This is a genomic window from Streptomyces sp. A0958, assembly GCF_004795035.1.
In the GTDB taxonomy this organism is placed as follows: Bacteria; Actinomycetota; Actinomycetes; order Streptomycetales; family Streptomycetaceae; genus Streptomyces.
On record NZ_SSBK01000012.1, the window covers coordinates 1 to 171,792 of the forward strand.

The window sequence follows — 171,792 nt, forward strand, 5'->3', positions numbered from 1 at the left end:
AGCGATCTCCAAATACAACGCACGCGGACCCGCCATCGACCGCACCACCTACAAAGCCACTATCAGCATCAACATGCTCATGAACGGGCCTTGACACCCCGGACCCCGACCTAACTGAACGGCGTTGCCTCTAGCAGAGTGTTGGGCTCCCTTGGCCCCATGTCCCCCTCCGGTGGGTCGGCACGCCAGGACGTGTCGCCCCAGTGGAGCACGATTCACACGGGGTGTGAACGGAATGCCCGAACCGTCCCGCCGCGCACTCTGCCGCACGGGCCGACGGCTCGCTTGAATGAATTCCTCGCAGGACGCGGACGGGTCGTCTGCTCCCCCTCGTACAGCACGGCGACCCGCATCCGCGCGGTCCCCCGCCGGCCTGCCCGACACTCCGCGGCGGGGTGGACGTGCGAGCACACAGGAGGGGCGTATCCGGTGGCCGGATACGCCCCTCCTCAGCGTGCGGGGCGGCTACGCGCCGCGCAGCACCGCACCCGTACGCTCGGCGGCCAGCGCCACCGCCGCGTCACGGGCGGCGCTCGCCTCGTCGACCGTCAGGGTGCGGTCGGCGGCACGGAACCGCAGCGCGTACGCCAGGGACTTGCGGCCCTCGCCGATCTGCTCGCCCGTGAAGACGTCGAACAGCCGCAGCGACTCCAGGAGTTCACCCGCTCCCGCGCGCAGCGCCCGCTCCACGTCGGCGGCGGGCACGTCCTGGCCGACGACCAGTGCGACGTCCTGGGTGGCCACCGGGAAGGTGGAGATCCGGGGGGCCCGCAGGACGCCGTCGACGGCCTGCTCCAGGACGTCGAGGTCGACCTCCATGGCGCAGGTGCGCTCGGGCAGGTGGAGCTCCTTGATGACGCGCGGGTGCAGCTCACCGGCGTGCCCGAACAGGGTCTCCTCGCCGGCGACCGTCACATACAGCGCGGCGCAGCGGCCCGGGTGCCAGGGGGTGTGCCGGTCCGCGCGGACGGTGACGTCGACACCGGCTTCGCGGGCGATCGTGCGCGCCGCCTCGACGGAGTCCGCCCAGTCGGCGGGGCGGCCCTTGCCCCACCAGCCGGCCTGCTCGCGGGCGCCCGCGAGGACGACGGCGGCGCGGCGCGGCTGGCGCGGCAGCGCGGCGTCGAGCGAGGCGATCTCCTCGTCCGAGGGGCGCCGGTCGACGGGCAGCCGGACGGGCTCGGTCTCCTGGCCGGTGGGCAGGAAGACGAGACCCGTCTCGAAGAGCGCGAGGTCGTGGCTGCCGCGGCCGTCGTTGCGCCGCAGTGCGCCGAGGAGGCCCGGCAGCAGCGTGGTGCGCAGCGAGGGCTCCTCGTCGGAGAGCGGGTTGACGAGCTTGACGGTGCGGCGGCGGTCGTCGTCCGCCTCCAGGCCGAGCTGGTCCAGGACCGCCTCGCCGATGAACGGGTAGTTCAGCGCCTCGACGTAGCCCGCGCCCGCGAGTGCCCGGCCGACGCGGCGGTGCAGCCGCTGGCGGTCGGTGAGGCCGCGGCCGGAGGGCGGCGTCGGGAGCGTGGAGGGAAGGTTCTCGTAGCCCTCCAGCCGGATGACCTCTTCGGCGAGGTCGTTCGGCTCGTTCAGGTCGGGGCGCCAGGACGGGGTCGTGACGAGGAGTTCGTCCTGCCCGTAGACGTCGCAGCCGACCTGCTGGAGGCGGCGCACGACGGTCTCGCGGCCGTAGGTGACACCGGCGACCTTGTCGGGGTGGTCGGCCGGCATCGTGATGGTGCGGGGCGCGGAGGGGGCGCTCACCTCGGTGACGCCCGCCTCGGCGGTGCCGCCGGCCAGGAGCACCAGCAGGTCGACGGTGCGCTGCGCGGCAGCGGCGGCGGCCTGCGGGTCGACGCCGCGCTCGAAGCGCTTGGACGCCTCGGAGGGCAGCTTGTGGCGGCGCGCGGTGCGGGCGATCGAGATCGCGTCGAAGTGCGCGGCCTCGATGACGACCTCGGCGGTGTGCGCGCCCTCGGCGGCGTCCGCGATCTCCGTGTCGGCGCCGCCCATGACGCCCGCGAGACCGATGGGGCCGCGGTTGTCCGTGATGACGAGGTCGCCTGCGTCCAGGACGCGGACCGCGCCGTCGAGCGTGGTCAGCTTCTCGCCCTGCTCGGCGCGGCGCACCCCGATCGGCCCGTCGATCCGGGTCCGGTCGTAGGCGTGCAGCGGCTGGCCGAGTTCGAGCATCACGTAGTTGGTGACGTCGACGGCGAGCGAGATCGGCCGCATGCCCGCCTTCTGCAGCCGGCGCTGCATCCAGATCGGGGTCCGGGCCTCGGGCTGGAGTCCGCCGACGGTGCGCGCGGTGAAGCGGGAGCAGCCGATCGGGTCGGAGACCTTGACCGGGTAGCCGTACGCGTTGGGCGCGGGCACGTCCAGGAGGGCCGGGTCGCGCAACGGCAGGCCGTAGGCGATGGCGGTCTCACGGGCGACGCCGCGCATCGACAGGCAGTAGCCGCGGTCGGGCGTGACGGCGATGTCCAGGACCTCGTCGACGAGTTCGAGCAGCTCGATGGCGTCGGTGCCGACCTCGTGCTCCGGGGGCAGGACGATGATGCCGTGGGTGCCGTCGTCGCCCATGCCGAGCTCGTCGGTGGAGCAGATCATGCCGTGCGAGGTCTTGCCGTACGTCTTGCGGGCGGCGATCGCGAAGTCGCCGGGCAGCACGGCGCCGGGCAGGACCACGACGACCTTGTCGCCGACGGCGAAGTTGCGGGCTCCGCAGACGATCTCCTGCGGCTCGCCGGTGCCGTTGGCGGTGCCGACGTCCACCGTGCAGAAGCGGATCGGCTTCTTGAAGCCCTCCAGCTCCTCGATGGTCAGCACCTGTCCGACGACCAGCGGGCCCGTCAGGCCGGCGCCGATCCGCTCGACCGTCTCGACCTCCAGGCCGACGGCGACGAGCTTGGCCTGTACGTCACGGCCGGTCTCGGTGGCCGGCAGGTCGACGTACTCCCGCAGCCAGGAAAGCGGGACGCGCATCAGATCTCCATCCCGAAGGGCCGGGTGAACCGGACGTCACCCTCGACCATGTCTCGCATGTCTTCGACGTTGTGGCGGAACATCAGCATCCGCTCGATGCCGAACCCGAAGGCGAATCCGCTGTACTTCTGGGGGTCGACGCCGCAGGCGGTGAGCACCTTGGGGTTGACCATGCCGCAGCCGCCGAGCTCGATCCAGCCCTCGCTGCCGCAGGTGCGGCAGGGCCGGTCGGGGTTGCCGACGGACGCGCCGCGGCAGACGTAGCAGACCATGTCCATCTCGGCGGACGGCTCGGTGAACGGGAAGAAGTTCGGCCGCAGCCGGGTCTTCATGTCCGGGCCGAAGAGCGCCTGGACCATGTGGTCGAGGGTGCCCTTCAGGTCGGCCATGGTGAGGCCCTCGTCGACGGCCAGCAGCTCGATCTGGTGGAAGACCGGGGTGTGCGTGGCGTCGAGCTCGTCGGTGCGGTAGACGCGGCCGGGGCAGACCACGTAGACGGGGGGCTCGCGGTCGAGCAGCGTGCGGGCCTGGACCGGCGAGGTGTGCGTACGCAGCACGACACCGGACTCGTCGTTCTTCGCGCCGTCGGCGCCCTCGACGAAGAAGGTGTCCTGCATCTGCCGGGCCGGGTGGTCGGGCACGAAGTTCAGGGCGTCGAAGTTGAACCACTCGGCCTCGGCCTCGGGGCCCTCGGCGATCTCGTAGCCCATGGCCACGAAGACGTCGGCGACGCGCTCCATGAAGGTCGTCAGCGGGTGGCGGGCGCCGGCCGGGGTGCGGTCGTAGGGCAGTGTGACGTCCACCGCCTCCTCGACCAGGACCCGGGCGTCACGCTCGGCCTCCAGCTCCGCCTGGCGGGCAGCGAGGGCCTTGCCCACGGCGCCGCGGGCCTGGCCGACGCGCTTGCCGGCCTCGGCCTTGGCCTGCGGGGGCAGCGCGCCGATCTCGCGGTTGGCGAGCGAGAGGGGCGAGGTGCCACCGGTGTGCGCGGTCTTCGCCTGGGCGAGCGCGTCGAGGTCGCCGGCGGCGGCGAAGGCGGCGAACGCCTCGTCCCGCATGCGCTCGATCTCTTCCGGTTTCAGTGCCTCGACCTCGACTGGGTCGTACGACTTGTTCGGTGCCGACATCTCTTCCCGTACTTCCGATTGGCTGGTACTGCGCTTACCGGGGAATACCCCCGGACCCCGTGGCCCCGCTCGACGCCAGAAGGGCACAAAGGTGCCAAGGGTCGAGTCTAAGGGTCAGGAGATGTGTGGGGCGCCCGTGGGCCGCTCGGGCCCGCTACTGCATGTAGGCCGGCGTGCTCACGGGCAGGATAAATCGGAACTCGGCGCCGCCTCCGGGGCCGCGGCCGACCGTGATGGTGCCGCCGTGGGCCTCGACGATGCCCTTGACGATGTAGAGGCCCAGGCCCGTACCACCGCGCTTGCTCCCCCGCCAGAACCGGGTGAAGACACGGCTCATCGACTCCTCGGGGATGCCGGGACCTTCGTCGCTCACGGTGACGGCCGCTCCCCTCTCGTCGCTTTTCGCCGGTGCGGGTTCCACGTCGATGGTGACAGTTCCCTCCCCGTGGCGCACCGCGTTTTCCAGCAGGTTGCCGAGCACCTGGTCCACCTTGTCGGGGTCGGCCCACACGGCGGGCAGCGGCTGGCAGGTGCGGACGAGGAAGCGGCCGGGGTCCTGGCCGGCCGCGGTGTGCGCCTGGACGTGGCGCTCGACGGCGGCGGACAGGTCCACGGGCTGGCGCCGCACCTCCAGGCGCCCCGAGTCGATCCGGGAGATGTCCAGGAGTTCGGTGATGAGCCGGGTGACCCGGTTGGCGTCCGCGTAGACGGTCTCCAGCATCAGCCGCTTCTGGGCGTCCGTGAAACGCTCCCATTTGGCCAGCAGGGTCGCGGTGAACCCCTTGACCGAGGTCAGCGGCGAGCGCAGTTCGTGGGCGACGGTCGCGATCAGCTCGGCGTTGCTGCGCTCGGTGCGGCGGCGGGCCTCGGTGCCGCGCAGGCTGATCACCAGCCGGCTCACCGGTCCGGTGGGGCTCTCGCGTACGTAGCGGGCGGAGACGAGGACTTCGCGGCCGCCGGGCAGCAGGAGATTGCGCTCGGGCTGGCCGACACGGGTGGCGAGGCCGCCGTAGGGGTCGGTCAGCTCCCACCAGCGGCGGCCCTTGAGGTCCTCCAGCGGCAGCGCGTGCTCCACCGGACGGCCGAGGGCGGCGGCCCTGGGGACGGCGGTGATGCGGACGGCGGCGGCGTTGAAGCAGACGACCCGGCCGGTCTCGTCCGCGACGACCAGCCCGTCGGGGAGGTCGTCGGGGTCCAGCGCCTGTCCGCCGGGTCCGACGTCCGCGACGGTCACCCCGTCCGGCTCACCGGCGGCGCGCACGACGGCCGCGTGTGTCGCCCGCGGCCCGCTCATGCCGACAGCCATATCCCGTACCCCACCTCTCGAACCGGTGCAGTGGGCCCCCGAGTTCGTCACCCTACTAGGCGTCGGTGACGGAGCGACACCCTGTGGGGACTCTCCGCTGGGGACAGGGGTACGTGGCGGGGTCAGCCGGCCGTGCGGCGCGGGCGCTGGGCGCGTGCGGAGGCGTACAGGCAGACCGCGGCGGCGGTGGCGAGGTTGAGGCTCTCGGCCTTGCCGTGGATCGGCACCCGCACGACGGCGTCGGCCAGGGCGCGGGTCTCCTCGGGCAGGCCCCAGGCCTCGTTGCCGAAGACCCAGGCGGTGGGCCCGCCCATCGTGCCGGCGTCGAGTTCGTCGTCGAGGTCGTCCGCGCCGGCGCCGTCGGCGGCCAGGATGCGCACGCCCGCCTCGCGCAGCCCGCGTACGGCCTGCTCGACGGGTACGCCGACGGCGACCGGCAGGTGGAAGAGCGAACCGACCGAGGCGCGGACCGACTTGGGGTTGTACAGGTCGACGGAGGCGTCGGTCAGGACGACCGCGTCGGCGCCCGCCGCGTCGGCGCAGCGCAGCACCGTGCCGGCGTTGCCGGGGTCGCGGACGTGGGCCAGGACGGCGACGAGCTTGGGCCGGGCGGCGAGGATCGACTCGAAGGGCGAGTCGAGGAAGCGGCAGACGCCGATCAGCCCCTGCGGGGTGACGGTCTGGGACACGTCGGCCAGGACGTCCCCGTCGGCGAGGTGGACGCGGGCGCCCGCGTCGTGGGCGGCGTCGATGATGGGTGAGTAGCGCTCGGCGGCCTCGACGGTGGCGAAGAGTTCGACGAGGGTCGGCTCACCGTCGCCGCCCCGGTGCCCGGCGGCCTCGCGCACGGCCTGCGGCCCCTCGGCGATGAACCTGCGCTCCTTGCCGCGGAAGTTGCGCCTGGCCAGCCGCCGGGCGGCGGCGACCCGTGGCGATCGCGGGGAGATCAGTTCGGGGGTGCCCATGTCGGCGGCGAGCCTCTCTGCGTGACGAAGGTCCGGGTCGTGCGCCGCGCCGTGCGGAGACACGGCGTCCAACGCACCGGACCCGCAGACGGCGAGCGCCTGCGGGTCCGGCTCAAAAGCCAAGAAGTACGGCCTGGATCAGGCGGCCTTCGGGGCGTTGACGTCGCTCGGGAGGGCCTTCTGGGCGACCTCGACGAGGGCGGCGAACGCGTTGGCGTCGTTGACCGCGAGCTCGGCCAGGATCTTGCGGTCCACCTCGATGTTGGCGGCCTTCAGACCCTGGATGAGGCGGTTGTACGTCATGCCGTTCTGGCGGGCAGCGGCGTTGATGCGCTGGATCCACAGCTGACGGAAGTCGCCCTTGCGCTTCTTGCGGTCGTTGTAGTTGTAGACCAGGGAGTGGGTGACCTGCTCCTTGGCCTTGCGGTACAGGCGCGAACGCTGACCGCGGTAACCGCTGGCCTGCTCGAGGATCGCCCGGCGCTTCTTGTGGGCGTTGACTGCCCGCTTGACGCGTGCCACTTGTTAACTCCTTGTAGCGGGGCCGTGGTCGTACTCACACGGCCCGGAAACGAATTGGTCCCGGTCGGATCGAGGGCGCGTCCCCGGAATCGGCGGGGACGGCGGCCTCACTTGCCGAGAAGCTTCTTGATCTTCTTGGCGTCGGCCGGAGCCACGACGACCGTGCCGGTCAGCGAGCGGGTCTTCTTGGACGACTTGTGCTCGAGCAGGTGGCGCTTGCCGGCCCTCTCGCGGAGCACCTTGCCGGAGCCGGTGATCTTGAAGCGCTTGCTGGCACCGCTGTGCGTCTTGTTCTTCGGCATCGCGCCGTTCTCTCCTCGTCAGTGGCGCCCCTCTCGGTGCGGGCACCGGACTGCAGGGGCGTCAGATCTTCATGGGATTCCGGGGGGACCCGGGGGCGCCTGGATGGCGACCCCCGAAGGTCACGCCTCGGAAGGTGTCTCGGCCTCGGGCGCCTCGGCCGGAGCCTCGGGCGCCTGACCCTCGGACTCGGCGTCGGGGGTGTTACTCCCCTGGCGCTCCGCCTTGCGGGCGGCCTGGGCCTCGCGGGCCTCGGCCATGGCTTCGGTCTTCTTCTTGTGCGGGCCCAGAACCATGATCATGTTCCGGCCGTCCTGCTTCGGGTTGGACTCGATGAAGCCGAGTTCCTCCACGTCCGAAGCGAGACGCTGGAGCAGCCGGAAGCCCAGCTCGGGGCGGGACTGCTCGCGACCACGGAACATGATCGTGATCTTGACCTTGTCGCCCTGCTTGAGGAACCGAACGACGTGACCCTTCTTGGTGTCATAGTCGTGCGGGTCGATCTTCGGCCGGAGCTTCATCTCCTTGATGACCGTGTGCGCCTGGTTCTTGCGCGCCTCACGGGCCTTCATGGCCGACTCGTACTTGAACTTCCCGTAGTCCATGAGCTTGCACACGGGCGGACGGGCGGTAGCCGCCACCTCGACCAGGTCGAGGTCGTACTCCTGTGCGAGTTCCAGGGCCTTGGCAAGCGGAACAATCCCGACCTGCTCGCCACTGGGACCGACAAGTCGCACCTCGGGTACGCGAATCCGGTCGTTGATGCGGGGCTCGGCGCTGATGGATCCTCCTCGGTAGCACCACGCGACCGCCTGGCGGACAGCCGCGTAACGTCTGTTTCAACAGACCAACCGCATCGGAGCAAGAAAAATGCCCCGGACAGTACACAGGCGGGGCTCCTGGAAAACCGGAACACCGCCACGGTGAACCGCGGGGCGCATCGGGCGGCTCCATCGTCCGTACGGAACGATGGGCACCACCTGACCGGTGACCCGCCGTCCTGAGGACGGCCAGGTGGGAGATCGGAGCCTCCACTTGTGGGCCGGGCACATAGCTGCCCAGCCGGTCGTTACGCAAGGTTAGCAGCTCGGCCGGGTCGGCACCAACCGGCCTGCGTACCCGCTCCCGCGGGCGGAGGGCCGGCGCCGTGGGCCTATCGTAAGGCGCATGAGTGACGCGACCCCCAGCAGTGATTCCCCCGGCTTCGACGAGATGGCCCGCGACATCGCGGAGGTGCCCGCCGTCGAGGTGATCGTGACGGTCGCGGTCAACCTGATGAGCGCCGCCGCCGTGAAGCTCGGGCTGACCGAGGACGGCGACGACCACAAGGACCTGGACGAGGCCCGCAAGCTGGTCCACGCGCTGGCCGGGCTGCTGGACGCGAGCACCACCGAGATCAGCTCCTTCCACGCGGCTCCGCTGCGTGACGGCCTGAAGTCCCTGCAGCTGGCCTTCCGCGAGGCCTCGCTCGTCCCGGACGAGCCGGGCCAGGGGCCGGGCGAGAAGTACACCGGCCCGGTCTTCGGCTGAGCCCCGACCGCTTCCCCTCCCTTCCGTACGTGTGAGCCCCCGCCGGTCCTTCCGGCAGGGGGCTCACCGCGTACGGGGGAGGTGCAGACCTCCGCGGACGGTGGTCAGCGCGTGAACAGGGCCTCACCGGGCGCGTGCGCGTCGGCCGGGAGCAGCGCGAGGTCCAGGCCCCGGACCAGCCGGGCGCGCAGCACCTCGTCGGCCGCCAAGGTCCGGGCGACCCGGCCCGCCGCCTCGGCGGGGTCGGCGTCCGCCGCGAGGACCAGGGCGAGGGTGCCGTCGGCGCTGCCCGGTCCGAGGTGGGCGCGGAGCACGGCGGGTTCGGCGGCGACCGCGTCCCGCACCGCGGTGGTGACGGCGGGGTCGTCCAGCGGGTCGGCGCTGGTGCGGCCCTCGGCGAGCGCGAGCAGGGCGGGGCCGGTCAGCTCGAAGGCCACCGGACCGGCGAGGTCGAGCACCACGGTGTCGGCCTTCTCGTGCGCGGCGGCCTGGAGCGCCTGGTGCAGGGGTACGGCGACAGGGCGGGCCTGCGGGTCCCAGCGGGCCAGTGAGGCGGTGGAGGTGAAGGCGGGCAGGGCGCGGCGGCCGCCTGCCTGGAGGGTGGGGACGGCCATGTCGCTGGTCTTCTCCCGGCGCAGGCCCTTCTCGTCCACCTCCACCTCACCGAGGACGGCCACCACGGGGACCAGGAGCCGGGCCCCCCGCAGGGCTTCGAGCACCGGTGCGACGGCGGTGCGGTCCTCGGCCCAGGCGGCCAGCGCCCCGGCGAGTGCGGGGTCGGCCGTGCCGTCGTCGTCGGAGTAACCGGGGTCCGGAATGTTCTTCTGCTCCACGGGGCGAGCGTAGTGCCTGGGCATTCTCATCCGGCCGACAGGTCGGGCTCAGCCGGTTCTCAGCCATGGTTCCTAGCGTCCGGACCATGCCCCGACACCGCATACGCCGATCCGCCCTGCCCGTCTCCCTGACGGCCGCCGTCGTGCTGGCCGCCTCGGCGGCGGCGGGCGCGTACCTCGTCGGCCGTTCACCGGATCAGGCGCCTGCGGCCGTCGCCTCCGTATCGTCGGCGTCGGCGAGCGAGGAGCCGGTGGTGGATCTGGACGCGGAGCTGGCCGGGGCCGTCGAGCCGCTGCTGAGTGCCGCTTCGGGGGCGGCGCTGTCGGTCGCGGTGCTGGACGGCGACAGCGGGGTGCGTGCGGTGTACGGGGGTACGGAGACGGCGTACGAGACGGCGAGCATCGTCAAGGTGGACATTCTGGCGGCGCTGCTGCTGCTGGCGCAGGACGAGGGGCGTGAGCTGACCGCCGCCGAGCGCGCACGGGCGGTCGCGATGATCGAGAAGAGCGACAACGACTCCGCGACCGCCCTGCTGGCGGCGGTCGGCGGGGCGGCGGGGCTCGACGCCGCGAACGAGCGGCTGGGGCTGACCGCGACGACCGCCGCACACGCGTGGGGGCTGACCAGCACCACGGCGGCCGATCAGCTGACGCTGCTGGGGGCGGTGTTCGGTACGGAGGCGGACGCGGAGCTCAGCGAGGCGTCCCGGACGTATGTGCGGGAGCTGATGGCCCAGGTGGAGGCCGACCAGCAGTGGGACGTGTCGGCGGCGGGCGAGAGCTGGGCGCTGAAGAACGGCTGGATGCCGCGTACCGCCACCGGGCTGTGGAACGTCAACAGCATCGGCCGGGTGACGGCGGACGGGCACACGTATCTGGTGGCGGTGCTGTCCGAGGGCCAGCGGACCAAGGAGAGGGGCATCGCGCTGGTCGAGTCGGCGGCGAAGGTGGCCGTGGGGGTGCTGAAGGCCGCGCGGTGAGGCGGCGCGGGGCGGTCAGCGGCGCCGGGCGAACGGGGAGCGGGGCGGTCAGCGGCGCGGGGCGAACGAAAAGCGGGGCGGTCAGCGGCGCCGGGCGAACGAAAAGCGGGGCGGTCAGCGGCGCCGGGCGAACGAAAAGCGGGGCGGTCAGCGGCGCCGGGCGAACGGGGAGCGGCCGTCGCGCCCGCGCCACAGCACCACGGCTCCCGCGAGCAGGAGCGCACCGAGGCCGCCGGCCGCCGGGGCGAGCCAGTCGGCCGGTCCGTCGTCCTCGGGCTCGGGCGTGGGCCCGGCGCCGAAGTACCGCTTGCGGTAGCCGGCCGGGGCGGAGTCGGTGCTCAGGTCGGCGGGGCGCAGCTTGCCGCCCGCCTCGATGGCCGCGGCCGGGTCGACGATCCCGTAGCCGCGAGCGTCGTCGCGTCCGGAGGCGGGGGCGTCGCGCGCGGTGTCCGTGAGGAGCTTCTTGATCTGCGCGGGTGAGAGGCCGGGGTGCGCGGACCTGACGAGGGCCACCGCCCCGGAGACGAACGCGGCAGCGGCGGAGGTGCCCCACTCCACGTAGTACTTGTGGTCGGGGGCCGGTACGACGATGTCGTCGCCGGGGGCGCTCACGGTGGCGTACCAGCGGCGGGTGGAGAACGAGGCGTGGGTGCCGTACCGGTCGACGGCGGCGGCCGCGATCACTCCGGGGTAGGCGGCGGGGTAGGAGATGTGGTCGCCCTTCTCGCCCCCGTTGCCGGCCGAGGCGACGACGACGGCGCCCTTCTTCAGCGCGTACTGGACGGCGGCGTCCTCGCCGGGCTCGGGGTGGGCGGACTCGCTGTCGTCGCCCAGGGAGAGGTTGATGACGTCGGCCCCGTGGTCGGCGGCCCAGCGGATGCCGTCGGCGAGTGCCGTGCCCCGGGTCCTGCGGGCCTCGGCACGGGCCGGGTCGGTCGCTTCGAGGATGACGCGCACCGGCAGGATCTTCGCCTCGGGGGCGATGCCGAGGACGCCGTCGGCGCGCCCGCCGCCGTGGCCCCGGCCCGCGATGATCCCGGCCATGGCGGTGCCGTGCCGGGCCCAGGCCCTGTCGCCGCGGCCCGCGCCGAAGCCGATCATGTCCTTGCCGGCCAGCACCTGGCCGGTGAGGTCGGGCAGGCTGCCGTCGACCCCGGTGTCGACGACGGCGACGGTGACGCCCTTGCCGCGGGTGGTCTGCCAGGCCCGGTCGGTGTGCAGGGCGTCCAGGCCCCACTGCTGGGCGCGGATGGTGTCCGCCCCGGCCGGGGTCGCCGGCAGCAGGGCGAGGGCCGTGGCGGTGCAGAGGGCGCCGAGGACGCGGTGGCGGGCGCGGCGGGTCATTCCGGCTTCTCCGTGAGGTCGGCGACGGTGGTGCGCAGGGCGCGCTCGACGCGGTCGGCCACGCCCTTGGCCTCGTGCCCGAGTCCGGCCTGTGCGACGGCGGTCGTGGCGCCCGAGGCCATGGCCTGCCCGGCGGGCTGGGGCGAGGCGGTCACGCGCCCGTCGGCGAACCCGGACACGGAGAAGACGACGACGGGGACCTCGGTCAGCACGTGTACGGACCAGCTGGCGCGCTGCCGGTTGCCGAACGCGACGGCCGGGGTGTCCTTCACCGGGTAGGTGCGGGGCAGCAGGTCGGTGCGGCGGTCGAGGTGGTCGTCGGCGAACCGGGTGCTCAGGGCCCGCATCGCGTCGGTGTCGGCCTCGGTGAAGACGAGCCCGACGGTGGTGACGCTGCTGGCCGTCGCGTCCGTGTAGGTGGCGCGCAGCACGTGGGCGCAGCCGACCGTGCGGAGCGTCTTGGCCAGCAGGGGGTCGAGTGCGGTGGCGCAGCCGCTGTCCGGGGCGACGGCGAGCCTGGTCCAGACCCGGTCGGCGCCGCCGGGCCCGGCGCCGTCGCCCTTCAGGGTGCGGCGGAAGAGGGTGTCCACGGGGATGCTGTGCCAGGCGTCCCGGCCCACGGCGTACGGGCTGCGGGCGGCCGGGTCGGCCGTGGAGTCGCTGATGAGCCAGCTGCCGGTGGCGGCCCCGCCGATCAACCCGAGCCCGAGCACGGCACAGACACCGGCGGCCGCGGTCCGGTACGGACGCCGGCTGTGCACGGGGGGCCTTCCGGGAAGCGGCGGGGCGGTGGGGGGCGGTGGTGGCACGGGCCGCGGCGGGGCGGTCCCGCCCGGATGCGAGGGCGGCTCCGGGGGAGGGAACGGGGCGGGGCGCGGCGGTGTCCCGGGGCGCGGCGGGGTGGTCGGGCGGGGCGGGACGGGAGCGCGCTGCGCCTCGGTACTCATCCGCCCCCCTGATCCGTTCCGTACCGCGCGCGGACCCCGCCTGCTCGGACTGGACCCCGCTCGCCGCGTGGGCGTCACTCTACGGGCTGCGGCTGCCCCGGGGGGAGCTGGCGGGCCCCGCACCGGACGATCTGCGCGGATCGTCCCCCTACCCAGCGGTACAACCGTCTGGCAAGCTGCGGCCATGACTGCCCGTGCCACTGACCGGACCCGCTACGACCGGGCCACCGCCCATCTCGACGCCCCCGTAGCCGTCGTCGACCTGGAGGCGTTCGACGCCAACGCCGACGATCTCGTACGCCGGGCGGCGGGCAAGCCCATCCGCGTGGCGAGCAAGTCGGTGCGCTGCCGGGCCCTGCTGGAGCGGGTGCTGGCCCGGCCCGGGTTCGCCGGGATCATGTCGTTCACGCTCGCGGAGTCGCTGTGGCTGGCGCGCGCCGGGTTCGAGGACGTCCTGCTGGCGTACCCCTCCGCCGACCGGCCGGCGTACGCGGAGCTGGCCGCCGACCCGAAGCTCGCCGCCTCCGTGACGGTGATGGTGGACGACCACGCCCAGCTGGACCTGATCGACGCGGCGCGGGCGGGCGGCACCGAGGAGATCCGGGTCTGCCTGGAGCTGGACACCTCGCTGCGGATGCTGGGCGGCCGGGTCAGGATCGGGGCCCTGCGCTCGCCGCTGCGCTCCCCCGCCCAACTGGCCGAGCTGGCCAGGTCCGTGGTGCGGCGGCCCGGCTTCCGGCTGGTGGGGCTGATGGCGTACGAGGGGCACATCGCGGGGGTCGGCGACTCGGTCGCGGGCCGGCCGCTGCGGTCCCGGGCGATCCGCCTCATGCAGGCGACGGCCCGCAAGGAGCTGGCGGCCCGGCGGGCCGAGGTGGTGCGGGCGGTCCAAGCCGTGGCGCCGGACCTGGAGTTCGTGAACGGCGGCGGCACCGGCAGCGTGCAGCACACCGCGGCGGAGGAGGCGGTGACCGAGATCGCGGCCGGTTCTGGCCTCTATGTGCCGCGCCTGTTCGACAACTACACCTCGTTCACCGCGCGCCCGGCCGCGCTGTTCGCGCAGCCCGTGGTGCGCCGGCCCGGGGTGGGTGTGGTGACGGTGCTCGGCGGCGGCTATCCGGCGTCGGGGGCGGCCGGGGCGGACCGGCTGCCGGTCCCGTATCTGCCGGAGGGGCTGCGCTACGACCCGCAGGAGGGGCCGGGCGAGGTGCAGACCCCGCTGCTGGGCTCTCCGGCCGACGATCTGCTGATCGGCGACAAGGTGTGGTTCCGGCACGCGAAGGCCGGTGAGCTGTGCGAGCGGTTCGACGCCTTGCAGCTGATCGAGGGCGACCGGGTGACGGCGACCGTGCCGACGTACCGGGGCGAGGGCCGCACCTTTCTCTGAGCCGCGGGCGCTACCGGGCGATGGAGCTGCCGACGCCGCCGTCGGTCGCGCTGTCGCCGATGGGCCGGATGGACCGGGTGAGGGTGTCCATGAGGGTCAGCGGCGGCCCGTCGGGGCCCGCGTCGAAGGCGTACCGCACGATGACGGGCGACTCGCTGCCGACGGCCGAGGGGAAGGCGAGCGACTGCACATAGCCGCCGGGGCCCTTGGCGGTGGTGACCCGCCGGCGGATGAAGTAGCCGGTGCGGCCGGCCACGCCGACCTCGCCGGCGGCGATCTGCCGGTGCGAGGTGATGCCGCCGTGGGCCCGCCGGCCGACGAGGTCCTCCTCGTAGGCCCGGTCGGCGGCGTCGGCGATGTCCTCCTCGGCGAGCGCTTGAGGGGTGGTGGCGTCGGTGCCGCTCGGGGTTCGGGTGGTGACCGTGCCGTGGTAGCAGAAGGAGGAGGGCGCCCCGGGGCAGTCGTAGGCGTCCTTGGTGCGGATGGTGAGGAGGTCCCCGGTGTTCCGCTCCGGCCGCTCCCGGCCGTCGGGGATGGGCAGGGTGATGCCGTTGAGCTGGTCGACGAGCACCGTGGGGTCCTCCTCCGCCGGTGAGCCGTCCGGGGAGGGGCTGTCGTCGCCGGGGACCCCGTCGGTGCCGGCGGTGCGCGCGGGCGTCGGCGTGGAGTGGGCCTGCGGGGTCGCGGGGTCGTCCCTCCCGGTGAGCAGTACGGCTCCGGTCACGACGGCGCCGACGACGACCGCGCCGGCCGCCACGAGCGCGACGGCCCGTGCGCTGCCGCTGCCGCCGCCCCTGCCTCCGCCTCCGCCTCCCGCCGGAACGGTCGCGGGGTACTGCGGGGCGGGGGCGGCGGCAGGGGCGAGCGCGCGGGTGTGGGCGGTCCAGGCCGTCCCGTCCCACCAGCGCTCGCTGCCGGGCGCGGAGGCGTCCGCATACCAACCGGGCGGTGTCGCGTTGCTCATCGCCCCACCTTAGAAGAGGCCCCTCCCGGCAGGCCCCTCCCGGCAGGGCCCGTCTACAGGGGCGTGACGTAGGCGCCGGAGATGCCGCCGTCGACCAGGAAGTCGGTGGCGTTGACGAACGAGGAGTCGTCGCTCGCCAGGAAGGCGACGGCGGCGGCGATCTCGGTCGCCTCGGCGAACCGGCCGAGCGGGATGTGCACGAGCCGGCGGGCCGCGCGCTCCGGGTCCTTGGCGAAAAGCTCCTGGAGCAGCGGGGTGTTGACCGGTCCCGGGCACAGCGCGTTGACGCGGATGCCCTCGCGGGCGAACTGGACGCCCAGTTCGCGGGTCATCGCCAGCACCCCGCCCTTGGAGGCGGTGTAGGAGATCTGGGAGGTCGCCGCGCCCATCCGGGCCACGAAGGAGGCGGTGTTGATGATGGAGCCGCGGCCCTGGCGGCGCATGTAGTGCAGGGCTGCCTTGCAGCAGAGGTAGACGGAGGTGAGGTTGACGTCCTGGACGCGTTTCCACGCCTCCAGTTCCGTGGTGAGGATGGAGTCGTCGTCGGGCGGCGAGATGCCGGCGTTGTTGAACGCGATGTCGACCGAGCCGTAGGTGTCGTCGGCCGTCCGGAACAGCTCCGCGACCTGTCCGGGGTCGGTCACGTCGACGCGTACGAAGGTGCCGCCGACCGCTTCGGCCGCCGCCTCGCCCGCCACCGCGTCGATGTCCCCGCAGACGACGTGCGCGCCTTCCGAGGCGAGGCGGTGGGCGGTGGCCAGGCCGATGCCGCTGCCGGCGCCGGTGATGACGGCGGTGCGGCCGACGAGGCGGCGGCAGATGATCCCGTGGTCCGTGGTCATTCCGGTTCAGGCCTCCGTACTGAGGAAGACGTTCTTGGTTTCGGTGAAGGCGGTGAGGGCGTCGGGGCCGAGCTCGCGGCCGATGCCGGACTGCTTGAACCCGCCGAACGGGGTCCAGTAGCGGACCGCCGAGTGGGAGTTGACGGAGAGGTTCCCCGCCCTGACGGCCTGTGAGACGCGCAGCGCGCGCCCCACGTCGCGGGTCCAGAGCGATCCGGCGAGGCCGTACTCGGTGGCGTTGGCCAGCCGGACGGCGTCCGCCTCGTCCTCGAAGGGCAGCACGACGGCGACGGGCCCGAAGACCTCCTCGGTGGCGACGGGCGCGTCCGGCGGGGTGTCGGTGAGGACGGTCGGCGGGAACCAGAAGCCGGGCCCCTCGGGGGCGGTGCCCCGGATCGCGGCGGCGCCCTCGGGGACGTAGTCGCGCACCCGTTCCAGCTGGGTACGGGAGATGAGCGGGCCCATCTGGGTCTCCTCGTCGGCGGGGTCGCCGACGACGACCGCCGTGACGGCCGGGGCGAGGAGTTCCAGGAAGCGGTCGTACGCGGAGCGCTGGACGAGGATGCGGGTGCGGGCGCAGCAGTCCTGGCCGGCGTTGTCCAGGAAGGAGAGGGGGGCGGCTGCCGCCGCGGCCTCGATGTCGGCGTCGGCGAAGACGATGTTGGGGCTCTTGCCGCCGAGTTCGAGGGTGAACCGCTTGAGGCGGTCGGCGCACTTGGCCATGATCCGCTTGCCGGTGCGGGTGGAGCCGGTGAAGACGATCTTGGCGACGTCCGGGTGTTCGACCAGGGCGTTGCCTGCCTCGTCGCCCGAGCCGGGCAGTACCTGGAAGAGGTGTTCGGGCAGGCCCGCCTCCAGGGCGATGTCCGCGAGCCGCAGGGCGGTCAGCGGGGTGGTCTCGGCGGGTTTGAGGACGACGGCGTTGCCCGCGGCGAGGGCGGGGGCGGTGCCCCAGGCGGCGATCGGCAGGGGGAAGTTCCAGGGTGCGATGACGCCGACGACTCCGAGGGGTTCCAGGAGGGTGAGGTCGATGCCGCCGGGGACGGGGATCTGCCGGCCGCTGAGCCGTTCCACTCCCCCGGCGGCGAAGTCGAGCAGGTCGCGGACGTTGCCCGCCTCCCAGCGGGCGTTGCCGATGGTGTGCCCGGCCTCCCTGACCTCCAGGCGGGCCAGCTCCTCGGTGCGGGAGTCGACGGTGGCGGCGAACCGGCGCAGCAGCCGGGCCCGGTCGGCGGGGGCGAGCGCGGCCCACTTCCGCTGGGCGGCCGCGGCGCGGGTGACGGCCGTGTGCACGCCGGCCGCGGTGGTGGCGGGGACGGTGGCGACGAGTTCCCCGGTCGCCGGGTTCAGGACGTGGTGCTCGTGGATCACGCGGGCCTCACAGGCGTTCGAAGGAGCGTCGCAGTTCCCAGTCGGTCACCGCCGCGTCGAAGGCGTCCAGTTCGACGCGGGCCATGGTGCGGTAGTGCGCCACGACGTCCTCGCCGAAGGCCTCGCGGGCGATCTCGCTGTCCCCCCAGAGCGCGGCGGCCTCTCGGAGGGTGGCGGGGACCTGGTCGTAGGCGGCGGTGTAGGCGTTGCCCTCGCACGGTTCGGGGAGTTCGAGCTCGTGCTCAATGCCGTAGAGGCCGGCGGCGACGAGGGCGGCGACGGCCAGGTAGGGGTTGACGTCGCCGCCGGGGAGCCGGTTCTCGAAGCGCAGGGAGGGGCCGTGGCCGACGACGCGCAGGGCGCAGGTCCGGTTGTCGTGTCCCCAGGCGACGGCGGTCGGGGCGAAGGAGCCGGGGCGCAGGCGCTTGTAGGAGTTGATGTTCGGTGCGAAGAGGAGGCAGAGCTCGCGCAGGGCGGCGAGCTGGCCGGCCAGGAAGTGCCGCATCACCGGGGACATCGTGCCGTCCTCGCCGGCCATGACGGACCGGCCGGGGTTGGTTGTGGAGCGGAGCGAGAGGTGGATGTGGCAGGAGTTGCCCTCGCGTTCGTTGAACTTGGCCATGAAGGTGAGGGCGACGCCTTGCTGGGCGGCGATCTCCTTGGCGCCGGTCTTGTAGACGGCGTGCTGGTCGCAGGTGACCAGGGCCTCGTCGTAGCGGAACACGATCTCGTGCTGGCCGGGGTTGCACTCGCCCTTGGCGGACTCGACGGTGAGGCCGGCGCCCGCCATGTCGTTGCGGATGCGGCGCAGCAGGGGCTCGACGCGGCCGGTGCCCAGGACGGAGTAGTCGACGTTGTACTGGTTGACGGGGGTGAGGTCGCGGTAGCCGCGGTCCCAGGCCTGTTCGTAGGTGTCCTTGAAGACGATGAATTCGAGTTCGGTGCCGGCGTGGGCCGTGTAGCCGTGCTCGGCCAGGCGTTCGAGCTGGCGGCGCAGGATCTGCCGGGGCGCGGCGGTGACGGGTGAGCCGTCGGCCCAGGCGAGGTCGGCGAGGACCATCGCGGTGCCCTCGTGCCAGGGCACCCGGCGCAGGGTGGTGAGGTCGGGGCGCATCGCGAAGTCGCCGTAGCCGTTGTCCCAGGAGGACATGGCGTAGCCGTCGACGGTGTTCATGTCGGTGTCGACGGCGAGGAGGTAGGCGCAGCCCTCGGAGCCGTGCCGTACGACCTCGTCGAGGAAGAAGGGGGCGGCGAAGCGTTTGCCCTGGAGCCGTCCCTGCATGTCGGGGAAGGCCAGGACCACGGTGTCGATCTCACCGTCGGCCACGAGGTGGCGCAGTTCCCCGAGGGCGAGCGGGGCTGTTCGGTCGGACACGGACGGGTCCTCTCCTCGCGGGCCGACAGACGGTCCAAATCTATGGGCAGGACGGTCCAAATCTATGGGCAGGGCGGAGGTTGTGGGTACGGTGCCGGGGTGTTCCGCGCGCCGTGCCGGACACGCCCAGGGAGGGCCCGGTGAACCGTCCGCTGATCGGGATCAGCACCTATCTGGAGGCTTCGGCGCGCTGGGGCGTGTGGGACCTGCCCGCCACGCTGCTGCCCGCCGGGTACGCCCGGTCGGTGCGCGAGTCGGGCGGTCTGGCCGCGCTGCTGCCGCCGGACTCGCCGGACCTCGCGGCGGAGGCGGTGGCACGGCTCGACGCGGTGGTGGTGGCGGGCGGGCCGGATGTGGAGCCCGCGCGGTACGGGGCCGGGCGCGACCCGCGGACCGGGCCGCCGGCGCCGGAGCGTGACGCCTGGGAGGCGGCGCTGATCGGGGCGGCGCTGGAGTCCGGCACGCCGTTGCTGGGGATCTGCCGGGGGATGCAGTTGCTGAACGTGCTGTGCGGCGGCACCCTGACGCAGCATCTGGACGGGCACGCGGGCCCGGACGGGGCGACGGGCGTGTTCGGCTCGCACACGGTGACGCCGGTCCCGGGCACCCGGTACGCGTCGCTGGTGCCCGCCGCGTGCGCCGTCCCGGCCTACCACCACCAGGCCGTCGACCGGATCGGCACGGGCCTGGTGGCGTCGGCGCACGCGGCGGACGGCACGGTGGAGGCCGTCGAACTTCCGGGGCCCCGCTGGGTCCTGGGCGTGCAGTGGCATCCGGAGGCGGGCGACGACCTCCGCGTGATGCGGGGGCTGGTGGCCGCCGCCTCGGGGCCGGCGGCCGCCGTGCCGGGGCTACCGGGCCCGCTCGCCGAGCCGGTGGCGTAGCCAGTCCAGGGCGGCGGCGCCCTGGGCCGCCTGGAACGCCCGGAGCGTCGGCAGGCCCGGCGGGGCGGGGCGCAGCGCGTGCTCCGCGAAGTATCCGGCTACGGCGGCGAGTACGGCGGTGACGGCATCGGGGTCCGCGTCCCGGCCGAGCGGGTGGGCGGTGAACAGGGTCTCCGGGTCGGGGCCGCCCGGAGAGGAGGCGTACCCCTGGGCCGCCACGCACGGGAGCATCGCCAGCAGGTCGAACCAGGGGGCGGCGCGCACCGCGTGCGGCCAGTCCACGAAGACGACCCGGTCATCGGTGAGCAGGATGTTGTCGGCGCGCAGGTCGCCGTGGGCGAGGGTGTCACCGGCGGCGGCCTGCGCCCAGCCGGACTCCAGTTCCGCCAGTGTGCCGAGCCGGCCGGCCGCCCAGGGGTCGAGGCGGGTGGAGCCCCCGGCGGCGTGCAAAGTCCGCCATCCGGTGAACATCGTGGACTTGCGCCCGGCGACGGGGGGCGCGTCGGCCGGGGCCGGGGTGAGGAGGCGGGCGAGGCCGCCGAGGGCCGCCAGGACGCGGTCCAGTTCGGCCGGTTCCCAGGGGACGTGGGGCTGGCGGCCCTCGATGTCCTCCAGCACGAGGGCGACGCAGGTGCCGTCGTCGTACGAGCCGAGCAGCCTGGGCGCCGGGGCGTGGGGCGGCAGGGCGGCCGTGTGGCGGATCTCGGCGCGGTGCATGTCCGGGCTGTCCGGGTTCACCTCGGCGCTCACGGCCTTGACGAAGGCCCGGCCGCCGTCGGCCAGCCGGACGCGGGCGGCGACCCCGGGCGAGAAGCCGCCGTTCTGGGTGCGGGCCTCGACGACCGGGGCGCCGAGGACGTCCTCGATGCCGCCGCGGACGGCGGCGGGCAGTTCGGACCAGTGGTGGCGGACGCCCTGGGCGGGCGGTGCGGTGGCGGTCATCGGCCCATCCTTCCCGCCGGTCCGCCCGGCGGGCCACCGGTTTGGGGCCGGACCGGCCCCAAACCGGTCCGGCCCTGTGCACCGGACGGGTTCCGGGTCAGACCAGGAGACCGACGCCGGTCGCCGGCATCACCGCCGACGTCGCGGCGTGGACGCCGTAGGCGGTCGCCTTCGGCCCGCCGCTGCGCAGCACGACCAGCGCGTCCCCGGCGGGTATCCCGGCGAACACCAGCAGGTACCAGCCCAGTACCGACGAGGTCGCGGCAGCCATCAGGACGAAGACGAAAGCCCCGGGCACGATCTCCCGCAGACCCTTCACGCGCAGCCAGGGCCGGAACCCGGGGTCGTCGACCGGTGCGTCGGGGATGCCGAAACCGGCGGCGCCCTGCGGCCTGATGAGGGCGCTCGCGCCCATGAGGACGAGGCCCGCGCCGAGAAGACCGGCGACAACGGTGGCGATGGTGGCGAGCATCAACTGCCCTTCCGTCAAGGGAATCGTTGGTGACCAAGCGGTTGTCGTGCGTGCGTGTCGTGCTGTCAGGGGACGAGGACGATCCGGCCGCGGACGCCGCCCTGCGCCATCGCCCGGTAGGCGTCGGCCGCCTCGTCGAGCGGCACGACGGCGTGGATGCGGGCTGGAAGCTCCCCCGCCGCCACCCGCGCCAGCAGACCGGCGAGCAGCGGCCCGTCGGGATGGGCGATGATGACCTCGCCGGTGATGCCGCGCTCCTCGGGGAGCCTCGCAGCGGGCTGCACGCCGACGAAACGGCCTCCGTCGCGCACCGCCCGGAGGGCGGGCTCCTGCAGGGCTGCGGCGTCGGCCACGGCGTCCCACCCCTGGCCGAGGCCGGTGGCGAAGTCGACGCCCAGGCCCCGGACGAACGGCTCGTCGGCCGCTCGCGCCAGCCCGGTCACCTGCCAGCCACGGTCCTGGGCGAGCACGGCGACGTACGCGCCCAGCGCACCGGCCGCGCCGGTCACCAGCAGGCGCCGGGACCTCGTCGGCGCCTCGCCGAGGAGGTCGACGGCCTGGGCCGCGGTGGTGGCGTTGAGTGGCACCGTGGCCGCCGCCACCAAGTCGACTGCGTCCTGAACGACGGCGACGTACGCGGCGGGGACGAGAAGGTGCTCGGCGTGGGAGCCGTGGTCGCGGTCGAAACCGTCGAGGAACCCGGCGACACGGCTGCCGACCGGCAGCTCGACGCCCGGCCCGGCGGCCTCAACGGTGCCGGCGAAGTCCCAGCCGAGACCGGTCCAGTGGGGCTGATGGACCATGCCGAGCCGGTGGAAGACGCCCGCGGTCACGGCCAGGTCGACCGGGTTGACCGCTGCTGCGGCGATCTTGACGCGGATCTCCGCCGGCCCCGGCTCGGCCACCGGCGCGTCAACGGTCTCGATGGACCCGGGCCCGGACGGAACGCGGACCACGGCTCGTCGAGAGGTTACCTGATTCATCGTCAACTACTCCTTTGTGAAGGTCTCTTGTGAGGTCTTGCCATCCCTGTGCTGCGGCACCAGCATGGAAGAACCTGGTCTCCAGGGGGAAGTAGGCACCTTGAAGTAAGTAAGTCACCGAGCTGAGGAGATGACTGACCGATGGCAACCATCACCGCGTCCGAGCGGCGGGCCGTGGCCAAGCGGGAGTACGACGCGTTCCTCGCGGTCTGTCCCAGCCGCCGGCTCCTGGAGCGGATCTCCGACAAGTGGGTCGCCCTCGTGCTCGCCGCGCTGGGCGGGGACGGCCCGCTCCCCGGGGAGACCACCGTCGAGGGACCGCGGCCCCTGCGCTTCTCCGAGCTGTCACGCCGGATCTCGGGCGTGAGCCAGAAGATGCTGACGCAGACACTGCGCGCACTCGAACGCGACGGGATGGTGACCAGGACCGTGACCCCCACCGTGCCCGTCACCGTCAGTTACGAGCTGACCGACCTCGGCCGCTCGCTCCAGGGAGTCATGCGGGGAATCAAGGAGTGGGCGGAAAGCCACATGGAGGAGGTCCTCACCCATCGCGACGACTACGACCACAGGCAGCGCGGCACCGCCGACTGATACGAGGGCCACCGCGACGACCGCGCGCGGGCAGAGCCGTCATCAGCGAGAGCAGATCCGTGTCCCTCGGCCCGCACCGGACGGTCCGGGGTCCGGGCCGGGCGCACCCAACGGCCCAGGGGTGCGCCCTTGGGCCCGGACGCGCCCTCAGGCCGTGTCCCCGGGCGGGCCCGACCTCGTCAGGGAGAGCAGGTCGCGGGCCGGGCCCGTGGGGCGGTGGCCGGAGGGCCAGACCGCGCGCAGCTGGCGCCGCAGCCGGGCCCCGGCGATGGGGACCTTGACCAGGCGGCGGGCCGACAGCTCCTCGCCGAGCGCCAGCTCGCTCAGGACGCAGGGGCCCGCGCCGCTCTCCGCCGCGCCCTTGACGGCGGTGGTCGAGGAGAGCTCCAGGAGCGGCTGGGCCAGCGGGCCGTGCACGGCGAGCGCGGCGTCCAGGACCTGGCGGGTTCCGGAGCCGTGCTCGCGCAGGATCAGCGGGGTCGCGGCCAGTTCGCGCGGGGTCAGGGGGGTGCGGCGGCGGGCCCAGGCGTGTGAGGGGGCGACCACGACGACCAGGCGGTCGTGGGCGATGACGGTGCCGTCGAGCCCTTCCGGGACGGACAGACCCTCGACGAAGCCGAGGTCCGCGTCCCCGGTCAGCAGCCGCTCGGCGACCACCGCGGAGTTCCCGGCGAGCAGTGAGACGGCGGTGCCGGGCCGTTCGGCGCGCAGGGCGATCAGCCAGCCCGGCAGCAGGTATTCGGCGATGGTCATGGAGGCGGCGACCCGCAGCCGGGAGTCGCGGCGGTCGCGCAGCGCCTGGGCGCCCGCGTCGAACGCCTCGGCGGCCTCCACGACCCGGCGCGCCCAGTCGGTGACCAGGGCGCCCGCGTCGGTGAGCCGGGAGCCGCGGGGCGAACGGTCGAGGAGGGTGAGGCCGAGCTGCCGCTCCATCGAGCGGATGCGGCTGCTGGCCGCGGGCTGGGTGATGCCCACGTCACGGGCGGCCCGGCCGAGGCTGCCGTGCCGGGCGACGGCGAGCAGCAGCTCCAGCGCGCCGAGATCGGGCACCCGGTGGGACAGGAGGGCGGGCAAGTCGCTGGACATAAGTCCACCTTATGGCCTCATAGAGCGGTGCTCCCTGGTGGGGCGCCGCCCCGGCCCCGAGAATCGTGGCATGGCCACCTTTCCGCAGACCCGAACGTATTCCCCGTACTCCGCCACCGTCCGGCGGCCCGCGCTGCGGTATTTCGGCCCCAACTGGTACGCGACCGTCATGGGCACCGCGATCGTGGCGAGCGCGGGCGTCGCGCTGCCCGTGCACGTCCCCGGGCTGCGGGGCGCCTGCACGGCGGTGTGGCTGCTCTCGGCACTGCTGCTCGCCGCCGTGCTGACGGCCCGCGCCGGGCACTGGGCGGCCCACCGCGACCAGGCCCGCGCCCACCTCCTGGACCCGGCCGTCGCCCCGTTCTACGGCTGCCTCTCGATGGCGCTGCTGGCCGTCGGCGGCTCCGGGATGGTCGTGGGCAAGGACGTCATCGGGCACTCGGCGGCGCTCGCGCTGGACGTGGTGCTGTACACGGCGGGCACGCTGACCGGGCTGGCCGCCGCGGTGGCGATCCCGTATCTGATGATCGTGCGCCACCGCCCGGAGCCGGGCACCGCGTCCCCGGTGTGGCTGCTGCCGGTGGTCGCCCCGATGGTGTCGGCCGCGCTCGGCCCGCTGCTGGTGCCGGAGCTGCCCGAGGGACAGGGTCGGGAGGCGCTGCTGCTCGGCTGCTACGCGATGTTCGGGCTGAGCCTGCTGGCGACGCTGGTGATGCTGCCGCTGGTCTTCGGCCGGCTGGTGCACCGGGGTCCGCTGCCGCTCGCGCTGACCCCGACCCTGTTCCTGGTGCTCGGTCCGCTGGGTCAGTCGACGACCGCGGTCAACGCGCTGGCCGACGTGGCGCCGGGCGCGGTCCCGGGGCAGTACGCCTCCGCGCTGGGCGCGTTCGCCGTGCTGTACGGGGTGCCGGTGATGGGGTTCGCCCTGCTGTGGCTGGCCCTGGCCGTCGCCCTGGTGGTGCGGGCGGTGCGGGGCGGGATGACGTTCTCGATGACGTGGTGGGGCTTCACGTTCCCCGTGGGCACCTGTGTGACGGGCGCCGCCGGTCTGGCCCGGCACACCGGTCTGACCGCGTTCACCTGGCTGGCCGTCGCGCTGTACGTGCTGCTGGTGTCGGCCTGGGCGGTGGCCGGGGTGCGCACGGTGCGCGGGCTGGTCAGCGGGGCGCTGCTCGCGGCGCCGCAGGCGCCCGCGCCGGTGGCGGCCGGTACCGCCTGAGAGGGCTGCCGGCCACCGGCCCCCGGGCGGTCAGCGCCGGGGGTCGGACGTGGCGTCGATGTGTTCGGCCACCGCGACGCACAGCAGTCGGGTGCCGGGGAGGGTGGCCCGCCAGCGGTGGCGCACCCCGCCGGACAGGAACAGGGTGTCGCCCTGGACCAGCCGGTAGGCCTGGCCCTCCGCCTCCACCTCGGCGGCGCCCTCCGCGACGTACATCACCTCGTCGTTGCGGTGCTGGAACTCCCGCCCGAGGTCGAGTTCCCCGGTGAACTCCAGGGCACTGAGCTGGTGGCGTCCGCGCACCACCCGGTGCACCCCGTCCTCCGGCACGCCGCGCACGACGTCGACCGCGCGGGCGGAGTCCGCGGCGGCGCGCAGCCGTGCGGGGGTGGTCTCCAGCGCTTCGGCGACCCGGTCCAGGGACCGGGCGCTGGGTCTGGCGCGTTCGTTCTCGATCTGACTGAGGAACGGTACGGACAGACCGCTGCGCGAGGCGACCGCGGCCAGGGTGAGTCCCAGGGATCTGCGCTGTCGGCGGACGGCGGCGCCCACCCGGAGTGTTTCCTTCTCGTCCATGTCCGGCTCCCTCCCGACTGGCCATCCTTCCGGTTACGGGCGCCTTGCGCACACCGTTACGCCAGGACGGCCCGGAAAGTGACGTCATCGGAACACATGAAGGGGTGGGCCCCGCCGCCGGCGGGGCCCACCCCTTCATGTGCTGCGGCCCTGGTGGGGCCGGTCCCGGCTACTGCTGGGGAGCCATCTTGTCCGCGATGCCCGGGTTCTTCTCCATCCAGGCCTTCACGGCTTCCTCCTCGTGTCCCGTGCCGTGCTTCTGGATCTGGTTCTCCAGGCCCGCGAGCTGGTCCTCGCTCAGCTTGAAGTCCTTGAACCACTTCGTCAGCTGCGGGTAGTTCTCCGGGAACTGCTTGGAGGCGATGGTGTGCAGCCGGTCGCCCTCCCCGAAGGCCTTCTTCGGGTCCTGGAGCTTGGTCATCCCGTACTCGCTGTACGCCCAGTGCGGGGTCCACAGCAGGACGGCGATGGGCTCCTTCTTGGCGTACGCGCGCTTCAGCTCGGCGAGCATTCCGGGCGTCGAGGAGTCGAGGACCTTGTACTCCTCGTCCAGGCCGTAGGCCGGGAGCACGTTCTTCTTGAGGTTCTCCATGGTGGCGGTGCCGGGTTCGATGCCGACGATCCGGCCCTTGAACTTCGAGCTCTTGCCCTTGAGGTCGGCCAGGGACTTCACGTCCTTGACGTAGTCGGGCACCGCGACCTCGATCGAGGTCGGGCCGTACCAGGAGCCGATGTCCGTCAGCTTGGAGCCGTACTTGTCCCAGTAGTTCTTCTGGGTGAACGGAAGCCAGCCGTCGAACTGCACGTCGATCTGGCCGCGCGACATCGCGGTGTACATCGGGCCGACCTCGAACTGCTTGAGGTTGATCTTGTAGCCGCGGTCCTCCAGGACGGCCTTCCACAGGTACGTGGCGGCGATGTCCTCCTCCCAGGGGAACCAGGCCATCTCGACCGTGCGGTCGCGCTCGTCCTTGCCGTCGGCGCCCTTGGCGGGGGCGGACTTCTTGACCGGGGTCCACGTGTCGGCGGCGTCCGGGTTGGCCTTCAGCCAGGTGCGGACGGCCTCCTGCTCCTTGCCGGAGCCGCTCTTCTGGATCTGTGCCTCAAGGCTGGTGAGCTGGTCCTCGCTCATCTTGAAGTCCTTGAGCCACGTGCCGACCTCGGGGTTGTCGGCGGTGAAGCCCTTGCGGGTCAGCGTGTGGATGCCGTCGCCCTTGCCCCAGAGGTCCTTGGGGTCCTTGAGCTTGGTCAGCTCGTACTGGTTGTACGCCCAGTGCGGCGACCACAGCGGAACGACGATCGGTTCCTTCTTGGCGTACGCGCGCTTCAGCTCGGCCAGCATGGACGGAGTGGAGCCGTCCACGACCTTGTACTCCTTGTCCAGGCCGTAGCCGGGCAGGATCTTGTCCTTGAGCAGGCCCGTCTCACCGGCGCTCGGCTCGATGCCGACGATCCGGCCCTTGAACTGCGAGCTCTTGCCCTTGAGGTCGGCCAGGGACTTCACGTCCTTGACGTAACTGGGGACGGCCAGCTCCAGCGAGGTGGGGCCGTACCAGGAGCCCATGTCCTCCAGGCGGTCCTTGTACTTCTTCCAGTACGAGGCGTGGGTGACCGGCAGCCAGGAGTCGGTCTCGAAGTCGATCTGGCCGCCCGCCATACCGGTGTACAGCGCGCCGGCCTCGTACTGCTTGACGTCGACGTCGAAGCCGCGACGCTCCAGCAGCTCCTTCCACAGGAAGGTGGAGGCGATGCCCTCGTCCCACGGGATGTAGCCCATGCTGATCTTCTTGCCGGCCCCGATGTTCTCCGGGTCCGACGCGGTCGTGGCGTCCTTGTCCGAGGAGCCGAACAGGCTCATGCTGCCGGCCACGAGTGCGAGGACGACGATGCCGGCCACGGCGACGACGGGCTGCGGGCGGTAGTTCCACACCTTGAGCCCGCCGGACATCGACTGCGCCTTGGCGAGCGCGCGGCGGGCGAGCGGGGAGACCTCGCGACCCAGGGCGCCGGTCATCCGGTCCAGGTACATGGCGAGGATGACGATGGAGACACCGGCCTCGAAGCCGAGGCCGACGTCGACGTTGCCGATGGCGCGGTAGACGGAGCCGCCGAGGCCGCCGCCGCCGACCATGCCGGCGATGACCACCATGGACAGGCCCAGCATGATGACCTGGTTGATGCCCGCCATGATCGTGGGCAGGGCCAGCGGCAGCTGCACCCGCAGCAGGGTGTTGCGGGAGGTGGTGCCGAAGGCCTCGGCCGCCTCGACGAGCTCGCCGTCGACCTGGCGGATGCCGAGCTCGGTCATCCGGACGCCCGGGGGCAGCGCGAAGATGATGGTGGCGATGATGCCGGGGACGACACCGACGCCGAAGAAGATCACGCCGGGGATCAGGTAGACCATGGCGGGCATGGTCTGCATGAAGTCGAGGACCGGCCGGGTCACCGCGCTGACCGTCTTGGAGCGGGACGCCCAGATGCCGAGCGGCACCGCCAGCACCAGCGTCACGATCGTCGCGACGAGCACCAGGGTGAGGGTGTCCATCGCTTCGTCCCACAACTCGACGGAGTCGATGAGGGCGAAGCCGACGAACGCGAGGAGACCGGCGAGCAGGCCGCGCAGCCACCAGGCGATGACGGCGACGATGCCCGCGAAGAGCAGGGGCGCGGGGCCGGACAGGACGGCGGCGATGCCGTCGAACATGCCGCTCACGACGGAGCTGATGGCGTCGAAGAGCCAGGCCAGGTGGGTCTGGAGCCAGTCGACGGCGGAGTCGACCCAGTCGCCGAGGTGGAGCCTAAACACCGGCCACCTTCTTCAGCGAGGTCGCGGCGTCCTGGGGCGCCTCTGCGGGGGGCATCGGCTCGCCGAGCACGGCGAGCAGCCGCTCCCGGGGCACGACGCCGACGAGTTCGCCCCCGTCGTCGGTCACGGCGACCGCGACCCGGCTCCGCGAGCAGGGCGTGAACAGCTCGATGATCGGCGTGGACTCGGTGACGGTGGCCGGGGTGGCCCGCAGCACGTCAGCGGGGGTCCGCAGCTCCTTGCCCTGGTCGCAGAGGGTGCCCATGACGGTGTCCGTCTCGGCCATGATGGCGCCCGCGGTCAGCACCCGGGAGCGGTCCACGTCCTGGGTGAAGGAGGCGACGTAGTCGTTGGCCGGGGTGACGAGGATGTCCTCGGCGGTGCCGAGCTGGACTATCTCGCCGTCGCGCATCACGGCGATGCGGTCGCCGAGGCGCATGGCCTCGTTGAGGTCGTGGGTGATGAAGACGATGGTCTTCTTCAGCCGCTTCTGCAGCTCCAGGAGCTGGTCCTGCATGTCGCGGCGGATCAGCGGGTCGAGCGCGCTGAAGGACTCGTCCATCAGGAGCAGGTCGGCGTCGGTGGCGAGCGCGCGGGCGAGGCCCACGCGCTGCTGCATGCCGCCGGAGAGCTCGTCGGGCCAGGACTTTTCCCAGCCGGCCAGGCCGGTCAGCTCCAGGGCCTCGGTGGCGCGGCGGTGGCGCTCGGCGCGCGGGACGCCCTGCACCTCCAGGCCGTACGCGGCGTTCTCCAGGACGCTCCGGTGGGGGAAGAGCGCGAAGTGCTGGAACACCATGCTGATCTTGGTGGAACGGACGTGGCGGAGCTGGGCGGGGCTCAGGGCGGTCAGGTCCTGGCCGTCGAAGAGCACCTGGCCGGAGGTGGGCTCCAGCAGGCCGTTGAGCATCCGCAGCAACGTGGACTTGCCCGAGCCGGACAGACCCATCACGACGAAGATCTGGCCCGGTTCGACGGTGAACGATGCGTCGATCACCGCTGCGGTCGTTCCGTCGGCGCGCAGCGCGTCGCGGTCGGTACCGCTGAGCAGCTTCTGCACGGCTTGATCGGGTCGTCTGCCGAACACTTTGTACAAGTGCTCGGCTTGCAGCCTGGACACATACACCTCACGCGTTGAACCGAAAACGGCCTGCCACCCCCTCCGGCAGACCGTGGAGCGGCACGGATTCTGTCCGTAGGACACGTGCGGTAGTTGAAAATGCGACGTGGTCCGCTCCGATGCCGCGCCTGCCCGGGCTTACTCGGAGCAAACACAAGAGTGACCCAGATCACACAGACGGCCCTGAAGTGCGGGAACCCCGTCCGCGGCGGCCGTTGTCGGTGCCGTGCGGCATCATCGGCGTGTGACGCGACGCCTGATGCTCCTCGACACCGCCTCCCTCTACTTCCGCGCCTACTTCGGTGTGCCCGATTCCGTGCGCGCGCCGGACGGCACCCCGGTCAACGCCGTGCGCGGGCTCCTGGACTTCATCGGCCGGCTCGTGCAGGACCACCGGCCGGACGACCTCGTCGCCTGCTGGGACGCGGACTGGCGGCCGCAGTGGCGGGTCGACCTGATCCCCTCGTACAAGGCGCACCGCGTGGCGGTGGAGACCGGGGCCGGGGTGCCCGACGAGGAGGAGACGCCCGACACGCTGGCGCCACAGGTGCCGGTCATCGCGGACGTCCTGGACGCCCTCGGCATCGCCCGGGTCGGGGTCGCGGGTTACGAGGCGGACGACGTGATCGGCACGCTGGCGGGCCGGGCGGCCGGGCCGGTCGACATCGTCACCGGCGACCGGGACCTCTACCAGCTGGTGGACGACGCCCGGCGGGTGCGGGTCCTCTACCCGGTCAAGGGGGTCGGCACGCTCCAGATGACGGACGAGGCGTGGCTGCGCGAGAAGTACGGCGTCGACGGTCCGGGCTACGTGGACCTGGCGCTGCTGCGCGGCGATCCGAGCGACGGGCTGCCCGGCGTGCCCGGCATCGGCGAGAAGACGGCGGCGAAGCTGCTGGACGCCTTCGGTGACCTGGCCGGGATCATGGCCGCCGTGGACGACCCGGCCGCCAAGCTGACGCCCTCGCAGCGCAGGCGGCTGGACGAGGCCCGCGCCTATGTGGCCGTCGCACCGAAGGTGGTGCGGGTCGCCGGAGACGTACCGCTGCCGGACTTCGACCCCGCACTGCCCGCCGGGCCGCGCGACCCGGCCGCGCTCGACGCCCTCGCGGCCCGGTGGGGGCTGGGCGGGGCGCTCCAGCGGCTCCTCGCCGTACTGCACCCCTGAGGTGTTAGGTTAGGTAACCCTAAGATCGATGTCCGCATCGGTCGACGGCCCCATTTCCGGCAACAGGGAGTAAACCTCGTGGCAGAACGACCGGAGCGGCGGGCACCCAGGGCTCAGGGGGCGCAGGTCCTGCGCACCGAGCAGATCACCCCGCACATGGTCCGGGTGGTGCTCGGCGGCGACGGTCTCGCCGACTTCACCCTCTCGGGTTTCACCGATCACTACGTCAAGCTGTGCTTCGCCCCCGAGGGCGCGGACTACGCACACCCCTTCGACATGGCCCGCATCCGCGAGGAGTACCCCCGCGAGCTGTGGCCCACCACCCGTACGTACACGGTGCGCTCCTGGGACGCCGCCGCCCGCGAGCTGGCGATCGACTTCGTGGTGCACGGCGACGAGGGCCTCGCCGGCCCCTGGGCGGCGCACGCCCAGGCGGGTGACCAGGTGACGTTCCTGGGCCCCGGCGGCGGTTACGCCCCCGACGCCTCGGCGGACTGGCACCTGCTGGCGGGCGACGAGAGCGCGCTGCCGGCGGTCGCCGCCGCGCTGGAGCAGATGCCGGAGGGTGCGGTGGTCCGCGCGTTCGTGGAGGTGGAGGACGCGGCGGAGGAGCAGAAGATCGCCACGCCGGACGGCGTCGAGGTCACCTGGCTGCACCGCGCCGGCCGCCCGGTCGGCGAAGCGCTCACCGCGGCGGTCAGGGAGCTGGTGTTCCCGGCCGGTGACGTGCAGGCCTTCGTCCACGGCGAGGCGGGCTTCGTCAAGGAGATCCGCCGCCACCTGCGCCTGGAGCGCGAGGTCCCGGCGTCGCAGCTGTCGATCTCCGGTTACTGGCGGCTCGGCCAGAACGACGACGCCTGGCGCTCCGTCAAGCGTGAGTGGAACGAGCAGGTGGAGCGCGAGCAGGAGGGCGCCGCGTAGCGTCCCGCGCACGACAATCCCACCGCTGTGCCCGGTCCCCGGACCGGGGCACAGCCATGCCGCCTCAGGCCCCGGCCCCGTCCGCCCACGCGGTCGGCGTCCGGGACGGCGCGACCCTCGCCTGCGCCGCCCTGATCGCGGCGGTCCCGCCGCCGGCGCGTACGCGGCGCTGCGCCCGCCCCGGGCACGCGGAACCCGGTCCGGGAGCGGACTCCCGGACCGGGTGGAACGGTGCCACCGGGCCGGTGAGCAGCCGTCAGACGGACTTCTGGTACGAGCGGAACGTGCGGGTCGACAGCGCCACGGCGGCCAGGGCGAGCAGCAGCAGCGCCCCGCCCCGGGTGAGGACCAGCGTCCGGTCCGGGTCCGAGGTCAGCGCGGAACGGCCGGCCACCATCGCCCAGTTGACCGGGTTGAAGTCGGCGATGTGCCGCATCCACCCGGGCATCTGACCGGGCGCCATGAAGGAGGTCGACAGGAAGGTCAGCGGCAGCAGCAGGAAGGTGTTGATGCCGATGATCGACTCCCGCCGGCGCACCATCATGCCCAGGGCGTTGGAGAGCGCCCCGAAGACGGTGCCGAGCAGCAGCGCGGCGACGACCAGGACCAGCAGTCCGGCCGCGCCGCCCGGGTACGTGGCACCCGCCGCCCGGCCGAGCAGCAGGATGATCACCGACTGGAAGGCCGTGCCGATGCCGTTCTGGACGACGTTGGCGTTCATCAGGGCGTTGCGGCTGACGGGCGTGGTCAGGAAGCGGTTGAGCGTGCCGCGCTCGATCTCCTCCAGGGTGCCCATGCCGGCCCACACGCTCGATCCGAGCGCGCTCATCACGACGATTCCGGGGATCAGGTAGTCCAGGTAGGAGGTGGTGCCGAAGCCGCCGAGTTCGACCACCTTCTTGAAGAGGTTGCCGAACAGGAACAGCCAGATCACCGGCTGGACCAGCGCGATCACCAGGAAGACGGGCTGCCGGAGGATCGACATCAGCTGGCGCTGGGTCATGTACCAGGTATGGGCGAGTGCCTGACCGCTCATCGGTCGCCTCCCGCGACAACTCGCTCGGGGGTGTCCTGCGGGTCCGCGGCCTCGGCCTCCTGGAAGCGGCGCCCGGCGTAGCGCAGATAGACGTCGTCCAGGGAGGGGCGGGCGACGGTGGCCGCCGCGACGGCGGCCCCGGCCCGCTCCAGCGCGGCCAGCAGCGCCGGGACGGCGGCGGCGCCGTCCTCGGCCCGGACGCTGACGCGGCGCCCGTCGGCCAGCACCTCGTACACCCCGGGCAGTCCGGTGAGCGCGGCGGTGACGGCCTCCCGCCCGGCCTCGGCGCGCAGTTCCACATGGACGGCGTCGCCCCGCAGCTCGCCCTTGAGCTCGTCCGGGGTGCCCTCGACGACGACCCGGCCGCGGTCGACGATCGCGATGCGTTCGGCGAGGCGGTCGGCCTCCTCCAGGTAGTGCGTGGTGAGGACGATGGTCAGGCCCTCCTCGCCGGCCAGCCGGGAGATCTCCTCCCACATCGCCGTGCGGGACTCCGGGTCGAGGCCGGTGGTCGGCTCGTCCAGGAAGAGCACGTCGGGGCGGTGGACCAGCCCGAGGGCCACGTCCAGTCGGCGCTGCATTCCGCCGGAGTAGCCCTTGACCTGGCGTTTCCCGGCGTCGGCGAGGGCGAAGCGCTCCAGCAGCTCGTCGGCGCGGCGCTGGACGGCGGCGCCGCGCATCCCGTACAGCCGGCCCTGGAGCAGCAGGTTCTCGCGGCCGGTGGCGACGGGGTCGGCGCCGGACTTCTGGGCGACCACCCCGATCGCGCGGCGCACCCGGTCGGGGTGGCGAAGGGCGTCGTGCCCGGCGACGGACGCGGTCCCGGAGTCGGGGCGGGCGAGGGTGGTGAGGATCTTGACGGTGGTGGACTTGCCGGCTCCGTTGGGCCCGAGGAGGCCGAAGACGGTGCCGGAGGCGACGGTGAGGTCCATGCCGCGCAGCGCGGTGACGTCACCTGGATAGGTTTTGACGAGTTGTCGCGCCTCGACAGCGGGCGCACGGGTGCTCATGACGGAGCTCTCCTGTGGTCGGCCGGGCGTCCGGGGCTCCGGATGCCGGGTGAGGACCGGTCCGCGTGAGGAGTGCCGGGGCTATCCTGGGTGTGCCGCACCTCGATGGCCCGGGCCGCCTCCACGGCCGTCCGGTCTGGGACCTTTCGTCTGGATCGGGGCGGATCGCGGAGCCCGCGAGCCCGGCCTGATCCAGATGAAAGGCCCCGGGGTTCGAGACCCCGGCGGGCGCTGCTGCAACAGCTCCCGCCGGGGTCTTTGCTTACGCGCGCCCGGGGTCGCGGGCGGCTTCCTGCGCGTCGAGGTCCCGCCAGTCCCGCGGGACCTCGCCGGTCTCGTGGAACGACTGCCACTCCTCGATGCCACTGATGGTGGCGTCGCTGAGTTCCTTGCGGAAACCCTTGATCCACGCGAGCTGCGCCTCCAGCATGTGGAGCTGGTACTCCGTCTCCACGACGAAGACGCGGGGCAGCGCGTCACCGAGCTGGCTGAGCACTCCGCGCAGCGCGGCGGCCCGCACGGTCTGCGCATGCTCACGGTCGCCGAGAAGTGTCTCCACCTCCTGCGGCGGCAGTACGGGCAGCAGGGCGAGGGCCGTGTCGAAGGCCGGATACTCCTCGGCCGGCACGGCGATCAGGTCGGACAGCCAGTCCAGCATCTCGGCGCGCCCGGCCTCGGTGATGCCGTACAGCGTGCGTTCCGGGCGGTTGCCCTCGCGCTGTACGCCCGCGACCTCGACGTAACCGTGCTTCTCCAGGTTCTGGACCACGGTGTAGAGCGAGCCGAAGTTGATCTTGACGCTGTGCTGCTTGCCCCGCCTGCGGAGGGTCTGGGCGATCTCGTACGGATGCATGGACCGCTCAGCGAGCAGCACCATCACCGTGAGCGCCAGCGGATTGCTGAGCTTGCGCCGCTTGGTCATCGCCGCCACCCCGCCCCTCTTCGAATTCCTCGCTGCCGAATACTCGTGGCCGAACATATCTCGATTTCCGAGAACGCGTCAACCACGATGTATCGCGACTACGGGGAGTCGTCCGGCCACGGAGGCGTGAAAAGATCTCGGCCCCCGGCCAATCCGCACGGGCGCCGGCTCCGAATCACCCCCGGAGAGCGATGACCACCGAAGGGAACCTCGCGTGAAGGAAGCCGTGTACATCAGCGGAACGGCCTCGGCGGGGCCCGATCTGCAGGAGCTGATGGGCAGGGTCGCCCTGGGCGACCAGGCCGCCTTCACCCAGGTCTACGACGCGGTGAGCGGCCCGGTGCTCGGGCTCGTCCGCAGCGTCCTGCGCGATCCGGCCCAGTCCGAGGAGGTCGCCCAGGAGGTCCTGGTCGAGGTGTGGCGTACGGCTTCACGCTTCCGGGCCGCGCGGGGCAGCGCCATGAACTGGGTGCTGACCCTGGCCCACCACCGCGCCGTCGACCGCGTCCGCTCGGCGCAGGCGTCGGCCGCCCGCGAGCACAAGGCCGCCCTGCTCGACCGCACACCCGCCTTCGACCACGTCGCCGAACAGGTCGAGAGCCGGCTGGAGCGCGAGCAGGTGCGCCGCTGCATGCGGACCCTCTCCGAACTGCAACGGGAGTCCGTCACCCTGGCGTACTACCGCGGGCTGACCTACCGCGAGGTGGCCGAACTCCTCTCCGTGCCGCTCGGCACGATCAAGACTCGGCTGCGCGACGGACTGATCCGGATGCGCGACTGCCTCGGGGTGAGCGCATGAGCGACGCCGGACTGCACACACTGACGGGTGCCTACGCCCTGCACGCGCTGCCGGACGCGGAACGCCGTGACTTCGAACGGCACCTCGGCGCCTGCGAGGCCTGCTCCGTCGAGGTGCGCGAGCTCTCCGAGACCGCGACCCGGCTCGGGCTCGCCGTCGCCGCCCCGGCCCCCCGGGAGCTGCGCGAGCGGGTGCTGCGGGAGATCACGACCGTACGACAGGAGCCGCCGGCCGTGGGCCGCCGTGACCGCTCGCGCCCGAGGCGGGGCCCAGCGGCCGGATGGCCCAGGTTCGCACTGGCGGCGAGCCTGGCCGCGGCGGCGGGCTTCGGCGGTGTCGCGGTCTGGCAGCACCAAGAGGCGCGGGACGCCCGCCAGGAGGCGGACGCCGCCCGGCAGCAGGGCGCCCAGGTGGCCCAGGTCCTCGCCGCCCCCGACGCCCGGTCCTCGGCCGGCACGCTGAAGAACGGCGCGAAGGGCACGGTGGTGGTCTCCCGGAGCCAGGACCGCGCCGTGTTCATGGCCTCCGGGCTGGCGAAGGCGCCCAGCGGCAAGGTGTACCAGCTGTGGTTCGCCGACGGCGGCACGATGCGCCCGGCGGGCCTGCTGCAAGCCTCGGGCGCGTCGCCGACGACGTACGCGGCCGTGCTCGACGGCCAGGTCGACGGGGCCACCGGCCTGGGCATCACCGTCGAGCCGGCGGGCGGCTCGACGCAGCCGACCTCCGCCCCGCTGGCCCTGATGGACCTGCCGTCGGCATGAACGGATGACCAGAGGGGGGCGGGACCGCGTGGTGCGGTCCCGCCAGGGCCTGGGCGTCCCGGCGTAGTGGGTGCCGAAGCCGTCCGCGCGCCGGCACCCACAGACGGTCAGAAGGCCGAAGCCTCATCCGATCGGGTGGCAGACCAATCCGCCGGGCCCACGGCTCCGAATCCCGGTCGTGAGTGAAGATCAGAACGATCCGGAGACCGGGGCCCCCGCGCCCCGGCGACCCGGCTGGGCACGTGCGGCCGGCGCCGCGCTCAGCGGTGTGATCGCCGGGTTCTGCGCCCTGGCCGTTGCCGAACTGGTGGCTGCGGTCGTACGCCCCGAAGCGGGACCGGTCGCGGCGGTGGGCGGTGCGGTGATCGACCGCACTCCCCCGGCGCTCAAGGACTTCGCCGTACGGAACTTCGGGACGAACGACAAGCTGGTCCTGGAACTCGGCATCCTGGTCCTCCTGGCGCTGTTCGCCGTGGCGGTCGGACTGCTGGCGCTGCGGCACCGGCTGCCGGGCGCCGCGGCCGTGCTGGTCTTCGGGGCGGTCGGGGCGGCGGCGGCGATCGGACGGCCGGAGGGCCGGGTGTCCGACGCCCTGCCGTCGGTGGTCGGTGCCGTGGTCGCCGCAGGGGTGCTGTATCTCCTGGCCGGGCGGCTGTCCCCGGCCGCCGCCCCCTCACCCGGCGGGCCCGCGGCCGGTGCCTTCGACCGGCGCGGGTTCGTCGTCGCGGCGAGCGCCGCGGCGGCCGCCTCGGCCGGGGCCGGCCTGCTGGGGCGACGGCTCACCTCAGCCGTGCAGGCCGGGGCCGCCGCCTCCCGCCGCGACCTGGTGCTTCCCGCACCCGACTCGCCGGCACCGGCCGTACCGGCGGGCGCGGACCTGAAGATCCGGGGCCTGGGACCGTTCGTCACGCCCAACAAGGATTTCTACCGCGTCGACACGGCCCTCGTCGTACCGCGCGTCGACGCCGACGCGTGGCGGCTGAGGATTCACGGCACGGGCGTGGCCGAACCGGTGACGCTGAGCTTCCGGGACCTGCTGCGCCGGGAGATCGTCGAGCGCGACATCACCCTGACCTGTGTATCGAACGAGGTGGGCGGGCCGTACGTCGGCAACGCCCGGTGGATCGGCGTGCGGCTGGCCGATCTGCTGCGGGAGGCCGGGGTGAAGCCGCCGTCCGAGGGCGGGCGTGCGGACCAGATCGTGGCGCGTTCGGTGGACGGGATGACGATCGGCACCCCGGTCGAGGACGTGATGGACGGCCGCGACGCGCTGCTCGCCCTCGGCATGAACGGCGAGCCGCTGCCCTTCGAGCACGGCTTCCCGGTCCGGATGGTCGTCCCCGGCCTGTACGGATACGTCTCGGCCTGCAAGTGGATCAAGGACATCGAGCTGACCACGTTCGACGCCTACGACGCCTACTGGGTCAAGCGGTCGTGGTCCCCGCGGGCCCCCATCAAGACCCAGTCCCGTATCGACACCCCCCGCCCCTTCGCCTCCCCGAAGGCCGGCACGGTCCCGGTCGCCGGGGTCGCCTGGGCCCAGCACCGCGGCATCACGCGGGTCGAGGTCCGGGTGGACGGCGGCCCCTGGCATCCCGCACGGCTGGCGGCGCAGACCAGCCGGGACACCTGGCGCCAGTGGGTGTGGGAGTGGCCGGCCACTCCCGGCAGCCACACCTTGGAGGTCCGCGCGACGGACCAAACCGGCGCCCTCCAGACCGGCCGGCGCATCGGCACCGTACCCAACGGTGCGACGGGCCGGCACACGGTGGTGGTCGACGTGACCTGACCGCCCCACCGCCTCACACCACTCGCGTGCACCACCCTCCCGGGGCCGCGCACACCCCCCATCAACTACCCAACGCAGTCAATCAGTTACGCATCCGAACCAGGAGAACACCATGAAGGTCATCCACGCCCGCCGCGCCGCCGTCGCCCTGTCCGCCGCGGTGATCCTGCCGCTGGCCCTGACGGCCTGCTCCACCGATTCCAAGGACAGCGCGTCCGGCTCCACCGCTTCGCCGGCGAAGGCCCCGGCCCCCGCCTCGCCCTCCGCCGACGACTCCACGGGCATGGACGAGCCCTTCGGCCCGGCCTGCGCGTCGGTCCCGAAGAACGGCGCGGGCTCCTTCTCCGGCATGGCGAAGGACCCGGTCGCCACCGCGGCCTCCCACAACCCGGCGCTCTCCACCCTGGTCACCGCGGTCAAGAAGGCCGGCCTGGTCGACACCCTGAACAACGCGCAGAACATCACCGTGTTCGCCCCGACCAACGACGCCTTCGCCAAGATCCCGAAGGCCGACCTCGACGAGCTGCTCGCCGACAAGGCGGCGCTCACCAAGGTCCTCACCTACCACGTGGTGGGCCGGGAGCTGACGCCGAAGCAGCTGGAGAAGGGCTCCTTCGACACCCTGGAGAAGGAGCAGCTGATGACGGCCGGCTCGGGCATGGCCTACACCGTGAACGACTCCTCGAAGGTCGTTTGCGGCAACGTCCAGACCGCCAACGCGACGGTCTACATCGTCGACACGGTCCTGATGCCGCCCGCCGCCTAGCGGTTCTCCTCGCGGTGGGCGCCACGCCCACCGCGAGGCCGTTGGGGCACAGTGCGGACCCTGCGGAGATCCAGTCGCCGCAAAACTACACATAAGCCACATATAAGAGCAGACTGGTGTGTGCGGGCCATTTCCCGCACACAGCGGTGACCGGGTCCGCACGATCCGAAGGGGAACGAACTCATGTCAAACGTCTCGCACGCCGGCCACGACATGGCCGGACACCCCGATGCACCGGAAATGAGCGACCGCTACGCGCGCGTGATGGGCGGCCGCGACGTGGCGCTCGTGGACGCACCGGTCTTCCTGGTCGGCCTGTACTGCGCCGTCTCCCCGTGGGTGCTGCACTTCACGACCTCGCAGTCCTCCCTGGTGACGAACAACCTGATCATGGGGATCGCGATCGCCGTGCTCGGTCTCGGGTTCACCGCGATGCCGCAGCGGATGTACGGCCTGAGCTGGGCCATCGTCGCCATGGGTGCCTGGACGATCGTCGCGCCCTGGGTGGTGGGCAGCAGTCCGGACAGGGGAGTCGTCCTGAACAACGTCATCATCGGCGGACTGACCGCCCTGCTGGGAATGGTGTGCGCGGGCGCGTCGATGAAGATGAGCCGCGGCGGCCGACGGGGTTAGCGTCCCGCAGCCCACTCCCGGGGAACGGAGCCCCCGCACCACCGCCGACCGGACCGCGTGTCCGGCCGGCGGCCGTGCGCCGAGGCCGACGCGCCGGAACCGACGCCACGCCTCAGCCCTCAGTCCTCAGCCCAGGGAGCTGTACGCGACCACGCCCCGCAGCACCTCGTCCACCGCCTTGCGCGCACTGCGCGCCACCGAGCTGTTCTCCCGGGGCGCGGCGGCCGCGACCTGGCCCAGCACGTCGATGACCTGCTTGCACCACCGTACGAAGTCGCCCGCCGGCATCTCCGCCTCCCGCAGGACCTCGTCCAGCGACCGGCCCGACGCCCACATGTACACCGCCCAGGCGAAGCCGAGATCGGGCTCGCGCTGGCCGACCCCCTCCGCCTGGTTGATCTTGAAGTCCTCCTCCAGGGCGTCGAGCCGCCCCCAGATCCGGACCATCTCGCCCATCGCGGTCTTCGCGGGACCGGACGGCAGCTTCGGCGCCACCGCGTCGTCGGCCTGCCGCGCCTCGTACACCAGGGCGGAGACGCAGGCCGCGAGTTCGGCCGGGTTCAGCCCCTCCCAGACGCCGGCGCGCAGGCACTCGCTCGCCAGCAGGTCCAGCTCGCCGTACAGCCGGGCGAGGCGCCGTCCGTGCTCGGTGACCTCGCTGCCGCGCAGGTAGTCCAGCTCGGTGAGCAGGGCCACGATCCGGTCGAAGGTGCGGGCGATCGTGTTGGTCCGCCCCTCGATCCGGCGCTCCAGCTGCCGGGTGTCCCGCTGGAGCCGGTAGTAGCGCTCGGCCCATCGGGCGTGGTCCTCGCGCTCGTCGCACCCGTGGCAGGGGTGGGCGCGCAGCTCGGTCCGCAGGCGCGCGATCTCGTGGTCGTCGGCGGCGGGGGCGCGCCCCCGGCGGTGCCGGTCCGGGACGATGTGGCCGGCCTTGGTGCGCAGCGCGGACGCCAGGTCGCGGCGCGACTGCGGCGAGCGCGGGTTGAACGACTTCGGGACGCGCATCCGCTCCACGGCCTCGACCGGGACCGGGAAGTCGATCGAGGCGAGCCGCTTGACCTGCCGCTCGGCCGTCAGCACCAGCGGCCGGGGGCCGTCGTGGTACTCCATGCCGCGGTGGCCGTGCCCGTTGGTCCGCCCGGCCGGAAGCCCGGGGTCCAAGACGAGCGCGAGCCCGGCGAACTTGCCGGTCGGCACATGGATGACATCGCCGGGCTTCAGCTTCTCCAGGGAGGCCGCGGCGGCGGCCCGCCGCTGCGTGGCACCCTGCTTGGCGAGCTCCGTCTCCCGGTCCTTGAGGTCGCGGCGCAGCCGCGCGTACTCCTCGAAGTCACCGAGGTGGCAGGTCATGCCCTCGCGGTAGCCCTCCAGGCCCTCCTCGTTCTTCTGGACCTGCCGGGAGATCCCGACGACCGACCGGTCCGCCTGGAACTGCGCGAACGACGTCTCAAGCAGTTCGCGCGAACGGTGCCGCCCGAACTGGTGCACCAGATTGACCGCCATGTTGTACGACGGGCGGAAGCTGGAGCGCAGCGGGTACGTGCGCGTACCGGCGAGTCCGGCCAGGGCGCCCGGGTCCATGCCGCGCTGCCAGAGCACCACGGCGTGGCCCTCGACGTCGATCCCGCGCCGCCCGGCCCGGCCGGTCAGCTGGGTGTACTCACCGGGGGTGATGTCGGCGTGCTGCTCGCCGTTCCACTTGACGAGCTTCTCCAGGACCACCGAGCGGGCGGGCATGTTGATGCCGAGCGCCAGCGTCTCGGTGGCGAAGACCGCCTTGACCAGGCCGCGGACGAACAGCTCCTCCACGACCTCCTTGAACCTCGGGAGCATCCCGGCGTGGTGCGCGGCGATGCCCCGTTCCAGACCTTCGAGCCACTCGTAGTAGCCGAGGACGTGCAGGTCCTCCGGGGGGATGGACGCCGTCCGCTCCTCCACGATCTCCCGCACCAGCCGGCGCTTGTCCTCGTCGTTGAGCCGGAGCCCGGCGTGCAGGCACTGCTGTACGGCGGCCTCGCAGGCGGCCCGGCTGAAGATGAACGTGATGGCGGGCAGCAGGCCCTCGGCGTCCAGCCGGTCGATGACCTCGGGGCGCGAGGGCGTCCAGATCCGGCTGCGCTGGCGGCGCTCGCGCTCACGATCGGCCTCGCGCACCATCTTGCCGCGCCGCCGTTCGCGCGGGTTGTACCCGCGCTGGTTCTCCATGCGGGCGAGCCGCACGAGGTCGGGGTTGACCTCGCGGCGGGTGACGCCCCGGCCGCCGTGGTCGCTCTCCTCCTCGAAGAGGTCGTACATCCGGCGGCCGGCCAGCACGTGCTGCCAGAGCGGCACGGGCCGGTGCTCGGAGACGATCACCTCGGTGTCGCCGCGCACGGTGTCCAGCCAGTCGCCGAACTCCTCGGCGTTGGACACGGTCGCCGACAGGGAGACCAGGGTGACGGATTCGGGGAGGTGGATGATCACTTCCTCCCACACCGCGCCCCGGAAGCGGTCGGAGAGGTAGTGCACCTCGTCCATCACCACGTGTCCGAGGCCGTTGAGCGCCTGGGAGCCCGCGTAGAGCATGTTCCGCAGGACCTCGGTGGTCATCACGACCACCGGCGCGTCGGCGTTGACGCTGTTGTCACCGGTCAGCAGGCCGACCTTCTCGGCGCCGTAGCGCTTGACCAGGTCGGCGAACTTCTGGTTCGACAGGGCCTTGATCGGGGTGGTGTAGAAGCACTTGCGGCCCTGCTCCAGGGCGAGGTGCACGGCGAATTCGCCGACGATCGTCTTGCCCGAGCCGGTCGGGGCCGCGACGAGCACGCCCTTGCCTGCCTCCAGCGCCTTGCACGCCTCGATCTGGTACGGGTCGAGATCGAAGTCGTACATCTCGCGGAACGGCCCGAGCGCGGTCGCCTGCTCGGCGGCCCGGAGCCGGGAAGCCTGGTATCGCTCAGCTGGTGAGAGGTCCTCTGTCATCTTGTCCACGAGCCTACCCGCCACCTCTGACAGTGACGCGATCTTTAATCGCCCATGGCTCAGGCCCCGGGAGCCACCCCGAGCACCCGGACGGCGTTCGGCACGCAGGCGGCGGTCAGCGGCAGGGCACCGAGGGGTTCGCCGTCCGCGTACGCGGTGATCCCGACGGCTTCCAGAGTGATCGAGGAGACCCGGTGCACGGTCACGACGGGGTGGCTCAGGTGCGTCCCCCTGTACACCCGGGGGAAGACCTTGAGCAGCGTCGTACGGCTGCACTCGCCGACCACCGTGACGTCGAAGAGGCCGTCGTCCATGACCGCGTCGGCGCAGATCCGCATGCCGCCGCCGTACGCCGTGCCGTTGCCGACCGCGACGAGCGTCGCCTGAATCTCACGGGCCGGACCGCCGTCGAGGGTCATGCGGTACGTGATCGGCTTGAAGGCGGCGAGCTCGGCGAGGATCGCCAGGTCGTACTTGAACCGGCCGCCCGCCCAGCGCATCCGGTTGCCCCGGTCGTTGACCCGGGAGTCGAAGCCGGAGGCGAGCACCGAGCCGAACCACCGCTCCCCGACCCGGCCGAGGTCGATCTCACGCACCGGCGCCCGGCCCTTGAGCGCGTCGGCGGCGAGCCGGCCGGCTGCGGCGGGGTCGCGTATCGGGAGGCCGAGAGCCCGGGCGAAGTCGTTGCCCGTCCCCACCGCCACCACGCCCAGCGGGGTCAGCGTCCCGGCGACCGCCTGGAGGGCCAGGGACACCAGCCCGTCCCCGCCGACGGCGATCAGCGCGCCGGTCCCCTCCGCCACGGCCTCGCGCACCCTGCGCAGCGCGTCGTCGGCGTCCTCGCCGAGGATGGTGCGTACCGAGAAGCCGGCGTCCCGCAACGCGGAAGCGGCCGGCTGCGCGGCTCGCGCGCCCCGGCCGCGTCCTGCGGTGGGATTGACGAAAAGGGTGATCTCGCTGGTCACCCGGGGGACCTTACAAGGTCAGGTGATGTCGTCGTAACCGTCTCGCAGCGACCGACGTCCGCCGTCCCGTTCCCCGTCGGCCTGGCCGGGCACGGTGGGCGAGGACGACACGTGCTCCATGTCACCGATGTTCTCGGGGGTGAGGTCGAGCTGCGAGGCCTCGTCGTCGTCCAGTTCGGCGTCGGGGTTGTTGCGGCGCCTGCGCCGGTCGTTGGCGATGCAGATGCCGAGCGCCAGGAAGTACAGCAGCACGATGGGAGCGGCCAGCGTGATCATCGTGAGCGGGTCGCCGGTCGGGGTGGCCACCGCGGAGAAGATCGTGATGCCCATGACCATGGCGCGCCACCAGGAGCCCAGCCGCTTGGCGGTGAGGACCCCGGTGAAGTTCAGCAGGATGAGCAGCAGGGGCAGCTCGAAGGCGAGGCCGAACACGATCACCATGCGCGTGACGATGTTGAGGTAGTCGTCGACGGGCAGCAGGTTCGTCGTGTTGTCCGGGGTGAAGTCGAGCAGCACCTCGGCGGTCTTCGGCATCAGCAGGTAGGCGAGGGCGGCGCCCACCAGGAAGAGCGGCACACCGGCGCCGACGAAGCCGAGCGCGTACCGCTTCTCGTGCTTGTGCAGACCGGGGGAGAGGAACGCCCACAGCTGGTAGAGCCAGATCGGGGTGGAGAACACCACCCCTGCCATGAGGGAGACCTTGAGGGCGATGGAGAACGGGGCGACCAGGCCGTTCACCGTCATCTCGGCGCACGGGTGGCCGTTGGCCTGCCGCTTCTCGCCGTTGGCGCAGCCGACCGACTCCAGGATCGGACGGATCAGGAAGTCGATCAGATCCTTGTAGAAGAAGGCCGTGATCGACGTGATCACGATGATCGCCAGGACCGCGATCATCAGTCGGTTACGCAACTCACGCAGGTGATCAGCGAGGGGCATCCGCCCCTCGCCGTCCTTCTCCTGCTTGCGGGCAGACTTGAGCAACCCACTTCCCTCGTCTCGTGCGGCAGCTGACGGAGGAACCCGTCAGCGCGGTCAGCTCTGGGTGGTGGGCTTCGCTTCGCTCACCGGGCGGGAGCTCGTGACGTCACCGGGCGCGGCCTGGATCGTACGCGCGGCGGCCTGCTGGGCGGCCGGGTCGGCGGCGGCGTCCGTGGTGACCGTCGGCTCGTCGTCCTTCTTCATGGCCTTGGCCTCGCTCTTGAGGATGCGGGCCGACTTGCCCAGCGAACGAGCCATGTCGGGAAGCTTCTTGGCGCCGAACAACAGCAGGATGACAGCGATGATCAGAACGATCTCGAGAGGCTTCAGATTGCCCATGATGTGCTTCCTTCTAGCTGAGGCGGCTGGAGGCGGGCTCGCTGCCCTTGAGTGCCGGATACACATCCGACCATTCGTCGGCAGCGATCGTAACCCGCGGGAGTAAACGCGAGGCAATGCCCGTTCGTACTTTCGATAGCGGCCCGCACCTCCCTGCCTGGGCCGTCTGCAGAAGCGTACCTCCCGGGCCCCGGAAACTGGAGGCCGCGTCCAACCGCCCTAGGGCAGCGACTCGCCCGTGGCGGCGAGGCGGGTGGCTGCCCGCTCCAGGTCCTCGGCGGCGCGGTTGATGCGTTCCGTGGTGCGGGTCACCTGGTGGCCGAGGCGCTGGGCCTCGACGAACACCTTGATGGCCAGCACGCCGAGCACGGCGATCCCGAGGAATCCCAGGGCGATGGCGAGCATGGGCCAGAACATGCGCAGAGCCTCTGTATGTCTAGTGTCCGAAGGTCCCGGGACGTCTCGGGGACGTCTCAGGGACCGGTGTGCAGACGCAGCGTCCGTACGCCGCCGTCGGTGAGCAGTTCCACTATCCGCTCCCCCGCCGGCTTGCGGACGCGGGCGGCGCACTCGGGGCAGGTGAAGGAGTAGAAGGTGGTGCGGCTGGTGGCGCCGATCACCAGCCGGAACTCCGCCGCCGCCAGTTCGAACCGCGCGCGGCAGTCCGGGCAGGCGGCCCTGAAGCGGGCCGACTCCGGCACCGCCACGGTGGGCACGGCGGTGAGACCCCGCAGCGCGGACAGGTTGCCCATATCTCCTCAGCCGTCCCTTCAGGCCGCACCGTCGTAGGCGGCGAGCGCCGCGCGCGCCGCACTCCGCGCGCTCTCGGCCAGCTCCGGGGGCGAGACGATGCGCCCCTCCCGGCCGAGCCGGAGCGCGAGCCTGCGCAACGAGGCCGGGTCGGGGGTGCGCAGGGTGATCCGCAGGCCGCCGTCGGACAGCTCATCGGCCCGGTCGTGCGGGTAGTACTCGGCGACCCAGCGCCCGCCGGGGCCCACCTCGATCACGACCTCCGGGTCCTCGGCGGCCGGCTGGACCAGGCCCTCGGACAGGTCCCGCAGCTCCAGCTCGGGCGGCGCGGCGGGCTCGTCCAGCAGCCGGATCTCGGCGACCCGGTCGAGGCGGAAGGTGCGCCGGTCCTCGGAGGAGCGGCACCACGCCTCCATGTAGGTGTGCCCGACTGCGAACAGCCGGATCGGGTCCACCTCGCGCTCGGTGAGCTCGTCGCGGGCGGGCGAGTAGTAGCGCAGCCACAGCCGGCGCCGCTCCGAGATCGCCCGGTCGACTTCGGCGAAGACGCCGCCCTCGGACTCGAAGGTGACCGAGAGCCGGGAGCTGGCCGCGCCCACCTCGCCGGCGGCGGCCTCCAGCTTGGCGGTGGCCCGCAGCAGGGCCTGGCGGTCGCTCTCGCGGAGTCCGGGCAGGGTCGCCACGGCGCGGGCGGCGACCAGCAGGGCCGTCGCCTCGTCGGCCGCGAGCCGCAGCGGTTCGGCGACGTCGTCCGCGTTGTGCCACCAGATCCGGTCGCCGTCGGTGTCGATGTCCAGCAGGTCGCCGCCCCGGAAGCTGGTCCCGCACATGGGCAGCACGTCGAGGTCGGAGATCAGCTCGTCCTCGGTGATCCCGAAGGCCCGGGCGACGTCCTGGACGTGCGCGCCGGGGCGCTCACGCAGATACGTCACCAGGGAGAGCATCCGGCGCGTCTGGTCGATGGCGTTCGTGGCCATGAATACGGGTCCTCTCAGTCCTTGGCCACGGCGCGCAGCCGGTCCACCACGTCGGCCCGCAGGTCCGCGGGTCCTGTGACGACGACGTCCGGGCCGAACTCGACGAGCCAGGCGTCCAGGCCGTGTCCGTACGGGATCTCCAACTCCTCCCACCCGTCACCGAGTTCCCGGACCGATATCGCCCGGGCGCGCAGCGGGTAGCCGGAGTCGGCCCGCAGCCTGATCAGCGCGGTGCGGGTCGCCGTCTCGCCCGCCCAGCTCTCGACGGTCTCGCGGACGGTGACCACGTCGGGCACCTCGGCGGTGAAGGCGCCGGCCCGCGAGCGGACCTTGCCGGTGATCCGGGAGAGCCGGAAGACGCGCTCCGCGCCGCGCTCCCGGTCCCAGCCGGCCAGGTACCAGTGGCCGCGCCAGCACTCCAGCGTCCACGGCTCGACGTGGCGCTGCTCGGGCTGGGCGGCGTTGGCCTTGCGGTAGTCGAAGGTCACCGGGCGGCGGTCGCGGCAGGCCAGCATCAGGGGTTCGAAGGCGGCCTCGTGGACGGGGATACGCGGTTCGAGGGCGCTGTGCACCTCGTAGGCGTCCTCGGTCTCGGGCATGCCGGCGGCCCGCAGCTTCTGCAGGGCTCCGCTGGCCGCGCCGGCGAGGCGGGCCTGCTGCCAGACCTTGGCGGCCAGGCCGAGTGCGGCGGCCTCCTCGGCGTCCAGGGTGATCGGGGGCAGCCGGTTGCTGTCGCGGCGGGCGAGGTAGCCGGTGTCGCCGTCCAGGTTCTCCACGGTCTCGATGACCAGGCCCAGCTCGCGCAGATCGTCCTTGTCGCGCTCGAACATCCGGTTGAAGGCGTCGTCGGAGCCGGCTTCCAGGTATGCCTCGATGGAACCGCGCAGTTCGCGCTTGCTGAGCGGGCGCCGGGTCCCCAGCAGACACAGCGCGAGGTTCATCAGCCGCTCGGCCTTGGCAATCGCCATCGACGCCCTTTCTGTTGTGCTCTACGACGCCCGACCGTACCGCCCCGGGGTGTCCGGACAAAAGCGAGGGCCCGCGCCTTGCGGCACGGGCCCTCGGAGCGCGAGTCGCGGGATCAGACGGCGACCAGGTCGCAGACGAAGATCAGCGTCTCGCCAGGGGCGATCGCGCTGCCGGCGCCGCGGTCGCCGTAGGCGAGGTGCGCGGGGATGGTCAGCTGGCGACGGCCGCCGACCTTCATGCCCTGCACGCCCTTGTCCCAGCCCGCGATGACCTGACCGGCACCGAGCTGGAACTGCAGCGGCTTGCCGCGGTTCCACGAGGCGTCGAACTCCTCGCCGGTGGAGAAGGCCACACCCACGTAGTGGACGGAGACGAGCTGGCCGGCCTTGGCCTCCGCGCCCTCGCCCTCCCAGATGTCCTTGATCTCCAGGTCGGCCGGCGGCTCGCCACCCGGGAAGTCGACCTCGGGCTTCTCGATGCTCACTGACTTGCTCCTCTTACTGATGAACTGGGCAACCGGGACAGTCTTACATCTTCGCCAGGATGTCCACGGCGAACACCAGCGTGGAGTTGGCGGGGATCGACTGCTGCTCCTTGTCGCCGAGGCCCTGGTCCGGCGGCACGACGAGCAGCACGCGGCTGCCGATCTTCTTGCCGATCAGACCGTCCTTGAGCCCCTTGAGGGTGACCTGGGCCAGCGGGAAGGTGGCCGTCTTGCCCGTGCTGTAGGTGTTGTCGAACTCCTTGCCGTCCTTCCACAGCTTGGCCACGTAGTTCACGACGACCGTGTCGGTGTCCTTGACCACGTCGCCCTTGGACTCCAGGACGTAGTCGGAGACCAGCTTCTTCGGCGGGTCGACCTTGCTGGGAATGGTCAGGCTCGGCGCCTTGCCGTCGGTCTCGGTGCCCACCTTCGGCAGGTCGATGTCGTCCTGGGCGACGGCGGTGCCCTTGGCGGACGCCGGGGTCTGCTTCGCCTTCAGGATGTCCACGACGAAGACGAGCGTGGCGTTCGGCTTGATGGGGTCCTGGCCCTGGGCGCCGTAACCGAGGTCCGGCGGGATGACCAGCTGGACCCTGCTGCCGACCTTCTGGCCGACCAGGCCCTTCTCCCAGCCCTGGATGACCATGCCGGCGCCCAGCGTCAGGTCGAACGGCTGCTTGCGGTCGAAGCTGTTGTCGAACGGCTCGGTGGAGTCCCACTCCTGGCCGAGGTAGTTGACCTGGGCCACGTCGCCGTTCTTGAGCTTCGCGCCGTCGCCCTCGCTGATGACCTTGGTCTTCAGCTCCTTGGGCGGCGTTCCCGTGCCCTTGGCCAGGGTGGGCTTCTCGCCGGACTTCGTGCCCGCGGTGATGGCGGGGAAACCGCCCTTGGAGGGGGCGGACGCGGAGGCGGAAGCGGAGTCGGAGCCCTTGTCGTCGCTGCCGCAGGCCGCTGACAACAGCAGCAGGGGGACGACGAGAAGGCCGGCAAGTCGGCGCACTGGTTCCTCAGATCTCAGACGGCATATGTGGGGGACACGCCCCGGGGGGTCCGGGACCCCGCCACTCTAGGCCGTACGAGGGGCCCCGTACGAGGAACGTACGGGGCCCGAGTCGCAGCCGGTACCGGAACGCGTCCCGCGCCGGCTCACATACCCGCGATCAGCTTCTCCACGCGGTCGTCCACGGAACGGAACGGGTCCTTGCACAGCACCGTGCGCTGCGCCTGGTCATTGAGCTTGAGGTGGACCCAGTCGACGGTGAAGTCCCGCCGCTGCTCCTGGGCCCGCCGGATGAAGTCGCCGCGCAGCCGCGCCCTGGTCGTCTGCGGAGGCACCGACTTGCCCTCGAAGATCTTCAGGTCGTTGCACACGCGGGCGGCCTGCCCCTTGCGCTCCAGCAGGTAGTACAGCCCCCGTCGGCGGTGGATGTCGTGGTAGGCGAGGTCTATCTGGGCGACCCGCGGGTTCGACATGGTCATGTTGTGCTTGGCCCGGTACCGCTCGATGAGCTTGTACTTCATGACCCAGTCGATCTCGGTCTCGATCCGGTCGAGGTCCTCCGCCTCGATCGCGTCGAGCGTGCGGCCCCACAGTTCGAGGACGCGCTCGACGTTGCCCGTGCGGATGCCGCGGCGGTCGACGAAGTCCACGGCCTTCTCGTAGTACTCGCGCTGCACCTCTATGGCGGACGCCTCGCGGCCACTGGCGAGGCGGACCTTGCGCTGCCCGGTGGTGTCGTGGCTGACCTCGCGGATCGCCCGGATCGGGTTCTCCAGGGTCAGGTCGCGCATCACCGTGCCCGCCTCGATCATGCGGAGCACCAGGTCGGTCGCGCCGACCTTGAGCAGCATGGTCGTCTCGGACATGTTCGAGTCGCCGACGATGACGTGGAGGCGGCGGTAGCGCTCCGCGTCCGCGTGCGGTTCGTCGCGGGTGTTGATGATCGGCCGGGAGCGCGTCGTCGCGGAGCTGACGCCCTCCCAGATGTGCTCGGCACGCTGGCTGACGCAGTACACCGCGCCCCGCGGGGTCTGCAGCACCTTGCCGGCGCCGCAGATCAGCTGCCTGGTGACGAGGAAGGGAATGAGGATGTCCGCGAGGCGCGAGAATTCTCCGTGCCGGGCCACGAGGTAGTTCTCGTGGCATCCGTAGGAGTTTCCCGCCGAGTCGGTGTTGTTCTTGAAGAGATAGACGTCGCCGGCGATTCCCTCCTCGTGCAGGCGGCGTTCGGCATCGACGAGCAGGCCTTCGAGAATGCGCTCGCCGGCCTTGTCGTGGGTGACCAGTTCGGTCAGGTTGTCGCATTCGGGGGTTGCATATTCCGGATGCGATCCCACGTCGAGGTAGAGGCGGGCGCCGTTCCGCAGAAAGACATTGCTGCTGCGGCCCCATGACACAACACGGCGGAAGAGGTAGCGCGCCACTTCATCAGGAGACAGTCGGCGCTGTCCCCTGAACGTGCACGTGACGCCGTACTCGTTCTCCAGCCCGAAAATGCGGCGGTCCATGACTGAACATTACGCCTGATGGCCCGAGCTGAAACCGGGTTCGACGACCCCGTTTCGATCATTTTCCGATCCTCGCACCGCTACGGCGGTGCGGGCGGGAGCTGCGAGTACCCTTCCGGTGGCCAGGAGGACCAGCAGCGCGGCCACTCCACCGGCCCCCGCGACGGCGAAGCTCCACGCCGTCCCGCCCAGCTCCACGGCCGGGCCGGCCACCGCCGTCCCGCCGGCCGCGCCCACCCCGAAGGTGGTCACGAGCCAGGAGAACGCCTCCGTCACCGTGCCGCGCGGGGCGTGCCGGTCGACGACGATGAAGGAGCACGCGACGGCCGGGGCGAGGAACACGCCGGACACAGCGGCCAGCAGGGTCATCGCCACCACGCCGGGCGTCAGCATCAGCGGCAGGTAGCCCAGCGCGAGCAGCCCCACGATCACCCGCAGCCGGCGCTCGGGCGCCCCGGCCCACTGCCGCGCCCCGTACACCGCCCCGCCGATCAGCGCGCCGAGCCCCAGGGCGGCCATCAGCCAGCCGTAGACGGACTCCCGGCCGTGGTCGTCGGCGTACGCCATGCCGGCCACGGTGATGGAGCCAAGCGCCAGCCCGACGAAGAAGAACGCGCCGAGCAGCGCCAGCAGCCCCGGTGAGCGCAGCGCGCCCAGCCAGTGCGCCTCGCGCGGGGCGGAGCGCCAGGTCCGCGAGGGCTCGGACAGCACGACGGACAGGGCGCCGAGTACGCCGATCGCGTTGATGACGAGCAGGGCGGCGGCCGGCGACCAGAGCGCGACCAGGAGCGTCACGAGGAGCGGCCCGGCGGTGAACATGACCTCCTGGGCGACCGCGTCCATGGCGTAGGCCCGGTGCACCCGGTCCTCGCGGCCCAGCACGCTCGGCCACAGGGCCCGCAGGCCGCCCTCCAGCGGCGGGGTGAACACACCGGCCACGGCCACCGCCGCGTAGGCGAGCGGCAGGGAGCCGAAGCCCGCCACGGCGAGCAGGGCCATGCCGAGGGCGGACACGACTGCGGCGGGCAGCTGGACGCGCGGCTGCCCGTACAGGTCGACCGCGCGGCCCAGCAGCGGCTGTCCGACCGCCGTGGCCAGCCCGTAGACCGCCGCGAGCGCGCCCGCGAGGGTGTAGCTGCCGCCCTCGGCCCGGGTGAACAGCACGATCGCGATGTTCGCGGTGCCGTTCGGCAGCCGGCCCACCAGTGTGCCCGTCAGCAGCCGGGCGGCATGCCGCGTCCGGAGGATGTCCAGATATCCCGCGGCCATTCCCGCCCCTCTCCCCCGGACGCCCGTCCGGGCCACGAGGTGTTACGTATAACCACCGGGTTCATACGTACCATGAGCCCGTCCGCAGGTCCACCGCACGGGCCTGCCCCGACCGGCCCGGAGGCCCGCGTGACCAGCCCAGCACCACCCGGCCCGCCCCGGCCCACCAGCCGTGACGTGGCACGGGCCGCAGGCGTCTCCCAGGCCACGGTCTCCCTCGTCCTCGGCGGCAAATGGCACGGCCGGGTCTCCGAGACCACCGCCGAACGGGTGCGCGACGCCGCCCGCGGCCTCGGCTACCGGCCCAACCTCGCCGCCCGCAACCTGCGCCTGGGCCGCACCAGGACGGCCCTCCTGGTCGTCCCCGCCCTCACCAACGAGTTCTTCGCCCGGGTCTACACCGGCGCCGCCGCGGTCGCCGCGGAGCACGGCTTCGGGGTCGTCCTCTACCCCTCCCCCGACGGCACCGGCCCGGCCCGCGACCCCTTCGCCTCGGCACGTTCCGCGCTGGACGGGGTCATCGCCTCCTCCATGGCCGCCGACGCGCTCGACGCCCTGCACGGCGCGGACGTCCCGCTGGTGATGCTGGACAGCGACCCCTCGGCGCCGGGCCCCGCCGCCCGGGTCAACCTCGACATCGCCGACGGGATGCGCCAGGTGGCCCGCCACCTGCTCGCCCTCGGCCACCGGCGCTTCCTCCACCTCGCCTCGGCCGTCGACACCTGGACGTTCACGGCCCGCGCGGCCGCCCTCCACGAGGCGCTGCGCGAGGCCCCGGGCACCGAGGTGCGCACCGCGTCCGCCGCGCTGGACGTACGGGCGGGGCGCGAGGCGGCGGAACGCGCGCTGGGGCTCCCGGGGCCCGGCCCCACCGCGGTCGTGTGCGACGACGACATCCTGGCCGCGGGCGCCTGCAAGGCCGCCCGCAGGCTCGGGCTGCGGGTGCCGGACGACCTCTCGGTCACCGGCTTCGACGATCTGGCCCTGGCCACGGCCGTGGAGCCGGAGCTGACCACCGTGCAGCTGCCCGCCGAACAGGTCGGCGAGCGCGGCATGGGCGCCCTGCTGGCCGTCCTGGACGGCCGGCCCGCCCAGCCGGGCAGCCTTCCGGTGCGGCTGGTCGTCCGCGGCTCCTCGGCCCCGCCGCCCGGCCGCCCGCGCCCATGACGGAGCCCCGGCCCGCCGGAAGGCGGACCGGGGCCGGAGCGTTGCGGCGAAGGCGGCCCGAGCCGCTACTCCACGTCCCCGCCGGAATCGGTCGTGTCCGTCGTGCTCGTCGTATCCGTCGTGCTCGTCGTGTCCGTCGTGCTCGTCGTGTCCGTCGTTGCCGCGGGGGTGTCGGCGGCGTCGCCGTCCTCCGTGTCGGACGGGGCGTCCGTCGGTGTGGAGGCGGCGGCGTCCGCCTCCAGCAGCCGGGCCAGCTGCCGGCCGACGATCCGCTTGAACTTGCGCTGCTGCGGCCTCGTCCGGTCCAGGACCGCGACCTCCAGCCGGTCCGCGGGGATCTCCCGCTCACTGCCGTTGGGATCGCGGGACAGTGCCTGCACCGCCAGCTTCAGCGCCTCGGCGAGCGACATCCCGTCACGGTGGCGCTGGTCCAGGAAGGTGCTGATCTGCTCCGCGTTGCCGCCGACCGCGACCGAGCCGTGCTCGTCCACGATCGAGCCGTCGTGCGGCAGTCGGTAGATCTGGTCGCCCTCGCGCTCCGCGCCGACCTCGGCGACCACCAGTTCCACCTCGTACGGCTTCTCGGCCGCACTGGAGAAAATGGTGCCGAGCGTCTGCGCGTAGACGTTCGCCAGTCCACGTGCCGTCACATCGTCGCGGTCATAGGTGTATCCGCGCAGATCCGCATAGCGCACTCCGCCGATGCGGAGGTTCTCGTACTCGTTGTACTTACCGGCCGCGGCGAAACCGATCCGGTCATAGATCTCGCTGAACTTGTGCAGCGCACGGGACGGGTTCTCGCCGACGAAGACAATTCCGTCGGCGTACTGCAGCACAACCAGGCTGCGACCACGGGCGATGCCCTTCCGGGCGTATTCCGCCCGGTCGGCCATGGCCTGCTGAGGTGAGACATAGAACGGCGTCGACACCGGCTATCCGTCCCTTTCTGTCAGTGGCAGGAGCATCGAAGAAGCCTGGACACGAACGCTCAGAGCAGCGCGGCGCGCGGGCCGTCGGGCTGTTCCAGGCGGCGTTCCAGGACCGAGCGGGCGATCTCGGAGGATTCCGTCTCGGTCAGCTTCCGGAAGCCCTCGTCGGTGATGACGGTGACGATCGGATAGATACGGCGGGCCACGTCCGGGCCGCCGGTCGCCGAGTCGTCGTCCGCCGCGTCGTACAGCGCCTGCACGACCAGCGTGAGCGCCTGCTCCTCCGTCAGGTCCTCGCGGTAGAGCTTCTTCATCGAGCCACGGGCGAAGATCGAGCCGGAGCCGGTGGAGGCGTACCCGTGCTCCTCGGAACGCCCGCCGGTGACGTCATAGCTGAAGATGCGCCCCCGCTCGCGGTCGACGTCGTAGCCGGCGAAGAGCGGGACGACGGCGAGGCCCTGCATGGCCATCGCCAGATTGCTCCGGATCATCGTGGAGAGCCGGTTCGCCTTGCCCTCCAGGGAGAGCTGGGCGCCTTCCACCTTCTCGAAGTGTTCCAGCTCCAGTTGGAAGAGCTTGACCATCTCCACGGCGAGACCCGCCGTACCGGCGATGCCCACCGCCGAGTACTCGTCGGCCGGGAAGACCTTCTCGATGTCGCGCTGCGCGATCATGTTGCCCATGGTCGCCCGCCGGTCACCGGCCAGGACGACACCGCCGGGGAAGGTCGCCGCCACGATCGTCGTGCCGTGGGGCGCCTCGATGGCCCCCTTCATGGGCGGCGTCTGCCGGTTGCCCGGCAGCATTCCGGGCGCCTGGTCGGACAGGAAGTCCATGAAGGAGGACGACCCCGGCGTCAGGAAGGCAGCTGGTAGACGCCCGGTGCTACGAGTGTTGGCTTCCACGCGTTTCCCTCCAGGTATGCGATGGCCCTGCGCAAGGCGTCAGGATCATCTCCCAACTTGCCGATGGCCGGATTGCAGTTGAAGCACGGTACGCCCCGGACCCTACCCGCCCGGCGGCGGTGATCCACATCGCGGGCGGAGGCAATCGGACCGGTAGCGCGGTACCGGCCCGCGGTGTGCGGCACGGGCGGACGCCCGTGCCGCACACCGGCCGCCGACTCGGGCGCGGGCCGGTTACTCGCCGCCCTTTTGTACGAATGACCGGACGAAGTCCTCGGCATTGGACTCGAGCACGTCGTCGATCTCGTCGAGGACGTCGTCCACGTCGTCGCTCAGCTTCTCCTGGCGCTCCTTGAGGTCCTCGGAGCCCTGCGCGTCCTGCGCCTGCTCCTCGGTCTCCTCGGTGGAGCGCGTCGCCTTCTGCTGTCCGCCGCCGGTGTCCTTGGTCGCCATATAGCTCACCCCGCTCGGTTCGAAGCACTTGATCAGACCCTACCCATGGGGTCCGACATTGGCCCGGTACTTGTCTCAACGTCCGGAGGTCATGGGAATGATTCCCAGCCGGAGGCCCTTTCAGCCGCCCGACAGGACCTGGACCAGCTCCTGAGCCGTACGGCAGCGGTCCAGGAGGCCCTGCACGTGCTCACGGGTGCCCCGCAGCGGCTCCATCGTGGGCACGCGCTGCAACGAGTCCTGCCCCGGCAGGTCGAAGATGACCGAGTCCCAGGAGGCCGCGGCGACGTCGTCCGCGTACTGTTCGAGACAGCGGCCGCGGAAGTACGCCCTGGTGTCCTCGGGCGGCGCCGTACGGGCCCGCTGGACGTCGTTCTCGTCGAGGAGGCGTTTCATCCGGCCCCGGGCCACCAGACGGTTGTACAGCCCCTTGTCGGGCCGTACGTCGGCGTACTGGAGGTCCACCAGGTGCAGCCGCGCCGCGTCCCAGTCCAGGCCGTCGCGGCGCCGGTAGCCCTCCATGAGCTGGCGCTTGGCGACCCAGTCCAGCTCGCCGGCCAGGCTCATCGGGTCGTTCTCCAGCCGGTTGAGGGTGTCCTCCCACCGGCTGAGGACGTCCCTGGTCTGCTCGTCCGCGTCCGCCCCGTACCGCTCCTCGACGTACTTGCGGGCCAGCTCGAAGTACTCCATCTGAAGCTGCACCGCGGTGAGCGTCCGGCCGCTGCGCAGCGTGATCAGTTGCCGGAGCTCCGGGTCGTGCGAGACCTGGTGCAGGGTGCGCACCGGCTGGTCCACGGCCAGGTCGACGTTGATGAAGCCGTCCTCGATCATGGACAGGACGAGCGAGGTGGTGCCCAGCTTGAGGTAGGTGGAGATCTCCGAGAGGTTCGCGTCGCCGATGATCACGTGGAGCCGGCGGTACTTCTCGGCGTCGGAGTGCGGCTCGTCGCGGGTGTTGATGATCGGGCGCTTGAGCGTGGTCTCCAGGCCGACCTCGACCTCGAAGTAGTCCGCGCGCTGGCTGAGCTGGAAGCCGTGCTCATGGCCGTCCTGGCCGATTCCGACCCGTCCGGCACCGGTGACCACCTGGCGCGAGACGAAGAACGGCGTCAGATGCCGCACGATGTCCGAGAAGGGGGTCTCCCGCTTCATCAGATAGTTCTCGTGCGTCCCGTAGGAGGCGCCCTTGTTGTCGGTGTTGTTCTTGTAGAGCAGGATCGGCTGGGCGCCCGGGAGCTGGGCCGCGCGCTCGGCGGCCTCGGCCATGATGCGCTCGCCGGCCTTGTCCCACAGGACCGCGTCCCTGGGGTTGGTGATCTCCGGGGAGCTGTACTCGGGGTGTGCGTGGTCGACGTAGAGCCGGGCCCCGTTGGTGAGGATGACATTGGCCAGGCCGATGTCCTCGTCCGTGAGCTGGCTGGAGTCGGCGGTCTCGCGGGCGAGGTCGAAGCCTCGCGCGTCCCGCAGCGGATTCTCCTCCTCGAAGTCCCAGCGGGCGCGGCGCGCCCGGTGCATCGCCGCCGCGTAGGCGTTGACGATCTGGGACGAGGTGAGCATGGCATTGGCGTTGGGGTGTCCCGGCACGGAGATCCCGTACTCGGTCTCGATGCCCATTACTCGCCGTACGGTCATGCGGCCCTCCTTGCCCGGCGGCGCTCCCTTCCGGGGCGGCGCTCAAGTACCGCTGCTTCTTCGGTGCGTGCGGTCCGCCCGTGCCGAGCTGCGTGGACGGGCGGTACGCCAGAGCCTAGAACGCCTCTGTGCCGGTGGGGAGATCAATTGCGTCGTGATTGCCGCGGTGTCGCCGCGGCTGTCCGGAAAGCAACCGGCTGCGGATGCCCGGCCGGGCATCCGCAGCCGGTACGCCTTCTACAGGTACTGCCCGGTGTTGGCCACCGTGTCGATGGAGCGGCCGGTGTCCGCGCCCTGCTTTCCGGTGACGAGCGTGCGGATGAAGACGATCCGCTCGCCCTTCTTGCCGGAGATACGGGCCCAGTCGTCCGGGTTGGTGGTGTTCGGCAGGTCCTCGTTCTCCTTGAACTCGTCCACGCATGCCTGGAGGAGGTGGGAGACGCGAAGGCCCTTCTGGCCGTGGTCGAGGAAGGCCTTGATGGCCATCTTCTTGGCCCGGTCGACGATGTTCTGGATCATCGCGCCGGAGTTGAAGTCCTTGAAGTACAGGACCTCCTTGTCGCCGTTGGCGTACGTGACCTCGAGGAAGCGGTTCTCCTCGGACTCGGTGTACATCCGCTCGACGACCGACTGGATCATGGCGTGTGCGGCGGCTTCCTTGGAGCCGGTGTGCTCGGCCAGGTCGTCCGAGTGCAGCGGCAGCGAGGGGGTGAGGTACTTCGCGAAGATGTCCTTCGCGGCCTCCGCGTCCGGACGCTCGATCTTGATCTTCACATCGAGCCGGCCGGGGCGCAGGATCGCGGGGTCGATCATGTCCTCGCGGTTGGAGGCGCCGATGACGATGACGTTCTCCAGGCCCTCGACGCCGTCGATCTCGGCGAGCAGCTGGGGGACGATGGTGTTCTCCACGTCCGAGCTGACGCCCGATCCACGGGTGCGGAAGAGGGACTCCATCTCGTCGAAGAAGACGATGACGGGGGTGCCCTCGCTCGCCTTCTCGCGGGCACGCTGGAAGACCAGGCGGATGTGGCGCTCGGTCTCGCCGACGTACTTGTTGAGGAGTTCGGGGCCCTTGATGTTGAGGAAGTAGCTCTTTCCGGCGGGCTGGCCGGTGACCTCGGCGACCTTCTTCGCGAGGGAGTTGGCGACGGCCTTGGCGATGAGCGTCTTGCCGCAGCCGGGCGGGCCGTAGAGCAGGATGCCCTTCGGCGGGCGCAGCTCGTGCTCGCGGAAGAGGTCGGGGTGGAGATAGGGGAGCTCGACCGCGTCGCGGATCAGCTCGATCTGGTCGCCCAGGCCGCCGATCTTGTCGTAGTCGATGTCCGGGACTTCTTCGAGGACGAGTTCCTCGACCTCGCTCTTGGGAACGACTTCGTAGACGTAGCCGGACCTGGGTTCGAGCAGCAGGGCGTCGCCGGGGCGGATGGTGATGTCCAGCAGCGGCTCGGCGAGCCTCACCACCCTTTCCTCGTCGGTGTGCCCGATGACCAGGGCGCGTTCGCCGTCCTCAAGGATCTCCTTGAGGGTGACGATGTCCCCGGCCCGCTCGAATTCCATGGCGTCGACCACGTTGAGCGCTTCGTTGAGCATGACCTCCTGGCCGCGCCGGAGGTCTTCGAGCTCGACGCTGGGACTGACGTTCACCCGGAGCTTGCGGCCCCCGGTGAAGATGTCGCAGGTGCCGTCCTCGTTGGCCTGCAGGAACACGCCGAAGCCGGCCGGTGGCTGTGCGAGCCGGTCGACCTCTTCCTTGAGGGCCACGATCTGGTCGCGGGCCTCGCGCAGTGTGCCGGCGAGCCGTTCGTTCTGGGCGGACACGCCTGCGAGGTTGGTCTGCAACTCGACGATCCGCTCTTCGAGAATTCTCGTATGACGCGGAGAGTCGGCGAGCTTACGTCGCAGGACGGCGATTTCCTGCTCGAGATAGGCAACCTGGCCGGCTGGGTCGTCGGACCCCCGCCCGGGCCGGATGCCGCGGTTGATGTCGTCGTCGTGGGCTGCCACGGTCCTCACCTCCTCCAAGGGGAGCTGGACGCTTCCTGACCCTACCTGGGTGGGTGGTGATTGAAACCCCTAGATCACAAAGACTGTGGGGTGTGTCCGATCTTCACCCTTGCGCTCTCCCTCGCCCCAGATGAATACCCACCGTTCAACATCGGAAAGCAGCCGGTTGTATCGTCGAAGCGTTCAACACCCGTCAGGACTGGCTTTTTCCGGTCCGGATACGCAGGAAACGGCAGGCGACATGACCGCACGGCAGGACGCTCCCACCGATGGCGAGGGGCAGGACCTCGAGGTCTGGATCGACCAGGACCTCTGCACGGGGGACGGGATCTGCGTGCAGTACGCGCCCGAGGTGTTCGAGCTGGACATCGACGGTCTGGCGTACGTGAAGAGCGACGAGGACGAACTGCTTCAGGACAAGGGCGCGACCACGCCGGTGCCGCTGCCGCTGCTTCAGGACGTCGTGGACTCGGCGAAGGAGTGCCCGGGCGACTGCATCCATGTGCGGCGCGTTTCGGACAGGGTCGAGGTCTACGGGCCCGAGGCGGCTTGATCCGCGGCTGCCGGGGCAGGCGGGTCAGATGCCGTCGTCGGAGGGTTCGGCCGTCTCGCTGGTGCGGATGAAGGCGCCGTTCTGCCAGTGCCAGGTCACCTTCTCCTGCTGGTCGGGGCAGCAGGAGGGCACGGAGGACGAGGAGTAGCCGAGGAGCGTGGCGGAGATGACGCGGTCGCGGACCGTGAAGTCGCCGATGCTCAGTTGCTGGGCGGGGTCCACCAGGGTCGCGACGATCCTGGGAGTGGCCCCGCTTCCCTGTGTGAGGACGTAGACGCCGCTGGGCGGGGTGCCCAGTCCGGCCGCGCAGTGGACGACGGCGACGGTCTCGGGCCGGCCGTCGCCGTCGAGGTCTCCGGGTGCCTCTTTGGCCACCGTGTTGCCGAGGTCGCCGCAGTCGAGCGGGAAGGCCGCCTTGGCCGGATCGGGGGCCACGGCCTGGACGGTGCCGTGCTGGGTACTGGTGGCCGGGTGGGGCGTGGAGGCCGAGGCGCTCGCGTGCGGCTGGAGCAGACCGGCGGCCGCTACGACGGCGGCCATGGCGGCCGCGGTGGCGAGCCAGTGCATCGGCCTGGTGTAGGTGTGCGCGAGGTCCGGGAGCGCGGAGGGCTGCACGCGGGATGTCTCCTGTGGTTCCTGTGGTGCGGGATGCCGGATGAGGCGGTGCCGCCGCCTCGGCGTCGGCGGTGCGGGGGTGGCCAGCATCGTGCCACACCTCACACGACAGGGGAACGGTGGGGTGGGGAAGGAACTCGGCCCCCGCGGAGGCCCAGGAACGGAAGCGGGAGAGAAAAGGGCGCCGCCGCCGGGTTCCCGGGTCGGTCCGGGAACCCGGCGGCGGCGCCGGTGCGTTGCGCGAGGTCAGTCGCGGGGGGCGGAGCCGCTCTGGCTGCCGGGGCCGTCGTAGTCCTCGCCGTAGGCACCCTTGGAGGGGCGGCGGCGCCGGGCCGGGGCCTGAACGCCGTCGGCGAGCCTGCGGGCGGTGACGAGGAAGCCGGTGTGGCCGATCATGCGGTGGTCCGGGCGCACGGCGAGTCCCTCGACGTGCCAGTTGCGGATCATCGACTCCCAGGGCTGCGGTTCGGCGAAGCAGCCGTTCTCACGGATGGACTCGACCGTCCGGGAGAGCTGGGTGGTGGTGGCGACGTACGCGCAGAGGATGCCGCCGGGGACCAGAGCCTTGGAGACGACGTCCAGGCATTCCCAGGGCGCCAGCATGTCCAGCACGACACGGTCGACGTCGGTGTCCGTCAGGTTGTCCTGGAGGTCGCCGACCGTGAGCTGCCAGGCCGGATGGGGGCTGCCGAAGTAGCGCTCGACGTTCTGCTGGGCGATCTCGGCGAAGTCCTCGCGGCGCTCGTAGGAGTGCAGCATGCCCTGTTCGCCGATGGCGCGGAGCAGGAAGGTGGAGAGCGCGCCCGAGCCGACGCCCGCTTCCACGACGCGTGCGCCGGGGAAGATGTCGCCGAAGGCGAGGATCTGCCCCGCGTCCTTCGGGTAGACCACGGCGGCGCCGCGGGGCATGGACAGGACGTAGTCGGGGAGCAGGGGGCGCAGCGCGAGGTAGGCGACGTTTCCCGTGGTCAGGACCACACTGCCCTCGGGGGCACCGATCAGCTCGTCGTGCGGGAAAGAACCCTTGTGGGTGTGGAAGTTCTTTCCGGCTTCGAGCGTGAAGGTGTGGTGGCGTCCCTTGGGATCGGTGAGCTGGACCTGGTCCCCGACCTTGAAGGGCCCGCGTCGGCGGGCGGCACCGGTCGGTTCAGACATGTGACCAGCGTACCGGTGTTTCGGAGGACGCCGACCGCTCGCCCGTACAGGTGTACGGGCGTCAGGCGGCGGGGCGTGCCATGGCGGCGACGAAGGCGCGCTCGACGTCGGCGGTGGAGAGCACCCCGTAGATCTCGCCGGTCTCCTCCACGACGAGGTATTCGGTGGCGGGGGTGGCCTTGAGGCGGTCCAGGAGTGCTTCGCCGGCGAGTTCGGCGGAGACCTTCATGCCGTCGGTGAGGTCCTGGGCGAGGCCGCTGACCGGAACCCAGGGGCGGCGGTGTTCGGGGATGCCGACGATGGCGGTCTCCCGGACGAGGGCCTTGGGCGCGCCGTTGCCGTCGACGACGACGAGCGCGCGGGCGCCGGCCTCGTTGGCCCGGCGCAGGGCCTCGGAGAGCGGGGTGGCGGCCTCGACGGGGACGGCGCGCCGGGTGAGGCTGCGGGCGCGCAGGTCGGGGAGGTGTTCGCGGAGCCGGGCCATGCGCAGGCTGTTGCCCGCACCGGTCCAGATGATGGCGGCGAGGATCGCGGCGAGCAGGGCGTCGGTGACGGTGTCCATGCCGCTGATCTCGCCGGGGTCGTTGCCGAGGGTTCCGGTGCGGGTGAGCAGGGGCAGGCCGATGAGGGTGCCGACGGCGAGGGCGCGGCCGACCCAGGCGGCGGCGACGGTGCCGCTCATGGGGCGGCCGGTGACCTTCCAGACGACGGCCCTGAGCATGCGGCCGCCGTCGAGCGGGAGGCCGGGCAGGAGGTTGAAGGCGGCGACGATGAGGTTGGAGATCATCAGCCCGCCGAGCAGGACGGCCGGGACGGTGCCGCGCTCGACGAAGAGCAGCGGTACGTAGAAGACGCCGGCCAGGACCAGGGAGAGCAGCGGGCCGACGAAGGCGAGGACGAATTCGCGGCCGGGGGTTTCGGACTCCTTCTCGATCTCGGAGACGCCGCCGAAGAACTGGAGCTGGATGCGGCGGACGGGGAGCTTGTAGCGCAGGGCGGCGACCGTGTGCGCGAGTTCGTGCACGAGCACGGAGGCGTAGAAGGCGATCGCGAAGAAGAGCGCGACGAGGTAGCGGGCGGCGCCGAGCTCGGGCAGCACCCGGTCGAGCTGGCCGCCGAAGACCCAGGTGATCAGGGCCGCCACCACGAACCAGCTGGGGGCGACGTAGACGGGCACGCCGAAGGGGCGGCCCATGAGGATGCCGCCTCCGGGCTCGTCCCTGCGCCGGGACGAGCCCTTGCCGGGGTCGTCGCCGGGGCCCTTCCCCCCTGGGCCGGGCTGCGGCTGCCGGCTGTCGCCGCTCTCGTCCACGAGGTCCCTTCGGTTCGGTGCCTTTCGGCACGATCATGCAGTGTTCGAGGGTCTGTGGTCGATGGTATGCCGGTTGGTGTCAGTGGCGGGTCGTAGGGTCTTCGTCATGACCTCCGTTCCGCCGCAGCCGCAGCCGCCCTCGTCGCTTTCTCCGTCGCGGGCGAGTGACTTCATGCAGTGCCCCCTGCTGTACCGCTTCCGGGTCATCGACAAGCTGCCCCAGAAGCCCAGTGAGGCCGCTACCCGCGGCACGTTGGTCCATGCAGTGCTGGAACGACTGTTCGACAATCCGGCGGCGGAGCGCACGCCCGGCCTGGCGACGGCGCTGGTCCCGGGCCAGTGGGACCGGCTGCTGGAGTCGAAGCCGGAGCTCTCCGAGCTCTTCGCGCAAGACCCGGAGGGCGAGCGGCTGGCGCAGTGGCTGGCGCAGGCGGAGCGGCTGGTGGAGCGCTGGTTCTCGCTGGAGGACCCGACGCGGCTGGAGCCGGCGGAGCGCGAGCTGTTCGTGGAGACGGAGCTGGAGTCGGGGCTGCGGCTGCGCGGGGTGATCGACCGGATCGATGTGGCGCCGACGGGCGAGGTCCGGATCGTCGACTACAAGACGGGGAAGGCGCCGCGTCCGGAGTACGCGGAGGGCGCCCTGTTCCAGATGAAGTTCTACGCCCTGGTCGTGTGGCGGCTGAAGGGTGTGGTGCCGCGCCGGCTCCAGCTGGTCTATCTCGGCAGCGGTGACGTGATGACGTACGACCCGGTCGTGGCGGACCTGGAGCGGGTGGAGCGCAAGCTGCTGGCGCTGTGGGAGGCGATCTCGCTGGCCACCCGGACGGGTGAGTGGCGGCCGCGGCCGACGAAGCTGTGCGGCTGGTGCGATCACCAGGCGCTCTGTCCCGAATTCGGCGGGACTCCCCCGGTCTATCCGCTGACCGTGCGCCCGGCGGACACGGCGGAGGATGGCCAGGGCAGAATGGACCCGGTCCGGGCTGAGACCGGCCGACCTGTGGCCCTTGACGGGCATTGAGGAGATCTGGTGGCTATCCGCGTCCTTCTGGTCGACGACCAACCGCTGCTGCGCACCGGCTTCCGGATGATCCTGGAGGCCGAGGGCGATCTGGCGGTGGTGGGCGAGGCCGGTGACGGTCTCCAGGCTCTCGACCAGGTGCGCGCGCTCCAGCCCGATGTGGTGCTCATGGACATCCGGATGCCGCGGATGGACGGGGTCGAGGCGACGCGCCAGATCACCGGCCCGGGCCGCGACGGTCCGGCGAAGGTGCTGGTGCTGACCACGTTCGACCTCGACGAGTACGTGGTGGAGGCGCTGCGGGCGGGGGCGAGCGGCTTCCTGCTGAAGGACGCGCCGGCCGATGAGCTGGTGCAGGCCATCCGGGTGGTGGCGGGCGGCGAGGCGATGCTCGCCCCGAGCGTGACGCGCCGGCTCCTGGACAAGTACGCGGACCACCTGCCCTCCGGCGAGGAGCCGGTGCCGGACACGCTGCACACGCTGACGGACCGTGAGGTGGAGGTCCTGAAGCTGGTGGCGCGCGGCCTGTCGAACGCGGAGATCGCCGCCGACCTGTTCGTCAGCGAGACGACGGTGAAGACACATGTGGGCCATGTGCTGACGAAGCTGGGCCTGCGCGACCGCGTGCAGGCCGCGGTGTACGCGTACGAGAGCGGCCTGGTGCGTCCCGGCGCCCAGTGAGGTTCTTCACGCCGGGGTCACCGGTGTCGAAGCCGAGGTAGCCGATGGCGAGGCCGGGCGCCTCGGTGGGCCGGACGCCGTCCTGGGGCGGTGCGGCCGTGCGCCGGCTGCGCACTCAGTTGACCAGGCCCCTGAGGAACGCGAGGTCGACTTCTTCGAGGGAGCCGACGACGACCCGGCCGGCGGCGGGCGCGATCGGGGAGACCGAGGGCACGGCGACGACCCGGCAGCCCGCGGCCTCCGCCGCGGCGACCCCGGTCGCGGTGTCCTCGATGACGGCGCACAGCCGCGGGTCGGCGCCGAAGCCGCGCGCGGCGGTGAGGTAGGGCTCGGGGTGCGGCTTGGTGCGGGTGACCTCGTCGCCCGCGACGGTGAGCGCGAAGTGGTGGCGGCCCACCGATTCCAGGACCCGGTCGATGATCCGGCGGTGCGAGGCGGAGACCAGGGCGGTGGGGATCTCGTGCCGGTGCAGTTCGGCCAGGAGTCCGGCGGCGCCGGGCATCAGCGGGACGCCGCGGCCGATGCGCTTCTCGAACCGGTCGTTGAGCAGCACGGTGAGCTCGTCCAGGGTGACGTCGGCCCCGGTGACCTCGATGAGGTAGCCGGCGCTGCGGGTCATCGGCCCGCCGACGACGACCTCGCGCCATGCCTCGTCCAGCCGGTGTCCGAGGTCGGCGAAGACCTCCGCCTCGACGTCCCACCAGAAGCCCTCGGTGTCGACCAGGGTGCCGTCCATGTCGAGGAAGACGGCCTGGAGGGCAGCGCCCTCGGCCGTACGGGTCAAGGACGCGGGAACCGTACTGGTCATCCGGCACACCTTCCATGAGGGACGAGAAGGCCGGCCACCCGTCCCGGAGGAAGGGCGACCGGCCTGCACTGGACCGACCAGTGTACGACGTGTTCTGCTACCGCGCGTCGAACGGCGTCCTACCGCGCGTTGAAGTACTTCGCCTCCGGGTGGTGGATGACGATCGCGTCGGTGGACTGCTCGGGGTGGAGCTGGAACTCCTCGGAGAGGTGGACGCCGATCCGCTCCGGCTGGAGCAGGTCCGCGATCTTCGCCCGGTCCTCCAGGTCGGGGCAGGCGCCGTAACCCAGCGAGAAGCGCGCCCCCCGGTACTTCAGGGCGAACATGTCCTCGACCTCCGCCGGGTCCTCCCCCGCGTAGCCCAGCTCCGAGCGGACCCGGGCGTGCCAGTACTCGGCAAGGGCCTCGGCCAGCTGGACGGACAGGCCGTGCAGCTCCAGGTAGTCGCGGTAGGAGTTGGCCTCGAAGAGCTTGGCGGTCTCGCCGCCGATCTTCGAGCCGACGGTGACGACCTGGAGGCCGATGACGTCCGTCTCGCCGGAATCCTCGGGGCGGAAGAAGTCCGCCAGGCACAGTCGGCGGCCGCGGCGCTGGCGCGGGAAGGTGAAGCGGGTGCGCTCCGAGCCGTCCTCGTGCAGCAGGATCAGGTCGTCGCCCTTGGAGACGCAGGGGTAGTAGCCGTAGACGACGGCCGCCTCCAGCAGGTTCTCCGTCTGGAGCCTGTCCAGCAGGCCGCGCAGGCGCGGGCGGCCCTCGCTCTCGGCGAGCTGTTCGTACGTCGGTCCGTCGCCGGCCCTGGCCTGCTTGAGGCCCCACTGGCCCTTGAACAGGGCGCCCTCGTCCAGCCAGGACGCGTACTCCTTGAGCTGGATGCCCTTGACGACCCGGCTGCCCCAGAAGGGCGGGGTGGGCACCGGATTTGTGACGGAGACGTCGGAGCGCACGCCCTCCTCCGGCTCCTCGACCTCCAGCACGGCGGTGTCGCGCTTGGGGACGCGGCGCTGCTTCAGCTCGGGCAGGGTGGCGCCGGGGACGCCGCGCTTCACCGCGATGAGTGCGTCCATCAGGCGCAGCCCCTCGAAGGCGTCGCGGGCGTAGCGGACCTCGCCCTCGTAGATCTCGTGGAGGTCCTGCTCGACGTAGGCGCGGGTCAGGGCGGCGCCGCCCAGGATCACCGGGTAGTCGGCGGCCAGCTTGCGCTGGTTCAGCTCCTCCAGGTTCTCCTTCATGATCACGGTGGACTTGACCAGGAGGCCGGACATCCCGATGACGTCCGCCTTGTGCTCCTCGGCGGCCTCCAGGATCGCGGAGACGGGCTGCTTGATGCCGATGTTGACCACGTTGAAGCCGTTGTTCGACAGGATGATGTCGACCAGGTTCTTGCCGATGTCGTGGACGTCGCCGCGGACGGTGGCCAGCACGATCGTGCCCTTGCCCTCGGCGTCGGTCTTCTCCATGTGCGGTTCCAGGTAGGCCACCGCGCTCTTCATGACCTCGGCGGACTGGAGCACGAACGGCAGCTGCATCTGGCCCGAGCCGAACAGCTCACCGACGACCTTCATGCCCTCCAGCAGCGTGTCGTTGACGATGTCCAGGGCCGGACGGGTCGTCAGCGCCTCGGCGAGGTCGTCCTCCAGACCGTTCTTCTCACCGTCGATGATCCGGCGCTGGAGGCGCTCGTCGAGCGGCAGGGCGAGCAGTTCCTCGGCCTTGCCCTCCTTGAGCGACTTCATGTTGACGCCCTCGAAGAGCTCCATGAGCTTCTGCAGGGGGTCGTAGCCCTCGGCGCGGCGGTCGTAGACGAGGTCGAGGGCGACCTTGACCTGCTCCTCCTCCAGCCGGGCGATCGGCAGGATCTTCGAGGCGTGCACGATGGCGGAGTCGAGGCCGGCCTTGACGCACTCGTCGAGGAAGACCGAGTTGAGCACGACACGGGCGGCCGGGTTGAGGCCGAAGGAGATGTTCGACAGGCCGAGCGTGGTCTGCACGGCCGGGTGGCGCTTCTTCAGCTCGCGGATGGCTTCGATGGTGGCGATGCCGTCCTTGCGGGACTCCTCCTGCCCGGTGCAGATGGTGAAGGTGAGGGTGTCGATCAGGATGTCCGACTCCTGGATGCCCCAGTTGCCGGTCAGGTCCGCGATGAGCCGCTCGGCGATGGCGACCTTGTGCTCGGCGGTGCGGGCCTGGCCCTCCTCGTCGATGGTGAGGGCGATCAGCGCGGCGCCGTGTTCGGCGGCCAGCCGGGTGACCTTGACGAATCGGGACTCGGGTCCGTCGCCGTCCTCGTAGTTGACGGAGTTGAGGACCGCGCGGCCGCCGAGCTTCTCCAGGCCGGCCCGCAGCACGGGCAGCTCCGTGGAGTCCAGGACGATCGGCAGGGTCGAGGCGGTCGCGAACCGGCCCGCCAGTTCCTCCATGTCCGCGACGCCGTCACGGCCCACGTAGTCGACACACAGGTCGAGCATGTGCGCGCCCTCGCGGATCTGGTCGCGGGCCATCTCCACGCAGTCGTCCCAGCGGCCTTCGAGCATGGCCTCGCGGAACTTCTTGGACCCGTTGGCGTTCGTACGCTCACCGATCGCCAGGTACGAGGTGTCCTGGCTGAAGGGGACGGTCTGGTAGAGGGAGGCGGCGCCGGGCTCGGGGCGCGGGTCGCGGGCCGCCGGGGCGGTGCCGCGCACGCGCTCGACGACCTCGCGCAGGTGCTCCGGAGTAGTACCGCAGCAGCCGCCGACGAGCGAGAGCCCGTACTCCTGGACGAACGTCTCCTGGGCGTCGGCCAGTCCCTCGGGGCCGAGCGGGAAGTGCGCGCCGTCCTTGGTGAGGACCGGCAGTCCGGCGTTGGGCATGCAGAGCAGCGGGATGCGGGAGTGGCGGGTGAGGTAGCGCAGGTGCTCGCTCATCTCGGCCGGCCCGGTCGAGCAGTTCAGGCCGATCATGTCGATGCCCAGCGGCTCCAGGGCGGTCAGGGCCGCGCCGATCTCGGAGCCCAGCAGCATGGTGCCGGTCGTCTCGAAGGCGAGCGAGCACAGCAGCGGCAGGTCGCTGCCCAGGGCGTCCAGGGCGCGGCGGGCGCCGAGGATCGCGGCCTTGGTCTGCAGGAGGTCCTGGGTCGTCTCGACGATCAGCGCGTCGGCGCCGCCGGCGACAAGACCCTCGGCGTTCGCCTGGAAGCCGTCCCGGATGGTGACGTAGGGGACGTGGCCGAGGGTGGGCAGCTTGGTGCCGGGGCCCATGGAGCCGAGCACCCAGCGCTGCTCCCCGGTGGACGCGGTGAACTCGTCGGCGACCTCGCGGGCGATGCGCGCGCCGGACTCGGACAGCTCGTGGACCCGCTCGGGGATGTCGTACTCGCCGAGGGCCGCCGTGTTGGCGCCGAAGGTGTTGGTCTCGACGCAGTCGACGCCGACGGCGAAGTACGCCTCGTGCACCGAGCGCACGATGTCCGGCCGGGTGAGGTTCAGGATCTCGTTGCAGCCTTCGAGGTTCTCGAAGTCCGCGAGCGTGGGGTCCTGGGCCTGGAGCATGGTGCCCATGGCACCGTCGGCCACCACCACTCGGGTGGCGAGCGCCTCGCGGAGGGCTGCGGCTCGGTTCCGGCTGTCGGCGGAAGGGGTCGGCGACGAGGCCATGGATGTACTCCCTGGGTTGCGACGGCTGTCGGCTTTGCGTCTTCGGCGGAAGCGCACCCGGTCAGGGTAGCCGGGCTGCCTCCCGGGCGGTCACTCTGTCCCACAAGCCGGACTGCATGCTGTGTCCGGGGTGGCGGGGCGCTGCGGACTTCCGCCGCGGTCGAGCACGGGTCGGCATGGGCCGATAGTGTTCAGCATTGTCGAACAAGGTGGAGGAGTACGGCGCGATGGCCAAGAACATCCAGTCGCTGGAGCGGGCGGCCGCGATGCTGCGGCTGCTGGCAGGCGGCGAGCGGCGGCTCGGGCTGTCCGACATCGCCTCCTCACTGGGCCTGGCCAAGGGCACCGCACACGGCATCCTGCGCACCCTTCAGCACGAGGGCTTCGTCGAGCAGGACGCGGCGTCCGGCCGCTACCAGCTCGGCGCGGAACTGCTGCGCCTGGGCAACAGCTATCTCGACGTCCACGAGCTGCGGGCCCGGGCCCTGGTCTGGACGGACGACCTGGCCCGTTCCAGCGGTGAGAGCGTCCACCTGGGCGTGCTGCACCAGCAGGGCGTACTGATCGTCCACCACGTCTTCCGCCCCGACGACAGCCGGCAGGTCCTGGAGGTGGGGGCCATGCAGCCGCTGCACTCCACGGCTCTGGGCAAGGTGCTGTCCGCGTACGACCCGGTGGCCCACACGGAGGCGCTGGAGGCCGAGCGACGGTCGTTCACGCCCCGGACCGTCACCGCGCCGGAGGAGTTCGAGGCGATGCTCGACCTGATCCGGGCCCGCGGCTGGGCGGCCGACGTGGAGGAGACCTGGGAGGGGGTGGCCGCGGTGGCCGCCCCGATCCACGACCGGCGCCGGATGCCGGTGGGGGCCGTCGCCGTCACCGGCGCGGTGGAGCGGGTCTGCCGGGACGGCGAGCTGCGCCCGGAGCTGGTCGCGGCGGTACGCGACTGCGCCCGCGCGGTCTCCCGGGACCTGGGCGCCAGGCGCTTCTGAGCCCGCCCCCGCCCTCACGGCGGGCACCCGCGCACACACCCGCCGCGGTCGCCACCACTGAGTCCGAGGCCACAACCTCTTGACGCTGCCTCGCCTGGGAGAAACACTGCCGTTCACCGGTCGGCATTGTCGAACACTTAACGGAAATACGCGTTAGGGTGTAACCGTGCCAAGGGCCGGCCAAGCCCTCACACGAGGGCGCGGACCACCGGAGGGACCCGGGGTTCGGCTTCCCTGGACGAACGACAAAGGAGTCGCGGGTGTCCAGCTCCGACATCTTCATCGGCGAGACCATCGGTACCGCCGTACTCATCCTGCTCGGCGCCGGTGTCTGTGCCGCCGTCACGCTCAAGCACTCGAAGGCGCAGAACGCCGGCTGGCTCGCCATCACCTTCGGGTGGGGGTTCGCGGTACTGACCGGCGCTTATCTGGCCGGCGGCGTGTCGGGGGCCCATCTCAACCCGGCCGTCACCATCGGCCTGGCGATCGAGGGCGGCACGAAGTGGAGCGACGTACCGCTCTACCTCGCCTCCGAACTCCTCGGCGCGATCATCGGCGCGGTGCTGGTCTGGCTGACCTACTACGGGCAGTTCCGGGCCCATCTCACCGATCCGGAGGTCCTGCGCGCCCATAAGGGTGAGGAGGGCATGGTCGACCAGGCCTCGGCCCCCAAGGCGGGACCGGTTCTCGGTGTCTTCTCGACCGGCCCCGAGATCCGCAACGCCGTGCAGAACGTCCTCACCGAGATCATCGCCACGATCGTGCTGGTGCTGGCGATCCTCACCCAGGGCCTCAACGACGACGGCAACGGCCTCGGCACGCTGGGCGCCCTCATCACCGCCCTGGTCGTCGTCGCCATCGGCCTGTCGCTCGGCGGTCCGACGGGGTACGCGATCAACCCGGTCCGCGACCTCGGCCCGCGTATCGTGCACGCGCTGCTTCCGCTGCCGAACAAGGGCGGCTCCGACTGGGGCTACGCATGGGTTCCCGTCGTCGGCCCCCTGATCGGCGGCGCGCTCGCGGGCGGGCTCTACAACCTGGCCTTCGCCTAGGCCGTGCCCGCGAAGTCCCGCCCCGACCGTTCGCCCCCAACCCCACACCACACAGACTTCCGGGAGCACACAGTGACCGACGCACACACCACCGGCACCCACGGCACCGGGCCGTTCATCGCGGCCATCGACCAGGGCACCACCTCCAGCCGCTGCATCGTCTTCGACAAGGACGGCCGGATCGTCTCCGTCGACCAGAAGGAGCACGAGCAGATCTTCCCCAAGCCCGCCTGGGTGGAGCACGACGCGGCCGAGATCTGGGAGAACGTGCAGGAGGTCGTCGCCGGAGCCATCGTCAAGGCGGGCATCACCGCCGCCGACGTCAAGGCCATCGGCATCACCAACCAGCGCGAGACCACCCTGCTGTGGGACAAGCACACCGGTGAGCCCGTCCACAACGCCCTCGTCTGGCAGGACACCCGTACGGACGCGCTCTGCAGGGAGCTCGGCCGCAACGTCGGGCAGGACCGCTTCCGCCGCGAGACCGGGCTGCCGCTCGCCTCGTACTTCGCCGGGCCCAAGGTCCGCTGGCTGCTCGACAACGTCGAGGGGCTGCGCGAGCGGGCCGAGCGCGGCGACATCCTCTTCGGCACCATGGACTCCTGGGTCATCTGGAACCTGACCGGCGGCACCGACGGCGGCGTCCACGTCACCGACGTCACCAACGCCTCGCGCACGCTCCTGATGAACCTGCACACCATGCAGTGGGACGAGAAGATCTGTTCCTCCATCGGCGTGCCGATGGCCGTGCTGCCCGAGATCCGCTCCTCGGCCGAGGTGTACGGCACCACCAAGGGCGGCGTGCTCGACGGTGTGCCGGTGGCCTCGGCGCTGGGCGACCAGCAGGCGGCGCTGTTCGGCCAGACGTGCTTCGCCGAGGGCGAGGCCAAGTCCACGTACGGCACCGGCACCTTCATGCTGATGAACACCGGTGAGACCCCGGTCAACTCCTACAACGGGCTGCTGACCACGGTCGGCTACCGCATCGGCGACCAGAAGCCGGTGTACGCCCTGGAGGGGTCGATCGCCGTCACCGGTTCGCTGGTGCAGTGGATGCGCGACCAGATGGGCCTGATCCAGTCCGCGGCCGAGATCGAGACCCTTGCCTCCTCGGTCGAGGACAACGGCGGCGCGTACTTCGTGCCGGCCTTCTCCGGCCTGTTCGCCCCCTACTGGCGCCCCGACGCCCGCGGTGTCATCGCCGGCCTCACCCGCTACGTGACCAAGGCGCACATCGCCCGTGCCGTGCTGGAGGCCACGGCCTGGCAGACGCGGGAGATCAGCGACGCCATGACCAAGGACTCCGGCGTCGAGCTGACCTCGCTCAAGGTCGACGGCGGCATGACCTCCAACAACCTGCTGATGCAGACGCTCGCCGACTTCCTGGACGCACCCGTGGTGCGGCCGATGGTCGCCGAGACCACCTGCCTCGGCGCCGCCTACGCCGCCGGCCTGGCCGTCGGCTTCTGGCCCGACACCGACGCGCTGCGCGCCAACTGGCGCAGGGCCGCCGAGTGGACCCCCCGCATGGACGCGGACACCCGCGCCCGCGAGTACAAGAGCTGGCTCAAGGCCGTGGAACGCACCATGGGCTGGCTCGAGGACGAGGAGTAGACAACATGACCACCCTGCAGAGCGTCCCCGCCCTCGGGACGCATCCGGCCTCCGGCTCCCTCCCGAGCCGTGCCGAGACCCGGGAGCAGCTCTCCAAGGCGACGTACGACCTCCTGGTGATCGGCGGCGGCATTCTGGGCATCTCCACCGCCTGGCACGCCGCGCAGTCCGGGCTGCGGGTGGCCCTGGTGGACGCCGGCGACTTCGCCGGCGCCACCTCCTCCGCCTCCTCCAAGCTGCTCCACGGCGGTCTGCGCTACCTCCAGACCGGCGCGGTGAAGCTGGTGGCGGAGAACCACTTCGAGCGCCGTGCGGTCTCCCGCCAGGTGGCCCCGCACCTGGCCAATCCGCTCACCTTCTACCTGCCGGTCTACAAGGGCGGGCCGCACGGCGCGGCGAAGCTCGGCGCCGGCGTGTTCGCGTACTCGGCGCTGTCCGCCTTCGGTGACGGCGTCGGCCATGTGATCAGCCCGGCGCGGGCGCAGCGCGATGTGCCGGAGCTGCGTACGGAGAACCTGAAGGCCGTCGCGGTCTACGGCGACGACCAGATGAACGACGCCCGGATGGCGCTGATGACGGTCCGCGCGGCCGTCGACGCGGGCGCGGTGGTGCTCAACCACGCGAAGGTCACCGGGCTGCGGTTCACCCGGGGCCGGGTGGTGGGCGCGGAGCTGCGGGACGGCATGGACGGTACGGAGTTCGGGGTGAACGCCCGGCTGGTGCTGAACGCGACCGGGCCGTGGGTGGACCACCTGCGCACGATGGAGGACCCGAACGCGGCCCCCTCCATACGCCTGTCCAAGGGCGCCCACCTGGTGCTCAAGCGCACCCGCCCGTGGAAGGCGGCGCTGGCCACGCCGATCGACAAGTACCGCATCACGTTCGCCCTGCCGTGGGAGGACATGCTGCTGCTCGGCACGACGGACGAGGAGTACGAGGGCGATCCGGCCGAGGTCGCGGTGACCGAGAAGGACACCGCGCAGATCCTGGACGAGGCGGCGTTCTCGGTGCGCGACCAGCAGTTGTCGCGGGATCTGATCACGTACTCCTTCGCGGGGCTGCGGGTGCTGCCGGGCGGGCCCGGTGACACCTCCAAGGCCAAGCGCGAGACGGTCGTCACGGAGGGCCGGGGCGGGATGCTGTCGGTGGCCGGCGGCAAGTGGACGACGTTCCGGCACATCGGCCGTACGGTGATGAACAAGCTGGCCGCGCTCCCCGGGCAGCCGCTCGGCGAGGACATGGAGCCGATGGCCCGGCTTCCGAGGAAGCTGCCGCTGCCGGGGATCGCCAACCCGAACGCGGTGGCGCACCGGCTGCTGGTGGACGGCGGTACGCCGGGCCCCCGGATGGCCGCCGACACGGCACGGCACCTGGCCACGCACTACGGTTCGCTGTCCTTCGACATCGCCCGCCTGGCCAACGAGAACCCGGCGCTCGCGGAGCGCGTCCACCCGGACGCCCCGGAGATCTGGGCGCAGGTCGCCTACGCGCGGGACCACGAGTGGGCCGAGACGGCGGACGACGTGCTGCGGCGGCGGACGACGCTGACGATCCGAGGTCTGGCGACGGACGAGATCAGGGCCGGTGTGGAGTCGGTGCTCGGCGAGCGGCGCGGCTGAGACCCGGGCGGGGCGGGCCGGGCGGCCCGTGAGTTGGTCAGAAGGTCGTACCGGGCCTCGTCGGGGACGCATAATAGGGCGATACATCGGATGTCTGGAGGTCGCCCATGGCTGTCACCGACGAGGCCATCGAGAAGATCAAGGGAATGATCGTCTCGGGTGCGCTACGGCCCGGCGATCGTCTCCCCAAGGAGAGCGAGCTCGCCTCGGAGCTGGGCCTGTCCCGCAACTCGCTGCGGGAGGCGGTGCGCGCCCTGTCGCTGATCCGCATTCTCGACGTGCGCCAGGGCGACGGCACGTACGTCACCAGCCTCGATCCTCAGCTGCTCCTTGAGGCGCTGAGCTTCGTGGTGGACTTCCACCGCGACGACACGGTGCTGGAGTTCCTGGCGGTGCGCCGGATTCTGGAGCCGGCCGCGACGGCGATGGCGGCGAGCCGGATCAGTGAGGAGCAGTTGGACGCGCTCGACGCCCAACTGGACGCGCTGGGCGAGCGCCCGTCGGTGGAGGAGCTGGTGGCCTGCGACCTGGACTTCCACCGGGGCATCGTCCAGTCGTCCGGCAACTCGGTGCTCTGCTCGCTGCTGGACGGCCTCTCGGGGCCGACGACGCGGGCGCGGGTGTGGCGCGGGCTGACCCAGCAGGACGCGGTGAGCCGGACGCTGCATGAGCACCGGGCGATCGTGTCGGCGTTGCGGGACCGGGACGCGGAGGCTGCGCGGGCCTGGGCGACGGTGCATGTGGCGAGCGTGGAGCAGTGGTTGCGGTCGACGTTGTAGCGGCGACCGCGGGAAGGGGCGGGTGGGATTTCTCCCACCCGCCCCTTCCCGTGACCGGGGCTCCTCCCCCGGACCCCGGTCCTCGAACGCCGGACGGGCCGGGTGTTCCCCGTCCTCAGTCCTGCTTCTCGCCGCTCGCGAAGCGGGAGATGACCAGGGCGACGATGATGATCGCGCCGTTGAGGAACTGGTTCCACAGGGCCGGGACACCGCCGAGGGTCATCACGTTGACGACCAGCTGGAGCGTCAGTACGCCGGTCAGGGCGCCGAACAGCGTGCCCCGGCCGCCCTTGAGGCTGATGCCGCCGATCACGGCCGCGGCGAACACCTGGAAGATCCAGCCGTCGCCCTGGGTCGCGGCGACCGCCCCGTAGTGGCCGGTGTAGAGGATGCCGGCGAAGGCCGCCAGCAGGCCGCCGATGGCGAGCACGATCCAGGTGACGCGGTCGACGCGGATGCCCGCGGCGCGGGCCGCTTCCGGGTTGCCGCCGATCGCGTACAGCGAGCGTCCGTGGCGCAGCCAGGCGAGCGCCGCGCCGCCGACGGCGAAGAGGACGAGGCAGATCCAGACCGCGGCCGGGGCCCCGAACCACTCGCTCTTGCCGAGGTAGCGGAAGGACTCCGGGACGTCGGTGATGGACTTGCCCTCGGTGATGCCGATGTGGAGTCCGCGCAGCATGGTGAGCATGCCGAGCGTGGCGATGAAGCCGTTGACCCGGAGCTTCAGCATCAGGAAGCCGTTGACCGCGCCGATGGCGAGGCCGACCAGCAGGCAGAGCGGGATCGCCGACCAGGCGGGGAGCAGTCCGAGGCCGGCGAACCGGCCGCCCTCGGGTGGCAGCACCAGCCACATCGCGACGACGGGCGCGATGCCGATCGTCGACTCCAGTGAGAGGTCCATCCGGCCGCAGATGAGGATCAGCGCCTGGCCGAGGACCAGGAGGCTCAGCTCGGAGGACTGCTGGACGACGCTGATCAGGTTGTCCGAGGTGAGGAACACCGGCGAGACGATGAAGCCGATCAGCATCAGCACCAGGATCACCGGCACCAGCGAGAAGTCGCTCCACCGGATCAGCTTGAGCCTGTTCAGCGGGCTGCCGCCGTCGTCGCCCTTCGGGGCCGTGTCGAAGTCGTCGGCCGTGGACGGCCGTACCGTGCCGGTCATTCCCTTTCCCCCACACCTTCCATGGCGGCGACGAGTTCCCCGTCGGTCCACCCGCTGTCGAACGTTGCGACGACCCGCCCGTGGAACAGGGCGAGGACCCGGTCGCAGACCCGCAGGTCGTCCAGCTCGTCCGAGACGACGACCGCGGCGTTGCCCGCGTCGGCGACCCGGCGTACGACTCCGAGGAGCGAGTCCTTGGACTTGACGTCCACGCCCGCGGTGGGCCGGACCGCCACCAGGACGCTGGGTTCACGGGCCAGCGCGCGGGCCACCACGACCTTCTGCTGGTTGCCGCCGGAGAGCCCGGAGACGGGCTGCTCGGGCCCCTGGGTCTTGATGTCGAGCGAGTCGATCATGGACCGGGCGAACTCCCTGGTGCGGGAGGGCAGGACGGTCCCCCACGGGCCGAGCTGGTCGGTGACCGTGAGGGTGGCGTTCTCCGCGACGCTGCGTTCCAGGACGAGGCCCTGGTCGTGCCGGTCCTCGGGGATGTAGCCGATCCCGGCGGCCAGGGCGTGCGGCACGCTGCCCGTCCGCACGGCCCGGCCGCGCACCCGGACCGTGCCGCCGCCCGCCTTGCGCATGCCGGCGAGCACTTCACCGACCGCGGTGTTGCCGCTGGCCGCGGAGCCGGCGAGGCCGAGCACCTCGCCGGGGCGCACCTGGAGGTCCAGGGGCTCGAACCGGCCGGGGAGTGCGAGCTGTTCGGTGCTCAGGACGGGTTGGGCCGACGGGTCGGGCGGGGTGTCACCGGCCGCGTGCCAGGCGGTCGCGCCGGCGGCCTTCTCACCGGTCATCGCCGCGACCAGGTCCTCCTTGGTGACGTCGGCGACGGGGGCGGTCAGGACGTGGCGGGCGTCGCGGTAGACGGTGACCGCGGTGCACAGCTCGTACACCTCCTGGAGGTGGTGGGAGATGAAGAGGAACGCCACGCCCCGGCTCTGGAGTTCGCGGAGCTTGTCGAAGAGGCGGGCGATGCCCCGGGCGTCGAGCTGGGCGGTCGGCTCGTCCAGGATGATCAGCCGTGCGCCGAAGGACAGCGCGCGGGCGATCTCCACGAACTGCCGCTGCTCGACGGCGAGGTCGCGTGCCCGGGTGTTCGGGTCGACCTGGACGCCGTACGCGGCGAGAAGCTGCTCGGCGCGCTTGCGGAGCCTGCCCCAGCTGATCCAGCGGGCGTGGTCGTCGAACCGGTTGAGGAAGAGGTTCTCGGCGACGGTCAGGTCGGGAACGACCATGGACTTCTGGTAGACGCAGGCGACCTTGGACTGCCAGGCCGTGGTGTCCCCGAAGGCAGGCGCGGGCTCCCCGCCGAAGGTGACCGTGCCCGCGTCCGCCTTGTGGAGCCCCGTCAGGACGCTGACCAGCGTGGACTTGCCGGCGCCGTTGCGGCCGACGAGCGCGTGCGACTCGCCGGGCCGCACGGTCAGCTTCACCCCGTCCAGGGCCACGGTCGGTCCGAAGCGTTTGACGACGCCTTCCGCCCGTACGGCGGGTGGTGCTGCCTGGTCCATGGCTAGCTCTTCTTCTCCAGCTGGTTGGCCCACAGCTTCGGGTCGTCGACGTTGTCCTTGGTCACCAGGGGTGCGGGGAGCTGGTCCTCGTAGCCGTTCGGGATCTTGATGATGGTGGAGTCGTGGTCGGTCGGCCCCTCCTCGAAGGTCTTCCCGTCCAGGGCCGCCTTCGCGTAGTACAGCGCGTACTTCGCGTACAGGTCGGCGGGCTGGGAGATCGTCGCGTCGATCTTTCCGGCCTTGATGGCGTCGAACTCCTCGGGGATGCCGTCGTTGGAGATGATGGTGATGTGGCCGGGCGAACCGGCGGGCTTCAGCAGCTTCTTCTGCTCCAGGAGCGCGAGGGTGGGCTGTAGGAAGACGCCGCCGGCCTGCATGTAGATGCCGTTGATGTCGGGGTGGGCGGCCAGCGTCGACTGGAGCTTGGCGGAGGCGACGTCGCCCTTCCAGTCGGTGGCCAGCTCGAACACCTTGATGCCGGGGAAGTCCTTGTCCATGCACGCCTTGAAGGCCTCGGAGCGGTCCCGGCCGTTGATGGAGGACAGGTCGCCCTGGAACTCGACGACCTTGCCCTTGCCCTTCAGCTGCTCGCCGAGGTACTTGCAGGCGTTCGTCCCGTACGCCTTGTTGTCGGCGCGGACCACCATGTAGATGTCGCCCTTGTCCGGGCGGGTGTCGACGCTGATGACGGGGATCTTCTTCTCGTTGAGCGTGTTGAGCGACTCGGCTATCGCGCCGGTGTCCTGCGGGGCCATCACCACGGCCTTGGCGCCCTGGTCGGTGAAGGTCTGCACGTTGGCGACGAGCTTGCCGATGTCGTTCTGCGAGTTGGTCAGCGGGAGCGCGGAGACCTCGCCGTCCTTGACGCCCTTCTTGATGTAGTTCTGGTAGGAGTTCCAGAAGTCGCTGTCGCTGCGCGGCAGGTCGATGCCGACCTTGCCGCCGCCCGCGCCGCTGTCCGACGATTCGCGGTTGCAGCCCGCGAGGGCGGTGACGGCCAGCAGTACGGCACAGGCGGCCGCACTCGTCGTACGCACTCTCATTGGTGTCCCGTTCCTTGGTGAGGTCGCGGCTCGGAGCCCGGATGGCATTGCGGCGGTGCGGGTTCAGCTGTCGGCGGGGCGCAGGCGCAGGCCCTGCATCCCGCCGTCGACGGCCAGTGCGGTGCCCGTCACGGAGGCCGCGGCGGGACTGGCGAGGTAGAGGACCGCGGCGGCCACCTCGTCGGCCGAGACCAGCCGGCCCAGCGGCTGGCGGGCTTCGAGGGCCGCGCGTTCGGCGGCCGGGTCGTCGGCCTGGTCCAGCAGCCGGCCGACCCAGGGGGTGTCGGCGGTGCCCGGATTGACGCAGTTGACGCGGACGCCCTCGCGGACGTGGTCGGCGGCCATGGCGAGGGTGAGCGAGAGGACGGCGCCCTTGCTCGCGCTGTACAGGGCGCGCTGGGGCAGCCCGGCGGTCGCGGCGATCGAGCAGGTGTGGGTGATCGATACGGCGCCGGGGCGCTCGGCGGTGGCCCTGCGCAGGTGGGGCAGGGCGTGCCGGGCGGTGCGGACCATGCCGAGGACGTTGATGTCGAGGACCCGGGCCCACTCGTCGTCGTCGTTGTCCTCGACGGTGCCGATGGAGCCGATGCCCGCGTTGGAGACGAGGGTGTGCAGCGAGCCCATGACGGAGACGGCGCGGTCCACGCCGGCGCGCACGGCGGCGTCGTCGCGGAGGTCGGCCTCGATGGCGAGGGCGCCCCGGGGTGTGCCGGAGGTGTCCCGGTCGAGGACGGCGACCCGGGCGCCGCGCTCGATCAGCTGGGCCGTGACGGCGGCCCCGATGCCGGAGGCGCCGCCCGTCACCAGGGCGTTCATCCCCTCGAAATCGTGTGTGCCGGTCATCGGCCCTCCTCCTTCTCGATGCGGCGGGCCTGCCAGACGGGCCCGTGCGGGTAGCTGTGTGCGGCGATCGACTCGGGGCGCATCCTGGCCGAGAAGCCCGGCGAGGACGGGGCGGTGTAGCGCCCGTTCTCGATGACGGTGGGGTCCACGAAGTGTTCGTGGAGGTGGTCGACGTACTCGATCACCCGGTCCTCCCAGGTGCCGGAGACGGCCACGTAGTCGAACATCGCGAGGTGCTGGACGAGTTCGCACAGGCCGACGCCGCCCGCGTGCGGGCAGACCGGGACGCCGTACTTGGCGGCGAGCAGCAGGATCGCCAGGTTCTCGTTGACGCCCGCGACGCGTGCGGCGTCGATCTGGACGAAGTCGACGGCGCCGGCCTGGAGCAGCTGCTTGAACACGACGCGGTTGGCGACGTGTTCGCCGGTGGCGACCTTGACCGGCTGCCCGGCGCGCACGGCGGCGTGGCCGAGCACGTCGTCGGGGCTGGTCGGTTCCTCGATCCAGTGCGGGTCGTACGGGGCGAGTTCGGTCATCCACGCGACCGCGTCGGCGACGTCCCAGCGCTGGTTGGCGTCGACCGCGATCCGTATGCCGGGGCCGACGGCCTCGCGGGCGAGCGCCATCCGGCGGACGTCGTCGCCGACCTCGCCGCCGACCTTGAGCTTGATCTGGGTGAAGCCGTCGGCGACGGCCTGCTTGGCGAGCCGGACCAGCTTGTCGTCGGAGTAGCCCAGCCAGCCGGGCGAGGTGGTGTACGCGGGGTAGCCCTCGGCCCGCAGCCGGGCGGCGCGCTCGGCCCGTCCCGGTTCGGCGGCCCGCAGGATGGCCAGCGCCTCGTCGGGGGTGAGCGCGTCGGTGAGGTAGCGGAAGTCGACCAGGGAGACCAGCTCCTCGGGCGTCATCCCGGCCAGGAACTGCCAGACGGGTCTGCCCGCCTGTCTCGCCGCCAGGTCCCAGGCCGCGTTGATCACCGCGCCGGCCGCCATGTGCATGACGCCCTTCTCGGGCCCGAGCCACCGCAGTTGGGAGTCGTGCGTGAGGTCCCGGTACAGGGCGCCGAGGTCGGCCGCCGTACGGGGCACCGGGCGTCCGGTGACGTGCGGGCGCAGGGCCTCGATGGCTGCGGCCATCACCTCGTTGCCGCGCCCGATGGTGAAGCAGAAGCCATGACCCTCGACCGTGGCGCCGGTGTCGTCGGCGGCGTCGGTGCGCAGGACGACATAGGCGGCCGAGTAGTCGGGGTCGAGGTTCATGGCGTCCGAGCCGTCCAGTTGTTCCGAGGTCGGAAAACGGATGTCGTGCACCTCGAAATCCGTGACGGTCTGACTCATGCGCGCCCCCAGGGGAAATAACATCGGACCTCTGTTCTGGTCATCCGATGTATAGCCGCCCGAGAGTCGGAAAGTCTAGAGACTGACCCAAATTCGTGGCTCACAGCTCGGATGTATCGCGCACCCGATGGGCCACCGAAGGCCTACGTGCGCCTCCAAGGCCCGGGTTCACCCGGCTGTGCAAGGGGTCTGCTGTGCGGGAGCCCGTAAGCCGTAAGGTTGTTCCGTACGCAAGGGAACTTCGGAAGGAGGCCTGGGTGATCGAGCTCGAGGGGGTTCCCGAGCTGATCGACCCGGTCATGGTGGCCGCGTTCGAGGGGTGGAACGACGCAGGTGACGCCGCCTCCACGGCGGTCGCGCACCTGGACCGGGAGTGGAAGGGCGAGGTGTTCGCGGCGCTGGACGCCGAGGACTACTACGACTTCCAGGTCAACCGCCCGACGGTGTGGCTGGACGGCGGGGTGCGCAAGATCACCTGGCCGACCACCCGGCTCTCCGTGGTCCGCATCGGCGGGGACAAGCCCCGCGATCTGGTCCTGGTCCGGGGCATCGAACCGTCCATGCGCTGGCGCTCGTTCTGCAACGAGATCCTGGGTTTCGCGCATGAGCTGGGCGTCGAGATGGTGGTGGTGCTCGGTGCGCTGCTCGGCGACACCCCGCACACCCGGCCGGTCCCGGTCAGCGGCGTCACGTCCGACCCGGACCTGGCGCGCACCATGGACCTGGAGGAGACCAGGTACGAGGGCCCGACCGGCATCGTCGGCATCCTCCAGGAGGCGTGCACGCACGCGGGGGTGCCCGCGGTGAGCCTGTGGGCGGCGGTGCCGCACTACGTGTCGCAGCCGCCCAACCCGAAGGCGACGCTGGCGCTGCTGAACCGCCTGGAGGACCTGCTCGGGCTGCGCATCCCGCTCGGCGAACTGCCGGAGGACGCGCGCGCCTGGCAGGTCGGGGTCGACCAACTGGCCGCCGAGGACAGCGAGGTGGCCGAGTACGTGCAGACGCTGGAGGAGGCCCGGGACACCGCGGAGCTGCCCGAGGCGAGCGGCGAGGCCATCGCCCGGGAGTTCGAGCGCTATCTGCGGCGCCGCGACCCGGGAGGCGGCCAGCCGCCCGGCGGGCACGCCACGGAGAGCGGGGACGCCGCCTATCTGCGCGACACCTCCAGCGGACGCACCAGACCGCCGAAGCCGATCCGGCCGGAGACCGGCCCGGGGCCGGCGAGCGGGCCCGGCAGCGGCCGGCCGGGCGGTCCGGGGACCGGCCGGCCCTCGTCCGACGACCGCGACGCGGGCGACGGACCGTCGGAGTCGTCCCACGACGGACCGGACGAGGACACGGACAACGGCCCGGACGGCCCGTCGCAGGACTGAGCCGGGCAGGACCGGTCCGGACAGGATCGATCCGGGCAGCGCGGAGCCGGGCGGGTTCGTACCCGCCCGGCTCCCCTGCTTGTTCGCCGTCATTCAGGAACAGGTGAAGCGTTCGCCGTCATTCAGGAACAGGTGAAGCGTGCCGCGCCCCAGTCCCCGTGGTCGCCGGTCTTGGAGCCGTTGGTGTCGGTGACCTTCAGGCGCACGTGCCGCGCGCCGTCGAGCGCCACGTCCACCGCAACGGTCTCCGAGGCACCCGTCACCTTCGGCGAGGTCCACAGCACCTTGCCGTCCGCCTCCACGGAGAACGCCACCTCGCCGTAGCCGTCGATCTCGTCGTCGATGCCGACGTCCGCCGTGAACTTCGAGCACCGGCCGCCGAGATAGACCTCGATGTCCGAGTCGGCGTGGGTGCCGATCCCCTTCTCGTACACCTTCCCGGCCAGCGTGATCGGGTGCCCGTCGGCCGCACCCGACTCGCCGTTGCTGCGGTCGCGCTCGGCGGGGCCGTAGCCGTTGGTCTCGTTCAGCCACTCCATGTCGCTCGCCCAGGTCTCCCCGCTGGGCGGGGCCGGCATGACGGAGACCGCCAGCCGCTGGGATGCGGTACGGGACTCGCCCGCCGAGCGGTAGCGCGCCAGGGCGGTGATCCCGGCCTCGCCCACCGGGGCGTCCTTCGCCGGGGTCACCTTCACCTCGACCCGCCGGGTGGTGCCCGCGGGTATCCGCTTCACGGGCGCGGCGGGGGTGACCTGCCAGCCCTTCGGGACGTCGAGCGTGAGGGCCGCGTCCGTCACGGCCGCCTTGCCCGCGGTCACGTCGACGGCGACGGTGCTCGGGGCGCCGGCGCCGGTCTCCTGGCCCCGGGGGGCCAAGACGGTGGCCGTGGCGGCTGCGTTCCGGCCGCCGACCGCGCTGGTGTTCTCCAGCTTCACGGTGAACTTCTTGCCCGTGGACAGCGAGGCGGTCTTGATCTTCACCACGCCGCCGCGGTCGTCGCGGTCGTACCACCAGCCCTGCTTCGCCTTCGCGTACGCGGCTGCCGAGGTGAGCCGGGGCAGCTTGCCCTTGAGCTTCACCGCGCCCGGCTCGGAGCCGGTGTGCACGGTGAACTCGTAGGGGCGGCTGCTCTGCTTGCCGGTGAACTTCCCCTTGCTCGCGCCGATGTCCACCGTCACGTCGCCGGAGCCCCGGGCGGGGGCGCGGACGTCGGCGGTCTGGGTGGCGTACGCGCCGTCGCGGTGCTCGCGGGTCACGCCGTCGTCCTCGTACAGCGTGAACGACGACCTGCCCTGCGGGTAGATGTCCCAGGCCAGCGGGGAGGAGGCGGTGCGGTCCTGGTACGAGCGGATGCCCGGCCACATCGGCACACTGGCACCGGCCTTGACGAACAGCGGCAGGGTGTCGAGCGGGGCGCTGTAGTCGTCGAGGGTGGCCGGGCCCTGGTAGGTGCGCCCGGTCCAGTAGTCGGTCCAGGTGCCCTTCGGCAGGTAGATGCCGTCGCGCTCGGTGCTGTCCTCGTAGACGGGGGCGACGAGGAAGTCCTCGCCCGACATGAACTCGTACTTCGCCGCTTCGGTCGCGGCCTTCGGATCGTCCGGGTACTCCAGGACCAGCGGGCGGACCATGCCGACCCCGGTCTTCGTCGCCTCGTGCGCGTAGGAGTACTGGTAGGGCAGCAGCGACTCCTTGAGCTTGAGGTAGTCGCGGTTGATGGTGGTGTACGGCTCGCCGTAGCGGAAGGGCTGCTTGTCGTTGGCCGCCCAGCCGTCCATGGTCATCGTGGTCCCCAGGAACATCTTCCACTGGAGGTCACGGGTGTACGTCTTGGCGCTGCCGCCGAAGATGCCGTCGACGTCGCCCGTGGTGTAGGCGAGGCCGGACATCGTGGCGCCCGCGTAGGTCGGGATCTGCCAGCGGATGTAGTCCCAGGTGCCGTACTGGTCGCCGGACCACTGGACACCGCAGCGCTGCGCGCCCGCCCAGCTCTCGGGGGCGTACGTGAAGCCGCGGGCATCGCTGTTGTCCTCGATGCCCTGGTAGGCGTCCTTGCAGCCGTCGAGCGCGAACTTGTAGCCGGGGCCGACCCAGGCCACGTCCAGCTTGGCGACGCGCTGGCCGGCCTTGACCTGGTCGCCGAGCTTGTCGATGCCGTCCTCGGTCCACAGGCCGGCCTGCATGCCGCGGTCCTGGAGGCCCTTCGCGGTCTCGGCGAGGTTCTCGTAGCCGCAGCCGTAGCCGTCGTTGACGAGCATCCAGCCGTTGGGCATGTCGTTGTCGAGGTAACCGTCGGCGACCTTCAGGGCGTCCAGAGTGCGGCGCTCACCGCGGTTGGCGTTGTGCAGGTAGCAGTCGGAGTCCCCGATCTCCATGCCGTAGACCGGCGGCAGGAACGGTTTGCCGGTGAGCTTCGTGTACTGGCCGATGACGTCCTTGGCGCTGTCGCCCGCGAAGTAGTAGGCGTCGAAGCGCTGTTCCTGCTCGCTGGTGGTCACCGGGTCGTTGAAGGCGTAGGTGCCGGGCGCGAAGGTGTTGCGGAAGACGCCGTAGCCGGCCGACGAGAGGTAGAACGGCACCGAGTTGGGGTGGCCGCCGTCGTCCCAGTCGTAGTCGACACCCACCTCGACGGTCTTGCCACGGTGCGAGGTGTTGCCCCGGCCGTTCTGCATGCCTGCGCCGTAGAACTGCTCGTCGGCGCCGCGCGCCAGGGTCTGGGTGGTCTGCTCGGCGTCCCAGCTCAGCCCCTTCGCCTCGGACCAGACCCTGCTTCCGTCGGCCCGGTACAGGGCGAACCGCAGAGGCGACTTGTAGACACGGAGGGTGACGCTGCGGGTGGAGAGCTCGTAGCGGTCGCCGCGCTCCTTCCAGCGGGTGCGGGGCGGGGCGCCCTGCGGCAGCACGATGGCGTCGCCGGCCGGGTCCTGGAAGGTGCCGTCCGGGGCGAGTTCGATGCGGAAGGTCTCCTCGGACACGAAGCTGACGCGGGCCTTCGCCGTGCCTGCCGTCAGCCGGTACACGGCCCCGTCGGCGGCGAAGCCGGTGAGGCCGCCGACGGTCGTGCCGGTGGGTGGGGCCGGGTCCGCCGCCAGGGCGCTGCCCGGTCCCGTGAGTACGGCGAGCAGTCCCAGCAGCGCTGCAACTACCGCCGATCTGGTGCGCGTTGATGATTGCATAGAGCGCTTTTAGCGCAGCATCAAGCATTTGACCATGGACAAAACGGAACCGGCCCCGAACTTCATGAAGAAGTCCGGGGCCGGCGAAGTGGATTGCGGCGACGGAGAGTTACGAGAAAAGTGGTTACAGCGCGACGCCGAGCAGCGCGTCGACGGTACGGGAGACGAGGCCGGGCGCCCCCTCGTCCGTACCGCCCTCGGCGCTCTGCCGTTCGGCCCAGCGGTCGACGGCGGCCAGCGCGGCCGGGGTGTCCAGATCGTCGGCGAGGGACTCGCGGACCTCCTCGACCAGGGCGTCGGCGGACAGGCCGTCGGGGCGCGAGACGGCGGCGCGCCACCGGGCGAGCCGCGCCACGGCGTCGGCGAGCACCTGGTCGGTCCACTCCCAGTCGGAGCGGTAGTGGTGGGCGAGCAGGGCGAGGCGGATCGCCGCCGGGTCGACGCCGTCGCGGCGCAGCGCCGAGACGAAGACCAGGTTGCCCTTCGACTTGGACATCTTCTCGCCGTCCAGGGCGACCATGCCGGCGTGCACATATGCCTGCGCGAACGGGTGCTCGCCGGTCAGCGCCTGGGCGTGCGAGGCGCCCATCTCGTGGTGCGGGAAGACGAGGTCGGAGCCGCCTCCCTGGACGTCGAAACCCATGCCGAGGTGGTCCAGGGCTATGGCCACGCACTCGATGTGCCAGCCGGGCCGGCCGGCTCCGAGCGAGCCGCCGTCCCAGCTCGGCTCGCCCTCGCGGGCGGCCATCCAGAGCATCGGGTCGAGCGGGTTCTTCTTGCCCGGCCGCTCCGGGTCGCCGCCGCGTTCGGCGGAGAGCAGCCGCATCGCCTCGGCGTCGAGGTGCGACACCTCGCCGAAGTGCGGGTCGGCGTCGACGGAGAAGTACACATCGCCGTCGAGGTCGTAGGCGGCGCCCGCGTCGCGGAGCCGTTCGACGAGCGGCACGATGCCGGGTATCGCCTCGACGGCTCCTATGTAGTGCCGCGGCGGGAGCATGCGCAGCGCGGTCATGTCCTCCCGGAACAGGGCCGTCTCGCGCTCGGCGAGCTCGGTCCAGTCCTGTCCGTCGCGCACGGCCCGCTCCAGCAGCGGGTCGTCCACGTCGGTCACGTTCTGGACGTAGTGAACCTGCCGCTTGGTGTCGAGCCACACGCGCTGGACGAGGTCGAACGCGTTGTAGGTCGCCGCATGACCCATATGGGTCGCGTCGTACGGCGTGATGCCGCAGACGTAGATGCGGGCGACGGGACCGGGGTCAAGGGTGATCCGTCCGCCGGTCGCGGTGTCGTGTATCCGAAGGTCGCGGCCCTTGCCGGGCAGGGCGGGGACCTCAGAAGCGGGCCAGGCATGCATGCGACGAGCGTAACCGGATGCGGCTTCCGGATACGAACCGGAGGGGCGATCCTGACCGAAGAGGCACTCTTGCGCCCGGGGCCGGGACATGCATGCCGGCGCACCGCGTACGCGCCCCGGCGGTCACCGGAGCGCGGTCAGACCGGTGGCCAGGGGATGGCGGGCCACTCGCCGCTCGGTTCCCGGTGCAGCCCGGTGGCCCTCAGGGCGCCCACACGGGCCCGCAGGGCCTCGATCTCGGCCGCAGTGATGAGTTCCCCCAGCCGGGTGACCAGCGCGGCCCCCGGCTCCAGTTCCGCGGCCAGCCGGTCCAGCACCTCGACGGCCTCGGCGGGCAGGGGCTCGCCCGCCCAGCCCCACAGCAGGGTGCGCAGCTTGTCGTCCGCGTGGAAGGTCACGCCGTGGTCGATGCCGTAGAGCCGGCCGCCGGGCGCGGGCAGCAGGTGCCCGCCCTTGCGGTCACCGTTGTTGATCACCGCGTCCAGCACGGCGAGCCGCCGCAGCCGCGGGTCGTCGGCGTGCACGAGCAGGGCGGTCCTCCCCTCCCCCACCTCGGCGAACGCCACGGCCTTCCAGCCCTCGCCGGGCTCCTCGTCCTCCACGAGCGCGAGCAGACCGGGCTCGTCCTCGGCCGGCGGCTCCGCCTCGATCCACAGCTGGCACATGCCCTGGCCGTAGGGCCCGTCCCGCAGCACGGTCGGCGGGATCAGGCCCCAGCCGGTCGTCTCGGATATCTCGTAGGCGGCCACCTCACGCTGGGCGAGGGTGCCGTCGGGGAAGTCCCACAGGGGCTGCTCGCCGGCCACCGGCTTGTAGACGCAGTGCGCCTCCTCGCCCTCGTACGCGACCGAGCAGTACAGCACCGCGTTGGAGGCCCCGCGCACCTGTCCGAGGACGGTCAGCCGGCCCTTGCCGAGCAGGGTGACCAGTTCGGCGTCGGTCAGGCGCCCCGGCGGTATCCGTTCTGGCGCGGGCATACGTGTCCTTCCGGGTCGAGCGGCAGGCTGCACAGGGGGCACGGCGGGCGGCCCGCGTTCACGACGTCCAGGGCGCGTTTGGCGAAGGCCCGGGCCTGGGCGCCGGTGAGCCGGACGCGGAGCATCGGCGGGCCGTTCTCCTCGTCCTGGAGCAGCCGCTCCTCGGCCTCGGCCAGGTCCTCGACGGAGTCGGCGTCCAGCTCGACCAGGGCCTGGGCCTCGACGATCATGCGCTGTTCCTCGCCGTCCCAGGCGAGCGCCATGGTGCCGACCCGGAACTCCTCCTCGACCGGGATGTCGAGGGGGGCGGTGTCGGTGACGTCCATCGGGGCGACGGCGGGCACCGGGGAGTTCCCGCCGGTACGCCGCACCACCTCGTCGAGCAGTTCGTCCACGCGCTCGGCGAGCGCGGCGACTTGGGTCTTCTCCAGGGCCACGCTGGTGACACGTCCGCCTGAGGAAGCCTGCAGGAAGAACGTACGACGTCCAGGCAGCCCGACCGTACCGGCCACGAAACGGTCCGGGGGGTCGTAGAGGAACACCTGACGGGACACGTCCTGTCTCCCTTGAGAATTGACGGCAGATGAGGGTGGGCCGGAGGCCTCGGGAAGCGTTCTACGGCGCGTCCACCCTACTGCGCGCGGCGATCACGGCGCCCCAGCGCCGCCCCCTACCGCCGCGTCCCGCGCGGCGTCGGCGTCCGGGCCCGGTTCGCGGGGCGCCAGCGCGGCGAGGTCGCCGGTGTCGCCGAGCCGCAGCAGGTAGGGGCGCAGCCGGGTGTAGCGGATCGCGGTGACCGAGCACGGGTCGGCGTGGACGCGCTGGAAGAGGTCCAGGTGCATGCCGAGCGCGTCGGCGACCACGGACTTGATGATGTCGCCGTGCGAGCACATGACGTAGACGGCGTTCTCGCCGTGCTCCGCCTCGATCCGCGCGTTCCACTCCCGGACCGCCTCGACGGCGCGCGCCTGCATCGTCCGCATCGACTCGCCGCCGGGGAACGCCGCGGCGGAGGGGTGCTGCTGGACCACGGTCATCAGCGGCTCGTCGCTGAGCTCCGCGAGTTTGCGGCCCGACCAGTCGCCGTAGTCGCACTCGCTGATCCGGTCCTCGGTGTGCAGCGGCAGCTCCGGGCGGGCTTCCAGCAGGGGGGCCAGCGTCTCCCGGCAGCGCTGAAGCGGGCTGCTGACGGCGGCGGCGAGTGGCAGGGCGGCCAGCCGTCCGGGGAGCGCGGCGGCCTGCTGGGCGCCGCGCTCGTCGAGCGCGACACCGGGGGTCCGGCCCGCGAGCACCCCGGCCGTGTTGGCGGTGGAGCGTCCGTGGCGTACGAGGATCAGGGTGGGCATGGGCTCCAGCGTACGGGCTGTCGCGCGCTCCCCGGCGGGCGTGCGACGCCCTGCCCGACGTGCGTGGAGAGCCGGGGCAGGGAAGAATGCGCGCCGTGATTGTTGACTGCGCCATCTACCGCGACGGACGCCGGACCGACGGCCCCGCCGACTTCTCCGACGCCCTCGCCCAGGCGCGGGCGGCCGGCGACGCGTTCCTCTGGATCGGCCTGCACGAGCCCACGGAGAAGGAGTTCGACCAGGTCAACAAGGAGTTCGGCCTGCACCCGCTGGCCGTCGAGGACGCCCTGTCCGCACACCAGCGGCCGAAGCTGGAGGTGTACGACGACTCGCTGTTCGCGGTGATCAAACCGGTCCTGTACGACCACGACGACGACACGGTGACCACCCATGAGCTGATGGTGTTCATAGGCGACTCGTTCGTCGTGACGGTGCGGCACGGCGAGGGGGCGCCGCTGGCCGCGGTACGCCGCCGGCTGGAGGCCGAGCCCGAGGTGCTCAAGCACGGGCCGACGGCCGTCCTGTACGCGGTCAGCGACGCGATCGTGGACCACTACATAGACGTGGCGGGCGAGCTACAGGTCGACCTGGAGGAGCTGGAGACGCAGGTCTTCGCGCCGAGCGGCACCGACGACTCCAAGAACACCGCGGCCCGCATCTACACCTTCAAGCGCCAGGTGCTGGAGTTCCGCCGGGCGACGGTCCCGCTGGTCGCGCCGATGGCCCGGCTGGCGAGCGCCGGGGTGCCGTTCGTCCAGGAGCACGCGCGGCCGTTCTTCCGGGACGTCCAGGACCACCTGACGCGCGCCAACGAGCAGGTGGAGGGGCTGGACCGGCTGCTGTCCGACATCCTGTCCGCGCACCTCGCGCAGATGGGGGTGCGGCAGAACGACGACATGCGCAAGATCTCCGCGTGGGCGGCGATGGCCGCGGTGCCGACGATGGTCGCGGGGATCTACGGGATGAACTTCGACCACATGCCGGAGCTGCGCTGGGTCGGGTCCTACCCAGCGGTGCTGCTGCTCATGGCGGGCGCGGTCATCGGCCTGTACCGCCAGTTCAAGCGGCGCGGCTGGCTCTGACGGGCCGCGGGCTCAGGCGTACTCGGGCGCCGCGGCCGCGGTCCCGCCCAGCGCGTCGCGCCGCTGGGGCGGTGCCAGGCTGACCATGCGGCGCCACCCGCCCAGGCGCTCGTACGCGTAGACGGCGCGGACACCCGCGGCGAGCAGCCCGGCCTTGGCCCGGGACCAGCCGAGGACCCGGCCCATGTGGTCCATCACGGCGAGGCTGACGTCGCGGTAGACGCGGATCTCGGCGAGCGCGCACTCGCGCAGGATGTGCTGGATCGTCCGGCCGTGCCCGCCCCGGGCGAAGCGCAGCAGCTCCTCGTGGCAGTACGCCAGGTGGTTGTCCTCGTCGTTCGAGATCATCCGCACCGCGCGGCCCAGCTCGGGGTGGTCGGCGAAGTACTTGCTGAGCAGCCGCATCTGCTCGGACGCGCGCTGTTCGGTGACCCGGCTGTGGGCCAGGTAGGTGATGATGTCGCGTTCGGTCAGGGGCTCGTCCCGGCCCAGCTGCTCGTGCGCGAGACCGATGCCGTGCCGCTCCAGCAGCATGGTGTAGTCGGTGTCCGGGGGGACTTCGGCGGGGGTCAGGCCGCGCTTCTTGAGCAGGGCGTTGAAGATCCTTCCGTGCTTGTCCTCGTCGGCGCCGTGCCGGGCGATCTTGGGGGCGAGGGGGCGCTGGCTCAGGGGCACGAGGGCCGCGATGCGCCCGTTCTCCCAGCCTCCCTGGGACTCCCCGCTGGCGGCGATGGAGCAGAACAGCCGGAACGACTCGTCGTTGTCGAGGATCTCCTGGAACAGGTTCTTTGCCGAGAGCATCACTGCCACCTCCGTGCCGGCGTCGCCGAGCGCCAGTCAAATGCGCCCGGCCCCGGCGGGCAACAGGAGCGCCCCGTGGCTGCGCCGAACGAGCGCCGCCCGGGTGCCGGCGGGACAGCATCGACGAACCGTTTTTGCACGAACCCGTAACCCGGCCGCCGCGCCCGCGTTGTTCCGCGTGACGGCCGTGGCGGGGAGGCCCCCGAGCCCCCACCACGGCCGTAGTGCCGCCTCCCCCTTGGCGCGGCCCCCGACCCCTACGCGACCCCTACGCGAGCCCGGCGCGCTCCAGGGCGTCCGTTCCGGCCCGCAGCGCGGCGATCCGCTCGTCGAGGGTGAAGCCGGCCGGCGCCAGGGTCAGCGTGGTGACGCCCACCTCCGCGTAGGCCTGCATGCGCTCGGCGATGCGCTCCACCGATCCCAGCAGCGTGGTCTGGTCGATCAGCTGGTGCGGGACGGCGGCGGCCGCGCCGCTCTTGTCGCCGGAGAGGTACTTCTCCTGGATCTCGGCGGCCTCCTTCTCGTACCCCATGCGCTGGGCGAGCCGGTTGTAGAAGTTCTGCTTCGGGCTGCCCATGCCGCCGACGTACAGCGCGGTGTAGGGGCGGAACATGTCGGCGAGGCCGTTGATGTCGTCACCGACGGCGAGCGGCACGGTCGGGCAGACGTCGAAGCCCTCCATGGTCTCGCCCGCCTTCTCCCGGCCGGCCCGCAGGTGGCTGACCGCGGTCTCCTCCAGGTGCTCGGCGGACGGGAAGATCAACAGGGCGCCGTCGGCGATCTCGCCGGTCTGCTCCAGGTTCTTCGGGCCGATCGCGGCGATGTAGAGCGGGATGTGCTCGCGCTGCGGGTGCACGGTCAGCTTGAGCGGCTTGCCCGGCCCGTCCGGCAGCGGGAGCGTCCAGTGCTGCCCCTCGTACGACAGCCGCTCGCGGGTCATCGCCTTGCGGACGATGTCGACGTACTCCCGGGTGCGGGCCAGCGGCTTGTCGAACCTGACGCCGTACCAGCCCTCGGAGACCTGCGGGCCGGACACGCCGAGGCCGAGGCGGAACCGGCCGCCGGACAGGGAGTCGAGCGTGGCCGCGGTCATCGCCGCCATGGCGGGCTGGCGCGCCGGGATCTGCATGATCGCGGAGCCGACGTCGATGGACTCGGTCTGCGCGGCCACCCAGGCCAGCACGGTCGGCGCGTCGGAGCCGTAGGCCTCGGCCGCCCAGCAGACGTCGTAGCCGAGCCGGTCGGCCTCCTGCGCGACGGCGAGGTTGTCCCCGTCCATCCCCGCGCCCCAGTAACCGAGATTGATGCCGAGCCGCATAGCCGAACCCCTTACTGATCAGTAACGTCCCTGAGCTCCGGACTCTAGCGCGCGGCCGTGCGATCCGGCAGGGGCCACCCCGGGCCCGGTTGTCCACAGGCCTGCGACGCGCGGGAGGCGCGGCCAGTAATCTCGGCGCCCATGGAGCAGAGGCATCTCGGCCGCACCGGCCTACGAGTGTCCCGGATCGGGCTCGGCACCCTCACCTGGGGCCGGGACACCGACGAGCACGACGCTGCCGAGCAGCTGAAGGTGTTCTGGGAGGCGGGCGGCACCCTGGTCGACACCGCCGACGTGTACGGCGGCGGCGAGGCCGAGTACCTGCTCGGGCGGCTCGTCGAGGGGCTGGTGCCCCGGCGCGACCTGGTCATCGCGACCAAGGCGGGCAGCGTGGCCGACGCGTACCGCAGGGTCGACGGCTCGCGCGGCCATCTGCTGGCGGCCCTCGACGCCTCGCTGAACCGCCTCGGCACCGACTACGTGGACCTGTGGCAGCTGCACGCCTTCGACCCGGTGACCCCGCTGGAGGAGACGCTCCAGGCCCTGGACCTGGCGGTGTCGTCGGGGCGCGCCCGCTACGCCGGGGTGTCCGGCTTCTGCGGCTGGCAGCTGGCGAAGGCCGCGACCTGGCAGCTCGCCGGGCCCGGGGCGCGGACCCGGCTGGCCAGTACGCAGATGGAGTACTCGCTGCTGCAGCGGGGCATCGAGCGCGAGGTGCTGCCCGCCGCGCTCGACCTCGGTGTGGGGCTGCTGCCCTCGTCGCCGCTGGGCCGGGGCGTGCTGACGGGCAAGTACCGATCCGGGACACCGGCCGACTCGCGCGGCGCCTCCGAACTGCTGGCGCCCTTCGTCGAGCCCTATCTCGACGACGCGGCGCGCCGCGTCGTGGACGCCGTGGCGACGGCGGCCGAGGGACTGGCCACGACGGCGCTCCAGGTGGCCCTCGCCTGGGTCAGGGACCGGCCCGGGGTGGCGGCGCCGATCGTCGGCGCGCGCAACGCGCGGCAGCTGACGGAGGCGTTGTCAGTGGAGGCGCTTAGTCTTCCTGACGAGATCTGCCAGGCGCTCGACGACGTGTCGGCGCCCGTGCACCGCTATCCCGACCAGGACTGGAGCACGCTGTGACTGCGCTTCCCCGGGGGGAAACCCCCGGCCCCTCGGCCACCGACGAGGACGGCGCCGCCGCCGTCCCGGACGAGCCCGCCGCCGAGCCCGCACCCGCCGCCGAGCCCGACGGCGCCCCGAACGGGAACGCAGGCGGCGCGGAGGGCGCGGACACGGGCGCGGAGGTCGCAGGCGGGGAAGGCGCGGACGTACAGAGCCCGGACGCGGAGGGCGCAGGCGCGGATACGCAGGGCACAGGCGCGGACGCCGGCGCCGCCCAGGGCGAGGCGGGCGACGCTCCCGCGCTCTCCGAGGCCGAGGCCGAGCTCGCCGCCCAGCGCGAACTGCGCGAGCGGATCGAGAAGCGCAAGGCCGAGAAGGAGGCCCCCATCGACGCCGGCGCGAAGCTGAGCGGCACGGCGGCCGATCTGCTGGCGGCCGTCCGGGCGGTGGAGAGCGGCGCGAAGCCCGCCACCGCCTTCTTCGACTCCCCCGCCCCGGCCCCCGCCCGCCGCGCCGCGCCCACCCCGCCCCCGGTACGCGAACGGCCCCCCGAGCCCGCCCCGGCGCCCCGGGCCGCCCCGCCCGAGGCCGTCGCCTCCGTGGCAGCCGTCCTGTCCGGGGGCGGCGCCCCCGGGGCCCTGGCGGAGCCCGCGGCGGCCCTGCTCGGGGACCGGGCCGCCGAGGTCCTGCGCGAGGACCCCTGGCAGCTGCTCGCGCTGCCCGGCGTAGGGCCCGAGCAGGCCGACGGCTTCGCCCGGGCACTGCTCGGCGCCGACTGCGGCCCCGACGACGAGCGGCGCACCGCGGCCCTGACCGGCTGGCTGCTGGAGCGCGCCGCGCTCCGGGGCCACACCGCGCTGGACGCGGACCAGGTGCGCACGGCCCTCGCCGGCCGTGGCGTGAGCGACCCCGAAGCGGCCGTCCAGCACGCGATCGCGAAGGGCGTCGTGCTGGTCTTCCAGGACGGTCCGGAGGGTGAGGAGGCCGGCGAGGAGACCGGTGGGACGGCCGACGACCACACCGCCACCGGTGAGGCGGCGGAGCCGGTGCGGGTGCTCCTGGGTCTCGACCGGTACGCACTGGCCGAGGAGAGCCTCGCCGACGGGCTGGCCCGCCTGGTCAACGCCTGCGAGAAGGACGCGGACTGGTCGCGGGCGGCCTCCGCCGCACCCTCTCCGTCGGCCGCCGAGCTGATCCGCGTGGCCGGCGCCCACGGGCTCGTCGCGCACACGGGCGGCGAGGCGGCGCGGGCCGAACCCGCCGCGCTGATCGCCGCCGCGCGCGGCCTCGGCCTGCGGGCCCTGGGCGCCGCGCACAGCGTGCACGGCAGGCAGCGGCTGGCGGCGGAGACGGGCGACGCGGAGTCCGCGGTCACGCTCGCGGGGCTGCTGTCGGGCGCCGAGGGCCCGGGGCGGGACGAGGAGGGGGCGCTCGCCGTCGACCTGCTCGTCGTGCTGGACGCGCCCCAACTGGACGTCGAGACCGGCGCGATGCTGGTGGAGTCCCTGGCCGACGGCGTCCGGCTGGTGCTCAGCGGCGACCCGGGCGTGCTGGGCTCGGCGGGCGCGGGGCAGGTGTTCGCCGATGTGCTGGCCGCCCGCGCCTGTCCCCGCGTCGTCTCCCGCACCCCGGACGCCGGCCCGATCGGCGAGCTGGTCTCGGGCATCGGCATCGGCGAGCTGAACCAGGTGGAGGCCCCGGGCAAGGAGGTCGTCATCGTCCCCGTGCGGGACGCGGGCGAGGCGGTGCACCGTACGGTGCAGCTGGTCGCCGACTCGGTGCCGCGTGCCATCGGGGTGCCCTCCGGCGACACCCAGGTCATCACGGTCGGCCACGGCGGTTCGGCGGGCACCCGGGCGTTGAACGAAGCGCTCAAGCAGCGGCTCAACCCGGGCCCCGGGCGCTTCGGCGGCTTCGACCCGGGCGACCGGGTCGCCCATGTCCCGGCCCCGGGGCGGACGGTGCCCGGCGTGGTCGTGTCGGCGGACGCCGAGGGCCTGCACCTGGACTGTGCGGGGACCCCGGTCGTCGTACCGCAGGAGCGGGTGGCGGCCTGCGTGCGCCACGCGTGGGCGCTCAGTGCCCATCAGGCGGCCGGGACGCGGTGGCCCGCCGCGGTCGTCGTGCTGCCGGGGGACGCGGCGGGCGGGCTGAGCCGGCCATGGGTCTACACCGCGTTCGGCCGGGGCGAGCGGCACCTGTCCGTGGTGCACGGCGTCGATCAGGCCCTGCCGCGCGCGGTGGCCGAGGTCACGGCCCAGGAGCGCACCACCCGCCTGCGCACGCTGCTGGAGGCCTCGCAGCCGCAGCAGGAGCAGTGACACGCAAGGGAGGCCCCGCGGACGCACCGGGCGTCCGCAGGGCCTCCGGGTCGCTTCCCGCCGGCGGTCAGCCGATGTTGTGCGCCGGTCCGTCCTCCCCCTCGTCGGGTTCGTCCTCGTCGAACACGGCGCTGACGTCGAAGCGGCAGACCACCAGCTGCGGGTCCGCGTCGTCGAACGGGGCGTCCAGCCACTCCCCCGGTTCCGGCAGCTCCTCCGCCGCCGCGACCCAGAGGGTGGAGTCGCCCTCCTCCAGGCCGAACTCCGTGTGCCGGGAGGCGATCTCGTCCGCCTCGTACTCCCCGAAGAGCACCCCCAGCGCCGCGTGGACGCTGCCGCCGACCACCGCCGCGCCCCCGCCGGCCCGGGCGTCCGGGTCGACGTCGGCGAGGCGCTGTGCCTGTGCGAGCAGCCGCTGGGGCTCCACCACCGCGTAGTCGCGGCGGATCAGCACGCTCAGCGCGTGCGGCTCCTCGGGGCCGTTGTAGGGCGGCAGGGAGTCCTGCGCGCCCGGGATCTCGAAGGGGGTGACCTCGTCGTGGCGGTCGTAGAGGAGTTCGTCGTAGACCTCGGCCGCGGCGGCCAGTGCGTTGAACGCGTCGTAGACAGCTGGGTCCTCGTCCCCCGACCGGCGTTCGACCGCCTCGAGGTGGTGGTCGATCGCGGCTTTGACCGCATCGGCGGCGGCGCGTACCTCGGCAGCGGTGGGCTGCGCAGCATCAGACATGGGGCAGACGCTATCCGTACCGGGGCTCTGCCCGCACAATAGATTCGATGCCGGAATACGAATTTGTCGACGTGTACGTGCCGCGCGGGGTGTCCCGGAAGGACACGGCCCGCCTGTTGACCGACCATGCCGAGTACGGGCACTGGGAGCTGGACCGCCTGACGCTGCGCCGGGACGGCAGCCGCCGCGTGCGGCTGCGCCGCCGGATCATCCGTCAGCTGCGGGCCACCTGGTGAGACCCGTGGACCGGCCGTAGGCCGTCCGAAACACGTGGAACGGGCCCCGCTGCTCGCGGGGCCCGTCCACTCACTTCGTCGTGCTCCGCCGGTGAGGGCGCTGCCGTCAGGCGGCGGCCTTCGCGCGGCGGTAGAGCACCGTGCCCGCGCCCGCGAGGAGCAGGCCCGCGCTCGCCGGGATGAGCAGGTCGAGCCCGCCCGCACCGGTGTGGGCGAGCTGCGGGACGTCCGTGTCGTCGGGCACGGTCTGCGGCTCGGGCGCGTTGGGGACGGTGGGCGGCGCCGGCGGGGTCACCTGGCGGACCGGGGGCTCCGGAACGTCGACCGGCGGCGTGCTCTCGTTCTCGCACGTGTTGCCCATCGCGGGGTTCAGCAGGCCGACGACGTCGATGCTGTTGCCGCAGGCGTTCACGGGAATGTCGATGGGCGCCTGGATCAGGTTGCCCGAGAGCAGACCGGGTGATCCCTGCGTGTGTCCCTGGGCGGTGGCCCCGCCCCCGCTGTCGCCGCGGGCGCCCCGGTGCTTCCCGCTGCCCGTCTGGCCGCTCTCGTGCGAGCTCTGACTGCCTCCGGCGTGGCTGCCTCCGGCGTGGCTGCCGCCGGTGTGGGTGCCGGACGTGCCCGCGCTGGAGCCGTGCTGGCCGGCGGACGCGCCGCCCGAACCGTTGGCGCAGGCGTTGCCCGCGGCCGGGTTGAGCAGTCCGACGACGTCGACCGTGTTGCCACACACGTTGACCGGCACGTTGACCGGAATCTGTACCGAATTCCCTGAAAGCACCCCCGGGGAATTCGATGCGCCGCCGACCGCTCCCGCGTCGGCGTGCGCGTAGCCACCGCTGAGCGCGAGAACGCCGCCCGCGGCCGCCATGGTGATCAGGCCTTTACGCGTGACCTGTCGCATAGGTGTTTCCTGCCTTCTACCTTCCGGAGTACCCCCGGACTCGACTGTGCGGAGGCAAAGGACCCGACGGCCCCGGGGCGCATGGAGTGCGCTCCGGGGCCGAGCGGGCTCAAACCCTTACGGGTTGACGCACGACGTCAGCCGTTGACGCAGACGTTCCCGAAGGCGGGGTTCAGCAGACCGATGACGTCGATCGTGTTGCCGCACACGTTCACGGGGACGTGCACGGGAACCTGGACGACGTTGCCCGAGAGCACGCCGGGGCTGCCGATGGCGGCACCCTGGGCGCCCGAGTCGGCGACGGCCATGCCGGCACCCGCGAGCACCAGACCACCGGTGACAGCCGCAGCGGCGACGATCTTCTTGATCATTATTCCTCCTAGTTGGCAAATGCGGTCCCAGCCGCGGACCGCATCACCTGTAACGAGGAGGAAGTAACGGGGCTACGAGTAGAACGCTCCATTCACTCGTTCCGGTTATATACGCACACCCTGGCGATTTCCGTCGTGGCGCGTCAGCTGTGGTCGATGAAACGGTCCAGGACCCGCGCACCGAATTTCAGGCCCTCGACCGGAACCCGCTCGTCCACGCCGTGGAACATGCCCGCGAAATCGAGCTCCGGCGGAAGCTTCAGCGGGGCGAATCCGAAGCAGCGGATGCCCAGGTCGTCGAACGACTTGGCGTCCGTACCGCCGGAGAGCATGTACGGGACCGCGCGGGCGATCGGGTCCTCCGCCTTGAGCGCCGTCTGCATGGCGTCCACGAGCGAGCCGTCGAAGTCCGTCTCCAGCGCCTTGTCGCCGTGCACGTCCTCGCGCCGGACGCGCGGGCCGAGGATGCGGTCGAGGTCGGCCAGGAACTCCTCCTCGTACCCCGGCAGGAAGCGGCCGTCGACGTGGGCGGTGGCCTGTCCGGGGATGACGTTCACCTTGTAGCCGGCGCCGAGCATGGTGGGAGCGGCGGAGTTGCGCAGGGTGGCGCCGATCATCTTGGCGATGCCGCCGAGCTTGGCGAGCGTGGCGTCCATGTCCTCCGGGTCCAGCGGAGTGCCGAGCGCGTCCGACAGCTCGTCCAGGAAGGAGCGCACCGTCTTGGTCACCCGCACCGGCCACGTGTGCCGGCCGAGCCGCCCGACCGCCTCGCACAGCTCGGTGATCGCGTTGTCGTCGTTGGTCATGGAGCCGTGGCCGGCCGTGCCGTCCACGGTCAGGCGCATCCAGTGCATGCCCTTCTGGGCCGTCTCCACCAGGTAGAGCCGCAGGTTCTCGTTGACCGTGAACGAGAAGCCGCCGACCTCGCCGATGGCCTCGCTGACGCCGTCGAACAGGTCCGGGTGCTTGTCCACGAGGTAGCGGGCCCCGTACGTGCCGCCCGCCTCCTCGTCCGCGAGGAAGGCCAGCACGATGTCGCGCGGGGGCTTGCGGCCGCTGCGCATGCGCTCGCGCACGACCGCCAGGGTCATCGCGTCCATGTCCTTCATGTCGACCGCGCCCCGGCCCCACACGCAGTCGTCCGCGATCTCGCCGGAGAAGGGGTGGTGCGTCCAGTCGCGGGCGTTCGCCGGGACGACGTCGGTGTGGCCGTGGATCAGCAGGGCCGGCCGGGACGGGTCCTCGCCCTCGATCCGCGCCACGGTCGAGGCCCGGCCCTTGTGGGACTCGAAGATCTTCGGTTCGAGCCCGACCTCCGCGAGCTTCTCGGCCACGTACTCGGCGGCCGCCCGCTCCCCGGGCCCCGAGTGGTCCCCGTAGTTGCTGGTGTCGATCCGGATCAGGTCACGACAGAGGTCCACCACCTCGTTCTCGGCGGTCTCACCCGAGCCGGTCCGGGCCGCATTGGTCTCGCTCACGCTGGTTCCTTCCACTGTCGCTGTGGTGCTCCCCCTCATCCTCCCGCGCCCCGCCCGCACACCCAAGGCCCCCCGCGCCCCGTCATGCGCCCTTCACACCGACCCGGGCGTGATCGAGCACCCTCCAATGTTTGCTATGGTTTTCCACGTCGGAACGGGCCGGGCCCGCGAGACAGACACCTTGTCCGGGTGGCGGAATGGCAGACGCGCTAGCTTGAGGTGCTAGTGCCCTTTATCGGGCGTGGGGGTTCAAGTCCCCCCTCGGACACCACTCACATCCCCACGGTTCTTCACGAACCGTGGGGATGTGTCGTTGTACGGCCCCTCCTCCCGCGGCCGGTCTCGCCGGAAGCCCCGTGATGAAGCGTTTCGCCGCTGACCAGCGTGCTCGCGGAGAGGGTGTAGCCGACCGAGGAGTGCCATGAGCCGCAACGACACCGACTCGCTGACCTGGTACGAGAATCCGGCCCCCGGCACCGGCACTCTGGCGCCGCGTTCCTGGTACGCGGCGTCCGACGCCCGGCGGCTGTCCCTCAACGGCCGGTGGGCCTTCCGCCACTCGCCGGGCGCCGACAGCGAGGACGCGTCGTTCGCGCGGCCGGAGTTCGACGCGTCGGCCTGGCCGTCGGTCGCCGTGCCCGGGCACTGGGTGCTCCAGGGCGCCGGCGGGGCGCCCGCGTACACCAACGTCGTCTATCCCTTCCCGGTCGATCCGCCGCGCGTGCCGTCCGAGAACCCGACCGGCGACCATCTGCGGACCTTCGAGCTGCCCGCCGGGTGGCCGGACGAGGGGGAGACCGTCCTGCGGTTCGACGGGGTGGAGTCGTGCGCGCGGGTCTGGCTCAACGGTGTGGAACTGGGCGATTTCAAGGGCTCGCGGCTGCCGCACGAGTTCGCCGTGGGCCCGCGCCTGGTCGTCCGGCAGCTGTCTGGAGGACCGGGACCAGTGGTGGCTGCCCGGCATCTTCCGTGACGTGACGCTGCTGCACCGCCCGCCCGGCGCACCCCGCGACTTCTTCGTGCACGCCGGGTACGGCCACCGCGACGCTCCGGGACGCTGCGCGTCGAGTGCGAGGGCGCCGAGGGGCGGGTCCTGGTGCCCGAGCTGGGTGTCGACATCGCGACGGGCGAGGCGGTGACGCTGCCGGTCGAGCCGTGGACCGCCGAGACGCCCCGGCTGTACGCGGTGGAGGGGCTGCGGCTGGATGTGTGGCGGGCGCCCACCGACAACGACAACGGGGCCTCGTGGCAGCCGGACGAGCGGTACGGGCTGCTCCGGCGGGAGTGGGGCCTGCACCGGATGCGCCACCGCGTCGACGCGGTGGACGCGGGCGCGGGCGCGCTGACCGTACGCACCAGGGTGGCGCCGGCCGGGACGTGGGGCTGCGCACCGTGTACCGGTGGACGACCGCCGGGGACCGGCTCGGGCTGACGGTGTCCGTGATGCCGGAGGGCGACTGGCGGGTGCCGCTGCCCCGGCTCGGCGTCCGGTTCGCGCTGCCCCGGGCGTACGGCGGGGTGCGCTGGTTCGGCGGCGGGCCGGGCGAGGCGTACCCGGACACGCGCGCGGCCGCGATGCTCGGGCAGTGGGTCCGGGGGGTGGACGCGCTCCAGACCAGTCGTGCGGGCCGGGCGTGCTGCCCGTGTACCGGCTGGACGCGGCGCCGGCGGAGTTCTCCTTCGTGTTCTCGCCGCTGGGCTGACGCTCCAGGGGCGGGCCCGGCACCGTACGGAATCGGTAACGGAGAGCACTCTGTGACGAGTTGGGCCCGCGACCCCCTTCCCCCGCGTGATCGGTGACGTCGTAGCATCGGCGTTTTGTGCGATCTTCGCTTCTTCGCAAGGGGGAATACGATGGGCAGCGGCCGCAGGCGACGGACCACGATCGTCGCCGGGGTGGTGGCCGGCGCGGTGCTCGCGACCGGCATCGGCCTGTGGGCGACGGACAGCTGGCCCTTCCGTGACAGCTACTGCTGGGGTGCGTGGAAGCAGAACAGCGGTGCGTCCTTCCTCGGCGAGGGAGCGCTCGGCAAGTCCGGCTCCGAACGCGGGTCCACCGAGACGGCGGCGCCCTCGGCCGCCCACCCGCAGGGTACGTGCACGGTGTACGTGACGTCCGAGATCGAGGACGACGACTCCGACGAGCCGCTGACCTTCAAGGAGTCGGTGACCCTGGAGTACGGCCCGCCCCCCGCGGGGGCCAAGGAGCGCCGGGCCTGGCTGGCCCAGTACTTCCACGGCTCTGCCTCCCCCCTGCCGGACGGGCTCGACGGGCTGGTCGCCGCCGACCGGGGGATGCTGGTGCTGCCGTCGACCTGCGACAAGGGCGGCCTGCCGACCGTGGTGACGATCCACAGCGAGAGCGTGGGCGACGGCCATCTCGGCAAGGTCGCCATGCCCTTCTCGATCGGCACCCGGCCCGCTGTCGGCCGGATGCTGCTCGATGCCGCCAACACCGGTATGGAGAAGGCCGGGTGTGCATCCGCACACCCTCTGCGCACGAGCGCCCCGATGGTGACGGTGGCCGAGAGCGACGAGAGGGCGCGCTCCCCGCTGTGCCGGATTTCGGGCGTCACCTTCGACTTCGGCGAGGGCTCGCGCTATTACCAGCAGGTCGGTGCGGTCACCGACCGGCTCCAGACGTGTTCGGTGGTGTGGAAGACCCTGCGGATGCCCGACGAGCCGTCCGCGCAGTACGTGATGACGAACCGGCACCGGATGGTCGACCTGTTCCAGGGGCTGCCGGAGGGCTCCGCCGAGGGCCTGGTGCGCCGGCGCTGCGACAACCGGCCGACCGTGTTCTACGGGCATGTGGAGACGGGCCTCAAGGGCCGGGGCCTCCCCGACGACCAGCGGGTGTTCGACCGCTTCGTCGAGTCCGTGGGCAAGCGCATCGGGTGCGGGAACGAGAGCGGGAGCGGTGAGGACGCGTGAACGAGGAGACGCACGAGGAGAGGAACGAGCGCAGGCACGAGGAGAAGCCCGTGACGGACACCGGAGACGGGACCGGGGCACCGGCCGCCGCCCCCGGGAGCCCTGCCGCCCCGGAGGGCTCCGCCGCCCCCGGGAGCCCCGCCGCCCCGGAGAGCCCCGCCGCTCCCGACGACGACACCGCGGCCCCCGTGCCCGAGGGCCCGCGGCCCTCGTTCGTCCGCCGTCTGGTGCGCAGCCGTACCGCCCGGGCGGTCACCGCGGCAGCTCTTGCCGGGGCGCTCGTGGGGGCCGGCGCGGTGGCCTGGCGCACGGACACGCTTCCGCTGCTCGGGCCCGCGCCCTGCTGGGACTCGCTCAGTAGCGGCTCCATGGACTCGCTGTTCGGTGACCGCAGGACCGAGGTCGAGGAGCAGTCGCTGCGCACCGACCCGATGAACGAGGGCCTGTCGTACGGCCAGTGCCGCATCACGGGTTACGAGGGCGACCGGGCCCGCCGCCAGGTGACCCTGAACGTGCGCCGGCTCGACGGCCTGCGGGGCTCCGACTCGCAGAGCTGGCCGAGCGAGTTCCTCTCCCCCGGCATGGTCTGGCTCGGTGATGGGCTGCCCGGCATGGCGTCCTCCACGCGCGCCTGGATCGCACTGCCGCAGGCCTGCACGGGACGCCAGGAGTTCACCGGGCCCACCGTGGTGGATATCGGCATGGGCCGGGCGGGCTTCGAGGCCTCCCGCGAGTACACCGTGCGGGACCGCAACGCCCTGACCGGCGCCCTCGTGGACGCGGCCAACGGCGTCATCAAGTCCTTCGGCTGCACCGGCACGTACGAGGAGCCGCGCGCCCTGCCCGCGCCGGTGACCTGGAAGGACACGGAGGCGACCGCCTTCTGCGGCATCAAGGGCTTCGCCGTCCCCCAGGCGTACCGCAAGGACCTGAAGCAGAGCCGCGTCGGCGGCGAGGGCGGACCGGCCCGGGTCTGTGAGGCGGGGACCAGTTTCGACGAGGTCTCCGTGCGGCTGACGACGGTGGTGGACCCGGCACTCACGGAGATCTACTCGTGGGACGCGCTGCGGTCCGGCGCACCCGTCAAGGGCACCGTCGGCTACGGCCGGATCGGCGGGAACCGGGCCGTGTACAACGCGGTCTGCCAGACCGGCCCGGTGGTGTTCGTCGTGGAGCAGCTGCGCCCGACGAGAGAGACCGGCTTCACGCTCACCCGTGACCTGCTGCCGGACTACGCGGCGGCGGAGGCCGAGCGGATCGGCTGCGGTCCGCTGAAGCTGACGTTCCCCCAGGCCTGACGCCCGCGCGGCGGCGCGTCCGGGGTCGTGAAAGGATGCCCGGCACCATGAGAACCAGCTTGCCGGTGCCGGGCGGGGGCCCCAGGTGAGGGGCAGGGCGAAGCCGCCGCCGTCGCCGCTCCCCCAGCGCGACGGCGTCGACCCGGTCCGGGTGCGGCTCCCCGAGGACCCGGACGGGCGGTGGGCGACGGTCCGCGGTCATCTGCTGGCCCGGTTCGCCGGGGCGATCGGCGCCGACCGGGTCGAGGCGCTGCTCGCCGGGGGCCGGATCGTGTCGACGGCGGGCCCGGTCTCCGGCGACGAGCCGTACGCGGCGGGCCGGTACCTGTGGTTCCACCGGGATTTCGCCCCGGAGGAGCCGGTGCCGTTCCCGGTCGGGGTGGTGTACCGGGACGAGCACCTGGTCGTCGCGGACAAGCCGCACTTCCTGGCGACGACACCGCGCGGCCGGCACATCACCGAGACGGCCGTGGCCCGGCTCCGCCGCGATCTGGACCTGCCGCTGCTCCAGCCCGCGCACCGGCTGGACCGGCTGACCGCCGGCCTGGTGCTGTTCGTGGTGCGGCCCCGGGAGCGGGGCGCGTACCAGACGCTGTTCCGGGACCGGCTGGTGCGCAAGGAGTACGAGGCGGTGGCGCCGTACGCTCCCGGTCTTGCCCTGCCGCGTACCGTGCGCAGCCGCATCGTGAAGGAGCGCGGGGTGCTCGCCGCCCGCGAGGAGCCCGGCGAGCCGAACAGCGAGAGCCGGATCGAGCTGCTGGGGCACCGGGAGGGTCTTGGGCGCTACCGGCTGCTGCCCGCGACCGGGCGCACGCACCAGCTGCGGGTCCATATGAAAGGCCTGGGCCTGCCGCTCGTCCACGACCCGCTCTACCCCGTGGTCCTGCCGGACGGCGCACCCGAGGACTTCTCGCGTCCGCTGCAACTCCTGGCCCGGGTGCTGGAGTTCACCGATCCGGTCACGGGAGAGCCGCACCGCTTCGAGAGCGGGCTGCGGCTCTCCGCATGGCCTCGGGGCTGAGCGGCCGGACGGTCAGTGGCCGCGGGCGATCCACTCGTCCAGGTGCGGGGCCTCCGCGCCGATGGTGGTGGAGTCGCCGTGTCCGGTGCGGACGGCGGTCTCCGGGGCCAGGGTGAGCAGCCGGTCCCTGATCGAGTCGACGATCGTCGGGAAGTGCGAGAAGGACCGGCCGGTGGCGCCGGGCCCGCCCTGGAAGAGCGTGTCACCGGTGAAGACGGTGGCCAGCTCGGGGGCGTACAGGCAGACCGCGCCGGGGGCGTGTCCCGGGGTGTGCAGGACGGTGAGCGTGGTGCCCGCGACGGTGATCTCCTGGCCGTCGGCCAGTTCGCCGTCGGGCGCCCGGTCGGGGTGGGTCCGGTTCCACAGCGGCAGGTCGTCCGGGTGGAGCAGGATCGGCGCGCCGGTGGCGTCGGCGAGCGCGGGGGCGGCGTCGATGTGGTCGTTGTGCGCGTGGGTGCAGACGATGGCGCGCAGCCTGCGGCCGTCGAGCGCGGCCTCGATGGCGGCGGCGTCGTGGGCGGCGTCGATGACGACGGCCTCGGTGTCGTCGCCGACGATCCAGACGTTGTTGTCGACGTCCCACTCGCCGCCGTCGAGGGCGAAGGTGCCGGAGGTGACGAGGTGGTCGATGCGGGCGGCCATCAGAGGACCACCACCGAGCGCAGGACGTCGCCGTCGTGCATCCGGCCGAAGGCCTGCTCGATGTCGCCGAGACCGATGGTCTCCGTGACGAACGCGCCGAGGTCGAGGCGGCCCTGCTGGTGGAGGTCGATGAGCATCGGGAAGTCGCGGGAGGGCAGGCAGTCGCCGTACCAGGAGGACTTGAGCGAGCCGCCGCGGCCGAAGACGTCGAGCAGCGGGAGTTCGAGCTGCATCTCGGGCGTGGGGACGCCGACCAGGACGACGGTGCCGGCGAGGTCGCGGGCGTAGAAGGCCTGCTTGTACGTCTCCGGCCGGCCGACGGCCTCGATGACGACGTCCGCGCCGTTGCCGCCGGTGAGTTCGCGGATGGCCTCGACGGGATCGGTGGAGCGGGAGTTGACGGTGTGGGTGGCGCCCATCGACTTCGCCGTCTCCAGCTTGCGGTCGTCGATGTCGACGGCGATGATCCGGGCCGCGCCGGCCAGCCGGGCGCCCGCGATCGCGGCGTCCCCGACGCCGCCGCAGCCGATGACGGCGACCGAGTCGCCGCGGCCGACCCGGCCGGTGTTGATGGCGGCGCCGATGCCCGCCATGACGCCGCAGCCGAGGAGTCCGGCGACGGCCGGGGAGACCTCGGGGTCGACCTTGGTGCACTGGCCGGCGGCGACGAGGGTCTTCTCGGCGAACGCGCCGATGCCCAGGGCCGGAGAGAGTTCGGTGCCGTCCAGCAGGGTCATCTTCTGCTTGGCGTTGTGCGTGTCGAAGCAGTACCAGGGGCGGCCGCGCAGACAGGCCCGGCACTGGCCGCACACGGCACGCCAGTTGAGGATCACGAAGTCGCCCGGCGCCACGTCGGTGACGCCGTCGCCGACGGACTCCACGACGCCCGCGGCCTCGTGGCCGAGGAGGAAGGGGAACTCGTCGTTGATGCCGCCCTGCTTGTAGTGCAGGTCTGTGTGGCAGACACCGCACGCCTGGACCTTGACCACGGCCTCACCGGGGCCGGGGTCCGGAATGACGATCGTCTCGACGCGTACCGGTTCGTTCTTTCCCGGTGCGATGACCCCTTGTACGTGCTGCGGCATTCCCGTGGACTCCCTTTCCCGACTCTTCACTGAGACCGGTCCTCCCGGTTTTCCCGGGATCGATCACGGGCCACGGTACGCCGTGCGGGGGCCCGGCCCGCTTCAGGGCGCGAGAACGTCCAGCTCGTGCAGGGCGCCGACCGCGATCTCCTTCGTCAGCCGCTCCGCCTCTGCCGCGTCGCCCTCGCGCACGGCTTCGGCGAGCCGGACGTGCAGGGTGACGGCCGCCGGGTCGGGGTCCTCGAACATCACCTGGTGGTGGGTGCGACCCGCCAGGACCTCGGCGACCACGTCTCCCAGGCGCGCGAACATCTCGTTGCCGGAGGCATTGAGGACGATGCGATGGAAGGCGATGTCGTGGGCGAGGTAGCCCTCCAACTGCTGGCCGCGCGAGGTGGCGACCATGCCGAGGGCGCGTTCGGTGAGTTCGGCGCACTGCTGGGGGGTGGCGTTGCGGGCGGCGAGCGAGGCGGCGACCGGTTCGACCGCCGAGCGCAGGACGGTCAGGGAGCGCAGTTGGCGGGGGCGGTCGGCGCCGGCCAGCCGCCAGCGGATGACCTGGGGGTCGTACACGTTCCACGCCTCGGCCGGCCGTACGGTCACGCCGACCCGGCGGCGGGACTCGACCAGGTGCATGGACTCCAGGACCCGGACCACCTCCCGGACGACGGTGCGCGAGACGTCGAAGCGCTGCGCGAGTTCGTCCGTGCGCAGGACCTGGCCGGGCCGGTGCTCGCCCGCGGCGATCTCCATACCCAGGGCGTCCAGGACATGGGTGTGGAGCCCCTGGGCAGGTGTGGTCATGGCCCCAGGGTACGGGGCACCCTCCGACCCCAAAAAGTACGACGTTTATGTCACAGCGTCTTGAATAAGTCGTACGTATGCGTTTCAGTAGCGCGACGGACCGATGTCGAGGAAGACATCGAAGAGACAGCGAGGCACCGCATGAGAACCCCCCACGTCGTCGTGGTGATGGGCGTCGCAGGGACCGGCAAGACCACGATCGGCCCCCTGCTCGCCGCCGCACTGGGCGTTCCGTACGCCGAGGGCGACGACTTCCATCCCCCCGCGAACATCGCCAAGATGTCGGCCGGCACCCCGCTGGACGACGCGGACCGGTGGCCCTGGCTGGACGCGATCGGGCAGTGGGCGCACGGCCGGGCCGGGCTCGGCGGGGTCGTCAGCAGCTCGGCCCTCAAGCGCGCCTACCGCGACCGGCTGCGCGGCGAGGCCCCCGACGCCGTCTTCCTCCATCTGACCGGCGACCGGTCCCTGATCGAGGAGCGGATGGCGGGCCGCAAGGGCCACTTCATGCCGACCGCGCTCCTCGACTCGCAGTTCGCCACCCTCCAGCCCCTGGAGGACGACGAGGCCGGCGTCGCCGTGGACGTCTCCGGCTCTCCCGAAGAAATCACCCAGCGAGCCGTCGCCGCGTTGCGCCGGCTCGACGACTAAGGATCATCACCGTGACCAGTCTCAGCGTCGAGATGCTGGCAGCGGACGCCGCCGTACCGATCACCTCGGCCGGCAACGCGCAGTTGGGCATCGCCGTCCTGGCGGGCATCGCCGTCATCGTCCTGCTCATCACCCAGTTCAAGTTGCACGCGTTCCTCGCGCTCACCATCGGCTCACTGGCGCTCGGTTCGTTCGCCGGCGCCGCGCCGGCGAAGACGATAGCGAGCTTCACCGCGGGCCTCGGCTCGACCGTCGCGGGCGTCGGCGTCCTCATCGCGCTCGGCGCGATCCTGGGCAAGCTGCTCGCGGACTCCGGCGGCGCCGACCAGATCGTGGACACGATCCTGGCGAGGACGGGCAAGCGGGCCATGCCGTGGGCGATGGTCCTCATCGCCTCGATCGTCGGCCTGCCGCTGTTCTTCGAGGTCGGGATCGTCCTGATGATCCCGGTGGTACTGCTCGTCGCCAAGCGCGGCAACTACTCCCTGATGCGCATCGGCATCCCGGCCCTGGCCGGCCTGTCCGTGATGCACGGGCTCATCCCGCCGCACCCCGGCCCGCTGGTCGCGATCGACGCCCTCGACGCCAACCTCGGCGTCACCCTGGCCCTCGGCGTGGTCGTCGCGATCCCGACGGTGATCCTCGCCGGCCCGGTCTTCTCCCGCTACGCCGCCCGCTGGGTGGACATCCAGGCGCCGGAGAAGATGATCCCGCAGCGCCCTTCCGAGGACCTGGACCGCCGGCCGAGCTTCGGCGCCACCCTCGCGACGATCCTGCTGCCCGTCGTGCTGATGCTGGTCAAGGCGCTCGTCGACATCGTGGTGGACGACCCCGAGCAGGGGTTCCAGAAGGTCACCGATGTGATCGGCTCGCCGCTGATCGCACTGCTCGCGGCCGTGCTCGTCGGCATGTTCACGCTGGGCCGGGCCGCCGGGTTCACCAAGGCCCGGCTCTCCACCACGGTGGAGAAGTCCCTCGCCCCGATCGCCGGTGTGCTGCTCATCGTGGGCGCGGGCGGCGGCTTCAAGCAGACGCTGATCGACGCCGGTGTGGGCGAGATGATCCTGGACTTCTCCGAGGACTGGTCGATTCCCGCGCTGCTGCTGGGCTGGCTGATCGCCGTGGCGATCCGGCTCGCGACCGGTTCGGCGACCGTGGCGACCATTTCGGCGGCCGGTCTGGTCGCCCCGCTGGCGGCCGACATGTCGACCTCGCACGCGGCTCTGCTGGTCCTCGCCGTCGGCGCCGGTTCGCTCTTCTTCAGCCATGTCAACGACGCCGGTTTCTGGCTGGTGAAGGAGTACTTCGGCATGGACGTCGGCCAGACGGTGAAGACCTGGTCGGTGATGGAGACCATCATCTCCGTGGCCTCGCTGGTCTTCATCCTGCTGCTGTCGCTCATCCTGTAGCCGGGCTTCCAGCCGGTTCGGCATGGCGCAAGTCCGGCGTCCGCCGCGGCGGTGCCAGACTTGCGCCATGCCGAACCGCGAAGCGCTCAAGCCCTTCCTCCTCGCCTTCCCCGGTCCGCTGCGCGACCAGCTGGTCGCCGCGGTCCTGGACGGGCGGAAGGTGTCGACCTCGGGCCTGCTCCTGGAGTACGAGATCGAGAAGGAGGAGCTGCCCCCGATCGGTGAGCGCTCCGCCCTCATCGACTCGGACGGCCGGGAGACCGCGGTGCTCGAAGTGACCGAGGTGCGGGTGCTGCGGCTCGCCGACGTCGACCTCCAGCACGCGCTGGACGAGGGCGAGGGCTATGCGTCGGTCGCCGAGTGGCGGGCGGGCCACGAACGGTTCTGGCACAGCGACGAGATGCGCGAGGCGCTCGGCGACCCGGAGTTCACGGTGAACGACGAGACCATGATCGTCGCCGAACGGTTCCGGGTCGTCGAACGCCTCGGCCCCGACGCGGAGCCCGTGAACGCGAAGGCCCCGGTCGCGGAGCCCGTACGGGACTGACCGGGCCCCGCCCCGCTCACCGCACCTCCGCCTCCGCCCTCCCGCGCCGGTGCGCGCTCTTGACCAGGCCGAGACGGCGGCGGAACGCGAGCAGCCGGGGATGGCGCTCGTGCAGTTCGGCCGAGCGCCGGTCCAGCTCCTGGCCCAGGCGCTCGGTGCGCTTCTCGATGTCCAGCTCGTCCAGGATGCGGTCCACCTCGGCGAGGAGCGCCCCGTGCAGCTGCCACTTCCTGGGATGCTCCTGGACCGCGGCCAGCAGCATGTCCGCCACCAGGTCGCGGGTCTCCCGGCTGGCGGTCAGCGCGTCGAAGAGCCGGTCCTCGGCCTCCTCCGCGCTGGCGGCCACCGGGGTGGTGATGAGCACCGAGAAGCTTTCGATGGCCCCCGCCATCTGTTCGAACAGTTCCGTGATGTGCCCGGCGACCTCGGCGGGGAAGAGGGGTTCGTCCACCCGGTCCTTGGCGAGGTCGGTAAGCGTCCTGGACAGCACCCGTATGACGACCGCGCAGATCTCCAGCGTGTCCAGACCGGTGCGCAGCACCACGCGGTGCAGCAGCCCCTGCCGCACCCTCGGGTTGAGCATGAGGCTTTCCTCGGCCTGTCGCAGGGAGGCGTCCACCTCCACGATGTCGTGGTCGAGACGGCGGGCCCGGTGCAGCCGGTCGGCCGCCTCCGGGACGGTGACCGGACGGGCGAGGTCGCTGCCCAGGTCGCGGAACATCTGCCCCATCTCGCGGGCCAGCCCGTCGATGGAGGCGCCCGCGGTCTGCACCCACACGGGCGGGGCGAACAGCAGGTTGAACAGCAGGCCCACACCGGCGCCGATCAGTGTCTCGAACACGCGCTCCCACGCCATGCTCGTTCTCGCGGCCACCGAGGTGACGCCGAGGACGAGCATGGCGCTGATCGCCACCTCGGGAACGAATTCGTCGACCCGGACCAGTCTGCCGATGATCAGCGCCGTGAAGATGGTCAGCCCCAGGCTCCACCAGGACAGGCCGACCAGGGAGCTGAAGCCGCTCGCGATGAGGACGCCGACGACCACGGCGGTCACACGCTTGACCGACATGTTGACGGTGGCGTAGAGGGTCACCTGGACGACGAGCAGTGCGGTCAGCGGTGCGGTCAGGGGTGCGGGCTCGGTCAGCGTCGCGGTCGCCACGGCATAGGCGATCACCGCCGCGCCCGTGGAGCGCAGGGTCTGCGCCGCCACGGGTTCGGTGGTGCGCCGGACGAGTTTGATGACGGGTTCGGCTACTCCTGGCATTTCCTTCCCATGCCCGCATCCGGCGCCCAACCACGGTTCCGGGCCCGGAACCCCACCGGACGGACGCGCGCGGGGGCCGTGGGGCGCCTGTCGGCCGCCTTACCCGACCGCCTTCGCGGCGGCGCGGCCCGCCGCCCGGCCGGAGAATATGCAGCCGCCGAGGAAGGTGCCCTCCAGCGAGCGGTAGCCGTGCACCCCGCCGCCGCCGAAGCCGGCCGCCTCCCCCGCCGCGTACACGCCTGCCAGCGGGGTGCCGTCCTCGGTCAGGACGCGCGAGGACAGGTCCGTCTCCAGGCCGCCGAGCGACTTGCGGGTCAGGATGTTCAGCCGTACGGCGATCAGCGGGCCCGCCGCGGGGTCGAGGATGCGGTGGGGAGCCGCCGTACGGATCAACCGGTCGCCGAGGTACGTGCGGGCGCCGCGGATCGCGGTGACCTGCAGGTCCTTGGTGAAGGGGTTGGCGATCTCCCGGTCGCGGGCGGTGATCTCGCGGCGCAGCTCGCCCTCGTCGATGAGCCCGTCCCCGGTGAGCGCGTTCATGCCGCGTACGAGGGCACCGAGGTCCTTCTCCACGACGAAGTCCACGCCGTTGTCCATGAACGCCTTGACGGGCCCCGGCACGTCCGCGCGGGCCCGGCCGATCACGTCACGGATCGACTTGCCGGTCAGGTCTGGGTTCTGCTCGGAGCCGGAGAGCGCGAACTCCTTCCCGATGATCTTCCGGTCCAGGACGAACCAGGTGTAGTCGTGGCCGGTGCGCATGATGTGTTCGAGGGTTCCCAGCGTGTCGAAGCCGGGGAAGAGGGGGACGGGCAGCCGCTTGCCGCGCGCGTCCAGCCAGAGCGAGGAGGGGCCGGGCAGGATGCGGATGGCGTGGTTGGCCCAGATCGGGTTCCAGTTCTCGATGCCCTCGGTGTAGTGCCACATCCGGTCCCGGTTGATGTGGTGGGCGCCCGCCTCCTCGGTGATGCCGAGCATCAGCCCGTCGACGTGTGCGGGGACGCCGGAGAGCATCTTGGCCGGCGGGGTGCCGAGCCGTTCGGGCCACTGCTCGCGTACGAGGTCGTGGTTGCCGCCGATGCCGCCGGAGGTGACGATCACCGCCTGGGCCCTGAGCTCGAAGGTGCCGGCGCTCTCACGGCCGCTGGCGGTCCCGCGCGGGGCGGCGCTCGGTTCCAGCACCTCGCCGGTGACCGTGTCGATGGTGCCCCCGGTGCGGGCGAGGCCGGTGACGCGGTGGCGGAAGCGGAAGGTGACGAGGCCCCTGGCGACGCCCTCGCGCACCCGGCGCTCGAAGGGGGCGACGACGCCGGGGCCGGTGCCCCAGGTGATGTGGAAGCGGGGGACGGAGTTGCCGTGGCCGGTCGCGTCGTAGCCGCCGCGTTCCGCCCAGCCGACGACGGGGAAGAGCCGCAGGCCCTGGGCGCGCAGCCAGGAGCGCTTCTCACCGGCGGCGAAGTCGACGTACGCCTCGGCCCACTGCCGCGGCCAGTGGTCCTCCTCGCGGTCGAAACCGGCCGTGCCCATCCAGTCCTGGAGGGCCAGCTCGTGGCTGTCCTTGATCCGCAGCCGGCGCTGTTCGGGCGAGTCGACGAAGAAGAGGCCGCCGAAGGACCAGTGCGCCTGGCCGCCGAGCGACTGCTCGGGCTCCTGGTCGAGCAGGATGACCGAACGCCCCGCGTCCACGAGTTCCGCGGTGGCCACGAGACCCGCGAGCCCTGCCCCGATCACGATCACATCAGCGTCGTACGCCATGGCTTCCATCCTTGTCGGGGCCGGGGGGGTGTCTGACGAAGTTACTGGTGCGTCAGATACTGGGCACCGCCCGACCCCGCGTCAACCGCCCGGTCGGCCGCGCTGCCGCCGCACCGGCCCCGCGCAGGCGCTATCGTCGAACCACATCACCCTCTTCCGGCCTGACGTGGGGTGGAGAAGCGTGTCGGTGCTGGTCCTCGTGCTCGCCGTGGCTGCCGCCTGCTGCCTGGGCTTCGGCTTCGTGCTCCAGCAGGCCGCCGCCGCTCACGCGCCCAAACGCGACTATCTGACGTTCCGGCTGCTGCTCGACCTGATGAAGGTGCGCAGTTGGCTGGCCGGTATCGCTCTGATGGTCTGCGGCATGGTGCTGGGCGCCCTGGCCCTGGGCAAGGGCGAGGTCTCCCTCGTGGAACCGCTCCTGGCGACCAACCTGCTCTTCGCGATGACCCTGTCCCGGCACCGCACCGGCCAGCGGCTGGGCCGGCAGGGCTGGGCGGGGCTCTGGCTGCTGGCCGGCGGGGTCGCCGCGTTCCTGCTGGCGGGCGAGCCGAAGGGCGGCCAGGCGGTGTCCAGCCCGCTGCGGCACTGGCTGGTGGTGGGCGTGGTGGCGGGCCTGGCCTTGCTGCTCACCGCCTTCGCCAAGCGCGCGCGGACCGTGGCGTCCCCGGCGCTGCTGGCGGTGGCGGCCGGACTGCTCTACGGACTGCAGGACGCCCTCACCCGGGTCAGCGGTCAGCGCCTGTCGGACGCGGGCTGGGCGGGCCTGGCGACGTCCTGGCAGCCGTACGCGGTGATCGTGCTCGGGGTGACGGGCCTGCTGCTGGTGCAGAGCGCGTTCGAGACGGGCCCGCTGCGGACGTCGCTGCCCGCCCTGACTGCGGCCCAGCCGCTGGCCGGGATCGCCTGCGGGATCGGGTTCATGGGTGACCGGGTGCGGACGGACACGGGCGCGCTGGCCTGGCAGGCGGCGGGTCTCGCGGCGATCGTGGCCGGGATCGTGCTGCTGGGGCTGCATCCGGCGATGCCGGAGGGGCCGGTGGGCGGGCGCCGCTCGCAGAGCCTCCAACCGCGCTGAACGGCCGGCGGTGGCCGTGGGGTGGGGCGCGGTGCGGCGGTGTCGGCGGTCTGCTGTTGGATGGCGGGCATGACACCTTCTGACGAGATCCTGGACATCGTCGACGAGAACGACGTGGTCGTGGGGCAGGCCCCGCGCGGCGAGGCGACGGCCCGGGGCCTGCGCCACCGGTGTGTCTTCATCGAGGCCCGGGACGCCGAGGGCCGGGTCTTCGTGCACCGCAGGACCGCCACCAAGCTGGTCTTCCCCTCCCACTACGACATGTTCGTCGGCGGGGTCGTCGGCGCCGGCGAGAGTTACGACGAGGCGGCGCTGCGGGAGGCCGAGGAGGAGCTGGGCGTCTCGGGGCTCCCCCGCCCCGAGCCGCTGTTCAAGTTCCTCTACGAGGGCGGCCGGCACACCTGGTGGTCGTACGTCTACCGGGTCCGGTGCGAGCTTCCGGTGAATCCCCAGGTGGAGGAGGTCGCCTGGCACACCTTCCTCGACGACGAGGAGCTGGAGCGGCGGCTCGACGACTGGCTGTGGGTGCCGGACGGCCTCGACTGCTACCGGCGGCTGCGGGCGTTCCGGGCCCGGGAGGCGTCCTGAACGGCGGGAGTGAGCAAGAAATCGGTGGATAAGGCGCACACATGAACGAGTTCCTGCAGAGTCTGCGGCTGTGGTTCGCGCCGCAGCGCATCCGCGACGAGGGCGACACCCCCGACTACCGCTTCTCGCTCGCCAACGAGCGGACCTTCCTCGCCTGGATACGGACGGCTCTGGCCCTGATCGGCGGGGGTTTCGCCGTCGACCAGTTCCTGCCGGGGCTGTCCTGGGGGGTGCGTGCGGGTCTGGCGCTCGCCCTGCTGGCGGCCGGTGTGCTGTGTGCGCTGCGGGCCGTCAACCACTGGGTGCGGTGCGAGCGGGCGATGCGGCGCGGCGAGGACCTGCCGGTCTCCCGTTTCCCGACGCTGCTGAGTCTCGCCGTCGCCGTGGTGGCGGTGGCGATGGTGGTCGTGGTCCTCTTCGGCTGGGAGGGCCGGTGACGGCCGGGGAGCGCGACCCGGGTCTCCAGCCCGAGCGGACCCGGCTGGCGTGGCGGCGTACGACGCTGTCCTGCACGGTGGCGGCGCTGCTGGCCGGCAAGCAGGCGCTGCACGGCGGTGCGTCGGGCGCCGGGATCGTCGCCCTGTCGCTGAGCGCGCTGGCCTGGCTGGGGTTCCTGTGGGTCGCCAACCGCCGGGTGCAGGCCATGGGCGGCGCACGCCCGCGCCCGCTGGGGTCCGGGGACGCGGTGACGGCCGCCGCGTGCACGATCGCGCTGGCGGTGTTCGCGGCGGCCATGCTGTTCTGACCGGGCGGCCGTGCGGCGGCCGGCCCGGGTCAGCCCTCCGGTGTGTCCCAGTCCACCGTGACGACGATCTTTCCGCGGGTGCGGCCCTCGGCGTTGAGCCGGTGGGCCTCGGCCGCCTCGGCCAGCGGGAAGACCCGGTCGACGTGGACCGAGACGATGCCCTGTTCGGCCAGCTCCGCCAGATGTGCCAGGTCCTGGGCGTCGGGCCGGACGAACGCGTACCGGCCGCCGTACGAGAACACCTCGGTGTCCACGATGGAGGCCAGGCGTCCTTCGGGGGCGAGCGTCTCGGCGGAGACGCGCAGGGTCTCGCCGCCCACGGTGTCGAACGCGGCGTCGATCCCGTCGGGTGCCAGGGCCCGCAGCCGGTCGGCGAGCCCGTCGCCGTACTCCACGGGTTCCGCGCCGAGCCGGCGCAGATGGTCGTGGTTGCGTTCGCTCGCGGTCCCGATGACCCGGCAGCCGGCGTGCCGGGCGAGCTGTACGGCGAGTGAGCCGACGCCTCCCGCCGCCGCGTGGACGAGGACGGTGTCCCCCTCGCGGACGTGCAGGACCCGGTGGAGCACCTGGTAGGCGGTGAGACCGGCCAGGGGCAGGCCCGCCGCCTCCTCGAAGCTCAGGCTGAGCGGCTTGCGGGCGAGGGTGCGCACGGGGGCGGCGACGTACTCGGCGAAGGTCCCCCGGCTCAGGAAGTCCTCCCGCACGTAGCCGATGACCTCGTCGCCGACCGCGAACTCGTCCACGGCGACGCCGGGCTGGACGACGACCCCGGAGACGTCCCAGCCGGGGATCACCGGGAAGACCGTGTCGAGGAGGCCGTCCAGGTTCCCTTCCCGGGCCTGGCGGTCGACCGGGTTCACGGCGGCGGCCCGCACCTTGACCAGGACGGTGTCGGGGCCGACCTTCGGGTCGGGCCGCTCTCCGTACTCCAGGACACCGGCATCGCCGAATCTGCTGTAACTGATGGCCTTCATGTTCCGACCCTCAAGGCGCGCCGGGGCGTCCGCAACTCGGCCGGGGCCTTCACCAGCGCGGGATCGGCGGCGTGGCCCACCCCGGCTCGGCCTTGCGCATCGCGGCGGCGTCGTCGCGTTCGCGCATCGTGCCGTCGTCGTCGCGCCAGCGGCGGTGCAGCGCGGCCAGCCGGTCCCGGTCCAGTTCGACGCCGAGACCGGGGGCGTCGGAGACGGTGAGGTGGCCGTCCTCGAAGACGTGGCGGGTGGTGATGACGTCCTCGCTCTGCCAGGGGTAGTGGCTGTCGCAGGCGTAGTCGAGGTTGGGGACGGTGGCCGCGACGTGCGTCATCGCGGCGAGGCTGATCCCGAGGTGGGTGTTGGAGTGCATGGAGAGCCCGACGCCGTGGGTGCGGCAGATCCCGGCCAGTTCACGGGTGCGGTGCAGTCCGCCCCAGTAGTGGTGGTCGGACAGGACGACCTGGACGGCGTCCCGCGCGAACGCCTCCGGGACCTCGGCGAGGGTCGTCACGCACATATTCGTGGCCAGCGGCACATCGGTGCCCGCCGCGACGTCGGCCATCGGCCCGGTGCCGCTCGTCGGGTCCTCCAGGTATTCGAGTACGTCCTTCAGCTGCTCGGCGACGTACAGCGAGGTCTCCACGGACCAGGCGCCGTTGGGGTCCAGGCGCAGCGGCCGGCCGGGGAACGCGTCGGCGAGTGCCCGGACGGCCGCGATCTCCTGGTCGGGCGGGAAGACGCCGCCCTTGAGCTTGAAGGAGGAGAAGCCGTGGGCGCGGGCGAAGCGCCGGGCCTGGGCGACGACTCCGGCCGGGTCGAGGGCCGCGCCCCAGTCGTCGCGCTCGCCGTCCTCCGGGTGGGTGGCCCAGCGGTAGAAGAGGTACGCGCTGTACTCGACGCGGTCGCGGACCTTGCTGCCGAGCAGCGCGTGCACCGGCAGGCCGAGGGCCTTGCCGAGCGCGTCCAGGCAGGCCACCTCGAAGCCGGAGACCACCGAGAGCCGCAGCTTGTCGGAGGTCTGGACGCCCCGCAGCCCGCCCGCGTCGACCCGCTCGTCGGCCGCCCGTGAATCGCCGCACACCTCGTCGGCCAGGGCGAACAGCCCGTTCACGTCGGTGACCGGACGTCCGGGCAGGGCTGCGGCGAGGGGCGCCGCGAGTTCGAGGTACTTGCCGTCGCCGTAGGTCTCCCCGACGCCGGTCACCCCGCCCCGGGTGACGACCTCCACGACCAGTCTGGGGGTGTACGGCTGGTGGACGCCCTGAGTGTTGAGGAGGGGCGGGTCGGCTATCAGGATCGGGGTGAGCCGGACTTCGTCGATCAGCAGCGCGGTATCCATACGTGAACTCTATTCAGAGATACGACCCGACACCAGGGGTCGAGCCGCACCGGGACCGGAGTCCGCACATTCGGTTACGGGAGTTCACTGGACGACATACCGACTGGTCGGCATCATGAGACCGACCGTTCGCCCAGTCCGGAGGTACGCACGATGAGCCACGCCCACCCGCCAGGACTCGACCTCGACCGGTTGCGCGGACATCTCGACCGCGAGCGCCCGGGGATGGTGAACGGACCGCTCGACGCCCGGGTCGTGGAGGGCGGCCGGTCGAACCTGACGTACGTCGTCACCGACGCGACCAGCCGCTGGGTCGTCCGCCGGCCGCCGCTGGGGCACGTACTGGCCACCGCCCACGACATGAAGCGCGAGCACCGGGTGATCAGCGCCCTGCACCCGACCGCCGTCCCGGTTCCCGAGCCGGTGCTGCTCTGCGAGGACGACACCGTCATCGGCGCACCGTTCTACGTCATGGAGTACGTGGAGGGCACCCCGTACCGCACGGCGGAGCAGCTGGCCCCGCTCGGTCCCGAGCGCACCCGGGCGGCGGTGCTCGCCCTGGTCGACACCCTGGTGGAGCTGCACGCCGTGGACCCCGCGTCCGTGGGGCTCGGCGACTTCGGGCGCCCCGAGGGCTTCCTCGACCGGCAGCTGCGCCGCTGGAGCAAGCAGTTGGACGCCTCCCGCGACCGCGAGCTGCCCGGCATCGACGAACTGCACGCGGCGCTCGGCCGGGACCTGCCCGTCTCCCCCGCCCCCACCGTCGTGCACGGCGACTACCGCCTGGACAACGCCCTGATCGGCGCCGACGACGAGATCAAGGCCGTCCTCGACTGGGAGATGTCGACCCTCGGCGACCCGCTGACCGACCTCGGCCTGCTGGTGATGTACAGCTCCGACCTGGGCCTGCCCGAGTCGCCCGTCTCCACCACCAGCGGCGCGGCCGGCCACCCCTCCCCGGCCGAGCTGATCGAGCGCTACGCCGCCCGCTCCGGCCGCGACACCTCCGCCATCTCCTGGTACACGGCGTTCGCCTGGTTCAAGCTCGCCGTGATCCTGGAGGGCATCCACTACCGCTACACCCTGGGCCAGACGGTCGGCGGCGGCTTCGACCGCATCGGCGACCTCGTCCCCGTCTTCATCGAGCACGGCCTCACCACCCTCCAGGAAGGCTGACCCACCCCATGGACTTCGCATTCGACGCCCGTACCGAGGAGCTGCGCGCCCGGCTGCTCGCCTTCATGGACGAGCACGTCTACCCGGCCGAGCCGGTCGCGGACGAGCAGCGCGCCGAACTGGCCTCCCCCTGGCAGACCCCGCGGGTGGTGGAGGACCTGAAGGCGGAGGCCCGCAGGCAGGGCCTGTGGAACCTCTTCCTGCCGGGCACCGGGCACGGCGCCGGGCTGACCAACCTCCAGTACGCCCCGCTGGCGGAGATCCTGGGCCGCTCCCCGCGCCTGGCGCCGACCGCGACGAACTGCGCCGCGCCGGACACCGGGAACATGGAGGTGCTGGCCGAGTTCGGCACGGACGAGCAGAAGAAGCGGTGGCTGGAACCACTGCTGGCCGGCGAGATCCGCTCCGCGTTCGCGATGACGGAGCCGGAGGTCGCCTCCTCGGACGCGACCAACATCGAGACCCGGATCACCCGCGACGGCGGTGACTACGTGATCAACGGGCGCAAGTGGTACATCTCCGGGGCGATGAACCCGGACTGCGCGATCTTCATCGTGATGGGCAAGACCGACCCGGACGGCGCCGACATCCGCCGCCAGCAGTCGCAGATCCTCGTCCCCCGCGACACCCCGGGCCTCACGGTGAAGCGCGCCATGCAGGTGTACGGCTACGAGGACCACTGGCACGGCGGCCACGCGGAGGTCGTCTTCGACAACGTGCGGGTGCCGGCGGCGAACCTCATCGGTGAGGAGGGCGGCGGCTTCGCCATCGCCCAGGCCCGGCTGGGCCCCGGCCGCATCCACCACTGCATGCGGCTCATCGGCATGGCGGAGCGCGCCATCGAGCTGATGTGCCGGCGCGCGGTCTCCCGTACCGCCTTCGGCAAGCCGCTCGCCCAGCAGGGCGTCGTCCAGAACTGGATCGCGGACGCCCGGGTCACCGTCGAACAGCTGCGGCTCCTCGTGCTGAAGACGGCCTGGCTGATGGACACGGTCGGCAACCGGGGCGCACACACCGAGATCCAGTCCATCAAGATCGCCACCCCGCGCGCGGTCGTCGCCATCCTCGACCAGGCGGTCCAGCTGCACGGCGCGGGCGGGGTGAGCCAGGACTTCCCGCTGGCCGAGCTGTGGGCGTCGGCCCGGACGCTGCGCCTGGCGGACGGCCCGGACGAGGTGCACCAGCGGTCCCTGGCCCGGCGGGAGATCAAGCGGTACCTGTAGGGAACCGGCTCGGCGGGCCCGTGTCCTGCGGCGGGCCCGCCGCGCTGTCAATAACCGCCCGACGGCAGGTGATCGGCCAGCGCCAGGTCACGGGCGAAGGCCCGCACCCGCAGCAGGGAGCGGGCGAGGAGGCGGACCGGGCGGGCGCGGCGGGGGCCGTAGGCCACGGTCCACAGGGCGGGGATGCGGGTGGAGCTCTGGATGTGCGCCATGAATCCAGCTTCACCCCGGCCGTCGGTTCGGTCCAACAGATGGAATCGCTGCCTGCGATCGATAGCGTAGATGCATGGAGATACGCCAGCTCCGCCACTTCGTGGCGGTGATCACGCACGGCAGTTTCACCGCGGCCGCCCGTGCCGAGCTGATCGTGCAGTCCGCGCTGAGCACGTCCGTCCGCAACCTCGAACGGGAGCTGGGCGCCGCCCTGTTCGAGCGCACCGGCCGCCGGGTGGTGCTCACGGAGGCGGGGCGGGCACTGCTGCCGTCGGCCCGGACGGTGCTCGCGGGGACGGACGCCGCGCGCGACGCGGTGGCCGCGGTGTCGGGGCTGGCCGCCGGGCGGGTGCGGATCGGCACGATCCAGACGCTCACCTGTGTGGATCTGGCCGCCGAGCTGGCGGCGTTCCACCGCTTGTGGCCCGGGGTGCAGATCTCGCTGCGCGAGGCGACGACGCCGGAGCTGGTGGCGGGGGTGCGCGCCGGTGAGCTGGACCTCGCCTATCTGGCGCCGGACAACGCCGAACTGCCCGAGGGGATCACCGCGTTCGCCACCTGGCGGGAGGAACTGGTGCTGATCACCGCGCCCGGACACCGGCTGGCGACGGCCGGGCGCACGCTGATCCAGGATCTCGCCGACGAGCCGTTCGTGGACTTCCGCGCGGGCACCGGCCTGGAGACGGCGGTGCGCCGGCTGGCCGCGCACTGCGGTCTGGAGCGCCGCATCACCTGTGACGTCACACAGATCCGGCTGCTCGTGGACCTCGTGCGGGCGGGCATCGGCGTCGCGATCGTGCCGCGCCGGATCGGCGAGGACGCCGGGCTGCCGTGCGTGACCATCCGGCAGCCGGAGCCGGGCCGGACCGTGCTGCTGGTGGGCCGGTCGCCCCGGCCGCGCAACCCGGCGGCGGAGGCGCTGCTCGGGCGGCTGTGCGGCGAGGACCGCGCTACGGCCTGAGTGCCCGCAGCAGCAGGTCGGCCAGGTGGTCGGCGACCTCCTGCGGGGTGAGGGGGCCGTCCGGCCGGTACCAGGTCGACAGGTGGTGGACGGAGCCGAAGTGGTAGTCGACGATCAGGTCCGCCGGGGTCGCCGTGGAGAACACCCCGCTGTGCTGGCCCTCCTCGACCAGGGCGCGGAAGCGCTCGTGGTAGCGGCGCCGCTCGCCCCGTACCTGCTTGTTCTTCTCCGGGCTCAGGTGGTGCATGGAGCGGAAGAAGATCGAGGCGTCGTCGAGGTTCTCGATGGTGGTGACGACGACGTCGGCCGCCGCGTCGCGCAGCCGCTGCTCGATGGGCGCTTCGGCGTTCGCGAAGGCGTCCAGGCGCTCCTGCTGGAGGCGCAGCACCCGGGCGTACACCTCCTGGAGCAGGTCCTCCTTGGAGCCGAAGTAGTGGTAGAGCGCCCCCTTGGTGACGCCGGCCGCCTCCACGATCTCCTGGACCGAGGTGCGGTCGTAGCCCTGCTCGGCGAAGAGCCGGGTGGCGGCGGCCAGCAGCCGCTGGGGGACGGGGGTGCCGCTCCCGTCCGTCTCCTTGGCCATAGCCGCCGCCTTCCTTCCGTTCCGTGGTGGGCCGTGCCCGGTGAACCGTTTCTAGCGGGGTGAACGCAGTTCCCGCCTGAGGATCTTCCCACTGGCCGTCTTGGGCAGTTCGGCCAGGATCTCGACTTCGCGCGGGTACTTGTACGCGGCGAGCCGTTCCTTGCAGTACGCGCCCAGTTCGGCGGGGTCGGCCGAGGCGCCGGGGCGCAGGCTGACGTAGGCGCGGACCGTCTCGCCCCGGTAGGCGTCGGGCACACCGACGACGGCGGCCTCGCGCACGGCCGGGTGCGTGTAGAGGACGTCCTCGACCTCGCGCGGCCAGACCTTGAAGCCGGAGGCGTTGATCATGTCCTTCTTGCGGTCCACGACGTAGAGCCAGCCCTCGCGGTCCATGAAGCCGATGTCGCCGGTGCGCAGTTCGCCGTCGGGGAACGCGGCTGCGGTGGCCTCGGGCAGCCGCCAGTAGCCGGAGACGACCTGCGGGCCGCGCACCGCGATCTCGCCCTGCTCGCCGAAGGGCACGTCCGCGCCGTTCTCGTCGATGATCCGGACGACGGTGTCCGGGCCGGGCACGCCGACCGAGAGGGTGCCGGAGACCGGGTCGACGGGCGCTTCGCGCTCGGGCGGTACGGAGGCGCAGGGGGCGGTGCACTCGGTGAGGCCGTAGCCGTTGCGTATGTACGGGCCGAGGCCCGCCCGGAACTTCTCCACGAGCGCGGGCGGCAGCGGTGCCCCGCCGGAGGAGATGACCTGGAAGGACGCGAAGTGCTCGGGCGTGACGCCGGGGGTGGCGGCGAGCGCCATGAAGGCGGTCGAGGGGCCGACGGTGTACGCGGGGCGGTGCTCGGCGAAGGCGTCCAGGACCACGCCGGGGTGGAAACGGTAGGCCAGGACGAGGGTGCCCGCGTTGGTGAGGCAGGCGGCCAGCTGGCAGACCATGCCGGTGATGTGGAAGAGCGGGGCGAGGGCGAAGTAGGCGGCGCCCTCGGGGACGGGGTGGCCGGTGCGCTGGCGTTCGGCGTTGACCATGATGTTGCCGTGGGAGTTCATGGCGCCCTTGGGGGTGCCGCTGGTCCCGGAGGTGTAGCTGATCAGCGCCACGTCGGCGGCGGTCAGGTCGCGTCCGGCGGGGGCGGGGAGGCCCTGGCGGGCGACGGCGACCAGGTCGTCGGCGTCGGACGCGGCGGGCAGCCGCTCGAAGTCGAGGACCCGCTCGTCGTTCTCCGTCTGGAGGTCCAGCTCGCACGCGGTGAGGGCGATCCGGACGCCGGGCGCACCGGCCGCGGTGTCCCGCAGATACGCCTCCCAGGCACGGTCCGAGCAGATGAGGGCGGTGACCTCGGCGTCCTTGAGGACATGGCCGACCTCGGCGGACTTGTACATCGGGTTGAGCGGTACGACGGTCGCCCCGGCCTTCCAGGCGCCGAGGAGGGCGAGGACGAACTGCGGGGAGTTCTGGAGCATGATCGCGACCCGGTCGCCGCGCTCCAGGCCCCGGGCGGCGAGGTGGCCGGCCACGGAGTCGGACAGTTCGTCCGTCTCGCGGTAGCTGAGGCGTCCGTCGAAGTAGGCGAGCGCCGGGTGGCCGGGGGCCCGGCCCACCGAGTCGCGGAAGGCGTGCACCAGGGTCTCGGCGGGGTGGACGGGGGCCCGCTGGGCCTCGCTGAGCAGCGGGAGCCAGGGCTTCGCCGCGTAGATCGACTCGGTCATGCTCCGGTCTCCTCCCACTTGCGCTGAAGGCGGTTCATACTGCCGAGCCAGTGGTCGGTGTTCTCGGCGCGGGCCCGGTAGTAGCCGGCGACCTCGGGGTGCGGCAGGACGAGGAAGCGGTCCTCGGCCATGGCGTCGAAGAGGGCGTCGGCGACGTCCTCGGGCTCGATGGCGCTGGGGGCGAGGACGAGTTCGCCGGCCGATCCGGAGGCCGTGAGCATGTCCGTACGCACGCCCTGGGGGCAGATCGCGTGGACCTTGACGCCGCGGTGGCGGTAGGTGAGGGACAGCCACTCGGCGAAGGCGACCGCGCCGTGCTTGGTGACGCTGTACGGCGCGGCGCCGATCATCGTCAGCAGTCCGGCGGCGGAGGCGGTGGCGACGAACCGGCCGCTGCCACGCTCCAGCCAGTCCGGGAGCAGCGCGCGGGCCGCCCGGACGTGGGCCATGACGTTGACGTCCCAGGCCGCGGCCCAGACCTCCTCGTCGGCCAGGGCGTCGCCGGGCGAGGCGAGGCCCGCGTTGGCGCAGTAGACGTCGATGGTGCCGTCCAGCGCGTCCCGGGCCGCTTCCACGATCCGCGAGGCGTCCCCGGCGACCGCGACGGCGCCGGTCTCCTCGGCGAGCGCCTTGATCCTGGCCTCGTCCAGGTCGTTGACGACGACCCGCGCGCCCTCGGCGGCGAATCTGCGGGCGAGCGCGGCGCCGATGCCGCCTCCGGCCCCGGTGACCACCACGCCCGCGCCCTGCACCGTACTCATCGCTCACGCCTCTCTCAGCCGACTGCACCAGCAGACTAACCAGTCGGTATGTCGTCAGGGAAGGGGTGCGCCCCGGTCATGGGTCGGTCGTGGGCCACTCCGGGACCACTCCGGGACCGCTCAAGGACTGTTCAGGGACCACTCCGGGCACGGCGGCCCCGACCGACGCGTTCCCCGCGGCCCGTCCGCGCGCTAGCGTGCGTGACCATGACAGACGTCGCGATCATGGAGGTGGCCGAATGAGCCTGTCCAGGCGTGGTTTGCTGGCCGCCGGCGGAGCGATGGGGGCCCTCGCGGCGACAGCCGCATCGGCCGCGCCCGCGGCCGCCGGTACGTCGCACGGCAAGGGCCACGGGCACGGCAACGGCAACGGGCAGCGCCGGGTCCGTACCGGATTCGACCGGCTGGCGGCGGGCGGCTACGCCCTGCTGAAGGGACAGCGGGTCGGCGTCGTCACCAACCCCACCGGCATCACCTCCGACGTCCAGCACATCGTGGACGTGATGCACCCCGACGGCCGGGTGAACCTGACCGCCGTCTTCGGCCCCGAGCACGGCTTCCGCGGCACCGCGCAGGCGGGCGGCTCGGAGGGGCGGTACGACGACCCCGCGACCGGGCTCCCGGTCTACGACACGTACCTCAAGAGCGGCCAGGATCTCGCCGACGTCTTCACCGCGTCCGGCGTGGACACGATCGTCTTCGACATCCAGGACGCCGGCGCCCGCTTCTACACGTACATCTGGACGCTGTACGACTGCATGGAGGCGGCGGCCCTCGCGGGCAAGAGGTTCGTCGTCCTGGACCGGCCGAACCCGGTGTCCGGGCGGGCCGCGCTCGGGCCCGTACTCGACCCGGCGTTCGGGACGTTCGTGGGCCGCAGGGAGATCTCCCAGGCGCACGGCATGACGGTCACCGAGCTGGCGCTGCTGTTCAACGGGGAGTTCCTGGCGGACCGCCCGGCGGACCTGGAGATCGTGAAGATGACGGGGTGGTCGCGCTCCGACTTCTTCGACGCGACGGGCCTGCCGTGGGTGCCGCCGAGCCCCAACATGCCGACGCCCGACACGGCGCTCGTCTACTCGGGCACCTGCCTGTTCGAGGGGACGAACCTCTCCGAGGGGCGCGGCACGACCCGGCCGTTCGAGTTGCTGGGCGCGGAGGGCATCGACCACACCTGGGCGGCCGCCGCGAACGCGCTGGACCTGCCCGGAGTGGCGTTCCGCGAGGCATACTTCGCGCCGACGTTCTCGAAGTTCGAGGGCACGACGGTGGGCGGGGTGCAGCTGCACGTCCAGGACCGCGAGGTCTTCGACCCGGTGCGCACGGGGATCGCGCTGCTGGTCACGGCGAAGCGGACGTGGAGCGGGTTCGCGTGGCGGTCGGACGACTGGATCGACAAGCTGACCGGCAACACCCGGGTCCGCACGATGATCGACGCGGGTGCGGACACGGATGAGGTCGTGGCGGCTTGGGCTAAGGACCTCGCGGCGTTCCGGGCGGTGCGGAAGCGGTACTTGCAGTACCGGTGAGGTGTGCGGGCGGGCCCGCGTGTGCGGTGAGTGCGTGCGGGCCCGCCCCCGCCTGACGGTTCCGTCCTCAATCGCCGGACGGGCTGGCATGGTGCGGGCCCGTCCGGCGAACCGGTTCCGTCCTCAATCGCCGGACGGGCTGGGTTTGCCGGACGGGCTGGGTTTACCGGACGGGCTCGGGAAAAGCCGGTGCGCCGGAGAGAGGAATCAGCGGTGGGCCGGGAATTCCACCACCTGCTGGTACGTCGGGCGGTTCTGCCAGTGGATCGCCTTCTGGGCGATGCCGCCCAGCGCTCGGTGGATGATCGAGTCCGTGCACCACTGGTCGCCGGCCTTGCAGGAGTCGTCGGCCGGGTAGACCTGGGCCGCCGGCACCGCCGCCGCCTCCTTCAGCGAGGTCAGCAGTGCCGTACGGCAGGCGCTCAGGTCGCCGTTGCCGCAGTACGACTTGGCGAGCGGGCCCTTGACCGGCTGTCCGAGGACCTGGCGCAGGTCCTTGTCGGCGAAGCCCCACCAGCCGTACTGGAACGCCGAACCGCTGTGCGCCCCGCTCGGCCCGTGGCTGGCCGCCGGGGACTCGTCGGTGGCGAGGTTCGCGGTCAGCGCCCCGTACAGGTCGTCACCGAGTCCCGGCCGGAACTCCGCCTCGATCAGCCTCGGCCACCACGCGTCCATGATCCGTACCGCGTCGGCGTGGCTGTACGCGTGCGAGCCGGGGCTGCTCTCCTTGCGCTGGGCGCCCGACGCCCGCCAGGAGTCCAGCTGCTGGACCACCCCGTTCAGCTCCGGGTCGGTGACCGGCTGGGAGCGGATCACCTTCAGCAGTTCGGGCAGCAGCTGCTCCCCGCGCAGATCGGTGAGGGCCGCGTCCGCCATCGCCCGGGTGAGGGAGGCGCGGGTCACGCCGCCCTCCTCGACCAGCTTCGAGACCCGGTCGTCGAGCAGGTCGCCCCGGTGCACCGCGCTGAGCCCGAAGCCGGCGGCGGCGTACCCCTCGGCCTGCTTGTTGTTCCAGGAGATGTAGTAGTCCTGGCCGCTGGAGTGCGGGTGCTCGGCGAACGGGGTGTGGGCAGCGGTGTTGGCCGCCGGGTCGTAGCCCTGCCACTCGTACGCCTTCTCGGCCCTGATCGGCAGCGCCGGGTCGACGCCGGCGGCGCGCACCGGGTTCATGCCGCTGTTGTAGTAGGCGGCGGTGCGGGAGTCGGCGTAGAACCAGTTGAAGGCGTAGTCGATGTTGCTCGCCGCCTGCTGGAAGGAGGCGGCGCCGGTGACGTACGAGGGGTCGTTGAGCATCTGGAAGCCGACGATCGAGTCGGCCTCGTGGCGGTAGGTGGTGCGCAGCGTGGTGTACGCGACGGGCTTGCCGTCCACCGTGGCGCGGTGGGTCACGATGCCGTAGTCGGTGCGCCACACCTGCATCCGGTAGGAGCCCTTGGCGGTGGAGTCGGCGACGGTCGGCTTCCAGGAGTTGGCGCGTTCCAGCTTCTCCATGGCGGTGCAGGTGCCGCGGTAGAGGTAGTGCGTGGAGTCCTTGGTGGGCTTCGAGCCGTCGGGCTCGCACAGTTCGACGGCGTAGGTGTCGGTGATGTCCTGGCCGGCGGAGGTGGCGCTCCAGGCGTAGTCCTGGCCGCGTCCCATCTGGATGTACATGCCGACGCCGGCGAAGGAGACGCCGCGGGCGCTGATGCCGGGGCCCTGGAGTTCCTGGAGCATCATCAGCTGCGGGGCGAAGTAGCCGGTCTGGGGCCCGAAGACGGCGATCGGGTTTCCGCTCGCGGTGCTCGCGCCGGAGACCACGAGGGCGTTGGACATGCCGCGCTTCTGGGCGCCGGAACCGGAGCCGGGCAGCGAGCCCTCCGGGATGACGCCGTCGTCGAAGATGCCCTGGGCCTTCTTGAGGGTGGCCGGGGCCTTGACGGGTGCCTTCGCGTCGGTGCCGGCCGAGCCGGTCCGGTCGTAGACGAGCGGTTCGGCGGTGACGGAGCCGGGGTCCGGCAGGGCCGTGCCGACGGCGTTGTCGGGCTTGCCCGCGTACGGGAAGGAGGTGCCGTCGTGGATGGTGAGCACGGCCTCGGGGTCGTTGCGCTGGCGGAAGGACTCCCAGACCTTCGTACCCTCGGCGACGCCGTACTTCTGCTGCGCGGACAGCAGGGACAGCGCGGCCTGCACCTCGCCGCCGCCCCCGCCGCCGAACTGGCCGCCGACGACCGAGGCGATCGAGATCAGGTCGGTCAGCTTGAACGGCTGGATCTCGCCGATGTTGGTGATGGCGTCGATCTTGCCGGTGAGGACGTACTCGCCGGGGAAGTAGCGGCCGTCCTTCGACTTCTTGCGGTAGGCGTTGATGCCGTCCACATAGGCCTGCGCGTCCGCCATGGCCTGTTCGCCGCGGGCGCCCTCGTGGGTCCTGATGTACTCGACCTGCGCCTCCAGGTCGGCCTCGGTGTACGGGGCCTGCGGCCAGAACTCCTGCTCCAGGCCCTGGTTGGCGAGGGCTCCGCCGGCGAACGAGGTCAGCTCGCCGCGCCCGATGTGGCGGAAGAGGTCCATCAGCCAGAGCCGGTCCTGCCCGGCGGCGTACCCGGCGCCGAACTCGGTGCCGTAGCGGGTGGTGCCCTTGATGTGCGGGACACCGGAGGTCTTGTCCCGGGTGATGGTGACGTCGTCGCGGGGCGAGGTGACGGACTCGACCTGGCCCTTCGGGACGCCGAAGGAGGCGTCGTTGAAGAAGTCCGTCAGTTTCTGGTCGGTGAGGCCGGTGTGCCCGGCGACCAGGCCGTTGTAGCGGTCGAGCTGGTCGTCGCTGTGCGCGGGATGGGTGCCGAACGCCTTGTTGCCGAGGATCTCGACGAGGGTGGCGTTGCCGTTCTCGCCGGGCGGCAGGATGTCGTCGCACTGTCCCTGGCAGTAGTCGGGGGCGGGGTCCGCCTCGGCGGCGCCCGCGTGGGGAGCGGCGGCGAGCAGGGACGTGCCGAGGGCGAGAGCGGCGGCGAACGCAGCGGCTCTGGTGGTACCTGTGCGGGCGGTCATACGGGTGCGTGGGGGCATGCGTACTCCTCCGAGAGGCCGATGCGCCGCAGGTTACCGACGGTATGACCCGCCGGTAAGATGAACATCGGTCACCTTTTCCGAATCGCCACATGCGACGGGTCCTGTGCCGCCGTCTCACCCATCGGACGGCCGCACCCTTGGATGGAGCCGATCCGGGCAGTTGTACGTCCATCCCCTGACGCCGAAGTACGGGCGACGGAGTACGAGCGACGGAGGTGGCGGCCCAATGGCCGGTTTCCGGAGTCTGGCGAGACAGGTCCGCGACCCGCGGAGCGATCTGGCACTGCGGCGGTACTCGCTGCGCAAGTGCCTGGAGCGCTTCGCCCCTTACGGGCACCGGGCGACCTGGGACCATCTGTGTGCACGGCACGGCATAGCCCCCGAGGACCGGGCCCCCGACCCGGCCCGGCTGATGCGGGCACTGGACGAGCTGGAGAGGGCCCGCACGGTCTGGCTCGGTTACGAGGCGGGGTTCGCCGAGCGCCGCAGGCGGGAGAAGCACCGGGGGCTGCGCCGGCCCGGGGCGTTCGACGACTGGCACCGGCGCACCTGGGGCGGCAACGGGGTGGCGCGCTGCGACGACCCGGCGGTGCACCCCTCGGCGCCGCTCGCCGAGGTGCTGGTCCGGCTGATCTCGGCCCTGGAGGCGGAGCCGGGCACCGGCTGCCCGGTGTGCACCCAGCCCCGGATCACCTGGCGGCACGACCTGGACAGCGAGCCGTGGTCCGGGCCGGTGTGCACGGGGTGCGGGATCGTGGTGCCGAAGCCCGTGCTCACCCCGGCGGCACTGGCGCGGGCCCGGCGGACCCGGGCCGGCGACCTGGCCTCGGCGGCCTGAGAAATCCGAGCGGCCCGTCACGTACGGGCCGCTCAGCACTCCTTCCCGGTACGGCCCGCCGGTCTGCGCTCGGGCATCAGGCGCGAGCCGCTGATCCGCTCGCCGCTCACGTCGTCCGGGTTGGACAGGACACAGGACTCCAGCGAGAGGCAGCCGCAGCCGATGCAGTCGGTGAGGTGGTCGCGCAGCCGGGCCAACTGCTCGATGCGGTCGTCCAGCTCGGAGCGCCACGCGTGGGAGAGGCGCGCCCAGTCCTCGCGGTTCGGGGTGCGCTCCTCGGGGAGCTCGGCCAGCGCCTCGCGGATGGTGGCCAGCGGGATGCCGACCCGCTGGGCCGCGCGGACGAAGGCAACCCGGCGCAGGGCGTCCCTGCTGTAGCGGCGCTGGTTGCCGCTGGTGCGGCGGCTGCTGATCAGGCCCTTGGCCTCGTAGAAGTGCAGGGCCGACACGGCGGCGCCGCTGCGTGCGGAGAGCTGGCCGACCGTGAGTTCATGGAGTGTCTGCGGGATCTGGGGCACCCGAAGAAGCCTACGTGGCCCGCCCCCCGCCGGTCCTTCGTTGACAGGAACGCACCAGCCCAGCATGCTGAGCAAGCGCTTAGACAGCGCTGACGGATGGACGGCAGAGCGGGAAGGCAGGGACCAGGGACATGGCTGAGCCGAGGATCTTCACGTCCGCGCAGGAGCTGCGCGACGGCGTGGGCGAGCAGCTGGGGCACAGCGACTGGCTGGAGGTCGACCAGAAGCGGATCGACCTGTTCGCCGACGCCACCGGGGACCACCAGTGGATCCACGTGGACCCGGAGCGCGCGGCGACCGGCCCCTTCGGCACGACGATCGCGCACGGCTATCTGACGCTCTCCCTGCTTCCGGCGCTCGTTCCGCAGGTGATGCGGGTCGAGGGCATGAAGATGGGCATCAACTACGGCACCAACAAGGTCCGCTTCCCCTCCCCCGTGCCCGTGGGCTCCCGGCTGCGGGCGACGGCCGTCCTGAAGAGCGTCGAGGAGGCGGGCGGCGGCGTGCAGGTCACCGCCGTCGTGACGGTCGAGCGCGAGGGCGGCGACAAGCCGGCCTGCGTCGCCGAGTCGGTGTCCCGCTACTACTTCTGAGCGCACGCCCCGGTACGCGAACGCCCCCGGCCCTCCTTCGGGACCGGGGGCGCGCTCGCTCCCGGCGCGGCGTGCTCAGCGTTCGGCGGCGACCATCCGCAGCACCAGGCCGGCGTACAGCTCCCCGACCTCGTCGGGTGTCCGGCTGCCCTGGGCGTTGAACCACCGCGCCACGTCGATGCAGAGCGAGAGCACCGCGAGCGTGGTCCCCGGCACGTCCGGGACGTCGAACTCGCCGGAGGCGACGCCCTCACCGATGATCCGGCGCACCACCGCGTCGGTCCTGCGGCGCAGCGCGATGATCTCGGTGCGGTGCTCCTCGCCGAGCGCGTCGAGTTCGTACTGGACCACGCGGGCGGTGGTGTGCCGCTCGGCGTGCCAGCGGACGAAGGAGCGTACGGCGGAGGCGAGCCGTTCGGCGGCCGTGCCCCCGCCGTCGGCGGCGGACTCCAGCAGGGCCAGGGCCCGGTCGTGGCCGATCCGGCTGATCCGGTGGAGCAGCTCTTCCTTCGTCTTGTAGTGGATGTAGAGCGCGGCGGGGCTCATGCCGGCGCGGCCCGCGATGTCCCGGGTGGTGGTCGCGTGGTACCCGCGCTCGGCGAAGGCGTCGACGGCTGCGACGAGGAGCCGCCGGGCGGCCTCGGGCGTCACCTCGGCCCACGGCGGGTCCTCGGCGTCGGTCTCCTGCGCCGTGCTCATCGTCGCTCGCCCCTCTCAGTCAACAGGACGAACACCATACCCCGATCCTGAGCAAGCGCTTAGGGAAACTTTCGCGGGTGGGGTCTCACAGCTTCTGGAACGGGTCGTGCTCGGCGAGGATCTTCTCCAGGCGGGCCTGGTCGACGCGGCTGACCAGCTGGCCCGCCTCCTGCCGATCCCTGATGACCTTGGCCAGGGTGAAGGCGGACGTGACGAGGTAGAGGACGCCGATGGCGAGGAAACCGCGCACCCAGGCATCGGCGTCGAGGCAGTAGATTCCGAGGGTCACCGCACCCATCGCGATCCCGAAGGACGCGACGGCCTGCCCGTAGTAGGCGGCGGTGTTCTGCTGTCTGACCGGTGTCGTCTCACTCATGCCGCTCAGCATCCGGCGGCGTGGCGCACGCCACATCCGTGCGGATACTCAGATGGTACTCAGAACGCGGAGACCCCCGTCAGCGCCCGGCCGATGATCAGCTTCTGGATCTGGCTGGTGCCCTCGTAGAGCGTCATCACCCGGGCGTCCCGCAGCAGCTTGCCGACCGGGTACTCGTCGATGTACCCGTAGCCGCCGAACACCTGGAGGGCGTTGTTGGCGGCGCGGACGGCGGCCTCGGAGGCGAACAGCTTCGCCCGGGACGCGGCGGTGGCGAAGTCCTGGCCCCGGTCGACGAGGTCGGCGACCCGCCAGGTCAGCAGGCGTGCGGCCTCGACGTCCACGGAGATGTCACTGATGAGTTCCTGGACGAGCTGGTAGCCCGCGATGGGCCTGCCGAACTGCTCGCGCTCCCCCGCGTATCCGACGGCCGCGTCCAGGGCGGCCCGGGCGATGCCGACGCAGCCGGCCGCGACCGACATCCGCCCCTTGGCCAGGGCGGACATGGCGATGGAGAAGCCCTTGCCCTCGGGGCCCATGAGGGCGGTGGCGGGTACGCGGACGTCCTCCAGCACCAGTTCGGCCGTGGCCTGGCCGCGCAGGCCGAGCTTGCCGTGGATGGTGCGGCGGGTGAGGCCGGGGGTGTCCGTGGGGACCAGGAAGGCGGAGATGCCCTTGTGGCCGGGGGTGTCGTTGGTGCGGGCGAAGAGCAGCACCACGTCGGCCCAGGTGCCGTTGGTGATGAACATCTTGCTGCCGTTGACGACGTAGTCCGCGCCGTCCCGTACGGCCCGGGTCGTCAGGCTGCCCGCGTCCGAGCCGGTGCCGGGCTCGGTCAGGCCGAAGCAGCCGATGGCGTCGCCCGAGGTCAGCCGGGGCAGCCACTGCCGCTTCTGCTCCTCGTCGCCCCAGGCCGCGACGGTCTTGGCGACCAGGCCGAGGGAGACCGAGACGATGCCGCGCACCGAGGAGTCGCCCCGGCCCAGCTCCTCGGTCACCAGGCAGTACGCGAGGTGGTCGCCGCCCGAGCCGCCGTACTCCTCGGGGACGGTCAGGCCGAGGAAGCCGAGGGCGCCGAGCTTCTTCACGATCGACTTGTCGACGTTCTCGGATCGGTCCCACTCGACGGCGTACGGGGCGACGTCGCGGGCGACGAAGTCCTCGGCGAGCCGGCGGACGGCCTCCTGCTCCTCGCTGAGCTCCAGATTCATCGGCCGCACCCTCCCTCGAAATTAGCACTGCTAGTTTTAGGTTCGCAGGGCCTACTATGTGCCGCATGGCCCGCCCGCGCAAGCCCCTCCTGAGCAGAGAACGCATCGTCGAGAAGGCGAGCGCCCTCGTGGACGCCGAGGGTCTGGACGCCGTGTCGACCCGACGTCTGGCGGCCGAACTGGGGGTCAGCGGGCCGTCCCTGTACAACCACTTCCGCAACAAGGACGAGATCCTGGACGCGATCGCCGACGCCGTGTCCGCGCAGGTCGACCTGTCGATGTTCGAGGAGTCCGATCCCCGCGACTGGCGGGCCGCCCTGCACGACTGGGCCGTCTCCTACCGTGCGGCGCTCGCCGCGCACCCGCACATCGTCCCGGTGCTCGCCCAGGGCCCCGGGCGCCGGCCGGCCGGGCTGCGGGTCGCGGACGCCGTGTTCGGGGCGATGGTGCGGGCGGGGTGGCCGCCGGTCCAGGCCACGTACATCGGGGCCCTGATGCGCTACTTCATCACCGGCTCGGCGCTCGGCTCCTTCGCCCGGGGCTTCGTGGACGACGAGACGGCGTACGACCCCGCCGACTACCCGCACCTGGGCCAGGCGCACCTGCTGGCCGAGCGGCGCCAGCAGGTGGACGAGGGGGCCTTCGAGACGGGGCTGCGGGCCCTGGTGGACGGGCTCGTGCTCCAGTACGAGCAACTGGAGCCCGCCGCCCGTTCCGCCGCGAATCGCTAGAAGACCACCAGCGCCCGGCCGCCCCTGCCCGCGATCATGTTGTCGAAGGCGGCCGGGATGCCGTCCAGCCCGATCCGTTCGGTGACCATCATCGAGAGGTCGAAGCGGCCCGCCCGGATGTGGTCGGCCAGCACCGGCAGGTCGCGGGCCGGGTCGCTGTTGCCGTAGACGCAGCCCGTCAGGGTCCGGCCCCAGTGGAAGATCTCCAGGGCGTTGAACGTCACCTGCTGGTCCTTGCCGCCGATGCCGACGACCGTGGTGCGGCCGCCCCGGCGGGTGGCCTCCCAGGCGCTGCGGATGGTGGCGGCCCGGCCCACGCACTCGACGGCCACGTCCGCGCCCTGGCCGCCGGTGAGCCGCCGGATCTCGCGGGGTGTGGTGTCGGAGGCGATGACGTAGTCGGTGGCGCCCGCCCGGCGGGCCAGCTCCTCCTTCTCCGGGGACACGTCCACCGCGATGGTCTTCGAGGCGCCGGCGATCCGGGCGGCCTGGAGGACGGCGAGGCCGACGCCCCCGATGCCGAACACGACGACGGTCTCGCCCGCCCGGACCCGGGCGCTGTGGTGGACGGCGCCGTACCCGGTGAGCACCGCGCAGCCGAGCAGCGCCGCGTCGGTGAGCGGGATGCCGTCCGGGGCGGGCAGCACGCAGTTCGCGGCGACGACGGTCTCCTCGGCGAAGGCGGCGACGTTCAGTCCGGGGTGCAGTTCGGTGCCGTCCGCGGTGCGGGCGTGGATGTTCGCCGCGCCGGCCAGGGCGCCCGCGCAGAGCCAGACCTCCCCGATCCCGCAGTGGTGGCAGCTCCCGCAGGAGGGCGCCCAGTTGAGGACCACGCCGTCGCCCGGAACGACATGGGTGACGCCCTCGCCGACCGAGACGACGGTGCCGGCGCCCTCGTGGCCGAGGACGGCCGGGACGGGCACCCGCATCGTGCCGTTGGACAGCGAGAGGTCGGAGTGGCAGACCCCGGCGGCGGCGAGGCGGACCCGCACCTGGCCGGGGCCGGGCTCCGGCAGGGCGATGCCGGTGATCTCCAGCGGAGCTCCGACGGCGGACAGTACGGCGGCGCGGACCACGGACTGGCTCCTTGCTGATCGGTGTTGCGGGCGCGGGGACGAACTCGGGACGCTCAGAACTGGAGGGACTTGGTCTGGAGGTACTCGGCCAGGCCGTGCGCGCCGAGTTCGCGGCCGACGCCGGACTGCTTGTAGCCGCCGAAGGGCGCGAGCGGGTTGAAGCGGCCGCCGTTGATGTCGACCTGGCCGGTGTCCATCCGGCGGGCGAAGGCGACGGCCTCGGCGTCGTCGGCGGCCCAGACTGCGCCCGCGAGCCCGTACACCGTGTCGTTGGCGATGCGCAGCGCGTCCGCCTCGTCCTCGTACTTCAGGATCGAGACGACGGGGCCGAAGATCTCCTCCCGGGCGATGGTCATCTCCGTGGTGACGTCGGCGAACACCGTGGGGCTGACGTAGTACCCGGCCGGCAGGGGCGCCTCGGGGCCGCCGGCGACGACGCGGGCGCCCTCCTCGATGCCCTTCTCGATGTAACCGCGCACCCGGGCCTGCTGCTTGGCGTTGACGAGCGGGCCGACCCGCTCCCCGGGCACGTACTTGGCGACGGCCTCCGCGGCCAGCGCCACGGCCTCCTCGTACCGGTCGGCGTCCACCAGCATCCGGGTCCAGGCGCTGCACGTCTGGCCGGAGTTGGACATCACGTTGGCGACGCCGGTGCTGACCGCCTTGGCGAGGTCGGCGCCGGGCAGGATGACGTTGGCGGACTTGCCGCCCAGTTCCAGCGCGACGCGCTTGACCGCGCCGCCGGCGGTGGCGCCGATCTGCCGGCCGACCGCGGTGGAGCCGGTGAAGGAGACCAGGTCGACGTCCGCGTGCTCGGCGAGGGCCTGTCCCGCGATCGGTCCGAGGCCGGTGACCAGGTTGAAGACGCCCGCGGGCAGCCCGGCCTCCTCGACGGCCTCGGCGAAGAGCTGCGCGGTGAGCGGGGTGTCCTCGGCGGGCTTGAGGACGACCGTGCAGCCGGCGGCCAGCGCGGGGGCCACCTTCGCGACGATCTGGTGCAGCGGGTAGTTCCACGGGGTGATCGCGCCGACGACGCCGACGGGCTCCAGGAACACCGTGGAGTTGCCGTGCCGCTCCTCGAAGGCGTACGTGGCGGCGAGCTCGGCGTACGAACCGGCGACCATGACCGGCAGGCCGGCGTGCACCGCCTGCGACAGCTTGAGCGGCGCGCCCAGTTCGGCGGTGACCGTGGCGGCGATCTCGTCCCTGCGGGCGGCCAGCACGTCGCGCAGCGCCCCGATGCGGGCGGCGCGCTCGGCGGGCGGGGTGGCGGCCCAGCCGGGGAAGGCGGCGCGGGCGGCCCGTACCGCGGCGTCGACGTCCTCGGCGGTGCCGGCCGGGACGTGGGCGATGACCTGCTCGTCCGCCGGATTCACGACCGCGATCGTGTCCGTTCCCGCGGCGGGCCGCCATTCGCCGCCGATGTACATACCGTCGTGGGCCTTCATCGCTGTTCCTTCCGGGCACGGTGACGGACGGGATCGTCCGATCCCCAAACTAGCGCTGTTAGTTTTCAGGCGCCAGAGACCTCCGTCACGTGCCGGACCCGCCCGCCGCCGCGTGAGCCGGCGGGCGGGACTCTCAGCGCGCGCTACACCTCCAGGCCCGGTACGTCCCTCGGCAGCGGGCAGATCCGGCGGCCCTGGTGGTCGAAGACGTACAGGTGCGCGAGGTCGACCAGGAGAGGCACCTGTCCCCCGGTGCGCAGCCGCATGTCGGGGCCGGTGCGGACGACGAGGTCGCTGGAGGTGACGGCGGGGCGGTCCGGGCTGTGCGCGCCCGGCGGCAGCGTGTCGGTGTCCGGTGCGTCCAGGACGGCGACGGAGCCTCCGACGCGCTCCTTGATCCGTTCCAGCACACCGGTGCCACCCTGGCCGCCGCGACGCCTGCGCGCGGCCCCCCGGTCCGTGCGGGCCGACTCCAGCTCCGGCACGACGGCGGGCTGCGAGCCGGTGTTGAGGTGGACCAGCGCCTCGTGGCCCTGGTACTCGACGTGCTCGACGATGCCGCTGAGCGCGACCTCGCCGGGGCGGGCCTGACTGGGCGGGGCGATCCGGACCGCCTCCGAGCGCAGCCCGACGATGATCCGCCGGCCCTGCTGGATGCGCAGCAGCTGGTGGTCGGGGCTGAGCGGTTCGGGCAGCGGGAGGCGCTGGCGGCCGAGGTCGATCGACATCCGGCCTTCCAGCGGCGCGTGTACGACGGCCTGGAGCAGGTTGATCCTCGGGGTCCCGATGAACGCGGCGACGAACACGTTCTCCGGCAGGGCGTACACCTCGCGCGGCGGACTGACCTGCTGGAGCACCCCGCCGCGCATCACGGCGACCCGGTGGCCGAGCGACATGGCCTCGGCCTGGTCGTGGGTCACGTAGACGGTGGTGACGCCGAGTTCCCTGGTGAGCTGGGAGATCTCGGCGCGCAGGTGGTTGCGGAGCTTCGCGTCGAGGTTGGAGAGCGGTTCGTCCATCAGGAACGCGGACGGCTGGCGCGAGATCGCCCGACCCATCGCCACCCGCTGGCGCTCACCACCGGAGAGCTGGCCGGGCAGCCGGTCCAGGACGCTCTCGATGCCGAGCATCCTGGCGGTGTTCTCGATGCGCTCGTTGTGGTCCTGGCGCGGGTTCTCCAGCTTCAGCGGGAAGCCGATGTTGGCCCGGTTGGTCATGGTCGGGTAGAGCGCGAAGTTCTGGAAGACCATGGCCATCTCGCGTTCGCGAGGGGTGAGGTGGTTGGCCGGCTCGCCGTCGAGCAGGATCTCGCCCTCGGTGATGTCCTCCAGACCGGCGATCATGCGGAGCACGGTCGACTTGCCGCACCCCGAGGGGCCCAGCAGGACGACGAACTCGCCCGGGTCGATGGAGAGCGAGAGACGGTCGACGGCGCGCGAGGACCGTCCGTAGGTCTTGCTGATGTTGTGCAGAGTGATGGCGCGAGTCATGTGGTTCCGCCCGTGAAGGATGGTGGTGGAGCGGTGGGGAGCGGCAGCAGTGGCCTGAAATTAACCCACTACGCCGCGTGAGGGAATGACTCGCGCAAAGGTTGGACGGTCCCTCCGGGGTTCACAGCTGCGGCGTGCTCAGTTCAGCGTCCGCGCGAGGTAGGCGTGGATCAGCACACGGGTCTCGGCGACGATGGCGCCGTCGCCGGACGGGTCGGTGCGGAAGGCGAGTTTGAGCAGGGCGTCGGCGGCCTCCACGCAGACCAGGATGGCCCGCAACAGGTCCGCGTCGGCCGTCCGGCCGAGCTGTCCGGCCAGGAGTTCGGTGAGCCTCCCCGCGACCCGCTGGTTGGCGTCGTCGGCCGGGTCCTCGTCGGGTGCGGGGGCACCGAAGTCGACGAGGGCGAAGCCGGGGACGGAGCGCTTCATCGCCAGGTACTCGTCCAGCACGGCGTCGATCGCGCCCCGCCAGTCGGTGGCCTCGATGGCGGTCAGGCGGTCGGTGATGCGTTCGGCGTAGCTGTCCAGGTTGCGCCGGGCGAGCGCGTCGGCCAGGGCGCGCTTGTTGGAGAAGAAGCGGTAGACGGAGCCGATGGGTACCCCGGCGCGTGCGGCCACCGCCCGGGTGGAGAGCTGTTCGTAGCCGGTCTCGTCGAGGAGTTCGGCGCAGGCGTCGAGTATCCGGGCGAGGCGTTCTGCGCTGCGCTGCTGCACCGGGGTGCGGCGGAGGTTCGTGTTCGCGTGGGGCACGCCTTCCATGATGCCGTGGGCCTCCTGCGCCGGTGGCGGGGGTGGGTCGCACTCACGCGATGAGCAGGGCGAGACCTCCGACGGTGTACGCGATCATCAGGATCAGCAGCGGGAGTTGGCCGATGACGGCGCGTCCCGACGGCAGGAGCCGTACGGACCTGTCGTGCGCGGCGATGACCCCGAGGACGTGTCCGGTGACGATGGCGAGCACCTGGAGGGTGGCGACGCCGCCGGGGCCCAGGGGCGGTTCGGGCGGGGCGGGGCGGTCGGCGCCGAGCGCCAGCAGGACGGTGCGCGGGCCCTCGGTGGCGAAGAGCGTGAAGTAGTGGGCGACGAGGTAGCCGAGGGCGATCGGCACGAGTGAGTGCGCGAAGGCGGTGAGCGGGTGGGGCAGCCGGCCGCAGACGATCCGGGTGGCGCCGGCGCAGAGCCCGTAGAGGGTGGCGACGAGGACGACGGCGCCGAGGAGTCCGAGGGTGGCGGTGGTGGTGCGGCCGAGTGCGGAGGTCTGGACGGTGGTGATCCAGCGGGGCGCGTCGGAGAACCCGTCGTACGCGGTGGAGCCGAGCATCACGCAGACGGTGGCGACGAGTCCGGGGAGCTGGGGCGTGGCGTCGAGCCCGTTGAACGGGGAGCGCAGCACGAGGCGGCGGTCGGCGGGGCGGCGGCCCACCGGGGAGAGACGGGCGAGGAGGCCCGAGTACACCTCGAAGGCGTCGGCGTGGTCGAACCAGCGGGCCCCGTAGCAGGCGGCGCCCGTGAGGTGGACGGCGGCGTAGAGGCCGAGGAACACCAGCAGGGCGGTGGGCGACGCCGGGTCGGGGGCGACGAGTTCGAGCCAGGTGAAGGCGAGGAGTCCGGCCGCGGCGGGCCACATGCCGAGGCGTACGGGCAGGGGGCGGCCGGCTTCCGGGTCGCGCCCGAGCGCCCGGCAGCCGAGGAGGTGCAGGGTGCGCAGCGGGTTGAGCAGCCGCCAGACCGGCCCGAGAAGCAGCGAGGCGGGGACCAGCCCGACCCACAGGAGTACGTAGACGGCGCCGGGCGCCGGGTTGCGGTCCGGGTCGGCGGGCCCGATGAGCAGGTTCAGTACGACGAGGAGCGCGCCGGCCAGGCCGAGCGCGCGGGCGACGACGCGGGTGGCGCGGGCGTCGGCCGCGCGCTGGACGGCGGCCGGCAGCGGGCGGCCCGCGCTCTCGCCCCGGAACCGGGAGGTCGACCAGAGCAGGCCGAGCGCCAGGAACGAGACGAAGAGCGCGGCGAAGGCCCCCGCGAAGGCGTAGAACGGCGAGAGGGGCAGGTCGTGCTGGGCCCCGATGCCGTGGGCGAGGACGCTCACGGCACCGGAGGCAGGGGCGCCCGTCATCGGACGACGAGCTGGGTCAGGAGCAGGTCCGACTCGTGGGTCTCGACCTCGAAGAGCCCGGTGCGGTCGGCGGTGAAGGTGACCGTGACGGTACGGCCGGCGGGCAGCGTCGCCTTCTTGTCGTAGCCGTGGACGTGCAGGGTGTCGTCACGGTCGCTGCGGACCCGCAGGCGCACGGTGCGCCCCTTCTTGATCTCGGTGCGGCCCGGCGCCGGGCTCACCTTGCCGTCCTCGATGGCGAGTTCGACGGTGGTGGTGTTCTCGTCGGGCGTGGCGCCGGCGCTCGCGGAGGCGTCGCCGAGGGTGGCGGCGGCCCGGACCGGGGTGGAGCCGACGGCCCAGGCGGTGTGGTCGTCGGCGTACAGGCCTGCGGTGAGCCGGGTACCGCCCCCGGCCGCCCGCAGCAGCGACTTGGGGACATGGAACCAGGCGCCGTAGACGCGGGCGAGCGGGTGCCCGTCCAGGAAGAGCTGGGCGTGGCCGCGTCCGACGAGCGCGGCGCCGCCCACGCTGTCCGGGGTGAACCGGAAGTTGCGGACCGTCAGGTGGACGTTCCAGCCGTCCTCCGAGTCGGCCCGTGCGGCGATGCTCACCCCGGGCGCGCCGTCGGCGTCGACCTGGCGCAGCCGGTGGCCGTTCCCGTCGTCGGCGCTCAGGAGCCGGCCGTTGCTGCCGGTGTCCTCGGCGTGGCTGGTGCCGGGCTTGTGGTGGGTGGTGGCCCGGCCCCCGCAGGCGCCCGCGCCGAGGGTGAGGACGGCGGCGGTGACCAGGGCGAGGGCGGCACGGGCGAGGTGGGCGCGGTTCATGAGGCATCCCCTTCCGGGGTGGTGGCCGGGGAGGTGGCGGTCGCCGGTGCGGGAGGGGCGCCGTGCGGCGCGTGTTCCGGTGCCTCGCCGCCGCCCCCGCCCCCGTCCCCGTCCGCGTCGGCCTGGGCGCCCGCGCCCCGCTCCCCGTGCCGGGCGGCGGCCACCACGGCCCACACCACCCAGACCAGGCCGAGCAGCCCGCGTACCCAGGCCGGGCTCAGCGGAATCCACGGGATCATGAACACGCCCTTGTCCAGCGCGTCCAGCAGGGTCAGGGCGCCGAGCGCCACGGTCACCCACGCCAGTACCGGCCTCGTCGGCCGCAGCGCCAGGCCGATGCCGGTCCACCACAGGCCGGTCAGCAGCAGGGCGACGGCCGGGACATAGGTGGAGGCGAGGTCCATGGTCGAGCCGGCCACGTCGAGGCCGAGGCCGATGACGCCGAGGACCGAGGCGGCCGTGGCGAGCCGGCTGGAGCGCAGCCGCCGCCACCACAGCACCCCGCCGACGAGGACCAGGACCACGGCGATGCCCAGGGCGGCCTGCACCTCGATGCGCTCGATGCCGCGTGCCCCGTACCAGTCGCAGCCGGCCGGGAGCCGGCGTGCCCGTACGTCGTAGTCGGCGCAGATCAGCAGTTGGGCGAGTTTGACGGGTTCGCCGGCGATCCGGTCGGTGCTGCCGGAGACGGCGCCCCGCTTGTCGCCGCAGGTGGGCAGGGAGCGCGGGGTGGAGGCCCCGGTGTCCGACTGCCAGCAGTTGCCGTCGCCCTGGCCGTCCCACCAGACGTCGGTGCGGTTGGGGTGGGACGTGCCGTTCTTGTCCGTGCCGAGGTGGTTGTCCGCGTACCGGTTGTGGTGGGAGGTGTCGGTCTGCTTGCCGAGGGCGTTCTCGCCGCGGATGAAGGCGGGGACGGCGCTCAGGAAGAAGGCGGCGCGCTGCTGTCCGTAGATCCAGTTGTCCTCGTAGACGTTCCAGTTGCCGCCCGCGGTGATGATGCCGGTGCCCGGCGGCATGGAGATCTGCGGGCAGACCACCCCGTCCTCGTAGCCGCGCTCGGCGGGCGGTTTGGCGCAGGTGCCGTCGGCGACGTAGCGGTAGTAGTCGGCGTTGTTGTCGTGGATCAGGTTGCGCTCGAAGCGGGCGTGGTTCTGCGGCAGTCCGGGGTGGCCGGGGAAGGCGCTGTCCATCGAGGCGCCGCCCATGTTGTGGTCGAACTCGTTGTCGTGGACGTAGACGGAGTCGCCCGCGGTGCCGGAGTAGCCGACCATGCTGTGGTGGCTGTGGCAGCCGGTGATCTCGATCGAGTAGCGCGGGACGTCGTAGCCGTAGCCGTCGTTGATGTCGGAGGCGCTGCCCGGGTAGATGCCGGAGTCGCCGTTGCCGTAGGACTCGCAGTTCTTGTACAGGCCGTGGTCGCTGGCGAAGGTCAGGAAGCCGTACTCGTCGTTCCAGCGGGTCAGGACGTCGTCGATGACGAAGCCGTCCTGGGCGAGGATGTAGAGCGAGTTGAAGGTGGTGCGCTGGGCGGTGAAGTTCTTGAAGTAGACGCCGTCGGAGCCGTCCGAGCGGATCGCGTTGAGCTTGCGGTACTTGGCGTCGATGACGACGTCCGTACGGGCCGCGCCGGTGCCCTCGATCTGGAGGTCCTTCTTGCCGAGGATCGCCACCAGGTTCTGGTTGTGCGGGCACTTGACCTGCTGGGCGTAGCTCAGGATCTGGTAGCCGAGCTTGGAGTCGGGGGCCTTGAGCCGGGTGCACTCCCCCTTCGGCGCGGGCAGCGAGGGCTCCTCCTCGTAGAGGCCGGGGAGGATCGCGATGGTCTTCCCGGGCCCGGTGACGGCGTCGACGGCCTGTTGCAGATGGCGGTAGCCGGAGGTGCGGCACCGCTCGAAGAGCTTCAGGTTCCTGGCTTTCAGGGCGTCGGGGAAGCCGGATATCCGGCGTTCGAAGTCGGCCCGGTCGGTCTTGCAGACCAGGAGGTCGGGCTCGCCGGTGCGGTACACGGGGACGCTGCCGGTGCCGTCGGGCAGGGTGACCGGCCGTTCCTCGTGCGCCTGGGCGGACGGGGCCGTGAGAAGGGCGGCGGCCAGGGCCGCCAGAACCACCAGAAGTCTTCGTGTCCACGACATGTGCGGGAGAGTAGAGCATTGTTCAGCTTTTTGAACCCCTCATGCACGACGAATGCCGTTGACTCGCCCCGCTTCCATTTCTACGGTTACCCATAGGATTCCTTCGGCACCGGGAGCGCACATGGGCGGCATCGAGCAGGCGAGGAAGACGGCGGAAGGGCTGGAGCATTCCGCCGGTTTCGGGAACCAGCACAGCTCACAGGCGGTGCCCGGAGCGCTGCCGCACGGCCGCAACTCGCCGCAGCGCGCCCCGCTGGGGCTCTACGCCGAGCAGCTGAGCGGCTCCGCGTTCACCGAGCCCCGCGCCCACAACCACCGCACGTGGCTCTACCGCATCCGCCCGTCGGCGGCCCACCCGCCGTTCACCCGGACCGGCAACGGCGCCCTGCGCACCGCCCCGTTCACCGAGACCGTCCCCGACCCGAACCGGCTGCGCTGGGACCCGCTCCCGGAGCCCGCGCCCGGCACGGACTTCCTGGCCGGCCTGTGGACCCTGGGCGGCAACGGCGACGCGGGACAGCGCACCGGCATGGCCGTGCACCTCTACCACGCCAACGCGGCCATGACGGACCGGGTGTTCAGCGACAGCGACGGCGAGCTGCTGATCGTGCCCGAGCACGGCGGCCTGCTGCTCCGCACCGAACTGGGCCTCCTGCGCGCCGAACCGGGCCATGTCGCCCTGATCCCGCGCGGTGTCCGCTTCCGGGTCGAACTGCTCGACGCCACCGCCCGGGGGTACGTCTGCGAGAACTACGGCCGCCCCTTCACCCTCCCGGACCTGGGCCCGATCGGCGCCAACGGCCTGGCCAACGCACGGGACTTCCTCGCCCCGGTCGCCGCGTACGAGGACGTGGAGCGCCCGGTGGAGGTGGTCAACAAGTTCTGCGGCAACCTCTGGACGGCGACGTACGACCACTCGCCGCTCGATGTCGTCGCCTGGCACGGCAACCACACCCCGTACGTCTACGACCTGCACCGCTTCAACGTGATCGGCTCCATCAGCTACGACCACCCGGACCCGTCGATCTTCACGGTGCTGACCTCGCCGTCGGACACGCCGGGTCTGGCCGGGGTCGACTTCGTGGTGTTCGCGCCGCGCTGGCTGGTCGGCGAGGACACCTTCCGCCCGCCGTACTTCCACCGCAACGTGATGAGCGAGTACATGGGCCTGATCGAGGGCGCGTACGACGCGAAGACGGCCGGCAAGGGCGGTTTCGTACCCGGCGGGGGCTCGCTGCACAACATGATGTCGGCGCACGGCCCGGACCGGGAGACCTTCGACCGGGCGAGCGCGGCGGAGCTGAAGCCGCAGAAGATCGACGACGGCCTGGCCTTCATGTTCGAGACCCGCTGGCCGGTCACCGCGACCGGGCAGGCGGCGACGGCGGACCATCTGCAGCACGGCTACGACGACGTGTGGCAGGGTCTGAGCCGCAACTTCCAGCCGTGACGGACCCCGCCCGAGCCGGCGACGACACATGCAGGAGGCCCAGGTGCCGCAGCCCGCTCCGAACACCCCCGCCCCCCGGGGCACCGCCTTCGCGCCCGACTCACTGGTCCTGAACCGCAAGCTGCCGCTGTGGTACCAGGTCTCGCAGTCGCTGCGCGCCTCGATACTGGGCCGCGCACCGGACGCCACGCTGCGGCTGCCCACCGAGGAGCAGCTGGCCGCGCACTACGGGGTCAGCGTCCTGACCATGCGCCAGGCGCTGAAGGAGCTGGAGACGGAGGGCCTGATCAGCCGGCACCGGCGGCGCGGCACGTTCATCGAGCCGCGCGCCCGCCGGGGTTCACCGGTCCGGCTGCTCGGCTCGATCGACGCGATCGTGGCCCAGCAGTCGGGCGAGCGCAGCACCTTGCTCGACCACGGCCCGGTCCCCGTGCCGGGCGAGGTCGCGGAGCACTTCCCGGACTGCGCCGAGGTCGTCGGCTACCGCCGGCTGCGGTGCGACGAGGCGAGCGGCGAGCCGACCAACTGGGCGCAGAACTGGGTGCATCCGCAGGTCGCGGCCGGCCTGGACGTGGCCGACCTCGACCGCTGGCCGATGACCAAGGTGCTGCGCGACCGCGTCGGTGTCCCGATCTCCCGGATCACCGACACGGTCGAGGCCCGGCTCGCCGACCCGGCCACCGCCGAACTGCTCCGGGTTCCGCTGCTGAGCCCGATCCTGTACTACACGGGCATCGCGTACGACGGGAGCGGCCGGGTGGTCGACGTGGCGCAGATCCGCTACCGGGGCGACCGCTTCTCCTTCTCGGTCACGGTGGAGGCGCACTGACGCCCTTCCGGCCGCCCGGGGGCGCGCATGGCCCGCCGGGGCGCCCTGCCGCCGGGCGCGGCGGCGCCGTTACGATGCCGGGGAAGGCGGCGGACGGGGCCCGGCGGGCGACGGGGAGGACGACACGGTGGCAGCACCGGCAGCGGCCGGCTCCGGCGAGGGCCCGCGCTCCCCGCTCCTCGACGACCTCATGCCGTGGTCGGTACGGCCGCTGCGGACCGGGCGCCCCTGGGTGACCGCCCCGGACGCGGCGTCGCTGCGGGCCCGCTGGGACCGCCTGGTGCGGGCCTCGGGCGAGGAACGCGACCGGCTGTTCGCCCCCACCCGTTCCCGTACGCAGCACACTGCGGTGGCCGCCCTGCCCGGCCGCTCCGGCACCACCGGCCGCTTCGCCCGCGAGTCGGGCCCCTGCCCGGAGCCGGTACGCGTCCTGCACGGGCCGTACGACGAGCAGTGGCTGCTCCCCGACCACCGCCTGATCGACGTGGCCCGGCCGGAACTGTGGCGGGTCGCCGACGGCCACCAGCTCTTCGTCGTCGAGCACGGCCGGGTGCCCCGGGACTCCGGCCCCGCCCTCTCGGTGACGACGCTGCTCCCCGACGGCCACTCCCCGGCGGGCCGCCCCGGCCGCGTCCGCCCGCTGTACCGCCGCCCCGGCGGCCTCGAACCCAACCTGGCCCCGGGCCTGCTCCCGCTGCTGCGGGCCCGCCACGGGGACGCGGTCACCGCCGAGTCGGCGCTCGCCTGGATTCTGGCGGCGGCCCGCCCCTCCCCCGCCGGCTGCGTGGTCCCGCTGCCCGCCGGCACCGTGCACTGGGCGTCGGGGGTCGAGCTGGGCCATGAGCTGCTGCGGCTCCAGCTGCGCGGGGCACGCGGCGCGGAACGCCCCCGGCTGCCGGGCGGGCAGCGCCCGTACGTCCGGGCCGCCGTGCCGCCGGACCCGACGCCCCTGTCGTACGACGCCGAGGAGCGGGTGCTGAGCCTCGGTACGGGGCGCGTCTCGCCGGTGCCCGCCGGTGCGTGGGAGTTCCGGGTGGGCGGCGTACGCGTGCTGGAGCTGTGGTTCGAGCGCCGGACGGCGGTGCCCGGGGCTGCGGGGCCGCAGGCGTCGGGCCTGGAGGCGATGGGCCCGCGTAGCTGGCCGCAGGAGTGGACCTCGGAGCTGCTGGAGCTGATCACGCTGCTGGCCCTGCTCGCCGAGCTGCGGCCCCGGCAGGAGGAACTGGCCGACGCGCTGGAGGCCGGCCCGGAGATCGGTGTGGAGGACCTGCGCACGGCGGGCGTGCTGCCGGTGCCGGATGCGGCCCGGCGCCCCGCGTCCGTACTGGACCACCAGGAGGAGGGGCCCGACGGGCAGTTCGCGCTGCTGTGACGCGCGGCGTCACCGAGGGGGCAGGTCCTGGTCCGGCAGGGCGACCGGCCGGTCCAGGGCGCCCAGCAGGCAGACGAAGCTGGACTCCAGGAACGCGCCGAGTTCGGCGAGGGCGTCCGGCTCGTCCAGCGGCCAGCTGGTGACGGCCTCCTCGGCGAAGGCCATCCAGGCGCGGGTGGCGACGGGCAGCCGGGGCGACTGCGGCATCCCGAGCCGCCGTTGCCCCTCCTCCACCCGGCGGGCGAGCGTGCCGCGGGTCGCTTCGACGATGTCCTCGACGGCGGGGTGGCTGCCGGCGGCGCCCCGGACGAGGGCGAGGTAGACCTTGCGGTGCTCGGTGACGTACGCGACGAACCCGGCGATGAACGCCCGCAGCCAGGCGACGGGCTCCAGCGAGGCGTCCGGCTCGGTGGCGGCGGCGAAGTCGTCGCACTTCTGCCGCACGACGGAGCGGTAGAAGTCGCGCTTGGAGTCGAAATAGTGGAAGAGCAGGCCCTTCGATATGCCGGCGCGACGGGCCACGGCGTCGGTGGAAAGCTCGTCCAGGGAGCGATCGGCAAGCATGTCCACGCCAATCGCCACCAATTGCGCCCTCCGCTCGTCGGGGCTCAGGCGCGCGGCTCGCTTCTCGGGCATGTCGACAGTGTAGAAGTATTTCGGCACCGAATTACCTCTCCACCCATTTCGGCCCATCGAATACGGTGCGTGACCGGGCGCGGACATGGCGACGCGCCACTGCCGACTCCGGGGATGACGGAAGAGCGGGCAGCAGCGCGATGCGGGGACCGGAGCCGCTTTCGGGTCAGCGGCGGCTACCGAAGAGCGAGCGCCGCAGTCGGCGCAGTGGCGCGAAGAGCGAGACCCGTGCACTTCTGCTGCGGCGGCTGTGCGCGGCGTCGCGCGAGGTGAGCTCGCGCATCAGCAGCGTCGCTTCCGCGGACTCGCGCTGCGGGACGACGGGGCCGCCCAGCACCGCGAGATGGCGGTCGAGGCGCGAACTCGTCGCGCTGCTCCCGCATGTAATGGCAGGCACGCGCGCCCTGCTGCGCACCGTTATCTGTTCCATGTCACTCCCCACCCGTACGAGGGCACTCGGCCCGGGCAGGTTAACCCTATCGCCCCGCGCCGACACTCGTGTATCCCGGGCGCAGGATTGCGCACACATATACGGAGGTTGACGAGCCGTCGACGAATCCGCCCGATTCCGGGGCGAGTTGGTCAGCCTGCGGAAGGCGCGCCCCTTCCGGGGCGCGCCGGAGGTCAGTCGAGCGCGTTGAGCACGGGCAGGTAGCCGCCGGACTGCCCGGCGGCGAGGGGGTGGTACGACTCGCCGATGTTGAGCAGGTTGAGACTGTGCAGCCAGGCGCTTCCCGAGCAGATCTCGTGCCCGCTGAACTTGGCGGCGACGTCACCGAAGCTGAAGCCGTGGTCGGCGGCGCGCTTGGCGGTGGCGGCGTTGAGGTAGTCGGCGGCGCCGTTGATGGCGGTGCGCACCTTCTCGCTCAGACCGACGATGCAGCTGCCGCCGATCTTGTAGAAGCGCGGGTAGCCGAGGACGACGACGTGGGCGGAGGGGGCCTTGGCGCTGATCGCGTCGTACACCGAGTTGAGCTTGCCCGGCAGGGTGGTGTCGACATAGCTGCGGGCGGCGGCGATCCGGTTGAGGCAGGTGGTCTCCGACTGGAGGACACAGGTCGTCATGACGTCCGCGAAGCCCGCGTCGTTGCCGCCGACGGAGATCGAGACGAGGTCGGTCGAGGAGTTGAGCGGCCCGAGCTGATTGGCGGTCACGTCGCCGGTGACCGCTCCCGAACAGGCGGTGAAGGCGAAGGAGGAGGGCGAGTGGGCGGCGGCCCACAGGGAGGGGTAGGCCAGCGTGCTGCGCTTGCAGCTCCCGCTGGAGCTGATGTAACTGCCGGAGCCGACACCCGAGGAGTACGAGTCCCCGAGAGCGACGTAGTCGACGGACGGTGCGGCGTTCGCGGTGGCTGCCCCGGTCAGGGCGATGACGGCGCCGAACAGGAGCGAGGACGAGAATGCCACGAGTCTGGACAATTTCACGGAATCTCCCTTGGACCGACCGGCAGGATCTCTGCCTACTCAGTGGTAGCAGTGCGGACGCCATCTTTGGAAGTGTTCATGCCAAGTCGAACGGATGAGCTTTTACCGTCGTCCTCATGACGCCGCGTCAGCCACCGCCCCGCTCAACGTCCACGGCCGCGCGAAGGTCACGAAACCCGGGTGCGTCGCATGCCCCCGTGCCGGATCATGGACGTCATGTCCGACACCCCCGAGTCCGCGCTGCCGATCCGGCTCAACGTCGACGACAGCGACTCACCGTCCGACGTCGTCGACGCGCTGTTCCTCGGCCGCTTCGCGACCGGCGAGCAGCCGCACTCGCACAGCACCTCCCTCGACCGGGTCAGGACGAACGCCACGCTGCTCCCCCCGGCCGCGAAGGTGCTGCGCTCCGCCCGCGACGACGACCGCAGCGCGACACTCGCCGAGGGCACGGGCTGGACCCTGCTCGTCTCGCGCTGGAACCGGGGCGCCGACGTCACGGTCACGGCGACCAGCCCCGAACTGGCCGAACAGATCCTCAAGGAGGCCACGGACGGCGCCGTCGACGAACCGGAACCGCAGCCGGACAACGTGACGATGGGCTTCTGGTACGTCTCGCCGCGCCGCGGCCCGTACCGCACGACCCGCCGGATCTCGGCCGGCGCCTGGGAGGAGGTCCGCCCCAACTACACCGCCCCGGTGGCCGAGGCGATGGACCGGCTGATGAAGGTCACCCCGGACGACATCGCCGGCCGCCTGCTCCTGCTGCACGGCCCGCCCGGCACCGGCAAGACCTCCGCCCTGCGCACCCTGGCCCGGTCCTGGCGGGACTGGTGCCAGGTGGACTGCGTCCTCGACCCCGAGCGCCTGTTCAACGACGTCGGATATCTGATGGACATCGCGATCGGCGAGGACGACGGCAACGCGAAGGGCCGCTGGCGGCTGCTGCTCCTGGAGGACTGCGACGAACTCATCCGCGGCGAGGCCCGCCACACGGCCGGCCAGGCCCTGTCCCGTCTGCTCAACCTCACGGACGGCCTGCTCGGCCAGGGCCGCAACGTCCTGGTCGGCGTGACCACCAACGAGGACCTGGAACGCCTCCACCCCGCCGTCGTCCGCCCCGGCCGCTGCCTCGCCCGCATCGAGGTGGGCCCCCTCACCCGCCAGGAGTCCCTGACCTGGCTCGGCACCGACGAGGACCTCCCCCGCGACGGCACGACCCTGGCCGAGCTCTACGCCCTGCGCCGCGGCACACGCCCCGCCTCGGTCCCGAAGCAGGACTCGGGGGCGGACGCGGGGCTGTATCTCTGAGGGACCACTCACCCAACGAGGTCGGAGGGGCGCCTATTTGACGCCCCACCAACCACGTCGGTGTCCCGCGTCACATCGGCGGTCACCGCGTCGCGGGCCCGGCGAGCCAATGGTCTACTCCATTCGAATCGGACCGGCTTCGGACGAGGAGAGCCCCGTGCTCCGGCTGATGCGGCAGCACCTGCTGTCCCACTGGGGCCGTTCGCCGGCCCTGCTCGTCGGGATTCTGGTGGCCGTCTCGTCACTCGTCGCCCTGTCGGCCACCACCGAGACCAAGGGGCAGGTCCACTGATTCCCCGGCGGGTCCGGGGCCACGCCCACGCCGGTCCTGGACCCGCCCTCACCTCAGCCCGTGTACACCGCCCGCACCGCGTCCTGGGCCAGTTCCAGGGCGCGGGCGCGGGAGAGGCCCAGGCGGTGGGCGTGTTGCGCGTAGTCGCGGGCCGCGGTGGCGGCGTTGCGGTCGGCGGTGTCCCCCGCGGCGGCGATGAACGTGCCGTTGCGGCCGCGGGTCTCGATGACGCCGTCCGCCTCCAGCGTGCGGTAGGCCTTGGCGACCGTGTTGGCGGCGAGGCCCAGTTCCTCGGCGAGGCCGCGTACCGTCGGGAGTTTGTAGCCGACCGGGAGCGCGCCGGAGCGGGCCTGTTCGGAAATCTGCGTGCGCAACTGCTCGTACGGGGCGGTGCCGGATTCCGGGTCCACAGCGATCTTCAGAGTCACGGGCCGATTGTCTCCTACCGGCGGAAAATGGGAGGCGGGCGGGCCGGGGGCATGGGTACGGTCCAGGCCATGACTGTCATCGTGCGCGACTTCCGGCCCGACGACGCCGAGGCCTGGGTACGGGTGCGGCGCGCGGTTCTCCCGTACATGATCACCACGCCGGAGCAGGTCGTCTCCGAGCTGGCCGGGTCCCCTCCCGGGCGGCGCTACCGGCTGCTGGTCGCGGAGGAGGACGGCGAGGTCATCGGGACGGCGCAGGCGGGTCTCGCCCACGAGAGCCCCGAGCCGGGGCAGGCGTTCTGCAGTCCGTACACCCATCCGGAGCGCACCGGCCGGGGCGCGGGTGCGCTGCTGCTGCGTACCGCCGAGGAGTATCTGGCCCTGGCCGGTGCGACCTCGGTCTACACCTGGGTGCTGGACACGCCCGGCAACCGGTCGTTCGCCGCGAAGCGCGGCTACACGCCGAGCCGGCCGGCGCACTTCCTCCATCTCGACCTGGCGAACGGCTCGCTGCCGCCCCGTCAGGAGCTGCCGCCCGGTGTCGAGCTGCGTACCGCCGCCGACTTCGCCGACGACCCGCGCCCGCTCTTCGAGGCGGACGCCGAGACCACCGCGGACGAGCCCAGCGACACGCCGGCCCAACCGGCGGACTACGAGGAATGGCTCGCCGAGATCTGGCGCGATCCGGGCCTCGACCACCGGCTCACCTCGGTCGTCGTGGCCGACGGCGAGGTGGCGGCCTTCAGCGCCGCGCGGACCGACGGCGCGAGCCGCTACTGGTCGGGGATGACCGGCACCCGGCGCGCCCACCGCAACCGCGGCCTCGCGAAACTCGCGAAGAACGACTCGCTGCACCGGGCGCGCGCCGCCGGGTACACCGACGCCTACACCGGCAACGACGCCGGGAACGGTCCGATGCTGGCGGTCAACCGCTGGTTCGGCTACGAGATCTGTGCCACGGAGGTACGCCATGTCCGCAGGTTCGGCTGACGCCGGTCTGACCATCGTCCTGGTCAAGGCCGGAAAGACCAAGATCAGGTATCCGGCCGCCCTGGTCGCCGACGACGGTGCCCGGGTGACCGTGCGGGCGCCCTGGGCCGCGCCGGGCACACGCGACTTCGGCTTCGTACGCTTCGAGCCGGGCGACGTCTTCACCGAGCACTACTGGCGCGACGCCTGGTTCGCGGTGAAGGAGGTCCGTACCGGCTCGGGCGAACTCAAGGGCTGGTACTGCGATGTGACCCGCCCGGCCGTGGTCCGGGACGGCGAGCTGGTCGTCGAGGACCTGGACCTCGACCTGTGGGTGTCGGCCGACCGCTCGCAGGTCCTGCGGCTGGACGAGGACGAGTTCGAGGCGAGCGGGCTGGCCGGGCACGACCCGGAGGCGGCGAAGGCCGCGGTGGCGGCGCTGGACGAGCTGGAACGGCTCGCGCGGACGGAGGAGGGGTTCGCCGCCCTGCTGGGCTGAGCCCGGCCCCTCCCCGGACCGCTCCCCCTCAGCGCACCACCAGCTCCACCTCGTACCCCGCCGCGTCCTCCAGATAGGCGGCCACGCATCCCTCGCCGCCCGCGTGCGGATGGCGGTCGGCGAAGAGCAGCCGCCAGCCGTGGTCCGGGGCTCGGGCCACCAGCGTGTCCAGGGTGGCCCGGTCCTCGACGTGGAAGGCCAGGTGGTTGAGGCCGGGACGCTTCCGCTCGTGCGCTCCGGCGGCCAGGGCGGGCGACTGCTCGACCACCACGTAACTGTCGCCGCGCCGCCAGCTGCGCCCGTGCGTCCACCGCTGGTACGGGACGTGGCCCAGCTCGCCCAGGAGCCACTCCCAGCCGGGCGTGGCCGCCGCCAGGTCGGGCACCCACAGCTCGATGTGGTGGAGCAGCCCGGTGCGGGTCCCGCCGGGCGGCAACGCAACGGCGCGGCGCTCCCCCTCCGGTTCGTACGCGATCGGGTCGCCGTCCTCGTGCCAGTGGATCAGGAAGCGCTCGCCCGCCCGGTAGCCGTCGAGCCCCGCGCGGCAGTAGGCGACCATGTCGTCCGGGAGGTCGTCCAGCGGGTACCAGAGCAGCTCGGAGCACTTGTCCGGCTCGCGGTTGTACGGGGGCCTGGTCCGGTCGTACGCCACTTCGAAGAACCACCCGGTCCGGGGGTTGCCGCCCGGGCCCCGGTGCTGCATGACCAGCGCCATGCGCAGCTCCTGCGGGTCGAGGTCGAGACCGATCTCCTCGGCCGTCTCCCGGATCAGCGCCTGCCGCACGTCCTCCCCGTCCTCCACGTGCCCGGACGGGGCGTGCAGCAGGCCGTCCGCGTATCCCGTGCCGGCCCGGCGGGCGAGCAGCACGTCGGAGCCGCGACGGAGGATCAGGTGCACGTCCACGACCTCGGTGTGCCGGTGCGGCCGGTGCGCGCGGGCCACCAGGGCGTAGCGCTCGTCGTCCACCTCCTTGCCCCACAAGTCGCGGTCGTCGGACAGCCGTTCGTGGTGGACGCGCTCGGTGAGCGGGGCGAGCAGCGTGGTGAGGTGCCCGGCGGAGAGACCGTCCCCGTTCCACACGCCTTCCACCAGCACCAGCCTGCCGCCCGGGCGCAGCAGCCCCGCCCAGTGGCGCAGGACGGCCGCCGGGTCGGGCAGCAGCCACACCACGTGCCGGGCGAGGATCACGTCGAATCTCCGGTCGCCGACGGGAGGCCGGGCCGCGTCCCCCACCAGCACCCCGGCCCCCGTACCGGCCAGCTTGGTCCGGGCGCGCTCCACCATGCGCGGGGAGCTGTCGACGGCGGTGAGCCGGTGGCCCTGGCCGGCCGCGAGCAGGGCCAGGCTCCCCGTACCGCAGCCCAGGTCGAGCACGTCACAGGGCTCTGCGGGCAGCCAGCTCTCCAGCCGCCGCGCCCAGGCGCGGCGGACCACCGGGCCGAGCAGTCCGTGGTCGGCCTCCTCGTCGAACGAGGCGGCGGCGGAATCCCAGTCGATCGTCGTCATGGTCCGATCGTGCCAGCCGCCACTGACATTGGTACTCGTAAGCGGCTTCGGGCGGTCGTGGCTCAGCCACTGACCGACAACGCCCGACGCCCACCGGGAGGGCCGGACTTAAGCGCTCGTGAGGCTCTCCTCAAGCCGAGCATAACGATCGCCGCCAGCCCCTTTTCCGGCCCGGTCCGGGCCCGGGCGGCGGCTAGCTTGCTGTTTCCCGGGGCCGTCCCCGTCACCTTGTGGACCACCGAAGGAGCACCGCCGCCATGGCCGTCATCACCCCTGCCCGCCGCAGGTTCGCCGCCCTCGTCCCGCTCGGCGCCCTGCCGCTCGCGCTGACCGCCCTGGCCGCGGCTCCGGCCTCGGCGCACGGCTCGCTGTCGGACCCGGTCAGCCGGGTCTCGGCCTGTTTCGCGGAGGGGCCCGAGCACCCGAAGTCCGCCGCGTGCGTGGCCGCCGTGGCGGCGGGCGGTACCCAGGCGCTGTACGACTGGAACGGGGTGAACATCGCCAACGCGGCCGGGAACCACCGGCAGTTGATCCCGGACGGGAAACTGTGCAGCGCGGGCAACGACAAGTTCAAGGGGCTCGACCTGCCGCGCGCCGACTGGCCGGCGACGAAGCTGGCGGCGGGCCGGCACACCTTCCGCTTCCGGGCGACCGCTCCGCACAAGGGCTCCTTCGCGCTCTACCTCACCACCGCCTCGTACGACCCGGCGAAGCCGCTGAAGTGGTCGGACCTGGAGGCGAAGCCGTTCGCCGGAGCCACCGACCCGCAGCTGGTGGACGGCTCGTACGTCTTCGACGGCACCGTGCCCGAGCGGGCGGGGCGGCAGCTGATCTACACCGTCTGGCAGCGCTCGGGCTCACCGGAGGCGTTCTACGCCTGCTCCGACGTGATCTTCGACGGCGCCGCCGAGGGCGGTACGGGCGGCAGCGGTTCGGTCGCCGCGGTGCCGCAGCCGTCCGCCTCCGCGCCGTCCGAGCGGGAGATCGAGAAGGGCGCGGCCAAGTCGTCCGTCGAGCACGGTGGCCATGGCGACGACGACGCGCGTACGGGCGCGAAGGTCACCGGGGCGGCGGGGAGCCCCGCCGCCCCGGCGGCCGACGCGCCCGAGCCGGACAGCGCCTCCACCGCCCCCAACGCGCCCGAGCCGGACAGCGCCTCCGCCACTCCCGCCGCGGCTGGGGCGAACCTCGCCGAGACGGGGAGCGGCGGCGGCACCGCGTATCTGACGATCGGCGGCGCGGGCGCACTCGCCGTGGGCGCGGCGGCCCTGTTCCTCGCGGTCCGCCGCCGGGCCGTCACCGCCGCCCGGCACGGACGCTGAGCGGCGGACGGGTCTGCCTCGGTCCCCCTAGCCGATGACCGAGGCGCAGGTGGTCGGGGTGGCGTGCGCCGGGTCCAGGGCGTTCGCCACCTCGTGGTAGGCGATCCGGTCGATCGTCCCGATCGCCACGTGCTCGGACAGGTCGACCGGGCACAGGTCCTGGAGCAGGACGTTGCGCACGTCCGGCCCGTCCAGGAACTGCGTACGGTACGGGGTCACGACCTCGTCGTACCGGGTCGCGATGACGGTGTAGTGCACTCCGGACACGGTGTCGGGCACGGAGTTGAGCTTGGTGATGAAGGGCGATCCGGCCACCTGGTCGGCGAGTCCGGGCGTGCCGGCGTTGAGCAGGTCACCGACGCCGGGGAAGTACGGCAGGAGCTTGGTCAGGCCGAGCAGGGTGGTGCCGTGGTTGTCGGGCGCGAGCCCGATCATGGCGTTCACCTTGGCCGCTCCGCCGAGGAACTTCAGGTAGTAGTTCGGCATCATGCCGCCCTGGGAGTGGCCGACGATGTCCGCCTTGGGCGCGCCGGTGGAGGCGAGCACCTTGTCGACGAAGGCGGAGAGCTGGCCGGCCGACTTGTCGATCGGGCCGAGGCCGTTGAAGAGCGGCACACCGGGGAGCTGCCCGTAGTCGAGGGAGTAGACGCAGTAGCCCCGGTTCACCAGGTAGGGGGCGAGGACGAGCCAGTTGTCGACCGAGTTCCCGAAGGTCCCGTGGACCAGGACGACGGGGCGGGGGTGGGCTGCGGAGGGCTTGCAGGAGTAGTCGTTCCAGCCGCGCGAGGTGGCGGCTGTCGCGGCGGTGGGGGTCGCCGCGGCGGCGGTGGCCGTGGGGGTGGCGACCGCGGCGACGGCGAGAAGCAGGGCGGCGAGCGTCCGGCGTGCGCGTGGGGAGCGCGGCGCACGGGTCCAGGGCAGCATCGTGGGGTCTCCTTGCGGCTCAAGGGAGTTGCAATGTCTGTGCACCCTGCGGCCCGGACCACAAGTACTACTAGCGTTCTGCGTGCTCATGCCAAATTACGCACGAGTAGGGTTTCCTGGGAAGTTACGCGTCGGTAAAAAGTGCGCGGGATCGGCCGGAGCCCCGCCCGGACCCCGGGCACGCTTCGTCTCATGGCCGGCCGCGAACCGCCCCCGGCCCCCGCGCACGCGGTCGGGCCGCGAGCCGTCCCGGCATGACCGCGTGCACGGGGGCCGGGGTCAGGCCGCGAGCCGTCCCGGCATCACGGCCCGCGGTCCGAACCTCTCCCGCAGCCGGTCCGCGACCGCCTCGATCCGCCGTGCCCGCTCGTCCACCGGGTCGAAGGTCAGCTGGTGGGCGGCCCGCCCGGCCTCGCCCAGCCCCTCGGCGCGCAGTCCGATCCCCCGCACCCGGGCCCGTTGCAGGGCGAACGAGTCGTGGATGCGGTACGCCAGCGCGGTGAGCTCCGCGGAGTGTGCGGTGGGCTCGCGCAGGGTACGGCTGCGGGTCAGCGTCGAATAGCCGGTGCGGTCGGCGTAGCGCACGGAGACCGCGAGCGAGCGGCACACCTGGCCCTCGCCGCGCATCCTCGCCCCCAGCTCCTCGGTGAGCGACATGAGTGCGCGGCGCTGCCGTTCCCGGTCCAGCTCGTCGCGCGGGAAGGTCCGTTCGGCGGCGACCGAGCGGGCGGCGGCGTTCGGCACGACCGCGGTGCGGTCGATGCCGCGCGCCCGTTCCCACAGGTCGCGCCCGGTCCGCGCCCCGGTGATCCGTTGCAGGGTGGCGAGCGGGGCGGCCGCGATCCGGCCGACGGAGTCGAGCCCGTATCCGCACAGGGTGCGGGCCGTCGCCGTCCCGACGCCGTCCAGCGCGGCGGCCGGCCGGTCCGCGAGGAAGGCGGCGGCCCCACCGGCGGGCACCACGAAGCTCGTCCCGGGCGCGGCCTGCCGCAGCGCCATCCGGGCCAGCATCGGGTTCTGGGCAGCCCCGATCGCGCAGTCCACCCCGTGCAGGGCCAGTGCGCGGACCCGGATCACGGAGGCGAGGCCCTTCGCGTCCCGCCCGAAGTAGCGCAGCGCGCCCCGCACATCGACGAGCGCGCCGTCGGGCGGCGCCGCCTCGACGACCGGGGTGAACGACCCGAGCAGGGCGAGCAGTCCCGCGTACCCGGCGGCGTCCGGGGGCCCGCCGCCGAGTCGCCGGAACCGCAGACAGAGGATGCCGGGCTGCTCACCGGCCAGGAGCACCCCGGATTCCGCACCGGCCCCACGCACCTCGGACAGCTCGTCGGCCGCAAGCGCCTCGGGCATCTCACCGGCCCCGCGTATCCCGGACAGCTCGTCGTCCCCACGCATCTCGGACACATCGTCAGCCGCAAGCGCCTCGGGCGCCTCAGGCGCCTCACCGGCCCCGCGTACCTCGTCACCCCCACGCAGCTCGTTCATCCCGCACTCCCCGGGCTCTGGTGCCACAGCTTCCTTCCGGTGGGCAGCCCTTCGCCGGGCGGCCGGAGGTCGGCCCACGGGTTCATCTCGTAGCCGGTGGGCATCCGGATGCGGCGTCCGTCGTCACCGGCCGGCGCCGGGTCCTCCTCGGGGTCGGGGTCGGGCACCTGCGCCAGCCGGGCCGCGACCGCGTCGAGCCCGCCGGTACGCCGCAGCTCGGCCAGTTCCGCGAGGTTCCAGGCGGCCGCGCCGACCACGCTCAGGCTCCGCGCCCCGCGCCGCTGCACCACCCCGCGCACCAGCAGCAGCCAGGAGTGGAAGACGGTGTGCGCGCAGGCGGCGTGGCTGTCGTCGAAGAAGGCCAGGTCGACCAGGCCCGTACCGTCGTCCAGAGTCGTGAAGACGACCCGGCGGCCGGAGCGGATGGGCGGGGTCTGGGTCGCCGCCTTGGCGCCCGCGACCAGCACGGTCTCCCCGTGCCGCGCCTCGCGCAGTTGCTTGGCCGAGACCGCGCCGAGCTCCTTGAGGAAGGCGTGGTGATCGGTCATCAGGTGGCGCGAGACGTCCATGCTCAGCACGCCCAGCTCGGCGCTGAGCCGTTCCGCCTCGTTGAGGTCGGGCAGGCCGACGGGCGCGGTGCGGTGGCCGCCGCCGAGCGGGAGCTGCGCACCGGCGGAACCCGCGCCCCGCTGGGCGCGGTGCAGTTCGGACAGGTGCAGCAGCAGGTCGCGGCGGTTGGCCCCGAACGCGTCCAGCGCGCCGACCTGGGCCAGCCGTTCGGCGGCCGGCTTTCCCGGACGGGCCCGCTGCCAGAAGTCCAGCAGCGAGCTGTAGGGCTGTCCGGCCTCGATCCGGGCGACCTCGGCCGCGCTGATCCCGTGGACGTCCGAGAGCGCCAGCCGCAGCCCCCAGCGCTCCCCCGCCCCACCCTCGCCGGACACCAGTTCGATTCGATGAGTGACTGCCGACCGGTTGACGTCCAGCGGCAGCACCGGCACCCCGCGCCGCCGCGCGTCGGCGAGCAGCAGCCGCTTGGGGTACATCCCCGGGTCGTGGGTGAGCAGGCCGGCGTAGAAGGCCGCCGGGTGGTGCGTCTTCAGCCAGGCCGACTGGTACGTGGGCACCGCGAAGGCCACCGCGTGCGCCTTGCAGAAGCCGTAGCTGCCGAACGCCTCGATGATCTCCCAGGCGCGGGCGATCACCTCAGCGCCGTACTTCCGTGCCGCCGCGTGCTGGGCGAACCAGAGCCTGATCCGGGCCTGCGACTCGGGGTCGGAGAGCCCGCGCCTGACCCGGTCGGCCTCGTCGCGGCCGCAGCCGGTCATGATGTCGACGATCTCGATGATCTGCTCGTGGAAGACGACCACGCCGTACGTCTCGCGCAGCGGCCCCTCCAGGTCGGGATGCGGGTAGCGGACCGGCGCGCGGCCGTGCCGGGCCTCGATGAACGGGCGGACCATGTCGGCGGAGACGGGGCCCGGCCGGAACAGCGATATGTCGACCACCAGGTCGTGGAAGCTCTCCGGCTGGAGCCTGCCGACCAGGTCGCGCTGGCCGGGCGACTCGATCTGGAAGCAGCCCAGCGTCTCGGCCGTCCTGATCAGCCGGTACGTCTGCGGGTCGGCCGGCTCCACGGCGTCCAGGTCCACCTCGCGGCCCGAGGCCCGCTTCACCTCGGCGACCGCGTGCGCCATCGCCGACTGCATCCGTACGCCCAGCACGTCGAGCTTGAGCAGCCCGAGGTGCTCCACGTCGTCCTTGTCGAACTGCGCCATCGGGAAGCTCTCACCGCTGGTGGGCATGACGGGGGTGCGGCGCAGCAGCGAGGCGTCCGAGAGGAGGACCCCGCACGGGTGCATGGCGACGCCGCGCGGCAGGGCGTCCAGCGCCTCCACCAGTTCCCACAGCCGGCCGTACTTCTCCTTCGTCCTGGCCACCTCGCGCAGTTCGGGCAGTTCCTCCATGGCCGCGCGGGCGTCACGGGCCCGGATGTGCGGGAACGCCTTGGCGAGCCGGTCGGTCTCGGCCGGGTTCATGGAGAGCGCGGCGCCGACGTCGCGGATGGCGTGACGGACCCGGTAGGTCTCGGGCATGGCGACGGTGGCGACCCGCTCGGCGCCGAAGCGGTCGATGATCGCGCGGTAGACGTCGAGGCGGCGGGCCGACTCGACGTCGATGTCGATGTCGGGCAGCACGAAGCGGCGCTTGGACAGGAAGCGCTCCATCAGCAGCCCGTGCTCGACCGGGTCGGCGTGGGCGATGCCCAGGAGGTGGTTGACCAGCGAACCGGCCCCGGAGCCACGGGCGGCCACCCGTACCTTCATCTCCCTTACGTCGTCCACCACTTGGGCGACGGTCAGGAAGTACGAGGCGAAGCCGTGGTGGGCGATGATGTCCAGCTCGTGGTGCATCCGGTCCCAGTAGTCCCGCCTGCGGTCGTAGCCGTGCAGGACCATGCCGGCGGCGGCGCGGGAGGCCAGCACCCGCTGGGCGGTGCGCCGGCCGGCGCCGACGAGGCGCGGTTCGGGGAAGCGGACGGAGCCGAGGCCGATGTCACCCCCCGGGTCGACGACGCAGGCCTCGGCGGTGTGCCGGGTCTCCGCGAGCAGCCGCGCCCCGGCGTCCGGGCCCAGTCCGGCGGCGGCGGTGATCCGCTCGGCGTGCTCCGCCATCGCGCGGGCGTCCTTGAGCCAGCGCTCACCGCTGTCGAGCGGGGCGCGGCGCGGGTCGACGGGGACGAGCCTGCGGGCGGAGTCGAGCACGTCGGCGACCGGGCCCTGCCCCGCGTCGGCGTACCGGACGGCGTTGGTCAGCACGGCCCGTACCCCCTGCTCGGCGGCGAGGCCGACGGTACGGGCGGCGAGCCGCAGCGAGCCGGGACCGGTGCCGGCCCGGCCGTGGTGGACGGCTTCGAGCCGCAGGTCGTCGCCGTACAGCTCCCGCCAGGGGGCGAGGAGGGCGGCGGCCAGGTCGGGGCGGCCCGCCGACAGCGCCCTGCCCACGTCGGAGGCGGGGCCGAGCAGCACGGTGAGCCCTTCGGCGGGCAGCGCGAGCCGTTCGACCAGGGGGCGGCCTCCTTCGGGGACGGCGGCGTGGGCGGCGGTGACCAGACGGCACAGCTCGGCCCAGCCCTGGGCGCCGTCGCGGGCGAGGAAGGTGACCCGGGGTGCGGATTCATCGACAAAGGCACCCCCGCGGGCCGGGGTCCGGGGCCGGTGCGTACGGCTGTCGCCCGTCCCGCGCGCGCCGGGGCCCACCGCGAGGTCCACCCCGAACAGCGGGCGCACCCCTTCCCGCTCGCAGGCCCGGGCGAACCGGACCGCGCCCGCCAGGGTGTCGCGGTCGGTCAGCGCGAGGGCGTCCATCCCCCGCTCGGCGGCGCGCTCCGCCAGCCGCTCCGGGTGCGAGGCCCCGTACCGCAGGGAGAACCCGGAGACGGTATGCAGATGCGTGAACCCTGGCACCTGCACCTCCTGAGCCGATCCGTACGCGCTACCCACCCCCTCGTCCCCACCATAAACCAAATTTCGAACACTCGTACGATACTCGGTGCGCGGGCACTCTCCCTTCCACCGTTCGGCCCCGCCCCGACTGCGCGGGCGGTGGACACCCCGGACCGTAGGGGCATGACTTTCGCTGACGAGGTGAAGAGAGCCGTCACCCCCCGGGCCGCACTGCTGGTCATCGGGGTGCTGGCGCTCCAGCTGCTGTTCATCGCGTCCTACATCGGAGCGCTCCACAGCCCGAAGCCGAAGGACGTCCCCTTCGGCGTCGTCGCACCCCAGCAGATGTCCGCCCGCCTCGTCACCGAACTGAACGGCCTCCCCGGCGGCCCGCTCGACCCCCGCCCGGTCGCCGACGCCGCCACCGCCCGCCGGCAGATCCTCGACCGCGAGATCGACGGCGCCCTGATCGTCGACCCCAGGGGCACCGAGGACACCGTGCTTGTCGCCTCCGGCGGGGGCACCGTCCTGGCCAACTCCCTGACGAAGCTCATCAAGGAGACCGAGCTCAGCCAGAAGCGCACCGCGCGCGCCACGGACGTGGCCCCGGCCTCGCGCCAGGACTTCGACGGGCTGTCCTCGTTCTACCTGGCCGTGGGCTGGTGCGTCGGCGGCTACCTCTGCGCCTCGATCCTCGCGATCAGTGCGGGCAGCCGCCCCGCCAACCGTCAGCGCGCACTCATCCGGACCGGGGTCATGGCCCTGTACTCGATCGCGGGCGGCATCGGCGGCGCGATCATCATCGGCCCGATCCTCGACGCCCTGCCCGGAAGTTTCTGGGGGATGTCGGGCCTGGGCGCGCTGACCGTCTTCGCGGTCGGCATGATCACGCTCGCCCTGGAAGCGCTCACCGGCATCGTCGGCATCGGCCTGGCCGTACTGATCGTCGTCATCGCGGGCAACCCGAGCGCGGGCGGCGCCTTCCCGCTCCCCATGCTCCCGGACTTCTGGCGCGCGATCGGCCCCGCCCTGCCCCCGGGCGCCTCGACCTGGACGGCGCGCTCGATCGCGTACTTCCGGGGCAACGCCGTGACCGGCCCCCTGCTGGTGCTGTCCGCGTGGGCGGTGGTGGGCACGATCGGCACCATGCTCCTGGCCCTGCGCAAGAAGCCGGACGCGGCGGACACCCGGGCCCCGGGGGCGGGGACGGGGACGCCCTCGGGGACGCCGGCGGGCGGCGCCGGGTCGAGCCTGGCGTAGCAGTAGCGGGCACGGCCCTCGCGGTACCGATCACGGCCACGTCCCGCCGGCCGGAGCAGCGGCACCCCTCGCCCTGCTGCCCACCGCCTCCGCCTCGCCTCACCCGCTCCCCGCCCTCTCCCCCCGCACGTACATGGCCCCCGGCCGGAGCCGGGGGCCATGCGTCACCGTACGGAACGAACGGTCAGCCGATCTGCGCGCCGAACGCCGCCAGCGCCTCCGGCACCGGCTGGAAGAACGTCTCGCCGCCCGACGAGCAGTCGCCGCTGCCGCCCGAGGTGAGGCCGATCGCCGTGTCGCCGGCGAAGAGCGAGCCGCCGCTGTCGCCGGGCTCGGCGCAGACCGTCGTCTGGATGAGCCCGTTGACGATGTCGCCGTTGCCGTAGTTGACGGTGGCGTCCAGGCCCGTCACCTTGCCGTCGTGCACCTGGGTGGTGGAGCCGCTGCGGGTCACCGTCATCCCGACGGTGGCCTCGCCCGCCTTGGTGATGGGCTGGGTGGAGCCGTTGTAGAGGTCGACCTCGCTGGGGTGGGCCGTGCCCGAGGTGTACTTCACCAGGCCGAAGTCGTTGCCCGGGAACTCCGAACCGGCGTTCGTGCCGATCTCGGCGCCGCTCTGGGAGTCCGACCAGCTGGAGATCGCCTCGGTGCAGTGCCCGGCGGTCAGGAAGTACGGCTCGCCGCCCTTGACCACGTTGAAGCCGAGCGAGCAGCGCCCGCCGTTGCCCCAGATCGCGTCGCCGCCGGCGATGAACGGCTTGAACTCCCCGGCCGACTTCTTGAGTTCGGCCTTTCCGCCCAGCGAATCGACCACCGCGCCGAGCTTCTTCAGGTCGGCGCCCTTGACCGTGCGGTCGGCGGTGACGACGACCTTGTTGCCGACCGGGTCCACGGCCCACGAGGTGCCGGGGATCGACGCCTCGCCGGCCAGGGCCTGCCGGGCGGACGTCAGGTCGGCGAGCGAGTTCTTCACGATTCTGGCCGTGCCGCCCGCCTGCCGCACCCGTTCGGCGGCGGCCTCGTCGACCACGTTCATCACGAGGTGCTTGCTGCCGGCGTCGTAGTACGCGCCGGCCGCGCCGGTGCCCAGTTCCTTGCCCAGACCCGTGGCGAGCTTCCCGGCCGCGTCCGCGCTCAGTGTCCGCGCGGTGAACTGCGGGACCTGGTCACTGGCGTTCGCGCTCTGGAACGTCACGCCCGCCGCGACCAGGCCGACGACCGCCGAACCGGCCAGCACTGCGCGCTTCCTGGATATGCGTCGATGCTTCAACTTCGACCTCCTGTGGGGGCCGCGCACGGATGATGTGGGGTCGTCCGTACGCGGAGGATGAAGCGCCCACTATGGTCACCGCCCGGATGGGCACACAAGGACGAGTCCTGGACGCACACACGACAACACCGGTTCGGTCGCGCGGTGTTCACTTACCGGTACCGGGCTTCCCGCTCACCGGCCGGCCCGGACACGACGAAGCCGGCCCCCGGGCGTGATGCCCGGGGGCCGGCCAGTGCCGAACCACCGTCCGTACCTGCCGTCCGTACCCGCCGGCCCGCCCGTACGCGACGGGCCGACGGGTCCGGTCAGGCCGTCAGTACAGGCTGATGCCGTACGCGCTGAGCGCGCTCAGCGCGTTGGTGACCGGCTGGAAGAACGTCGTGCCGCCCGAGCTGCAGTTGCCGCTGCCGCCCGAGGTCAGACCGATCGCCTTGGAGCCGGAGTAGAGCGGACCGCCCGAGTCGCCGGGCTCGGCGCACACGTTGGTCTTGATCATGCCGTAGACGACGTCGCCGCCGCCGTAGTTGACCGTGGCGTTGAGCGCGGAGACGGTGCCGCTGTGGATGCCGGTCGTGGAGCCCCGGCGGGTGACGGACATCCCGACCGTGGCGTTGGCCGCGCCGGTGATGTCGACGCTGCCCACGGTGCCCTCGTGGGAGACGGCGGAGTTGTCGTAGCGCACCAGTCCGTAGTCGTTGCCCGGGAAGCTGGAGACGACCGTCGGGCCGATGTAAGTGGTGTTCGAGGAGTTGGTGTACCAGGGGGGCTTGCCGTCGGTGCAGTGACCGGCGGTCAGGAAGTAGTACGTGCTGCCGCTGCGGACGTTGAACCCGAGGGAGCAGCGCCAGCCGGGTGCGTAGATGGCGTCACCGCCCGAGAGCAGCTTGCTGAACTTGCCGGGGGTGTGCTCGATGCGCAGGGCTCCCGCGTTGCCGCCCGCGGAGTCCTTGATCTGCTGGATCTCCGCCGCGGAGACCGTGCTGTCGACGGTGACCACGAGCTTGCCGGTCGCCGGGTCGACGTTCCAGGCGGTGCCGGCGACGTCGGCGCCGAGGACGGCGTCACTGGCGGCGGCGAGCTGGTTGGCGCTGTACGTTCCGTTGGAACTGGCCTGGGCGGTGGGGACGGCCAGGGCGGCGACGGCCACAAGGCCCGCCGCGATGGCGATGGCCCTGCTGCGTCTCGCGATACCGCTGAGGGGGGTGGTGCGCTTGATCCTCACTGTCATTCCTCCCGAGGGGAATCGGGGGTCCGCCTGTGGGGTGGCCGGACCCGTGAGGCGCAGTCATGCGCACGGCCATCCGTCCGCATTCCGGATATGCCGTGCCCCTGACAAGCGCTGCTCGGGAGTATTCAAGGCGTCAACTTCGCGCGCAAGGGCGCCTTTTGGCCTGCGTCCGGCCCTGGGGCCTGTTTCGAGAGTCCCGCCTGCCGGGCGACGACACCCGGCACGGGACGGCCCCCGCGGACGGAACCCCGCGGGGGCCGGGCGAAGGCGCTGCCTCAGCCGTCGATCCGGTGGCGCTCCCCCGCATCGACGGCGACCGGGAGGGTGTTGCCGGGCGGCGGGAAGGGGCAGATGAAGTGGTCCGCGAAGGCGCACGGCGGCAGCAGCGCGCGGTTGAAGTCGACGGTCACCGAGCCGTCGTCGGCCGGCGCGGCGGGCCGCAGGAACCGGAAGCGGTAGCTGCTGTTCCCACTGGTGGCGTCGGCGAAGACCGCCCAGAGCGAGCCGTCGGGCTCGACGGCGACCTGGAGCGTGTGCCCGGCCCCGTCCACCTCGAAGGCGATCTCCCCGGCGAGCCCGAGCCCGCGCTCGACACCGTCGGCGTTCTCGACCCGGACGGTGCGGGAGTCCGCGTACGGCCGGAAGGTGCCCGGCAACGCCCAGCGGGCGTCGTACGGGGTCGCCCCGATCGCCCGGAACGCGCGCCGCGCCGCGGAGTCCGGGTCGAAGACCCGCACCGCCCACAGGCCCTCGCGGCTCAGCACGACCAGCCTGCGGCCCTCGTGCTCGACCCGGGACGCGTCGATCGGGCCGCGGTCGGCGCCGAGCCGGACCCGGCCGGTGAAGGGCTTCCCGTCCACGGTCAGCGCGTCCTCGGGCGCGGCTTCGAGCACCGGGGCGCCGTCCTCCTCCCGCCACCGGCCCGGGACGGCCGGAATTCGCCCCTCCGGGTGGTCCGCGAGCCAGTGGGTGCCGGTGAGGGAGAGCGGCCCGTACGGCGCCGAGACCGTGGCGGTCCGCTCCTCGTGCCAGCGCTCCCAGTCCCGCGCTGCCTGCTGCTGTGTTTGGGTGCTCATGGATCAACCCTTCCACACCGGTTCGGCGATACCGAGGTGCGACCGCAATGTGGAACCGCTGTACGCCCGGCGGAAGGCCCCCCGTTCCTGGAGGAGCGGGACGACCCGGTCGACACCAGCCCGCCCGGCCGCGGCTGACCCGGTCCAGGGTGGCCACGGCCGACGACACGTGGAACGGCTCGGTGTGGGTGGTGGTGACCGTCGGCACGAGCCCGATGCGGCGGGTGGCGGGGGCCACCCGGGCGAGGAAGGCGAGCGCGCCGGACGGCATCGTTGTCTTCCGGGGGCCATGCATTCGCAGCAGTGGCTGGTCAAGCGCTCCCACATCGACTTCGGTCGCGTGTGGTCCTGTTCCTGTTGAGCCGACGCCCCGCTTCCCGCGCCTTCCCACTCGCGCCCCTACCTGCGCCGAGCCCTTCCCGCGCACTCTCGCGCACACAGCACAGCAGCACCCTTCCCTCGTCCCGCCCCGCTCCGCCACCCCGCGGAACCGCACGTACGGGTGACGCCGTATCAGCAGTCGCACCCGCAGTCGCAGCCGTCGCAGCAGCTACAGCAATCGCAGCAGTTGCTGCACGCATCGCAGCCGTCGCAGCAGTCCCCGCAGTCGCACTGGCTGCACAGCCCCTCGCGCCGCTGACGCGTCCAGGGGTCGTCGAAGGTGCCGCAGCACATCTGGCAGGTGCAGGCGAGCCCGGCCCACACCAGGCAGCCCATGACGAGCCCGCGCCGGTCGCGCGGGGGCTCGGGCGGCGGCTGCGGCGGGCCGAAGGGAGCGCCCGGTCCGGAGGGGGCGTACGGATTGCCCGGCGGCGGCCCGAACGACCCCGTGGGCCGCGTTTCTGACGGCTCGCCGGACGCGGTCAGCAGCCCGCCGGCCTGGTGCGAACAGACGTCCGTGGCGAAGGCGCGGTCCACCGAGCGGCGCAGTTCGTGCGCCAGCAGCACATGCGCCAGCCTGCCGTCGGTGAACTCCGCGTCGCGCAGCGCCAGCCGCACGCCCCGCAGCGCGTCGTCGCACAGCCGGCGGGCCTCGGCGCGCGAGGTGCCGGTCGCGGTGAGCGGGTTCCAGGCACCCGACGCGGCGTCAGCTTCCTGGTCCTCCACGGCGTCCAGCAGATGCGCGAGGCGCCCGAAGAGGCGCCCGGCCTCGGCTAGCGGCTCGGCGTTCTGCGGCTTGCCCGCGAGTACGGCGGTGTGCGCGAAGGCCGCCGCCGTGGCCGTCTCGGTGGGCTCGGTGACCGTCATCAGCGGGGTGCCGGGGCCGGCCAGCAGCTCGATGCCGGTCTGCCGGTCGACGGCGTCGACGAGGACCGCGGTGTCGAAGCCGAGCTGCGCGCCGGTGCGCGCCCCGGCCCGGTCCCAGCCCGCCGCCACCCGGCGCGCCGCCGCGGCCACCGGGCGGCGCGCCAACAGGCCGTCCCGGTCGGCGACGTGGTCGCGCACCTTCGCCGACGCGAGCACCAGCGAGACGGCGGCCGCCAGCCGGGCGCCCTCGCCGCGCGCGACCGGCGCGGTGCGCATGGACCGCAGGGGGCAGGGCCCGGCCGTGCGGCGCAGCGCGGGGGTGCGTTCGGCCTGAGCCTCCGTCAGGACCGAGACGATCAGGCCGTCGTAGTTCGTGACAATCCGGGCGAACTGCCCGTGGTCGGAGCGGAGCGCCAGACAGAGCCCGCAGAGGTGGGCCATCCACTCGGCCTTGAGCCCCTCGGAGAGGCGATGGGTACAGGGCCTGACGATTCCGAACACGGCCATCCCCCGGGAGTCGTTCACGTGTGCGCCGCACTGGGGCGCGGATGCGACGTGCATCGTATCGAGCGACCCGTTCACCCGTACGTCCCCCATGTCACCCGTACGGACCGGAGCATCATATTTTCTTTCTTCAGGGCCCTTTACCGGGAGGAACCCTGACGAATCGCCACATCACATGCACCAGTACCGTCACGAATGCCCTGCGCGCCGCCTATCCCCTTGGCACACGATCCGCATCATGGACGACCATAGGGATACGAAAGAGATGCGGAACACCAAGGAACCGCGGTGAGAGGAGGCGTCCATGGGATCGGTGCGCAAGGCGAGTGCCTGGCTGGGCCTCGTAGAGGACAACGACGAGCGGTACTACGACGACGACGAGTATGCCGAGGGTGCACGGACCGGGACCGGCCATGCCTGGGTGACCGATCCCCGGGTGCGGGTGGCCTCCGAGACGGCCGAGGAGACGGGCCGCCGGATCGCCACCGTGACCCCGGACAGCTTCCGGGACGCCCGCAGCATCGGCGAGCTCTTCCGGGACGGCGTCCCGGTGATCATGAACCTCACGTCCATGGACTCCGCCGACGCCAAGCGCGTGGTGGACTTCGCCGCAGGGCTGATCTTCGGACTGCGCGGGTCGATCGACCGCGTCGCCACCCGGGTCTTCCTGCTGACCCCCGCCGACACACAGGTGCTGAACGGCGAAGCCGTCGGCCGGCCGGCCGACGGCTTCTTCAACCAGAGCTGACCGTCCTGCGGGCGCTCATCGGAACGCGTCCAGACCGGTGAGCGCCTTCCCCAGGACCAGCTGGTGCATCTCCACGGTCCCCTCGTAGGTGAGCACCGACTCCAGGTTCGTCGCGTGCCGCATCACCGGATACTCAAGCGAGATCCCGTTGGCACCGAGGATCGTGCGCGAGGTGCGGCAGATCTCGATGGCCTCCCGCACATTGTTCAGCTTCCCGAAACTGACCTGCTCCGGGCGGAGCCGGCCCGCGTCCATCCGCCGGCCCAGATGGTGGGCGAGCAGGATGCCCTTGTGCAGCTCGACGGCCATGTCGGCGAGCTTGGCCTGGGTGAGCTGGAAGCCGCCGATCGGCTTCCCGAACTGTTCGCGGGTCCGCGCGTAGTCGACGGCCGCCTCGAAGCTCGACCGGGCCGCGCCCATGGCGCCCCAGACGATGCCGTAGCGGGCGTGGCTGAGACAGCTGAGCGGTCCGCGCAGCCCGGTGACGCCGGGCAGTACGGCGTCGGCGGGCAGCCGCACCTCGTCCAGGATCAGTTCGCTGGTGACCGAGGCGCGCAGGGACCACTTGTGCCGGATCTCGGGCGCGGAGAAACCGGGCGCGTCCGTCGGCACCACGAAGCCGCGGATGCCGCTGCCGGCCGGGCCCTCGCCGGTCTGCGCCCAGACGACCGCGACACCGGCGACCGAGCCGTTGGTGATCCACATCTTGCGGCCGCTGAGCACCCAGTCCTCGCCGTCGCGCTTGGCGTACGTGCGCATGGCGGCCGGGTCCGAGCCGTGGTCCGGCTCGGTGAGGCCGAAGCAGCCGATGGTCTCGCCCGCCGCCATACCGGGCAGCCACCGCTGCTTCTGCTCCTCGGAGCCGAAGCGGTGGATCGCGTACATGGCGAGGGAGCCCTGTACGGAGACGAGTGAGCGGATGCCCGAGTCGGCCGCTTCGAGCTCCAGGCAGGCCAGCCCGTACTGGACGGCGGTGGCGCCCGCGCAGCCGTAGCCCTGGAGCGACATGCCGAGCGCGCCGAGCGAGCCGAGTTCGCGGGCCAGCTCGCGGATGCCGGGCAGCTCGCCGTTCTCGTACCACTCGGCGATGTGCGGCAGGACCCGGTCGGCGGCCCAGGTGCGGACGGTGTCGCGGATCGCGAGGTCCTCGGGGCTCAGCAGGTCGTCGACGCCGATCGGGTCGCGGGGGTCGAAGGGCGGGAGTTTCGAGGTGGGGGCGGTGGACATGAGGGTGTGCCTCCGGCGGCTCGCACGGTACCGATGTCGGTGGAAAGCTCGAAAACTAGCAGCGTTAGTTACGACGCGGTGCCGACGTTACGACTCGGTGTGCCGCGCGTCCAGAGCCCGCCGCCCCGGCCGGTCGGCGCCGGGCGGGCAGCCGCAGCGGCACCCCGGGCGCCTCCTCGGCACCGCGGACGGGCGCCGCGCCCTCGGCGGCCGGCGCGTCGAGGCGTTCCACGGACTCCCGGGGTTCGCACAGCTTGGGCGCGCACTCCATGGCCCGGGGCAGCTTCAGCGCGGCGAGCGCCCCGAGCAGCAGCAGACCCGCGCTGACCAGCAGCGTGATGTGCAGCCCGTCGATGAAGGCGTCCCGGGCGGTGGCGCGCAGGACGGCGCCGAGGGGGCCGCCCAGGTGCGCGGCCTCCTGGTAGGCCTCGCCGAGCGAGTGGGAGGCGGCGGCGCCGGCCGACGCGGGGACGCCGGCGGCCGGGAGGCTCGCGAGGCCGGGGGTGTACGCGGCGTTCATCACGCTGCCGAGCAGGGCTATCCCCATGCCGGCGCCCAGCTGGTAGGAGGTCTCCCCTATCGCGGCGGCCCCGCCGGCCCGGTCGGCGGGGGCCTCACTGAGCATCGACTCGTACGCCCCGAAGAGCGTGGACTGGAGGCCGAAGCCGAGGGCGACGAAGGCGGCGGTCAGCAGGGCGGGGCGGTCGTGCCGGCCCATCGCGGTCAGCGTCAGCACCGAGGCCGCCGTCACGACGAAGCCCCAGCCGACCATCCGGCGCGGCCCGATCCGGCGCAGGGTGTGGGAGCCGGTGGCGCCCGCGGCCATCGCGGCGAAGGTGAGCGGCAGCAGCCTGAGGCCGGTCTCCAGGGGACTGAGGCCCAGGACGAGTTGGAGGTACTGGACGGCGACGAGTTCGAGGCCGACCAGGGCCAGCATGGCGAGGACGATGCAGCCCACCGCGGTCGAGAAGGCGGGCCTGGTGAACATGCCGATGTCGATCAGCGGATGGGTGCGCCGTCTCTGGCGGCGGACGAAGGCGACGAGCAGCGCGGCACCCAGCAGCAGCGGCACCAGGGTGGCGGGGCCGGTCAGGCCCTCGCCGGTGCCGGCCCGCTTCACGCCCAGGACCACGCCGAGCACCCCGGCGGCGGCCATCAGCGCGCCGAGCACGTCCCAGGGTCCGTCGTCACTGCCCCGGGACTCGGGGAGCAGCAGCCGGCCGACCGGCAGGATCAGGGCCATCAGCGGGATGTTGATCAGGAAGACCGAGCCCCACCAGAAGTGCTCGACGAGGAAGCCGCCGACGACGGGCCCGGTGGCCGCGCCGACCGCCGCGACCGCGGACCACACACCGATCGCGACGGCCCGTTCGCGCCGGTCGGGGAAGACCTGCCGCAGGATCGAGAGGGTCGCGGGCATGATCATCGCCCCGCCGACGCCCAGCAGGGCGCGGGCCGCGATGAGCACGCCCGCGGTGTCGGCCAGGGCGGCGACGGCGGAGGCGACACCGAAGAGGGCGTAGCCGAGCAACAGGACGCGCCGGCGTCCGACCCGGTCGCCGAGGGTGCCGAAGAGGATCAGCAGGGAGGCGCAGACCAGCGGGTAGGCGTCCACGATCCACAGCAGGCCGGCGGCGCTGGGCCGCAGGTCCTCGGTGACGGCGGGGACGGCGACGTGCAGCACCGTCGCGTCGAGCGCGACGAGCAGCAGGCTGAGACAGAGGACGACCAGGACGACCCATCGGTTGGCACCGTCGGCGGCTGCGCGCAGGCGGATTCGGGCTGTGGGCGTCCCGGACATGCATCTACCTCCCAAATGGTCCCTCGCGCTCGGCGGGCCCACCCGGGTGCGGCGGCCGCTGTCCCTGGGGGCCCGGCGTCGACGGGCGAGTGATCCGTCAGCGTACGCGAGTTCGACAGGGCCATACGTGGTCCATCTCATACCGCATGACCGTGCGAAGTGTGGCGTACGCCACTGCGGATCTCCCTGCCCGGCCTGCCCCCGGGGCACCGCCGCGACCTGCGAAGACCCGTCCGGGCCGCACCGACGACACCGGGAGACCTCCTGCCCGAAGCCGTACGGTAACCGGACTGACACCGTCCGTTCCGTTCCGCCACGCCCCGAGAAACGCACTTCGGCGCCCCGCGAATTCTTCCGCCGTGTCACCGAATTCCGTTGCCGAACGCGCATCGCATAAAGTCCGGAAAAGAATTCGAGAGTTATTCAGACACCCTGAAGAATCCCGCCGACTGAGACATAGTCCACATCACATCGTCATCACAAAGCGCCCGGATCGACCGGCGCGCCCACTCACTCGCTGTAACGTCGATTGGGTGCGTACCGACATCTTCGCCCGGCTGGACCGGGAGCCGGAACCGCCGAAGATAGAGACACCGCGGATGAGCCGTCACCGCATCGCTCTCTTCGGCGGGACGTTGGCGTTCTATCTGGCCATCGTCATTGCCGTGCTCATGTCGTCCTGGCTGGTGACCCTGGACTGGAAGGTCATGCTCTTCCGGCCCTACCAGCAGTGGCCCGAAATCCACGCCGCCCTCGACTACTACGTGGTCCTCGGGCAGCGCGGGCCCACGGCGGTCATGGTCGCCTGCTGGCTCGGCTGGCGCTCCTGGCGGCAGCACACCCTGCGCCCGCTGCTGACGCTGGGCGCCTCGCTGCTGCTGCTCAACCTGACGGTGGGCGCGGTCAAGATCGGCCTCGGCCGGCTCGGCCCGCACTACGCGACCAGGATCGGCTCGGCCGAGCTCTTCGCCGGCGGCGATATATTTCCCTCCGGCCACACCGCCAACGCCGTGGTGACCTGGGGAATCCTGGCCTACCTGGCCGCCACCCCGAGGGCCAGACGCTATCTGTCGGCCATGTCCGCGATCGTCTCGCTCGGGGTGGGCCTGACGACGGTGTACCTCGGTACGCACTGGCTCAGCGACGTGCTCCTCGGCTGGGCCGCGGGGCTGCTCATCCTGCTGGGGCTGCCCTGGGTGGAGCCGCTGATCACCCGCGCCGAGGACTGGATCTTCGCGGCCCGCGCCCGGCTGGGCGCGCCCGGCAGCCGCACCGTCCCGTCGGCGCCCGCCGCCGACACCCCGCTGCCCGTGGCGGCCGGACAGC

General features: G+C 72.2%; 155 protein-coding genes, 1 tRNA gene and 2 pseudogenes. 57 read left to right on the forward strand and 101 right to left on the reverse strand.

The window, feature by feature from the left end; translation table 11 throughout:
* Positions 1-465: 465 nt before the first annotated feature.
* The 7 genes from pheT to infC form a co-directional block, all read right to left on the reverse strand.
* Entirely contained in the window at positions 466-2,976 is a 2,511-nt protein-coding gene (gene pheT, locus E6P78_RS14600; protein ID WP_136204006.1) for a phenylalanine--tRNA ligase subunit beta, read from the reverse strand.
* Positions 2,976-4,103, reverse strand: coding sequence for a phenylalanine--tRNA ligase subunit alpha (gene pheS / locus E6P78_RS14605; protein WP_136204007.1), 1,128 nt, complete (start codon positions 4,101-4,103; stop codon positions 2,976-2,978). The genes pheT and pheS overlap by 1 nt, the downstream gene beginning before the upstream one ends.
* A 154-nt stretch (positions 4,104-4,257) precedes the next feature.
* Positions 4,258-5,409, reverse strand: coding sequence for a PAS domain-containing sensor histidine kinase (locus E6P78_RS14610; RefSeq protein WP_136204008.1), 1,152 nt, complete (start codon positions 5,407-5,409; stop codon positions 4,258-4,260).
* Positions 5,410-5,531: 122 nt separating this feature from the next.
* Positions 5,532-6,374, reverse strand: a complete 843-nt coding sequence (locus E6P78_RS14615; RefSeq protein WP_136204135.1) for an RNA methyltransferase — start codon at positions 6,372-6,374, stop codon at positions 5,532-5,534.
* A 138-nt stretch (positions 6,375-6,512) separates the two neighbouring features.
* Complete coding sequence (rplT, locus tag E6P78_RS14620) at positions 6,513-6,896, reverse strand: 50S ribosomal protein L20 (protein WP_018103794.1); 384 nt, start codon at positions 6,894-6,896, stop codon at positions 6,513-6,515.
* Between the two features lie 107 nt (positions 6,897-7,003).
* On the reverse strand, positions 7,004-7,198 hold the full coding sequence (gene rpmI, locus E6P78_RS14625; protein ID WP_003970213.1) for a 50S ribosomal protein L35: 195 nt from the start codon (positions 7,196-7,198) through the stop codon (positions 7,004-7,006).
* A 120-nt stretch (positions 7,199-7,318) separates the two neighbouring features.
* Entirely contained in the window at positions 7,319-7,978 is a 660-nt protein-coding gene (infC, locus tag E6P78_RS14630) for a translation initiation factor IF-3 (RefSeq protein ID WP_136204009.1), read from the reverse strand.
* Between the two features lie 385 nt (positions 7,979-8,363).
* Here infC and E6P78_RS14635 point away from each other — a divergent pair, with 385 nt between their 5' ends.
* The gene (locus E6P78_RS14635) at positions 8,364-8,726 is read left to right on the forward strand and encodes a DUF1844 domain-containing protein (protein ID WP_136204010.1); all 363 of its coding nucleotides are present in this window, start codon (positions 8,364-8,366) and stop codon (positions 8,724-8,726) included.
* A 104-nt stretch (positions 8,727-8,830) separates the two neighbouring features.
* Here E6P78_RS14635 and E6P78_RS14640 read toward each other — a convergent pair whose 3' ends face one another.
* Positions 8,831-9,559 (reverse strand): SseB family protein, encoded by a 729-nt coding sequence (locus E6P78_RS14640; protein ID WP_136204011.1) that lies wholly within the window; start codon positions 9,557-9,559, stop codon positions 8,831-8,833.
* 86 nt (positions 9,560-9,645) lie between these two features.
* On the opposite strand from E6P78_RS14640, the gene E6P78_RS14645 reads away from it, so the two are divergent.
* Positions 9,646-10,539, forward strand: a complete 894-nt coding sequence (locus E6P78_RS14645) for a serine hydrolase (protein ID WP_136204012.1) — start codon at positions 9,646-9,648, stop codon at positions 10,537-10,539.
* A gap of 147 nt (positions 10,540-10,686) precedes the next feature.
* Here E6P78_RS14645 and mycP read toward each other — a convergent pair whose 3' ends face one another.
* Positions 10,687-11,883, reverse strand: a complete 1,197-nt coding sequence (gene mycP, locus E6P78_RS14650) for a type VII secretion-associated serine protease mycosin (protein WP_136204013.1) — start codon at positions 11,881-11,883, stop codon at positions 10,687-10,689.
* A complete protein-coding gene (locus tag E6P78_RS14655) occupies positions 11,880-12,644 on the reverse strand; it encodes a hypothetical protein (RefSeq protein ID WP_136204014.1) in 765 nt (254 codons plus the stop codon). Before E6P78_RS14655 ends, mycP begins: the two co-directional genes overlap by 4 nt.
* 370 nt (positions 12,645-13,014) lie before the next feature.
* On the opposite strand from E6P78_RS14655, the gene E6P78_RS14660 reads away from it, so the two are divergent.
* Positions 13,015-14,217 carry an amino acid deaminase/aldolase gene (locus E6P78_RS14660; protein ID WP_136204015.1) on the forward strand — a complete coding sequence of 401 codons (1,203 nt, stop codon included), beginning with the start codon at positions 13,015-13,017 and terminating at the stop codon, positions 14,215-14,217.
* 10 nt (positions 14,218-14,227) lie between these two features.
* Here the strand turns inward: E6P78_RS14660 and E6P78_RS14665 are convergent, their stop codons facing one another.
* From E6P78_RS14665 to E6P78_RS14680, 4 genes are read right to left on the reverse strand one after another with little or no spacing between them, the layout of a single operon-like run.
* Positions 14,228-15,181, reverse strand: coding sequence for a DUF2510 domain-containing protein (locus E6P78_RS14665; RefSeq protein WP_136204016.1), 954 nt, complete (start codon positions 15,179-15,181; stop codon positions 14,228-14,230).
* A gap of 53 nt (positions 15,182-15,234) precedes the next feature.
* Complete coding sequence (locus tag E6P78_RS14670) at positions 15,235-16,023, reverse strand: 3-oxoacyl-ACP reductase (protein ID WP_136204017.1); 789 nt, start codon at positions 16,021-16,023, stop codon at positions 15,235-15,237.
* 6 nt (positions 16,024-16,029) lie between these two features.
* Positions 16,030-17,394, reverse strand: coding sequence for an aldehyde dehydrogenase family protein (locus E6P78_RS14675; protein ID WP_136204018.1), 1,365 nt, complete (start codon positions 17,392-17,394; stop codon positions 16,030-16,032).
* 7 nt (positions 17,395-17,401) lie between these two features.
* A complete protein-coding gene (locus E6P78_RS14680) occupies positions 17,402-18,769 on the reverse strand; it encodes a glutamine synthetase family protein (RefSeq protein ID WP_136204019.1) in 1,368 nt (455 codons plus the stop codon).
* 140 nt (positions 18,770-18,909) lie between these two features.
* Here E6P78_RS14680 and E6P78_RS14685 point away from each other — a divergent pair, with 140 nt between their 5' ends.
* A complete protein-coding gene (locus E6P78_RS14685) occupies positions 18,910-19,653 on the forward strand; it encodes a gamma-glutamyl-gamma-aminobutyrate hydrolase family protein (RefSeq protein ID WP_136204020.1) in 744 nt (247 codons plus the stop codon).
* Here the strand turns inward: E6P78_RS14685 and E6P78_RS14690 are convergent.
* The 3 genes from E6P78_RS14690 to E6P78_RS14700 all read right to left on the reverse strand — a co-directional run bounded on the left by E6P78_RS14690 (position 19,621) and on the right by E6P78_RS14700 (position 22,050).
* Entirely contained in the window at positions 19,621-20,595 is a 975-nt protein-coding gene (locus E6P78_RS14690) for a phosphotransferase (protein ID WP_136204021.1), read from the reverse strand. The two genes, E6P78_RS14685 and E6P78_RS14690, sit on opposite strands and share 33 nt — an antisense overlap.
* Before the next feature lie 97 nt (positions 20,596-20,692).
* Complete coding sequence (locus E6P78_RS14695; protein WP_136204022.1) at positions 20,693-21,067, reverse strand: DUF4267 domain-containing protein; 375 nt, start codon at positions 21,065-21,067, stop codon at positions 20,693-20,695.
* A 65-nt stretch (positions 21,068-21,132) separates the two neighbouring features.
* On the reverse strand, positions 21,133-22,050 hold the full coding sequence (locus E6P78_RS14700; RefSeq protein WP_136204023.1) for an NADP-dependent oxidoreductase: 918 nt from the start codon (positions 22,048-22,050) through the stop codon (positions 21,133-21,135).
* 141 nt (positions 22,051-22,191) lie between these two features.
* Here E6P78_RS14700 and E6P78_RS14705 point away from each other — a divergent pair, with 141 nt between their 5' ends.
* Positions 22,192-22,644: a helix-turn-helix domain-containing protein gene (locus E6P78_RS14705; RefSeq protein ID WP_136204024.1), complete on the forward strand. Its 453-nt coding sequence runs from the start codon at positions 22,192-22,194 to the stop codon at positions 22,642-22,644.
* Positions 22,645-22,791: 147 nt separating this feature from the next.
* Here E6P78_RS14705 and E6P78_RS14710 read toward each other — a convergent pair whose 3' ends face one another.
* Positions 22,792-23,730, reverse strand: coding sequence for a LysR family transcriptional regulator (locus E6P78_RS14710; RefSeq protein ID WP_136204025.1), 939 nt, complete (start codon positions 23,728-23,730; stop codon positions 22,792-22,794).
* A 70-nt stretch (positions 23,731-23,800) separates the two neighbouring features.
* On the opposite strand from E6P78_RS14710, the gene E6P78_RS14715 reads away from it, so the two are divergent.
* Positions 23,801-24,949 carry a TDT family transporter gene (locus E6P78_RS14715; RefSeq protein WP_136204026.1) on the forward strand — a complete coding sequence of 383 codons (1,149 nt, stop codon included), beginning with the start codon at positions 23,801-23,803 and terminating at the stop codon, positions 24,947-24,949.
* 30 nt (positions 24,950-24,979) lie between these two features.
* Here E6P78_RS14715 and E6P78_RS14720 read toward each other — a convergent pair whose 3' ends face one another.
* From E6P78_RS14720 to E6P78_RS14730, 3 genes are all read right to left on the reverse strand, one after another.
* Positions 24,980-25,525, reverse strand: a complete 546-nt coding sequence (locus tag E6P78_RS14720) for a helix-turn-helix transcriptional regulator (protein WP_018556176.1) — start codon at positions 25,523-25,525, stop codon at positions 24,980-24,982.
* Positions 25,526-25,694: 169 nt separating this feature from the next.
* Complete coding sequence (locus tag E6P78_RS14725; RefSeq protein WP_136204027.1) at positions 25,695-28,331, reverse strand: ABC transporter permease/substrate binding protein; 2,637 nt, start codon at positions 28,329-28,331, stop codon at positions 25,695-25,697.
* A complete protein-coding gene (locus E6P78_RS14730) occupies positions 28,324-29,388 on the reverse strand; it encodes a betaine/proline/choline family ABC transporter ATP-binding protein (RefSeq protein ID WP_136204028.1) in 1,065 nt (354 codons plus the stop codon). The genes E6P78_RS14725 and E6P78_RS14730 overlap by 8 nt, the downstream gene beginning before the upstream one ends.
* Before the next feature lie 319 nt (positions 29,389-29,707).
* Between E6P78_RS14730 and E6P78_RS14735 the strand changes: the two genes are divergently transcribed.
* The gene (locus E6P78_RS14735) at positions 29,708-30,616 is read left to right on the forward strand and encodes a 5'-3' exonuclease (RefSeq protein ID WP_136204136.1); all 909 of its coding nucleotides are present in this window, start codon (positions 29,708-29,710) and stop codon (positions 30,614-30,616) included.
* Positions 30,617-30,694: 78 nt separating this feature from the next.
* Complete coding sequence (locus E6P78_RS14740) at positions 30,695-31,537, forward strand: siderophore-interacting protein (RefSeq protein ID WP_136204029.1); 843 nt, start codon at positions 30,695-30,697, stop codon at positions 31,535-31,537.
* A 256-nt stretch (positions 31,538-31,793) separates the two neighbouring features.
* Here the strand turns inward: E6P78_RS14740 and E6P78_RS14745 are convergent, their stop codons facing one another.
* The 3 genes from E6P78_RS14745 to E6P78_RS14755 form a co-directional block, all read right to left on the reverse strand.
* Entirely contained in the window at positions 31,794-32,573 is a 780-nt protein-coding gene (locus tag E6P78_RS14745; protein WP_136204030.1) for an ABC transporter permease, read from the reverse strand.
* Entirely contained in the window at positions 32,570-33,583 is a 1,014-nt protein-coding gene (locus E6P78_RS14750; RefSeq protein ID WP_136204031.1) for an ATP-binding cassette domain-containing protein, read from the reverse strand. Before E6P78_RS14750 ends, E6P78_RS14745 begins: the two co-directional genes overlap by 4 nt.
* A gap of 262 nt (positions 33,584-33,845) precedes the next feature.
* A complete protein-coding gene (locus tag E6P78_RS14755) occupies positions 33,846-34,505 on the reverse strand; it encodes a PadR family transcriptional regulator (protein WP_136204032.1) in 660 nt (219 codons plus the stop codon).
* Positions 34,506-34,719: 214 nt separating this feature from the next.
* Between E6P78_RS14755 and E6P78_RS14760 the strand changes: the two genes are divergently transcribed.
* From E6P78_RS14760 to E6P78_RS14780, 5 genes are all read left to right on the forward strand, one after another.
* A complete protein-coding gene (locus E6P78_RS14760; protein ID WP_136204033.1) occupies positions 34,720-35,304 on the forward strand; it encodes a sigma-70 family RNA polymerase sigma factor in 585 nt (194 codons plus the stop codon).
* Positions 35,301-36,065: an anti-sigma factor gene (locus E6P78_RS14765; protein WP_136204034.1), complete on the forward strand. Its 765-nt coding sequence runs from the start codon at positions 35,301-35,303 to the stop codon at positions 36,063-36,065. Before E6P78_RS14760 ends, E6P78_RS14765 begins: the two co-directional genes overlap by 4 nt.
* Positions 36,066-36,333: 268 nt before the next feature.
* Positions 36,334-37,854 carry a sulfite oxidase gene (locus E6P78_RS14770; protein ID WP_136204137.1) on the forward strand — a complete coding sequence of 507 codons (1,521 nt, stop codon included), beginning with the start codon at positions 36,334-36,336 and terminating at the stop codon, positions 37,852-37,854.
* A gap of 112 nt (positions 37,855-37,966) precedes the next feature.
* Positions 37,967-38,620 (forward strand): fasciclin domain-containing protein, encoded by a 654-nt coding sequence (locus E6P78_RS14775; protein WP_136204035.1) that lies wholly within the window; start codon positions 37,967-37,969, stop codon positions 38,618-38,620.
* 183 nt (positions 38,621-38,803) lie between these two features.
* Entirely contained in the window at positions 38,804-39,253 is a 450-nt protein-coding gene (locus tag E6P78_RS14780; protein WP_206307811.1) for an SPW repeat protein, read from the forward strand.
* Between the two features lie 126 nt (positions 39,254-39,379).
* On the opposite strand, the gene E6P78_RS14785 is transcribed toward E6P78_RS14780, so the two are convergent.
* The 12 genes from E6P78_RS14785 to E6P78_RS14840 all read right to left on the reverse strand — a co-directional run bounded on the left by E6P78_RS14785 (position 39,380) and on the right by E6P78_RS14840 (position 51,453).
* Positions 39,380-42,214 carry a DEAD/DEAH box helicase gene (locus tag E6P78_RS14785; RefSeq protein ID WP_136204139.1) on the reverse strand — a complete coding sequence of 945 codons (2,835 nt, stop codon included), beginning with the start codon at positions 42,212-42,214 and terminating at the stop codon, positions 39,380-39,382.
* A 59-nt stretch (positions 42,215-42,273) separates the two neighbouring features.
* Positions 42,274-43,179: a diacylglycerol kinase gene (locus E6P78_RS14790; protein WP_136204036.1), complete on the reverse strand. Its 906-nt coding sequence runs from the start codon at positions 43,177-43,179 to the stop codon at positions 42,274-42,276.
* Between the two features lie 18 nt (positions 43,180-43,197).
* Entirely contained in the window at positions 43,198-44,160 is a 963-nt protein-coding gene (gene tatC / locus E6P78_RS14795; protein WP_136204037.1) for a twin-arginine translocase subunit TatC, read from the reverse strand.
* 51 nt (positions 44,161-44,211) lie between these two features.
* A complete protein-coding gene (tatA, locus tag E6P78_RS14800; RefSeq protein WP_136204140.1) occupies positions 44,212-44,499 on the reverse strand; it encodes a Sec-independent protein translocase subunit TatA in 288 nt (95 codons plus the stop codon).
* 216 nt (positions 44,500-44,715) lie between these two features.
* Positions 44,716-44,913, reverse strand: coding sequence for a hypothetical protein (locus E6P78_RS14805; RefSeq protein WP_136204038.1), 198 nt, complete (start codon positions 44,911-44,913; stop codon positions 44,716-44,718).
* A gap of 56 nt (positions 44,914-44,969) precedes the next feature.
* Positions 44,970-45,248 carry a hypothetical protein gene (locus E6P78_RS14810; protein WP_136204039.1) on the reverse strand — a complete coding sequence of 93 codons (279 nt, stop codon included), beginning with the start codon at positions 45,246-45,248 and terminating at the stop codon, positions 44,970-44,972.
* A gap of 18 nt (positions 45,249-45,266) precedes the next feature.
* Positions 45,267-46,223, reverse strand: a complete 957-nt coding sequence (locus E6P78_RS14815) for a WYL domain-containing protein (protein WP_136204040.1) — start codon at positions 46,221-46,223, stop codon at positions 45,267-45,269.
* Positions 46,224-46,237: 14 nt separating this feature from the next.
* Entirely contained in the window at positions 46,238-47,191 is a 954-nt protein-coding gene (locus tag E6P78_RS14820) for a WYL domain-containing protein (RefSeq protein ID WP_136204041.1), read from the reverse strand.
* A gap of 113 nt (positions 47,192-47,304) precedes the next feature.
* Entirely contained in the window at positions 47,305-47,676 is a 372-nt protein-coding gene (locus E6P78_RS14825) for an FKBP-type peptidyl-prolyl cis-trans isomerase (protein ID WP_136204042.1), read from the reverse strand.
* A 43-nt stretch (positions 47,677-47,719) separates the two neighbouring features.
* Positions 47,720-48,676 carry an FKBP-type peptidyl-prolyl cis-trans isomerase gene (locus tag E6P78_RS14830; protein WP_136204043.1) on the reverse strand — a complete coding sequence of 319 codons (957 nt, stop codon included), beginning with the start codon at positions 48,674-48,676 and terminating at the stop codon, positions 47,720-47,722.
* A 146-nt stretch (positions 48,677-48,822) separates the two neighbouring features.
* Positions 48,823-50,184: a Pup--protein ligase gene (gene pafA, locus E6P78_RS14835; protein WP_136204044.1), complete on the reverse strand. Its 1,362-nt coding sequence runs from the start codon at positions 50,182-50,184 to the stop codon at positions 48,823-48,825.
* Between the two features lie 9 nt (positions 50,185-50,193).
* On the reverse strand, positions 50,194-51,453 hold the full coding sequence (locus E6P78_RS14840; protein ID WP_136204045.1) for an MFS transporter: 1,260 nt from the start codon (positions 51,451-51,453) through the stop codon (positions 50,194-50,196).
* A gap of 129 nt (positions 51,454-51,582) precedes the next feature.
* Between E6P78_RS14840 and E6P78_RS14845 the strand changes: the two genes are divergently transcribed.
* On the forward strand, positions 51,583-52,620 hold the full coding sequence (locus tag E6P78_RS14845) for a LacI family DNA-binding transcriptional regulator (protein WP_168712626.1): 1,038 nt from the start codon (positions 51,583-51,585) through the stop codon (positions 52,618-52,620).
* Positions 52,621-52,685: 65 nt separating this feature from the next.
* Here the strand turns inward: E6P78_RS14845 and prcA are convergent, their stop codons facing one another.
* The 6 genes from prcA to arc form a co-directional block, all read right to left on the reverse strand.
* Positions 52,686-53,549 carry a proteasome subunit alpha gene (prcA, locus tag E6P78_RS14850; protein WP_136204046.1) on the reverse strand — a complete coding sequence of 288 codons (864 nt, stop codon included), beginning with the start codon at positions 53,547-53,549 and terminating at the stop codon, positions 52,686-52,688.
* A gap of 59 nt (positions 53,550-53,608) precedes the next feature.
* Positions 53,609-54,454, reverse strand: coding sequence for a proteasome subunit beta (gene prcB, locus E6P78_RS14855; RefSeq protein ID WP_136204047.1), 846 nt, complete (start codon positions 54,452-54,454; stop codon positions 53,609-53,611).
* Positions 54,406-54,735, reverse strand: coding sequence for an endonuclease domain-containing protein (locus E6P78_RS33875; protein WP_276607222.1), 330 nt, complete (start codon positions 54,733-54,735; stop codon positions 54,406-54,408). The genes prcB and E6P78_RS33875 overlap by 49 nt, the downstream gene beginning before the upstream one ends.
* Entirely contained in the window at positions 54,689-54,907 is a 219-nt protein-coding gene (locus E6P78_RS14865) for a ubiquitin-like protein Pup (RefSeq protein WP_136204048.1), read from the reverse strand. Before E6P78_RS14865 ends, E6P78_RS33875 begins: the two co-directional genes overlap by 47 nt.
* Positions 54,908-55,027: 120 nt before the next feature.
* Positions 55,028-56,539, reverse strand: a complete 1,512-nt coding sequence (gene dop, locus E6P78_RS14870; RefSeq protein ID WP_136204049.1) for a depupylase/deamidase Dop — start codon at positions 56,537-56,539, stop codon at positions 55,028-55,030.
* Positions 56,540-56,776: 237 nt separating this feature from the next.
* A complete protein-coding gene (arc, locus tag E6P78_RS14875; RefSeq protein WP_136204050.1) occupies positions 56,777-58,543 on the reverse strand; it encodes a proteasome ATPase in 1,767 nt (588 codons plus the stop codon).
* A 241-nt stretch (positions 58,544-58,784) separates the two neighbouring features.
* On the opposite strand from arc, the gene E6P78_RS14880 reads away from it, so the two are divergent.
* Positions 58,785-59,096, forward strand: coding sequence for a ferredoxin (locus tag E6P78_RS14880; RefSeq protein ID WP_018556146.1), 312 nt, complete (start codon positions 58,785-58,787; stop codon positions 59,094-59,096).
* A 24-nt stretch (positions 59,097-59,120) separates the two neighbouring features.
* On the opposite strand, the gene E6P78_RS14885 is transcribed toward E6P78_RS14880, so the two are convergent.
* From E6P78_RS14885 to E6P78_RS14895, 3 genes are all read right to left on the reverse strand, one after another.
* Positions 59,121-59,711, reverse strand: coding sequence for a hypothetical protein (locus tag E6P78_RS14885; RefSeq protein WP_136204051.1), 591 nt, complete (start codon positions 59,709-59,711; stop codon positions 59,121-59,123).
* Between the two features lie 246 nt (positions 59,712-59,957).
* Positions 59,958-60,866, reverse strand: coding sequence for a tRNA (adenine-N1)-methyltransferase (locus E6P78_RS14890; RefSeq protein ID WP_136204052.1), 909 nt, complete (start codon positions 60,864-60,866; stop codon positions 59,958-59,960).
* 61 nt (positions 60,867-60,927) lie between these two features.
* Complete coding sequence (locus E6P78_RS14895) at positions 60,928-62,178, reverse strand: site-2 protease family protein (RefSeq protein WP_136204053.1); 1,251 nt, start codon at positions 62,176-62,178, stop codon at positions 60,928-60,930.
* Between the two features lie 172 nt (positions 62,179-62,350).
* On the opposite strand from E6P78_RS14895, the gene E6P78_RS14900 reads away from it, so the two are divergent.
* The gene (locus tag E6P78_RS14900) at positions 62,351-63,196 is read left to right on the forward strand and encodes a PD-(D/E)XK nuclease family protein (protein WP_346765575.1); all 846 of its coding nucleotides are present in this window, start codon (positions 62,351-62,353) and stop codon (positions 63,194-63,196) included.
* A gap of 9 nt (positions 63,197-63,205) precedes the next feature.
* Entirely contained in the window at positions 63,206-63,877 is a 672-nt protein-coding gene (locus tag E6P78_RS14905; RefSeq protein ID WP_018103734.1) for a response regulator transcription factor, read from the forward strand.
* A gap of 115 nt (positions 63,878-63,992) precedes the next feature.
* On the opposite strand, the gene E6P78_RS14910 is transcribed toward E6P78_RS14905, so the two are convergent.
* Together E6P78_RS14910 and metH are read right to left on the reverse strand one after the other, a co-directional pair.
* The gene (locus E6P78_RS14910) at positions 63,993-64,685 is read right to left on the reverse strand and encodes an HAD family phosphatase (protein WP_136204054.1); all 693 of its coding nucleotides are present in this window, start codon (positions 64,683-64,685) and stop codon (positions 63,993-63,995) included.
* A gap of 119 nt (positions 64,686-64,804) precedes the next feature.
* On the reverse strand, positions 64,805-68,317 hold the full coding sequence (gene metH, locus E6P78_RS14915) for a methionine synthase (protein WP_136204055.1): 3,513 nt from the start codon (positions 68,315-68,317) through the stop codon (positions 64,805-64,807).
* A 227-nt stretch (positions 68,318-68,544) separates the two neighbouring features.
* Between metH and E6P78_RS14920 the strand changes: the two genes are divergently transcribed.
* The 5 genes from E6P78_RS14920 to E6P78_RS14940 all read left to right on the forward strand — a co-directional run bounded on the left by E6P78_RS14920 (position 68,545) and on the right by E6P78_RS14940 (position 74,373).
* The gene (locus tag E6P78_RS14920) at positions 68,545-69,309 is read left to right on the forward strand and encodes an IclR family transcriptional regulator (RefSeq protein ID WP_136204143.1); all 765 of its coding nucleotides are present in this window, start codon (positions 68,545-68,547) and stop codon (positions 69,307-69,309) included.
* A gap of 260 nt (positions 69,310-69,569) precedes the next feature.
* The gene (locus E6P78_RS14925; RefSeq protein ID WP_136204056.1) at positions 69,570-70,361 is read left to right on the forward strand and encodes an MIP/aquaporin family protein; all 792 of its coding nucleotides are present in this window, start codon (positions 69,570-69,572) and stop codon (positions 70,359-70,361) included.
* A gap of 72 nt (positions 70,362-70,433) precedes the next feature.
* A complete protein-coding gene (gene glpK / locus E6P78_RS14930) occupies positions 70,434-71,975 on the forward strand; it encodes a glycerol kinase GlpK (protein WP_136204057.1) in 1,542 nt (513 codons plus the stop codon).
* A gap of 5 nt (positions 71,976-71,980) precedes the next feature.
* The gene (locus tag E6P78_RS14935) at positions 71,981-73,594 is read left to right on the forward strand and encodes a glycerol-3-phosphate dehydrogenase/oxidase (protein ID WP_136204058.1); all 1,614 of its coding nucleotides are present in this window, start codon (positions 71,981-71,983) and stop codon (positions 73,592-73,594) included.
* Between the two features lie 107 nt (positions 73,595-73,701).
* Positions 73,702-74,373 carry a FadR/GntR family transcriptional regulator gene (locus E6P78_RS14940; protein WP_136204059.1) on the forward strand — a complete coding sequence of 224 codons (672 nt, stop codon included), beginning with the start codon at positions 73,702-73,704 and terminating at the stop codon, positions 74,371-74,373.
* A 115-nt stretch (positions 74,374-74,488) separates the two neighbouring features.
* Here E6P78_RS14940 and E6P78_RS14945 read toward each other — a convergent pair whose 3' ends face one another.
* The 5 genes from E6P78_RS14945 to E6P78_RS14965 form a co-directional block, all read right to left on the reverse strand.
* Positions 74,489-75,538, reverse strand: coding sequence for an ABC transporter permease (locus E6P78_RS14945; RefSeq protein ID WP_136204060.1), 1,050 nt, complete (start codon positions 75,536-75,538; stop codon positions 74,489-74,491).
* Complete coding sequence (locus E6P78_RS14950; protein WP_136204061.1) at positions 75,535-77,052, reverse strand: sugar ABC transporter ATP-binding protein; 1,518 nt, start codon at positions 77,050-77,052, stop codon at positions 75,535-75,537. Before E6P78_RS14950 ends, E6P78_RS14945 begins: the two co-directional genes overlap by 4 nt.
* A gap of 2 nt (positions 77,053-77,054) precedes the next feature.
* The gene (locus E6P78_RS14955; RefSeq protein WP_136204062.1) at positions 77,055-78,095 is read right to left on the reverse strand and encodes a sugar ABC transporter substrate-binding protein; all 1,041 of its coding nucleotides are present in this window, start codon (positions 78,093-78,095) and stop codon (positions 77,055-77,057) included.
* A gap of 63 nt (positions 78,096-78,158) precedes the next feature.
* Positions 78,159-78,938: an SDR family oxidoreductase gene (locus E6P78_RS14960; RefSeq protein WP_136204063.1), complete on the reverse strand. Its 780-nt coding sequence runs from the start codon at positions 78,936-78,938 to the stop codon at positions 78,159-78,161.
* Positions 78,935-80,272, reverse strand: coding sequence for an enolase C-terminal domain-like protein (locus E6P78_RS14965; RefSeq protein ID WP_136204064.1), 1,338 nt, complete (start codon positions 80,270-80,272; stop codon positions 78,935-78,937). Before E6P78_RS14965 ends, E6P78_RS14960 begins: the two co-directional genes overlap by 4 nt.
* 257 nt (positions 80,273-80,529) lie before the next feature.
* Between E6P78_RS14965 and E6P78_RS14970 the strand changes: the two genes are divergently transcribed.
* Positions 80,530-81,645, forward strand: coding sequence for a PAC2 family protein (locus E6P78_RS14970; RefSeq protein WP_136204065.1), 1,116 nt, complete (start codon positions 80,530-80,532; stop codon positions 81,643-81,645).
* Positions 81,646-81,767: 122 nt separating this feature from the next.
* Here the strand turns inward: E6P78_RS14970 and E6P78_RS14975 are convergent, their stop codons facing one another.
* The 5 genes from E6P78_RS14975 to E6P78_RS14995 all read right to left on the reverse strand — a co-directional run bounded on the left by E6P78_RS14975 (position 81,768) and on the right by E6P78_RS14995 (position 88,495).
* A complete protein-coding gene (locus E6P78_RS14975) occupies positions 81,768-84,818 on the reverse strand; it encodes an NPCBM/NEW2 domain-containing protein (RefSeq protein WP_136204066.1) in 3,051 nt (1,016 codons plus the stop codon).
* Positions 84,819-84,942: 124 nt separating this feature from the next.
* Positions 84,943-86,172 carry a cysteine--1-D-myo-inosityl 2-amino-2-deoxy-alpha-D-glucopyranoside ligase gene (gene mshC / locus E6P78_RS14980; protein ID WP_136204067.1) on the reverse strand — a complete coding sequence of 410 codons (1,230 nt, stop codon included), beginning with the start codon at positions 86,170-86,172 and terminating at the stop codon, positions 84,943-84,945.
* A 137-nt stretch (positions 86,173-86,309) separates the two neighbouring features.
* Positions 86,310-87,149, reverse strand: coding sequence for an SCO1664 family protein (locus E6P78_RS14985; protein ID WP_136204068.1), 840 nt, complete (start codon positions 87,147-87,149; stop codon positions 86,310-86,312).
* Entirely contained in the window at positions 87,113-87,703 is a 591-nt protein-coding gene (locus E6P78_RS14990) for a DUF3090 domain-containing protein (protein ID WP_018556125.1), read from the reverse strand. The genes E6P78_RS14985 and E6P78_RS14990 overlap by 37 nt, the downstream gene beginning before the upstream one ends.
* Before the next feature lie 93 nt (positions 87,704-87,796).
* Positions 87,797-88,495 carry a histidine phosphatase family protein gene (locus E6P78_RS14995; protein WP_136204069.1) on the reverse strand — a complete coding sequence of 233 codons (699 nt, stop codon included), beginning with the start codon at positions 88,493-88,495 and terminating at the stop codon, positions 87,797-87,799.
* A gap of 86 nt (positions 88,496-88,581) precedes the next feature.
* Between E6P78_RS14995 and corA the strand changes: the two genes are divergently transcribed.
* Positions 88,582-89,577: a magnesium/cobalt transporter CorA gene (gene corA / locus E6P78_RS15000; RefSeq protein ID WP_136204070.1), complete on the forward strand. Its 996-nt coding sequence runs from the start codon at positions 88,582-88,584 to the stop codon at positions 89,575-89,577.
* A 12-nt stretch (positions 89,578-89,589) separates the two neighbouring features.
* Here the strand turns inward: corA and E6P78_RS15005 are convergent, their stop codons facing one another.
* A complete protein-coding gene (locus E6P78_RS15005) occupies positions 89,590-90,378 on the reverse strand; it encodes a ferritin-like domain-containing protein (protein WP_136204144.1) in 789 nt (262 codons plus the stop codon).
* 268 nt (positions 90,379-90,646) lie between these two features.
* Positions 90,647-91,696, reverse strand: a complete 1,050-nt coding sequence (locus E6P78_RS15010) for an LLM class F420-dependent oxidoreductase (protein WP_136204071.1) — start codon at positions 91,694-91,696, stop codon at positions 90,647-90,649.
* A 141-nt stretch (positions 91,697-91,837) separates the two neighbouring features.
* Here E6P78_RS15010 and E6P78_RS15015 point away from each other — a divergent pair, with 141 nt between their 5' ends.
* Positions 91,838-92,821, forward strand: a complete 984-nt coding sequence (locus E6P78_RS15015; RefSeq protein WP_136204072.1) for an aldo/keto reductase — start codon at positions 91,838-91,840, stop codon at positions 92,819-92,821.
* Entirely contained in the window at positions 92,818-95,124 is a 2,307-nt protein-coding gene (locus tag E6P78_RS15020; RefSeq protein WP_136204073.1) for an ATP-dependent RecD-like DNA helicase, read from the forward strand. The genes E6P78_RS15015 and E6P78_RS15020 overlap by 4 nt, the downstream gene beginning before the upstream one ends.
* Before the next feature lie 67 nt (positions 95,125-95,191).
* Here E6P78_RS15020 and E6P78_RS15025 read toward each other — a convergent pair whose 3' ends face one another.
* Positions 95,192-95,851 (reverse strand): hypothetical protein, encoded by a 660-nt coding sequence (locus E6P78_RS15025; RefSeq protein ID WP_136204074.1) that lies wholly within the window; start codon positions 95,849-95,851, stop codon positions 95,192-95,194.
* Positions 95,852-95,898: 47 nt separating this feature from the next.
* On the opposite strand from E6P78_RS15025, the gene E6P78_RS15030 reads away from it, so the two are divergent.
* A complete protein-coding gene (locus E6P78_RS15030) occupies positions 95,899-96,087 on the forward strand; it encodes a DUF5703 family protein (RefSeq protein WP_018103708.1) in 189 nt (62 codons plus the stop codon).
* Positions 96,088-96,193: 106 nt separating this feature from the next.
* Here E6P78_RS15030 and E6P78_RS15035 read toward each other — a convergent pair whose 3' ends face one another.
* The 3 genes from E6P78_RS15035 to E6P78_RS15045 all read right to left on the reverse strand — a co-directional run bounded on the left by E6P78_RS15035 (position 96,194) and on the right by E6P78_RS15045 (position 98,837).
* A complete protein-coding gene (locus E6P78_RS15035; protein ID WP_136204075.1) occupies positions 96,194-96,988 on the reverse strand; it encodes a chaplin in 795 nt (264 codons plus the stop codon).
* 137 nt (positions 96,989-97,125) lie between these two features.
* Positions 97,126-97,359, reverse strand: coding sequence for a chaplin ChpH (gene chpH, locus E6P78_RS15040; protein WP_136204076.1), 234 nt, complete (start codon positions 97,357-97,359; stop codon positions 97,126-97,128).
* Positions 97,360-97,502: 143 nt separating this feature from the next.
* Positions 97,503-98,837, reverse strand: coding sequence for a M20/M25/M40 family metallo-hydrolase (locus E6P78_RS15045; RefSeq protein ID WP_136204077.1), 1,335 nt, complete (start codon positions 98,835-98,837; stop codon positions 97,503-97,505).
* A 183-nt stretch (positions 98,838-99,020) separates the two neighbouring features.
* Here E6P78_RS15045 and E6P78_RS15050 point away from each other — a divergent pair.
* The 5 genes and pseudogenes from E6P78_RS15050 (at position 99,021) to E6P78_RS15070 (ending at position 104,090) form a co-directional block, all read left to right on the forward strand.
* A tRNA-Leu gene (locus tag E6P78_RS15050) sits at positions 99,021-99,108 on the forward strand.
* Between the two features lie 150 nt (positions 99,109-99,258).
* Positions 99,259-100,540, forward strand: a pseudogene (locus E6P78_RS15055) (sugar-binding domain-containing protein).
* Positions 100,541-100,691: 151 nt separating this feature from the next.
* A complete protein-coding gene (locus E6P78_RS15060) occupies positions 100,692-101,771 on the forward strand; it encodes a hypothetical protein (protein WP_136204078.1) in 1,080 nt (359 codons plus the stop codon).
* The gene (locus tag E6P78_RS15065; protein ID WP_136204079.1) at positions 101,768-103,069 is read left to right on the forward strand and encodes a hypothetical protein; all 1,302 of its coding nucleotides are present in this window, start codon (positions 101,768-101,770) and stop codon (positions 103,067-103,069) included. Before E6P78_RS15060 ends, E6P78_RS15065 begins: the two co-directional genes overlap by 4 nt.
* Before the next feature lie 85 nt (positions 103,070-103,154).
* Positions 103,155-104,090, forward strand: coding sequence for a pseudouridine synthase (locus tag E6P78_RS15070; protein WP_136204080.1), 936 nt, complete (start codon positions 103,155-103,157; stop codon positions 104,088-104,090).
* A 12-nt stretch (positions 104,091-104,102) separates the two neighbouring features.
* Here E6P78_RS15070 and E6P78_RS15075 read toward each other — a convergent pair whose 3' ends face one another.
* The 3 genes from E6P78_RS15075 to E6P78_RS15085 all read right to left on the reverse strand — a co-directional run bounded on the left by E6P78_RS15075 (position 104,103) and on the right by E6P78_RS15085 (position 106,621).
* On the reverse strand, positions 104,103-104,732 hold the full coding sequence (locus E6P78_RS15075; RefSeq protein ID WP_136204081.1) for an MBL fold metallo-hydrolase: 630 nt from the start codon (positions 104,730-104,732) through the stop codon (positions 104,103-104,105).
* Positions 104,732-105,817 carry an S-(hydroxymethyl)mycothiol dehydrogenase gene (locus E6P78_RS15080; RefSeq protein WP_136204082.1) on the reverse strand — a complete coding sequence of 362 codons (1,086 nt, stop codon included), beginning with the start codon at positions 105,815-105,817 and terminating at the stop codon, positions 104,732-104,734. Before E6P78_RS15080 ends, E6P78_RS15075 begins: the two co-directional genes overlap by 1 nt.
* A 102-nt stretch (positions 105,818-105,919) precedes the next feature.
* Positions 105,920-106,621 carry an FCD domain-containing protein gene (locus tag E6P78_RS15085; protein WP_136204083.1) on the reverse strand — a complete coding sequence of 234 codons (702 nt, stop codon included), beginning with the start codon at positions 106,619-106,621 and terminating at the stop codon, positions 105,920-105,922.
* A 141-nt stretch (positions 106,622-106,762) separates the two neighbouring features.
* On the opposite strand from E6P78_RS15085, the gene E6P78_RS15090 reads away from it, so the two are divergent.
* The 3 genes from E6P78_RS15090 (at position 106,763) to E6P78_RS15100 (ending at position 109,228) form a co-directional block, all read left to right on the forward strand.
* Positions 106,763-107,272, forward strand: coding sequence for a gluconokinase (locus tag E6P78_RS15090; RefSeq protein ID WP_136204084.1), 510 nt, complete (start codon positions 106,763-106,765; stop codon positions 107,270-107,272).
* Positions 107,273-107,283: 11 nt separating this feature from the next.
* Positions 107,284-108,681: a gluconate:H+ symporter gene (locus tag E6P78_RS15095; protein ID WP_136204085.1), complete on the forward strand. Its 1,398-nt coding sequence runs from the start codon at positions 107,284-107,286 to the stop codon at positions 108,679-108,681.
* A 67-nt stretch (positions 108,682-108,748) separates the two neighbouring features.
* Entirely contained in the window at positions 108,749-109,228 is a 480-nt protein-coding gene (locus E6P78_RS15100) for an ASCH domain-containing protein (protein WP_136204086.1), read from the forward strand.
* A 16-nt stretch (positions 109,229-109,244) separates the two neighbouring features.
* Here the strand turns inward: E6P78_RS15100 and E6P78_RS15105 are convergent, their stop codons facing one another.
* Together E6P78_RS15105 and E6P78_RS15110 are read right to left on the reverse strand one after the other, a co-directional pair.
* Positions 109,245-110,495, reverse strand: a complete 1,251-nt coding sequence (locus E6P78_RS15105; RefSeq protein ID WP_136204087.1) for an FUSC family protein — start codon at positions 110,493-110,495, stop codon at positions 109,245-109,247.
* Between the two features lie 99 nt (positions 110,496-110,594).
* Positions 110,595-112,250 (reverse strand): FAD-binding dehydrogenase, encoded by a 1,656-nt coding sequence (locus E6P78_RS15110; protein WP_136204088.1) that lies wholly within the window; start codon positions 112,248-112,250, stop codon positions 110,595-110,597.
* A gap of 181 nt (positions 112,251-112,431) precedes the next feature.
* On the opposite strand from E6P78_RS15110, the gene E6P78_RS15115 reads away from it, so the two are divergent.
* From E6P78_RS15115 to E6P78_RS15130, 4 genes are all read left to right on the forward strand, one after another.
* Positions 112,432-113,325, forward strand: coding sequence for a DMT family transporter (locus E6P78_RS15115; protein ID WP_136204089.1), 894 nt, complete (start codon positions 112,432-112,434; stop codon positions 113,323-113,325).
* Positions 113,326-113,394: 69 nt separating this feature from the next.
* Positions 113,395-113,913 (forward strand): NUDIX domain-containing protein, encoded by a 519-nt coding sequence (locus tag E6P78_RS15120; RefSeq protein WP_136204090.1) that lies wholly within the window; start codon positions 113,395-113,397, stop codon positions 113,911-113,913.
* Positions 113,914-113,954: 41 nt separating this feature from the next.
* Positions 113,955-114,350: a DUF202 domain-containing protein gene (locus E6P78_RS15125; protein ID WP_136204091.1), complete on the forward strand. Its 396-nt coding sequence runs from the start codon at positions 113,955-113,957 to the stop codon at positions 114,348-114,350.
* Positions 114,347-114,658, forward strand: a complete 312-nt coding sequence (locus E6P78_RS15130) for a DUF202 domain-containing protein (RefSeq protein ID WP_136204092.1) — start codon at positions 114,347-114,349, stop codon at positions 114,656-114,658. Before E6P78_RS15125 ends, E6P78_RS15130 begins: the two co-directional genes overlap by 4 nt.
* Before the next feature lie 29 nt (positions 114,659-114,687).
* Here the strand turns inward: E6P78_RS15130 and E6P78_RS15135 are convergent, their stop codons facing one another.
* Together E6P78_RS15135 and E6P78_RS15140 are read right to left on the reverse strand one after the other, a co-directional pair.
* Entirely contained in the window at positions 114,688-115,632 is a 945-nt protein-coding gene (locus tag E6P78_RS15135) for an NADP-dependent oxidoreductase (RefSeq protein WP_136204093.1), read from the reverse strand.
* Positions 115,633-115,681: 49 nt separating this feature from the next.
* Complete coding sequence (locus E6P78_RS15140; protein WP_136204094.1) at positions 115,682-116,971, reverse strand: glucarate dehydratase family protein; 1,290 nt, start codon at positions 116,969-116,971, stop codon at positions 115,682-115,684.
* 153 nt (positions 116,972-117,124) lie between these two features.
* Here E6P78_RS15140 and E6P78_RS15145 point away from each other — a divergent pair, with 153 nt between their 5' ends.
* Both E6P78_RS15145 and E6P78_RS15150 read left to right on the forward strand, forming a co-directional pair.
* Positions 117,125-118,147, forward strand: coding sequence for a phosphotransferase family protein (locus tag E6P78_RS15145; RefSeq protein ID WP_136204095.1), 1,023 nt, complete (start codon positions 117,125-117,127; stop codon positions 118,145-118,147).
* Positions 118,148-118,155: 8 nt separating this feature from the next.
* Complete coding sequence (locus E6P78_RS15150) at positions 118,156-119,370, forward strand: acyl-CoA dehydrogenase family protein (protein WP_136204096.1); 1,215 nt, start codon at positions 118,156-118,158, stop codon at positions 119,368-119,370.
* Positions 119,371-119,417: 47 nt separating this feature from the next.
* Here E6P78_RS15150 and E6P78_RS32775 read toward each other — a convergent pair whose 3' ends face one another.
* The gene (locus E6P78_RS32775) at positions 119,418-119,582 is read right to left on the reverse strand and encodes a hypothetical protein (protein WP_168712627.1); all 165 of its coding nucleotides are present in this window, start codon (positions 119,580-119,582) and stop codon (positions 119,418-119,420) included.
* A gap of 74 nt (positions 119,583-119,656) precedes the next feature.
* Between E6P78_RS32775 and E6P78_RS15155 the strand changes: the two genes are divergently transcribed.
* The gene (locus E6P78_RS15155; RefSeq protein ID WP_136204097.1) at positions 119,657-120,544 is read left to right on the forward strand and encodes a LysR family transcriptional regulator; all 888 of its coding nucleotides are present in this window, start codon (positions 119,657-119,659) and stop codon (positions 120,542-120,544) included.
* Here E6P78_RS15155 and E6P78_RS15160 read toward each other — a convergent pair.
* The 3 genes from E6P78_RS15160 to E6P78_RS15170 are packed head-to-tail and all read right to left on the reverse strand — an operon-like array spanning position 120,534 to position 123,598.
* Entirely contained in the window at positions 120,534-121,127 is a 594-nt protein-coding gene (locus E6P78_RS15160) for a TetR/AcrR family transcriptional regulator (protein ID WP_136204098.1), read from the reverse strand. The genes E6P78_RS15155 and E6P78_RS15160 overlap by 11 nt on opposite strands.
* A 51-nt stretch (positions 121,128-121,178) precedes the next feature.
* Positions 121,179-122,837, reverse strand: coding sequence for an AMP-binding protein (locus E6P78_RS15165; RefSeq protein WP_136204099.1), 1,659 nt, complete (start codon positions 122,835-122,837; stop codon positions 121,179-121,181).
* Entirely contained in the window at positions 122,834-123,598 is a 765-nt protein-coding gene (locus tag E6P78_RS15170; protein ID WP_136204100.1) for an SDR family oxidoreductase, read from the reverse strand. The genes E6P78_RS15165 and E6P78_RS15170 overlap by 4 nt, the downstream gene beginning before the upstream one ends.
* A gap of 239 nt (positions 123,599-123,837) precedes the next feature.
* On the opposite strand from E6P78_RS15170, the gene E6P78_RS15175 reads away from it, so the two are divergent.
* The gene (locus tag E6P78_RS15175; protein WP_136204101.1) at positions 123,838-125,127 is read left to right on the forward strand and encodes a DUF1343 domain-containing protein; all 1,290 of its coding nucleotides are present in this window, start codon (positions 123,838-123,840) and stop codon (positions 125,125-125,127) included.
* 207 nt (positions 125,128-125,334) lie between these two features.
* On the opposite strand, the gene E6P78_RS15180 is transcribed toward E6P78_RS15175, so the two are convergent.
* Positions 125,335-128,175: a penicillin acylase family protein gene (locus E6P78_RS15180; protein ID WP_136204102.1), complete on the reverse strand. Its 2,841-nt coding sequence runs from the start codon at positions 128,173-128,175 to the stop codon at positions 125,335-125,337.
* 229 nt (positions 128,176-128,404) lie between these two features.
* Between E6P78_RS15180 and E6P78_RS15185 the strand changes: the two genes are divergently transcribed.
* On the forward strand, positions 128,405-129,016 hold the full coding sequence (locus tag E6P78_RS15185; RefSeq protein ID WP_136204103.1) for a hypothetical protein: 612 nt from the start codon (positions 128,405-128,407) through the stop codon (positions 129,014-129,016).
* Between the two features lie 32 nt (positions 129,017-129,048).
* Here the strand turns inward: E6P78_RS15185 and soxR are convergent, their stop codons facing one another.
* The gene (soxR, locus tag E6P78_RS15190; protein ID WP_136204104.1) at positions 129,049-129,534 is read right to left on the reverse strand and encodes a redox-sensitive transcriptional activator SoxR; all 486 of its coding nucleotides are present in this window, start codon (positions 129,532-129,534) and stop codon (positions 129,049-129,051) included.
* A gap of 131 nt (positions 129,535-129,665) precedes the next feature.
* Here soxR and E6P78_RS15195 point away from each other — a divergent pair, with 131 nt between their 5' ends.
* A complete protein-coding gene (locus E6P78_RS15195; protein ID WP_136204105.1) occupies positions 129,666-130,127 on the forward strand; it encodes a MaoC family dehydratase in 462 nt (153 codons plus the stop codon).
* Between the two features lie 75 nt (positions 130,128-130,202).
* On the opposite strand, the gene E6P78_RS15200 is transcribed toward E6P78_RS15195, so the two are convergent.
* From E6P78_RS15200 to E6P78_RS15210, 3 genes are all read right to left on the reverse strand, one after another.
* The gene (locus E6P78_RS15200; RefSeq protein ID WP_136204106.1) at positions 130,203-130,826 is read right to left on the reverse strand and encodes a TetR/AcrR family transcriptional regulator; all 624 of its coding nucleotides are present in this window, start codon (positions 130,824-130,826) and stop codon (positions 130,203-130,205) included.
* A gap of 85 nt (positions 130,827-130,911) precedes the next feature.
* Positions 130,912-131,202, reverse strand: coding sequence for a YiaA/YiaB family inner membrane protein (locus tag E6P78_RS15205; protein ID WP_136315891.1), 291 nt, complete (start codon positions 131,200-131,202; stop codon positions 130,912-130,914).
* 59 nt (positions 131,203-131,261) lie between these two features.
* Positions 131,262-132,413 carry an acyl-CoA dehydrogenase family protein gene (locus E6P78_RS15210; protein WP_136204107.1) on the reverse strand — a complete coding sequence of 384 codons (1,152 nt, stop codon included), beginning with the start codon at positions 132,411-132,413 and terminating at the stop codon, positions 131,262-131,264.
* A gap of 65 nt (positions 132,414-132,478) precedes the next feature.
* On the opposite strand from E6P78_RS15210, the gene E6P78_RS15215 reads away from it, so the two are divergent.
* Entirely contained in the window at positions 132,479-133,144 is a 666-nt protein-coding gene (locus E6P78_RS15215; protein ID WP_136204108.1) for a TetR/AcrR family transcriptional regulator C-terminal domain-containing protein, read from the forward strand.
* On the opposite strand, the gene E6P78_RS15220 is transcribed toward E6P78_RS15215, so the two are convergent.
* From E6P78_RS15220 to E6P78_RS15250, 7 genes are all read right to left on the reverse strand, one after another.
* The gene (locus tag E6P78_RS15220) at positions 133,141-134,220 is read right to left on the reverse strand and encodes a Zn-dependent alcohol dehydrogenase (RefSeq protein WP_136204109.1); all 1,080 of its coding nucleotides are present in this window, start codon (positions 134,218-134,220) and stop codon (positions 133,141-133,143) included. The genes E6P78_RS15215 and E6P78_RS15220 overlap by 4 nt on opposite strands.
* A gap of 53 nt (positions 134,221-134,273) precedes the next feature.
* Positions 134,274-135,668, reverse strand: a complete 1,395-nt coding sequence (locus tag E6P78_RS15225; protein ID WP_136204110.1) for an aldehyde dehydrogenase family protein — start codon at positions 135,666-135,668, stop codon at positions 134,274-134,276.
* Positions 135,669-135,811: 143 nt separating this feature from the next.
* Positions 135,812-137,158, reverse strand: coding sequence for an ABC transporter ATP-binding protein (locus E6P78_RS15230; protein WP_136204111.1), 1,347 nt, complete (start codon positions 137,156-137,158; stop codon positions 135,812-135,814).
* A 138-nt stretch (positions 137,159-137,296) separates the two neighbouring features.
* Positions 137,297-137,917, reverse strand: coding sequence for a TetR/AcrR family transcriptional regulator (locus E6P78_RS15235; protein WP_136204112.1), 621 nt, complete (start codon positions 137,915-137,917; stop codon positions 137,297-137,299).
* Between the two features lie 43 nt (positions 137,918-137,960).
* On the reverse strand, positions 137,961-139,271 hold the full coding sequence (locus E6P78_RS15240) for a hypothetical protein (protein ID WP_136204113.1): 1,311 nt from the start codon (positions 139,269-139,271) through the stop codon (positions 137,961-137,963).
* Positions 139,268-140,077 carry a hypothetical protein gene (locus E6P78_RS15245; RefSeq protein WP_136204114.1) on the reverse strand — a complete coding sequence of 270 codons (810 nt, stop codon included), beginning with the start codon at positions 140,075-140,077 and terminating at the stop codon, positions 139,268-139,270. Before E6P78_RS15245 ends, E6P78_RS15240 begins: the two co-directional genes overlap by 4 nt.
* Positions 140,074-142,209: a right-handed parallel beta-helix repeat-containing protein gene (locus E6P78_RS15250; RefSeq protein ID WP_136204115.1), complete on the reverse strand. Its 2,136-nt coding sequence runs from the start codon at positions 142,207-142,209 to the stop codon at positions 140,074-140,076. The genes E6P78_RS15245 and E6P78_RS15250 overlap by 4 nt, the downstream gene beginning before the upstream one ends.
* Positions 142,210-142,330: 121 nt before the next feature.
* On the opposite strand from E6P78_RS15250, the gene hmgA reads away from it, so the two are divergent.
* From hmgA to E6P78_RS15265, 3 genes are all read left to right on the forward strand, one after another.
* Complete coding sequence (gene hmgA, locus E6P78_RS15255) at positions 142,331-143,659, forward strand: homogentisate 1,2-dioxygenase (RefSeq protein ID WP_136204116.1); 1,329 nt, start codon at positions 142,331-142,333, stop codon at positions 143,657-143,659.
* Between the two features lie 28 nt (positions 143,660-143,687).
* Positions 143,688-144,488, forward strand: a complete 801-nt coding sequence (locus E6P78_RS15260; protein WP_136204117.1) for a GntR family transcriptional regulator — start codon at positions 143,688-143,690, stop codon at positions 144,486-144,488.
* Between the two features lie 127 nt (positions 144,489-144,615).
* Positions 144,616-145,860 carry a type ISP restriction/modification enzyme gene (locus E6P78_RS15265; protein ID WP_136204118.1) on the forward strand — a complete coding sequence of 415 codons (1,245 nt, stop codon included), beginning with the start codon at positions 144,616-144,618 and terminating at the stop codon, positions 145,858-145,860.
* 9 nt (positions 145,861-145,869) lie between these two features.
* On the opposite strand, the gene E6P78_RS15270 is transcribed toward E6P78_RS15265, so the two are convergent.
* From E6P78_RS15270 to E6P78_RS15280, 3 genes are all read right to left on the reverse strand, one after another.
* A complete protein-coding gene (locus E6P78_RS15270) occupies positions 145,870-146,496 on the reverse strand; it encodes a TetR/AcrR family transcriptional regulator (RefSeq protein WP_168712628.1) in 627 nt (208 codons plus the stop codon).
* A gap of 166 nt (positions 146,497-146,662) precedes the next feature.
* A complete protein-coding gene (locus tag E6P78_RS15275; RefSeq protein ID WP_018556059.1) occupies positions 146,663-146,926 on the reverse strand; it encodes a hypothetical protein in 264 nt (87 codons plus the stop codon).
* 194 nt (positions 146,927-147,120) lie between these two features.
* Positions 147,121-147,921, reverse strand: a complete 801-nt coding sequence (locus E6P78_RS15280; protein WP_206307813.1) for an SGNH/GDSL hydrolase family protein — start codon at positions 147,919-147,921, stop codon at positions 147,121-147,123.
* A gap of 216 nt (positions 147,922-148,137) precedes the next feature.
* Here E6P78_RS15280 and E6P78_RS15285 point away from each other — a divergent pair, with 216 nt between their 5' ends.
* Positions 148,138-149,232, forward strand: a complete 1,095-nt coding sequence (locus E6P78_RS15285) for a DUF5925 domain-containing protein (protein ID WP_136204119.1) — start codon at positions 148,138-148,140, stop codon at positions 149,230-149,232.
* 157 nt (positions 149,233-149,389) lie between these two features.
* Positions 149,390-149,524, forward strand: coding sequence for a hypothetical protein (locus E6P78_RS33880; protein WP_276607223.1), 135 nt, complete (start codon positions 149,390-149,392; stop codon positions 149,522-149,524).
* Positions 149,525-149,577: 53 nt separating this feature from the next.
* On the opposite strand, the gene E6P78_RS15290 is transcribed toward E6P78_RS33880, so the two are convergent.
* Positions 149,578-149,952 (reverse strand): GntR family transcriptional regulator, encoded by a 375-nt coding sequence (locus tag E6P78_RS15290; protein WP_136204120.1) that lies wholly within the window; start codon positions 149,950-149,952, stop codon positions 149,578-149,580.
* A 69-nt stretch (positions 149,953-150,021) separates the two neighbouring features.
* On the opposite strand from E6P78_RS15290, the gene E6P78_RS15295 reads away from it, so the two are divergent.
* Positions 150,022-150,942: a GNAT family N-acetyltransferase gene (locus tag E6P78_RS15295; protein WP_136204121.1), complete on the forward strand. Its 921-nt coding sequence runs from the start codon at positions 150,022-150,024 to the stop codon at positions 150,940-150,942.
* Complete coding sequence (locus E6P78_RS15300) at positions 150,923-151,420, forward strand: DUF402 domain-containing protein (protein WP_136204122.1); 498 nt, start codon at positions 150,923-150,925, stop codon at positions 151,418-151,420. The genes E6P78_RS15295 and E6P78_RS15300 overlap by 20 nt, the downstream gene beginning before the upstream one ends.
* A 28-nt stretch (positions 151,421-151,448) precedes the next feature.
* Here the strand turns inward: E6P78_RS15300 and E6P78_RS15305 are convergent, their stop codons facing one another.
* Positions 151,449-152,927 (reverse strand): trifunctional class I SAM-dependent methyltransferase/NUDIX hydrolase/VOC family protein, encoded by a 1,479-nt coding sequence (locus E6P78_RS15305; protein WP_136204123.1) that lies wholly within the window; start codon positions 152,925-152,927, stop codon positions 151,449-151,451.
* A 257-nt stretch (positions 152,928-153,184) separates the two neighbouring features.
* Here E6P78_RS15305 and E6P78_RS15310 point away from each other — a divergent pair, with 257 nt between their 5' ends.
* Positions 153,185-154,249 carry a lytic polysaccharide monooxygenase gene (locus E6P78_RS15310; protein ID WP_136204124.1) on the forward strand — a complete coding sequence of 355 codons (1,065 nt, stop codon included), beginning with the start codon at positions 153,185-153,187 and terminating at the stop codon, positions 154,247-154,249.
* A 27-nt stretch (positions 154,250-154,276) separates the two neighbouring features.
* Here the strand turns inward: E6P78_RS15310 and E6P78_RS15315 are convergent, their stop codons facing one another.
* The 3 genes from E6P78_RS15315 to E6P78_RS15325 form a co-directional block, all read right to left on the reverse strand.
* The gene (locus tag E6P78_RS15315) at positions 154,277-155,173 is read right to left on the reverse strand and encodes an alpha/beta fold hydrolase (RefSeq protein ID WP_136204125.1); all 897 of its coding nucleotides are present in this window, start codon (positions 155,171-155,173) and stop codon (positions 154,277-154,279) included.
* Positions 155,174-155,452: 279 nt separating this feature from the next.
* The gene (locus E6P78_RS15320; RefSeq protein WP_136204148.1) at positions 155,453-156,454 is read right to left on the reverse strand and encodes a hypothetical protein; all 1,002 of its coding nucleotides are present in this window, start codon (positions 156,452-156,454) and stop codon (positions 155,453-155,455) included.
* Between the two features lie 200 nt (positions 156,455-156,654).
* Positions 156,655-160,122 (reverse strand): DNA polymerase III subunit alpha, encoded by a 3,468-nt coding sequence (locus E6P78_RS15325; protein ID WP_136204126.1) that lies wholly within the window; start codon positions 160,120-160,122, stop codon positions 156,655-156,657.
* 162 nt (positions 160,123-160,284) lie between these two features.
* On the opposite strand from E6P78_RS15325, the gene E6P78_RS15330 reads away from it, so the two are divergent.
* Positions 160,285-161,361, forward strand: a complete 1,077-nt coding sequence (locus tag E6P78_RS15330; RefSeq protein ID WP_136204127.1) for a DUF3533 domain-containing protein — start codon at positions 160,285-160,287, stop codon at positions 161,359-161,361.
* A gap of 184 nt (positions 161,362-161,545) precedes the next feature.
* Here E6P78_RS15330 and E6P78_RS15335 read toward each other — a convergent pair whose 3' ends face one another.
* From E6P78_RS15335 to E6P78_RS15355, 5 genes and pseudogenes are all read right to left on the reverse strand, one after another.
* Positions 161,546-162,631 carry a S1 family peptidase gene (locus E6P78_RS15335; RefSeq protein ID WP_136204128.1) on the reverse strand — a complete coding sequence of 362 codons (1,086 nt, stop codon included), beginning with the start codon at positions 162,629-162,631 and terminating at the stop codon, positions 161,546-161,548.
* A 316-nt stretch (positions 162,632-162,947) separates the two neighbouring features.
* A complete protein-coding gene (locus tag E6P78_RS15340) occupies positions 162,948-163,856 on the reverse strand; it encodes a S1 family peptidase (protein ID WP_136204129.1) in 909 nt (302 codons plus the stop codon).
* A 281-nt stretch (positions 163,857-164,137) separates the two neighbouring features.
* Complete coding sequence (locus E6P78_RS15345) at positions 164,138-164,938, reverse strand: DUF1684 domain-containing protein (protein ID WP_136204130.1); 801 nt, start codon at positions 164,936-164,938, stop codon at positions 164,138-164,140.
* 115 nt (positions 164,939-165,053) lie between these two features.
* Positions 165,054-165,233 (reverse strand): annotated as a pseudogene (locus tag E6P78_RS15350) (LLM class flavin-dependent oxidoreductase); the annotation flags it as partial.
* 218 nt (positions 165,234-165,451) lie between these two features.
* The gene (locus tag E6P78_RS15355; RefSeq protein WP_206307816.1) at positions 165,452-166,687 is read right to left on the reverse strand and encodes a DUF5685 family protein; all 1,236 of its coding nucleotides are present in this window, start codon (positions 166,685-166,687) and stop codon (positions 165,452-165,454) included.
* A 307-nt stretch (positions 166,688-166,994) separates the two neighbouring features.
* On the opposite strand from E6P78_RS15355, the gene sepF reads away from it, so the two are divergent.
* Positions 166,995-167,438: a cell division protein SepF gene (gene sepF / locus E6P78_RS15360; RefSeq protein WP_136204131.1), complete on the forward strand. Its 444-nt coding sequence runs from the start codon at positions 166,995-166,997 to the stop codon at positions 167,436-167,438.
* A gap of 15 nt (positions 167,439-167,453) precedes the next feature.
* On the opposite strand, the gene E6P78_RS15365 is transcribed toward sepF, so the two are convergent.
* Entirely contained in the window at positions 167,454-168,665 is a 1,212-nt protein-coding gene (locus E6P78_RS15365; protein ID WP_136204132.1) for an acyl-CoA dehydrogenase family protein, read from the reverse strand.
* Between the two features lie 64 nt (positions 168,666-168,729).
* The gene (locus E6P78_RS15370) at positions 168,730-170,466 is read right to left on the reverse strand and encodes an MFS transporter (RefSeq protein WP_136204133.1); all 1,737 of its coding nucleotides are present in this window, start codon (positions 170,464-170,466) and stop codon (positions 168,730-168,732) included.
* 533 nt (positions 170,467-170,999) lie between these two features.
* Here E6P78_RS15370 and E6P78_RS15375 point away from each other — a divergent pair.
* Positions 171,000-171,792 (forward strand): phosphatase PAP2 family protein (locus E6P78_RS15375; protein WP_136204134.1); only part of this gene is annotated, 793 nt, incomplete at its 3' end.

What these genes read in the sequence shown, in the direction of transcription:
- pheT (WP_136204006.1), bottom strand. Translation starts at nt 2,976, where the DNA reads ATGCGCGTCCCGCTTTCCTGGCTGCGGGAGTACGTCGACCTGCCGGCC.
- pheS (WP_136204007.1), bottom strand. Translation starts at nt 4,103, where the DNA reads ATGTCGGCACCGAACAAGTCGTACGACCCAGTCGAGGTCGAGGCACTG.
- E6P78_RS14610 (WP_136204008.1), bottom strand. Translation starts at nt 5,409, where the DNA reads ATGGCTGTCGGCATGAGCGGGCCGCGGGCGACACACGCGGCCGTCGTG.
- E6P78_RS14615 (WP_136204135.1), bottom strand. Translation starts at nt 6,374, where the DNA reads ATGGGCACCCCCGAACTGATCTCCCCGCGATCGCCACGGGTCGCCGCC.
- rpmI (WP_003970213.1), bottom strand. Translation starts at nt 7,198, where the DNA reads ATGCCGAAGAACAAGACGCACAGCGGTGCCAGCAAGCGCTTCAAGATC.
- E6P78_RS14635 (WP_136204010.1), top strand. Translation starts at nt 8,364, where the DNA reads ATGAGTGACGCGACCCCCAGCAGTGATTCCCCCGGCTTCGACGAGATG.
- E6P78_RS14645 (WP_136204012.1), top strand. Translation starts at nt 9,646, where the DNA reads ATGCCCCGACACCGCATACGCCGATCCGCCCTGCCCGTCTCCCTGACG.
- mycP (WP_136204013.1), bottom strand. Translation starts at nt 11,883, where the DNA reads ATGACCCGCCGCGCCCGCCACCGCGTCCTCGGCGCCCTCTGCACCGCC.
- E6P78_RS14660 (WP_136204015.1), top strand. Translation starts at nt 13,015, where the DNA reads ATGACTGCCCGTGCCACTGACCGGACCCGCTACGACCGGGCCACCGCC.
- E6P78_RS14665 (WP_136204016.1), bottom strand. Translation starts at nt 15,181, where the DNA reads ATGAGCAACGCGACACCGCCCGGTTGGTATGCGGACGCCTCCGCGCCC.
- E6P78_RS14670 (WP_136204017.1), bottom strand. Translation starts at nt 16,023, where the DNA reads ATGACCACGGACCACGGGATCATCTGCCGCCGCCTCGTCGGCCGCACC.
- E6P78_RS14690 (WP_136204021.1), bottom strand. Translation starts at nt 20,595, where the DNA reads ATGACCGCCACCGCACCGCCCGCCCAGGGCGTCCGCCACCACTGGTCC.
- E6P78_RS14695 (WP_136204022.1), bottom strand. Translation starts at nt 21,067, where the DNA reads ATGCTCGCCACCATCGCCACCGTTGTCGCCGGTCTTCTCGGCGCGGGC.
- E6P78_RS14700 (WP_136204023.1), bottom strand. Translation starts at nt 22,050, where the DNA reads ATGAATCAGGTAACCTCTCGACGAGCCGTGGTCCGCGTTCCGTCCGGG.
- E6P78_RS14705 (WP_136204024.1), top strand. Translation starts at nt 22,192, where the DNA reads ATGGCAACCATCACCGCGTCCGAGCGGCGGGCCGTGGCCAAGCGGGAG.
- E6P78_RS14710 (WP_136204025.1), bottom strand. Translation starts at nt 23,730, where the DNA reads ATGTCCAGCGACTTGCCCGCCCTCCTGTCCCACCGGGTGCCCGATCTC.
- E6P78_RS14715 (WP_136204026.1), top strand. Translation starts at nt 23,801, where the DNA reads ATGGCCACCTTTCCGCAGACCCGAACGTATTCCCCGTACTCCGCCACC.
- E6P78_RS14720 (WP_018556176.1), bottom strand. Translation starts at nt 25,525, where the DNA reads ATGGACGAGAAGGAAACACTCCGGGTGGGCGCCGCCGTCCGCCGACAG.
- E6P78_RS14735 (WP_136204136.1), top strand. Translation starts at nt 29,708, where the DNA reads ATGCTCCTCGACACCGCCTCCCTCTACTTCCGCGCCTACTTCGGTGTG.
- E6P78_RS14745 (WP_136204030.1), bottom strand. Translation starts at nt 32,573, where the DNA reads ATGAGCGGTCAGGCACTCGCCCATACCTGGTACATGACCCAGCGCCAG.
- E6P78_RS14750 (WP_136204031.1), bottom strand. Translation starts at nt 33,583, where the DNA reads ATGAGCACCCGTGCGCCCGCTGTCGAGGCGCGACAACTCGTCAAAACC.
- E6P78_RS14755 (WP_136204032.1), bottom strand. Translation starts at nt 34,505, where the DNA reads ATGACCAAGCGGCGCAAGCTCAGCAATCCGCTGGCGCTCACGGTGATG.
- E6P78_RS14765 (WP_136204034.1), top strand. Translation starts at nt 35,301, where the DNA reads ATGAGCGACGCCGGACTGCACACACTGACGGGTGCCTACGCCCTGCAC.
- E6P78_RS14775 (WP_136204035.1), top strand. Translation starts at nt 37,967, where the DNA reads ATGAAGGTCATCCACGCCCGCCGCGCCGCCGTCGCCCTGTCCGCCGCG.
- E6P78_RS14780 (WP_206307811.1), top strand. Translation starts at nt 38,804, where the DNA reads ATGTCAAACGTCTCGCACGCCGGCCACGACATGGCCGGACACCCCGAT.
- E6P78_RS14785 (WP_136204139.1), bottom strand. Translation starts at nt 42,214, where the DNA reads ATGACAGAGGACCTCTCACCAGCTGAGCGATACCAGGCTTCCCGGCTC.
- E6P78_RS14805 (WP_136204038.1), bottom strand. Translation starts at nt 44,913, where the DNA reads ATGTTCTGGCCCATGCTCGCCATCGCCCTGGGATTCCTCGGGATCGCC.
- E6P78_RS14810 (WP_136204039.1), bottom strand. Translation starts at nt 45,248, where the DNA reads ATGGGCAACCTGTCCGCGCTGCGGGGTCTCACCGCCGTGCCCACCGTG.
- E6P78_RS14815 (WP_136204040.1), bottom strand. Translation starts at nt 46,223, where the DNA reads ATGGCCACGAACGCCATCGACCAGACGCGCCGGATGCTCTCCCTGGTG.
- E6P78_RS14820 (WP_136204041.1), bottom strand. Translation starts at nt 47,191, where the DNA reads ATGGCGATTGCCAAGGCCGAGCGGCTGATGAACCTCGCGCTGTGTCTG.
- pafA (WP_136204044.1), bottom strand. Translation starts at nt 50,184, where the DNA reads ATGGACCGCCGCATTTTCGGGCTGGAGAACGAGTACGGCGTCACGTGC.
- E6P78_RS14840 (WP_136204045.1), bottom strand. Translation starts at nt 51,453, where the DNA reads ATGGCCGCGGGATATCTGGACATCCTCCGGACGCGGCATGCCGCCCGG.
- E6P78_RS33875 (WP_276607222.1), bottom strand. Translation starts at nt 54,735, where the DNA reads ATGCCGAGGACTTCGTCCGGTCATTCGTACAAAAGGGCGGCGAGTAAC.
- E6P78_RS14865 (WP_136204048.1), bottom strand. Translation starts at nt 54,907, where the DNA reads ATGGCGACCAAGGACACCGGCGGCGGACAGCAGAAGGCGACGCGCTCC.
- dop (WP_136204049.1), bottom strand. Translation starts at nt 56,539, where the DNA reads ATGACCGTACGGCGAGTAATGGGCATCGAGACCGAGTACGGGATCTCC.
- E6P78_RS14880 (WP_018556146.1), top strand. Translation starts at nt 58,785, where the DNA reads ATGACCGCACGGCAGGACGCTCCCACCGATGGCGAGGGGCAGGACCTC.
- E6P78_RS14890 (WP_136204052.1), bottom strand. Translation starts at nt 60,866, where the DNA reads ATGTCTGAACCGACCGGTGCCGCCCGCCGACGCGGGCCCTTCAAGGTC.
- E6P78_RS14900 (WP_346765575.1), top strand. Translation starts at nt 62,351, where the DNA reads ATGCAGTGCCCCCTGCTGTACCGCTTCCGGGTCATCGACAAGCTGCCC.
- E6P78_RS14910 (WP_136204054.1), bottom strand. Translation starts at nt 64,685, where the DNA reads ATGACCAGTACGGTTCCCGCGTCCTTGACCCGTACGGCCGAGGGCGCT.
- metH (WP_136204055.1), bottom strand. Translation starts at nt 68,317, where the DNA reads ATGGCCTCGTCGCCGACCCCTTCCGCCGACAGCCGGAACCGAGCCGCA.
- E6P78_RS14920 (WP_136204143.1), top strand. Translation starts at nt 68,545, where the DNA reads ATGGCCAAGAACATCCAGTCGCTGGAGCGGGCGGCCGCGATGCTGCGG.
- E6P78_RS14935 (WP_136204058.1), top strand. Translation starts at nt 71,981, where the DNA reads ATGACCACCCTGCAGAGCGTCCCCGCCCTCGGGACGCATCCGGCCTCC.
- E6P78_RS14940 (WP_136204059.1), top strand. Translation starts at nt 73,702, where the DNA reads ATGGCTGTCACCGACGAGGCCATCGAGAAGATCAAGGGAATGATCGTC.
- E6P78_RS14945 (WP_136204060.1), bottom strand. Translation starts at nt 75,538, where the DNA reads ATGACCGGCACGGTACGGCCGTCCACGGCCGACGACTTCGACACGGCC.
- E6P78_RS14950 (WP_136204061.1), bottom strand. Translation starts at nt 77,052, where the DNA reads ATGGACCAGGCAGCACCACCCGCCGTACGGGCGGAAGGCGTCGTCAAA.
- E6P78_RS14955 (WP_136204062.1), bottom strand. Translation starts at nt 78,095, where the DNA reads ATGAGAGTGCGTACGACGAGTGCGGCCGCCTGTGCCGTACTGCTGGCC.
- E6P78_RS14960 (WP_136204063.1), bottom strand. Translation starts at nt 78,938, where the DNA reads ATGACCGGCACACACGATTTCGAGGGGATGAACGCCCTGGTGACGGGC.
- E6P78_RS14965 (WP_136204064.1), bottom strand. Translation starts at nt 80,272, where the DNA reads ATGAGTCAGACCGTCACGGATTTCGAGGTGCACGACATCCGTTTTCCG.
- E6P78_RS14975 (WP_136204066.1), bottom strand. Translation starts at nt 84,818, where the DNA reads ATGCAATCATCAACGCGCACCAGATCGGCGGTAGTTGCAGCGCTGCTG.
- mshC (WP_136204067.1), bottom strand. Translation starts at nt 86,172, where the DNA reads ATGCATGCCTGGCCCGCTTCTGAGGTCCCCGCCCTGCCCGGCAAGGGC.
- E6P78_RS14985 (WP_136204068.1), bottom strand. Translation starts at nt 87,149, where the DNA reads ATGCCCGCGCCAGAACGGATACCGCCGGGGCGCCTGACCGACGCCGAA.
- E6P78_RS14995 (WP_136204069.1), bottom strand. Translation starts at nt 88,495, where the DNA reads ATGCCCACCCTGATCCTCGTACGCCACGGACGCTCCACCGCCAACACG.
- corA (WP_136204070.1), top strand. Translation starts at nt 88,582, where the DNA reads ATGCGCGCCGTGATTGTTGACTGCGCCATCTACCGCGACGGACGCCGG.
- E6P78_RS15005 (WP_136204144.1), bottom strand. Translation starts at nt 90,378, where the DNA reads ATGCTCTCGGCAAAGAACCTGTTCCAGGAGATCCTCGACAACGACGAG.
- E6P78_RS15010 (WP_136204071.1), bottom strand. Translation starts at nt 91,696, where the DNA reads ATGCGGCTCGGCATCAATCTCGGTTACTGGGGCGCGGGGATGGACGGG.
- E6P78_RS15015 (WP_136204072.1), top strand. Translation starts at nt 91,838, where the DNA reads ATGGAGCAGAGGCATCTCGGCCGCACCGGCCTACGAGTGTCCCGGATC.
- E6P78_RS15025 (WP_136204074.1), bottom strand. Translation starts at nt 95,851, where the DNA reads ATGTCTGATGCTGCGCAGCCCACCGCTGCCGAGGTACGCGCCGCCGCC.
- E6P78_RS15030 (WP_018103708.1), top strand. Translation starts at nt 95,899, where the DNA reads ATGCCGGAATACGAATTTGTCGACGTGTACGTGCCGCGCGGGGTGTCC.
- E6P78_RS15035 (WP_136204075.1), bottom strand. Translation starts at nt 96,988, where the DNA reads ATGCGACAGGTCACGCGTAAAGGCCTGATCACCATGGCGGCCGCGGGC.
- chpH (WP_136204076.1), bottom strand. Translation starts at nt 97,359, where the DNA reads ATGATCAAGAAGATCGTCGCCGCTGCGGCTGTCACCGGTGGTCTGGTG.
- E6P78_RS15060 (WP_136204078.1), top strand. Translation starts at nt 100,692, where the DNA reads ATGGGCAGCGGCCGCAGGCGACGGACCACGATCGTCGCCGGGGTGGTG.
- E6P78_RS15075 (WP_136204081.1), bottom strand. Translation starts at nt 104,732, where the DNA reads ATGGCCGCCCGCATCGACCACCTCGTCACCTCCGGCACCTTCGCCCTC.
- E6P78_RS15080 (WP_136204082.1), bottom strand. Translation starts at nt 105,817, where the DNA reads ATGCCGCAGCACGTACAAGGGGTCATCGCACCGGGAAAGAACGAACCG.
- E6P78_RS15085 (WP_136204083.1), bottom strand. Translation starts at nt 106,621, where the DNA reads ATGACCACACCTGCCCAGGGGCTCCACACCCATGTCCTGGACGCCCTG.
- E6P78_RS15090 (WP_136204084.1), top strand. Translation starts at nt 106,763, where the DNA reads ATGAGAACCCCCCACGTCGTCGTGGTGATGGGCGTCGCAGGGACCGGC.
- E6P78_RS15100 (WP_136204086.1), top strand. Translation starts at nt 108,749, where the DNA reads ATGCCGAACCGCGAAGCGCTCAAGCCCTTCCTCCTCGCCTTCCCCGGT.
- E6P78_RS15105 (WP_136204087.1), bottom strand. Translation starts at nt 110,495, where the DNA reads ATGCCAGGAGTAGCCGAACCCGTCATCAAACTCGTCCGGCGCACCACC.
- E6P78_RS15110 (WP_136204088.1), bottom strand. Translation starts at nt 112,250, where the DNA reads ATGGCGTACGACGCTGATGTGATCGTGATCGGGGCAGGGCTCGCGGGT.
- E6P78_RS15120 (WP_136204090.1), top strand. Translation starts at nt 113,395, where the DNA reads ATGACACCTTCTGACGAGATCCTGGACATCGTCGACGAGAACGACGTG.
- E6P78_RS15125 (WP_136204091.1), top strand. Translation starts at nt 113,955, where the DNA reads ATGAACGAGTTCCTGCAGAGTCTGCGGCTGTGGTTCGCGCCGCAGCGC.
- E6P78_RS15135 (WP_136204093.1), bottom strand. Translation starts at nt 115,632, where the DNA reads ATGAAGGCCATCAGTTACAGCAGATTCGGCGATGCCGGTGTCCTGGAG.
- E6P78_RS15140 (WP_136204094.1), bottom strand. Translation starts at nt 116,971, where the DNA reads ATGGATACCGCGCTGCTGATCGACGAAGTCCGGCTCACCCCGATCCTG.
- E6P78_RS15145 (WP_136204095.1), top strand. Translation starts at nt 117,125, where the DNA reads ATGAGCCACGCCCACCCGCCAGGACTCGACCTCGACCGGTTGCGCGGA.
- E6P78_RS15150 (WP_136204096.1), top strand. Translation starts at nt 118,156, where the DNA reads ATGGACTTCGCATTCGACGCCCGTACCGAGGAGCTGCGCGCCCGGCTG.
- E6P78_RS32775 (WP_168712627.1), bottom strand. Translation starts at nt 119,582, where the DNA reads ATGGCGCACATCCAGAGCTCCACCCGCATCCCCGCCCTGTGGACCGTG.
- E6P78_RS15155 (WP_136204097.1), top strand. Translation starts at nt 119,657, where the DNA reads ATGGAGATACGCCAGCTCCGCCACTTCGTGGCGGTGATCACGCACGGC.
- E6P78_RS15160 (WP_136204098.1), bottom strand. Translation starts at nt 121,127, where the DNA reads ATGGCCAAGGAGACGGACGGGAGCGGCACCCCCGTCCCCCAGCGGCTG.
- E6P78_RS15165 (WP_136204099.1), bottom strand. Translation starts at nt 122,837, where the DNA reads ATGACCGAGTCGATCTACGCGGCGAAGCCCTGGCTCCCGCTGCTCAGC.
- E6P78_RS15170 (WP_136204100.1), bottom strand. Translation starts at nt 123,598, where the DNA reads ATGAGTACGGTGCAGGGCGCGGGCGTGGTGGTCACCGGGGCCGGAGGC.
- E6P78_RS15175 (WP_136204101.1), top strand. Translation starts at nt 123,838, where the DNA reads ATGAGCCTGTCCAGGCGTGGTTTGCTGGCCGCCGGCGGAGCGATGGGG.
- E6P78_RS15180 (WP_136204102.1), bottom strand. Translation starts at nt 128,175, where the DNA reads ATGCCCCCACGCACCCGTATGACCGCCCGCACAGGTACCACCAGAGCC.
- E6P78_RS15185 (WP_136204103.1), top strand. Translation starts at nt 128,405, where the DNA reads ATGGCCGGTTTCCGGAGTCTGGCGAGACAGGTCCGCGACCCGCGGAGC.
- E6P78_RS15195 (WP_136204105.1), top strand. Translation starts at nt 129,666, where the DNA reads ATGGCTGAGCCGAGGATCTTCACGTCCGCGCAGGAGCTGCGCGACGGC.
- E6P78_RS15200 (WP_136204106.1), bottom strand. Translation starts at nt 130,826, where the DNA reads ATGAGCACGGCGCAGGAGACCGACGCCGAGGACCCGCCGTGGGCCGAG.
- E6P78_RS15205 (WP_136315891.1), bottom strand. Translation starts at nt 131,202, where the DNA reads ATGAGTGAGACGACACCGGTCAGACAGCAGAACACCGCCGCCTACTAC.
- E6P78_RS15210 (WP_136204107.1), bottom strand. Translation starts at nt 132,413, where the DNA reads ATGAATCTGGAGCTCAGCGAGGAGCAGGAGGCCGTCCGCCGGCTCGCC.
- E6P78_RS15215 (WP_136204108.1), top strand. Translation starts at nt 132,479, where the DNA reads ATGGCCCGCCCGCGCAAGCCCCTCCTGAGCAGAGAACGCATCGTCGAG.
- E6P78_RS15225 (WP_136204110.1), bottom strand. Translation starts at nt 135,668, where the DNA reads ATGAAGGCCCACGACGGTATGTACATCGGCGGCGAATGGCGGCCCGCC.
- E6P78_RS15230 (WP_136204111.1), bottom strand. Translation starts at nt 137,158, where the DNA reads ATGACTCGCGCCATCACTCTGCACAACATCAGCAAGACCTACGGACGG.
- E6P78_RS15235 (WP_136204112.1), bottom strand. Translation starts at nt 137,917, where the DNA reads ATGGAAGGCGTGCCCCACGCGAACACGAACCTCCGCCGCACCCCGGTG.
- E6P78_RS15240 (WP_136204113.1), bottom strand. Translation starts at nt 139,271, where the DNA reads ATGACGGGCGCCCCTGCCTCCGGTGCCGTGAGCGTCCTCGCCCACGGC.
- E6P78_RS15245 (WP_136204114.1), bottom strand. Translation starts at nt 140,077, where the DNA reads ATGAACCGCGCCCACCTCGCCCGTGCCGCCCTCGCCCTGGTCACCGCC.
- E6P78_RS15250 (WP_136204115.1), bottom strand. Translation starts at nt 142,209, where the DNA reads ATGTCGTGGACACGAAGACTTCTGGTGGTTCTGGCGGCCCTGGCCGCC.
- hmgA (WP_136204116.1), top strand. Translation starts at nt 142,331, where the DNA reads ATGGGCGGCATCGAGCAGGCGAGGAAGACGGCGGAAGGGCTGGAGCAT.
- E6P78_RS15260 (WP_136204117.1), top strand. Translation starts at nt 143,688, where the DNA reads ATGCAGGAGGCCCAGGTGCCGCAGCCCGCTCCGAACACCCCCGCCCCC.
- E6P78_RS15270 (WP_168712628.1), bottom strand. Translation starts at nt 146,496, where the DNA reads ATGCCCGAGAAGCGAGCCGCGCGCCTGAGCCCCGACGAGCGGAGGGCG.
- E6P78_RS15275 (WP_018556059.1), bottom strand. Translation starts at nt 146,926, where the DNA reads ATGGAACAGATAACGGTGCGCAGCAGGGCGCGCGTGCCTGCCATTACA.
- E6P78_RS15285 (WP_136204119.1), top strand. Translation starts at nt 148,138, where the DNA reads ATGTCCGACACCCCCGAGTCCGCGCTGCCGATCCGGCTCAACGTCGAC.
- E6P78_RS15295 (WP_136204121.1), top strand. Translation starts at nt 150,022, where the DNA reads ATGACTGTCATCGTGCGCGACTTCCGGCCCGACGACGCCGAGGCCTGG.
- E6P78_RS15300 (WP_136204122.1), top strand. Translation starts at nt 150,923, where the DNA reads ATGTCCGCAGGTTCGGCTGACGCCGGTCTGACCATCGTCCTGGTCAAG.
- E6P78_RS15305 (WP_136204123.1), bottom strand. Translation starts at nt 152,927, where the DNA reads ATGACGACGATCGACTGGGATTCCGCCGCCGCCTCGTTCGACGAGGAG.
- E6P78_RS15310 (WP_136204124.1), top strand. Translation starts at nt 153,185, where the DNA reads ATGGCCGTCATCACCCCTGCCCGCCGCAGGTTCGCCGCCCTCGTCCCG.
- E6P78_RS15315 (WP_136204125.1), bottom strand. Translation starts at nt 155,173, where the DNA reads ATGCTGCCCTGGACCCGTGCGCCGCGCTCCCCACGCGCACGCCGGACG.
- E6P78_RS15330 (WP_136204127.1), top strand. Translation starts at nt 160,285, where the DNA reads ATGACTTTCGCTGACGAGGTGAAGAGAGCCGTCACCCCCCGGGCCGCA.
- E6P78_RS15345 (WP_136204130.1), bottom strand. Translation starts at nt 164,938, where the DNA reads ATGAGCACCCAAACACAGCAGCAGGCAGCGCGGGACTGGGAGCGCTGG.
- sepF (WP_136204131.1), top strand. Translation starts at nt 166,995, where the DNA reads ATGGGATCGGTGCGCAAGGCGAGTGCCTGGCTGGGCCTCGTAGAGGAC.
- E6P78_RS15365 (WP_136204132.1), bottom strand. Translation starts at nt 168,665, where the DNA reads ATGTCCACCGCCCCCACCTCGAAACTCCCGCCCTTCGACCCCCGCGAC.
- E6P78_RS15370 (WP_136204133.1), bottom strand. Translation starts at nt 170,466, where the DNA reads ATGTCCGGGACGCCCACAGCCCGAATCCGCCTGCGCGCAGCCGCCGAC.